Here is a 230,686-nt window from a genome sequence, read left to right as displayed (position 1 = left end):
CATCTCCTTATTACTTATCCTATACGAATCAAATCTTTGAACTCGTTCGTAGCTTGCTGATGCTCAGTCCGTAACAGCGCAAACTCAATCTGTTGTTCATTTCGTGCTATTTTCAAATGATAGACACCAGGTTCAAGCGTTATATACTGTCCACTGTCTCCATCTTCAGGTTCTAGATCGCCACCTGTTACATTTTCTGCTGCTCCTGCATACAATTGACCCGAAGAAACATTGATCCACAATTGTACGGCTGGTTGTTGTATATCTTCTACCTGTTGCATCGTGTATAAGCCATCTGCGCCTACATTGAGAAAAGCAACATTTCCTAAATTCACTTCTAGTAATTCATCTTCAGGAATAGACCACCAATCGGATGTATCTTCTAACCGATGTTTAAGGGCTTGAAGATCGTAAATACACAATGTAGCTGTGTCTGTAATGACTTGAATTTGGTTAGACATTGGATTGCTCCTCTCTTGGTTATACTCATTTCATAATGTGCACATCTGATCCTGATTACAATCTCATCTCTTCCAGTACTCTTATGATCATTTACAATTCAATCCACTTATCTTCGGTAGAAATAATTGTTTGGATGGTATCAATCATTCGCCGTACAGGTGCGTCATGTCGATGAAACAAACAATAAATATACACTTCGCCTTCGGCTATAGATTCAATGGCTAGCTCAGCCTGCTCCACTTGAATCTGTGCCACATGCGGCCACTCTGTATGAGAAGGATCTGTGATAACCAACCCATCGTCTACCTGCTCTATCACCATATCACCCAGATCTAACGTAACCAAATCCTGTCTTAACTGCTCCATTAACTGCTTGGCTTGCTGTTCTTTACTTATGCTATCATGTTCTATACATTGAATACCGTATTCCCAACCCACGATGACTCACCTCATAAATTTCCGAAAATAATAATCTCATCTGCCCATTCCAACTGTATCTCTAACCATGTAACCAGTGAGCGAATAAAAGCTTTGAGCTCACGATCTTTGGTCTGATAAGCTTTCATTTCGGCTAATATATTGGTCCAGAGCGCTTTGGCGATCGGATTAAATCCTGTTGTATCAAAGTATCCATATCGATCTTTGGTCACCGGATCAACAATCGGATAATGCTTTTTCAGATAAGGCATCAAATAATCAAAATCACCCGCATAAATAAAAACAGAATCGGCTTCGATCTGATTCCACTTTTCACCATAACGTGCAGGCAATAATTCATATCCTAGTAGTCCATCAGCTTTACTATGCTTATAGGTAATAGCTTTCATTGGTACATCCTCATTTCTTATGAAATGACATCTGTTTGCAATTTACTTTTCACCAGAATATGGGAACGGATACATGTACGACTTCATCCATTGTTGAGTCTGCTCGTGAGTGGACGACTTCACATAGGGTTGCTCTTGCTCTAGACGCTTCAACTTTTCCTCAACAAATGTTTCATTCATCAGAGACGATTGATTATAAAATGAAACCGAACTTTCAGCCATATCACTTGCTTTCATGATTTTATAAAGTAGACTATTCAGCGAATCACTACCTGCATACAATAGTGAATCTGTTTCTTCACAAGCAAATTTCAGATACAACATTGCTTTTTGAAAAGCAACAATCTCCGCTTGATTAACCTCTATCGTTCGCAACGGTCCATCCCGCTCATCGTCTTGCTCTATAAATGGATTCAATTTCAAACCCCTCCTACCTGCTTGGATTCAATAACGATTGATCTAACCAGAGTTCATACCAGTCCAAAAAATGTAAGCGATTGGGATTATCAAAATAATGATCTGGATATATTCCTCCATCATTGAATCGATCATCTACCCATATTTCTCCGTAACTGTTCCCTCGTACAATCAAATTAATCGATACACCGCAACCATAATTGCTAATTCTCAGCATTCCATCTGCCCATTTGGCATCATACATAGCTTCTTCATCAATCTCATCTTCTGTCTCTTCCTCAGCAGACAATAGATTCCACGATTCAGTAAACCGAAAATCAGCCGAAATATTCACCAGTCCGAATGCTTCATTTTTATCATCTAAAGATTCATAGATGCCATCTGCTAGCCGTTCTAATCCGTAATAAGGCCCTGCCCCGCCATTACCGATTTGTAACAAAAATGCTCGATAATCCGCAGGTAATACGATTTGATGTTGTTGTTCAAACGCAATGATTTCAGCTTCAGTTTGGACAGTATTTAGTCGATACTGATGATGAAAAGCACCGAATACTTGAAATGTACTATCCTGTATCCGCAATTGCTCCAACTTATCATAGATTCGTATGAGTTGAGTCTGAATCTGCTCACTCATTATGTATAATCTCCTTTCACCGATATAGACTAGCTGTGGATCGTACATTGATCCAATTGTACCCATAGATTCTGCTCATCATAACCACTAACAATACCGGTTACCGTTAATCCTACTCCGATCGGTTGTCCATTCATCTGTTCAGGCAATGTTGTTGTATCGGCAATTGCATACACATGCTCATTCAATTGAATAAGACAACCTTGCGGATAGAACATACGTAATATGCCAGTTACCGAATCACCGGGCAAGTACTGTTGTTTGTAATAATCCCACTGCTTTCGATAGGATGAGATTGCAGATTCCCATATTATTTCAAATTCAATTAGACCAATCTGTTCATCCGGTTCAAAATCAACTTCTTTCTCAGCGAGCATAAAATCAGGCGCAATCGATACTTTGGATTGACCTTCTGCTATCACAATCTGGCGATAAGCTACCCGTTGATCATCCACTTCAAAATAGTATATTTCATCTTCAAATAACGACTTGATATACTGCACAATCCATCCTCCTTATTCCAAGTACTCCATACAGTCCTGCAACGTATTTTGCATATCTTGATCTGTCGTATGACGTGAGATATTTTCAAATATAGGTAGAGCTTGCTTCAGAAGTAGATAACTGTAAACATAATAATTGAAAAAGATTTCTGAATCATATCCGCGAGGTTCTTCATTTTCCCATTCTAATTCATCATCTTGATCATCGTTATCCCAAAGATACGTTTCTTCTAATAAAAGAGGCATTGCATCCAGTGTTTGCTCTGTATCTTCCAACTGTTCGTGTTCAGAAAGAGCTTCAATTACTCCTGCATACAAATCAATCTCTGCTGCGCTGACTTCATCTGGTGATTGAAGAGATAATTCTTTTAACAAAAAGAATAGTAGCCATGGTGTGACCTGCCATAATGTCGATTGATGTTCTACGATATCGGATAGACCACTGTAATTCCTTTTGGCGATCATTTGAGGAACTTCTGTCGCTCTCCCGTAAGGCGTAGTGATCCGATTCCATGGAATATCTTGAATAGTTAATTGATCTAAAGAAACTGTCATTGGGTCTCCTCCTTTTCCGTTTGTTTTATCTGTGTATAGAATTGCAGATATTTGCGATCGAATCCTTGAAAAGCACGTGTACCACCAAATTGATAGGCTTGTTCAAACCATGTATATGCTTCGGACGTATCCCCTGTCTCATAACAGGTTATACCGACATTTATTCGGGCTGAAGTATGTCTAGGATTATCTTTTACTGCTTCTAGAGCAAGCAGTGCCCATTTATGAGCCTGTTGATAATCCTGACGATCCATATAGATACTTACTTTACATGAAGCAATCCATTCTGTGAGATCCCAGTGCGCTATAGGCTCTGGAAGCAACTCCCAAGCCTCTGTATATTTATCTAACGCTTGATCCCATTTATGATCTTCGTGAGAACGATTTCCTTGTTCTACAATAGCTACAATGTGATCGGATAACGGTTGATTATAATCTTCCAAATTAGGCATATCTATCCCCCTTTATCTCTTTACAGATATATTTCTTCAAAAGTCGTCCTCTTAAGTCTGAGGTAACCTTTCCATAGAGCTTACGATTTCAACTCTGCTTTGATGCCTCCACAGAAGAAACTACCTGACATGCCTCTTGCTGCTTCAATATCAACGACCATCAATGTTTCATCATAACGGAAATCCATCTCAGCGATTTCATTCTTTTCCATATCCGGTGCTGAAAATTCAATCTCAGTCGCTTCCAAAAAAGTAAGCTTGATCGTATGATCTGCAAAAGGTTCTGCCAATTGAACATCTAACTCCACTTTGTCTTTACCAATAGTATGATCAGTTATTACCCCATGTTCGAAGTCAGGAAAATGCCCTAATTTGGCAATAATCTCTTTACTCCCTACAATCGATACTGTCGGTGAAAATGCCAGTTGGATCACAACTTGATCGCCCCACTCTAGCGGTTCGTCTGTTGAAATATATAGCTGAATCGCATCTGCTGTTAATTCATGCACACTTGCGACTACATAATCACCAGCAGATACCATGACCACATCGTGTGGATCAAACGGTAAAGGTTGTTCTGACGTATAATAAAGGGTGAATACCTTGTTATTTTGTTCAACTTTTTGAATATGTAATTGCATGATGTACTGCCTCCTAGTAAACTAAATAAAATCAAAATTATCGTATCCCTTACATAAGTGAGGTGATATAATAATAAATTATACTAAAAAACAATGCTTTATTGACACCCCACTTCACAAATGATTAACGAAACACTAAAAAAAGCTATTCATTTTTTTGCACAAATGAAGGAGGAACTCCCCATTATGTCAAAGTCCATATCGATTTTCGACACTACGCTTCGTGACGGTACTCAAGGTGAAGGTATCAGTTTGTCCGCAGATGACAAGCTCAAAATCGCCAAAAAACTTGATGAGCTTGGTGTTCATTATATTGAAGGCGGTATTCCCGGAAGCAATGGCAAAGACATTGAGTTTTTCAAACGAGTACAGACACTTGGATTACATGCCAAAATCACAGCCTTTGGTAGTACACGTCGTAAGGGGAGTATTGCCCATCAGGATGATAATCTCAAACGCATGATCGAATCCGGTGCACAAGCCGCTACATTAGTGGGTAAGTCTTGGGATTTTCATGTGCATACAGCACTTCAGACTACACTTGAAGAAAATCTAGCGATGATTGCAGATTCAATCTCCTATTTGAAGCAACAAGGAATGGAACTCATTTTTGATGCTGAACACTTTTTCGATGGGTACAAAAACAATCCTGAATATGCAGTAGAAGTATTACGTACAGCACGCCAAGCAGGTGCAGATTGGTTAACCATGTGCGATACCAATGGTGGTACACTTCCACATGAAATTTATGAAATCGTATCCAGATTAAATCTTGAACTTGACGGCGCTCCTCTAGGAATTCATACACATAACGATTGCGAACTAGCTGTAGCTAATACATTAAGCGCTGTTCAAGCCGGAGCAAGACAGATTCAAGGCACAATGAATGGATATGGTGAGCGTTGTGGTAATGCTAACCTTTGTTCTATCCTACCTACACTGCAATTAAAAATGGATTATACCTGTATCAGTAACGAACAGATGGCTCAATTAACGAATACAGCAAGGTATGTTAGCGAAATTGCGAATGTGCATATGCCTATTAATCAGCCTTATGTTGGAAATGCTGCTTTTGCCCATAAAGGAGGTATTCACGTTTCTGCTATTTTGCGTGATTCTAGAACTTATGAGCATATCGAACCTGAGAAAATTGGTAACAAACAGCGTATTCTTGTCTCTGAATTAGCAGGACAAAGCAATATCCTTTCTAAAGCGAAAGAAATGGATCTGATCCTTGACCCTGAAAATGAAAATACCAAACAGATTATTGGTAAAATCAAAGATTTGGAGCATCAAGGATATCAATTCGAAGGTGCAGATGCTTCGCTTGAATTGTTGCTACGTGAAGCCAATGGTGAAATTAAAGAATTATTCGTTTTTGAATCGTTCAAAATGTTGGTAGAAAAAAATGCAGGTTCTGCTGTTGTATCTGAAGCTTTTGTCAAACTCAAAATCGGTGGAGACAGTATCTACACTGCTGCTGAAGGTAATGGTCCGGTGAATGCACTGGATAATGCACTTCGTAAAGCTTTGGTTGAACATTATCCGAATTTACGTGAAATGCATCTATCCGATTATAAAGTTCGTGTATTAGATGAAGCAGACGCAACCGCTTCTAAAGTCCGTGTATTGATCGAATCACAGAATCTAAGTAATACTTGGAGTACGGTCGGCGTATCTGCTAACGTTATTGAAGCCAGTTGGGAAGCATTGGTAGACAGTATCCGTTATGCTCTTATTGGACAAGCTTTGCCTGATCAGAATCTATCTAACGGCCCTTCTATTCATGGGATCGTGAACCATTAATAAGAGATTGTAAGATGTTTACGATAACTTCGCACTGTAATGCTTCATAGCGTTAGAGAGCGTGATCCACTTCTGTATCTATTAGTTATATGATGAATATCAAAAATAAGGTTCTGGATCGTATATCTTTTGGATATAGGTCGCAGAGCCTTATTTTATGAAACGTTCTACAAATACATATCTATTATAATAAAAAAAGTGACTCTCCTGATTGCATGGAGAGTCCAATAAAGAGAGGGGTAAATACAATGGCAGACCTGCTGCGCACAGATAGGGAGACTGACATCTCCATTCGTCCAACAGCCCTACAGCTACTGACCGACCATATGAGCAGTTCCCTATCCTCAGAAGTCTGCGGGGTATTGCTCGGTAGAAAAGCAGCGGGAGGTATGCGCATCGAATCCTATCGGAAGCTACGCAACGTTGCACCTGACCCGCTGCACCACTTCGTGTTTGACCCTATCGAATGGGTTCAATGTTGTTATCAAGAGACTGACTTGATCGGCATTTTTCATTCCCATCCATTGTCTGCTCCTATACCTTCTTCCACAGATCTTATTCAATTACAGCAATTTGGTGCTTTGACCCCTATTTATCTAATTGGATCATCATCTACTGCTTTATCTGATCAGCCACAATGGATAGATCGTTCATGGCTTATGATCTCAGATCAAGATCATGTACACAAAGACCATTTGTATACCTACAATACGCAATCTTTGGCTATAGCAGGTTATCAAGTGATCACGGATAATTTAGCAGATTCAACTGCCTCAGATACACCTTTGTATACATTGCAATCTTGCGCATTGAGACTGGTTTAAATCATATTAATTTCTTTGAAATCAATCTTAGAAATTACTCAAATAAGCATACAAATCTTCGAGTGTATCCACCTGTTTATGACGCATTAGACGAAGGTACTCTCCCCATAACGAAGCTGTCATTTTGGCATCTTCTAGTGCATGATGGCGAAGTGTAATCGGAATACGTGCTTCTTCCAATAATTCATCTAATCCGTAACTACCAAGTGAAGGTTTAAGCCATTTGCCGATCATCATTGTATCCAGTATCCGATGTGTTAATTGGATTTTGGATGTTTTCCATAAAGCGGCATTGAGAAATGCTTTATCATGCCCTGTACCATGAGCAATCAATACCGATCTACCGACAAAAGCCATAAAGTCATGCAACCCGTCTATTAGCGAAGGTGCACCTTCAATCATTTCCTGGGTAATACCTGTCAGCTCTGTAATATTTTCAGGAACATTGGTTTTGGCATTTACTAACGTATAAAATTGTTCATCTGTCACTTCATCGCCAATCATTTTGACCGCTCCGAAAGATAATATCTCATCTCCATGTTGAGCATGAAATCCCGTCGTCTCCAGATCGAAAACGACGGTCTCTAACTTGCTCAGTGGCATATACAATACTTCAGGGCGACGCTGTTCACGAGAAAGAGATCTTATAAAAGCCATTTGCTGTGCAGAAGGAGCACCGAATACGGAAGCAATAGCAGATGGAACACCACCACTACGCAGACTGCGCCAAAAACCATTGTTCGCTGTTTTCACTGGCTCTTTCATAAGCGTCTCCTTTCTAAAAAGCGTAATTGCCGTTGAAGTACACGATGTGCTTTTTTCACTGTTCCCAGACTATCTCGAAGCTCATGGAAAAGAGGTCTTTGTTTCCAATCTTTTTGCGGCATAAATCCAGTACCGATATACAATCCATCCACTTGCTGTACAGGTGTAGAATTACGCATACGCAGTGCTGTTAAAAAAGCTTCTTGCATCATTTCCAGTAGCGATAACGTGGCTGCTTCTAATTGAATAAGCCGTTCTAATCGCTTTAATGTAGAAGATTCATAGATACCATGCTGTAATGCCAGATAACGTGATGCATTAACAAGCGGAATATAAATACCATACTTTACATCGAAATCACCTGCATGCTCGCCAAATCGTTCAGCCACGACCTGACCCAATACATTGAGTGTTGCTTTATGACGAACCGTATTTCGCAAAACTGCCGCTGGTAATTGAGGTGTTTCTTTGATCCCTCCATATAACGTATCTAACCATGCGTTTGAAAGTTCAGTATCCCCTGCCATATGCCTCATATCGGAAGCGATAATCCAATTACGAACAGGCTCCCAACTGAGATCACTACGCCATGTATTCAATTGAGTACGCCAATCGGTTAGCGTTTTACGCCACATCGGCTCAGAGCACATCACTTTTCCCTGACATTTCTCATAACCTATCGCTTCTAATATATCTGCAAGTGTACTGCCAAATTGTTTGAAATAATCTTCTTTGCCCTCATGAGGTTCATCACTTATGATCAATCCATTGTCTTGATCGCTCCAAAGTGTAGATTCCAATCTCCCTGCGCTACCGAAAACAATAAAAGAATATGCAACAGGAGGCGGACCGTAGCCCGCCTCACTTAATTGTTTTTCACAAATGGCTACTGCCTGTTGCATTACATGATCGTGCATTTCATTGACCTTCTTTACCCACTGACGCGTGTCGCTATCCGGCAAAGCTTGATACAATTCGGTCTGCATCGATATGCGTTTTTCTTTCAATAATTGCGGAGTATCAGCATCGGCAAGATCACGCAAGGGAAGATCAAAAGAATATTCATTCATCAGCTTCATCCCCTACTGCTCTTTCTTCATGATGTTGGAGAAAAGAGCGTTATTTGCGCGCATCTTCACCTAATGCTCTCATTTGCTCAGGATAACCATAAGAACCATGTTCACTAATATCTAGACCCATCATTTCTTCTTCTTCAGTAACACGAATACCATTGATCGATTTCATGATCCATAAGATAAGAAGAGAGATCACGAGAACAAAGATAAATGTACCGATCATCCCTAGCAACTGAACACCCAATTGATGGAATCCACCGCCATAGAACAATCCTGGAGAACCAACGCCTGTTTTTTCTACTAATTCCGGTGTAGCGAAGAATCCTGTAGAGACTGCTCCCCACATACCTGCAATACCATGAACAGAGAACGCATAGATTGGATCATCGATTCCTGCTTTTTCAAACCATTGTGATGTAAAGAAGGTTACAATACCTGCTACCAGACCGATTACGATAGCCGCCCATACATCGACAAAAGCACAAGAACCGGTAATCGCTACAAGTGCAGCAAGCACACCATTTAACATACTTGGAATATCTGCTTTACCAAAAACAACCCATGAGATCAATAGAGCGGCTACACCACCTGCTGCGGCTGCAAGGTTAGTTGTCAGCGCCACATAAGTGAAGAATCCATCATTTAATGTAGATAGCGCACTACCCGGGTTAAAGCCCATCCAACCGAACCAGAGAATAAATACACCGACTACAGAATAAATCTGGTTATGACCTGGAATAATATTAGGCTTACCATCTTTATTGTATTTACCAAGACGAGGTTTAAGCATTAATGTAGCGGCTAGACCTGCTGTTGCACCTGTCAAATGGACAACGGTAGAACCTGCATAATCCTGCATCTCCATAGCGCCTAACCACCCGCCACCCCATACCCAGTGAGCAATGATCGGGTAAATAATAACCGTAAACAAAATACCGAAGATAATATACACACTTAACTTCGCACGTTCAGCAAATCCGCCAAAAGCAATAGATAAGGAGACTGCTGCGAAAGCAAGGTGGAAAAGGAACATCATTGAGATTGGAATACCAAGCCCAGATAGTGCATCAAACGACCCCATCATTCCTTCACCACTTAAGAAAAATCCTTCATACCCGAAAAATCCATTACCATTACCAAATCCAAGACCAAAACCAAAAGCCCAGAAAGCAATGAGTGCAATACCCAGTGTAAGAATTGTTTTACCTGCAACGTGACCCGCATTTTTCATACGTACTGAACCCGCTTCTAACAGTGCAAAACCAGCTTGCATGAATAACACCAGTGCGAACGCCAGGAACACGAAGAACGTGTTAAGTCCTGTGGATACCTCAGCTGTTGTAACCTCAGCTGATGCAAAAGCACTTAATGGAAAAGCAAGAAGGGTTGATGCCGCTAACCCCATAACGGCCCATTTTTTTCTCATATAACCCACTCTCCTTATGTAATATTACTTCACATGTCGTGAAATCCTTAATGTCATTATAATCAGAATAATGAAAGAATGACAAGAGTTAATTTTCAATTTTTGAAAATATTTTGTTTCTTACATCTACTCTTACTTTAATTCTTTACCGTTTAACATCGTCAAAGTGCAGTGAATTCAAGCTTTTGAGCGATTTTGATCCTATTTTTTATACGTATTTTTATATTTATGATAATGACTACTTTTTATACTATTTATATAGTATTCAGATCATTTTCATCTAAATTTAAGGGATCGTGATTATACTAGATTTAAGTCTTCCTTCATATAGTGTGACAGAATATGTAAAAGCAAGCATAACGTTACACTGTATGGTTTGACTGCAACGTTTGTATTCCTGTAATATAAACAAACAGGATGCAAACTCAAGGGATCCTGTTTTGATCATGACTATAAATGGGGGTGGATACCTTGGGGATATGAAACTTTATCGGATCGGCGAATTAGCCAAAACAGCCGGCATTAGTGAACGTACAGTTGATTACTACACTAAGCTCGGATTGATACAACCAGAAAGTCGTTCCTTAAAAAACTATAGGCTCTATAGTTTTGAAACCTTAATACGATTGGAACGTATAACAAAGTTAAAGCAGGACAAATACACTCTTGATGAAATTAGAGATAAACTGCACGCCTGGGATCGGGTTTCAGACGAAGAACAGGTTACGCAACGACTCACCGAGTTGGAACAACACATGCTTCAATTGCAACGCGAAGTACGTGAACTCGAACCTTTACTTTCACAAATGAAGCCTAATCAAGCCAAACGTGCATTTGTTAATCTGATTCCTCAAAGTGCCGCCTGTATCGAGGCGTTAAAATTCCTGCTAGGTCAAAGTTCAGGCATGATGTAATTTGTCTATACTATGGAGGAATGAGAAATGAGTATTAATGCTTTCTTTTGGATCTTAGTTATTCTTGCGTTTGGATTAACCATCTGGGCACAATTTAGAGTTAAAGGTACATTTAAGAAATATTCTGAAGTTCCTAATGCACGAGGTCTTACCGGTTATGAAGCAGCACGTCATATGTTAGATAGTAATGGTCTTCAAGATGTTCCTATCGAACCTGTACGTGGAACGCTAAGCGACCATTATGATCCTGTTCATCGGGTAGTACGTCTTTCTGAAGATGTATATTACCAAAACAGTATTTCAGCTGTATCTGTAGCTTGTCACGAAATTGGTCATGCGATTCAACACAAAACGCATTATCCGATGCTTGCACTTCGTCACCGTATCTTCCCGGTTGTTAATTTCACATCCGGTATTGCACCATTTTTAATTATTGCAGGTGCTATTTTCAGTTCATTTAGTCTTTTGGGACTTGGGGTTATTTTCTTCTCGGCTGCTGTTGTATTCCAATTGGTAACTTTACCTGTTGAGTTTAACGCAAGTAACCGTGCAAGAGATATTATGGTTGCTGAAGGTTATGTAACGAATGAAGAAGAACGTAGTGTAGGTAAAGTATTGAATGCTGCTGCTCTTACGTATGTAGCGGCTGCGCTATTGTCTGTACTTGAATTGTTACGCCTTGTCTTTATGTTTGCAGGTAACCGTGACTAAGAACGTTATCATCAGATGACTGTCTAATCATTAAATTCAATAGATTCCAAACAAAAACCACTTTCGATGTATAGAAAGTGGTTTTTGTTGGTTTACACTCTATCTTTATTTTATCTAACCGACTAAAGATTGGTGGTATAGATCGAACAAGATCATTCCATTTTGTTTTGATTTTCTTGTTCAGACAGTGATTTGGCATAAGCTTCTGCCAAACGTCTCCATCGTCCACGTAATCCAGTCAATCGCAACATCAATCCGTAAATAAAGAATCCAGCGATTAGACCGCCTACATGTGCCCAGATGCCAATACCCGGAACAACGAAGGTGAAAATAAGACCCAGACCTAAAATCGTGTACATCGTCTTACGAGAAGCCTCATCCATAATTTGACGCTGGAACAACGCTATATATAAAAATGCTCCATAGATACCATAGATAGCTCCTGATGCGCCAACAGCCACGACACTATTCGCCGATTGTTGGTATAATTCCAAACTGATTACATTTCCGATAATACCACTCGCCATATACAGAACTACATAACGCCAACTTCCAATTAAACGTTCAAGCGGTGGAGCAAATACAATAAGTCCAAAGCTATTCGATAACAAATGACTGAATCCATTATGCAAAAATATAGCTGTAATCACTCTCCACCATTGATCATACATAGGTACATTGGTGACAGCACCATAATCAGCTAGTGTCTGTGGATTAGTTGAACCACCATTAAAGCTTAAAAAGATAAATACTGCAACATTAATCAATAATATCAAAGAAGTGACTGGATAATACCGTAAAAAACTTTTCCAATTCTCATAACGGACAAATAACATAGGATCTTCCTTTACTGAATATAGTAGTGAACTGCATTTTTGATTTATTACCCTCACTCTATTATAATGAATTTTGGTTAAGATTGCGAAATGATAGCAAGATATGAGGAGGCAATATGATATGGTACAAGAACGTACAGGCATAGCTACTTTTAAAGGAAACCCTATTACTCTTATTGGCCCTGAACTTAAAGTAGGCGATCAAGCTCCTGCATTTAATCTGAGTAAAAATCTACTTGAACAAGCAACACTTAGCGATTACACAGGTAAAGTAAAATTAATTAGTGTGGTTCCTTCTCTGGATACAGGTGTATGTGATGCACAGACACGTCGTTTTAATGAAGCCGCTTCTGAACTAGGCGATGACGTAATCGTTCTGACGATCAGTGCAGACCTTCCTTTTGCTCAAGCAAGATGGTGTGGTGCAGCTGGTGTAGATCGTGTCGTTACTCTATCTGATTATCGTGATAACTCGTTTGGCAAAGCTTATGGTGTATTGATTAAAGAATTTGTAATTGATATGCGTTCGATTTTTGTCATTGATCAAAACGATGTTATTCAATATGTTGAATACTTGCCAGAAATGGCTGAACATCCAGACTATGACAAAGCAGTTGCAGCCGTCAAACAATTGCTATAATCTAGCTTCAATAAGTATTGCGCAGTAAGAATCTAATCCTTAGTATTACGGTAGACTATCGTTAACGTTCCAAAAAAAGAAGCTTCCTACTCACGGTATGTGAATAGGAAGCTTCTTTGAAGTCGTATACCAAATACGTATGTATGAAGCATGGGCTTCATTAGGTACTGGTTGTTTTGTATTGTGCTAGCTTTTTATCCAAAGAACCAAAAAGATTCAGGATATTACGATAATTTGCTCCTAGATCACCTAATGATCCACGAGAAGCAGAATAAATATCGATGGCACTACGCACAGGACTTACCGATACAATCGATACGGTAATATCCATTGTCCGTCCAAAACCTGTTTTTTTCTCCAGTATAATTTCGCCTACACTTGGAACTTCATGCAGTACTTTATAACCCGGAATTTTTTTGAGGGTTGAAGAAACTTCTTCCCATGCTCTTTCACGGGACAGATTGTAATATCTTGTTTTCATTTGAGGATCTTTGGCACGATCGCCTGTTCCTTCTTGGCTACGTATAATCCCCACCAATGTTCTCTTTAACGACAAGATTTTTCCTCCTTTACATGTGAAGCCTACCTTATTCTAAGTGTATCATTAGTACCTGAATAATAAAACTAATATTATGTAAGCGCACACGAAAAACGCCCTATTCTATCAATTCTTTTACAGAACTGTAGCTAGAGCGCTCTCGTATTCAATAATTCGGTCATTCACACTACACCAACCTCTTGCTTACTGATGAATCTACTAAAAAGTCCCGCATATGCCGTCTGATTACATTGTCTTCGAACCTGCGTAGCAGGTGGGTGATCGCAAAACTGTTTTTGAAGTCCCCGCATCCAATGGATAGGGCTGGTCAGCTACAGTTCAATTTGAATCTCCCAAGACATTGTTATTGGTTCAAAACAACAGATAATCAAAACGTACATTGCAGGATGTAAATTCATTATAAACCTCGTGTAGCGAATTGTAAACCTTTACACCATTTTTTTCCTAATATCTATTTTTGAACGATAATAAGGAATAAAATATGAGTTTTAACGACTATTTGTTCGGGCTATGTTAACGTTCTTTATTTTTAGTCAAGCTTTTTTTAACATTATCGTTCATTGAAGTCGGTTGCTTTTCAACATTGATTTGTTTGGCTTGCTCAACAGGAGACTGATCCCCAATCACTAATTGTTCATCTGCTTTTAATTCTTTTTCTTCATCTGCTAGTGCTTGTTTCTCAGACTGTTCTTGCATTTTGAGGAACATGCCATAGAAGTTAAAGAATGCAAACCACGCGATACCTGAAGCTAAAAAGAAAACAAATAGCACAGGATATTTGGTACCGATAAACAATAAAGCTACTGTACCGAGCAATGTCGAGAACAGACGAAACGGTCTAACGATTGATAAAAGGATCGCATTTTTAACAATATCTTTTAATTTCATATGATAGTGAGCAATCATAGCGAAGAAATTGAACAAAGATACGAATAATACCAGTAAGAAAATCAACATCACGATTCCAAGTAATTGTAGATTCGGGAATTGAGTCATATAAACGGTATAGTCTACATACATAATAACAAATAATAATGTATAGAAGAATCCACCTAACATACTCTGTTTATAATTTTCTTTGTATCCTCTAAAGTAGGTTTTGAATACCGATACATCGCCTTCGCCCATCACCCATTTACGAACCACTGTAAAAAGAGCAGCTGTCGCCGGAAACAATGTGAACGGTGCCATAATTCCCATTCCCCAATTGGCTTGAAGAATATCATTCGCTGTAAACCCGGATTGACCAAAAATAAATCGCATTACTAGGAAAAATAAAAATGGTGAAGAACAAATAACCCATAATAGGTTACTACCTGCTAAGCGCATAATCCACTCGGATAGCCTGTATATTCCACCCATTACCCCTCTAAATTCCAAATCAACTTCCCCCTCACGTCTGCATCAGCATTTCATCATATCGCTGTTTTCTCTGAAACCTACACATATTAAATATACCTAACTCTTCATTATAATACCAGTGTCGATTGATTATGTATGGTATTTCGCTAATTCGCCTTGGTTAAAAATAAAAAAAGAGAGCCAGGTTTTATACCTGACTCTCCTATTTATACAAAGATGTTATTTACTTATGCGTTGAAAGAATCGTCGCGTTTTGGTGCTGGACGACGGTTTTCGCTGCTAGTTGTACGTGGTTTGTTACGATCACGTCCAGCATCTTTGTTACCTTTATATCCGCCACCGCTAGAGCTTCCGCCGCTGCTGTATCCACCGCGTCCACCACTGCTGCTACTGTTACCTTTGTATCCACCAGTGCTACTTCCACCACGGTTGTAGCTACCACTTGGCTTACGTCCACCTGAACGAACATCTGGTTTACGACGTTTTGCACGAATTGGATCTTCTGGAGTCAAATCAACCTGTGCATCTTTTTTCTCGCCAGTTAACAATTTGATTGCTGCTGAAAGCAAGTTCACAGAATCATATTGTTCTAACAATTGAATAGCAATACCTTTATATTCGTTCAAAGGTGTTGTATCGTCTTGTACTAGCTCAAGCAAGCGCTCAGCTGTAATGCGTTGTTTGCCTTCAATCGCTTCTGCCAAAGATGGAAGAGGTTTACGTGCGATTTTTTGGTTTGTTACACGCTCGATAAAGTGTAAATGATCCATTTCACGTGGCGTTACGAAAGAGTAAGCTGCGCCTTCTTTACCAGCACGTCCTGTACGACCGATACGGTGAACATAACTTTCTGGATCTTGCGGCAAGTCAAAGTTTACAACATGAGTTACGCCAGATACATCAAGTCCACGTGCTGCTACGTCTGTAGCTACTAGAACGTCGATACTACCATCACGGAATTTACGCATTACACTATCACGTTGATTCTGAGACAAGTCACCATGCAAACCGTCAGCTGTATAGCCACGTTTTTGCAAAGCTTCTGCCAATTCGTCAACACGACGTTTAGTACGTCCGAATACGATTGCTAGTTCAGGAGATTCCATATCTAATAGACGAGACAATGCATCAAATTTTTGACGCTCGTTTACTTCGATATAAGATTGGTCAATCAAAGGTGCGCTAACATGTTTTGGAATTACAGAAACATGTTCAGGGTTTTTCAAGAATTGTTGCGCTAACCGTTTGATGTTAGCAGGCATAGTTGCTGAGAACAACATGGTTTGACGCTCTTCTGGAACTTGTTTCAAAATAGATTGGATATCTTCCATGAAACCCATATCAAGCATTTCATCTGCTTCATCCAATACTACAGTTTGTACATCATCAAGTTTGATTGTTTTACGGTTGATATGGTCAAGCAAGCGACCAGGTGTACCGATGATAATTTGAGGTTTCTTTTTCAAAGCGCGAATTTGGCGAACGATATCTTGTCCACCATAGATTGGCAATGAACGGATACCTTTAAAGCGAGCTAGTTTCTCAATTTCTTCTGCTACTTGGATCGCCAACTCACGTGTTGGTGCCATGATCAAAGCTACAATTTTATCTTCCGAACGTTCGATCTTGTTAATAAGGGGTATGCCGAATGCTGCTGTTTTACCTGTACCTGTTTGAGCTTGTCCGATCATGTCACTGCCGCTCATAGCAATTGGAATAGCTTGTGCTTGGATAGGTGTTGATTCTTCAAAACCTAGCTCCATTACCGCTTGTAGTACTTTTTCATCTAATCCGAAATCTGCAAATTTAGTCAAAATATTCGTGCTCCTTCTATATTGTGGACAATCCACCAACTTGTTTGTATTCTTAAGTAGCAAATGAGTAGTATATACCTGCATCGCAGGAGGCCTTGTGGACCGCCACTTATTCTTTTTTTGTTATGAACTATTGAATAATTCAGTAGTTAGTATAAACTATACCTTTGTTCAATAGTTTCTATGATGAAATAAATCAGTCTTGCGTTTATAGAATAGTCAACATAATTCAGCAAAACATCCCTACTCAAGAATATCTAAATCATTATATCACAAAATACACAATGATTACTAGCTGAATCATAATATAATTACTTTTGTGAAAGATACTTCTTATAAATTAACAGGTATACTTTCCATAACTTACTAACTTACAACCCGAGGTGATTTTTGTGTCAAAAAAAATCGGTGCCCTATTTGTTGTTTTTCTGGGCTCCTTATTCACAGCTGCTGCGTTTAACCTGTTCCTGATTCCCCATCAATTATTAAGTGGTGGTGTATCAGGACTTGCTATGTTAACCGGTTATTTTACACCGCTTAATATTAGCCTGCTTTACTTTGTATACAATATACCTCTGTTGATTGCAGGTTGGTTTTTGCTTGGCAAACGATACATTTTGCTCAGTATTGTCTCTGTCGCAGCAACCACATGGATGATGACTATTATTCCCGTTGAAGCAGCAGCACCTGATTTACTCCTTTCTGCTGTATTTGGTGGTGTACTTATAGGAATAGGTGTAGGTATTTCTTTCCGTGTCGGCGGTTCTTCGGGTGGATTCGATATTCTTGGTTCCATTATTACGCGCTATCGTGATTTCCCGGTCGGTAATGTGATTGTTGGATTAAATGGATTGGTTGTACTCGCTATGGGTTACTGGTCGAATAATTGGAATATTGCACTTGCTTCTATGGTCTCTATTTATATTGCAGGTAAGGTACTAGATCTTATTCATGTTAGTCATGTCAAAGTAACTTTGTTTATCGTATCTAATCATACTGATCTATTGTTAGAAAAGTTAATGCCTCTTCAGCGTGGGGTAACGATGATCAAAGCAGAAGGTGCATTCTCGCATACGCCTAAAGATATGTTAATGACAGTAACCACACGTTATGAACTCGCAGAATTACGTAGAATTATTAAAGAAACTGATCCTGCTGCTTTTGTAAATATGGTCGAAACGGTCGGAGTTATGGGTTCTTTCCGTAAAGGTTAATAGACGACAAAAAATATTGTTTTGATGTTTTATTAAAAAAATGTAAACTATTTTTGTTTTGCTATACACTGAAAGTCGCTTTTTGTCGTAATATATAGTAGACTAAAAACACGCCACCTCTACCTTTTTATTAGTTGCAGTTTGTGTTCAGTCCCTAACATTTGATACACAGCCATGCTTTTCCTAAAGTTCTCATTAGAATGATTTCGTTCATTAAGCGTAATGATTCCAGAATAGGAAAGGGTGATTATTGTGGAAATGGAAACGGTCAAATTGTCACAAATCGTCATGAAATGGTTTCCTGATATGATGCCTTCCCTAAAACAGCAAGAATTGAACGCTGTTATTGTTTTACGTGATGGGTTGCGTATCTTGGAGCCAGAGGATGCTATGGAAATTATTCAACACAGTATTTGCGAAAATCAAAGCCAGCAATTCATGCAATAAGATTAACTTATAACGATATTAGAAATGTCGCTTCTACCTTCTTCTATAGAGGGTTGGAGTGGCATTTTTATGTTTTATACTAAAAAAGATTAATACTTGTTTAGCTATGCTTTGACATGGTTAAATATGTAAGATGGATATTTTTAGATACTAACGGTAACAATTATGTTCTTTACAGTTTATTGACATCCGTTATACTTAAAAAGTAAATCCACATGACGTCACGATTATACATACAGAGAAGGAGCTAACACATGGAAATCTTATGGGCAATTATGCTGCTCGCATCTACAACGCTTAGTGGTGGTCAAAGTGATCAAGGTACAACAAAGACAACTACTCTTCAATCCGCTTTGAATCAAGCGGCTATTCACAGTCAAATGAGTCAAACAGAGGTGGATGCTGATAATCCTCCTGCCAAAATTGATCCGCAAGTCGATGCACCTAAAGTAAAAGGCGTATACGTTACAGCTTACAGTGCTGGTGGTTCACGTATGACTACCCTGCTTGATCTTTTAGACAAAACAGCATTAAATGCTATGGTTATTGATCTTAAAGACGATGCTGGATACATAACGTATAAGACGAAAAATGCAAAGTTGAAAGAAATGGGTAGCCCGCAAAAATTTATTGCTGATCCAGAAGCGATGATGAAACGTTTGAAAAAGCATGATGTTTATCCGATTGCACGTATCGTTGTGTTCAAAGACTCTATTCTTGCTAAAAAGCATCCTGAACTTTCTTTTGTAAAAAGCAATGGACAAGTATGGAGCAATGCTAAAGGCGATAACTTTGTAAATCCATATAACAAAGACGTATGGGATTACAATATTGAATTGGCTAAAGAAGCAGCAGCGATGGGATTCAAAGAAATTCAGTTTGATTATGTTCGTTTCCCTGAAGGGTTCGAAAATCATGAAGCTGAATTGAAATTTACCAAAACTAAACAATCTCGTGTTGATGTGATTGCTGAATTTGTACAATATGCTCGTAAAGAGCTTGCTCCACTAGGTGTACGGGTTTCTGTTGATATTTTCGGTTATGCAGCTTCTGTTCCTGCGGCTGAAGGTATCGGACAAGATTTCACTAAAATTTCAGAAAATGTAGATGTTATTAGTCCTATGGTCTATCCAAGTCATTACTCTACAGGTTGGTTCGGTGTTAAAGATCCCGATAAAAATCCGTATGCAACGATTAAAGGTTCGATGGAAGATACATTGAAAAAGTTAAAACCACTTGGTGATCAAACACCGATTATTCGTCCGTGGATTCAAGACTTTACAGCAAGCTGGTTAGGTAGCGGTCACTATACATCGTATGGTGCTAAAGAAGTTAACGACCAGATTCGTGCGATGCATGAAAAAGGTATTGATGAGTACTTGCTATGGAATGCAGGTAACCGTTATACAGCCAATGCTGATTATTAATCATCATTTTATGTTGGGAATGCTATACCATTTAAAGTGCAGAACCCGGATCATTTTCCGGGTTCTTTTTTTGACTATTCAAAATAATCGTTATCCTGTACAATCAACTTTTGATACTTATAATTTTGATGCCTATGATGCCTATATAGTAACTATTTGATTGTATTGATGAATACATATATTACTTTATTCTATTAAATGAGGTTAGACTATGATCCCTACAGTTACACTTTTGCAAAAGTTCAGTCAGTTTCTAAAAATATTGTTTCCAATTCTCGTCACACAGATTGCTTTATCATTGATGACTTTTTTTGATACTAATATGTCGGGACATGCCAGTGCCGAAGATCTAGCTGGTGTAGCTATTGGTTCTAGCTTATGGGTTCCAATTCAAGCAGGTCTTAGTGGTATTCTAGTGGCTGTTACACCTATTGTGTCTCAGCTGATCGGTTCCAATCAACGCAAGCAGATTAGCTTTAATGTCGTTCAAGCCTTGTTATTATCTGTAGTCGTCTCGATCGTGATTCTCATTGTAGGCGGTCTATTATTGAACCCCATTTTGGATCTAATGAGTCTAGAACCTTATGTACGTGAAGTCGCTCATGGATTTATTGTATGTTTATCTACAGGCATCGTGCCGTTGTTCGCTTATACCGTGTTGCGTAGTTATATTGATGCACTAGGTCAGACACGATTTTCGATGATAATTACATTATGTGCGCTACCGATCAATGTAGTGATTAACTATTTACTTATTTTCGGTAAATTCGGATTTCCTAAATTGGGCGGAATTGGTGCGGGTGTAGCCTCTGCGATCACCTACTGGTGTGTGTTTTTAATAGCCGTATTGGTTATTCATCTCGCTGAACCTTTCCGTCAAGATCAGATGTTTAAAAAATGGCACTCCCCTTCTTTGCAAAAATGGGGCGAAATCTTGAAATTAGGTATTCCGATGGGATTTGCTATCTTTTTTGAAGTTGCTATTTTCGCAGGTTTAACACTATTTATGAGCAACTACGATACAATGACGATTGCAGCTCATCAGGCGGCTCAGAACTTTGCAGCAACCCTGTATATGATTCCGTTAAGTATTTGTACAGCTTTGACGATTCTGGTCGGTTATGAAGTCGGTGCAAAGCGCCTCAAGGATGCAAGGCAATATACTAAGCTTGGTCTGGGATTAGCTCTTGCATTATCATTATGTACGGCTGTGATTTTACTTGCTTTTCGCCAATCGGTTTCTGCACTGTACTCGTCTGATCCGGTATTGATCGACCTGATTGCTCACTTTATGATCTATGCTGCTTTTTACCAAATATCAGATGCGATTGCTACTCCTGTACAAGGGGCTTTACGAGGATATAAAGATGTTAACCCGGCTTTCTTTTTAACCTTTATCTCATATTGGATTATTGGATTACCTGTAGGGTATATTGTTGCAAACTATACCGATTTTGGTGCTTTCGGGTATTGGATAGGATTGAGCATCGGGCTTGCAGTAGGAGCAATTACGTTGCTTTCTCGTTTATTGTGGGTACAACGACAAGCGATCCGTGATACGAACTTTGCTTCCAAATAAGATGGTTTATCAACAAAAGCGGCATTCTCCTATCCAAGGAAAATGCCGCTTTTTATTTATTCTTGTCCACTCCAGTCGAAAAGGTCAATCTGTTCCATATCGACTTTCTTTTCTTCTGGAATCGTTGGTACTTCTTGTCCTAACATCGCCATCAATTGCCGAGCATTATCTGCTGCATCTCCGCCTGAATTATTATTGAAAATCACACAGACTTCTTCGGATTGCTGTTCCAATCGCTGTAGACGTTGTGCCCATTCTTGTAATTCTGCTTCATTGTAGCGGTACAGATAACGTACTTCTCGCCAGTTCGGTTGTCCTGATGAATTCCAGCCTGATTCATTACGGCCATGCATACGAACCACTGTTAACTGACGATCGGTCACTTCTTCAACAATTGGGACAGAACCGATTCCAGCCTGCGGTTCATCGCAGATGCTATGAATCCAGTTCTCTTTACGCATAAATTGGATCGTTTTATCTCGCATTTCAGGCGTGTACCAACTTTGATGGCGAAATTCGAGTGCACACGGGTAATCTCCCATAAGTTCACGAATATGCCGAAGAGTCTTTACATTTTCTCGATTACAATCGAACCAGGGTGGAAATTGGAATAGCGCAGCCATCAATTTACCTGCTTGATCCATTGTACTGATCGATAAGCGAAAAGCTTCAAACATCTCTGCTTCACTATCAAAAGGAATTTTACCCCGTGAATGCCCTGTCATACCTTGAAAAGCTTTGACAAGAAAACGAAAAGAACCAGGTGTCTCTTCAGTCCACTTTTCCATATTCCGCCGGGATTGGATCGCATAAAAGGAACTATCTACCTCTACGGTGCGGAATAATGAGCTATAAGTGGGTAATTTGTTCTTATTTGCTTCTTTGGTAAGATAGAGAGAATCATGATCTCCCCAACCCGTCAAACCGACAGTAATCATATGAAAATGAACCTCCTAGCGCTATCATCTACACTTTGCTTTGTTTCATACCAATTCCAGATACATATAAATTTACAATATCAAGCGCTAATTGTTCTGGTGCAACTTTGCCAGGAAGAAGTTGTGTAAATACAATCCGTTCAATTGTACCTACCAAACATTCTGAGACCATATTCATCCGAAATTCAGACTTAAATTGTCCAGAACGTTGTTCACCCGATAACATCTGCTCAACCCATTGAACCAATTCTTGCTTCATATTTTGCGATTGTGGTGCCAAATGAAATCCAATTCGTGTTAAATACGGGTTCGCATAAAAATAGTCAAACATTGAGGTCAACGTATGACATAATTGGTGCAGTACCCCATCAGTTGAATGTATTTCAGGAAGACGACTTTCATTGATGACTGTAGTGAGTCTAGCATGGAAAAGCTTAACTAGCTCTTCAAACACAGCATCTTTACTTTCAAAGTACAAATAAAATGCGGGTTGTGAAAGCTTGGCTTCTGCAACAATAGCACTGACTTTCGTTTCATGAAAACCATGTACAGCAAATTGTTTAGCAGCAGCGTGTAGCAAACGTAAACGGCTCTCCTTTCCTTTTGCTCCTTTTTCTCTCGTCAATGTATGGTAGCCCCCTTCTAGTTGGTCTCTCCAGTTCCTACGGAGTTAAGATATAAATGACTTACTCCCTTATAGTACAATAATTTACACGTTACTTCTAATCTTTAATTCAAAAATTTTACCATTTCTTCTCATATTTTTTACAAAAGTGATATCTAAAAGTAATTTTTGGTAAAATAAAAAGCGTGCAAATATTAGCAATCCGAAGATTACGTAAGATTTAGCCCGCTTTTTAAAGTTGATGATTCAAACATTTATCCGTTTTAGGACTGGCTTAAATTATTGAGATAAGCGAAGTGCTAACTCGTATGTTTCGTGGTCAAACTCTTTTTTGCTATTTACAACTTTATCAATATCCGTCAATACGATTTCGCCTTTGATCACGCCACAAGCTTTGTCGGATTCACCTTCAATTAACTTACGTACTGCAAAATCACCCAAACGACTTGCTAGATTACGGTCACGAGGCGTTGGTGTTCCACCGCGCTGAATATGTCCAAGTACAGTTACACGAGGTTCCAAGTTAGGATAGTGGATATGCAGTTGTTCTGCGATATCTTCGCCACGACCTGCACCTTCAGCTACGATAACAATACTATGACGTTTACCACAAGCAAAGTTGTGATGCATACGATCTGCAACTTCTTTAAGATCATACGATACTTCAGGAACAAGAATAGTCTCTGCACCAGAAGCTAGACCAGAATGAAGAGCAATATCGCCGCAATGACGACCCATAACTTCTACAATAGATACACGTTCATGAGAAGACATGGTATCACGTAATTTGTTAACCGCATCTACAACAATACCTACTGCTGTATCAAAACCAATCGTTGTATCTGTATACGAAATATCGTTATCGATTGTACCTGGCAATGCCATCGTTTTAATACCTAATTTACTTAATTTGTTCGCACCTTGGTAAGATCCATCTCCACCGATAACGACTAATCCATCAATACCGTGTTTGCGAAGAATATCAGCACCTTTTTGTTGACCTTCAAGTGTCATGAATTCTTTACAACGTGCTGATTGAAGAACCGTTCCCCCACGTTGGATAATATCGCCTACACTACGTAGATCCATCGGGAAAATATCTTCGTTTAACAAACCTTGATATCCACGTTGAACTCCACATACTTCAAGACCAAAATAAAGAGCACTACGCACAACGGCACGAACCGCTGCGTTCATTCCTTGGGAGTCTCCTCCACTGGTTAGTACTGCAATTTTTTTTACTGCTGACATTTCAAATTGCCCCCTTGTTCATTATGTTTACAGATACTTGCGAATCACTTGACTATTAATGATAAAAAAGGCTCGCATAGGAGGACCTTTTCGCAATAGCCGTTTAGAGATAGCACGCACTTCTCGTTGTGTCTTGACCTTGGGGTCTGTTAAGTATAGTGCGACTAGACCTTCAACAATCATAAGATGGAATGAAGCACCCGGAAGTTGTTGTACATCTGCGCGCGCCCAATCAACGATCTTCTCAATACGATCAATGACCTTAATAGACGGATCATAATAATCGCAAAAATTAAGATCGCCTGAATGCTGATCTTCTTCCTGATCAATCACATAGTCCAGCATAATATGAAGACAACATACATTTGGAAAATAAGCAGCATGCGCTTGCTTAGCTGCCGCATCATTCATACCCGGTAGACCACTTGCTGCCAAAAACATCATAAATATGCCCAAAGTAGAGCCTGTTGCCGCAGCAAATTCATGCCAGTATAACTGAGGTGTACGATGCTTATGCTCAGACCACCATTCCATCAATGTGGGTTGTCGTAGTTCAGGAGCGATATGTTTGTATGTCTGTAAACCGCAATATAATTCAACCAGATCACGCAAATAAGGATATACAATATCATAATCTGGAAGTTTACTAATATATCCCTGGCAAGCTTTCACCAGCGTAGACATATAACCAACTTCACTTTCACTATTAAATTCATAATAGTTTTTGGGTTCTACGCCTGGAACAATCGCATCAAGCAAAGCCTGATGGAGTAAACGGAAATCTTCAACATTTGTACATTGAGGACGATCAGATAGATTATCTGCATAATCACAAATCGTCTGAAACGCTACAATTAAAGGTAGCAAGTTATGAAATTGAGCCATATTCGCTACGGCATATACTGATCCACCATCACAGTGAAATTGCTTGTTACCTAGACTATCAAGTGCTTGATATCGTAGTTCAGCATCAGGTATCAAATTCGCCTGTTCACGCCAGCGAGCAAACTCTTTACGGACTTCCGGTATTCCGTGTTTGTATACGCGTCTCATCAAAGAAACAGCATTACGCGGAAACGGATAACGGACTTTCATCATATCATTCAATGGGCTTCCTCCACATAGTTGTCTGTTGAACCTATCAGTATTATCATACATTATATTCAGAGTGCTCACAACGTACAATTGAATTTATCACACCGCGCCACATATGGGTTTTCTTTCTTTTTTTCTTCATTTTAAGGGCATATATTTCTTATTTTCTCTGTGGTCTTTGAATAGAATACAAAAAGGATATTCAATGTTGGAAATCGGATTAAAAACACCACTTTTTGTTTTGACTTTCCACACCCTGCTCTATACCTATAATCATCAGTAATAAACTTGCACAAATAGATACAATTTTAAAAAAATGTAACTTTTTGTTGGTTAGATCACGCTCTCTTAGAGATCATTATGATATACTAACGATAATTTTTATAGAACAAAGGGAGACGATTACATATGTCCACACCAGAACCGCTCTCATGGAGGCGGTTGTTTTCATTTTTTATCCCTCTTGGGATTTCAGCCTCATTAGTCACTATTTCACATGTCATTATTAATCGTACGCTGGCATTTGCTGTTGATGCTGAAGTGGTAATTGCTAGCTATGCGTTAGCGATGAGTCTAGTGACGATTACAGAAAGACCGTCTACCTTATTGCGGCAGACCTGTTCTGCGCTTGTGCGAGATCGACTTTCGTTCAAAGCTTTGCTCAAAGTGACATGGATTTTTCTAGCCTTTGTACTAGCCATTGGCATACTGATTGTCTATACGCCTATAGGAAAATGGATATTCAGTACTTTATTCGGAATCAAAGATTCGATGGTTCCATTAGTGATTAATGTGTATGCAATCTTAATGTTTGTGAGTATCTTTTCAGTGATTCGCAATATTTATCAAGGCATTATTATTACCAATAATCGTACCAAATGGTTAACGATTGGCATGGTATTCCGTTTAGCAGGTATGTACTCGTTATCTCTTTACTTTATTTATTATCATCAGATTACAAGTGGTACGATCGGAGCCATCTTATTTCTGACAGGTATGATTATCGAAGCAGCTGTCAGCTATAGCGAAGGACGAAATATCGCTAAAAAGATGCCTGAAAAACTTGCCGATCATCCGGTAGAAACGCGTGCAGATGTATTCAAATTTTACAAACCGCTCCTTTTTTCATCTTTTGTTGCGATGTTGATTGGCCCTGCTATCAATGTTGTTCTTGGTAAAACAGAAGGTATTGCTTTAGCGATTTCTTCCTTTGCAATTGCTAGCAGTCTGTTGCAATTAATGCTTAGCTTTTTTACGTATATTCATCAGATTGTATTGAATTTCTATCATATCGATCCCAAAAAAGTACGCCGCTTTGGATTGTTAACTGGATTTATTCCTGTCACTTTGCTAGCTATTATCGCTTATACGCCTATGAGTTATTGGGTGCTAGGACATATTATGAACGTGAACGGTGAATTATTAACACAAAGTCTGTATACTTTACGAGCTTTTGTGTTGTACGCGTTAGTTATGCCATGGTTAGATTATTCGAATGGACTGATTCTTTTGCGTGGACAAACCAAAGCAATGTTTCGTTCACAGATGGCGAATGCTATATGTACATTTATCGTGCTGATAATCCTACTTTTTATCTTCCCTGCATGGAATGGTGTAATCGGGGCACTTGCTCAGTCGATCGGACTTGCTGCTGAGTTAGCTATCATTACACTGGTTATTCGTCGTACAGGACGACGTTCTGGACTTCAAGTGAATAATTAAGATTGCCAGATATTCGTAAATAATAATCAGATATCCTTATTAACATAATTGATGTGTTGCACAAAACCCTGTACTGCTCTAGGAATGCCTAGAATAGGTACAGGGTTTTTATTTAGAGTATAGATTACATATAGACATATAAAAAAAGCGCAAGTCTCTTGAAATGAATCAAGAGAACTTACGCTTTTACTAACATATGGATGAACATTCAAACGAATATTCAATATATAAGTGATCTGCTAAGCAGATATCGGTCTTATAATTTAATTACGTTAGCTGCTTGAGGACCACGGTTACCTTCAGTAATGTCGAATTCTACCGCTTGACCTTCATCTAACGATTTGAAACCATCACTTTGAATAGCTGAGAAATGTACGAATACGTCTTCTCCACCTTCAACCTCAATAAATCCGAAACCTTTTTCTGCATTAAACCATTTAACTGTACCTTTCATTCAAAAAACCTCCTAGAATATCGCCATATATGACGCATAACCATAGTATAACGCACCTGTTCTTAAATAGCAAATAAAACAAGGGATATGATTTGCAATTAATGAAGGCAAAGGGTATGATTTTAGCAAACGGACAGGGAGTAGAATACTAAAATGATAAAAAAACACACGATTTATAAAAAAGACAATTGGAACATGATGACTATTGAAGTTCAAGGACGCAAAATCGTTTTGAGAGAGATCTCTGACGAATGGGGCGAAGAAACGCATGATTTCTTGAGCCGTCCTGCTTTGATGCAATGGGCAAGCGATCGTTTTCCTAAAGAACGCTTTGAAACAGAAGCGGAATGGGAAGAAATTATGAATGCTTTTCGGGAGGTATAACCCTTTCCAATGAATTATACAGCGATTGTCATATTTATTATTCTTGCTTTTTTGCAAGGGTTTGTACTGATTGCTTATAAGGAAACCATTCCAGCGCCTTTAAAGCGCTGGCTTGCTATTTTTGCTATTGTCATGTTACTGGTTGCGTTCTTCTTAATGATCTACGGATTTTTGGTTGCCGTTAACCCTAACACATAATATAGCTTGATGTAGATCTATTAACTATCTATCATATCATCGCTCAAGAGGAGGATTTATTTATGCAGCAAGTACTTAAACGGTCAGAAGTGTCACAGGAAAATTGCTGGAATTTATCCGATCTGTTCGCAGATCAACAAGCTTGGGATCAAGCCTATGACAAAGTAAAACAAGAATTACCTGAAGCGATTCAATTACAAGGTAAACTCAACACTCCTGAAGCGGTCAAATCGGCTTTTGAGCTCGAAGATCGTATTGGTCTACAAGTCGAACAATTATATGCGTATGCTCATATGCATCAGGATGAAGATACCACCAATCCTACATATCAGGCATTATCGCAAAAAGTTAAAAAATTAGGCGTAGAACTTGGTCAAGCCCTCTCCTTTATCACACCTGAAATCTTGGGTCTGTCTGATGAGAAGTTGGATGAATTGCTTGCTTCTCCGGTTCTTGCTCCTTATCACTTTACATTACAAGAAATGAAGCGTGAGAAAGCACATGTGTTGACACAAGCAGAAGAAGCTTTGCTCGCACAAGTGGGTAATCTTTCTCAAGCACCACAGACTATTTTCGGAATGTTGAATAATGCAGATATGAAATTCCCTAACATTATAGATGAGAATGGTAATGAAGTGGAACTTACACATGGTCGTTATATTCAATTTTTGGAAAATCCGAATCGTGAACTACGTGAGCGTGCATTCAAAGCAATCTATAGCGCATATGCTCGTCAAAAAAATACAATTGCTGCTACATTAACAGCTAATATTAATAAAAATATTTTCTATGCTAATGTACGTAAATATCCATCTGTGTTGGAAAAAGCTCTTTATGGAGATAATATTCCTAAAGAAGTGTATACCAACTTGATCGATACGATTCATGAGGGTCTTCCTCTACTGCATCGTTATATTGCATTACGTAAGAAATTGCTTGGTGTGGATGAATTGCATATGTATGATCTATTTGCGCCACTCGTTGATGAATTCAAAATGGATATCACGTACGAAGAAGCCAAAGCTACTGTGGCAGAAGGTCTCAAACCACTCGGTGAAGATTATCAACAAGCGCTTCAAGCAGGCTATAATGAAGGCTGGATCGATGTGTATGAGAACGAAGGTAAACGTACAGGGGCTTATAGCTGGGGTGCTTATGGTGTCCATCCTTACGTTCTACTGAATCACAAAGACAATCTGAATAGTATGTTTACACTGGCTCATGAAATGGGTCATGCATTGCATAGTTATTATTCAGATAATGCTCTTCCTTATCGTAATGCACAGTATACTATTTTCCTTGCAGAAGTCGCTTCGACGACTAATGAAGCGTTATTGATGGACTACCTTTTGAAAAAATCGACAGATCCTAAAGAAAAAATGTATCTGTTAACGTATTATGCAGATCAATTCCGCACAACTGTTTTCCGTCAGACGATGTTTGCTGAATTTGAAATGATTACCCATGCTCGCGCAGAAGCTGGTGAGTCCTTAACTCCACAAGAACTATCCAAAATCTACTATGACCTCAATGTGAAATATCATGGTGAAGGTATGCATGTCGATCAGGATATTGAAATGGAATGGGCACGTATCCCGCATTTCTACAATAGCTTCTATGTGTACAAATATGCGACAGGCTTCTCTGCGGCCACAAGCTTTTCCAAACAAATTTTGGAAGAAGGTCAATCTGCTGTAGATCGTTATACCGGTTTCTTACAAAGCGGTGGTAGTGATTATTCTATTAACATCCTTGCCAAAGCGGGTGTTGATATGTCTACTCCTGCTCCTATTCGCGAAGCTATGAGCGTATTTGAAGCATTGATTACAGAAATGGAAGAGTTAGCAAAATAAGAATTTGAAGCTGGTGAACTACAACTAGACTTTGCATTCCCTTCAAAATTCACCTAATACTTGTAAAGACATGTTTACAATAGGGTTGATTGCGTTTTATAGATTAGATAAGGATGTATTCGGCCTTATGCTAAATTGAGGGGGTTATTATTTTGAAAATGCAATGGATGCTTATTTTGGGTTTGATCTTTGCGCTAATTACAGCTGTATTTGCGGTAATCAATGTCAATCCTGTGCAGGTAAATCTTTATTTTAATGTAGTACAAGTACCTTTAATTCTTTTAATTATTGGATGCGCTTTGTTAGGTGGTCTAATTGTAGGATTTTATGGTATCTATCGTCAGTACCGCTTACAGCGTGAGATCAAACTACTGAAAGCTGAGTTAGCTCAAGCTCCAGTTGCTGGAACTCCATTAACTACATCATCTGTAGATAATGATCCACTCAAGCCGATGTATACTGATAATGATACGACTGCAACTTCTTTTTCAAACCGTAAGTAATAAGAGCTGAAAAGCTAAACAGATTACTTACTGATCAAGATGAACTCAACCACTTATCGATTGTTGTCTGATTTCAGCCAACAGGTAAGTGGTTTTTTCATGTGAACTATGCTTAAAATATAAATTTACCCATGATTTTTATACCAATTTTTCTCACTAAGGAGACGTTTTATAATGGCAATCACGATCAATCAAGAATATACTATTTCGCTGCTCAAAGAATTATTATCTACGGCAAGCCCGACTGGATTTACACATGATATTATTACACGTATTGCAGAAGAAGCTGGCAAATTCGGCGTTACGACCGAGTATAATCAAAAAGGCGGTCTGATCTTAACATTAGACGGTCAAGATGCTTCCAAAACGATTGCTCTCAGTGCACATGTAGATACACTTGGTGCAATGGTACGTGCAATTAAATCGCAAGGAACAATCCGTTTTACAATTCTAGGTGGATTCAGTATGAATAGTATTGAAAATGAATACTGCACGATTCATACACGCAGTGGCAAAACGTATACAGGTACTATCCTGTCTGTTCAACCTTCTGTGCATGTATATGATGAAGCACGTGGACTTAAGCGTGAAGAAGAAAATATGGAAGTTCGAATTGATGAGTTGGTATCGTCTAAAGAAGATGTACAGCAACTAGGCATACAAGTTGGTGATTATATTTCATTTGATGCTCGTCCTGTCGTTACACCAAGTGGGTATATCAAATCTCGTCATTTGGATGATAAAGCAAGTGTAGCCGCATTGTTTGCATTATTAGAGTCACAACACACTCATCAATGGACACCACAGTATCGCACTCAATTCCTAATTTCCAATTATGAAGAAGTGGGTCATGGTACAGCTTATATTCCTGAAGGTATTCATGAAATGATCGCTGTGGATATGGGTTGTATCGGAGACGATCTTAGCTGTAAAGAAACCGATGTATCAATCTGTGCCAAAGATTCTTCTGGTCCTTATGATTATGCAATGACAGGCAAATTGATTGAATTGGCTCAAGCGGAGCAGATCGCTTATGCTGTAGATGTATATCCTCATTATGGTTCAGATGCTTCTGCTGCTCTTCGTGCAGGCAACAATATTCGTGCAGCTCTCATCGGGCCTGGTGTACATGCTTCGCATTCTATGGAACGTACTCATACAGATGCTGTGATTAATACAGCCAAATTATTAGGCGCTTATATTACGACTAAATAAAATAATACACAAAAAAACCTTCTTTCTCGTCAGAAATGATAAGAAAGAAGGTTTTTGTTTTATAGAATGCTTATTGATACACACTGAGATGCTTATACGCTAACAGTCTTTGGAGATCGAATGGAATTAATTCTGACTTTGCTGTATTTTTTCAGCTAATTCGGTTAGATACGTCCAGCGTTCCATCAGATGTTCTAAATGCTTTTCAGTTGCTGTCTGCTCAGCCATCAATTCTTGTAGTCTTACAGAGTCGCTGAATGCTTTCTCCATATCACTAGCAAGATCGACTAACTTCTGCTCTGTATCTGCAATATTTTTATCAATTTGCTCATATTCTAATTGCTCTTTGTATGAGAATTTGACTTTATTGCGCCAAGCATTTTTGTCTGGAGCAGGTGCTTTTTCTTTTACAGGTGCAGGTTCTACTGCTTTGGGTGCAACAACAGGTGCATTAGCTGCTTTAGCAATTTTGGCAAGATCGGCAATGCGCTCTTCATAATCACTATAATTTCCTGCATGAATACTAACCTGACCTTCACCTTCAAAAGCAAAGATACGATCACACGTACGATCCAAGAAGTAGCGATCATGTGAAACAGCGAATACAACGCCAGGGAATTCATCTAAATACTGTTCCAAAACGGTTAATGTTGTAATATCCAAATCATTGGTAGGCTCATCCAGTAACAATACGTTAGGTGCGCCCATCAGTACACGTAGTAAATACAATCTACGCTTTTCCCCACCGGATAATTTGGAGATCGGTGTCCATTGTGATGCAGGTGTAAATAAGAATCGTTCTAGCATTTGCGAAGCAGAGATTTTACTACCATCTGCTGTTTCTACGACTTCTGCCACATCTTTGATATATTCAATCACACGCATTGATTCATCCATTTCTTGATGCTCCTGCGTGAAATAGCCAAATTTAACGGTCTGTCCTGTAACCACATTACCTTCGCTTGCAACCAGACGACCAGATACCAGATTCAGCAATGTCGATTTACCACGTCCATTAGGACCTACAATTCCGATCCGATCTCCAGGAACAGCATGATACGTCAGATCGTGAATCAGCTCTTTACCACCAAGCGTTAATGACACATGGTCTAACTCTACAATTTGTTTCCCTAGACGAGAAGAAATCGCAGACATGTCCATCGCTTCATCGCGACGACCTGGTCCATCATTTTTCAACTGCTCAAAACGGTTAATACGTGCTTGTTGCTTGGTTGTACGAGCTTTGGCTCCACGTCTGATCCATGCTAATTCACGACGCAATAGATTTTGACGCTTATCTTCAGATGCTGCTTCTCGTTCTTCACGGTCTGCTTTGAGTTCAAGAAAACGTGAATAGTTCGCTTCATAACGATATAGACTACCATGATCCAGTTCGATCATCACATTGGCTACACGATCCAAGAAATAACGATCATGCGTAATCATTAACAATGCGCCACGACGCTTTTGCAAAAATTGTTCTAACCAAGTAATCGAATCATGATCAATATGGTTCGTAGGCTCATCCAAAATTAACAAATCAGACGGTTGAATTAGTGCAGACGCAAGAGCTACCCGTTTACGTTGACCACCTGATAGTGTACCCATCAAAGCATCATAATGATGAATGCCTAATTTGGACAAAATATTTTTGGCTTCGCTTTCGAGTGACCATGCATCTAAGCGTTCCAATTCTTGATTTAAATGAATCAGTTGTTCTAATACAGCTTCATCTTCAGGATGAGTCTCTAATTGTTCCAGTACATTCATATATGCACCAACAATTTGAAGTTCTTCCCCGCCGCCATCAAATACTTGACGCAATACTGTAGCTTCCGGATCATATGGTGGATTCTGTGCCAAATAACGAATACGTAATCCATTATTGATAGTCACACGTCCACTTTCTGTACTTTCCATTCCTGCAATGACTTTAAGAAACGTTGATTTCCCTGTACCATTGACACCAACGATACCGATTTTATCTTGATCTTCCATCCCAAATGAAGCATTTTCAAATAGTACTTTTTCGCCGTAACTTTTGGAGATTGACTCCACTGTCATAATATTCATTGTGACTCACCTTCTTGGGACTGATCCCGGTCTATTTGATCCTGAGTATTCAGCGAATGATGACAACCTTCTAGAAATAGACGTGCAACAAAGTCTGTCCGTTCATGAAGTTGTTCCATCGGAAACTCAGGGTTGAATAAAATATCCATACGTATCCGGTCTAACATACCAATATACGATTCTGCACACCATACGGGTTGAGCGACTCCACCTTCTGTGAGTACTTTCTCTACCGCTTGCATATATCGCAACATAAACTGCTTCATATACGCCATAAGTTCAGGGTCGTTATTGGGTGTCCGGAAAAATAACTTGGTGCGATGCTTACGTTCAAAATAATACATCGAATGATGCTTGGCAATCACAAGCAATCGTTCTGCCATCGTACTACAATTTTGCAAATTAGTATCTAAACCGTCAAGAAAATGTTCACAGTCTCGACGAGTAACAGCCATAAATAGTTCTTCTTTGCTTTTAAAATATAAATAAACCGTTCCTTTGGCTATTCCTGCCTGGTGTGCGATATCTGAAATCTTGGTCTCATAAAATCCATTGGAACCAAAAAGATCGTAAGCAGCATCCAAAATTAATTCTAACTTTTCACCTGTGGTGCTGCTCATTAGCGCACTCTCCTATACCCATAAAAATAACAATGCTACAACTCCACCAATAATAGAGCTAAGCCCATTCACGAGATCATTACTCATCCATGGCCATCCACGCAAATAAGACGTTGGGCGATTACAGTGTACTTTGGTTTCCACAGCTTTACCGCAGACTTCACATTGATACATCACCTGTACCGTTGCTCCTAAAAAAGAATCAGCAAAACAACCAGCTAATCCGCCCACCAATCCAACGAGTGGCAATAGACCAATAGTAAGTATACCATCTTTAACTACATTGTTGCTTGATTCTATAGATACACCTGACCATAATGAAAATGCCCATGCTGCAATACCAATCAATAATGCACCGATCGCCGCAGCTAATGTACCACGAACAGATACTCCTCCAGAAGCACCTGCTTCTAATACACGACCATTCAATACAGAACGCGGAGGCTTGCGACTAAGGCTTCCCCACTCTGTTGCCCATGTATCTGCGGTAACTGTTGCCATCACGCCTACAAAAGCGTATATCCATGCTGTATGAGGTATTAGAGCATGTCCGAGGCACAGAATCATACCCAGCCCACCATTAGCAAATACTTGCCCTGCATCTCGGCGTGATGTTTTGGCATAATCCTGCTCCAATTTGCGCTTGCGTTCGCCTTTCATTTTGGAGAGTAAGCTGCCACTGATAAAAAATAAAATCAATAATCCAAACCAGAGTAGATTGCCTGCTCCATAATAAATGGTACCCATAATAGCCGCTGCATATGCGCCTGAACCGGATAACCACTGCTTTTTATAAGCAAGTCCAGCAATCAATCCAGCACAGACCGCACCTATAATCCAATCTAACATTATTCTGCGATCCGGCACTTACCTACAGAAGCGCCCGCATACATTAATTCGAAAGTATCACCAATCGCTACAGGTCCAACACCTTCAGGTGTACCTGTGAAAATAATATCACCTGCTGCAAGTCCATAATTTTCTCCAATATGAGCAATAATCGTTTCGAGTGAAAATATCATATTACGTGTATAGCCTAGCTGAACTTGCTGATCATTTTTGAGCAAAGCAAAAGGTTGTTCTGCCCATGTTGTAGCATCTGGAAATGGAACAAAAGATGTCAACGGTGCAGAGTTTTTGAACCCTTTAGCTGCTGTCCATGGGTGCCCTTTTTTCTTCAAAACACTTTGTACATCACGTAATGTAAAATCGATCCCAAGTGCTAATCCATCGACCATTTCTTCCACAGAAAGATCAGGTGCATAATCGCGTCCAATTCGAATCACTAACTCTGCTTCATAATGAATCTCACCTTTGTCTGTAGGTAAAACCAATTCTGCATGTTCTAACGGTACAGCCGCATGAGAAGGTTTCATAAAAATCATAGGTTGAGTCGGTACTTCATTTCCTAATTCTTCCGCATGAAGACGATAGTTACGACCTACACAATATACGTTTTGAATAGCAGTCATTATACATTCTCCTCTGTTATAAATAATCTAGGATCTATTAATTGGCTGGATTTGCGATAGCATTTCCTTTGATATCAAATTGAATATGATTAGATAATGTCTGTAATCGTTGGAGTACTGCTTGAGCTTTATCTGATGGCATCGGTACCGGCTGACCTAACTCCGCAGTGTACGGAATAACCTGCATACTGCAATTCCCATCGACTGTACATTTTGCTTCAAACACACCGGTGTCCCATGTTTTTGCAACCAGTGAACGAGTGAAAATAAAATTACCTGTACTATAAGCGATCCATTTACCTTTGTACTGCTCTAATCCTTGCAATACATGAGGATGACCACCAATAACCAGATCGGCACCGGCATCGACAAATGTATGTGCAAGATCACTCTGATGATCAGCTAGTGTATCTGAACGTTCTACACCCCAGTGAGCGACAACGACAACAAGATCGGCTTTACTTTTGGCTTCACGAATTGCCGCCTCAGCAGCGGTTGAATCGTATGTGGTCGCTACTCCTGCCTGATCTTTCCCAGCATTCCAACTTGTTTCTGGAATAACTCGACTGAATCCCAAGAGAGCGATTTTGATTCCTTTACGGTCAAAATACACAGGTTGATAAGCACGAGCACTATTTTTACCAGCCCCTACATAGGCGATTCCGCTTTGATCCAGTTGAGCAATCGTATCGGTAAGCCCTGTGATGCCTTGATCCAAAATATGATTATTCGCTAAATTCACCGCATCGATACCTGCGTCTGCCATATGAGGGAGTGCTTGAGGCGATGATTTAAACGCATACGTTTTATCTGCTGCGGTTGTATTGGAATCTGTTACAGGCGTTTCCAAATTAACAACGGTCAGATCGTCCGAAGTAAATGAATCTTTTACATATTGATAAGGATAATCATATCCTGCTTTGGCTAACTTTTCACCGACTTTTCCCGAAAACATCACATCTCCACCAAAATGAAGCGTTACGGTCTGACCGGATGGTTCTGTACGGGTAGCAGGTTTAAGTTCTTTATTAGATGACTCGGAAGAATCTGAAGAAGACTTGGGAGGTTCTACTTTGTCAGTAGACGACTCTGGTGTTGTCTCTTCTGGTGCTTGATCTGTTGATGTTGAGTCTTTGGATGGTATATCTATTGCTTCTGAATCGGTTGCTGTCTGATCTAGATGTTCTGTATCGGCTTCTGTTGTAGCACGAGACGGATCTGCTTCTTCTTCATCTGGCTGATTAGAATGATCATTGTCATCCACTACAGGGTCATTCCCATACGAATCTGGCGCTGTTGCCTGATCTAATGGATATTCTGTCGGATACGTAGAGGCTTGCTGTACTTCTTGTGGCTTCACATGCAACCAATAATAACCGCCAAGTGCAACAATAGACAGAACCAGCACAGTGTTAAATACGATCCAGTTACGGAGCCGCTTTTGACGCTGCTTTTTTTCTTGCTGACGCTGACGGGATTGTTGAGACCTTGTCGTATACATAAAGAACTCCTTTAATGCTTGCAATATTTTACTATACCTGAAGACGATTGGACGATATCTTATGACATCATTGCTTAATCCTACTTTTACGCTTTGTCTATTATAACAGGTTCTAGTTGTTCGGCAAAAGTGATGCTAGGATGCAAAAAACCTTCTGCGGTGTAAAGTCTCTTTGGACATCTCCATAACATTGCATCATGTATGCGACTTAGGAGTGTAATCAGAGTACTTTACATTACAGAAGGCTATTCTTATTTATATCATTTTAAGATGAATGACTATTAGAGAAAGAAGTAACACGTTCTGCTTCTCTCATCGCCATTTCTCTGGCTGTTCGAATACAGTCAGGTAGTCCGACTCCATCATATCCTGCTCCAAGTGCTAATACTCCTGGATATTGCGCTGCTAATTGAGCACGTAACATAGAAATATTATCCATATGTCCTACAGGATACTGTGGCATCGAATGATGAAGACGTGTAATTTCTGTAAATAAAGGCTCTGCATCGATACCCATTAATTCACGCATATCGTGCAATACTTTAGCTTTGATCTGCTCATCGGATTCATCCACCACTTGTTCATCGCCAGAACGTCCGACATAGAAACGCATTAACACGCGATCATCTGGACTGGTATGAAGCCATTTGGTTGAAGTCCATGTACAAGCTGTAATCGTACGACCTTCTTTACGAGGCACAAGGAATCCAGAACCATCGTACTCCGTCTGAATATCTTTGCGATCAAAAGCCATAACGACATTCGCTACCGATACATAATTGATTAGATCTAATGCTTTTGTATCTACCAAAGGTTTCAATAGTTTTGAAGCGGCAAATGTCTGTACAGTGACAATTACATGATCTGCAACTACCGGCTGTCCATCATTTAACAATACGATATACGTACCATCTGCTTGAGGCTGAATAGACTCTACACCTGTGTTCAAACGCATATCTGCTGTAGACAATGATTCACCCAGACGGTTAATCAGACTTTGCAATCCATTGCGGAACGTTAGAAATGCACTTTTTTTGGTGCCTGTGTGCGTTTCTACAGGTTTGCTTCCTGTATTCATTCCTTTGATCAGACTGCCATATTCACGTTCCACTACACCAAACTGTGGAAATGTCGCTTGCAAGCTCAACTTACGTGTATCGCCTGCATAGATTCCTGCAAGCAATGGCTCGGTTACATTTTCCAATACTTCTTTGCCCAGACGACGTTCGATAAAATCACCTAACGACTCATCTTTGCCGTCCATTTTGGCAGGTAAAAGAAAATCATCCAATGCACGAATTTTGCCATCCATCGATAACAGATCACTTTCCATAAAGGATCTCAGTTCAGTAGGAATCCCAAGCACCAGACCGGAAGGCATCGGATGCAATTGACCATCATGAAGGATATACGTTTTTTTTGCTTCTGGATTGGTAGTGACTAATTCATCTTCCATCCCCAGCTCGGTTGCCAGATCGACCATCGCTGTTTTGCGAGCGAGAAATGAATCCGGGCCACGTTCGATCACAAAGCCATCACGATGTAATGTGTTCACTTTACCACCGATATGATCGTCTTGATCTACAATCGTGATCTGTGCTGTAATCTCTGCTTCTTGTAAAAACTTGCGCATGTAGTAAGCCGCACTGAGTCCAGTCATCCCTGCGCCTATGACAACGACACGGCGAGTAGATTGGCTCATTATGCATGCACCTCTTTATATTTACGAATGACTTCGTCTGCGAGTACTTCCATATACAATGGATCCGTATTTAGTGAATCGATACGCATAAGACGCATATCAATCTCAGTTGCTAATTCTTGTGCTTCAATATCCAGATCATACAATACTTCTAAATGATCGGATACGAATCCTATTGGTGCTACCAGTACATATTTCACTTGCTCTTTCGCTAGTTCTTGCATCGTATCTAACACATCAGGACCCAACCAAGGCTCAGCTGTACGTCCAGCACTTTGCCATGTGAACTGCCATGAAGGAACATTGGCACGTTCTGCAATCGCTTTGGATGTCTCCATCAATTGATCACGATACGGATCTCCCATCGTTAAAATACGTTCAGGTAGACTATGAGCACTAAACAATACACGAACTTGCTCACGTGTAGCACCTGTTTCTTCGAATAGCTCTAATTTAGCATTTACACGATTGGATAACGTTTCGATCAATTTAGGATGCAAATGATAACTTTCGATAAATGAAATCGGTAAGTTGTGCTTTTCTGCTGTTTCTTTCGCACGTTTGATATAACTAGCTACGCTCATTGTAGAATAATGAGGAGCAAGTACGATACCGACAGCTTCTGTAATCCCATCAGCCGCCATTTTTTCCACACCGTCTTCGATAAATGGAAAAGCATGTTTTAGCCCTTGGTAACACACAAATTCCAAATCGCTATCTTTCGTATGCTCATTCAGCATATTTTGCATACCGAGAACTTGATTATCTGTATTTTCACGTAAAGGAAAAACACCGCCAACGATTGCTTCATAACGATCTTTTAATTCTTTTAATTGTTCAGCTCCAGGTGGATTTCCGCGGCGAATATGGGTGTAATACGCTTCTACATCGTCCAAGCTTGCTGGCGTACCATAAGACATAACCAAAACACCAATTTTTTTACTCATTATTTATTCGCTCCTTCAATTCATATCGTTATTCTAAATTACTACTATATCTATTACTTTGAAGTGATGCGTTGACGAAGCACTTCTGCTGAATACTCATGAACATAATCTGTCAATTCTTTGAGCTTATCAATCGAAGCTTCCGGGAATAGACCATGACCCAAGTTAAAAATGTATCCTGGATCTTGTAACCCTTCATCTATAATCAATTTGGCTTGTTGATGAATTAATGTAGACGGTCCGGTTAGCAAATAAGGATCAAGATTACCTTGTACTGCATACTTATGATCTAATCGTCTGCGTGCTTCAGCAAGCGATACACGCCAATCGACACCAATCACATCAACAGGTAATTGACGAAGTTCTGGTAGTAATTCACCTGAACTCACTCCCGGGAAATAAATCTTCGGTACATCCAAATCTTTCAGTTGATCGAAAATATACTGAATCGTTGGCAATACATAGGTTCTAAAATCAAGCGGTGATAATGCACCTACCCAACTATCAAACAATTGGAATGCTTTACCGCCGTATTGAACATGAGCACGCAAATAGGTAGCTACCATATCGCCAAGCTTGCGCATCAAAGCATGCCATAATTGAGGTTCGTTATACATCATGGTTTTGGTACGAATATAATTTTTGGAAGGTCTACCTTCGATTAAATAACTAGCAATCGTAAATGGCGCACCTGCAAATGTAATCAAAGGTACTTCTAATTCGTTATCTAAGATCTGAATTGTTTTTAAAATATGAGACAAATCTTGCTCCACCTGAATCGGACGCAAGCGCTCAATATCAGCCGCATTACGAATCGGATTCGCAATAACAGGTCCAATATCTTTGACAATATCAAAATCTATTCCGATCGATGCCACCGGGTTCATAATATCTGAATACAAAATAGCTGCATCCACACCTAACTTGTGCACAGGCATCATGGTCACTTCTGCTGCAAGCTCAGGCTGTAAACAAATTTCGAGCAAACTATAGTTTTCTTTAATTTTGCGATAATCGGGATCATAACGCCCTGCTTGCCTCATATACCAGACAGGCAAACGATCGACGTCTTGTTTTCGACATGCGCGTATAAAGGAATCATTATATGTCATCTTTTTGCCTCCGCTGTTCAATAAAAATCAGTCATTTTTGTATAATAAACAATATTCCTGTCAATAATCTCACTTCCTAATTATGCCCTTTTTCAAGTACAGGAACAACTCCCCAACCATGAACATCCCATGACAATCCGATGAATAAAGCGCTTGGCCCCATAAGCGCTTTATCTTCTACTCCCATAAAAAGTGATTTTTGCACAGCAAAATATCTTACATTCAGCGCTTGGCACCATAAGCGCTCTATCTCCCACTCCCATAAAAAGTGATTTTTGCACAGCAAAATATCTTACATAAAGCGCTTGGCACTATAAACACTCTATCTCCCACTCCAATAAAAAGTGATTTTTACTCAATCAAATCACCTTATCCCCTCAAAAAGTGTGTTCAATTATGGTATACTATATGAATGGACTTTTTTAAGGAAGTGAAACATGATGCAAGCATGGAAAGTAAATTTGATCGTATTATGGTTTGGTCAATTTCTGGTTAATGCAGGAACCACAATGATCATTCCTTTTATAGCGTTGTACTTATCGCAAGATATTGGTGTGCAAGGTGAACACCGGATAGCGATCTGGTCCGGGGTTATTTTTGCTGCCAACTTTGTGACTTCATTTTTGTTTCAACCGCTATGGGGCAAATTGTCTGACCAATACGGACGCAAAGTCATGTTACTTCGCTCTGGATTCGGGATGGCGATTGTATTTACAGCCATGGGATTCGCAACTCAACCGTGGCATTTATTAGTCCTTCGTTTATTAAACGGAACCATATCTGGATTCAATCCGGCTTCGATATCATTGATCTCTAGCAGTACTCCCAAAGAAAAAATGGGATTTGCGATGGGAATCAGTCAGTCGGGAACGGTAGCCGGTAGTATACTTGGTCCGTTAATAGGTGGAATTATGGCAGATACTGTTGGATTCCGATCGATTTTCTATATTACAGGGGCATGTATTTTTATGGCGACATTGTTAGCGCTTTTCCTTGTACGTGAGAAATTCGACCGTTTAGCTGCGTCTAAAATGCCTAAAGTATCCGTATTATCTGGATTCCGCGAACTCAGCTTAACCCCACAATTACCTGCATTATTTACAGTTACACTACTTCTGCAATTTGCAATGATTAGTCCGATGACGCTAATGCCTCTATATGTACAGAAATTACATGGTACAGCTGAAAATGTCGCCTTCTGGGCAGGGCTTGTCAGTGCAGTCACCGGATTATCTAATATGCTCATGGCTCCCATTTTGGGAAAAGTCAGTGATAAATATGGGGCACATCGGGTACTCACATTCTCGTTAATTGGAGCAGGGCTGATGCTAATTCCGCAAGCTTTTGTGCAGAATGTAGAGCAGTTAATCATCGTTCGATTTATGATGGGGATCTGTATGGGTGGATTATTGCCAAGTGTGAACTCATTAATTCGGTATTACACGCCAGATGGTATGGAAAGTCGAGCCTTTGGATTTAACAGCAGTACAACCGCTCTTGGAAATATGACAGGTGCAGTGATGGGTGGTGTGTTAGCTGGATTTATCGGGATTGAAGGGCTATTTATTATGGCAGGGGTCTTATTGTTACTCAATATGGTATGGGTACGCACCAAGTTATATGTGAAGCCAGGTGCACTGAAACACAATGCGTCTACCGCTTCCCAGTCTAACCCTAACGATTATCATAAAAAGTGATTAGAATTCCGCAATACATCTCGCTATATGATGCACCAAGAACCCTCTGAATCTCTTCTATAGAATGTCTTGAAGAAATCAGAGGGTTCTTTTCTTATGAACTATAACGTTATACTAATCTATTTCACCATCGCTAATGCTAAACCATCATAAGCAGGCAATAAAGTACCTGTTAATCTAGGATCAGTCACCATACGACGGTTAAATTCACGCACGGCTTGAACAGCAGGCCCATTTTTATCAGGATTCAATGTACGACCACGTAGTAAAAGATTATCACCTGCAATAATAGCTCCCGGGCGAGCCAGCGTAATTGCATATTCTAAATAATTCAAATAATTTCCTTTATCTGCGTCGATAAAAAAGAAATCAAACTGTCTTCCTTCTTGCTTCAATTGTTCCAGACTATGAATTGCTTCACCAATCCGATATTCAACCTGCTCTCCCAAACCAGCAAGTGTCATATGTTGCTGAGCCAGAGCTGCGTAATCAGCTTGTAATTCTAATGAAGTAATTGTACCTGTAGACATTAAGCCTCTACCCAGACAGACACCGCTGTATCCACCAAGCGCACCGATCTCAAGTACTTGTTCTGCACGAGATAGTTGTACTAACATCGTCAACAATCGTCCATACCCTGGAGCTACAGATACTTCTGGCATTCCTTTTTCACGAATCGTTTGTTTAATTTGAATTAACAATGGATCTTCTTGAAGCAATTCATCCATATATTGTTCAGCATTGTAAGGCGAGTGTTCTGTCATTATGTTTACTTCTCCTTTGGATATCATGATCAAGATTTAGCATTTTATAGTATGTTGATCATTTTTGTTTGGTTTTACATGGCGTTAACCTGTTACAATAGAAATTAAAATCAATATGTGCGGAGTACCTTATCCTATACAATCACGTATATAAGCGCAATATCGTTTTAAAAATAGCGATATACCTTACAATTATGCTTATTTATTTTATTTATATTGGCATAGAAACGTTTGTAAGTATAGCCTCATTCACCTATACTAGATTGTATGGTTTTCGGAACTATCCTACAAGTTTAAATGGAGTTGACATTGTAAAATGAAAGATTTGAAATTAATAGCGACTTGTCCGATGGGACTTGAAGCTGTAGTCGCAAGAGAATTGAAATTACTCGGTTATGATGATACGCAAACTGAAAATGGACGTGTAACATTCAGCGGTGATTTTGCTGATATTTGCCGTTGCAATTACTGGTTGCGTACAGCTGATCGTGTATTGATCAAAATGGGTGAGTTCAAAGCCACTACTTTTGATGAATTATTTGAAGGAACCAAAGCATTACCATGGGATCAATTTATCCCTGCTGACGGTGAATTTCCTGTATCCGGTCGTTCACAGAAATCTCAGTTAAGCAGTGTTCCTGCCAGTCAAGGTATCGTTAAAAAAGCGGTTGTTGAAAAGCTTAAATTAACGTATAACACCGAATGGTTCCCTGAAGATGGGGCATTGTACAAGCTAGATGTGTCTTTATACGATGATATCGCTTTGTTGACGTTGGATACAACAGGTCCTTCTCTTCACAAACGTGGTTATCGTAAACATGCAACTGAAGCTCCACTTAAAGAAACATTAGCAGCTGCACTGGTGTTACTTAGTCGCTGGGGACCTCATCGTCCGCTCTATGATCCGTTCTGTGGTTCAGGTACATTGCTGATCGAAGCGGCAATGATTGGCTGGAATATCGCTCCTGGTCTACGTCGTTCATTCCCTTCTGAAGGTTGGTCTATTATTCCGGATGAGTTGTGGGAACAAGCTCGTGATGAAGCCTATGATGCTGTCAAAGATGATGTTCCTTTGCAATTAGTAGGTAGTGATATAGACCCTGAAGCAATCGAAATCGCTCAAGCTTGTGCAAAAAGTGCAGGGCTTGGTGACGAGATCGAATTTAAAGTTATGCCTGTAGCTCGTGTACAACCTCAAGGAAAATTCGGTTGTATTATCACGAATCCTCCTTATGGTGAGCGTCTAAGTGAAGTCAAAGAAGTCGAAAAAATGATTCGTGATCTAGGACGTGCAACCATCTATTTACCAGATTGGTCTGTATTCGTAATCAGTCCGACTCGTCAATTCGAACAATATTTCGGTCGTAAAGCAGACAAACGTCGTAAGTTATACAATGGACGGATTGAATGTCAATTCCTTCAATATCTTGGACCTTTGCCTCCACGTCAACCTAAAGCTGAAGCTTCAACAACGTAAATAACAATTTGTATAGATTGGATTTATTTTTTCAAACGTAAGGGGGTCTGGCTTTGCCATACTTAACTTCTCGTTCAGAGCGTGGCAGTTGGCTTGATCGCCTGAAGTGGCTTGTTTCGTTTACTCGAATAGATTATATAATTTTTCTAATCTTAATGCTGGTTAAATTAATGATTTTGCATAGTCATTTACATTTGCAAAATATTGATATGAATCCACTTGATGTGGTGACAGCGATTGGTTCTATTATGCTTGCCTCTTTTTGGACGATCTTTTTGCCATATCGTGGACGACTGATTGCTTTGATTGTGTTAGATGTATTATTAACTTTTTTGATTTTTTCAGATTTGGTCTACTTCCGTTATTTTCAAGATTTCATAACGATTCCTGTATTACTTCAAGCGGGTCAAGTGGATTCGCTAGGTGATAGCATCTGGGAATTGATTTATATGGAAGATATATGGATGTTTGCAGATTGGATCGTTTTGCTTCTGGTTGGAGCATTTCTAATAGGACGTCGTATCCGTAGACGCTCCAATCGATCTTATTCATCAAGTGGTCGATATTCATCAGTGTATACTCCATCTTTGTCTACACGTTTTTCCAAACGATTGGTACAAGGAATGATTGTTTTTGTACTTGGTCTGGTCTTAACGATAGGTCCGATTAAGTTCGCTACATCTACATGGGCAACTGGATTATTTGTAGGGAACTGGTGGAACATGTCTCTTTACAATGTAACAGGTCTACTGGCTTTTCATGGATATGATGCTTATCGGTATGCAGACGATCATTTTGGTCCTCAAGATCAATTGTCGACAGACAAAACAGATGAAGTTAAACAATGGTTCGATGCCAAACAAGCAACAAGATCCAAAACAGGCGATGATGACCTATTTGGCGCTTACAAAGGGAAAAATGTGATCGTTGTTCAAGGTGAAGCTTTTATGAACTTTGTGATTGGTCAAAGTTATAACGGACAAGAGATCACACCTAATATTAATCGCTTGATGAAAAAGAGTATGTATTTCAGCCAGTATTATCATCAGACCGGTCAAGGTCGTACATCAGATGCAGATATGGCTTCTAATGCTTCTCTTCATCCGCTACCTACAGGTTCTGTATTTATCCGTTACCCTGATCATGAATTTGATACGTTGCCCAAAATACTTAAAAGCAAAGATTACAGTACCAATGTATTCCATGCTTATGAAAGTAGCTTCTGGAATCGATCGATCATGTATCAAAATATGGGATACGATACCTTTTACAGTAAACCAGACTTTACGATTGATGAACCTCTAGGATGGTCACTTGGTGACAAATCATTTTTCCGACAATCTCTTGATAAAATGGTCGAACTCAAACAACCGTTTTACTCTTTTTTGATTACATTATCCAGTCATCATCCGTATAGCTTACCTGCTTCTGTACAAGAATTGGATATGGGCGATCTGACAGGAACGACATTTGGCGATTATATCCAGTCTCTCCACTATGTCGATGCTGCTCTCGGTGAAATGGAACAAGAAATGAAAGATAACGGCTTATGGGATGATACTATTCTTATGTTCTATGGAGATCATGATAATTCGTTAAAAGAAAAAGAACCGATGGAGGAATTCTTAGGTCGCTCCTTAACCGATCTGGATATGGAACAACTAATGAACCAAGTCCCTATGCTTGTTCATTTACCTGATGATAGTCACGCAGGAACGTATAATGAACCTACCGGGCAATTGGATATGACACCTTCGATTCTACATTTACTAGGTATTAACGCTAGCCCTTATTATCTGATGGGTAACGATATGTTCAATCAGAAAGAAGATAAGCTTGTGGTACTACGTACAGGTGCATTTACCGATGGCAACGTATTCTATATTCCGTCAGCAGATGGTATATTTGAACATGGTACTGCCTACGATATGAAAACACGTAAAGTGACTGACATTGAGCAAGCACGTTCTAGCTATGATGAAGCGCAGAAGCGTCTGAATGTCTCGGACGAACTGATTACGTACGATCTGATTCGTCAATTTCATGAAGACAGTACTACTGCCAAATAATTCATTTGAAATGGATCGATTGACATCGTTCTTCTAAGATCATATTTATAAATATCAAAAAAGCCTTTGCGGATCATCACGTTAATGTGAGATCTACAAAGGCTTTTTGGTTATGATATACAGCTATGCAATAGAAAGCACGTATCGCTCAATAATTTCATACCGATCGGTGCAATCTGTTGTTCCCCGTTGATTGCTGGTTATACCTGTTCTTGCGCTTGTACAGATGGTTTTTTAATAAACTTAGATGCTTTCTCTAGCACTTCATCTTCTGTAGGTGCACTCACATAACGGCCATTAATATATACAAAAGCACGTTTGCCACAAGGACCACAGTATGATTTACAGCCTATTTTAATTTCAGCATCAGGAGCCATTTTTTCCAACTTTGGAATCATTGTTTTGAGGCGAACATGATTGCACTTATCACATACGCGAATATCGTTAGCCATTATACTTTCCCTTCTCAAACGATCTTAGTGATCGCCATGATTGCCTTTGGAAGGGTTAGTGATGACGAAACCTTCTTCTGGCAAATATAAATAATCAATTTTAATACCATCTAACCAAGATTCATTAGGATCAACCGCTACATCGATTTCTTTATCTGTGCTTACTAATTCTTCTGCACCTTCAGGTTGTCCCAAGTCCATACCATAATGAACATGATCACCGTGAGAATTGGTAATAAATACGCGCAATTTTAGACCTTCATTTTCGGGTTTATCCAATTCAGCTTGAATCACTTTCGCTGCATTACGGGTAATTTTGACTTTCATAAGATCAGCTCCTCTTCATCGACTAGCCTGCTTATATGCAGGAACTATACTTGGAATATTCGACCATTATATTCTTTTTTGAAAAAGAAATGAACCCAACAATACTTTTTGGGTTTCATTTGTTATGAAATGTATGATCGGTTCAGATACTTATTCTGTAAACTCAACCTATACTATTGTATAGCTCCACTGCATAATACGCAAGACTAAGAGCGCTTAGAACCTCAAGCGCTCTTCATTTGATCCTACCATAAAAGTGTACTTTGCAAAGTGAGCTATGTTGCTATTGGCAACGGAATCACTTCATTTAGCGTACTTTCTTTTGCTCGTAAACAAAAGCTGTTTTGCGTTCCGCTCGACTTACAAACCAATTCATCATCAACAAAGTGACTCCAATATCATCTATAGGCATAAATGGCATCACATCAGGCAATACCCAATACGTTAACACTGGTATAAGAAATAATAATTTTTCTCCTAGAGGTAATTCCCGGGAGGTTAATAAGCTTGGCAATCTTTTAAAAACATGTGCCCATTGTTGTAGCGAAAAAAATCGATTCCATTTCACAATCCATCTCTCCCTTTTCTGTAGAAAACGATAATCACAGACACTTTTGATGTCTTGCTCTAGTATTACGGTAAACTCATCTAAAAGTTTCAAAGAGATACAACACCCGATATTATTTATAGATTATAAAATAAAAAAGCTTTCTTCGCTAAATGACACGAAGAAAGCTTAATCCTATGAAGTCGGATGATAAGTGATTAGCTTATATATTCTATTTATACGTTAAACTGGCTGTTGTATAAGCTTACCTTTGACAATAAGGCGATATTGACTGGAGTGATCAGGGTAGCACGTAATCAGCGTTACAATCGATTGTCCTCGTTCAGGTTGAAGAGCTTGTACTTGATCCGGTTCTACAATCTGAATATCGTATACCTGATAAGCATATTTACCTGTAGAAGTCTGCAATTGAAAAGAATCTTGCTTGTTCAATTCATGCAGACGGTTAAAAAACTGACCATATCGACTTGAACGATGACCTGCAATCGAATAATTGCTGTTAAGCTTACCCACTTCTCCACCGCCACTAATATGACCCAAAGCAGATTGTAACTGCTCTGGGTCAGCACCTTCGACAACTGCTGTTTGTAGATCAAGCTTGGGGATACTTAGAATACCCTGTACCTTTAACCCATCTACCGTTGTGGTTATTGATGCTTTTTGTTTCTTTGCACCCGTTTCATTTGAAACCGATTGAATGTTAGATTCTACTTCTGTACTTTGATCCAACCCGGTAGCAAATGTTTGTTTTAAAGATGCTTGTACTTGATTCGTATGCCAGTTGGAATACAAGGTATAGCCAATAGTCACTATACCTAACACTAACAATAACGTTCCACATCGAGCTACAAATTTGGACATTTCTATTCACCGTCCTTGACGATTAGAACGTAAAGAACGACGACGAACGATCCATCCGAAGATCATCATCAAAGCACCAAGCGTGTAAAGCATTGTCGAATCTAACCATTCTCCTGTTTTTGGCAACACAGATAATGAAGATGTGGTCATATCTGCTGTAACATCTGTGCTGTTAGCCGCTATACTCGCCGCAGTCACTATTCCTTTGGCTGGCTGAACAGAAGATTCTGTAGTCCATGCTACAGATTGTGGTATATCCGCAGATGCTGTAATTACACGATTCGGTTGATGATTGTTAATACTATCAGATGGGAATGCAGTTCCTTGCGTATCTTCTATCGTTACAGGTATAGGATTAGTAATAGAAGCTGTGGTCACTGTAGATAATCCAGTATTGTTAGGAAAAGGATTAGAGGTTGTATTATCACTAGATGATCCGACAGTTGGGCTACCACTATTACCTACCGATGAATTTCCATTATTTGTGCCTGAGGTGTCATTATTAGAACCTGCATTTCCAGTAGCATTATCATTGGTATTACCTGTATCGCCAGTAGTATTAGATCCGTTACCGCTCGTTCCACCGGGAGTACCATTGTCGTTATTATTGCCATTGCTTCCATTATTCCCGTTATTTCCTGTGTTCCCTTCTGTTCCACTACCATTATCTGGTTGTTGAGGAATAGTAGGTGTATTGTTATCTGGATTGGTGTCATCTGGATCTTCTGTACTTGGTGTTGGAGTAAATGTTTCATTTTCCAGTACAGCCACATTGATACCAGGCAACACATTATCCAAAAGCCCTACTGAAATAAGGGAAGAATGATCTGTCTGACCTGCTGCATTTTGCTGACTGCTATTTTCCAAAATAGAAAGATCAATAGCATCTACAATCAGATCAGTTGTCGCTACTTGCACAACCGCTTGTTGGTTAGTATTTGTAGTGTCGGTAGAAGAATTACTGTTATCCAATACGCCTACATGTAAATCGTCTCCTACAACAGTATCGGTTCCACTCACTTCCACTACAGCTTCATGATTACTATCTGTAGTGTCGGTAGAAGAATCATTGTTGTCCAATACGCCTACATGCAAGTCATCTCCTACAACAGTATCGGTTGCACTCACTTCCACTACAGCCTCGTGGTTGCTATCTGTAGTGTCGGTAGAAGAATCACTATTGTCCAATACGCCTACATGCAAGTCGTCTCCAATAATAGTATCCGTTCCACTCACTTCTATTACAGCTTCATGGTTACTATCTGTAGTGTCGGTAGAAGAATCATTGTTATCCAATACGCCTACATGTAAGTCGTCTCCAATAATAGTATCGGTTCCACTTACTTCTACTACAGCTTCATGATTACTGTCTGTAGTGTCGGTAGAAGAATTACTGTTATCCAATACACCTACATGCAAGTCGTCTCCGATAATAGTGTCGGTTCCGCTTACTTCCACTACAGCTTCGTGGTTGCTATCTGTAGTGTCGGTAGAAGAATCATTGTTGTCCAATACGCCTACATGCAAATCTTCTCCTACAACAGTATCCGTTCCGCTTATTTCCACTACAGCTTCATGATTACTATCTGTAGTGTCTGTAGAAGAATCACTATTGTCCAATACACCTACATGTAAATCGTCTCCTACAACAGTATCCGTTCCACTCACTTCCACTACAGCTTCATGATTACTATCTGTAGTGTCGGTAGAAGAATCACTGTTATCCAATACACCTACATGCAAGTCGTCTCCTACAATAGTGTCAGTTCCACTTACTTCTACTACAGCTTCATGGTCGTTGGTATTGCTATCAGTGGATTGATTTTGTTGATCCAATACACCAATATGCAAGTCGTCCGTTACGATTGTATCGGTTCCTGTCACCTCTACAGCAGCTTGGTGATCTTGTTGATCTGTTGTCGTATTGTTGTGCTCTGGTAACACATCAACATTGAATTCATCACCGAGTATTGTATCTTCTGTCTCAATACTGATTACTGCATTCGATCCAGAAGAGTCTGTTGATGTTGTATCTTTATTTTCCAAAATACCTACATGAACAGCACTCGATGAAGAATCTTCATGGTGAAGATCAATTTTCAGCAATGCATCATTTGTTGAATCTGCTGATACTGTTCCTTGTGACCATCCCAATACCGCCGCTAGACAACCTGTCGCTACCATTGTTTTCATTGACCATCTCATTGTTAATCGCTCCCTTTAATTTTTATTTTTTCAAATAAAATAGGGAGCTTCTTGCGGTGGTTGTCCTGGTGGTGCATGTGTCCATTGATTACTGCCATGCTCGGATTGAGCACGGTACGTTAAAAGATGAATACGATAATGCTTCCAATTTGCCAAACGATTATTAACAAATACATTTTGCGAATTGGAAGGATTACTGTTACTAGACCATTCTGCTGAACTTGAAGAATGTGCAACGACTAATCCTTGCACGCCTTGAATATCAAGCCAAATCGCTGCGCTTGGAGAAACAGGTTCTGTTCCTTTCACATCTGAAATGAATGGCTTACTGGATGGTTCTGGTTCAACAGATGTCTGAATTGCCAACGTATCTGGATTTGATCCCTTAGATACAAATTCATCTACTGGCAATGCTGTTGCATCTGATGATGTCTGAACAGATTGAACTTTTTCTTGAACTGGACTTGGAATCGTAGAAATATTTTTGGAAATAGATTTGGGTATTGATGGAATTGAAGCTGGTATATCTTTATCGTTAGACTCATTGATCGGTGAAGATTGAACTGCCTCTGTCGATGGGGACTGGGTTGCAATATGAACCGATGGGACAGCAGGTTGAACCGGTGGCATAGCTGGTGTATGACTATCCGGATCACCTTGAGTACTATTTTTCTGAGAATGGTGAGTTGCAGTTGTATCTTTCGATGGATTCGGTGCTACGGAATCATCCGGTACCGGAGTAGGTCGAACGTCTACTGGAAGCTGCGGTACAATCGGCGGAAGATTGATCACCGGCACATCAGGAACAACAGGTACGACTTCGGGTATAACCGTTGTGGTTGTATCTACAACAGAAGTGACCGTATCCTCTACTGTTTTAACGGTAGAATCTAAGACACCTGTAACGGTATTAGTTGTGTTGTCTACAGTATGTTGCACAGTGTCTGTAACATTGTTCACCGTCTGATCTACTGTAGAAGTTACACTACCTAATACATCAGAAGATTGTCCATTAGCTGCTTTATCTACTTCTTGAATGACATTAGCAGGTAAATCTGCAACGTCTTTGACAATCGTAGTGGCATCTGTAGTGGCTTGGTCTACTGTAGTAGATACTTGACTGGTTGTGTCTTTTACAGTGTTGGATACATTGTCTACTGTTTTGTCGACAGTATCTGTTGTACCTTTGACGGTATCTTTGACTACATTACTGATCGAACTGGTTGTGCTACTTAATACATTACCGACTAAGCTTGTTGTGGACTTCGCCGATTCATTTGTCGTCGATGAAGTCTGAGCAGTGGATGAATCAGGATTCGATACTTCTCCATCGGCATGAGCAATATCATGATGTGTAAAATAATATAAAAACAAAGCAATCAACAAAGCTAACACTCGATACTTCATAGGAGCTTTCACCTCCTTTCTATCGAAAGAATGTTGAGACAACGATGTTTAGACAACCAATCAAGCATTTAAAAGTTTAGTTACTTATATATTACCCTTTAGGTTACTGATTGATATCTAATTTTATACTTTTTTTATAGTAAATGTTTATTCTTATCGCGTACTTTTCGACAAAAATCATCAAATTACATAAAACCCATTGACATACTTGGTTTTAGCTTCTATATTAAATTTTAATATAATTAATTACTTGAAAGCTTTAAAGCGATTATGTACAGGGGGAAAAGAAAATGAAAAAGAGTTCAAAGTTAGCTAGCTTGCTTACATTAATGGTAGTTTTGGTACTGGCTTTAAGTGCTTGCGGTAATGGAGCGGCTAGTAATGATGGCGCGGCTACAGGTTCTTCTGATCAACCACTTAAAGGTAAAAATATCGCTCTCATTATGCGTTTAAACAACGGAACTTTTTCAGCTCAATATGTAGATGGTGTAAAAAATCAAGTAGCGAAATATGGTGGAACCGTTACGGTCATTACAGCAGATAACGATCTGAGCAAAATGGCTTCTGCTCTCGATGCAGCTGTAAATCAGGGTGAGTTCGATGGAATCTTACTTGATCATGGAGACGCAGGTGCGCTTACAATGGGCGTACAAAAAGCAGTGCAAGCCAATATCCCTATCGTTGCTTTTGACTCTGCATTAGATGGCGTACAAGGCGTAACTAATCTGGCACAAAATGACCAGAAAATGGCGGAATTAACGTTAGACCAACTGGCGAAAGATGCAAATGGTAAAGGCAATATCGTTAAAATCTGGGTTGCTGGCTTCCCTCCTATGGAATCTCGTCAAATTTCGTATAAAGCATTCCAAGCCAAATATCCAGATATCAAAGAAATTGCCGCTTTCGGTACAGCAGACAATGCTCAATTGGATGCACAGACACAAATGGAAGCTATTTTAAAACAATATCCAAATAAAGGGGATATTACAGCTGTCTGGGCAGCTTGGGATGAATTCGCTAAAGGCGCAACAAATGCAATCAAGCAAGCGGGACGTGATGAGATCAAAGTCTATGGTATTGATCTGAGTGATGAAGATTTGAATTTGATTCAGGATAAAAATAGTCCGTGGATCGCTTCAGCAGCTGTTGACCCGACAACAATCGGACGTGTACAAGTTCGTTATTTGTACCAAAAATTCGCTGGCAACACCAAAGATGAAAAAGTAGAATTGGAACCTGTCTATGTACAGCGTGATGATCTACCCAAAGACAAAAAAGTAACGACAGCAGATCTCAATGAATATGTAAAAGGCTGGGGCGAAAGTGATCAAGGGAATACTGATCAATTAAAAGCACTAGAAAAATCGGTGGCTGGACAATAATCCAAAAACATACATTCCTACTTTAATGTAGACCCACATTCCGGCGGTTTCTTAGGAGACCGATCCGGATTTTGTCTATACAGATATGGATGCGAAAGGAACAATCCCATGAATACTCCTCTACATGTCTCAACAGGTAGTCTAGTGATGAACGGCATCTATAAGTCATTTGCCAATGTACCTGCACTAACCGATGTGGAATTTACAGTAAATAGTGGTGAGATTCATGCACTACTCGGAGCAAATGGTGCAGGTAAAAGTACATTGATGAAAATTTTATCAGGTGCTTATACTTCTGACCAAGGTCATATTGTGATCAACGGTGAGCAAGTCAAGATCGATTCGCCAGCCGCCGCCAAGCAAGCCGGGATTCAGTGTGTCTATCAAGAAGTAGACACTTCGCTTATTCCCCAGTTGTCAGTCGCCGAAAATATTTTACTCAGTCATCTGACTTCTTCTCAAGGCAGTCCAATTCTGCATTGGAAATCTATTTATCAGCAAGCTGAAGCGATTTTGCAAAAGTTAGGATTTGCGATCTCTGCTCGTCAACAGGTGAGTGAATTGTCTTTAGCGGAAAAGCAGTTGGTATTAATCGCACGCATTATGGCAGAACAAGCTAAATTCGTTATTTTCGATGAACCTACAGCTCCGCTGAGTACGGAAGAAGCCGAACGATTATTTACCATCATGGAAGGCTTGAAAGCACAAGGAATCGGGGTTATTTTTATTTCCCATCGACTGCCTGAAATTTTTAGAGTCTGCGATAAGATTACAGTTATGCGTGATGGCAAAAAGGTAAGTACTGTGGCTACAGCTGAGACCAATGCTAATGAAGTGGTACACTCGATGCTCGGTCGAGCTTTTGCAGAAGAATATCCCAAAACATTTGTAACGATTGGTGACACTTTATTAACCGTATCTGATCTAGCAGCAGGTCGATATGTACAAGGGGTTGATCTGGAAGTTCGACGTGGTGAAGTCGTTGCTGTTGTGGGATTGGTTGGAGCCGGCAAAACGGAATTGTCTAAATTGTTATTCGGCGCGGATCAACCCGAACGAGGAACAATTCAATTAAGCGGTCGTAACCTGCATTCCAAAACGCCTTATCATGCGCTCACTTCCGGGATTGTGCTTGTTCCTGAAGAACGCCGTAAAGAAGGTATTCTGGTCAAAGAATCGGTGTTGCATAATTTAAGCTTACCTATTTTGAAAAAAATCACCCATATGGGTATCGTCTCGAAAACTGCTGAAAAACAGCATGGTGATCAACTGATTCAATCGCTAGGCATCAAAACGTCATCGGATCAGCAGTTAACGGGCTATCTTAGTGGAGGAAATCAACAGAAAGTAGCGATTGGGAAATGGATGCAGACAGATGCAGAACTTTTTATACTCGATGAACCGACTAAAGGTGTTGATATTGGAGCCAAACGGGATATTTTCAAAGTGATCGGAGAACTAGCTGGTCAAGGTAAAGGCATTCTATACCTTACGTGTGAATTTGAAGAAGCGATCGGGCTGGCTGATCGTATCCTCGTCATGTGTGATGGTAAAATCATGAAATCTTTTAACTATGGAGAAGCTTCACAAGAAGATTTGTTATATTATGCCAGCGCTGGCCGGGAGGAACTTGTATGAATCACAAAATCGCTCAATTCTCGTATCGTTATGGAGCTTTGATCTTTATCGGGCTTGTGCTACTCTTTTTCTCTATTTATAATCAACACTTTTTTACCTACAACAATATCAGCGATATTTTACGTTCCATCTCAATTGTCACATTTGTTGCGATTGGTATTACGATTTCACTGACTGTAGATGGATTCGATCTCTCTGCGGGCTCGACCGTATCGCTCACGACTGTTGTAGTGGCAGCGATGATGGTCTGGCATCAGATGCCTTTGATTCTGGTATTGATTGTTCCTTTGATTATTGGCGCACTGGTCGGATTATTAAATTCTTTTTTGATTGTCAAAATTCGTATTCCTGATCTACTGGCTACACTAGCTGTGATGTATATAGTTAGCGGCATTCATAGAACGTATACAAAAGGGTATTCGATCTACAATAATATGCAATTTCAAGATGGAACCAAAGCACCCGGTGTGATGTTGGATTCATTTCTATGGATTGGTCAGGGTAAATTATTAGGTGTTCCTTTCCCTGTTATTCTAATGCTTGTCGCTGTGATTGGGATGCACTTATTCTTCAAATATACACGTGGCGGACGACAAATGATTATGACAGGTAGTAATGAAGAAGCGGCTCGCCTATCCGGTCTACGTGTGAATCGTGTGCGTACCCTTGCTTATGTAGCTTCCGGTGTATTTGCAGCAGTTGGCGGGATTTTATTTGCAGCTCGTGTCGGTTCCGGTCAGATTGATGCAGGATCGTCGATGCAAATGGATGCACTTGCAGCCGTGTTTGTAGGCTACTCGGTATTTGGTGCAGGTCGTCCGAATGTTATCGGTACTTTTTTCGGTGCTGTGTTGATGGGAGTACTTGTCAATGGAATGACTATGCTTCATGTCCAGTATTACACTACAGATATTATCAAAGGAGCAGTACTTGTTCTCGCTTTGGCAGTAACTTTTGTGCATCGTAAACGTCAAAAAGTATAACTTAAGACGTTGGATCGGCTATAGGACATACTAAATACTTGATTTTTAAAGGAGGATATTCGATATGACCCTTTCTCAACCATCGTATGAAGCTCTTACAGAACATACAGCAATCACCCTTGCCAAAAAATTAGAGTTATTCGATAGCAATGCCGATCTGGTCTGTCATGAAATTGGTGATGGGAATCTTAATATGGTATTTCGGATCACAGAACCTGCTGCTCAGCGTGGCATTATTATCAAGCAAGCTCTTCCTTATGTACGTGTGATTGGAGAAGGTTGGCCTTTGACTTTGAACCGTGCAGTGATCGAAAGTGAAGCATTGCGACATTTCGCCAAACATGTACCTCAGTTTGTACCGGAAATTTATTATACCGATGCAGCTTATGCCATTACCGTTATGGAAGATCTGTCTCATCTCACTATTGTACGTACAGGCTTAGCCAGTGGTTCTACCTATCCGTTACTCTCCACCCATATTGGTGAATTTCTAGCAAAGACTCTTTTTGCAACGTCAGACTTTGCGATGGGCCCGCAGGAGAAGCGTGAACTGGCACTACAATTTCATAATCCTGAATTGTGTAAAATTACAGAAAATTTCGTATTCACGTATCCACTATTTAACCATGAGACTAACGATGTAGAAGATATTTTGCGTCCTACAGCAGAAGCATTATGGAACGATCAAGTTCTTTTATTAGAAGCGGCAAAGTTGAAGCAGACATTTATGACCCATGCCGAAGCTTTGCTACATGGTGATCTGCATACCGGTAGTATTTTTGCCAGTGACGAAGAAACCAAAGTTATTGATCCTGAGTTTGCTTTTTACGGACCGATCGGGTTTGATGTAGGTCTATTTATAGCTAATACGTTATTGTCTGCACTGGCTCGTGAAGAAAGTGACCGAGCTGCACTGTTATTTCATATCACTCAAGTATGGGACGTATTTACAATAACGTTCTCCAATCTATGGCGACAGAACAACGTAGACGATTTTGCACAGGTTGAAGGTTATCTGGAATATCAGTTACAACATATTTGGGAAGATGCTGTTGGCTTCGCAGGAAGTGAGATCATTCGTCGTATTTTCGGTTTGGCTCATGCTCGGGATATTGAAGCGATCACAGAAGATACTCACAGACTGGCTGTCAAACGCAATGCAGCTGCGCTAGGACGTGATTTTATAGTAAACCGTTCGTTATACCAAAGTCCTTCGCAAATCGTACAGGCGCTACAACAGGTCGTTACAGGAGCATCTATCGTGCATATCTAACTTTTCAGATCACCATATCGTTTGAATGTAGAACAGATGAATAGTAGCATCAAAAAAGCTACCTCCAACTCTTCAAGAGTAAAGGTAGCTTTTTTATGTACTTTTGAATAGATGCAGAGATCCAAATGCTCTATACTACACCATTCGTGAGACTTGCCACAATACAGGAGTAAGCTTAATCTGCTCTCCTAGCCATTGACGGGCAATGTGTTGAAATATCTCTGCGGTGCCACTACAGAAAAATTCATGGACAGGCAACTCTTCAGTAAGCGCTAGCTTGCCTTTATTGTACAAAATAGTACTGATCTCACGTGCTGTTTCTTCGGCTGAATTGATCAACTTAACATCAGGGCCGACAGCAGCTTGAATCGCTTCATGTAGAAATGGATAATGCGTACAACCTAGAATCAGACAATCAATCGGATAACTACGTACAGGCGCTAACACTTGCTGTGCTACCTCATAAGCTTCATCGTCTAGAAATACACCACGTTCGACTAAAGGAACAAATTCAGGGCAGGCCTGACTGTATACCTGTATAAACGGTGATAATTGCTTCAACGCTGCTGAATATGCACCACTATTAATCGTTCCGACCGTACCAATAACGCCGACAAAGCCTGTTTTAGTTGCACTAATCGCTGCTCTTGAACCTGGATGAATCACACCGATTACCGGTATAGACACTTTTGAACTGATATGTTCTAAGGCTGCTGCCGTTGCGGTGTTACAAGCAATCACTATCATTTTAGGTTGAAAGGTCATTAAATAATTCACAATTTGCTCTGTAAATTCTCTAACTTCTTCGAGGGAACGAGGTCCATAAGGAGCACGCTCAGTATCTCCAAAATAAATGATTTTTTCGCGTGGTAGTTGTCGCATAACTTCTTTTGCAACAGTTAATCCTCCCACACCGGAGTCAAATATAGCTATCGGTTGTTGCACGTACATATCGCTTCCTTTTCGTAAACTGTACCTATTATACCGTATACACACATAGTCGCAAGTGAAAGATGTAACGTTGATTTAGACGCTATAATTTCCTTTTGTTTCTGGGCCTTGTGTGTCTGCTTGTTCTGCTTTGAGAGCAGCCAATTCTACTTTTACTTCTGCTGTTGCAATATTGATCTGTTCTTTCCAATCTTTGACCACACCGACAACTTCTCTACTCAACTCGGCGAGTTCACGACCTTTAGCTCCTGCAATACGAGCATTTGTAGAAATATCGGAACGCAGTTCACGACCTTGCTTAGGTGCAAGTAAAAGTGCTGTAGATCCTCCTACCAATAGTCCTGTCAAAATACCACATGTTAAACTTTTCGATTTGTTATGATTTGGCATTGTTATCTCTCCTTCGTTTCACTTATGTTTTCTATATGTGTATTACCCATACACCGCTTAAATATCCCACTTGTCTGCTGAGCATTATGCTACAACCCAAAAAGCAGACCTATAAGCTGTCTGCTTTTACTCAGAACTTGTCGATGATTGGGGTTGAAATTGAATCTGATAGACACAACAACGTCCACCTTTAGCAATACATTCTGTACGCTCTATATCAGCTTGCAACAATTGTTCAAATAACTGCTGTTCACACTGACAAGCAATATCATAACGATTAGCAATCTGGTTAATCGGACAGTTGTATTCGTAAATCGTATAATGATTCTCACTTTGTTGTTCATAACGAGCCATATAACCACCGTTATGCTGAATATCTGTTAACGCCGCTACTCGTTCTTGATGATCTTCAGTGTCGGCAATACTTTGATAACGAGATAATAACTTCTGCTTACGTCCTTCAAACAATCGAGATACATCTTCTTCATCCAATTCACTCAACAAATCTAGTGCTAACTGATGATAATTATGTGGAAAATGTTCTTCTGCCCGTTCACTTAACCGAAAACGCAAAAATGGTCTACCTGTCGGGATACGTACGGTTTCGGTGATCAGTAACCCTTCTTGATCTAACGTATGAATATGACGTCTTACCGCCATCTCTGTAATATTTAATTCCCGTGCTAGCTCAGATACACTGAAAGGTCCTTGTGTTTTGAGCATAATCATAATACTGCGCCGGGTCGATGGTTCCTGATGGGACTTCATCGTATGACCCCCTTGCTCTAAATTGAAATAAAAATGACCCCATCCGCTTTGTCAGCGAAAAGGGTCACATCATCCCTTTGTGTATTAACGCTATTGTAGCGTATCAACAGGGGGATGTAAATTCCAAAGCTATCTTTTCAAACAAGATATTTACAATCTTATTCCATATTATGTAGACGTAGAATTACCTGATGCTCTGTCTACATTTACTACAGTCAACGAATCTAATTCCTGATCCAGATACGTATACACACGTTGACCAAATTCTTTCAACACATGCACTAAAGGAGTCGTTAATGGGTGCAGTTCTGTACGATTCCAATCATAATACTCCTGTACCAATGGGCGACGAAGGCGTACTAATGCAGTCAATGTCTCACCCATCGGTTGATCAATCACTTTCTCATCACGCATAATGTCTACGATATCGTCATAACTACTAGCATCCCGCATAATAAAGCCATCAATCAAATAACTGCCGATATCTGTGACACATTCAATCGCTAAATGAAGGGCTCGCTCTTGAACAAAACCAGAAATAAGACTGCTGTCCCAATGCGTAGACACTTGTTGTAATGCTTCACATACATCTTCTAGGGCTACAATTCTTCGTTCAATCTGTTCACGGTTTATATAGTACAAAAGAGTCACACCGCCTTAGTATTCGTAGTCTGCTGCTATTGAACTTTCTCTAACAATATTCATGTATTCAATGATTTTCACATGTTCTGGATGCACTTGATACGCTTGTAGACCTTCTAATGTCTCAAATGTAGCGGTCAAAGCTACATCATAAGAACGTTCTGTACGTAAAATATCTGCGCCAATCTCCAAAGCAATCAGTGATTCCACTTTGCCTTCCAAACTTCTCAATTTGGCTACGGTTTCATTTACGACTTCAGTTGTTGGATTTTTCAACTTAAATAAAACAATGTGTTTGATCATGACAGAATAGCTCCTTTGTATAGACAATAAGTTTCTTTCTTATCGTATCATAAATGAATTACAGATGCGCTGATAAAAAAAGCTGATACTCATAAAGAGTACCAGCTTTTTGGTCATGCTATATTACAGATTCATACCGGGTATGAATACTATTATTCTTTGCCCACTTCTGGAACTTCTTCGCCTGCATCATTTGTAGCAGCATCAGTTGTTTCTGCTTCATCAGCAGTAGTAGGTTCAAGATCTTCTTCAGCTACACGAGGTACGATTACAGAAGCGATAATCTCTTCTTCGTTCGATACCAATGTAACGCCAGATGGTAATTTAACATCGCTTGCGATGACTCTGTCGCCGATTTCCAATCCGGAAATATCAACTTCAAGGCTACTTGGCAAGTTTTTAGCCAAACCGCTCACTTCTAGTTCTGTTGCTTGGTGTTGCAATACACCACCAGATTTAGTACCGATTGCTTCGCCGTGGAAGTCAATTGGCATTGTTACCTGAATTGGTTTAGTATCAGAAACCTGCATAAAGTCAGCATGCAAGATGCGACCATCTACACGTTGTACATCTTTAATCAATACTTGTACTTCTTTTCCACCTTCAACAGCAAGTGAGAACATTTCTGCTCCACCGCGTTTAACGTGAGCTAGCAATTGTTTGGAATCTACATGTACAGGTACGCTGCCCAAATCTGGACCATATACTACACCTGGAACGCGTCCATTTAGACGAAGTTCACGCATTTCAGAACGTTTTGAACTTTCTCTTTTTGTTGCTGTAAGTTTTTCGTGATTTGTACTCATAAGTATTGGCCTCCTAATAATATAAAACGATTATGTGGTAGTTTTAGATGTTGCAACCGATTTGGTCAAGCAATCGGCTATCGTCTTATTTAATACCCCATTAAACAACAAATGTATCAGAAATGAATTTATTTTTTTGTAAAAGAACCAAAATACTTGCACACAATTGATTAGAAACCCAGACGTACCAAGTCATACGCTCTATTTTTATTTTTTTATAAAATTGATCATTTAGCTCATGAATAATATGGATACACACAACTATAAAAGGATAAATATAGATATAATTGTATTTTATGGTTCTATTTTAAAATCTCTCTGCGGATAACAACGCATACTAATTTGGTAAAATATTCGATAGCTTTATCCTGTTTATTTTTCTATTCATTTGTTGATGTAAAGAGAGTATGTTTTATTGATTTTGAGGTGAGAACGTTTGAAGTATATAAAGAAGGATTAAAGAACATATAGATCAACTTTTAGATACTGCTATGATCTATATTACTGATTTGCATATGTTATTATGCTTATAATCATTCTTATTTGATAAATATTCTTAATTGGTTAAAAATAGTGTCCATGTCAGCTTGAAACGAGCGTCTGTGTGTTGTAGGATGTTGAAAGGACACTAAACCTAATATCACGAAAAAATAGATCAATCGGAGGAAATATGCCTAATCAACCAGAACGACACTTTATAGAGGCGTGGTCTCTGATCAACCGTAAGTATCTCGGCAAAGGAGTTCGAGTAAAGCGATTCCGCAGACCGACACGTTGTCAAATTCGCAATCGTGTATTGCTTGCTGTACTCATGGTCAACGATATCAAACTATCTGAACTTGCAGAACGGTTATCGGTTTCATCACGAAGCGTTAGTGCTTGGGTCTATGAAGGCCGCCTCCCTGGCAAAGCTAATCTTGAAAAAGTATGCCGGGAATTAGGATATCCGCATCACATTTTGTTTAACCAGCAGGTAATTAATAATAGTCCTGTGATTTGCCAGCAAGAACCTTCTCGCTTTATGAAAAGAACGATTACTCGTTCACCGGTACGCAATCACATTTTGACAGGTTTATGTATGGTTCATGATTTATCTGTAACCGATGTCAGTCATTGGATTGGTGTTCATCCAGGTACATTCCGCAAGTGGTTACATCAAGCAACTTTGCCTTCTCCTGCATTTCAAGAAAAAACAGAGCAATTTTTCCGTATTCCCAAATCTGTCTTATTCGCTGACTGTGTATTGGGCGAAGACGAAAAATCTCAAGCATGATCTAGCATCCTCACATTGAATGTATAGGTACAACCAAATAAGCAGTACAAAAACTCCGCTTTCCCACTGAATCTAGTGAGAAGCGGAGTTTTTTTATATACATATCATCCATAAAAGTAATCATAGAAATGCGCGAATAACTCCGCTCCCAAAATAGGCTCAATCGCAGCCTTTAACTGAGCATCAAATTCAGGTAGAACCACACTGTCATCATCGGTAATTTCAAAAACATCAAATGATCCATAGACCACTTCAATCCATGCCGTCATAGCGGTAAAAAAATCGGCTAGATTTGATGCTATTAAAAAAGGGTTCCCTGCGTCATAGCCTGCATATACAGGTGTGCCTTCTTGATGAGTGTCTACCAGAATAGGCTTACCTTTACCCAGATCATCTGCAATAATTACCCAATGAGATGGCCATGTATCGCTTGCTTCAAATGGCTCAGACATGCCTACCCAACGATAACCGATCAATGCTTGTTGCAATTGATCAATCGACCAAAAAATGATCGGAGCAAAACCTGTTTCAATCAGGATATCATTCGGTTCATAATGACTCAGATAATAATCCAATTCAGCAGAACTTGGAATGTTGTCTGGCCACTGTTGCTGTAATGTGTCCGGTTGTATCGGAGTAAAGTGACCCTGAAGCTCAAAGGTACGATGAGTTTCTACAAATGTAGATAATGCTTGTTCTAATGTCTTCATAAGTACACTCCTTATTACAAAATAGCTTAAAGAGATAACCGTTCTTCCTTGTTGATCTCTATATAAATGATTATGCTGGAGATGATGTCGATTCTCGAATAATCAGTTCAGGGGTATGTATCTTTTCACCCAGACCACGTTGTTCTCCATCTAACATCTGCAAAATCATTTCTGCTGCTGCTGTGCCTAATGCATGCTTAGGATGACTAAGTGTAGTTAACTTCACTTCTGTTGCAGTCGCTAAAAAAGAATCGTCAAATCCCACTAGCGAAAGGTCATTCGGTACAGACAATCCTGCTTCACGTACTACTTGAAGCAAATTCACAGCTAACTCATCATTATATAGAACCCAGCCTGTTGCACGTTCTTGAGCAGATTGTTCAATCAACTGCTTCGCTTGTGCAATCGGTGCAGTGCTTTTATCATCTGTATTATACGTGAAGATCAGTGATGGCTGTAGCGGAATACTGTACTTGCGATGAGCAGCTACGAACCCTTTCATTCTGCGCACACCTTGCATATCATCTGTTTTGAAAAAACCGGCTATGCGCCGATGCCCTAACTCAATTAAATGTTGAGCTGCCAAAAAACCTCCACGCTCATCATCCATTCGTAGACAAGCCGAATCCATTTCTTCGTAACTCGCATTGATCATCAGATAAGGAATAGACCGATTTTCAATCGTCAGAAAATAATTCAGATTCGCACTGCGTTCTCCACTACGAGTAGGCTCTACAATCAAAGCCGCTGGAGACTGATTGAGCATCATTTCCAGACACTCCCGCTCTTTGGTGGGATCGTTCTCTGTACTTGCTAGTAACAGCCGGTAGCCCTCGCTACGCAGTCTTGTTTCGATACCTTGCACAATTTGTGGGAAAATATAATCAGAGATATAGGTTGTGATGACACCGACAGTTTTGTTATCATCGACCGATTTAACAGCAGGATCAGCAACAAATGTTCCTTTACCTTGCATCCGGTTTAACCAACCTTCTCGCACCAACTCTCCTAATGCTTGACGAACGGTCTGTCGGCTTACACTGAATTGATCAGCGATCTCATGTTCTGAAGGCAGTCGGCTACCTGGTAATAATTTGGATGAATGTATCCATGATAATATTTCATCTCGAACTTGTCTGTATTTTGCGGCCATAATTCCTCCGAACGATTGATAAAGATATATGATATGTTATTTTACCATAAACATAGACTATTAGATCAATTGATGTTCATTCATATATTTCAGTCCTGTATAACGGTTACGTAGCGTATGTGCCGAATGTAAAGCAAGCTCTAACCATTCAGCTGGCATTTCTAATTGCTCATATTCGCTCGGTCCACCTGCGGCAGATAACCATTGTTTCATTTGTGCACTGGTCGGAATATGTTTGTAAGCGGCAAATGCTTTAACTTCAGGATGATTAACTGCTAATTGACGATAATGATCAGCTAAAAGTGCTGAAGCCACACCTACTTTGGCTCCATGTAAAATTTGTCGGTGTCCACCTTTGATCAGTTCCATTTCCCAGCGATGAGAAATATGATGTTCTCCACCTGAAGCAGAGCGAGAATGATCAGCAATCAACATCGCTATTCCTGAAGCAAGTAACGAATGCATCACGGTATAGATGCCTTCTGCACTACCTGAAGCAATCAAGTCTACTTTTTCAATACATTGATTAAGTGCTTCTTCTGTGATGTCATAGACCAATTGGTTATAAGGTTCATTACCGAGATCACGAGATACTTTCCAATCGGCAAGTGAAGTACATTTGCCTAGCATATCGCCAAATCCTGCGGCAGTTAAAGTCTGTGGCGCATTCATTAAGACATTGATATCAGCAAAAATAGCTTGTGGAGCTTTGGCTTGAAACGTTTCTTTGGTTCCATTAACGATTAACGGTGCTCCCGCAGAAGTGAATCCGTCGACCGACGCAGCGGTAGGTACAGAAAGAAACGGTTTATCCATTTTATAACTAACAATCCGTACTACATCATGAATCGTTCCTGAACCGACTGCAATAATAGCATCTATCTCAGGGGTTACAGCTAGCAACAATTGTACGATCGTCGCTTCATCTGCAATCACATCACCCACTTTATTTTCACGCAGTTCTAATTCTGTAATACCTACCTCTATACTTTGTAGCAAATCTATAATCTGTCGTCCTACTGCTTCATACGTATTCGTATCATAGACAACCATCACTTGTTGATATCTTTCAGTCTGCACATATGCAGGTAGTTTGCGAACCGCACCTGCTTCAAGTTCGATATGAATACCGATTGTTTTGAAATGTTGACCTCCTGCATCCAAAGCAGATTGTTGATTCCAAAGCGTAATTTGTTCATTGATAGAGGTTGTTGGTTGCTTCATGTTGTCATCTCCTTCTTTATAATAAAGATACCGCTTACAATAGTAATGAACTTGTACATATAAATAATTAAATTATGCTCCATAATATCCTACTTGTACATACATTTTAGAAAATTTTTATATTACTGTCTATGTTTGAGTAGCTATTTTCGGTATTTAAACAAAAAAAGACATTGGTTTAGAATGTCTTTTTTTGCGGTTTAACCTTTTCAATGGCTATACGATTATTAGATAATCCATATCCATCGACCGACCAACAATACCAGAATCATCACAGTTCCACATTGAAGCGAAGTTCGTAAAGATAACCATAGTAATTGCTGATGCGTCTGTAAATTACGTTTGTTTTTCATATGCTGGTACATACGGCACAATGGAATAGCTGTCAGTAAAGCAAGAATACCGTAGATCGGCAATCCGCCTACAAGCACACAGATCAAAATGCTGAACAGTGCAAGACATAACAAAACAATCGAAAAACGAAAAGATTTGCGTTCTCCCCATACAACTACCAGTGTACGCTTACCAACTTGTTTATCTGTTTTCCAATGTAAAAAATGGTGATTAAAAAAGGTCAATGTCGTTAGCAATCCCATCGGTAGTGACAAAAAGAATAATCGGATATCAAAATGACCGGTCTGCACATAATAAGCACCCATGACTGGAAAAACGCCAAAACATAATACATGTGCAAGTTCACTACTGCCTTTACCAATATATCCGTATTTGACCGGTGGAACGACATAAAATAAAGCCAATAATCCACCTATGCCACCCAGTAATAAAACGCCCCATCCGCTTAAAAAGTATAATGTTACCGCACAGATAATCGTAATTGCCAGCATACTCCATGTCACCCGGGCAAATGTTTGTTCACTCCATTTCCCAGTAGTCAGATACCCTGAATCGGTTGAAATCGATTCCTCCGATTGATAAGCAGCTACATCGACACCACTACGATAATCCCATAGATCATTAATCATCATCGAAAAAATATGTATGGCACTGGAGCCAATCAACGTTAATAGAAAAATGATCACACTAAACTGGTCATTCCAGATCCATGCTGCCAAAGCTCCTTGTACCACACAAATGATCATCAAAGGCACAAAATGCAATCGCGAAGCTTGAGTAAACTCTATCCATTTGCTCATTATGTTCCACCTTTATTTTATAGTTGGTTCTATACGTATCTATTTTTGTAAGATACTGTTCATTAACCGTCTCCATGACTTTCAAACGCCTAGCTGTGATGTATCCTTATCACTTCATCGATCATGAATCATCAAAAAGGACAACAAAAAAAGCGTATCACCTGATCAAAAGGCAATACGCTTTTATTTACATATAACTATATCTAATTCTGTATTATCCAATCGTACGCGTTAAAATATCAATCACTTCTTGTTTGCTTTGAGCATTGATCAATTCAGCACGAAATTCTTCATGAATTAATTTGCGAGAAAGAGCCACTAAAATCTGCAAATGTTCATTTCCAGCATTCTCTTCAGGTACACCAATCATAAATGCAATCTGAGCAGGTTGATCATCTAAAGATTCCCAATCAATCGGCTCTGCAAATCGTGAAAATGCTAAAGCTGCTTTGGCTACACCTGCTGATTTACCATGAGGAATCGCTACACCAAAACCAATTCCTGTTGAACTTTGTTGTTCACGTGCCATCACAGCATCTACATAAGCTGCTTCGTTGGTCACTGCACCAGAAGCTTTCATACCGGCTGCCATTTGTTGAATCGCTTCTTCACGTGTAGTTGCTGTAGAAGGTAAAAAAATACTTTCTGTGCTTAATAGTTCGCTGATATTCATGGCTAGTGTCACTCCTTCTCATCATCTTCATCTAATTATTATTTGTGAACCCACTAAGCAGAAATATGGACAGCGACCGGAAAGAGGGTCTTTCCGATCGCTTGTAATGAATTATAATTACTTATAATTTAGCAGGTGCTTTGCGTTTAAGCAACAAGACCATCAATGCTGTAACGACTGTACCGATCACAATAGATAATACATATTGTGGTAAATGATCAATTGCATTCGGGATAAAGAGAACGAATACACCACCATGAGGAGCATGTAGTCCGCCACCAAAGTACATGGACAATGCCCCAGCAACTGCTGAACCTACCATAAAGGAAGGAATAACGCGAATCGGATCGGCTGCACCAAACGGAATCGCTCCTTCGGTAATAAACGATAATCCGAGAACCGAAGCAACTTTACCTGCTTCACGTTCTTCTTTCGTAAAGCGATTTTTAGCTATAACGGTTGCTAACCAGATACCTAGTGGTGGAGTCATCCCTGCTGCCATAACAGCAGCCATTGGTGTATACAGTGAAGCACCTAGCAGTCCTACTGCAAACGTATACGCTGTTTTGTTGAAAGGGCCACCCATATCAAGTGCCATCATTGCGCCAAGAATAGCACCTAGCATAATTGCATTTCCTGCACCCATATTCGTTAACCAAGCTGTCAAACCAGTCAACAACCATTCAATCGGCTGACCGATAACGTAGACCATCAATAGACCAATAGCAAGAACAGATAAGACTGGAACGATTAGAATCGGTTTAAGACCTTCAAAGTTTTTAGGCATTTTGATCGTTTTGATCAAGTAATGTGCAATATAACCAGCTACAAAACCTGCGATAATACCGCCGATAAAGCCAGCGCCCATATCTTTAGCAAGTACACCACCAACTAAACCAGGTGCAAGTCCGGGTTTACCTGCGATAGAGAATGAAATGAATCCAGATAAGACGATAACCATAAGTCCCATTGAAGCGCCACCGATCGTGGACAAAGCAGCTCCGAATGAACCTTCGACTTGATCGACTCCACCTTTAGTGAAAGCGAATAAGAATGAGAATGCGATAATTAGACCACCCGCAATAACAAGCGGCAACATATTGGATACACCATTCATCAAGTGTTTGTAGAACATATTAGGCTTGCGACCTTCATTTTCTTCAGGTGTAGATGTTGGTGAAGCTCCAAGACCACTAGAAGCTTCTTTGGCAAGTGCACGGTCAATCAATTCCCCTGGCACTTTAATCCCCTGTGCAACCGCAACACGGATAACTGGCTTGCCTGCAAAACGATCTTCATCTACATCGGTATCAGCAGCGATAATAATAGCATGTGCTTCAGCAATTTCTTGAGCGGTTAGACCATTTTCAACTCCGACTGCACCACGCGTTTCGACTTTAATCGGTACACCTTTTTGATCCGCAGCTTTTTGCAATGACTCAGCAGCCATATACGTGTGAGCAATACCGGTTGGACAAGCGGTAACAGCCAATAATTTTTTCATGGTAATATCCCCTTATAATGAGTAATGGTCTAACCTGAACCAAGCTTAAACTGAAGCGTTCACAATAATTCTTTAGTATATTATTGCTGTTTTGCAATGCTGATGATATCGGAATAAAACGCTTACAAATCTGCTCTATGATAAAGCTTTGAATAGAAGAATATAGTTATGCGATCGTCACTCCTATACCAAGCTTTCTCAACTGATGAATAACATAAGGCGGTACTTCTGAATCCATAATGCAATGATCAATTTCGGATACGTCTGCAAATTTAGCATAAGCGATATTACCGATTTTGCTATGATCTGCGAGTAAAATGACTTGCTTGGCAATTTCAATCATTTTGCGCTTAATAGCAGCTTCTGTGAGATTAGGGGTAGTGACACCTTCTTTGAGATCAAGACCATTCGTTGCAATAAAAGCTTTGTCTACGCGCACCATATCCAGTGAACGCTCTGCAATCGGGCCAACAAAGGCTAAAGTGTCTGGCCTCAGCAATCCGCCAATAATAGATAACTCAATATTCCGACAATCTCGAAGCTCACTGAGAACTATGACAGAGTTCGTAATGACTCGAATCCCCGACATATTCTTAAGCTCTCTAGCTAGTGGAAGAGTGGTTGTTCCTGAATCAAGCAAGATGGTATCTCCTGAATGAATCATCTCTACTGCTCGCTTCGCTATACGCTCTTTCTCTTCTCGAAAAGAATCTTCTTTGTCGACCATGTTTGGTTCAAAATTCACACTTTGAAGTGATACTGCTCCCCCGTGTGTTCTTTTCAAACGCTTTGCATCTTCTAACTCTTTGAGATCCCGACGAACCGTTGAATCGGATACACCAAAAGCTTCCCCTAGTTCTTGAACAGATGCCCTGTGATTCTCTTGTAAATACTGAACCATTTTATGCTTTCGTTCTTCTTCAAAAAGCATGGGACAACCCACCTGTCTACATATGTTAGCTAATATTGTGTTCATCACACTCTCATGATCGAGAATGATCGTTTACTGATTTTTTTCGACAATTTTCGTGATCGTTTGTGATTACTATTGATTGATTTTGATTATAACAGCGTTTTCATAGACTGTAAATAGATTTTTATAATTCTTTTGAACTAATTCATTTTCTAGGAGTTATAGATTATATATCGTCAGTAACTTGCCTAATATTTACATATATTTGCACGATTTCGCTCATTTTTTTTAATTTATAGTGTGAAATGATCACATAATACAAAATACGACATTATACTGCATCATTTTGACAACAAAAAAACCTTTATCAAAAGAACAGAGGCTATATGTAATCAGCTTAATCTTTTGACAAAGGTCTTGAAGGGTTAAACTATTATTTAGCTACAAGTACTTTTTTCCATACACCTAGAATTAATCCTGAAATAACAGCACCAATCGCAACAGCTAACAAGAACAATAAAGCATGATTTGCTAATGCCGCTACGAAAATACCACCATGAGGTGCAGGGATATTAATGCCCCAAAATTGTGTTAATCCGCCTGCAACCGCAGAACCAATAATACAAGATGTTAAAATACGTAATGGATCAGCTGCTGCAAAAGGAATCGCACCTTCGGTTATAAAGGACAATCCAAGCACGTAGTTAGTCAGACCTGACTTACGCTCTTGCTCTGTAAATTTGTTTTTGAAGAATGTAGTCGCCAAAGCGATAGCTAACGGAGGAACCATACCGCCCGCCATAACAGCCGCCATCATTGTACCATTTACATTACCACTCGATGTGAATACACCGATTGCAAACGCATAAGCAGCCTTGTTAAATGGGCCACCCATATCGATCGACATCATTCCACCTAAGATCAGACCCAGAATAACAGCATTTCCTGTTCCTAAATTATTCAATACGTTAACCAACCAAGTGTTAATCCCACCAAAGATTGGATCGAAGATATAATACGAAATGGTACCGGTAATCAGCAAACCAAGTACAGGATATAACAAAATCGGTTTAAGACCATCTAACGTTTTTGGTAATCCAGCCAGTAACTTACGTAGACCGAGAATTACATAACCTGCTAAGAAACCAGCTGCTAGACCGCCAAGGAAACCAGCATTAGAGTTCGCCGCCATCAGACCTCCGACCATACCTGGCATTAATGCCGGACGATCACCGATACTCATTGCGATAAAACCAGCTAGAATTGGAATCAGGAAGAAGAATGCTCCTTCGCCGCCACCTATCGTTTGTAACAGTTTAAAGATTTGGCTATTCTCGCCTGCTGTCTGCTCGATTAAGAACGAGATCGCAAGTAAAATACCACCACCGACAACGAATGGCAACATGTGAGAAATACCATTCATTAAGTCTTTATATATTTTGCTACCAATTTTAGTTTTTTCATTTGAAGAAGAAGTTTCAGAAGACGATTTGCCCCCTGCACTATGATAAATAGGAGCATCTCCATTCATCGCTTTACGAATCAATTCTTCGGATTTACGGATACCATCACTAACCGGTCTTTGCAAAACAGGCTTACCATCAAAACGAGCCATTTCTACATTTTTGTCCGCAGCTACGATAACTCCGCTTGCACGGCGAATCTCATCATCGGTTAGGACGGTTTGGGCACCTTCAGAACCGTTTGTTTCTACTCTGATCTCTACGCCCATTTCTTGCGCTTTTTTGATCAGTGCATCTTCCGCCATAAACGTATGAGCAATTCCTGTAGGACAAGCAGTAACAGCAACTACAAATGGTTTGTTGTCTTTGCCTTCAAGAGTAGCTTCTGCTTGTTGTACTGTTGCATTTTCTTGTTGTTTGGCTTGTTCTCTTGCTGCTTTAGCTTCCGCTTTTGCTTTTTCAGCAGCTTCTTTTTCTGCTTGTTGAGTATCAAATAAAGCCGATACTTCATCAGGATTAGTCGTATTCATCAATTTTTCGATGAAATCGCTATCAATCAGTAGCTTAGAGAGTGCTGCCAGTGTACGCAAATGAGTATTAGCTGCTCCTTCTGGTGCTGCAATCATAAAGAACAAATGAGCAGGTTCTCCATCAAGAGACTCGTAATCTACACCTCTTGTACTTTTTGCAAACACGACAGTAGGCTCGTTCACTGCTGTTGTTTTGGCATGAGGCATTGCAATACCGCCACCAATACCTGTACTCGATTCGCCTTCACGCTTCAAAATCATTTCTTTGAATAGCACTTGGTCATTGATTCTTCCACTGGCTGCAAGGCTAGCGATCAATTCATCAATCGCGCCTTCTTTGGTTGTTGCTCGTAAGTCCATGATCATCGTTTCTTTGATCATTAGATCTGTAATTCTCATTGGGTTACACTCCTTTGTTGGATTCAATCAACAGATTCTATAATTTAACAATAGTAACTTGTGGACGTAACTCTTCAATTTTTTCACGTGTTGCTAGATCATCTGAAAAGGCAGTCGCACTACCTGAAGCGACACCTGTACGGAAGGCTTCTATTGGATCGTGAGTAGATACCAATGTACCGGTAAATCCAGCAATCATTGAATCGCCTGCACCTACAGAATTTTTCACTGTACCTTTAGGCACATTCGCATGATACACTTCCTCCGGTGTGATCAATAAAGCTCCATCACCTGCCATCGAAATCAGTACATGTTGCGCACCAAGTTCAAGCAATTTACGACCATACGTAATAATATCTTCACGACTCGCAATCACAACACTGAACAGTTCTGCTAGTTCATGATGATTAGGCTTCACTAATAGTGGACGATCTGCAAGCGCTTTGAGTAGTGCTGGCCCTGTTGTATCAATCACAAATTCTGCACCTGTCTGCTTACATACTTCAATTAAGCGATCGTAGAAATGAGCTCCTAATGAAGGCGGTACACTTCCGGAAAGAACAACAACATCTTCTTTGCTCAATTGAGACAATTTGGCAACTAGCGCATCTGCTTCTTCTGTACTGATATTCGGCCCTTGCCCATTGATCTCTGTTTCTTCTCCATGCTTCAGCTTTACATTAATTCGTGTATCATCTGCCACATGGACAAAATCAGTCGAAATGTGTTCAGCATGAAGTTTATCTTCTATATATTGACCGGAAAATCCACCGACAAAACCAAGGGCTGTATTCGGCGCATCTAAACGATTCAAAATACGAGATACGTTGATTCCTTTTCCACCGGGAAGTTTCAAATCCCGTGTCATTCGGTTCAAGTCACCTAGCTTCAGTTCGTCCACTTCCACGATATAATCTATGGAAGGATTAAGCGTTATTGTATATATCATGGTTATCCCTCGATTATTTTAGTTTTTTGGGCAATCGAACGTTGCCATTGTTCTGGCATAGCTTCGGTGATTAATACAGCTTCATTTAGATTAAATAATTTGGCAAACGTAATCTCACCGATCTTACTCGAATCTGCTAGTATATACGTCTGACTGGATAATTCATGTGCACGTCTTTTAATTAAAGCTTCTTCAGGATCTGGCGTTGTATATCCCATCTCTGCATCTATGCCGTTTGCTCCGAGAAAACATTTATCAAAGCGGAAGTTGTCCATATTCTGGAGCGCTATACTTCCAATAACGGCTTTGGTATGCATTTTCATCATACCTCCCAACAAATAACTTCGAATCTGTTGCTGAACAAGAGCTTCAACATGAGACAATCCGTTGGTCACCACTGTAATGTCTTTTGCTTCAATATAAGGAATCATGGCAAGCGTCGTTGTTCCTGCATCGAGATAGATACATTCACCATCCAAAAGCTCTTGTGCTGCTAATTTGGCAATAATATCTTTTTGTTGAACGTTTGTGAATGTTTTTTCATCCATACCAGGTTCCTGGCTTTTTTGATGAACTAGGGCTGCTCCCCCATGTATACGCTTTAGCAGTTGGCGACTTTCAAGATCGATCAAATCACGACGAATGGTTGATTCCGAAGCACCTAAAATATCAACTAATTCTTGCAATTTAACAATGCTTCGTTCCTGTAAGCGCTGTAGAATTAAATGGTAGCGTTCTTCTGTCAGCATGATCATTCCTCCAACTCCAACTATCGTATCACAAACCTAACAAAAAACAATCACTTTCATTCAAAATAATCCACAAAAATTCAAATCATGATTGTTTTCGTTCACATTTTGATAAATATTTGGAGGGATTTGGATTCTTTTATAAGATTCACTATTATTTTCATCGGTCAACACATGATTTTTGTAAAGTACTCTATTAGGCAGTTCATTTTATACTCTATCTCTTATCATGAGCGTTTCTATACAAATCAATTTCGGGCTTGTTATGATATTGGCATGCTTGGAGTTGGGATGCTCCTCTGCCGACGATTGCTGAACGGTACAAAGAAACAGGTGATGCCAGTCTGATCTGGGAAGGACATTTTGTAGGCATTGAGAAAGCGAGTGCAGGGTGGATTCGTGCGATAGCGATCGTACTCGATTGAACTGTAGCTCAAAGTAAAACAAGGCTATCTCACAATCTATAATCTGATTGTAAGATAGCCTTGTTTATATATATTCTATATTGATTAGCGAATTATAGTCATTCTACTTCCCACTAATGTTTGGTCAAAATAATCTGCTCATACTCTACAAACGGATCAGGGATATCAATACAATAAGATTCGACATCGCTTGCCCCTACATACAATATGGCACGATCATTCGCTTCACGTGTTAATCCACCACTAAAAATAACATCGACTAAATCTGGACGCTTGGCAGGGCCTTCTGGAAAATCATTTCGAACAGCAATAATTTTCAGTTCAGACTTCTCCCTTGTCCATGGATTGAGTACAAAAGACATCGCATGATAATGTAGTATCTTATGTTCATCTCGATAAGCAATATGACCGAGTATGCCTAATAGTCCATTATTTAGCAAATGAATTTCGTTTGCTCCGCCCCACTCATTTTTATCGAATTGATCTTTAAATACAGGCGCACTAATAATATTAGATTCAGATAGATTTTGAAAAGATTCAAAAATACCAAATCCTATCAAAGCGATTGCCCCTTCTACACCAAATGGTCGAGAAAATACAGCAATATTGCCATCAGCCATTTCGTTTAAGCGAATATCTTTCATATTCCAGGGGCCTGTCACTGCATATTCAAAATCATGGATCGTTTTGCCACGATACAGTAAAGTACGCCAGCCAATAATCTTATGGTCCGGTTCTTGGTTCCGATAAATTTCCACGCCACCAAAGATCAATTCATCGTCTAGCTTCGTAATAAACGGATCTTGTAATTGAAAAGGCGTGAGATCTTCTTTCGGTTCCCATACCTCTCCATTACGTACAAAAAAAATCACTTCAGAGTCTTCGGAATCTCTTGCTTCTACACGTCCCGCAATATACAGTTCTCCATCATTCCAGAAAGGAGCTGTAATATTATAGACATCCAGACCATCTACTCCTGTAAAATGAAGCTTGGTTCCTTTTTGTTCGGCAGGCGTATACTCTGACAGTAATTCCCGGCACGTTTTGATATCCCAATCTAATTTCATCATGAGGTAAGAGTCAACCTTTCTCAGGTATATTCCTGAAGTCCTTTTTCTTTCAACATGATCACCATATCTTTGATATCCTGCGCACGGTCTTTGGCACAGATTAATAAGGCATCTTCTGTGTCTGCAATAATCAAATGATCCAGACCTATCGTAGTAATTAATCGCTTTTCACCATAAATAATAGAGTTACGTGTATCAATGCCTACATAATTGGCTTTCACAATATTGCCTTCTGCATCCGGTGGGAAAATCGCACCTAAAGCATCCCAGCTTCCAATATCATTCCATCCAAAATCACCTTCAAGCACAACCACTTCATCACAACGTTCTAAAATACCATAATCAATCGAGATATTTTGCAATAAGGGATAAATCTGATTGATCATCTCTTCTTCTTGATCGGTACCTAGATAAGCAATCAAAGGTAGCATTGTTTTGTACAATCGAGGTAGGAAACGCTTGAAGTTATCAATGATTGTAGATGTTTTCCAGATAAACATACCACTATTCCATAAATAATGCCCTGTTTCTAGATAAGATTTGGCTTTGACAAAGGTAGGTTTTTCTACAAATTCAGCAACTTCGTATACAGGACAAGGAGTATTCATCAACGGTTCGCTTTTACACGAAATATAACCATAGCCTGTTGCTGCAAATGTAGGCTTGATGCCTATCGTTACAATTTTGTCTGTTTCGATAGCAATTTGACACGCTTCTTCTAACTTGGTGCGGAATTTCTCTTCTTGTGTAATATGATGATCAGAAGGGAACACAATCATTAAAGATTCGCCATGATTTTTTTCGATATATAGAGCAGCTAGCAGAATACTTGCAGCCGTATTTTTGGAAACAGGTTCTACGAGGATATTGGAAGCTTGTACACTGGTATGCATAATACTTTCAAGTAAAGTCGCTTGAGAACGATGGGTCACAATAATGGTATTTTCCATAGGTATGACTCCATCAAAGCGTTGAATCGTATCATTTAGCATAATATCGTTACCGCTAATATTTAATAATTGCTTGGGGAGATCTTGCCGGGAAAGAGGCCAGAACCTCGTTCCTCCTCCACCTGCAAGAATAGTCGCAAATCTATTCATTGCCCATCACCGCATGAGCCATGCAGTAAGAGACGATATTCTCTGACCCTTGATTGAGATTTAAGCCTACTGCATGAATTCCATCATAACAACCGCCTGTTTGACGATCAATCAACGATTCATTACGTGAATTTCTACCGTGGAACCATTGATAGCATAACAAAGCTTGATCATGATACTTTTGTACACCAAGTATTTTGTAAGCTTCATAACAAGCCATTAACATCTCAGAAGCTTCGATCGGTTGCTCATCATAAGGTGCAGCAGGCTTACCACGCTGTAACCAACCATGACTACCTATCGGCTTGAAATAACCTTCAGAAACAAATGTTAACTCCGCTAAGAAATCTAAGCTTTCTTGGGCTGTTTTTTGAAAAGCAGCTGTATTGGAATGTTGAGACGCTTTGAACAAAGCCCACGGTAACATTGCATTACCATAAGTCACTTTGTCTTCAAACCAGTGCCAATCTGCACTAGCATGACCTTGATACAGATTGTGCAGACGAATCCCCATATTCTGAATCAAAGATTCGATTCGTGTGCGTGGTAAGAATGAAGCGCCTGATTTCTCACCTGTAGCAAATGGGAATGTATACGTTAACGCACCTGGAGTATCAAGCATAGTTGTTAATCCGATCAAAGCATACCCAATCGCTCTTGGAGCACGAATCTTCTCCAAAAATGGAAGTGCACGGTTGATCATAAATTTACATGTGTTTTGCAAATTATCTGGAATCGAAGGCTCCGCAATAGTGACACCTAATGCCCACAGACATCTACCCTGACAATCTTCAGAACCTGTTTTTTCTATAAATGTACGGTTGTAATCCATAAAGTTACGGAAGCTACCATTTTCATTTTGAGCATGGTAGATAAAGGCTAGATACGTATGCACAAGATCAAGGGAAGCCTGATCTTGTTTGGTTTTATAAAGTAATACCGCTGCGATGAGTGCTCTTGCATTATCATCAGAAGTGTAGCCTTTCGAACGGTCAGGAATACCAAATTTGGTGTGTTGAAAAATCCCTGTATCATCGGTTAAGCGTCGTAAGTAATCTGCAGATAAGGTAGATGTTGGCGTTGAATCGATGACGTTTTCCATTTTATACTGCACTCCCTTTTAATCCGTAACTGCTAGACATGACTTCACGAAATAGTTTGGCGTAGGACTTCACAACTTCGCTCCACATCATGGTTTGTCCAAGAGCCAAGGTTTTGTTTTCCATTTCTGTCTTCAGCTCTGGGTGATCTAATATATTCAACATATGCGTTTCTAACGATGCTGAATCATTGAACTCTGCTAGCATCCCTCTGCCATCTGCTAACATTTCAATAGCATAACGATAAGGCGTTGAAATAATAACACGTCCGTATCCTATTCCATAAGCGAGTGTTCCACTTACAGCCTGATCTTTTCCCAAATAAGGAGTCAAATAAATATCAGACATGACCAACGACTGAACCACTTCTTCTTGCGTCAACAGTCTATCTACAAAAGCGACATTATTCTCAAGTCCAAGTTCAGTGACCAAATCAGTTAGCTTTTGACGATATACTTCACCGACCTGTTGTTTCACGACTGGATGTGTTTTTCCCCATATAATATAAAGCGCTTCTGGATGTGTTTTGACAACACCGCTCATCGCTTGAATCGCATATTCGATTCCTTTACCCGGGCTCAAAAATCCAAATGTAGATAATACTTGACGATCACTATATCCATAACGTTCTTTCAATTCAGTACGACTACCTGTGTCAACAAACGGAACACCATGATGATACATTTCTATTTTATCAGCAGCAATATCGTATACTTCGATCAAATCTTGTACTTTATTCTGCACCATTGTTACTACTTTATAACTCATATCTGCTAGCTTTTTCATAATCTGACGTTGCTTATCGCTAGGTTCAGATAGAACGGTGTGGAAAATAATAATAAACGGTATGGTTAAATGTTCTGCAAGTTCTACAACATACTCGCCACTTTCGCCGCCGTAAATACCGAATTCATGTTGAATCACCAGTACGTCTGTGTTGGATTGATTCAATTCATTAGCCGCTTTCAAATAATCAGCACGTTCAAACTGATTAATTTGCCCCATGACCTGACTACCGTACTCATATGTTTTGTCATTGTTTACAGCCATAATATGTGGAGGATTAAAATCGCTTATTTTTTGAATTTCATCAAGCATATCTTGCGAAAAGGTAGCCAATCCACATTCTCTTGGTAGACTGGTTCCTAAAAATACAATATTCCGTTTTTTGATCTCTTTGTTCATAGTTATTTTCTCCCTTTTATTATATTATTTTCCAAAATGAGATAACAAAAAAGAAATAAAGATACCTTTATTTCTTAAGATCGAATAAATTTGTATTTGATTCTGTACGTATTGGATAAGCAATTAAAATGAGTCATGATGTATATTCTTAGCTGATATGTGTATCTTTCCGTTCCTATCTGCTTCCCTAACTTTACCACTCTGTGGATAAGTTGTCAAATAATTAACTTAGTATGGCAACATATTTGACAAGCAACAAACTTGTAGTAACATGATACATAACAACAAGAAAATGTGTTCGCATGGCGAGCTGATTAGACATCCATTGCTAATCAGCTTTTTTTGCGTAAAATTTTCTTGTATGTCCAAGGAGGCAATACAAATGAGTAACTCTATTGTATTAAATGAACGTAGTAGCCAACAAAGTGGATCGCAGATTCGTGAATTAAGAACTAGCGGGCGAATTCCTGCTACTGTATATGGTAAAGATATTGGTAGTGTTTCGGTTATGGTTGAAGAAAAATCATTTTTAGCAACAATTAAAGAAAATCCTCGCGCTATTCTTATGGCAGACATTCCTACCAAAGGCAAAAAGCCTGTTACTATTCAACATATTCAAAAAGATCCGATTACAAGAAAGATTTTGCATATTGATTTTCACCAATTGAATATGAATGTAGCAATGGATACTAAAGTAACTATTCATTTCTCTGGCGAACCGATCGGTGTCTATGAAGGCGGCGTTATGCAAGTCGAATTGTATGAAGTTGATGTTCGTTGTATGCCTGATGATTTGCTAAGTGCTTTTGAAGTCGATATTACTAAAATTGGTATTGGTGAGCATTTATTAGTATCTGATCTTGAATTCCATAAAGGCGTTGAAGTGCTTACTGATCCTACAGCTGTTGTAATCAAAGTATCTCCAGCTATTGAAGCCGAACTAGAAGATGAATCAGCTGTAGCTACTCCTGTTGTACCTGAAGTAGACAAACCTACTGCATAATTATATTTAATAAAGGCAATTCCTATAATCCTAATTTGTAATAAATATTTTAATTTAGCTTATTGCGATCTATTATAAAAGTCTGCTAACACTAGATTATTATGTGTATAGCAGACTTTTTCTATATTAAAATTCAAAAGAGTTACTATGAGGAAATAATCCGTATAATCCGCCAGTGTGAATAAACAAGATATTTTGTAGGTCTTGGAATGTGCCTTTACGAATTTCTTCAACTAACCCGTAAAAAGCTTTCCCCGTATACACAGGATCAAGAATTACACCTTCTAGCGAAGCCAGATCTTTAATACACTGTAATTCTTGAGGTTGACTTTGAGCATAACCTTTACCTACATAGCCGTCTATGATTTCTATCGCTTCAGTCGGTATCGTAACCGATTGATCAAGGTAATGAGCACTTTCTTCAATAACTGTAGTAATCGCTTTTATAAAATAATCTTCATCATCACACACATTAATCCCTATAATACGATGTGAAGTAGGAAGTAACTGTTGAGCTAGCAATAATCCACCATGTGTCCCACCTGAGCCTACTGCCACAATAACAGCATCGAAAGAGATACCTAATTCTTGCTCTTGCTGGACGATTTCTTGTAGCGCTGAGAAATATCCAAATGCACCGATTCCGCTTGAAGCTCCTTCTGGAATCACATAAGCTTGTTGTCCTTTAGCTGATACTTCATCAGCAATCGTATGCATAATATCCATCCGATGATCTCGATAATCTTCACTACTGATCCAACGTACTTCTGCACCTAATAAATGATCCAACAATAAATTGCCTTCGTATGTATCAGGATCATGACCACGTAATACAACGATTGCTTTTAGTCCGAGCTTGGCAGCTACGGCGGCTGTTGCACGACAATGATTCGATTGAATCCCTCCACAAGTAATCAACGTATCACAACCCTGGTCGATAGCTTCACGAATACAATATTCCAGTTTGCGAATTTTGTTACCTGATAATTCAGTCCCTGTCTGATCATCCCGCTTGATATAGATGGAAGGTCCTTGTAATTGCGCAGAGATACGCTCTAACTTTTCGATCTTGGTCGGTAGATTAGCCAGTATGATTCGTTCCGGGATAGTGATCATCGGATAATGCCTCCTTTATAGACTCTGTATGATCTATTACTTCTATATACCTTATTTAGGATAAATGAAAACAAAAGACACTACATCAAGTCAGTGTCTAGCTAGTTGAGCTTTTTTTCGTTTACGATATACTTGATAGCCTTTGCGTACACCTTCCAACATGATACCTGGCACTGGAAATAATATACGAGAAGCGACAGGCAAATATAGACGGTAATATGCTTTTTTGAAGTCTGTCCACATTTTACATTCTTCTTGTTTGTAAAAGTCAGAGATATCTACGATCAGCCCTCGTCCATGTTCAACCATCACATTTTTACCATGGATATCATGAGGACGTAGACCTTTGGAAATAGCATAATCGAGCGCCGCATCTATATCTTTGATCGCTTGTTCAGAGACTAGAATTCCACGTTTCATACATTCATAGACGGTTACACCTCGTAGACGCTTTAGAACTAGAAAATTCTCACCTACATAGTAACAAGCGGAATACGCAGGATGTACACCTAACTTTTCATAAACGGCTGCTTCTTCTTTTAAGCCTGTCTTCCCAATTGCATATACTTTCACTGCATAATCTTCATAATCGGGATGATAAAATACAGCTGCATAATTCCCTGCACCGAGTAAAATCCATGGCTGAGGTGCATTTTTTACTCGTACAGGCTCCATAAAATGAAAACTTTCTACAATAACATGAGCGATCAATTCATCCCTTACTTGCTGTAATAACTTTTCCATCTCATACGCTCCCTATAGCTTCATTCATCAACAGGTTATTCTTTTCTAAGTATGTACATACTGTAAGTGATTCACAGTATTATTTTACGTGATAATGTAGCAAAACGCATCTACATTTCATAGATTTATTTCACAAAAGATAAGCAATAGCTGCTGATATGACCCCTAATCTGATGTATGTTATACTTTTGTAGATGACTATATAAAGAAAGGAGCAAGATACCATGAATACATATGAAATTGTAGCGATGATTGCGCTTGTATTATCCGTATTTCTGTTACTGCGTGTCATTAGTCTACAAAGTCAACTCAACGAAATAAAATCAGATCTAGAATGGCTCAAAAATCGGCCGGGTAATGCAGGAGTATCTACCTCTTATCGTGCCAAGTCGGTATCTTCAACAAGTGAAGTTCATCCTCCTCATTCACCACCAATGATTGACCAAGCTACGTTTGAAGAACGTATATTGTTTTTGACTCATGACAATAAAAAGATTCAAGCGATCAAAGAAGTTCGTGAAGCACGTGGATGGGGACTCAAAGAAGCCAAAGATTATGTAGATCACTTGGAAAATGAATACAAACAAAAAAACCTGTAAGCACGATTTCAACGTGTTTGCAGGTTTTTTTTATAGAACGATCATTAAGTTACAGACTTTCAAAGTTTACTTATACATCTACGGTATTGGCTACTTTCGGCCATTGTCCGATAAATTCATCTTCAGCGTAAGCGAAGAAGTTGTGTAAAATATCTGCTCGATCGTCTAAAAACAATTCATCCGCAATCGCTCCGACTAACTTCGGTATCGCAAATCGCATGCCTGAAATCGCAGATGCCGATAATCCACAACTGACCAACGCAGAATAGTTAAAAACATACAATCCATGCAGTCGTTCTTTACCGGCTTCATCTCGACTTTGTAGACCGAACCCTGCATTAAGATACGGATGAGCATCCAATAATGGATTAGCCACGTCTGCCGGTGCTGTATATTTATCACTCCAACGTGCAATATGAGACTCTACTAACTTCAATTCAGGACGTAATGCGGGATCACTTAATAATCCTGTACTGATAATTAAGAAGTCAAACGAAAATCTTCCTTGAGGTGTGGTAACGACAGCTTGCTCACCTACTTGTTCAACCTTTAACCATGGTGATCCCAAATGAAGATGAAATCCATCCCATGCAGATGCACGTTCAAATGTATCATTGGTGGGTGGTTGATTGTATTTGAAAAAGTGCCCGATTGCTGCATATTTATCTTCATCTTGCAAAGCGGCAAACCGTTCAATCATACCCGATATTTCCATTTGTCGAATCGGATTGATTCGTGGTAATTGTTCACGTCTGACAAAAACATGAGCTTCGCCTACACCTTGCGTAAGGGCGAAATGAGTATTATCAAAAGCGGAAGCTCCGCCACCTAATATAGCTACTTTTTTGCCTTTTAACGGTTCAAAATCAATATCTGCTGAAGTATGAGCATACAGATGAGAAGGCAGATGATTACGGATCATTGGTGGAACATGCCACTCTCCTCCTCCTTGTATACCTGTCGCCAACACGACTTTCCGTGCTAAAAGTACGTCATTAACGCTTACTGAATCTGAGTTGGTATTCTCGATATGCAGACGGTGAATTCCTTCTTCGGTCGGTTCGATCAGCTTCAAGCGTACATGATTGCGTACAGGTAAATCAAGAATATGGCGATACCACCGTAGATAATTCATCCAGTCTCCACGTGGAATTTTATCCACAGCTGCCCATCCTTCTGCACCTGTCTGTGCTTCCCACCATGAGCGGAACGTTAATGAAGGAATCCCTAGATCTATTGATGTTAAATGCTTAGGAGTACGCAAAGTGACCATCCGTGCATACGTTTCCCATGGACCCTCGACCCCTTCTTTATTTTCATCTATAACCAAAATATTCGATATCCGTTCACGCAATAATCCAAAAGCCGCGCCCAGACCACTCTGACCACCACCTACAATCACGACATCATAGACATGACCTGCTGGATGTTGCAATGGACGTACCCAATCTGCTCCTCCATAAGCTAGATAAGAAAGGTCTGTTTTCACACGTTGATTCAGTTCTGCCAAACTCATACTCTCTCATCCTTCCTCTGCTCTATATCTATTGCTTATTAGAATGAATTGAAGCCATTTAATATGTGATGTTGATGTGATATATTATTTTATTTTATTTTAAATTTAAATGTAATGAGATGTAACTTGTAAGCTTATTATATATGTAATATTCTTCTTTTTAAAAGTTAATGATAGATTTATTGTCATCATTTCTAAATTAAATGCTTCATATTGTTCTTTATTACTAACTTTCTGATAATTTTTCTTTCTTTCATGGTATATAAGTTATCATATTGAGTTTTTTTATCTATTGGTTCTATTTCTGCACTAACTATTTCGTTCTTCTACCACGTAAATGTATATAACAAAAAGAACCTTTCTCTATAACTAAGAGTAAAGGTTCTTTGTTAATCATCTTTTTACGATTGTGAAGTACGACGTGCTAATGTACTCAAGCTTGCTCCATCTGCAAACAGTCGCTCTATATTTTGCGCCACGTCAGGATCAGGAATCAATGGTGGAGCTTGATGAGGCTTGGTACGTGCATCAATAATGACATTATCACAACCCCAATGCTTATGCTTGGTAAAGCTATTCACTCCATACATATCATGAGAAGGATTGCTTCGTGTAAACGTAACCCACAAGAAATTGTCGATCGTCGCACTTAAAAATGGACTATCATCGCACAGGATAATTAACGGACAGTCAGGCAATTCACCACGTTGTGCAATACTCTCACATAGATCCTGTAATTGTTGCTCGGTATGTTCATAATCGACAAAGCTAGCCCCTTGCAAAGCCACTACGCCTGGCATCACCAGATGAGCCGCTCCACATTGCGGTAGATCATGTAAGATCGCCGGAACCTCTGTACATAATTCACGCTTCGGTTCACCTACAGCTGCAAAGATCACTTTACTACCTGTATTAAGCCCGGTACCTGAATAGTCCAGAGTATCGATTGTCGTATTCGTATAGAAATGAATATCACGGTGCAAATTAATCCGCTTCAATATATACGTTAGAAAATGTTCAACATGATGAGAATCCAATATCTCTTCTTCTTCCGCAGTCATAAATAAATATTTGGCAAGACTTAACTGCCCTGTTCCCAGAATTCGATTCGCTATGGTCAGAATTTCCGCTGGTTGCTTCACTTGCTGATAAGGCGTGTATCGTTCGCTACCAATCGCAAATAACAATGGATGTACCCCTGCGGCATCGACAGCATGTACTTCTTTGACTCCCGGAATCTCTTGCTTGATCGCTCCACCTGTCAATTCATGAATCAGAGCGCCAAAAGCCGTATCTTCTTGCGGTGGTCGACCTACAACGGTAAACGGGAAAATCGCATTTTTGCGTGCATAGACTTTGTGTACACGTAACATCGGGAACTCATGAGTTAGACTATAATAGCCCAGATGATCTCCAAAAGGTCCTTCTGGCTTCGTCTCATCCGGATAAATCTCGCCTGTAATCACAAAATCAGCATCGTTGCTGACACAGAATTCATCCACATAACTATAGCTAAAATGTCGTCCTGCTAATAATCCTGCAAATGTTAACTCACTCATTCCTTCAGGCAAAGGCATAACCGCAGATAAGGTATGTGCTGGAGGGCCACCGATAAAACAGCTTACTTTTAGCGGTTTACCTTGACGATTGGCTTTCTCCTGATGAATACCAATACCACGATGAATCTGATAATGGATACCAATCTCTCGATTCAATTCATATTCATTTCCGTTTAACTGCACACGATACATCCCTAGATTAGAGTTCATAATGCCTGGCTTTTCGGGATCTTCGCTATATACCTGTGGCAATGTTACAAAAGCACCACCATCATCTTGCCAGTTCTGGATCAGTGGTAGATCCTCAATCTGAATTTCTTCAAATTCTGCTGGTAATCCACTCGATTTTTTCAAAGGCAAAGCTTTACGAGCAGATAGACCTGTACCTACATATTGAAAAGGATGCTTGAGTGCTTGCATCGGATTGTTACGCAAAGCGATTACATTTTGTGTGGATTCCCATGTCTCTCTAAAAATAAATTTGCTCCGTTCTACAGTTCCGAACAGATTCGATACTGCACGGAATCGAGAACCTTTTACATTTTCAAAAAGTAATGCAGGGCCGCCTGCTTCAAAAACACGCATATGAATCGCAGCCATTTCAAGATAAGGATCAACTTCTTCATGAATCCGAATCAGATGACCGTTTTTTTCCAGATCATTCACACATTCTTCCATATTACGGTAGTTCATATTCCAGCTCCATTCTACCTTTATTACTTGATCTATAGTGTAGGTTTACTTTGTTTCAAATTTGATTTAAAAATAAGTATATATGTTATATCCCCATTATGGCATGGTGTACGATATAGAGATGGTACTATTATGTGAACATGAGATCACTTCTTTTTAGTGTACGATATAATCCTGCAAAACGCATCTTACCACCTCAACTAAAATGCGCTTAATCATGATTGTTTACAAGTCACATATTATATCTCCCTCTTTATTTTCCGATATTAGTGCTAATGATGCCCCCACTTTCTAACAAAGGATGATCTATGTATGAAATTATTCAAAACGTCTGTGTTTGTCGTTACCGGTCTGGTAACAACTCTAGCGATTGTGCTTATCGCAATGGCTATGTATTCTGATCGCAATCTTTTCTCATCCTTTACTTCTGCCTCGGCAGATCAGTCTAGCTCTTCTTCACAAACCAACCCTACAACAATCAATGAACCATTATCCGCAGACCAGCTTCCACCTGTCGAACAATTTGCTTCGATTGCCAAAAAAGATCGTTATCAAAATAAAGTTGCTGTACTGATGTACCATGATATCGATCCAATCAAGCAAGGAGGCGATATTATCACACCTGCTCTGTTTGCGTCTCAATTGGATTATTTACGTTCTAAAGATATGAATTTTATCTCGCTTGAACAATTCCGATTATTTATGAAAGGTGGCAAAGTGCCAGACAACGCCGTATTAGTAACCTTTGACGATGGGTATGAGAACTTCTATACGACAGCCTATCCAATTATGAAAGAACGTCATATTCCAGGGGTAAGCTTTGTCATTACAGGAGACTTTAGCAAAGGCGCTCTTGTGGCGACTCCACATATGACCAAAGCAGAAATCAAAAATATGACCAGCACAGATCCAACAATGGAAGTGCAAGCTCACACCAACAAATTACATTACAAAACAAGCGATACTACAGACGCATTAACCGCTCCACTGGTAAAAGACGGAGTCACCGAGACCTATGAGCATTATCTAGCACGCATTGAAAATGATATGCGACGCTGTGTTGAAGCGCTTCGTCCACTCACTCCACATGTAATCAATACATTTGCTTATCCTTACGGATTGCATACGCCTGAAGTCGAGAAGATTATCCAAAAAGTAGGCATTCGTTATGCTTTTACAACAGAACTTGGATTAGTCACACGTGATACCGATCTTATGACGATTCCACGGATTAACGGGGGTTCTCCATTAATTGATCCAGAACGGTTATACAATTCAATCATGTGGGAAAATAAACTGCCGGGTCGTAACCTATTTATTCCTGATTCGATTCAACATAGCGGTCGTGAAGCAGGAGAATCCGAGAAATCTATGACTTCGAAATAAACCAACTATATTCTGATCTAAATACTAGCTTGCGATTGTTATGATTCCACAAATAAATAAGCTTTGAGAAACCAACCCGTTATCGCTTCATTACAGATAACGGGATTTTCTTTATAAAAATAATAAGCTGACACTTTTATGTCCATTCTATACAATAGATATGAAAATACGATGGATATACAAGGGGGAAATTTATGTTAGAAAAGAAGGTAACCTGGCTAGAGTTGTTTTATGATCTTCTATTTGTAGCGGCAGTCTCTAAAGCGACCCATGTGTTACTTCATGTCGAACACGGTGGTATGTCTTTGGAACAGTTAGCCAAGTTTTTACTTATTTTTATTCCGATCTGGTGGGCTTGGGTAGGGCAAAGCGTATATAACAATCGATTTGGAAAAGACAGCACCAAAGACCGGATATTTATGATTGTGCAATTATTTTTTGTATTGATCATGACAGCCAGTCTTAATATCGATTTTGATTCAAATTACATACCTTTTCTGATTGGATATATCGGTTTGCGAGCATTAATGGTGATTCAGTATATGATCACGACTACTCAAGAGAAACATCATCGCCAAGAAACGGCTCGATTTTTTGGCAGGTATTTCTGGCTAGGGATTGTTATTTCATGTTGTTCTTTGTTTTTCGATTCATGGATTCGTTATTTTGTTCTGTATGCCGGGATAGCAGTCGATATTATCGTCCCTTTGATCGGTCGTCGAAATCTAGTTAAAACGCCGATTCACACCGCTCACTTGTTAGAACGTTTTGCTTTATTTACGTTGATTTTGCTAGGTGAGTCAGTGATCAGTATGCTATCTGTACTGCAATCTGATCAATTTACACCTTCGTCTATTCTGTTTGCAGCGATGGCATTTGTATTGATTATTGCGATCTGGTGGCAGTATTTTGAAAATGTCGAAAAGCATGTGGATAAAGAAAAACAAACTGCCGGGCAAACGATTATGTATGGGCATCTGTTTATTTACTTTTCACTGAGTATGATTGCGGCTTCGATTCAATTATTATTTTTGGAGCAACTGTCGTATCTATTTATTCTTAGCTTTACATTTATTTCGGTATTGATTTACTTTGTGGCTGTAATGGTCGTATTCCATCGGTATCGCTACCATAACTTCAAGCCACGATTTAAAGTGATGATTGGACTGATTCTTACACTGATTGTCTTATTCGCTTTTGATTGGCTGGTTATGGTTTCTCCACATATCGTGTTGGCTGAATTGATGGTCTTCTTTATTGTATTTGCCAAAGTTACCACATAACCATTTCTACAAAGTAACATAAATAATCCCTGTATGCCATCGCCTGTTGAGGTTTTGGATGCAGGGATTATTATCTTATTTATCTCAAAAGTGTATGCTTGCTTATCTTCCTCTAATGTTCCGATGGATATCTTACGAACTAGCTATAACCTTTTGCTCGATGCCACGTAACAAAATATCTAATCCCGATTCAAACATCTCATCTGTACCAACTTCTCCAAATAAACCATTGGTATACATCCGGTGAATAATACTTACTTTTTCTTGCGGAATCTGGTCAAATGATTTTAGCGCCCAACCGTCTAATAACTTCTCATCTTCAACACCAATACCGATCGCGACTTGTTGACGTTCATACTCATCGAGTTCATGACACAATACATAGTTAATCACACAGACGATATAGTTCAACTTTTCTTTATCTGTCAGCGGAAGAGGTTCGATCGGTTGCAGAAATTGATCTAACAACTGCAAATAATCGCTTTCTAAAGGCAATGTTCTCATTAGCAATTGAGCAGAACATGGATAAATTCGTAACTGTTCTCGCATCGTGACTGCATAATGATGTAATTGTTTTTTCCAATCTCCACGCGGATGAATATTCAGCATAATTTCTCTTGCGACTTGATTTGCCATAGCTTGAAAAAGTAATTGTTTGCTTTTGAAATACCAATAAATCGAAGGCGCTTGAATCCCGATCAAGTCTGCTAATTTACGCATACTGAACTTTTCCAATCCATCTTGAGCTAACAATTCCCAAGATGCTTCTAATACTCTCGCTTCACTCACTGCTATTTTTTTAGCCATTTTACCCCTCTTATCTAACCCTGTAAGATTTTGTTCATTTCTTATTTGGTTCATGATATCATCTAACGATGTTAGATTCAACTTACAGTATTAAATAACAAATTAACAAAGAAGCTACTTATAATAATCAAGTAGCTTCTTTGTTATAGAGAATAGTATTATAGACAATCTCAAACTATTTCAGTTGGTATTTAGATACTTTGTTCTTCGACTCGTCTAATGTATAAACAATATTATTATCATATTGCATAATTTTAGTATCTTCGTTATTCAATTTAAAATTTTGGATAACAGACATATCTTTTGGATCAAGCACATATTGTTCTATCACAAGATCCAACCAAATTTTGTGATCATCTGTCATTCTAGCAGATGGATAAATAGGCACTTCATCATCTATATGATCAAATGCGTGTTTAGCTACAAATCCTTTCGAATCATAAAGAGAAACTGTTTTATCAACATAAACAATATAATAGTTACCTACTTCTCTAATCTCTGCATTACCTGGAACTTCTCTAGTCCATAATACTTTTCCTTGCGGAGAAATAGCAATTAAACGATTACCTGTTTTCGGTAAATCAGCTCTAAATAGTACAGTGCCATCATCCCATACTGTTGTATATCCAATATCTGTAGTGGCACCTTTTGGAAATTCATAGCGATATAAACGTTTCATTGCTGTATTATAAACATCGGATTTAAAATAATTAAAGGATACAGATTGGTTTTGGACAATGACATAGGTATCTGTTACTTTTTCAACATGTCCAGAAATCAATTTTTTAAATATTTGTTTGCCATTTTTATTATATCCATAGACAATCGTTGTCTCATTTCCTGTCTTAGTAGACTTAGGAACTATATAAAGCAATGTTCCATCTTTCATCAGGTGAACTGGATTATTCCATACTGCATCTGGATGTTGTTGTTCAGGAAGCTCAATCATCCAATTTTGTTTCCCTTTAGCATTGATAGAATACAATAAACGATTAGATTCAAAATAAGCATATGTTGTTCCATTTTTACCATACATGAATGGATACTCTGTTGTTAAATAACCTATTCCTTCTTTAAAAAAAGGGAATATCCATTTTGTCTTTCCTGTGTCTGGATCAACCGCATTAAGTGTGTCGTAATTCCATATTTTTGTGTATGTTTTCTCATCTTGCATATGTAAATAAACTAATTTCTGATCAGTTGCAAGATGAATATCATTTTTTACATCTAAAAATTCGTCCTTTGTACTTTGTGTCCATTGTGGATTAGATAACGTACTCCATTCTTTAGCAGATGCTATTGAACTAAACGATGATAATAATACAGATGTAGCCAATACACAGATTATTCTTTTTTTCATAATAAATATCCAACCTCTCCAGTATGTATTACATTTCAAAAAAAAGGGTTATTCCCCAGTATCTATATCGTCTTATGAAACGTTATAATGAAGTTTTTTATTGGATTTGTAAAAGAGCTATGATTATATCAAGCTGGGATAATAAAAAAACCTGTTAAACACTCTATAAAGTGTATAACAGGTCTTTTTATTATCTTTAATATTTATCCCAACACGGCTCCATTACTCTCAATCACTTTCTGATACCAGAAAAAGCTATCTTTCCGTGAGCGATCCAGTGTACCTTTACCGTCATTATCTTTATCGACATAAATAAATCCGTACCTTTTCTTCATCTCGCCTGTACCTGCACTGACAAGGTCGATACAGCCCCATGGCGTGTAGCCGATCAGGTCAACGCCATCCGCTATCGCTTCTTGCATAGCGATCACATGTTGCTTCAAATACTCAATACGATAATCGTCATGAATACTTCCATCGGCTTCCACTTCATCCACAGCACCCAGACCATTTTCCACAAGCATCAAAGGAATCTGGTAACGATTATAAATATTGTTCAGTGACCAGCGCAATCCTTGTGGATCAATCTGCCATCCCCAATCGCTTGCTTTAAGGTACGGATTTTTGAGTCCCATGGATAGATTACCACCTACTTGTTCTTGGTCAGGATCAGCGCTCACACAAGTCGAAGAATAATAGCTGAATGTATAATAATCGACACAGCCTTCTTTCAAAGTCTGCTCATCTTCTGGCTCCATCACAAGTTCAATTCCTTGATCTGCAAAATAACGCTTAGCAAAGCCCGGATAAGCTCCTCTAACCTGTACATCCGAACATAAGAAGTTCGTTAAATTATCTTTTTGTTGCGCCAAAATTACATCTTCTGGATTCGAAGTTAGCGGATAGGAGCACATATAAGCGATCATACAGCCGATTTTGAAATCGGGATTGATCTGATGCCCTAACTTAACGGCTTTGGCACTAGCTACAAATTGATGATGAAGCGCTTGGTATCGTGCTTGTGGATCATCTTGCGATGTATCGACTAATTCTCCATTGCCTTTGGGAATCATTGCGCCAGCCAGAAACGTTCCAAACGGTAGCGTCAAAATATTAATTTCATTAAAGGTTAACCAGTATTTCACAGTATCTTTGTACCTTGTAAATAGTGTCTCACAATAACGAGTGTAACAATCAATCACCCGACGATCAGACCAACCGTTATATTTCTGCGCTAGAGCAAATGGGGCTTCATAGTGAGATATCGTTACCAAAGGCTGAATATTATTCTTTTTCAACTCAGCAAAGACTTGATCATAGAATTGCAATCCTTCTTCACTCGGTTCAAGATCATCGCCATTCGGGAAAATACGTGACCAGGCGATCGACATTCTAAATACGTTAAAGCCCATTTCACCAAACAGAGCAATATCTTCTTTATACCGATGATAGTAATCAATAGCTTCATGGCTTGGATAGTTGAGTGTCGGGTCTAACGCTGTTGTGATTTTGCGAGACGTAGTATGAGTTCCTGCGGTCAGCATATCAGATGTACTTAACCCTTTGCCCCCTTGATTATAGCCACCTTCTAATTGATTCGCAGCTGTTGCTCCTCCCCATAGAAATCCTTTTGGAAATGTAGGCTGTACTGTGCTCATCATTCATTCCTCCTGTTATATAGTGATCAGTATCGTTCCAAGTGTCTGTTGATCTGTATACTGTCAGACACTTGGAACTTACATATGAGTAGAGATTATTTTGATTCAACAGAAAATGTATACGTATTCAGCAATGACATTCAATCTGTATTAGATCAAGACCGTAATTAGATCTTCTTTGAAATGAATCGCTTGCTTGTCGGTCTGCACAACATCTTGGAAATTAGCTGTATTGGAAATAATCACGGGTGTAGTTACGATATATCCAGCGGCTTTGATCGCTTCGATATCGAATTCCATCAACAACTGTCCTTTGGTGACGATATCGCCTTGTTTCACTTTAGGTGTAAAATGTTTGCCTTTTAACTTCACCGTATCCTGACCCACATGGATCAAAATATCTACGCCATGATCACTGGTAATTCCCAGCGCATGACCGGATGACAGCATCGAAGTCAATACACCATCCACAGGCGAATATACTTTGCCTTCAGACGGTTCAATCGCTATCCCTTTGCCCAGTGCACCTGAGGAGAATGCTTCATCTTCTACAGCACTAAGTGGAAGAATTGTTCCTTGTAATGGACTTGCAATCGTTTCTTGAGCGATTTTGATCGTTGTTTTGGGTGCTTGTGATTCTGTGACTTTAGCTGTTTCTTTGTCGTCTTGGAACATCGCATACATAATAGCAAATCCAAGCACAAAGCTGACTCCAATACCAATCAACATGCCATAGAATCCAGCATCTATACCGCTTGGTCCGATGTAACTTGGAATCCCGAAAATCCCCAATCCACCTACGATATAAGCTTTGGTACCTGCAAAGCCGATAATCCCTCCACCTACCGCAGCCGCTATACAGCTGATAATAAATGGTTTTTTACGAGGAAGTGTGATTCCATAAATCGCTGGCTCGGTTACCCCAAAGATACCTGAGATAAATGCAGGAATCGAAAGCGATTTGAGTTTGACGTTTTTCGTTTTGAGTAAGATTGCTAGCACAACACCTGTCTGTGCAAATGAAGCTCCAAACATCCCTGCTAAAACAGGATCGAATTTCATAACGGTTAAGTTGTTGATCACAATCGGAACCAGACCCCAGTGTAAGCCGAAAATAACAAACACTTGCCAGAACGCACCGATCAACATCCCTTCAATAATCGGGCTTAAGTTATAGACAAATAATGTACCTGCCCCTAACAATTGACCTGCCCATGTAGCGATCGGCCCAATAATAAGTAACGTTAACGGAACAATAACAAGCAATGTACAGAACGGAACCAAGAATGTACGCACAACACTTGGAATAATTTTTTTGAAAAATACTTCTAACTTCGAACCTACATACGTAGCTAAAATAATCGGAATAACACTAGACGAATACGTCATCAGAATCACAGGTATTCCTAAAAATGTAATATGGATCGGTGACTCAAATAATGTACCTGCGAATAAAGTGTACAATGGATCGCCAGCAGTTAATCCACTAAGCGAGGGATAAACCAGTGTTGCTCCAATAGCCATCCCGATAAATATATTGGCATTGAACTTTTTGGCAGCCGTATAACCCAGAAAGATTGGGAAGAAATAAAATAGACAATCGCCTAATGCATTAAGAATTTCGTACGTTCCTGACTCTTTTGTTAACACATGTAATGCAAGCAGTAATGCAGTAAATCCTTTGATCATCCCTGTAGCACACAGCACGCCTAAGATCGGAGTAAATACGCCGGAGATCATATCAATAAAGCGATTAAACAAGCTTACTTTCTCTCCGTTAGATGTATCTTGTACTGTATCTGCTTGAAATCCTCCAATGGTACTCACTTCAGCGTACACATCAGGTACATGATTCCCAATAACCACCTGATACTGTCCACCACTCTGAATAACGGTAACGACGCCATCCATATTTTTAAGTACATCCGTATTGGCTTTGCTTTCGTCTTTTAATTTGAAACGCAAGCGTGTAATACAGTGTGTCAGACTATTCACATTGTCCCGACCACCAATATTGTGGATAATATCTTTGGCTAATTGTTCATATTTCATGGTTATCGCTCCTTTGGCATTGAGGTACGAAAAAAAGACAAAACCCAACTAGATCGCGTAGATGTAGATACGATCTGATTAGGTTTTGCCTGCATGACCAGTAACAATCCTATTTCTATTCTTTTGAGGGTAAGGAGTATCCTGAGCTTGCTGTATCACTTTATAGTAAGCGCTTACTTTAAAGCGATATTGAATGCTCTAGATAGAGATATTATACGCAAAAAGGCAAAACCCAACACATGTCAGACCTAGCTACATGTACTGGGTTTTGCCTTTGCAGTAACAATCCCTAAAGCAAGAATATCATCGTTTGATTCATTTGGCAAGAGAAAAAGTATACGCTTACATTATTTATTTTTTAAGAGTGAATTTTAGTTTTTATTTTTAAAAATGTATAGTGTTTCTTTTCGCTTTCTTTAAAATTCGTTAGTGATATTATGCCAGTTGGTGAGATCGGGTAATTTCTGCTGAGTCCAGTAATGTAAAAGAATTTGAATGATCTCCTGGTGATTGGATGTATGATACGCATAATGTTGAAACGCAGATTTATCTCCTTCAGGCACCAACCGAATCTCAACCACCATCCCTTCCCCTTCATGTTGTTCCGAAGCCGCTTGTATGTAGATACTATGTTCGATAGGCTGACTTGGAGTGAGAATAACATAGTCATAGATACCTGTTTGGAAATCGAGCACGATATCGGAAATGACAGATGCTTCGATCGAGTCATTATCGTAGATCGTGCCGTTGCTGTCGATGGTATAAGTGAGTTGTTGGTAAGACATGGGTTGGAACCTCCTGTAAGTTTTATGTATTGGAATGAGTCTATTATACGCAAAAAATCCGCTAAACACGAAAAGTGTCTAACGGATTTTTATTTTATGGAGCTAGGCGGAATCGAACCGCCGACTGATCGCTGCCAGCGACCTATTTTCCCCCTAAACTATAGCCCCATGTTTAGTTATAACTCAACCTATTTCTCTCATAATCATGTGGAGAGAAAAAATACATAAAGCAACAACTACATTAATTTATCACATCTACCTATACCCCGTCAAGAAAGATCCTTTTACACCTCTTTCTCTCCTTCCTGCAATCTAAATTCACACCTCTACCCCCGCAGTCTGTGACAAGCGGGTGACAGTTGGGCGGAAGCGTTGACTTTGGTTCTGTGTGTATTGGTATAATGAAGTATAGTACTCAGAAAAGAGGCGAAAGCATTGAATTTTAATACCACTTATGCCAAAGCAGGATTGGGATTACTCCTAATGTTGGTTTTTTTGACGGCTTGCGGACAGCCTAAAGAAACGCGTGCCGATATTTTCAATCCCAATGGGATCAAAACGATGCCGATCAATGATTCTTTTGGAACGGTAAGTATTCCGGTTTCTCCGAAGCGTATTGCAGTCACTAGCCAATATGCACTGGATTACCTGAATGCGATTGATGTGAATGTGGCACTGGCTCCTAAGCCGACGGAAAGCAATCCTTTTCCTATCTATATGACAGATGAAGAAAAGAATAATATTTCACTGATCGAAGGCGAAGGTACCGAGATTAATCTATCTGCATTGAAAGGGCAAAAGCCTGATCTAATCTTCACTGATAATAGTGATCGTGCAGTCTATGATGAATTGTCCAAAATCGCACCAACGATCTATATCGCACAAACCAACGACTGGCGCAGTGAACTGTATAACTATGGAACGATTGTAGATAAAGAAACAGCTGTCAAACAATATCTCAATGCTTTCCAACAAGCGACCAATGCAAGTAAATCGAAGCTAACGCCTATTATTGGAACATCTACAGTAGCAGCGGCTTCAATCACCAAAGACGGCATGATGTTATACAACAATGCCAAAAATGGTGTAGGCGAAGTCATGTATCAGGATATGGCGCTTAAAGCTCCACCTATATTGCCAACAGATGCGGTATCGGCTCCGGCAACAGTTGCTCAGTTGCAAAGCACTAATCCAGATTATCTATTTATCTCTACAGGCGTTGCTGGTGATACACCTGACGCTTTGACCAAGCGAATGACAGCCACAGCAGATGGTGCAATATGGAACCAGTTAACAGCAGTACAGAATGGGCATGTTTATATTGTGGATCCTAGCTTTTTCAATAATACTCCTCCTGCTAAGACCTATGTATTAGAAACGATTTTGAAAAAAGTACAGGGTACATCTTAATCTAGTCTTTCTTCTCAATGCTCGATGGATTAAAATCTTTTTGATATAACAAACAACGATGAATCGGTGTCTCCTTTGAACTATCAAGGGAACAGTATATACGATTCATCGTTGTTTATTTTTGTACGAATGGTATGGATCAGACCAGCAAAAAACTTGTATTCACTTTTCAAATCCGATATAATCTTACTTACGGTGATTTGTTCACCACTCCCACATTAACTTCTCAGACAAACATCATGAACATGTGGAAGTTACATATTCGCGGTCATGGCGGAATTGGCAGACGCGCACGGTTCAGGTCCGTGTGGGCTTACCCCCGTGGAGGTTCGAGTCCTCTTGACCGCATACTTATTGTTTACTAAGCTTGTCTCGTCTATTGCGGGATGGGCTTTTTTATATTTCAATCTCTGTGCTATTCAATCTATAGAAGCTATCTGCTCCCATAGGGATACAGGCATAGTTCCTAATGACATCACCTGTTCGATCTCATCGATATGCGCTGTACGACTTGCTCCGATTAACATCGAATCTATTTGTGGATGTTTTATCGTCCACCATAATATTAACTGTACCAGTGTAACCCCTACTTCTTCTGCTATCACACGATATTTATCCACTTTTGTAAAATTCTCTTCTGTAAAATAATGCTTCATTCGTTCTTCGCCTTTGCCCATACGACTTTCAGGAGGAATATCTTGTAGCGATGAATAGCGTCCTGATAATATCCCTCTTGCCAGTGGACTGTAAATAATCTTCCCGATTCCAACTTGATCCGCATAAGGAAACACGTCTTGCTCTATATCTCGAGTCAGCACATTAAGCTCAGATTGAATAGAAGTAAAAGGTGTCCATTGATGCGTATCACTGAACTTGTAAGCAGCACGTAACTGATCTACAGCAAAGTTAGAACACCCGATTGCTCTGACTTTACCTTGCTGTACTAATTCATGCAATACAAGTAACGTTTCTTCAAGTGGTGTATGAGGGTCAAATTCATGAACTTGATACAGATCAATGTAATCGGTTTGCAGACGTTGTAGAGAACGATCGATCTCTTGCATGATATGGTGACGAGACAACCCTTCGTCCATTTTACCCTGACCCATACGCATACCTACTTTGGTTGCAAGGATCACCTGATCTCGTTTTCCTTTCAGCGCTTGACCGATGATCTGCTCTCCTAATCCATCTCCAATATGATCAATATCTTGCCTTTTGCCATAAAAGTTAGCTGTATCTATAAAATGAATACCTAGCGCTAGGCTTTGATCCAGAATACGTTGTGAAGCAGATGCATCGATCCATCTTCCAAATGCCATCGTTCCTAGACCAACTTTGGATACTTGAATATTGGAATGGCCTAATAGGTGCTTATCCATTTACTCATTCTCCTTTACCATTTGTGCCAGACCACTTCCAAATGACCAATCTTCAAATTCAGTCTCGATTAACATGATAAAAACATCTTCAATCCGAACGCCGACTTGCTCTGCTAGTTGCTTCGCTAATTGCATATACAGCTTTTTCTTTTTGACTACCCCTCGACCAGACTTCAACGTAATCTGGATATACAGTAATCCATCTGAACGATCTCCTTGTAAATAGTGTGGATCATATATAAATTGTTCTGACTGATGATGATGAAATACTTGAAAGCAATCTTTTACCGGTACATCACAGCAATCTACCAGTGCTGATAAAATGACCCCACTGATCTGTTGCAACTGCTCTGCATGGTACTGATTCTCCATATAACTGACTCTTGTAAATGGCATAATTCTGATCCTCCATCTGATCAATAAATTTCTTAAATATCTAAGCGGTTGTGTATGCTCTTATTGTACTTAGAATCATTCTATTTATATAATAGATAATAATCATAAAGATCATTCATTTTATCGATGAAGATAGCAAAAGGAGATGGATCATGGATCTGACAGAATTGATTGCTTTTCAGACAGTCATGCGTGAAGGAACGTTCTCCAAGGCTGCGGAAAAGCTAAATTATGCTCAATCGACAATTACCAACCAGATTAAACGATTAGAAAAAGAGTTAGGAATCACTTTGTTTTATCGCAATTGGGAAGCTACACTCACGCCTGCCGGGCAACGATTTGCAGAACAAGTGGATCAGCTCATCCAGCACTGGCGTTATGTAGGCGATATTGCCAAGCAACTAAACGAAGAAGAAATAGGCACATTACGCATTGGAGTCACAGAAACATGGGCAGACTACCATTTACCTCACATTTTAAATGAATTTCGGCAATATAAACCTAAAATTGCTTGCGAGATTACAGTGGGTCATTCTGCTTTTTTGGAAGAATGTTTGCAACAGGAAAAAATCACTATTGCGTTATGTGCTGATTCTGAATATTCTCATCTTTTCTCATTCGAACCTTTAGCGCAAGAATCGATCTCTGTTGTTATACCAGCAGGTCATTCATTAGCTACCGCTCAAACGGTAACGATAGACGAGTTATTATCGCATTTATTGATTATTGGACAATCGTCTTGCAAGTATCGATTACAGGTAGAAAAAGCGTTCCGCACATATGAGAAAGAACCCTTATTTTATACGCTAAATCAACTTTCATTGATCCCTTTATATGCTGAACAGTTAAATGGAATTGGGATCGTTCCTTCTTCCTTGCACATAGACTCTGGATATACTCGCTTGCCTTTTCCAGTGTTAGATAACCCTTTAAATATCGGCATCCTGCAACTTTGTTCTATGAAATACAGTAGTGGAATACAGCAACTGTTTATCGAACAAGTGCGGAATTATTTTCACAATCGTTAGTAGGATGAGAGTTTAATCTGCTATTTAGTAGATAGGAATAATTCATTATTTTATAGAAATGTATACCAAAAAGAGCATCTCTACATGTGACTGTAAAGATGCTCTTTTTTGCCTATCAAGTATCCTCTAACGTTATTACGATCTCTAATCTTATTTAACTCTGATTAGGTATTCGTATTTTCGCTCTCTTCTTTGGATAATAGACCTTTGAGCTCTTTCATAAACATATTAATATCTTTAAATTGACGATAGACTGAAGCAAAACGCACATAGGCTACTTCATCGACAGGGTACAACTGTTCCATCACTAACTCGCCTACAGCACGACTTTCCACTTCTGCCATCGCTGTAGTATGTAGACTTTTTTCCACTTCAGAGACGATCATATCCAATTGATCTACAGATACAGGGCGTTTCTCACAAGCACGAATTAGACCACGAAGAATCTTATCACGGCTAAATTCTTCACGACTACCATCTTTCTTAATCACAATCAGTGGAGTTTCTTCTACCATTTCGAACGTCGTAAAACGGCGATTGCAACTTTCACATTCACGTCGACGACGAATCGACTTATTATCATTGGCTGGACGGGAATCCAGCACCTTGGTTCCATTGTGACTGCAATATGGACATTTCATTGCTCACGTCACTTCCTTTCTCGCCAACCGTTCATTCGGACATCATTTCAGTCAAGTTCACGCATATATAGTTCATCTATTATCAAATATATGTGTTCCAGAATCCAACATAGTGTTTGTTCGATCTAAAAGGCATCGTATAATTCAGTATACTGCTTATAATAATATAATACACGTTGAACATAATGTCTTGTTTCGCCAAAAGGAATATCTTTGGCATCTTCTAGTGTGCCATCCCATTTACCGGAACTGAGCCATGATTTCACATTGCCAGGCCCTGCATTGTACGCCGCAATCACAGCCACCTTATTGCCATCAAACTGACGATTGAGCTGTCTAAGATACCATGTACCAATCTGGATATTAGGATCGATCTCATGCTTCACTGTTTCCAGTGACATATTATCTAAGTGTGCTTGCTCCATGATCCATTGCGCTGTATTAGGCATCAATTGCATCACACCCAAGGCACCCTTTTTGGATTCCATACTTGGTTTAAAATTCGTTTCTACTCGAATAATCGCAGCGACTAAAAAAGGATCGACTTCATACGCAGCAGCATGCGCACGAATCTCTTCTTTGTATTCGATTGGATAAATCCAACCTAACCAGCGACTATTGAAAAAAACAACGATCACAACAAGGATAAACAGTGGTAAAAGTATTCTTTTACGAACCAATTTCTTCATGAAAGACCTTTACTCTGCCAGAACTCTTCCAATTGAGCATACGTATCCTCAAGGGTACCGCTGTTATCAATTACAATGTCAGCTATTTTTTTCTTTTGCTCAATATCCATTTGCGCATTTATTCGTTTCCATGCTTGTTCTTCGGTTAATCCATCGCGCGCTATTAAGCGCTCCAATTGAACTGATTGAGGCACATACACTACCATAATCTGGTCAAACGTATAGACACCTTTGGCTTCTAGCAATAATGGAATATCTGCAACCACTAACGTATCTGGATATTGTTGTTCTAGCTCTAAAGTACGTGTCTGAATCAATTCACGAATCGCAGGATGAGTAATCTCTTCAAGCGATTTGCGTTCTTCAGGATGGGTGAAAATATGTTCACCTAACTTTTTACGATTTAGTGTTCCATCTGCTTGTAACATGTCTGCGCCAAAACGTTGTACCACCTGTGCAAGCACAGGATGGTCAGGCATCATCACTTCACGCGCAATCAGATCAGCATCGATCAACTTGGCTCCTTTAGAGGATAACCACGCAGACACCGAGCTTTTACCTGTTGCGATTCCTCCGGTTAAACCGATATTCATGATGTCACCTCAATGTTTCTGACGAGTAGGTAGCGGCTGACACACAGGGCAAAAATGTGTTCCTCTTCCGCCAACAACCGTCTTCTCGACAAGTGTTCCGCATTCATAACAAGGTTCTGCTTTGCGACCATAAATACGTAGACTGTGCTGGAACATCCCCATTTCGCCCTGTCCATTGACATACGACTTAATCGAAGAACCACCTGCTTCTACAGCATCCGCAAGTGTTGATACAATGGCTTCGTGTAGACGGGTTAATTGTTCTGCTGTTAACGTATTAGCGATCTGCTCTGGATGAATTCCTGAACGAAATAAAGCTTCATCCACATAAATATTTCCGATCCCTACCACATACTTCTGATTGAGCAACACAGGCTTAATCATCGTACGACGCTTGCTCATTAGATTGATAAACTGCTCTGCTGTAAATTCAGGCGCAAGCGGTTCAAGCCCCAAGTGCATCAGTGGCTTAGACTGCAAATCTTCATCTTTTTTAAATAAATGCATGGTACCAAATTGACGTACATCTTTATAACGAAGCTCTGTACCATCGGTAAAATGGAAAATAACATGAGTATGCTTCTCGACAGGTTCATCTTTTGTATAGACTCCATAGCGTCCTTCCATCCGTAGATGAGAAACCAACACCAAATGATCCATCACGATTCGCAAAAATTTGCCACGACGCTCCACTTTCTCAATCGTATGCCCTTGAAGCTCAATCTCAAACTGCTTATGATCATCCGGTAATTGAACAATACGTGGCAAAGACACTGTAACATGATCAATCGTTTTGCCGGCAACCAAGGTGTTTAACGTCCGTCTAACTGTTTCTACTTCCGGCAATTCCGGCATAACCTTTCACCTTACCTTTTACAATAATATTCTTAAATAAGTCATTATAAAAATTTTAATAAGTCAAATGCATATTTTATATAATCAATCTTTAACAGCGATCGTAAGGATCATCTCTTTGGCGGAACGAATCACTATTCCACCTCCAAGCATCCCTACGTTCCCTACCCTCTAATTATAGACTATTTACTTCGCTTCATACCAGTTCGCACCATAGCTCACTTCAGCTTTAAGTGGCACAGATAACGACAATGCTTTTTCCATCACTTCTGGTACTAATTTCTTCATTTGTTCCATTTCATCCGCAGGCACTTCGAATACCAATTCATCATGTACTTGCAGTAACATACGACTGTTCAGCTTATGATCTTTAAGTGCTTGATCCATATGCACCATAGCTAGCTTAATAATATCTGCGGCTGTACCCTGAATAGGTGTATTCATCGCTGTACGGTTCGCAAACGAACGCAGATTGAAGTTAGATGAATTGATATCCGGTAGATAACGGCGACGCTCTAGCATCGTTTTCACAAAGCCATCTTTTTTCGCTTCGATTACGATATCGTCCATATAACGGCTAACGCCTTTGAAGACTTCAAGATATTGGCTGATAAAGTCGCCTGCTTCTTTGCGTGTAATCCCTAGATTCTGAGATAATCCATAATCACTAATACCATAGACAATTCCAAAGTTAACCGCTTTGGCAGAACGACGCATATTACCATCGACTTGCTCTTTGGTCACGCCGAATACGTCCATAGCTGTTTTGGTATGAATATCCATATCATGTAAAAAGGCATCTTTTAGACCTGGATCATCTGCCATATGCGCAAGTACCCGTAATTCGATCTGGGAGTAATCGGATGATAGAATGCTCCAACCACTTTCAGAAGGGACAAATACTTTACGTAATTTACGTCCTTCTTCTAGGCGGATCGGAATATTTTGCAGATTCGGGAACTGACTGGATAAGCGACCTGTCGCTGTAATCGTCTGACGGAAAAAGGTATGCACTTTACCTGACTTCGGATGAACCTCTTTCAACAATCCTTCTACATACGTCGATTGCAATTTAGCAAGTTGGCGATAAACCAGAATTAACTGCACAATATCGTGATAAGGTGCTAGTTTTTCAAGTACATCTGCACTGGTAGAATATCCAGTTTTGGTTTTCTTCTCTACAGGTAATCCTAGACGATCGAATAGAATTTCACCTAATTGCTTCGGTGAATTCAAGTTAAATTCAACACCAGCCATTCCATGAATTTCAGTCACTAAGACATTGATTTTCTGTTCAAATTCTTTGCCTAGTTCACGTAGTTCATCGGTATTGATAGCAACCCCTTGCTTCTCCATATCGGCTAAGATGCGAGATAACGGCATTTCTAGATCATCAAATAAACTGGTCATTTCATTTTGCTCCAACTGTTCACGTTGAAGTGGAACCAGCTCACGAATAGCTGCTGTTTTGCGTGCCAGATGATGACTCAATATTTCTTCTTCAGGCACTTTATATTTAGCCCCTTTACCAAAGACTGTCTCGTCTTCTGGCATATGAGGTAGACCGTATTTTGCTCCAAGCGCATTCAAGCTTTGCCCGGACTCTGTTGGATCAAGTAAGTAGGCTGCAATCTGCACATCAAAAGAAGCTCCTGCAAATGGAATATCGATCCAGTGTAACACCAGGTCTGCACGATGCAAATCATGTCCATGCTTCGGAATCGATCCATCAGCTAACCATGCACGTACACCTGCTGCGCCCTCGCTTAACAATGTCTCAGGCGTCATAAAGTAATACTGATCCGGTGCAGATAATACAATACCCACCAGTTCCGCATGATGTGGATTATCTCCATGACTTTCAATATGCAATACTTCGACTGTATTCAGTACTTTTTCCAGTTCTGGAAGTTGCTCTTCACCTACAATCGTGACTTCAAGTTCAGAAGCTTCTACTTGCGCAGGATCATGCAGATCTTCACCATCAAGCTCTGACAAATTCAAGCGTTGAATAATCGAGTTAAATTCTAATTTGCGCAAAGCAACAATAGAAGTCACCGGATTAAATCCATCATATTTCATACTTTCCCATGTCGCATCAAAAGGAACATTACGGAAAATAGTCGCTAGTTCTTTACTCATACGAGCATCATCAGCATGAGCTTCTACTTTTTCTTTCATTTTACCTTTGAGTTGATCGGTGTTCGCTAATACTTCTTCTACACTGCCAAATTGATGCAATAATTTGAGCGCTGTTTTTTCACCGACACCTGGAATACCCGGAATATTATCTGACGTATCCCCCATTAATCCTTTAAGATCAATAATTTGAGCTGGAGTTAAGCCGTAACGTTCTTCAATCTCTGCGGGTCCGTAAGGTTCAATATCACTTACACCTTTGCGAGTAAGCGCAATTTTGACATGATCTGAAGCCAGTTGCAACATATCTTTGTCACCGCTGACAATCAATACATTGCGTCCTTTTTCCTCAGCTGTCCGTGATAATGTACCGATAATATCATCCGCTTCATACGTATCTAATTCATAATACGTAATTCCCAACCCTGTTAATAACTCTTTCAGTAATGGAAATTGTTCCGATAATTCTGGCGGTGTTTTTTGACGTCCACCTTTGTAATCTCCATATGTGGTATGACGGAAAGTAATTTTACCTGCGTCAAAAGCAACCATCACATGCGTTGGTTTCTCTTCTTCTAGCAATCGAATTAACATATTAGTGAATCCATAGACTGCATTAGTATGCTGTCCGCTTTTGGTTGTCATCGGTTGTTGCATTGCAAAAAAAGCACGATAAATAATACTGTTACCATCTATTAAAAGAAACTTTTCCATAGAACCTCCTGTAGTTAGAACATCTCTATATTGAACCATCTTCTGGTTTACGATTGTGATTAATATTCGCTCTTTCTATGATACCACAAGCCCTTCTAATCAAAAAATAAAAGCACCGGATTTGTGTCCGATGCTTGGGGGTTAGAGCTATGATATGACGTATTGTGTTGATTAACGGTTAAGATCGGGGCGCACACCTGTAACCAGATAGACAACACTTTCACCAATATTGGTCGCATGATCTCCGATACGTTCAATATAACGTCCAGTTAGATTAAGCAACATAACTTGCGGGCCATCAACGGCATGATCGATCATATAGTTATGCAGTTCACGAATCATTCCGCTATACATATGATCTACTTGATCATCATCTACGCCTACTTTATACGCCAAATCAGTATTTTCATCCAAATACGATTGGATTGATTCTTTGGTCATTTGTCCTACGATATCAGCCATACGAGGAATATCGACTAATGGCTGGATTAAAGTAGAATCTTGAAGACGCAATGTTACTTTAGCGATATCAAGCGCTAGATCACCCATACGCTCTAGATCACTAGAGATTTTGAAAGCTACGATAATACGGCGTAAATCTTTGGCTACTGGCTGTTGGGTAACGATCAGACGTGAACCAATTTCCATGACTTTTTCTTCTAATTCATTAAGCGTGTGATCATTACCAATGATTTTTTTAGCTTGTTCGATATTGAGTTGTTGCAATGATAGTACTGCTTCTTCTAAAGCATGAACTACATGATCTCCCATAGCAGTGAGCAAGCGACGTAGCTCTCCTAAACTTTGGTCGAATTCTTTCCGGTTGGGCATGAACAAGTCCTCCTTGGTGTAGGTATTAGCCGAATCTTCCCGAAATATAATCTTCTGTTCGAGAATCTGTGGGGTTGGAGAACATCTCCGGTGTATCTGACGATTCTACAACTTCGCCATTTAAGAAAAAAGCAGTTTGATCTGAAATACGCGCAGCTTGATGCATATTGTGTGTTACCATCACAATCGTATAATCTTTTTTAAGCTCACGCGTTAATTCTTCAATCTTCAAGGTAGAGATTGGATCAAGTGCTGAAGTTGCTTCATCCATTAAAAGGATATCGGGTTGACCTGCTAACGCACGAGCGATGCACAGACGTTGCTGTTGTCCACCGGATAAGCTAAGGGCAGACCGTTTAAGATAATCTTTCACTTCTTCCCATAGAGCCGACTGACGTAGGCTTGTTTCTACAATTTCATCCAATTCTTTTTTGGATTTTACACCATGCAGACGTGGCCCATAAGCTACATTCTCGTAGATGGACTTGGGAAAAGGGTTGGGTTGTTGAAATACCATACCAACCTGCTGACGTAGATTTTCGACTTCTACATTTTCACCATAAATATTAGAACCACTGATCTCTACTACACCTTCAATACGTGTGCCTGGAATCATATCGTTCATACGGTTCAATGTACGAAGCAAAGTGGATTTACCGCAACCCGAAGGGCCAATAAAAGCAGTAATCGCTTTTTCTTTAATGTTTAAATTAATATGTTTAAGAGCCTGATGTTTCTCATAGTACAGGTTCAATTGTTCTACACGTATAATAGCTGACACAAGGTACACTCCCCTGATTTTCAATTCTTTTTTTTGATAACGAATGTTTTTTACATCTATTCATCATAAATCATATTTGTAAATCCCATCAGTTCGAATTGTAAACGGAATGTAAAAAATGTAAAGCTCATGATTTAACGCTGTAAAGCTTGTGCCACGATACTTGTCAGATGATCCGCTTCGTCCGCCGATTGGATCAATTGCTCTGCACTTTTAGAAGCTTCTTCTGCTTCCAACGCCATTTTGCCAAATAATTGATTGGCTTGCTTAATATACACCATACTTTGATCCATAACGGTCTCTGTTGTGTGTGTAGAAGAAGCTGATTGTTGAATCATCTCACTTAATCCGGTCAATAGCCGATTCACATCTGTAGAGAGGGCTGTAATATGAGAAGATAATTTACGCATTTCTTCGGCGACCACAGCGAATCCTTTGCCTGCTGTTGCAGCTCTAGCCGCTTCAATCGAAGCATTAAGTGCCAGCATATTACTTTGACCTGCAAGATCGGTTACAGCATGTACCACTTTACTTGCTTGCCCTGTGTAATGCAGCATATCTTCGGCTAATGTACGTTGACGTACGACCAATTGTTGTACTTCTTCAAATTGCTGATTGGCTTTATTGAGATCTTGTTGACCGGATACTGTCTGTTGCTTCATCAAATGCAGTTCACGATGACTTTCTTGAGCAGCTTGTTGAACTACTTTCACCGCATCACCAATCTGTTCTACAAATTGATGAGTCTCTTGCAAAGAAGAAATTCGTCTTTGTTCTGTCGACAACTGTAAATAGTTAGATAATTCCATAATATCGCGGATCGTGATAATTCCAGCTAGCAGACCTTGATGTGTTAATACGACACATTCATAAAAAGAGTCTCCTTCACGAGCAAGAGCAGCATCCACAACGATAGAAGCTTCTGTATCGATATCCATTGCCAAAATATGAGGCTGACTGAACATGACTGTAGATCGAGTATCATATAGTTCACTTGCAAATCGACTTGCCATATGACGATAAAACTGTTCACGCATAATTAATCCTTCAGGACGCTGTTGTTCATCGCACAAAACAATACATGGCAGATGGGTCTGACGCTTAAAGCGAATATATGTTTCTCGACAGGTTTCTTCCACCGTAATAGCAGGTACAGTGATCAAATAACGTCGTAGACTTAATTCATCTGATAATATAGCTACACTTTCTGGTTGTGTTTCTTGGGTAATTTCAATTTCTACTTGTTCTACTGGTATGGGATGAGTTGCTATATCAATAGGTTGTGTGGTTTGCGATTCACGTATCATTGTCTCTAACATTGATTATCGTCTCTCCTAACGAAGTAAACTAGTCTTTTAGACTCATAACCTAAGACTAAAGGATCAATGTAAACATCAATGTGTTAAAATTCGCTTATTATGTAAAAAACGCTCGACATCCCATTTTAAATGGAATGTTGAGCGCTTGTTCTTTTGCGTACGACTAATTTATAACCAACTCCACGAATTGAATCGATATGTACCGATTCAGGATCGAGTTCTAACTTTTTGCGTAAAGAGCTGACATGTACATCGACGGTACGTTGACCACCGATATAATCAAATCCCCATACGGCATTCATTAGATCATCCCGTGTCATGACTACACCTGGCTTACGTGCCAGATACAGCAAGACTTCAAATTCTTTAGGACGCAGTGTAATATGTTGTGTACCCAATGTAACTTCGTATTTATCCGGGTAAATCGTTAAATCTCCCAGTTCTATGCGACTCTCATGGGATAACTCTTCTTCTGGTTGATCTTCTCTACCGGTTGCACGGCGTAATACCGCAGCGACACGTGCTAATAGTTCAGAAACACCGAATGGCTTCGTAATATAGTCATCGGCTCCAGCTTTGAGTCCTTCCACTACTTCTTCTTCTGCATTTTTGGCTGTCAAAATCACCACAGGTGTACGAATCCCTGAACTGCGTAATTTACGCAAAATGTCTAGTCCCGCCATACCTGGCAACATCAGATCAAGCAAAATCAATTCAAACGGTTCACTCTGCGCACGATCCAATCCTGCACTTCCGTGATCTTCTACAGTGACTTCATATCCTTCTTGTGTCAAATTGTAAGACAACAATCGAGATAACGTTGATTCATCTTCTATGACCAGTAATCGTTTAGCCATGATAACCTCCCACAAGGGTTCGCATTTCATACATCAATGTCAGCATATCACTCTTGTGTTAACCCTGTGTAAAATGATGTAATAAAATATTAAATATCTGGTTCATCCTCTTGTAACAACGGCAAATTGACTGTAAATGTTGTTCCAATATTAACTTCGCTTTCCACAGTTACAGTGCCGTGGTGTAAATCGACAAGATGTTTAACAATCGATAATCCAAGACCTGTACCCCCTGAAATACGTGAACGTGCTTTGTCTACACGATAAAAACGTTCGAAAATACGTGGTAAGTCTTTTTTCGGAATACCCATACCTGTATCTCTAACATGGAAAAGAATACGTTCCTCGCCATTCTCAGATACTTTCTCTTCGACTGTTAATCTTACTTTACCACCGTCTTGTGTATAGTTTACCGCATTTGAGATCAAATTGACAAAAATCTGTCGTAATCGATCTTCATCGGCTTCCATAAACATTTCTTCCGGTACATTCATTTCCATCGTAATATTCTTTTTGGCAGCAGAAGAATTTAACATCTCCCGAATGGTATCAAAGAAAGGTTGTAAATGAATCGGTGAGAAATTGAGTGGCGAACGCTTCGATTCAATTTTGGATAATTCCAGAATATCACCGATCAGACGGTTTAATCGTTCACTTTCATCATAGATAATTTGTAAAAAGGCTCGCGAAGTTTGTTCATCTTGCACGCCACCGCCTAGCAATGTTTCGGCAAATCCTTTGACAGCAGCAATAGGCGTTTTCAATTCATGTGATACATTAGCTACAAATTCGCTTCGCATTCTTTCTAAGCGACGAATATTGGAGATATCTTGAATCAAGAACAACATGCCCCGGTACGTATCATCATCTTCGAACATAGGTACACCATCGATCTGAATCAAGCGCGGTTCTGGATCATACAAGGTCTGTTCATCATGAATACGCTCTTTACGACGCAATCCTTCTCCAAGTAGCTTGGTCAGTTCATAATGACGTTTCAATTCGTGATACGACTTGCCTGTTAGACGCTTAGAAGTGACTCCAAGTACTTCTTCTGCAAATCGATTCACCAGTGCAACATTTCCTAATGAATTGACCATCAACATTCCACCGGTCATATTCGCCAGTACACTTTGTAACAAATCTTCGTTATCCCGAATAATTTTGAGTTGTTTTTCTAGGCTATCTGCCATATTGTCTATCGCTTTACCCAGTTCACCAATCTCATCACGACGTTCCAATTTCACTCGTGCTCCATAGTCTAAGCGAGAGATCCGATTAGCGACCACTGTAATATGTTCAAGTGGCTTGGTTAGACCGGATGCTACTCGATAACTCACAACAGCCGCCACTAGAAATAAGACGAGCAAGCTAATCCCCATCACTGTCCACGCATTGCGTACACCGATCTCTACGGCTTCAAGGCTCATGGATAACCGAATATACCCGTTGAACACATTACCTGCTTGTACAGGCGCTGCAACGTACAGCATATTCTTGTCCAGTGTAGCGCTATAGCGAATCGCACTTCCTACACCTGTCGTTGAAGCAGCACGAATTTCTTCACGATCCATATGATTGTTCATCGCATGTGGATCACTTTCAGAATCCCCGATTACAGTGCCGTCTTTCTCAATAAAAGTCACTCGTGAATCAGTTAAGTTCCCGATCTCATGTGCTTCTTGAGAATAATATTTGAAAATATCTTCAGAAGGCTTACCGCTTGTACCTGTTGATCTAAAATCAAACGTTGTTTCTAACAAACGAATTTCACGAACCATGTTGTCTTCGAGTGTTTGAATATGTGAGCTTTTGAATATTTGACCCATTGTCAGTGCCGCTGCTAGACCAAGTACACCGAGCAGGATCATCAGAATCAATGTCAAACGAATGCGGAAAGGCTTCATGCATCTCTTCCTTTACGATAATTTGAAATACGCATAAAAATAGAATACTGGAGCGTTGCCATCGGCTGTTGAAGCATAATCCCTAGTACTACGGGTACAGCTGTCTGCGGGCTAAAATAAGCCATCGCAATCACCATCCCGACCGAAATATTACGCATCCCTGAAGCATAGGCTAATGTCACAGGTAACGACTGCCCTTCCCCTTTGCGACGAAGAATCGCCGACGCGACATACCCCAGTCCATAACATAAAGCGACCAGTATCATCACAGAAGGCACGACTAATAGTAGATCACGACGCAATGATTGGAGTTGCGGAGCAATCGCCGCTGCATTTAACAATACGACTCCTGCAAAACACAATTTGGCTAACGGTTGCGTAATTGGAGCTGACCAATCACGGAACTTCCCACCTGATAACTCATAGACCATCATACCTGCAAATGTAGGTAATACAATCAGTAATAATAAATCTTTGAACATATGTAAAGTATCGAACTGTATATCTGCACCGAAAAACACTTCGATTAGCACAGGCACGACAAAAGGGCTAAGTGCCGAATCCACGATCACTAACGTTAATGCTAATGCCACATTACCGAAAGACATCCCGACCCATAAGACAGAAGATACGCCTAAAGGGATAGCCGCAAACAATACCAAGCCTACCGTATAAGGAGAAGCACTACCGAATAATAAAAGTCCTAATCCGTAAGCGATTAAAGGTGCGGCAATATGGGCTAACAATAAAGTGACGATAATAGGTGCAGGCTTGGTCAATACGCCTTTTAAATGTTTTCGTCCACAACCAAGTCCCATCACAAAAGTAACATAAGCAAATAACCCTGGAATCCAACCGACAAAAGGTAACAATGGCTTCGATATAAAGAATCCCAAAACCAGTGTACACGGAATAATCAAAAACATATACTTTTCAAAAAAACGAGTAAATGTGGCTGCATGTTCTCTCATGACGTAATCTTCATCTCCAAAAGTTAACATATTTCAATGTATCGATCACTTATAGTGACAAGTATTATCATACCAGAGGTTGCAGAATAAGTCCCTTTCCTACATCCTATGATATTTGTGTTGTATACAAAAAAAGACGATAGCACAGGTCAATAACTCCCTGATCTACCGTCTTTCCATATTTTTGTGATTTTAATATGATGTTATTGTCAAATCTATGCTAGATAACGTCTGTATTATCCGTTAATGATCTCGCCACCGTTAACATGAATAATCTGACCGCTTACGTAAGAAGAATCTGTACTTGCTAGATATACATAAGCTGGAGCAACTTCTTCCGGTTGTCCCGGACGCTTCATCGGTTGGCTTGCTCCGAATTTGCTTACTTTTTCTTCGTCAAATGAAGCAGGAATCAATGGCGTCCAGATCGGACCTGGAGCAACAGCATTGACACGAATTCCTTTTTCTACAATATTCATAGATAGAGCACGTGTAAAGGCTGTGATTGCACCTTTGGTAGAAGAGTAATCCAACAATACAGGCTCACCACGATAAGCGGTAACTGATGTCGTATTGATGATAGCAGAACCTTCTTTAAGATGCGGTACAGCTGCTTTGGTAATAAAGAACATACCGAAAATATTCGTACGGAAAGTACGTTCTAACTGTTCAGCAGTGATATCTACGATACTTTGTTGAACATGTTGTTCTGCTGCATTATTGACAACAATATCTAATTTACCTAATTCAGATACGGTTTTTTCTACAGCTTGCTTCGCAAATGATTCGTCGCCTACATCACCTGGAAGTAGAATACATTTACGTCCTTCTTGCTCGACAAACTTTTTGGTTTCTTCTGCATCACCATGTTCATCTTTGTAGACAATCGCTACATCTGCACCTTCTTTAGCGTACAAAATAGCTACAGCACGGCCGATACCACTATCCCCACCTGTAATGATTGCTACTTTATCTTTCAGCTTACCTGCTGCCTGATACGCAGGCGCTTTAAATTCTGGACGTGGAGTCATTTCCGATTCGATTCCTGGTTGTTTTTCCTGATGTTGTGGAGGTAATGTTTGTTCTTCGCTAGACATAATTAATTCTCCTCTCGAATATAAAAAATGGATGATTCACACATGCATAAGATGATTCCATTTGTTGCTTCCGTCCATTATTTACCACTGTCTATACATGTTTAAACATCTATTTCATTATAAATTAATGTATTGAAATACACATTTTAGGGTAAATATCCTGATTTCAATAACCGAAACATTCAGCAAGCAAATCAACAAAAAACCGCTACTTCAAAAGTAACGGTTGGTCGCCTATATCCAGTTATGTGTACGTTCTTATCCATCTGTTCAGATGGTCTACTATGTGTGGGTAAATGTGTCTACGCTACAATATTAAATAATGTCGCGGAATACCATAAAGAAACTAATAACAACCAGACATACAGCCAGTATCATGCTTAGTGACCGAATTTTGCCGATGTGGGGTGTAATATTTTTGTTCTCATTGATATCGGCGAGTGCTAATCGTAAAGGCTTACCCATAATTCCACCAATCGCAGCGATTGCCAAAAATAATACAAATACAACAACCATCCAAGCGATTGAATACTTGCCTTTGGTCATTAAGTAACCACCTGTTAATAATTGCACAATCAATCCAAATTGGGCGATACGATTCAATGTACGAATCATAGCAATACTGCCTGATTGGGCTTCTGCTGAACTGTTAGCTATTTTACTTGTCACAACAGGTAAAAACAAATAAAAGCCCATCGACAATGCTCCTAAGATGTGTATAAACACTAATACTTCTGCCATCCTTTAACCTCCATTCTTTTTATCTATAGCCACTCTAGCGATCAATCGGCTATACTCTATTATTTTAACGGATAAAGTTATGAAAATACATATTTTCGTCTTGATTTTATAAGGTTGTGTGTCTAATTTTTGTCATATTAGTAAAAATTGTTTGTACTTAAATTTAAATCAAAACATAACAAAAAAGGCTCCCACAGAATGTGGAAACCTTTTTGTTTAGACATTATACGTTAACGATTTTAAGCACGTTACGGACAGAATCAGCAGATTTCTCAAGAGCAGCTTTTTCCTCGGAGGTCAATTCCAATTCAAAGATTTTCTCGATTCCACCGCCCCCTAGAATAGCAGGTACGCCCATAAAGAGATCGTTATAACCATATTCGCCTTCTAAATAAGCAATAATCGGTAAAATACGCTTTTTGTCTTTTAGAACCGCTTCTGTCATTTGTACAAGTGATGCTGCCGGGGCATAGTAAGCACTACCATTACCAAGCAGATTCACAATTTCGCCTCCGCCTACACGGGTGCGTTGTACAATTTCTTGAATACGTTCTTTGGAGATCAATGTATCGATAGGAATACCGCCTACACTAGAATAGCGTACTAACGGCACCATATCGTCACCATGACCACCCAACACAAATCCACGTACATCTTCTACCGATACATTTAGTTCTTCTGCAATAAAGGTACAATAGCGAGCTGTATCCAGTACACCGGATTGTCCGATCACACGATTTTTGGGAAAGCCCAAAGATTGATACGCGACATAAGTCATTGCATCTACAGGATTGCTCAAAATAATCACAATCGCTTCAGGTGAATATTGCTTGACTTGTTCGCATACCGATTTGACGATTCCTGCATTCGTATTCACGAGATCATCGCGGCTCATGCCCGGCTTACGAGCAATACCTGCTGTGATAATCACCACATCCGAAGATGCTGTGTCCTCATAATCAGATGTCCCTTTAATCTGGCTATCAAAGCCCTGTACAGGGCTTGCTTCCATCATATCGAGCGCTTTACCTTTAGTTGGGTTCTCCAACTGTGGAATATCAACCAGTACTACGTCACCAAGTTCCTTTTGAGCAAGCATCAAAGCTGTAGTTGCACCGGTAAAACCGGCACCGACCACTGTGATTTTTTTGCGCTTAATGACGGTCATAGGTTATCCTCCTACATGTTTTCGATGATTTTGTCAGCGAACTCAGAACATTTCACTTCTGTTGCGCCATCCATTAGACGAGCAAAGTCATATGTTACTGTTTTGTTGTTGATTGATTTTTCTAGACCTTTATAGATCAATGCAGAAGCATCATGCCATCCCAAGTGATCCAATAACATAACACCAGACAAGATTACAGAACCTGGGTTTACTAGATCTTTGTCAGCATATTTAGGAGCTGTACCATGAGTCGCTTCGAAAATAGCATGTCCTGTTACATAGTTAATGTTTGCGCCCGGTGCAATACCGATTCCGCCTACTTGTGCAGCAAGAGCATCAGACAAGTAGTCACCGTTCAAGTTCAATGTAGCAATCACATCAAATTCATTTGGACGTGTTAATACTTGTTGCAATGCGATATCAGCAATAGCATCTTTTACGATGATTTTGCCAGCATCTTCAGCTGCTTTTTGAGCTGCATTTGCTTCATCTGCACCTTTTTCTTCTTTGATCTTGTCATATTGTGCCCAAGTGAACACTTTATCACCGAATTCTGCTTCAGCCACTTCATAACCCCAGTTTTTGAAAGCTCCTTCAGTAAATTTCATGATATTTCCTTTGTGTACCAAAGTAACTGTTTTGCGCTCGTGATCAATAGCGTATTGAACAGCAGCACGAACCAGACGTTTGGAACCTTCTTCAGATACAGGCTTGATACCGATACCGGATGTTTCTGGGAAACGGATTTTGTTAACGCCCATTTCGTCTTTCAAGAATGCCAATACTTTTTTCACTTCTTCTGTACCTTCTTGGTACTCGATACCTGCATAGATATCTTCTGTATTCTCACGGAAAATAACCATATCTACCAATTCAGGACGTTTTACAGGAGAAGGTACGCCGTCAAAGTAACGAACAGGACGAAGACATACATACAGATCCAATTCTTGACGAAGAGCTACGTTCAATGAACGAATACCACCACCGATAGGTGTAGTCAAAGGTCCTTTGATCGCTACAATATATTCGCGAATTGCAGTCAGCGTATCAGCTGGCAACCACTCGTCGTATGTATTGAACGCTTTTTCACCGGCAAATACTTCGTACCATGCGATTTTTTTGGAACCACCGTAAGCTTTTTCTACCGCTGCATCCAATACACGTACAGATGCTTTCCAGATATCGCGTCCTGTACCATCACCTTCAATAAAAGGGACGATCGGGTTGTTAGGTACATTAAGAACTCCATCATTGATTGTAATTTTCTCACCAGTAGTAGGTAATTCGTATTTTTCAAACTTCGGCATAATTATGTTCCTCCTTAAGGGATATGGCTGTCGCATCGTAAGAGAAGGCGTTTACACACATCAAAAGGAAACCTTTGAATACCCTATACACTTGGGTATAAATTACTCGCCGGCTCCTCTTCAGGTATATGCATGGTACAAATCATTTGTATATGCTTACCTTCACAGACATGCACAGTTCTGTCTTTATTTTACCAGACGTTGGGTCATATGAGAAATATCTACTTGCATATGAAATGAAATACTGATTTTAGCGCTGTTCGATCGGAATATATTTTTGATCAACAGGTCCTACATATTCTGCACGAGGACGGATAATACGATTGTTTTCGTATTGCTCCAAAATATGTGCAGACCATCCAGATACACGGCTGATTGCAAAAATAGGTGTAAACAAATTGCGCGGAATACCTAGCATGGTATAAACAGAAGCTGAATAGAAATCAACATTCGGTTTGAGTCCTTTGCTACCCGTTACAATTTCTTCGATCCGAATACACATTTCGTATAGACTTAGATCGTTGTTCATTTCACCTAGCTCTTTGGACATTTTTTGTAAATGCTTGGCACGTGGATCACCATTTTTGTATACACGGTGACCGAAGCCCATGATTTTTACTTTGTTGTCTAGTTGTTCTTGGATATAACCTTCTAGACGATCCATCGAACCGATCTCTTCAAGCATTTTCATAACCGCTTCATTTGCTCCACCATGTAGTGGGCCTTTAAGCGCGCCAATTGCTGAAGTAATACCGGAATGAATATCAGACAAAGTCGCTACCGTAACGCGAGCAGCAAATGTAGAAGCATTTAATTCATGATCCGCATGCAGAACAAGTGCTTGATCTAATGCTTTAACTGCTGTATCTTCAGGATCTTCGCCATTTAACATATACAAGAAGTTATGAGCAATCGATACGCCTTTTTTCGGAGCGACCGGCTCTTTACCACTTGCAATACGTCCAAGAGCAGCTACAATCGCTGGCAATTGTGCTTGCAATTTGACTACTTTTTTATGATTAGCTTCTGGACTCATGTCTTCAGCTAGATCATCATATAGAGCAAGAGCAGAGATCGCACTACGAAGAGCTGCCATCTGATTCATATCTTTAGGATAAAGTTTCATTTGCGCAATCAATGGTTCTGGTAAGGTAGCATATTCATCTAGATCTTTTTGCAATTGATCTAGCTCTGCTTGATTTGGAAGTTTGCCAAACCATAACAAATAAGCCACTTCCTCAAAACTTGCGTTAATAGCTAACTCATCAATATCGATTCCACGGTATGTAAGTACGCCGTCAACGATAGAACTAATAGATGAACTTGCTGCAACAACGCCTTCCAATCCTTTAGTAGCTGTCATATTACTCTCTCCTTTGCAGAACGGAATGATTGTGATTTTGCCCATTTACGGGAATGAAAACATTTACATTTTTAAATATGGAAAAATTTAAAAACTGGCTAGTAAGGTCCTTCACAATTGTTGAAAAGAGTTCTAATGATCCAAACACCTACCACTAACCTTCCAAGGACCTTCTCTCATCATACTTTATTTTGACGGAGTTGTGAACAAAAGGAGAAGTGTTTGTGACATCAAATTGTTTTATCAGCTTCATAAGAATTTTTTTGTAACCCTTTACATTATCAATTATAAGCCCTTTCGTTTCAAAAGTCTTGTCTGCCGTTTAACATCATATATGATGCTGATTACATATTTATAACTATATTGAGTAGAAGGAGAGCCATTCATTGAATATTATGATCCGTAATCGGATTTTACGTGGAATATGGGTACTGGTCGCTATTGTGATTACGGCTATTGCTGTACGTTATCTTTTTCCGCTTCTTTATCCATTATTGCTTGCTTGGTTATTTGCTTATGCAATGAATCCGTTAGTGCGGTTATTGCAGAATCGTGCTCGCTTTCCACGTTGGTTAGCCGTTTCGATTTCATTGCTTGTTTATTTTGGTGGATTGTTAGCCCTTCTGTCTTTTCTAGTGACAAGGCTTGTTCAACAAACGATCACACTAATGCAGACGTTCAACGATCATATGGATAGTTGGCGTGATATGTTTGTCGGATGGACCAAAAATGACAGTCTACAAAATATTACGAATCAAATCAATGGATTTTTGAAAGACACCCCTTATGGGGATACGATCAATAACAACCTTGATCAAACTACGCAAAGCCTTTCAAGTACGATAAGCAGTATTGTGACGGGCATTCTTAACTATCTATTAGGTTTTTTAACAGCACTGCCTAACTTTGCATGGATTATTGTGGTTATTGTATTATCTGCCTTTTTTATCAGTAATAGCTGGGAAAAGCATACCCGTATCGTCTCAGGTTGGTTTCCTTCTAATATCCGACTGACGATGGTGACGATTTGGCGTGATTTGCAAAAAGCATTGCTGGGTTATGTACGGGCACAATTTATTTTAATTTCGATCACAGGTATTATTGTTATTATCGGACTGTTTATTTTACGAGTCGAATCGGCTTTGTTGATTGGTCTACTGATCGGTGCTGTCGATCTACTGCCTTATCTTGGCGTAGGGATTGTGATGATACCCTGGGCGATCTACAACTTTATGAGCGGTGATCTCAGTCTGGGGATTGGTCTAAGTGTACTTTATGTCATTGTGTTGGTTGTACGGCAGATTATGGAGCCTAAAGTGCTAGCGAGTAGTGTAGGTCTTGATCCTTTAGCCACCTTAATCAGTATGTTTGTAGGACTCAAGCTATTTGGAGCTCTAGGACTATTGATTGGGCCTGTAACGCTTGTTATTGTTTCTGCTCTCAATCGTGCTAATGTGTTCCGTGATCTGCGCAACTATATTGTGAATGGCAAAGCAAGATAAGTCATTGCATAAGGATGTAGAATCCATTTCTCAATCCTATATTTTCATACTCTTCTATCAGAAATAATCATTACCATCTTATAAAAACAGACTAAAACAGGCAGTCCTTTTAGAAGTAATGATCTAAAGGACTGCCTGTTTGTTATGATCGATTGTGATCCTTTGATAGAGCGCCTATTCATCTAAAAGATGACTAAAGTAGGTAAGCTTATTGACCACCACGGTGAATTGTAATACTGCCTTTTTTCATCCGCTTCTCTATCCAGCGTAATAACAGATTACGATAAATTGGACGTGTTAATGGGAATACAAGCGTAAATCCGATAATATCCAAAATAAAGCCCGGTAATACTAACATCACTCCGCCTACAAACACACATAGACCGTCTAGCATTCTTCGTCCTGGTGGTTCGCCAGCGTCCATCTGTTGCTTGGTATCTTCAATCACTTTACGTCCTTCAAATCTCATCATCAATATACCAACCAGCGATGTGGTGAGTAAAAGAATAAGGGTGTTCCAGCCACCGATCCATTCAATCATCTGTAAAAAAACATACCATTCTAGGAGTGGCACTATAATAATCAATGCAATAATCCATTTGCCGATGCCCTTACCCAAAAGTACCTCTCCTTTCTCTATCCAACCAGACTACATCTGTAAAGATTCTACAAGTGCATAATACAACGCAGGCACTTGTTTATCAAGTCGTACAGGCTTGAAGTCTTTATTAACCCACACATGTCTGGTAGAACCGCTTGTCAAAGGCGTTCCCGGTAACTCTGCATCCCTTTTAAAAATAGGACGTTCTCCAGCAGATGAAGAATCCCCTACGGCTGTATCATGTTCATCTAATAAGTGGATTTTGTACTCATAATCTATACGAAGCTTGGAAAACTCTATTATACGGGTATAGATTGCTACACGATCATCATATCTTGCTGGATGTCCATATGACAATGACGCATCGATTAATGGTAATAATAATCCTGCGGCTTCCATATCCCTATAACGGAATCCTAGATCCCGAATCATTTCGGTACGTCCTAATTCAAACCAGTTCAAATAATTCGTATGATACACTACGCCCATTGGATCATTTTCTTGATAACGTACACGAAAAGCTATTCCGTGCCAATCGCTAGGTAAGTTTAATCGTTCTTTTGCCATCATGTGGTACCTCTGCTCTCATTTCAAAATTTAAATAGGTCTATAAAAATCATCAAAAAAAGCAATGGAATGATCCACTGCTTTCTCTGATATGATGCTATCTTGCACTATTGATTGATATTCTATTACGATTTAGCAGGCATTTGAGCCACTTTGATCAAGTTCGTAGAACCGGATTGACCCAAAGGAATACCCGCAGTAATCACAACCAAATCGCCTTCTTTAAGTAGACCTGAATCATGTCCACCTTGCAAAGCAATTTCAAACAACTCATCTGTAGAATGAGCTTGTGTACCTTTAACAGGCAACACACCCCATGCTAGAGAAAGACGACGCATTGTTTGCTCCAATGTGGTTACAGCAATAATTGGAGATTGCGGACGGTATTTAGAAACAGTACGTGCTGTATGACCAGACTCTGTAGAAGAAATGATCGCTGCTGCGTTCAAGTCCATTGCAGAGTTTGTTACAGATTGACTGATCGCTTCTGTTACTGTTGTTTGTTGTGCATGTGTTTGTTTAAGGAACAACTCGTGATAGTTCAAAGCAGATTCTGCTTTTTCAGCAATACGAGACATTGTCAATACAGATTCAACTGGGTATTTACCAGCAGCTGTTTCACCAGAAAGCATGATTGCATCTGTACCGTCGAAAATAGCGTTCGCTACGTCACTTGCTTCAGCGCGAGTAGGACGCGGGTTACGTTGCATTGAATCCAGCATTTGTGTAGCTGTAATAACTGGTTTACCTACACGATTACATTTTTCGATCATGCGTTTTTGTACCAATGGTACTTCTTCCGCAGGGATTTCTACGCCCAAGTCACCACGAGCAACCATCAAACCGTCAGATACAGCAAGGATTTCATCCAAGTTATCTACACCTTGTTGGTTTTCAATTTTAGAGATGATGTGGATATGGCTACCACCTTTGCTCTCTAACAATTGACGGATTTCAAGAACATCGCTTGCTTTACGTACAAAAGAAGCCGCGATAAAGTCTACACCCTGCTCGATACCGAAGATAATATCGTTAGCATCTTTTTCTGTAATACCTGGAAGTGAAATATTTACTCCTGGTACGTTAACGCCTCTACGACTTTTGATTTGTCCACCATTAACGATACGGCATTTAATTTCAGTACCTTGAACTTCAACAACAGTCAAACCGATCAAACCGTCATCGATCAAAATTGTTGAACCGACTTCAACGTCACTTGGAAGATCTTTGTAAGTCACGTGCATACGATGTTGGTCACCCAAAATGTCTTCTGTAGTCAAAGTTACATATTCATCTTGAACTAATTCTACTGGTTCTTCTTTAAATTTACCGGTACGGATTTCAGGACCTTTGGTATCCAGCAGGATGGCTACTGTTTTACCTAATTCTTTGCTTGCTTGTTTAATGTTTTTAACACGGTTACCATGCTCTTCAAAATCACCATGAGAAAAGTTCAGGCGAGCGACGTTCATACCTGCCATAATTAATTTCTTCGTGTTTTCTAAAGACTCACTTGCCGGTCCGATCGTACATACAATTTTAGTTTTACGCATAATTGATTTTCCTCCGTTTTTAAAGGTCTCTCTTTATTTTGTTTTCCCAACATGACTTGCCGAAGCCATTCAACAAGTCCCAACAATTAAATTTACTACAGTTTGTCTACTTTGTATAGAAGATTGTCAAAATTCCTCAGAAATTGTGGAAAGGCTCAATTAGGAATGACGCTTGGAACGTGAAGATTTAGCTTTCATTTCTTCTTCATTCCCAAGAATAGGTTCCACATCGGATTGCAATTCTTCTTGAGGTTGATCTTCTATATTCACTTCGGATCTACTCGCTGGCAATGTGCTCATCGCTTGCTCTGTAAATTCACCAATTTTACGGAATTTCTGATAACGATCTTCAATCAATTCAGCTGCATTCATTCGAGATAATTCTCGTAAATGAACAAGCAGATGCTTTTTGATCGCTTCACCTGTTGCTTCGTAATCTTTGTGTGCGCCACCTTTAGGTTCAGGCACGATGTCTTCTACAACTTCCATACGAAGCAAATCTTCCGCTGTAATCTTCATCGCTTCTGCGGCTTGATCGGCTTTGGACGCATCTTTCCAGAGGATGGATGCTGCACCATTTGGAGAAATCGCTGAATAGATCGCATTTTCTAACATAAGTACACGGTTACCTACACCAAGTGCCAGCGCACCGCCACTACCGCCTTCTCCGATCACGACACAGACGACAGGAACACGTAGCTTCGCCATTTCCCATAGGTTACGAGCGATCGCTTCAGACTGTCCGCGCTCCTCTGCTGTATTACCCGGATAAGCACCCTTGGTATCAATAAATGTAATAATCGGACGTCCAAATTTCTCAGCTTGCTTCATCAGACGCATCGATTTACGGAATCCTTCAGGATGCGGACTGCCAAAAAAGCGAGCAATATTATCTTTGGTATCTTTACCACGTTGATGACCAATAATCGTTACGGGATGTCCATCCAATTTGGCGATACCGCCCACAATCGCTAGATCATCACCATACATACGATCACCATGTAACTCCATAAAATCACTAAATACGATCGAAATCAGATCCAGCGAAGTAGGACGTTGTTGATGTCTTGCCAGATGCATTTTCTGCGCAGGTGAAATCTGACTATATATTTCACTTTCCATCTGACGATATCGTTCTTCCAAACGTGTAATCTCATCGTTGAAATCTATTCCTTTTTCCTGTCCGAATTGCTTCAGCTCGTCAATCTTTTTACGCATTTCAACGAGAGGCATTTCAAAAGGCATCTCTCCTGCCACTTAAAATCCCCCTTTTCCACTGTGAAAATCCAACAATTGCGATAATGTAGACTTCATCTCTTTACGATGAATCACCATATCGAGTTGACCATGTTCCATATTAAATTCTGCGGTCTGAAAATTCTCTGGCAATTTCTGACGAATCGTCTGTTCAATAACAATACGTCCAGCAAACCCGAATAATGCTCCCGGTTCAGCGATATTCACATCTCCAAGCATGGCAAAACTTGCAGATACTCCGCCCATCGTAGGATCGGTAATTACAGAGACATACAGTCCTCCATTTTCTTGAAAACGAGCCAAAGCTGCGCTTGTTTTAGCCATTTGCATCAGACTCAAAATACTTTCTTGCATCCGTGCTCCGCCTGAAGTGGAGAAAATAATCATCGGGATCTGACGAGCATCTGCATGCTCAATCGCACGAGTAATTTTTTCACCTACAACCGAACCCATACTTCCGCTAAAGAAGTCAAAGCTCATTACCGCAAGTACTGCCGGCTGACCATCAATCAGACCTTCACCTGTAATAACGGCATCACGTAGTCCAGAGTTCATTTTCTGTTGCTCAAGCTTGCTTGCATACCCGGGGAATTTCAAAGGATCTTTGGATTCCATACGAGCATCCATTTCGGTAAATTGTCCATCATCTACTGTCATCATAATGCGGTCAATCGCATTCAGACGCATATGGTAACCACAGTTAGGACATACTTTCAGGTTTTTCTCCAGTTCTTTGCTGTAATGAATCGTGCCACATTTGCTACACTTGTTCATTAAGCCTTCTGGAATCTCACGTTTGGGACGCTCTTGTGGTTCTTCACCAGACTCTGTTTCATTCCCCCAACGTTGGGATGGAATGGTCGCATATTTCTTTTTCTTTTGAAATAAATCTCTAAACACAACTACACCTCTCCAGCCATGTACGTATTCCTCAGCGATGGAATTCATATCATATATTGTTCATTTATACCGAGCCTAATTGGACTTAAAAGAATAACGAAGCGGTTACAGCACTTTAAGCCCACATAATGGGATAATGATAACATACCACACTTTTTTATCGCAACAAAGATAAGTGAAGATAAATTGGCACATTGACGGGTTGACAATCAATGTGCTCTAGCATAATAGACTTATTTTACTTTAACTGTGCCTTCGCCTAACATCTGCTCCATTTCCTGAAATAGCTCAGGTGAAGGTTTGATGCTATACGTTTCACTAAGATCAAATAATTTTTGCGTTTCTTCATAAAATAACAACGTACCTACAGGCCCCGGATGACTCGCTAATAGCTTTTTGAGTACTGCTAATTTATCTGCTTGTTGAGCTTCTTTGGTAATTTTGATAAATACACGTTGCTTCAATACCGGTTCAGGATGACTGTCGGTATGAGGTGCATCATTTACTACACTGGCTACACCTGAAGCAGATGAAGAAGGAACTGTCTCTTGCTCAGTCGGCGCTACACTTTTCGCAGACGTTGTACTTTTGGTATAAGGCTTAGCGGTTGAAGTGGATGACGATTTGTTGGTCTGTTTGGTCTGTGCAGTAGCTTTATTTTTGGCGATATGCATCCGTTGACGAGCTCTGGTCGCTAATTCGCGTGCAGACTCTTCACTCAAGGTCACTACTTCTTCAGCTAACAATTTGAATCCTTCATCTTCTTTTTGCAATTTACCACGTACACTGAGCAGTAATCCTTTATCTACTAACGCACTACTTTTACGCCACACTTCAGGGAAAAGAACAACTTCGCACCGTTCAATCTGATCTTCAAGCTCCATAAAAGCCATCGATTTTCCTTGCTTGGTTGTGATCAGTTTAAGCGATACGACCATACCTGCTACAGCGACAATACTTTCATCTTCGCCTTCATGTAGATTCATCAGACGGGACAATCCACTATCTTCGATCACTTGCTCATAATCATCTAACGGATGTCCTGATAAATACAACCCTAACAATTCACGTTCAAATTCAAGTTGTTCTCCGGTTGTATAAGGCGCAACATCTGGATAAGACACTTCCCAATTATGGGTCTCTACAAATCCCAGATCGGCAAACATTTCTATCTGTAATTCTTCCCGTTCTTTGCGCCATTTGGCAGCTTCTTTGATCGTATCATCAAGCATCGTTAATAATTGTGCACGGTGTCCGGGTAGACTATCAAATGCACCTGCTTGGATCAAAGATTCAATTACACGCTTATTACACGCTTTGGGATCGACACGACGGCAAAAGTCGATCAGGCTATCATACGGACGATCTTGACGTTCTTTAATAATGCTATTAATCGCTTGTGTACCGACATTTTTGACTGCGCCTAGACCGAAGCGAATATTACCTGTAGATGAAGAAGTTTGTGATGAATTCGGTGATTCTGACGATGAAGCTGTATCTTGAGCCTCCGCATTCTCATCATCAGTTGCCGATTCTTTAGATAATAATTGTTGCTCTAACTCTTGTTGCATCGCTGCTGTTACCGGAGTAAATGTCACTCCACTGGTATTCACATCAGGTGGTAATACTTCTATACCGATACGACGACATTCCAATACATATTCAGCTACTTTACGATGTGTTCCCATTACAGCAGTTAACATCGAAGCGATAAATTGTACCGGATAATGCGCTTTGAGATACGCCGTCTGAAAAGCAAGTACACCATAAGCCGCTGCATGAGCTCTCGGGAATCCGTAATCTGCAAATCGTACAATCATATCGTAGACCACATTAGCTTCTTGTTCAGTGTAAGACTGTTCTATACTTCCTTTAACAAAATGCACCCGTTCCTCATCCAAAATTTCGCGCTTTTTCTTCGAAACTGCTCGGCGTAGCAAATCGGCTTCTGCCAGTGTAAATCCAGCCATCTGTGAAGCAATCTGCATAATCTGCTCTTGATACACGATAATGCCATACGTATCGCTCAGGATCGGTTCCAAATCGGGATGTGGATATTCTGGAACGGTACGACCATGCTTGGATTCAATATATTTGGGAATAAAGTCCATTGGACCCGGACGATACAAAGCCACCACCGATACAATATCTTCAAAGGCTGTAGGCTTAAGATCACGCAGCACACGCCGTACACCGGGAGATTCCATCTGGAACACGCCCATTGCATCGCCTTGGCTTAGCATTTCGTAGGTCTGTGGATCATGGTCTGAAATCTTAGAGAAATCAACAGGATGTCCTTCTTGTTCTGCTATCCATGTCATACAGCGTTCCATAATAGATAATGTACGTAGACCCAGAAAGTCCATTTTGAGCATACCAATCGATTCTAGACTTTCCATCGGATATTGAGTCAATACGGCAATCTCACTACCTTCTTGGATTGGCACAATATCAGTTAATACTCCACTTGAAATCACTACCCCTGCGGCATGCGTAGAAGCGTGACGTGGCATACCTTCAACCTTAAGCGCTGTATCGATCATTTCACGAACAGGTGCAGACTTTTCATAACGATCACGTAATTCGGGAACTTGATCTAACGCTTTGCTAATTGTCATGCCAACCTGTGCAGGAATTAACTTGGCGGCTTTGTCTGTATCTGCGTAAGGAACATTGAGTGCTCGTCCTACATCACGTACGGCTGCACGCGCAGCTAATGTACCAAATGTAATAATCTGTGCCACATGGTCTCTTCCATATTTGGAAACAACATATTCGATCACTTCATCACGGCGTAGATCACTAAAATCGATATCAATATCAGGCATAGTGATCCGCTCAGGATTAAGAAAACGCTCAAATAACAATTTGTATTTGATCGGATCGACATTGGTAATTTCCAGTACATAAGCAACCAGACTTCCTGCTGAGGAACCCCGCCCGGGGCCTGTTACAATGCCTTGAGCATGTGCATATTTCATAAAGTCCCATACAATCAGGAAATAATCGGCAAATCCCATACTACCAATTACTTTTAATTCATAATTTAAGCGTTCTTCGATGTGTTGACGTTCTTGAGGATCTGTCCAGTACATCGTATCTTGATAACGTTGCTCTAATCCTGTACGACACAATTGTTCCAAATAACGTTCAGGTGATAATTCATCTGGAATCGGATAATACGACGGTAACAGTGATTCGCCAAAAGTCAGTTCCAAGTCACAACGATCTGCAATAACGTTTGTATTCGTAATCGCTTCAGGCACATGACGGAACAAAGATTCCATTTGCTCACTGTCTTTTAGATACAATTGATTCGTTGGAATCCGAAAACGACCTTCATCATCCATCGTTTTACCGGTACCAATACAGATGAGAACATCTTGCGTTTTGGCATCTTCTTCCGTTAAATAATGAACGTCATTGGTAGCGACTAATGGAATATTAAGCTCTTTAGCTAGATTGATTAATAACGGCATTACTTTTTTCTGTTCAGGAATATGATGATCTTGCAATTCTATATAGAAATCTTCACCAAAAATCGCTTGATAACGAAGAGCGGCTTTTTTGGCTTCTTCCGGTTGTTCATGTAATAAATGTTGGGGAATCTCTCCTCCAAGACAAGCACTCAGGCAAATAATACCTTCATGATACTGTTGCAATACTTCAGCATCCACACGAGGTTTGTAATGGAATCCTTCTAAATGTCCAATCGAACTTAATTTCATTAGATTACGATAACCGATCTCATTTTTGGCTAGTAACAATAAATGATGAATCGGTTGATCTTTACGTGCTGCTTTTTCTTTACGTGATCCAGCAGTGTAATACACTTCACAACCAATAATGGGCTTAATACCATGTTGCTTACAGGCTTTATAAAATGGAATCGCTCCATACATTACTCCATGATCGGTAAGAGCCATTGCTGTCATGCCTGATTCTGCGGCTTGGCTCACAAGATCCCTTATGCGCGCAGCCCCGTCCAGTAGACTGTATTCGCTATGCACATGCAGGTGAACAAATGGGGTCATACGCTTCCCTACTTTCGCTAAAATCATTGATTTTCAGATCGGTTTTGAATCACAATCCATTACTTCTTATTTTATCATATCCGTCAATAAATGATGCATCTGTTGTTAGATAGGATGGGTTATTACGCTTATTTCGACATATGCTGACAAAAATTCTAAACTTATTGAAATATTTACCGATAAAATCATCAATATCAAATTTGATTGATTTTATCTATCGGGGGAAATAACAATGAAAAAGCAATTGATTATGATTATGTCGTTAATCGCACTTATTCCATTACTGGTGTACGGAACGTTCAGTATGATTAGTACAAGCAACAAGATTGAAAAAGATGCGTACAGCATGAATGAACAGAATGTGAATTTGGTTCTTCAAAAAACAACAGCTTTAATTAATTCGGAAATTGAGATGTTGCAACAATTATCTGAGAATCCAGAGATCAAAGAATATATACCCCAACAATTACCACAAGTTAAAAATTTATTATCATCTGTCGGCAAATTACATCCTGAAATTCAAGCGATTATCTTTACCGCTACCGACGGACAACAAATTGCTAAAAGTTCAGATGGCGATTTGAGCAATACAAGTGATCGTGATTATTTCAAACAATTGATGGCGACTCAAAAACAAGTGATTTCGGATATTTTGGTCAGCAAAACGACTGGTAAAAAGATCGTTACTGTTGCTTACCCTGTATTCGATACGACTAACACACTAAGTGGTATGCTTCAAGTGACTTTACCTTTAGATAATATGAGTGCATATGCCAAAGAATTTTCTACAAACGGTCAGACAGCTTATATTGCAGACCGTACAGGAACAATTCTTGCTCATCCTGATACGAATTCACTGGATAAAGATATCAAGGATACTCCTTCTTTCCAAAGTGCTTCGCAAGGGATTGCAGGGACACTATCGTATGGTGAAAAATCAGATCGAGTATTGGTTTCTTATGCCAAAGATCCGTTAACCGGATGGAGTATATTTAGTGAAAAACCGTATAACTTAATTATGGCGGATTCTACTATTCTATTACGGAACAGTATCATTATATTAGTGATCTCTCTGATTCTTGCTATTATAGCGGGTTACATTTTCTCTACTCGTCTAACCAAACCGATTATGCAATTGGTTAAAGTTACAGAAGCTGTCGCAAATGGCGATCTTACGTCCACATGGGATATCAAATCCAAGAATGAGATCGGTGCATTATCTAATGCTCTAGCGACGATGACGAACAGTCTACGAGAAATGGTGTCTCATTTAAAAGATACATCCCTTCATCTTGCTTCTTCATCCGAACAATTAACAGCAAGCGCTGGTGAAACGTCTAACGCTTCTCAACATATCGCTTTATCGATTCAAGAAATGGCTGAAGGTTCAGATCGTCAAATGGAATATGTAGGGCATACGTCAACCACCGTGAATCAAATGGCAGATGGTATTCAAGGAATCGCAAGTAGTGCTCAAGAAGTGGCTTCCAAAGCAGTTATGGCTTCAGACAAAGTTAATGAAGGCGATACCGCTCTCAAAGCGGCTGATACGGAAATCAATAAATTGAAATTTATTTTCGGAGAGCTTTCCGGTTCGGTTCATAGTCTTAACAATCATTCAGAAACGATAGGACAGATTGTCAATGTGATTGCGCAGATCGCTAAGCAAACGAATCTATTATCACTGAATGCCGGAATCGAAGCTGCTCGTGCAGGAGAACATGGTAAAGGATTTAGTGTAGTGGCTAAAGAAATTCGTAACTTAGCTGATGAAGCTTCTTCTTCTGCCAGTCAGATTAGTGCTCTAATCGATAGTATTCAGTCTGAGATTCACACAGTTGTTGATCGTACAGAAGCAGGCTCTCAAGAAGTACTTCAAAGTATTTCGGCTGTGCACACGGCAGAACAATCATTTGGCCTGATTCGTCAATATGTACAAGAAGTGACTTTCAATATCCAAAGTGTATCAGATGCTTCTTCTACACTTTCAAAAGGAACAGAGCAAGTGATCCGTTCGGTTCATCAAATGTCAGACATTACGAATACCTCGGTAGGTGAGATTGAATCGGTATCTGCTGCAACTGAACAACAATTAGCTACGATGGAAGAAATTGCTGCTTCTTCTGAAGTATTATCTGATGTCGCTCAAGAATTAAAAAGAATGGTCGAGAAATTCCAGGTCTGATGATGGGTTGCTGTAGTGGGATTAGGATGGATATATGAAATAGGAATTTTGTAAAAAAAGAAGCGCTACAGGTGATTTGATCCTGTAGTGCTTCTTTTTATTGGACTAGGCGCACTTATGGTGCCAAGTGCTGATCGTAAGATATTTTGCTTTGCAAAAATCACTTTTTACTGAAATGGGTCGCACTTATACTGCCAAGTGCTGATCGTAAGATATTTTGCTTTGCAAAAATCACTTTTTACTGAAATGGGTCGCACTTATACTGCCAAGTGCTAGTGGTCAATGGATTGTAAGGTTAGGATACATTTGGCTACGGGTAGTTCATCGTAGGACATTTGGATTTCTAACTTACATGTGCGGCGGCTGGATTCGAGTACAATTGGACGAATGACTACGGCATCTTCAATCTGTATCGGACGTAGAAAATACGTACTCATATTGTCTAACACGTAATCGAATCCGCTTAGTAATTTGGCGGTACGTGTTGCTGCTTGGATCATGACTGTTGTTAAGATCCCTTCGGAAATAGTTCCCAAATCGGTAGCCATCTGCGGGGTAATAAAGCCATGAAATACGATACCACCATCTTCATCTTTTTCTTCTGCAAATCCATTCCAGATCAAATGATCGAATGTTTCACCTGTACCTGTATTCGGTTGTTGCTGAGCATCTCTCATCGCTTGCAGTACTTCATGACGGGTCACGGTGCTGATCAATTTGCGATTACGATCGACGATTGGTAAAAAGTCGACACCTTCCCACATCATCGTCTGTGCGGCTGAAGCAAGCGAAGTCTGTAACGTCGCTGTAATCGGGCGACGAATTAATACTTTTTCGATTGGCTGTTCTGCGGGTAGTTCTTCGATTTCTTTTCGTCCTACAATCCCGATCACTCGATTCCATTCATCTACGACCGCTAAGCGTGCATAGCCTGTTTTCTCAGTCATTTCACGAAAATCTTGAGCTGTACTTGAAGCTTTAAGCACTTCTGGCTTCGGCTTACCTGCAATAATATCTTCAACCAGCATAATTTTCTTTTTGATCATTCGGTCAAAAATAGCACGGTTGATCATTGAAGCCACTGTAAACGTATCATGACGGGATAAAATAATAGGCAAATCACATTGATCTGCTAAAGCTTTCACTTCTGTACTCGTGCCGAATCCTCCGGTAATCAAAACAGCTGCTCCATGTTCCAGTGCAAGCGAATGAGCATCCTCACGGTTACCGACAATCAATAAGCTTCCTGCTTCAACATAACGCATCATCGCTTCGACTTTCATCGCACCAATCGCATATTTCACAAGCGTTTTATTCAGTCCACCGCTTCCACCAAATACTTGACCGCCGACAATCTCAGCGACATCAGCAAATGTAAGTTGCTCTGAGATTCCGCGTGGTTTCTTTTCTACACGTATCGTACCTATACGTTCACGGGTCACTACGATTCCCATATTTTCGGCTTCTTTCACAGCACGATAAGCAGTTCCTTCGCTCACTCCCATATGTTTGGCTAGTTTGCGAACAGAAATTTTACTGCCTACTTGTAGCTTTTCAATATGTTGCAATAACTGCTCATGCTTTGTAATCGTCTCATCCTGTTCTTCCAACTGTAACACCACCGTTCTTGATCTGTATCACTCTGAATTGATTATAGCACAAAAACAAGCACCTCCAACCATAGATATCTGGCTAGAGGCGCTTGTGATGGCACTATTTTGATATATCTTTTTAAAAATACATATGTATTCAAAAAAATATATACTTTAAATTTAGGATAGTTATTCACCTGTTATAATTTCATTATAGCTATTTACTGAAACAGATGGTTAAGAATTATACGTTGTCGCCGCCGTATAGATCGCTCAAGCTTTCAGTAATAATTTTGTTGATATCTTCAATAATTACACTTAGACGTTGCTCTGCATCGAACAAACGACGAATATTCAAGTTCAAGTTCAACACTTCAAATACTTTTTCCATTTGTTCCATTTCTTCCGGGTTCGGCATATCCCCAGACATCATACGTTGTTGAACTTCCATTTGACGCGTACGGAAATCATCTAACATACGTTTGCTTTCTGGGTCACTTTCGATCAGTTTCATAGCAGCTGTAATATCTTCTACTTCTTTACTTTCACGGATCGATTTCGATAGTTCATTAGCTTTGTCATAAATATTCATTATTGTATCCCTGCTTTCTTTAATATCATTTTTATATTGTACCCAATCATTTGCGATTTGAACTTTTACAGATTAACTGATTTGGTTACAGAAGTAAAATAACGGACACTCCTATAGAGGTAAACCCCTTATTTTACAGGTTATTCTGCTTGATCATAAAGCGTAATTAATTGGTCAAATGAAGTAATAATCACGTCCGAACCTTCCAGTTCAGAAGTATCTCCAAAGTCTGCATAATTACAGCCAATCACAACCTGTCCATTTTTTTTGCCTGCTTCAACATCGGAAGAACGATCTCCGACCATCCACGCTTCGGTCACATGATGGGTAGTCATTAATAATTTCACCAGATCGACTTTGGAAGCCGTATTGTACTCTCCAGCACTGTATACTCCTTCAAATAAAGGCGTTAATTGATGAACATCGGCTGCGCCTTTAACATAGCCTTCTAGACCATTACTCGCTACAAACAAACGTACACCTTGATCATGCAAATACTGTAGTGTTTCAGTCACTTGTGGATAAATTGCAGAGATGCCAGCTTCCATTTCGTCTAATTGCAATTGTAACAATAATTCATTCGCTCGTGCCACTGTAGGCGCTCCAGCACCTGGAATAACACGTTCCCAGATATGTTCTAACAACATGCCCAGACAGCTCAAAATAATTTCTTCCGGTGGCGTTTCTCCGTAATATAGACCTTCTTGTTTTAATATTTCAAATGTTTTGTGATAGGCAGGTAAAAGAACCGTTTCCGTCTGAAAAAGAGTACCGTCCATATCAAACATCATCGCTTGAGGCTTGTGTAACTTCGGCTGTTCATTCATCAGTGTAGCTCCTATCTCTATGTATGATGGGCAGCATAACACTGCCCTCAAATCAGATCTAACTTATGGTATAGCACAACTATTATTTAATCGGAATCATTGTCATGATCGTTATCATCGTCTTCAATCTCAGGAACAGGATAAATACGTACACGCATGATGCGCAGACGTTCTGCTTCAGCCACTTCAAATGTGACACCATCCAGTTCTACTTTACCGCCTGTTTCCGGTACACCTTCAAGCTCTTTAAACATCCAACCACCGATTGAATCGACTTCATCATCATCGATCTCAACACCACTTAACTCATTGACATCTTCGATCAACATCCGTCCATCGACTGAAATGGTATCCCCATCTCGTTCCAAATCAGGTCGTTCATCTTCAAATTCATCATACAATTCGCCTACGATTTCTTCCAAAATCTCTTCTGCGGTTAAAATCCCTGCGGTTCCACCATATTCATCGACAACCAATGTCAATTGAGAATGATTTTTCTGCATCATCTGTAAAACATGACTAATTTCCATTGACTCAGGCACATTCAAAATAGGTCGTGCCAACGCCACTAAATCATACGGTTGGTTCACAGGAGATAATAATACATCTGTAATATGCACAAAACCGATAATACGGTCTTTATCTTCTACGGCTACAGGGTAACGTGAATGTTTGGTTTCATTGATAATCGCCAAATTTTCTTCTTTGGACAAATTCGTATACAAACAAGTCATATCGGTACGTGGCAACATGACTTCACGAGCAAGTAAATCAGAGAACTCAAAAATATTGTTCATCAGTTCCATTTCGCCTTCATCAATCACACCGCTTTTGGCACTTTGATTCATCAAAATCCGGATTTCTTCTTCCGAATGAGCGGCTTCAGCTTCATTAGCAGGTTCAATACCTACTGTACGCAATACAGCGTTAGCAGCTGCATTTAATACCCAGATAAAAGGGAAAAATACACGGTAAAAGAATAATAATGGTGCTGAAAGCAATAACGATACGCCTTCTGTACGCTGAATCGCTAATGATTTTGGAGCCAATTCCCCTATAACGATATGTAGAAATGTAATTACAGCAAAACCAATAATAACGGAAATCGTCGTAACTAATGGAGATTCACCGAATCCTAACTTATACATAATTGGTTCGACAAGTAATTCCGAGATCGCAGGCTCACCAATCCAACCGAGTCCAAGAGATGCCAGCGTAATCCCAAATTGGGTAGCTGATAAGTAAGCATCCAGCTTCTTGTTGACCTTAAGCGCGTATCCTGCAAGCTTGTTGCCTTCACTCTCTAATTGAGTCAAGCGAGAATGGCGTACTTTCACAAGTGAAAATTCAGCAGCTACAAAAAAGCCATTTAAAAATACGAGCAGTAAAACCAAAGCCAAATTCAATACTAAAGTTCCTATCTCAAACTCCGAATGGCCCAACCAGAACGCCCCATTTCTTCCATAGTTAATCAGCATTCTGCGTTATTCTGTTGTTGTCTCTATTTTACTTCAGTGGATAACGCAAAATGCTTATTGAATTACAAAATAGCTTGTCTTGATTTAAAATCTGTATCTTTGTAATACATATCTGCAACTAATAGATTCGGTCCACAGCAAGATGCAATATCACAATGGCAATTGACAGTCTGATTTAACGGATGATTGTTACTCCATTCGCTAAATACATCGTCAAGCTGACTATGAGACACATTCCCAAACGCTGGAATCGCTGCAAAATCGGTTACAAATACATCACCTGTAAACATATTCACATTGACCCGATTACGTCCATCTGGATCATTACGGACGGTAACATTAGGTTCACGACGCAGACGCTGAATCAATTGACGATCTTCCACTTCTGAATTACAAGCAAAAAACGGCAATGTTCCAAATAACATCCACATGTCTTGATCCCGATGATCCAACAGATCATGAATCGCTGTGCGGAATTCAGCCAGTGAAACTACAGGTAGATTAGCTGCAAAGTCAGCCGCATACATTGGGTGAACTTCATGACGACGACAACCCATTTCTTTGATCAATCGATGAATCTCAGGCAACTTGTGATGAGTACGATAATTGATCATCGTCTCTGCCGAAATAAACATACCGGCTTTGCTTAATATTTGAGAATTTTCAATCATTTTATCATACATTTTGACAGCGACTTCACGAGGAACAGGATGTCCGCTATTCGCAAAACCCACCTCATGAAAATCATCTACCGATGTATAGTTAAATGAAATATGCATCACATCTAAGTACGGCAATAATTTCTCATACCGACCAATATCCAATGTTAAATTAGAATTGATCTGCGAACGAATACCACGCTCACGCGCATATTTAAGCAAAGGCACGATGACTTCATCCACCGTTTTTTTGCGGAAAGTCGGTTCACCACCTGTAATACTGATCGTCTGAAGATGTTCTACTTCATCTAATCGTTTGAGCATTAAAGGTAAAGGAATCATATCAGGTTCACGCATGACCAGTGAATCTCCAACCGCACAATGTTCACAACGCATATTGCACAGATTCGTCACCGTCATCTCGACACTGGTTAACGTATTACGTCCAAACTTGCGAAGTGATAGCAATGGGTCCCACGGATCATAACTTGGGGATAACTCTTTAAGTGGCCATTCACTTCTTTGTATTACTGTCATTTGCTTTCACCTTATTTCATGTATTAACCTTAAATCATGTATTGCATAACGTTCTTTGACTCATTAAATATGCAAAATATGACGCAAGATCTCATTTATCATACCATAAACCATCGTTTTTCGGCAGACGCTAACGCTGCTCCTGGTGTCTGTAACTGCATCCGTAATAGATCGCGGATAAATTCAGGCAATATATATTTGACCTCGTTACTTTCACTAAGCGACATATATCCAATCCCAAATGTAAACATATCCAGACAACCTACACTGTATTCTTTCTCAACTTCGAGCGGTTGATCCCCTAACTGAATATGAGTAATACGATCATAAGCAGGTCGTGATAGATCATACGAGATATCAATGCCATCTACACAGAGACAACCTAATACTTTACCTCGAAAACCAAATCCCATAATCGTTTTGTGTGTAAATTCAGGCAACAATGATTGCTCTAACGCTAACTTGATATTTTTTCCTTGAAGCAAGGTTACACACGGATTAACAGGCGATGGACACAGACGATGTAGCAGACCTTCTGTCACTTCTCCTGCGGGCAGATCAGCCAGTAGTTGACCTGCATTCACGATCGACAACTCTGCCCCTGTAAATTGACGTACAGCCTGTGCAAGCAAATTACCAAAGGGAGACTCTGTTTCGTAATTAATTTCAATAGGTGCTTCTAACATGGCGACTGTACGATTCATACGTTCTTCTGCACGTTGTCGATGAAGAACAATCGCATTTTCGATAGAGACATCTCGTTCCATATTTTCAGTGATTGGAATCAATCCACCATCCAGTAGATGAGCACGAGCGCCTTGTGTATCTTTTTTCCAGACCATTTCTCCGATATACTGACCGAATTTGCCTGCGGCTCCAAGTACCGTTGTCCCGATCCACAGCGGACGATCTAGCACATGGTGACTATGCCCTCCCAAAATCACATCGATCTCAGGTAACTGCTCCGCAAGCTTCTGATCGGTCGGTAATCCCAAATGAGACAATACAACCAATAAATCTACCTCGCCCCGTAGCTTGGCTACCCATGGCGCTAGACTGGATATAGGATCACTAACATTCCAACCTAAGAGTTCATAATAATCGCTATATTGCGCTGTTGCTCCGATAAGACCTATTTTCCATGTTCCTTTGTGAATAATCCGATGTGTCTCCATCCATACAGGCGGAACACCACTCTCTATCTCTTCTACATTACTACAAATAATCGGGCAGCTAATACCCGCATACGCTTGATTCAATAATTCTGGTGTATACGTCAGACCTTCGTTATTACCGATCGTTATCGCATCATAACCGGTCATATTGATAATATCGATATTGGCTCCACCTGACGATCCTTCTGTCTCGATAGACATCCGATCCATATGATCTCCAATATCCAGTACCAATAGTTGATCTTCACCACATTGTTGCTTACGATCAGCTACTATCGCTGCAATCGCACCCATATTTTCAAAATGACTATGGATATCATTCGTGTGTAATAGTGTTAATGTATCTTCAACTTCATTCATGTCTATCATTTGTATATCCTCCTGCATCCGATCCCTTGAATTAGGGTTATAATAGCTATATGAACTTATGATATATTAAAGAGATCCAAAAAGCACATGGAGGCGTTTAATACTATGCAACAATATACTATCCGATTATTTGCAGGTCTTGCTGAACGTGTTGGCAAATCGCAAGTTATTATAGAAGTTCCGCAATCTCAGGACATATCAGTCGCCCAAATGAAAGAACTTTTGTCTGAGCAATATCCTGATGCAAAAATAATGATTCAAGGAGCCTTCGCAGCTGTTAATCAAGAGTATGCTTTAGCCGATAATATCATTAAGCCTGTGGATGAAATTGCTTTGATTCCTCCTGTATCCGGTGGCTCAGGAATAGAACCTAGCACTTCACAGACAGCGGACGGTTTATACCTCATTACCAGTGAGCCCTTACAAGCTGAAGAAGTGATCGCTAAAGTGATTGATCCCAATCACGGGGCAACACTCACGTTTATCGGAACCACTCGTGAAATGACAGGTGCTATGCAAACTGTTCATTTAGAATATGAAGCTTATATACCTATGGCACTTCATCAGTTACAGAAGATTGGAGATCATATTGCATCCACATGGACAGGAACACGTTGTGCGATCAGTCATCGTATAGGAACTGTTGGCATAGCGGAGACCAGCGTGATTATTGCTGTCTCTTCTGCTCACCGCAATGATGCGTATGAAGCCAGTCGATTTGCTATAGAACGTCTCAAAGAAACCGTACCAATTTGGAAAAAAGAGATCTGGGCAGATGGTTCAGAGTGGAAAGGGGTTCAGACAGGTCCTTGGAACCCTACTCAGCCAAAATCTTGAGCTATAGGAACTGATTTTAACCATTGATCCTGCTTTTTTTTCCTGATATGATACATTTACAATTTGTTTAATAAACGGGGTGCCCACTATTGAGAGTGCATGTTACCGATTTGAAGCCGGGAGATACGCTTCTTAGAGATACATTCAATACATTCGGCATTCATATTATGCAAAAGGGCCATACTCTTCAGCGGGAAGATATTGCCAAGCTGCTACAGCATGGTGTGGATGATGTCGACATTGAAGAAGTTTTCTCAGAACCTGCCGATATTAGCCAATCTTTATCTAGCCATCCCCTTCAAGATGCTAAAGTTCAATTTAATAGCGCTTTAGAAGGATTTGAAGATTTATTTTTGAATGCTGCGGCGCGCGGAGAATTCGATGGCAGTCAGGTAGATGCCAAGCTAGAACCTTTACTTACAGAATTACAAGAACAAAAAGATGTCGTATCTGTTTTACTTTTTCTCAACGATGATAATAATTATACCTATACTCATTCTCTTCAAGTAGGGATGTTATCTTATTATTTAGCGACATGGATGGGATATACAGAACAAGAAGCTTATCAAGCAGGCAAAGCCGGTTATCTACACGATGTAGGTAAATCCAAAATACCGAGTCATATTTTAAATAAACCCGGTCGGCTAACTACAGAAGAATTCGAAGAAATGAAGCGTCATACGATTTATGGTCATGATATCATTATGCAATCTACAGGAGATAAGATCAGTGCAATGGTTGCTTTGCAACATCATGAACGTATGGATGGCAAAGGATACCCTCATGGACTTAGCCTTGATGAAATACACCCTTTATCACGTATTACAGCTGTAGCGGATGTATACAGCGCTATGACTACAGCACGAGTGTATCAGACCAAACAAGAATTGCTACGTGTATTGAAAGAACTACACAAAATGAGCTTTGGTCAATTGCACGCCGAAACCGCGCAAACGTTTATCCGAAATATGTTGCCTAATTTTATAGGCAAACAAGTATTGCTCAGTTCTGGAGAAGTTGGTCAGATTATTATGACTAACCCATCTGACTTCTTCCGTCCATTGATCAAAACGGACAAAGGATTCACAGACTTGGCGATGCAATCGAATTTGGATATTGAAGAAATTTTTATGTAAGTTATTCATGTCATTGTTCAGACTTAGCTGAGAGTGAGTTTATATTCTCAGCTATTTTTGTGTTTTTATATCTTAGAAGTGTGGCTATGTTAATTGTTTATAATCAATTTACACCTATTCATTGTTCTAAAAAGTTCGTAATTTGAAGATAAACATGAAATAATTAAAAGATGTACTAATTGATCATGAATCAACAAAGAATATATAGCATCACTTTAGATAGGAGTGTAGATCATTATGGATTTTGTTACTGTTGACTTCGAGACTGCGAATTCCAGCCGATCTAGCGCCTGTTCCATCGGTATTGTGGAAGTCTCTCAAGGACAAATCGTTTTTGAACAAGAATGGCTTATTAACCCTAATCAACATTTTGATCCAATGAATATCAGTATTCACAAGATTACGCCTGCGATGGTCAAAGGACAACCGACTTTTCAAGAGTTATGGCCAACCCTATTGCCTTTTTTTGAAAATAAATCGATTGTGGCGCACAATGCTTCATTTGATATGAGTGTGTTACGTTATTGTCTGGATCATGCGCTACTGGATTATCCTACATTTGAATATCATTGTACGTACCTGTTCAGCAAAAAAATACTGGCACATATGCCTTCTCATAAATTAAATATCATTTCTAATCATTACGGGATTACGTTTAATCATCATGATGCATTAGAAGATGCACGAGCCACCGCTAACGTGTTATTGAAATTGTTAGAACAAGAACAACATAACAGTCCCGCAGAACTCGCCAAAGCACACGGGTATCAGATTGGACAGATGTATGTAGGTGGATATACTTCTTTTTCTGCTTCTGCTGGGAAGAGCAAAAAGAAATTCGCATTCCGTCCTAACACAAGAAAATAAAGATAGTTTATTTCCCAGATGCGAACCATTTACTTCGCCTTTATAGATAAGGACTGCATAACAGAATATTACTTGGTCATTTCATAACTGGTACTGATTAAGTACTTCATATCTTTTGCCGAAATAGAACCGTCCAATATTAACGAATTCCAATGGTCTTTGTTAAGATGATATGCAGGTATGATAGACTCATATTCTTCGCGCCACTGCTCGATCATACCCGGTTCACATTTCACATTGATCCAGATATGATCTTCTCTTTCAAAAATCCATGCGAACGTTTTTTTGTTGTGCTGGTGTCTAATTAAAGTCCAGTTGTCATCTTTAAACGGATGATCTGCATATACATTATCGTATGCCATACAGTAATCTATCGCTTCTTGCCTGGTTTTCATGTTGGTTCATTCCTTTTTTTATTTAGATAGAATTAGTAATACATTTATTCTATTTCCTATGTAATATTCCATACGATAAAAAATATATTATACAGGTTTTATATATTTAAATTAATAAAAACGGGGCAGAATTGGGGCAAAGCCCCTTTTCTGTCCCGTTCTTTATTTAAGATTCCTTGCTATAAAAGGAATTAACCGATAGAACCTTCCATCTCAAACTTGATAAGACGGTTCATTTCTACTGCATATTCCATAGGCAATTCTCTTGTAAATGGCTCGATAAAGCCCATAACGATCATTTGTGTTGCTTCATCTTCACTTAGACCACGACTCATCAAGTAGAAGAGTTGATCTTCAGATACTTTAGATACCGTCGCTTCATGCTCAAGAGTGATGTTATCGTTCTTGATCTCATTGTACGGAATTGTATCTGAAGTGGATTGGTTATCCAGAATCAGCGTATCACATTTGATATTTGATTTAGAACCTTCGGAATTACGTCCGAATGATGCTAGACCACGATAGGTTACTTTACCACCATGTTTACTGATCGATTTAGACACAATCGTAGATGTTGTATCTGGTGCAAGGTGAATCATTTTTGCGCCAGCATCTTGATGTTGTGCTTTACCTGCAACAGCGATAGACAATACCATACCTTTAGCGCCGCGTCCTTTAAGGATAACCGCAGGGTATTTCATTGTTAATTTAGAACCGATGTTACCATCTACCCATTCCATGGTTGCATTTTCTTCAGCAACAGCACGTTTGGTTACCAAGTTGTAGATGTTTGGAGCCCAGTTCTGAATCGTTGTATAACGTACACGAGCATCTTTTTTACAGATGATCTCAACAACAGCACTATGCAATGAGTTCGTGCTGTAGATCGGCGCTGTACAACCTTCTACATAGTGAACCATACTGCCTTCGTCTGCGATGATTAACGTACGCTCAAATTGACCCATGTTCTCGGAGTTAATACGGAAGTAAGCCTGCAAAGGCACTTCACATTGTACGCCCTTCGGTACATAGATAAAGCTTCCGCCTGACCATACTGCACTGTTCAATGCTGCAAATTTGTTATCGGTTGTAGGGATAACTGTAGCAAAGTATTCGCGCAAAATTTCTGGATGTTCTTTCAAAGCTGTATCGGTATCCATAAAGATAACGCCTTGATCTTCCAATTCTTTTTGCATGCTGTGGTAAACCACTTCAGATTCATACTGAGCGGATACACCAGCCAAGAATTTTTGCTCTGCTTCAGGAATACCTAATTTGTCAAAAGTTTCTTTGATTTCAGTTGGTACTTCTTCCCAAGTCTTACCTTGTCCTTCAGATGCTTTAACATAGTACTGGATATCGTTGAAATCCAAGTCACTAATGTCGCCGCCCCAGTCTGGCATAGGCATTTTTTCAAATTGTTCCAAAGCTTTCAAACGGAATTCTAACATCCATTCAGGCTCATCTTTCATGCGAGAAATTTCCATTACGATCTCTTTATTCAGTCCTTTACCGGATTGAAAAATCGACTTATGCTCATCACGGAAACCATATTTATATTCTTCCATTTCTGGTGCTGTTTTAGCCATTTGTGTAGCCTCCCCATCTAATTTGTGAAGCATTTAGTTGTCTTCTGTAACAATTCCCTTGCGTAGGGCATTCCAGGCCAACGTAGCACACTTGATGCGAGCAGGGAATTTATTTACTCCAGATAGGGCTTCGATCTCTTCGTATTCTTCAAATTCCACATCTTCGCCCTTCATGAGAGCAGAGAAGCGGTCTGCAAGTTCAAGTGCTTCTTCATAAGTTCTGCCTTTTACAGCTTCTGTCATCATTGAAGCGGAAGCCATACTGATTGAACAACCGTCTCCTGAAAATTTGGCATCTTTCACTTTATTATCTTCCACCAAAAGTTGTAGAGATATTCGGTCACCACAGGTTGGGTTGTTCAGTTCAACCGTCATCGCTCCGTCTTCAAATGAACCGCGGTTACGTTGATTTTTGTAGTGATCCATAATCACACGGCGGTAGAGATCATCAAGTTTCATCGCCAAAATACTCCTTCGTCTGAACCAACGCATCGATCAAGCGATCTACGTCTTGTTCATTATTATACAGGTAAAAGCTTGCGCGTGCCGTCGAACTTGCTTCAAGCCATCTCATTAATGGCTGACAGCAATGATGTCCTGCACGAATCGCTACCCCGAACGTATCCAGTACAGTTGCTAGATCATGAGGATGAACACCATCCAGATTGAACGTCACAATACCGACTTTACGCTTAGCAGGTCCATAAATTTTTAAGCCTTCGATCTGAGACATACGTTCCATCGCATAATTCGCAAGATGCGCTTCATGCTTTTCGATTTCATCCATTCCAATTTCAGTTAGGAAATCAATCGCTGCTCCCAGTCCAACAGCCCCTGAGATAATCGGCGTACCGCCTTCAAATCTCCACGGAGCGTCTTTCCAGTCGGATTCGTATAATCCCACATCGTTAATCATCTCGCCACCGAACTCGATCGGTTCCATTTGAGCAAGCAATTGACGCTTACCGTATAGAGCTCCAAATCCAGTAGGTCCACACATTTTGTGACTGGAAAGTGCATAGAAATCACAATCCAGATCTTGTACGTCCACTTTCATATGCGGTGTACTTTGTGCGCCGTCTACCACCATAATCGCTCCATGACGGTGTGCGATCTCAGCAATTTGTTTCACTGGATTCACAACGCCAAGCACATTAGATACATAGACAACTGAGACAATTTTGGTATTGCTGTTAATTACTTTTTCCACATCTGCCAGATCAATATTGCCATCCGGTTGTAATGGAATATATTTAAGTGTTGCTCCTGTCGCCTTGGCTAATTGCTGCCATGGAATCAGATTACTGTGATGTTCCATCGGTGTAACCACGATTTCGTCACCCGGTTGTAACCGAGGACGACCGTAGGACGAAGCCACTAGATTCAGTGCTGTTGTTGTACCGCGCGTGAAAACAATTTCTTCACTACGTCCGGCATTGATAAAGCGAGCAATCTTTTCACGAGCACCTTCGTAAGCGTCAGTCGCCCGTGTTCCCAGTGTATGGACGCCGCGGTGTACATTGGAGTTATCATACTCATAATAATGATTGAGCGCATCCAGGACAACCTGTGGCTTCTGAGAGGTTGCTGCATTGTCTAGATAAACAAGCGGATGTCCGTTTACTTCCTGATGTAAAATCGGAAACTGCTCGCGGATAGCTTGGTTCACTGACCTAGCTTCCTTTCAACCAGTTCCTGCAAACGAGTCTGCAAACGTTCCAAAGGAATATCCGATACGACTGGAGCCAGGAAACCGTAGATAATCAGTCGCTCTGCTTCTGGACGAGTAATACCACGCGACATCAAGTAATGAACTTGCTCAGGGTTAACCTGACCTACAGATGCTGCGTGTCCTGCCATAACATCATCTTCATCAATCAATAAGATTGGATTCGCGTCGCCACGAGCTTTCGGACTTAACATCAATACTTTCTCTGTTTGCTCACCATTCGAACGAGTTGCACCATGTTCGATTTTGGTAATACCGTTAATAATCGCATTCGCAGATTCGCGCATCACTGCACGAGTGATCATTTGGCTTGTTGTATCTTTACCAAAATGAACCGCTTTGGTTGTATAGTTCAAGCGCTGAGAACCTGAACCTACAGCGATGATTTTCGCATCGGAAGTTGATCCATTTCCTTTAAGCACTGTTGCTGTATCTGTAACGGTATTGCCATCGTTCATTTCACCGATGATCCATTCAATCGAAGCATCATTTTCAGTGATTGCACGACGGTAACTCATATCTGTAGTGCTACCACCGAATTGGTGAACTGTTGCATAACGAACTTTAGCGCCCGCTTTTGCTACAATTTCAACCACTCCGTTATGCACACGAACATCGTCGCCTGATGAAATGTAGTTATCTACATAAGTTACAGAACTGTTCGTATCTGCTACTACTAGAATACGAGGTGCAAATGTAGCACCTGCATTTTCAGTCAAAAAGATCGCTTGAACAGGAATATTTACTTCTACGTTTTTAGGAACGTATAAGAATGCTCCACCATTCCACATCGCTGCATTTAGAGCTGTTAATTGATGCTCATCAGGTGCAACGACTGTTGTTAGATAGGGCTTCACCAACTCTTCGTGTTCACGAGCAGCTGTTTCCAAATCTGTAAAAATCACACCTTGAGCTTTCAATTCATCAGATAAACTGGAGAAAATAGCACCTGAATCTTTTTGCACAATCAGGTTATCGGATTCGTTACCTTCCACCAATGCACTGATCAATGGAGGTAATTCGTCTAATGTTGCTACTTTTACAGGTGTCTGATAAGTTCCGTAATCCGAAAGATCCCATTTGTCGATCTTGGTTTTTTCCGGTTTAGGAAGTTCCAATTTGGAAGCAAGTTCAAGTGCTTTCAAACGGTTCTCAGTCAACCATGCAGGTTCATTCTTTTGTTGAGATAATGATTTAAGAGCTTCCAGATTTAATGGAAGTATCGTTTGCAATGTCATGTTATTAGCTCCTCCTTCCGTGCAGTGTTTTACGCTTCTTGACCTACAGTTTCGTCTGTAATACCAAGTTCTTCTTTAACCCAATCGTAACCTTCTGCTTCAAGACGAGCAGCCAATTCAGGTCCACCGGATTTCACGATACGACCTTGCATCATTACGTGTACATAGTCAGGAGTAATATAATCAAGTAGACGTTGGTAGTGAGTAATGATTAAGAATCCACGATCTTCATTACGCATTTTGTTTACGCCGTTTGCTACGATTTTAAGAGCATCAATATCAAGACCAGAGTCAATTTCATCTAGAATAACTAATTTTGGCTCAAGCAATAACATTTGCAAGATTTCGTTACGTTTTTTCTCACCACCGGAGAAACCTTCGTTCAAGTAACGATGTGCGAATTCAGCATTCATGTCTAGCTCTTTCATGCTTCCTTCCATTTGACGGATAAATTTGATCAATGAAATTTCTTTACCTTCTTCACGACGTGCATTGATTGCACTACGCAAGAAGTCAGAGTTTGTTACCCCTGTAATTTCACTTGGATACTGCATAGCCAAGAATAGACCTGCACGAGCGCGCTCATCCACTTCCATTTCCAAAACGTCTTCGCCGTCTAAAGTTACAGTTCCTTCAGTTACTTCATATTTAGGATGTCCCATCAAAGCAGATGCTAGTGTACTTTTACCAGTACCGTTAGGTCCCATGATTGCGTGGATTTCTCCACCTTTCATTGAAAGGTTAATCCCTTTAAGGATTTCCTTATTGTCAATTGTTGCTTTCAAACCTTCAATGACGAAATTCGTTGCCATAATAGTTTTGACCTCCAGTGAAATAAGTAGTTTGGTTGTAGCTTATATATCTGTCAACAGAGAGTATAGTACACAAATCCCTGATGTACGAAAAACGAAAATACATTTAGATAAAGTCTAAGAATAAATCTCTCTTAGAACCATTCTAAACTGATTCTCAACGATTCTCAAGTTATTTTATAATAAATTTGAAGTAGTCGCAATGAAACCGATAATCTTATGCCATGCAAAAAAGACCTGACCGATCACTCAGTCAAGCCTTGTAGAATGTCCCGTCTTGTTGCAAAGCTTGCAAAATGACAGTTCTCATTCGCTCAAACTCCGCAGCGTCCAGCACCGGCGTCAATTCGCTCGTCACCAGACCACTTGGTATAGAAATCCATGATTTGCAGCCCAGGTACTGGTCCTGCACAGGGATCTCTATCGGTCGTTCAAGTATATATACCCGCACAATCAGTAAATGAAGCGGACTTTTTCTTTTCCAATGCAAACGTTCTTCGGCAAACGTATCTGTCCAGATATGCTGGTCCAGTAAAGCATCTAGCTGGTCTTGCTCGAATATCTCTAAATCATCTGTTACTTCCGCATACAGACGAATATCAGCTGATCTCGTATCAGGAGACCAGCCGTTAAGTGATTCGTCTACCAAATGATTGTATTCGGATTTGAGCAATTCGCGACGTTGGTGCTCGTAAGTTGGATACAAGTAAAAGGCATGATCTTTCAGCTCAAAGTGACGTGTCTCTTCGACAATGCCGCCTTTGCGCATCAATAAGATCTGGTGACCTTTTTCCAACGCCTCAATAACCGAAGCCCATTCTTTCAAAGCCAATACTGATTCCGCCATCAATCGTCGCCCTCACTTTCTGTAACGGTTTGTTATCACCTATTATATCGCAGATGTGAAGGACTTCAATGTAGCAGGGTAAAGCTTATGCAGTACATCTGAGATGGGGATTAGTTACCCAAGAATGAACGAAGCATCCACATGTGTTTTTCAAGATCTGCTTTGAACGCAATCAACATATCTGCTGTTGGTTGGTCATCCGCTTCATCAGCCAATTCGATTGTTTCTTGGAATTGCTCATTAACTGTAGCGAAGTCTTCGATCAATGTTTGTACCATTGTACGCGCATCTTCTGTTCCGTTCGCTTCTTGAATCGTTGCTAGTTCCAAATATTCTTTCAACGTTGCAGCAGGTGAACCTTTAAGAGTCAATAGACGCTCAGCGATTTCATCCATTTTCAATGTTACTTCGTTGTACAATTCTTCGAATTTGATATGCAATGTATAGAAGTTTTCACCTTTTACATACCAGTGGAAATTATGAATTTTTACATATAATACATTCAGGTTAGCAACCTGTAGATTTAGAAGTTCTTCAACTTTTTTAGTTTGACCTTTATTAGTTGTATTCGTCATGATTAGATCTCCCTCTTTCTTCTTTTCAAATTGGATGTTGGAGACTTTCAATCCTCAGCCTCGTCTGTTTACAAATTACCCTTGTATTTCATTTACGAAACAAATAGATATTGAAAAAAGACTGTGCAAATTCCTTCTTTTCCGATATCCTATATTTTAACGTTTACTATTTAAGTGTTGGTTATGAACAAGCGTAAGCTATTCAAATCATAGTAGAGATTACGATTATAAAATCTTCTATTATATGATTTTGGTTTGACGATATATAGGACAGGGAGTGTTTCTTTAGATGAATCCATCATTTTCAACATCGGATGAGAATCCAGTTAAAGCGCCATTTGAACCTTTGTTATCATTGCGTTGGGACGACGATAAATTGTTGATGCTTGATCAACGTTTATTACCAGATGAAATTGTAATGCTTGAATTATTTACGTCAGAGCAAGTATTTGAATCGATTCGTTCGATGAAAGTACGTGGAGCACCTGCTATTGGTATCTCTGCTGCCTACGGCGTTGTTCTAGGCTCCTGGGAATATGAAGGCGAAGATGCAGACCACTGGCTCAAACATGTGCTTAAAACAGCTGCTTATCTAGCTGAATCTCGTCCAACCGCTGTGAATTTGTTCTGGGCATTGGATCGTATGAATAAGAAAGCTCATCAATTGGCAGAACAAGCAGGTACAACTGCTGATCGTAATGCGGGTCTGTTGGCTGAAGCGATTGCAATTCATGTCGAAGATGAAGAAGTATGTCGTATGATCGGTGAACATGCACTGCCTTTATTTACAGATGGTATGGGTGTATTGACTCACTGTAATGCAGGCGGACTCGCAACAGCTAAGTATGGTACAGCACTGGCTCCTATGTACCTTGCTCATGAAAAAGGTATTCATCTTAAAGTCTATGCTGATGAGACACGTCCTGTGCTTCAAGGTGCTCGCTTAACAGCATTTGAATTGCAACAAGCCGGTATTGATGTTACGCTTCTCTGTGACAATATGGCTGGTATGGTAATGTCCAAAGGGTGGATTCAAGCTGTTATCGTAGGTGCAGACCGCGTAGCTGCTAATGGTGATGTAGCAAACAAGATTGGAACGTATAGTGTAGCGGTACTTGCCAAAGCACATAATATTCCTTTCTATGTGGCATGCCCGTTATCGACCATTGATCTATCCACTGCTAATGGAACTGAAATTCCGATTGAAGAACGTTCTGCGGAAGAAGTAACAGAAGGCTTTGGCAAACGTACCGCACCACAAAATATTAAAGTGTTTAACCCGGCATTTGATGTAACACCTAACGAATACGTAACTGCAATTATCACTGAAAAAGGTATTGTTTATCCTTCGTATGAAGAAGGTCTAAGAAATATATTTGAAGTGTAATCTATACTCATATTATGTTCGTATAATATGATATCTGCTTTGCATCACGTATGAATTTGTTGAGCTGACCGGGTCCGATAGGATACCGGTCTTTTTGCCCCTAAATGCAATATATTTTTGTAACATATTTCGACAGCCCATCCGATAAAAGTATATAGATAAGGCTTACATTTCGTGTTTATCTAATTTTGCTTATTGAGGCAATTGTAAACGATTTAAAAGCATATGTACTTGAAATGATTTATTTTAAAAACGGTAGGTTATAATGAATTGTGAAAATTTTTAACATTCTGATAGGATAAGTGAGATGGGAGAATCATGGATAAAAAGCCAACTAACGACGAAGCCGAATTTTTATTTAATGTTGACCTGATGATCTCTGGTCGAAACAACGCTGTTGCTCTTCAAAAACTGCTTGAAATTCTAAATAATCATGAAGAATTAGCAGATTTTAGAGTCGTTTCTGGCATCAAACTTGGACAAAAGATAGAGAAATCTTTGAAAGATACAAGTAAACAGCAAGTGCCTATAGATATATCAAGTATATCTGAAAGTAAAAAATCAATTACTGCACAAACTGCGTCACTGGTCAAAAAATTAGAAAAGCACAAACAAGAAGCTAAATCAGCAGCGATCTTACATGAAAAGATCGAAAATGATATGAACAGCTGGTTAGCCCTTTACATCAAAGATAATACATTGGTACGTCTAACGATCAACAATCGAGGGGATCGCTTTTCTATTCCGTGTCGTATCTTAAATTTTGATAATGAAAATCAAACGATTAGTGTATATCATGTAGATGAAAAACAAGTGTATACGTTCAAACTCAATGAGATTGATGATTTTCAACATACTTAAATCGTTATCTTATTGACGATCCGCTTCTTCTGACAATGAATATCAAAATAGCGTCTATCCCGGTCAATGAGATAGACGCTATTATTATGTTATATATGATAATGAGATTGGTTTAATTCCGTTTACCGTATTTGGCTCCAACAAGTGCTAACATGATCCAACCTGCTATAAAGCATACGCCACCAATAGGAGTAATTGCACCTAACACTTTGATTCCAGTTATACTTAATACATAGAGACTACCTGAGAAAATGATAACTCCAATAGTAAATAATCGACCTGCCCAACGCAACAGACTGGATTCACCAATCACTCCTGCGAGCACAGCGACAATCAAAATAGCCAGTGTATGTACAAAGTGATATTCCACACCTGTTTTGAACGTTTGTAACAGTTGAGGCCCGATAATAGGTTCTAATAGATGAGCACCGAAAGCGCCAATGCCGACTCCAATCATACCTAGAATAGAACCGATAATTAAATATGTGCGTTGCATGAATATGCCTCCTGCTAATTGTTTTATTTTTAATTATACCTTACTCCGATGCTTGCATTTGTGAGGAAATTATGAAAAAGTAACGGTACATACATATATTGTAAAGGAGATTAGATTCATGGACCCTTATGATCCCAAACGAAATTCATCTTTCCCTAATTTAAAAAAAGATACGGATGCACCTCAAGACAATGATTTTAGAGATCCTTTAGCAACATCAGAGCCTTATGATTATCGCTCTTCTACCTTTGTACCACCATCTAATGATAACTATTACAATCCTAATGATCCATACGCTCCTCTACCCGGGCAACGCTGGCCTCATTCTAAGTTAGGTGTCGCTTCTTTTATTATTGGAATATCTACGCTTATTGTTAATATTATTGTAGGTGTAATTGCTGTTATTATGATGGTAGCCGCTGTTGAAAATTCAGATATTTCTTTTAATCTGTTAGATGAACAGAGTATCGAAGCAGGGCTGGCTGCAATATTAGGTGGATTACTTGTCCTTGTGTTGATATGGGGATTATTAATCCTTGCTAATTGTACTGGTCTGGTCTTAGGGATTGTTGGTTGTTGTGTCAAGCAACGTCGTAAAGTGTTTGCAATTATCGGTATTGTTTTAAATGCTTTTCCAGCCGCTTTTATTTTATTCTTTTTTATTATCGGTATTTTCTCAGACAGCAGTTATTAATTACTCTCAATCGCTTATTTCTATTTTGTCATATGAATCTTATTTGTTGCAGGTTGCCTTTTCTATTCTTTCTTAGAGAAGAGGCAATCTGCTTTTTTGTGTACTGTAAATCGTGATATACTAATACAATCTATTCTTATCAGCATTTAGATATAGATAATTGGACTCGATGGAAAGACAGGAGATTATTATGACATCTATTCGTATTTTTGTAGATAGTACTTGCGATTTACCAAAGGCATGGTTAGAAGAAAATCAAATCGGTGTTGTGCCTTTATATGTGAATTTTAATCATGAAGTATACCGGGATGGTGTGGATATGACACCTGCCGAATTGTATGAAAAAGTAAAACAAACCGGACAAACACCCAAAACGTCTGCACCTTCACCTGCTGATTTTATTCATGCTTTTCAGCCTGTGATTGACAATGGGCATACGATTATTTATATCAGTCTTTCTTCCGCTCTTTCTTCCACGTATGCTAATGCACATCTAGCAGCCAATACATTTCCTGAAGGCGCAGTAACGATCGTAGATTCATTGAATTTATCCAGTTCGATTGGCTTGTTAGTGATGAAAGCGGTACAAGCGATCGATCAGCAACAATCGGTTGCAGAGATTGTGTTATTGCTTGAATCGATGCGCTCAAAGATCGAGACCGAGTTCGCTATTGATTCGTTAGAATTTTTATACAAAGGTGGACGCTGTTCAGGTATGCAGAATCTGATCGGTAGCCTGCTCAAAATTCGTCCAGTCATTCAGGTCACTACACACGGAACACTGGTTCCTGCTTACAAAATACGAGGTAAACGTGAAAAAGCTGTCGAACAACTGCTTAGAAATACACTTGCTCATCGACATGCGATTGATCAAGATATTATTTTTGTAGTTCATTCTTTTGCTGAAGCAGAAGCTCGTCACATGCAAGCTGTACTTCGAGAGCAGACTGATGCGCGTCAGGTAATGATTACAGAAGCAGGATGCGTTATATCCAGTCATTGTGGTCCACAGACAATTGCCATTATGTATGCCAAAAATAACCATTAATTTCTTCATACAACTACCTCATTTAAATACAAAAAACCTGTTAAGAGACATCTTTGATAACATGTCTCTTAACAGGTTTTTTTATTAAGCTAACTGTAATGGAATACTGAAATAAAACGTAGAACCTTGATGTTCCTGACTATTTACACCAATCGTTCCATTCATTAATTCAATAAGATTTTTGCAAATAAACAATCCTAGCCCTGTACCACCATAGCGACGATTCATCACCGGATGTACTTGGGAGAATGAATGAAATAGCTCACTTAGCTTATCTGCGGGTATGCCAATCCCTGTATCTGTAATCTGGAAATTCAGCATCATGCCTTGATCTTGAGACAAATACGAGACGCCTGCGCTAAGATGAATATTTCCTTTTTCCGTAAACTTAATCGCATTGCCTATAATATTGACCAGTACTTGCTTGATTCGAGGCATATCCCCTCTGGCTAACTTCGGAACTTCTTGTTCAATATGCTTATCAAATACCAAATACTTACTTTGCGCTGTCGGCAAGAACCATTGATAGACATCATCTATTAATTCACGAAGATCGAATAACTCTTCTTCCAGTTCGACATTTCCATTTTCCAAGCGATGCACATCCATAATATCATTAATAATCTGCATCAATTCATTGCCGCTTTGACGAATAATATGAATATAACTGGCTTGTTCTTCATTCAGATCAAGATCAAGCATCAATTCCGCCATACCAACAATTCCATTCATCGGTGTACGAATCTCATGACTCATCATCGAGATAAATTGAGACTTCGCGTAAGCAGCCCGCTCTGCGGATTCTTTGGCTTCTATAATCGCTTTCTCATTGGTTCGATCACTGAATACAACCACAACACCGACAATCTTTTCCCGATCTCGTAATGCATTGGTCTGATAAGAAGCGAAAAAGCTAGATCCATCACGGCGAAAGAATACATCTTCGGTTACACGTCTTGAAATGCTATCTTGCATCGTTAGCTCTACTGGATGATGGGTAGCCGCATAAGGCTCTCCATCTGATCGTGTATGCATTAACAAGTCACGCACAGGTGATCCTATAAATTCTTCTTTGGTCACGCCTAGCATCGAAGAAGCTGCCGCATTTAAAAAGATACCATTGCCGTCTGCATCTACTCCATAAATGCCTTCAGATACCGAACTCAATATCAAATTGTATTCATCACTGATTTTTTTAATCTGCTCTACATATTTTTTGCTTTCTGTAATATCTGTCGCAATTCCGAATACACCGGTGATTTCTCCGCTGACGATAATCGGCACATTGGTAATATTCACTTCAATTTGATGACCGGTATGATGCACCAGCACCGTTTCGTAGTTTTGTGGCATGCCCATTTTGGCTCTATTAAAACGATTCAAAGCTTCTTCACGCAGATCAGGATGGATCAGCTCAGCAAAGTATGTGTTTTTCAATCGTGTTCGATCATAACCACTTTGAATTTCAGCAACAGGATTGAGATTAAATAATCGACCTTGTAGATCAAATGAATATACACCTGATGGATTATACTCCACAAGTGACTTGTAACGCTGTTCGCTCTCGTGTAATCGCTGTTCTGCTAATTTACGATCTGTGACATCTCTGGAGACTGCAATCACTGTACCGGCAATTCCTTCGATCTGACTAGGTGTATACGTCGCTGTACTTTCTAACCAGACATAATGACCTGCTTTATGTTGAAAACGATAATGTACTGTCTTTGACTTACTATGCTCAGGCATCTCAGTAATCCATGTAATATAATCTCGGACAGCTTGATAATCTTCAGGGTGATAAAAAGAGAATGCACTTTTACCGATCAATTCTTCTCCTTCATACCCAATAAGCTTTTTCACAGAAGCTGACGTATATATAAAACTAAGTTCTTCATCTGCGGTATGAGAAGAAATCAGATCTAATGTATTGTTAGAAAGCATCCGGTATTGACGTTCACTTTCACGAATTAAGTCTTCCATCAGACGACTTTCTGTTATATCTTGAATCGTACCTACAATCTGGCGCGTACCGTCATTGTCATCTGCCACCAGTGTGCCTTGAATATGCACAGTTTTGATCTGATGATGTTGATCAACTAGACGACATTCAATATTCACATGTTCCTGAGCAACCGATTGCCGAAAAGCATACCGTACTTTATCCCGATCTTCATGATGAACCATCGTCAAAAAATGACGATACAATAACTTAGCTGAAGGTGATTCTATGCCAAGAATTTCGAGAAACTTATCCGAGCACACTAATTCTTGCGTATCTAAATTCCAATCCCAACATCCAAATCCAGCAATACTTTGTGCCAGAGCTAGACGTTCTTCACTTTTGCGAAGTTGCTCTTCTGATTCTTTCCGAGCAGTAATATCTCGCCCTATTCCCATATATTGAACCGTTACTCCATTCTCATCTTTGATCGCTTTAACCGTTAATTCAATCCACTTGTACGTTTTGTTTTTGCATACACAGCGAATTTGAACCGCTTTGCGTGATTGAAATGGAGGTTCTAATTGCAAAATATCTTCGGCATAAATCAAATCAGTAGACAACGTCTGCATTAATTCAGAAGGCAGAAATCCTAGAATTTTTTCAACAGAAGGTGAAATATAGGTAATCATTCCGTCTGCATCGGAACAAGTGATCAGATCATCGGCATTTTCAGAAATCAGTCTATACATACGTTCAGCTTCTACAAGTTTTTGTTCAACATCATTGCGTGCTGTAATATCTTTGGCGATACCATAAATGCCTACAATTTCTTCGTCAATAACGATGGGTGTATATGTAACATCTAGGTCAATCAAATGTCCTTGTCGATGATAAATGTGAGTCTGAAATTGTACAGATTTACCTTGTAACACCTCTGCCAGATAAGGAGAACGCATTTCTATGCGCTCTGCTCCAAAAATTTTACTTCTATCGACATGTTCTAATGTATCTATAGTATAACCAGAAATCTTTTCGACACCTGGATTGGTATAAATGTAATTCCCCTTTTTGTCCATAACATATATCGCATCAGGGTGATATTCAAAAAGAGATCGGTACGACCCACTTTCAGATATCAGGTTTTGAAGAATTTCATGTTCATGATTGTCCAATGGTCTATCCCTCTCAATCTTTCGTATGCCCTTAATGTAAAAGCACATTATGAACTGTTTAGACTCTTGATAAGCAGCCTACTCTACTATTAACCTATATTGGTCATGATCCTTTCAAATGTCGCGCAAAAAATTCACTAACAATTTCTAAAACATCATTTCGGGTCATAAATGTGGTCGACGAATGACCTACACCTTCTAAAATATACAATGTAACTTCCGCCGATATTTCTGCTAAAGCATCATACAAAAACTGGCTCTGACGCGCAGGTACCACCTGATCTTGATCGCCATGCATAATTAAAAAAGGTGGCACATGAGCAGGAATATGAGAAGCAAGATGATGAATAGGATTCGATTGATCGGCTGTGTCTATTTTATGTCGTAACGGCCCGCCCATCAGTAAAGAAATCACCGGTAATTCATATTCACTTTGAAAATCAGCCTGAATATCAATCGGTCCTGCAAAATCAACTACCGCTTTGACACTACTAGAATGTCCTTGCCATTGTCCTTGTTGATCCCATTCTGCTTGCTCTCCAGTCACACCAACTAATGCAGATAAATGTGCACCTGCGGAGTGTCCCCAGATTCCGATATGTTCAGGATCAATATGATAATCCAGTGCATGAGCACGTAAAAAGCGAATCGCTGTTTTGATATCTTCTAACTGTGCAGGAAAAGGTGCTTTGTTCACAGTGCGGTATTCCACACAAGCAATCACATACCCTTGACGAGCTAATTTGGACAGTGCCGGGATATGTTTGTAAGGATCAATATCGACCCATGCTCCGCCGACGACCCAGACTATTAACGGTAATGGCAAATCAGAAACAGGACGCAAAATATTCATTTTTAACGATTGACCATTGGCAAAGCGAGCAAATTGAACATCTGGAATTAATTGCACAAAGTACCCATCCTCGGTTTGATGCGCTAAATGTTTGATTTCTGACATTATATTTCCTCCTCGAAAATGGTATTGTATAATTTAGACAATAAAGTCATTTCTTTTATAACTATAAATCGATATAGGAAAGTGGGGAGACTAGAGATTGATTACAGTAACAGCAATACATTTGCCGGATTTATTATCGTTAGAAGATATGGAGGTGTTACGTCGTAACGTATCACCTGCACGAAAAGAAGCTTCTTTGAAATTTGTTCGACAGCAAGATGCTCAACGTGGCTTAATAGGAGAACTGCTTGTTTTGCATCGATTACGTACTCACTATCAGTTGCAAGATCACCAGATTCAATTTGAGCAAAATAAATACGGGAAACCGTACCTACACAATCAACCTGATATTCATTTTAATGTATCCCATGCAGGTGAATGGATCGTATGTGCTGATGGGAATGTTCCAGTCGGTATTGATATCGAACAAATACGTCCTATCGACTTTGGGATCGCTCAACGCTTTTATACAGAACCAGAATATCAATTATTAATGAATGCACCGGAAAGTGAACAGCTAACCACCTTTTATGCATTATGGACGTTAAAAGAAAGTTATATCAAATTTGTAGGCAAAGGGCTTTCTTTGCCCTTAGACTCATTCTCTGTTCTACAAAATGATAACCACGAATATCAAGTAATTTCAGCCAAACCTATCGATATGGCAAGCTTTTTCCGTCATCTGCCGATCGATTCAAAGTATCAATTAGCAGTCTGTGCAGGAGAACCGTTGAGTCTTCTTCCACTTATTATGCTGGATTGGACCGAACTGATTCCGTGATTTTATACATATGGAAACATTTAGTTAAAATTTAAAGTTATTTTTATGCAATTTGTATAACTATGTATTATACACTCTATAATCATAACATCTAACTCCTACGATTTAAAAGAATCTCTGTGATAGTCGCTTCTATATATAGTTAAAACGTTCATTAATAATCCAACAATACTTTGACATCATCACATTCATTTAGAGTGGCTTTCACAAAATAAGCCTTTCGATTCTCTGATCTGCTAGAGAACCAAAAGGCTTATTTGTTATGCATTCAAATCATAATCATTAGATATCATTCATTACTTATTGAGAACGAATTGCAGTCATCGTTGTATACCAGTAATCTAACTGTGCTCTCACTTGTTGATCTTGAACTACCGTCTGCATCCGCTCAATCACATTACGCAATGTATCATATTGACTGGCTACCCATGGCTTACGTGCAAGCAATTCGCACCAGAATGCAATCAAGCGATCTGTACGTAGAGGGTCTGTCTGAGATAATAACTCCCATATCTGCTGATCCATAATCATAACAATTTCGATCCACTCATTAGGATGATCTAATTGTTCCAATTGATCTAATATTATTAATCGATCTGCTGATGTTTGGCGCAATTGACGATCCATCACACGGCGCTTGAGCTCACGGGATTGCTCTAATACCGATACTGCTGGAATATGTTGTCGAAGTGCAGTCAGTACCGTCTGCAATACCTGTTCTTCTTGCCCGCGCATCGTATACAGCAATTGCGAAGCACGCTCAAGACTTGCGGTATTGTGACTTCGATTGTATTTGAGCAATAGATTACGAATAATCGTCGACTGCCTTGTAAGTTCTTGAAGCTCTGGCATCATCGTCGGATACTGATCGAAGATCGCTTGTAATCCTTCTACTGTCTGTGCCAGATACATTAATCGTTGTTCCATCGCTGCTTTGTGCTCATAAAAGATGTGAAAAGCTCGAATATCTGCTTTGCTGTTATTTTCGATAAATGTCTGAATACTATTTTGCAAAATATCATAGATTTCCATCCCATAAAAATGAGCATTGGCTTGCTGAATATCATTCCGTCTCCATGATGAAGGACGCGAATCCACATAATCTTGTAACTGCTCGATCAGACCTTCTAACGAGACCACCACTGCGATAACTTTGGGAGAATGTACAGGTGCTTGTTGATACCGAATCGTAATCAAGCGTTTATTTGCTTCTTGAAATGAAAAATGAGCAGCCAACACTTCTTCGATCGGGATACTGTACTCTCCATACTGAAAATCACGATTGTACCCGCTTGCCCAAAAAACCTGCTGTTCGAGATCATAACCGTGCAACATAATATCATGAGAATAATGTTCTTCTTGGTAAAATGCTGTATGAGACAAATAGTATTCATCAATAAACATGACTAGATATTTGTCTTGATTAATCATATCCACCCATGTCGCAATTAACTGCTCGGCATTGAGATCGGCACAATCAGTCTCATTCGTTTCTAGCCAGGGGTAATCACTAAATTCATGGGGATGATAAAAGTCGACCCACTGGTAATTAGGCGAACTTAACTGGATAAATTGATGATATACCCATGGTAAACATTCCTCGTGTGTCATCACCACAGAAAGAGCATACCCTAGATACTGATATCCTTTAACAAGTGGCTTGGCTAAAGGAAGTATTTTTTGCGAAGACGATTGCACAGGGTAACGAGTTAATGACTGTGTAAGGTGAGTTGTGGTATTCATCTCTGACTTCATCATAGAACCGCCGTCCATTCTGTGGTAGGTACTATATGTTGTTGCCGTAATAATAAATCTTCAGGATCACCTTGTTCTCGAATCAAATACGATTTGCCTTTATAAGAAAGAACTTCAGCAGGTGTAGCATGACCCAAAAACTGAGTAGGACTATACGTTAATCCATACGCACCTGATTGTAGAATACATATGTAATCGCCAGCATGAATCACAGGCAATTCTACATTTTTGAATAAACAATCATCCGGTGTACATAACGGCCCTACAATACTGGTGATCTGCGTCTGTTCTCCATCGGTTATATGATGCCTTGGAATAATTTCCAGTGGATAATTGTTACGTGGTCTTCTACCTCTAAAGGTAGCGCCTGCATGATGGTGCATACCTCCATCTACAATAACAAAATGCTCGCCTTTGGATACTTTGGTATATAGTGCCTGACAGACATAGATCCCTGCTGCTGCGAGTAAATAGCGACCACTTTCTACAATAAATGTACTGTGTGGCAGATGAACAACATATTCATCAATTAATTCGGTGAGTTGTTGCATAATCGATTCGATGTCCAGTGGATGTTCATGGGAAAAGTAAGGTACTCCAAATCCACCACCCAGATTGACTATTTCCAGTTGAACTGGATATCTGGCTTGAATTTGCGCGGCTAAAGACAATGTATATCTAAAATTACTGAGTAGCACTTTTTCATCCATAATCTGTGTACCTGCATAGACTTGAATACCGATCACTTGAATATAAGGCATCTCCGCTACACGCTCGAATACACCTGCTAATTGAGACTCATCGATCCCGAATGGACGAGCCACTCCTGCCATCTGAATAGAAGCTCCACTGATCCCTTCTCCATCCGGATTCACCCGAATACCGACACGCACTTTACACTCATATTCAGTCGCAATCTGATGGATCATTTCTAATTCAGCGAGCGATTCGACATTAATACAATGAATCTGATGAGCCATCGCTGTCCGCAATTCTTTTTCACTTTTACCAGGCCCTGTATAGATGATCTCTTCCGGCAAATACCCTGCTGCTTCAGCCAGACGCAACTCCCCTAATGAAGCAATCTCTATATGACAACCCCATTCACGCAGTAGGTTAGCAATGGTAATATTATTGTTTGCTTTTAAGGCGTAATGTAATTGAACTTTGGGGTGTAGTAATTGTTGAAACGATTGAATATGTTCCGCTAATTGATCTCCATTGTAATAATAAAAAGGAGTCGGATACTGTTCTAAAGCTTCATATAAAGGATTGTTTTCTGATAAATGGCTCATCCATGTTCATCTCCTAAGCATTTGGCATTATACATGCGACAACATTCCATGAGAAAAAGATTTTTGCAACGCAAAATATCTGTACTTATGACTCAAGATATAACACTTTTGGCTTTGGCTGTAGCATGAATATGAGATAACAATTGAATACGCTCTACCGATTCAGCAAACAAATGATGGTGCTGATGATGATGGATAACATCCCGGAAAAAACGTAATTGATTGACATAATAATTCATCGGTTCAAACGTATGATATCGAACTTCTCCTGTTTCTTGTCCATTTTCTATCAGCGCTATTTTGAGCTTCAGCTTATAAAACCCTAGATTACAGCGAAAAAAATCGTTGATCGTAATCTTCGCTTTTTCCAGATAGATCACATGTCTGCTACTATACGGCTTTTCAAAAGAAAAAAGAGCTTCTGCTGTCACGCCATCGGCTAACTGAGCTTGCGCTTCAAATGTCCAATCACAACCGTTAGGCCCATCAAAAGAAGAACGTCCTTCAAATTCACTATGTTGTATTCCGATCACCTGTTGTAAAAATTGAAGCCAATAACAACCCAGATCCCAAAAACAGCCGCCACCTTGTTCTGGATGACTACGATAATTATCATGATGATCTTCTTTGGCTGGAATGGTCAGTTGAGTGACTGTACGGACTAAGGCTCCATATTCACCGGATGCAATGCATTCACGTAACGTATGTTGCCACGGATGATGAGCTACCATTACCCCTTCGATCACCTGTAATCCATGATGCTGTGCCGCCGCTCCAATCATGGGCAGTTCTTGCGGATGCAGACAAAGCGGTTTTTCAACCAGTACATGCTTGCCCGCAGACAATGCTTTGCGAATCCATGTGGCATGCAGTTCGTTACTTAGCCCGATATACACTGCATCTAACTGAGGATCTGCTAACAATTCTTCCAAATCCCCGTAGATTGTAGCGATGCCATAATGTTCTGCTAACGATTCTGCTTTGGACAACGTACGATTAGCAACACCTACAATGTCCAGTCCATCGACATAGGGTGCAGGATCAAGAACAGCACGTGGCACAATACCCGAACACCCGAGAATCCCTAATTTGACAGTAGCTTCTGAATTATGCCCTACTTGGGCTGAAAGAATATGTTCGTCCGTCTGTGTAGAAGATTGGCGTACACTCATTTCGGAAGATTTCATCATGGTGTACCTTTAGCCATCGTCGGGTGAAGCAGTTGCATATGACGTTGAATGTACTCATCGGCATACGCTGGAAATTGCTGACGAGCTTGTACCAATTGCTGATGCATCTGTTCCAAAATATCTGTGCCTCCACCATACTCACTCATCCAGCGTTCATATGATAATCCAAATCCATATTTTTCCCACTGACTGGCATTGCGAGCTTCATGTTCTCCAAAAGGTTCTAGAAAAATAATCGGCGTACTTAGTGCAAATGAATCGGCTAATGTTCCTCCGCCCGGCTTACTGACAATCGCTTGTACATTGCGTTCAATCTCACATAATATGTGATATTCTGCTCGTGATTCATACTGTACGGCTTGATCAACTTGCACTTCTCCAAGTGGTGGAAAAGTATGCTTACCCTCTTCATTTTGTTGCCATGTGCGCCACTCTGGATTCATCCGATAATACCGTTGTCCTTGATCCGAACTTCCCCGTTCATCTTGATCGTACAAAATAATATCCAATCCATAACCCACTTGTTCTAACTCGGCGATCCGTTCACGATAGGTGCCCATTCCCCAACCACCCCCATGCACCAACAGTCGATGTTGTCGCTGACTATACGGAATCACTGGATCAGATAAAGGAATATCAATATACGTATACATTTCTTGTTGGTCATGACCAAATAGCCAGACTTCATGATAACTCTCATGTAGCTGACCTAAGCGCTTACGTACACTTTTCCAAGAAGGAGAATCGATCACATCCAGATACAATAAGTCTACATGGAGATTGGCTTCACCGATCTGCTCCCGATAGCGATCTAAAATGTATATCCAATGACCAGATAAGCAAATAAAATGTTTTCTTCCTTCAGCTTCCCACTGTTGTAACAACGTTACAATCTGCTCATCATCCATACTTTTGCGAATATCTTGTGGAATCCGTTGTGACATCAATGCTACCGAAAAGTCAGCATGATACGCTTGACGACTTTTATCTACTTTTTGCAATTGATCTGATTGCATCACATTTTCAAACACAAGCACTTCGGTTGGAATACCCATACGATTCAAGCTTGCTTCTACAAGTAAACCCGGCGTATAAAATCCAAGTCCAAACCCAGAGCATAATATCGTTACGGTCATGATGATCCAATCCTTTCATTTGAGGGTGGTGAAGAAAAGAATAATACTTTTAGAGTGGGGTATATTGTTCTTGAGTTGTATATCGCTACGGGCATCTATTATTCTTGGCGTCGCTGGTAAGACTTGGATATCTTGAATGGACCGCTGGGCGGTCGATATCCTAGTCTTAAAGGCGACTTTCAGAATAATAGATTTCCTTCGCTGGTGGTGGGAGAACAATATGTTATTTAAGAGATTAAGAGCATATGATTCTTGCTTCCCCAGAGTGGGGGTAGCAGCGAAATCAGTAAAATAAATATTATAATTAGATGTTATGGCATTGATTCGAATATGTGATGGTGAAGATTCTTTATTTATAGATGAAATAGATCAATGATTATATGGTTGATTAGTTTAATATGCTGAATTGGTTGGTTTCTAGAAGTTGTTCGAATTGGGTTAGTAATTGTTGTTTGATATGGTCATGGCTGGCTACGACTGAGAGATAGATTCTGCCTTTGTGTTTTTTGTTATCATTACGGAAACGGTGGTTGATGTGTAGGGCTGATGATGTTAATGGGATAATGCCTTGTTGACGATTCGGTAAATAGAGCAAGTTGGCTTGATCTAACAAATGAAGTAGTTGTTCGTGCGAGACTTCGCCTGTGTGTGAGACGTTATAGTTGGTCATATTGCCGACCTGTCCGTAGGTACGCAGGTATTGATCCATTTGGTGCTTGATCAGGCTCATCGATTTGCGAGCGTTGATCTCGACCATCGGTTCAAGGCTTCCATCTTGTAATACCATGGAGTCAATACAGACATGTCCAAAGTATCCATCCTGATATAATTGCTTACCGATCTGTTCCATTAATGCAAAATAACCTTCTTGTTCGAGTCGCATCATAAAGGCTGGATCAGGAGATAATGACTCACGATACGCAAATTGAGAGTTTGCCAACCACTGAACAGACAGCATTTCAATCTGACCTTGTGGATCAATATGAAATTGGCAAGAAAAATCCCGTTCTTTTTGCAAATACTTTTCGATCAGAAATTGGACTTTCTTCCCTTTTTCTTCTTGTTTGTGTAGACCGTGACCGATACGAACAAGCAGTTCAGGAGAATCGATCAACATATTCCCTTTACCGGACACACCATAATTATCTTTAATCAGAAAAGAACCTTCTTTTAGCCACTCGCTTCCTTTTTCAACCAATTCCTCACTGCTCTCTACTAATACACCGACACCACTCAAGTTCAATGTCTGCTTCATCTGTGCAGAGTAATGTTTGGTATTGACCCTTTTGACGACTTCAAGTTCAGGAGCATGATAGCCAATACCGAAGCGTTGATTCAACTCTTCAATATGAGGAATCCATGCAAAAGGAGACAAACTCATCGTGGATAATGGAAATTGCTCGGCTAATTGTTCATCTTGTTGTTCCATCCATTGGAAAACAGATACAGGGCGTGCAGACATTCCTGCTTGCTTGCCTGTACTCAACCGATTGATCGCCGCCATCGTCTGATCTTGTCCCGCAAGAATCTGATCTTTGATTTTCGAAGCATCCATTTCCAGATCTTGCGTATTGCCATATACGCTAAATCCCAATTGATGAACATATTGACGTTGCGCAGGTTCCATCGCATAACGAGTAAATAAGAGGTCACCCGGCTGACAAAAAGTAAACAATAATTCATCCATAGCTGTGACAATCTTTTCAGCTTCTTTATCAGGTAGTGCAGGCAGTGTGGCAAGATCATCTTCACGCCAGTATAATTCAGCTTCAAAAGCACCCATGTGTAGCAATGGCTGACTGCTGATCCGTTCATTCATATGTATATTCCTCCTTTTTAAAATGGATGTTTATTGACTAGCACTGGAATAATGACGTAATGCATAACGCCAGATCACACGAATAATGATCAGCAACCAGATCGGTGCAAGTACTGCCCACCAGACCATGCCTGCACTGAGTCCACCCATAACAAACATTGGTGGAAAGTTACAAATAACGAACACCGGTAATAAAAATGTACCTAAGCGCTGAATAATCCGATCATAGACTGCCATAGGAACATAATTCGTTTCAAACACACTATTTGACATATCGGTTACCCCTGTAGTCTGTACCGTCCAAAACGCCAGCAATTGTGGTAACAAAAAGACAGAATAAGCAACCAAGACACCAATCGCAATAAAAAAGATAAATCCGCCAATATGATAAAAGTCTACAGGCAATCCCATTCGACTCCAGCCAATCGCTACCATCACACTGCCACCGAGTACATTGGGGATCGTATAACCCAATTCAAATTGACGTAAAGTGACAGCGAATTGCAAAGAAATGGGCTTCGTAATCAGTACATCCAGCGAACCAGTACGTACTTTATCTGGTAACTGAGTAAAATTGGTAAAAAACAATCCACTATATAATCCGCTCATAATGGTAAATACGCCTACATATAACAAAATCGCATCCGGCGACCAGCCATTAATATCGGTTCCTACCTGATACGGCAGAATCGCATATAACAGTTTGATCAGTAGATACGCTGTTTCAATCAGAAAAGCTGTAATAAAATTGGTACGATACTCCATTTGCGACATCACAGAGAATTTCATAAATCGTCCATAAATACGAGAATAGCGCTTTGCTTCTTTCCAGATCATCTGCATATTATTATCCTCCCACCGCTACATAACGGCGTACCCCTGAACTCCATACCCATCTAGCGACCACTAAAATAACAGCGATCCATAACCACTGCATGCCTATACCGGTAATTGCTTCTGTTGTGGTTAATTTACCAGTAATCATATTGACTGGAAAAAAGACAATATACGAAAAAGGTAACATCCCTAATATCTTGGCAATCGTCGCTCCAAAAATGGTTAACGGAAAAACACTACCACTCGCGATATAAATAATGAGCGATAAGGTATAAAATAATCCGGTCGATTCGGTTAACCAGAACGCTATTCCGCTTAATGCATAATAGATCACAAAGTTGAGTAACAATGCACCTGGTAAAGCAATCAGATAACGTAATGCACTATCCCAACCTACAGGAACGTGTAGACCGATCCGCAACCAGATCAAGACTACAGCGGCAAAAATAATGACCAGTACCGATTGGACTGCTTTGGCACCTAGAAATTTTAAGATACGATAAGCAAAATAGTTCAGCGGTTGGACTAGAAATTTACCCAGTCCGCCTTCTTTGATATCGCCTGCAATTTCATATTCAAATCCCGCAGCAACGAGCTTACCAGTGACCGCTGCCATAATAATGTAGATCAACATTTCTTGAAACGTATAACCTACAATCGTTCCCTGACCAGATGAACGAAAAATCGCTAACCAGAGAAAAAATTGTGTCATCATCGGTACAAAAAAGCTAACTAGCTGTATCCAATAGTTGGTTCGATATTCCATTTCATTTTGAATCCCCATATGTAAAATTTTGCGATAGACTTTATTGGGCATGGGGCAACCCACCTTTTTCGTACAGGATCGCAATCCCTTCTTCCAAAGGAATATCTTCAATTGTAAAATCAATAACAGGTAAATGATCCAGTATTTCTTTGGATTTACGTAGTACATCTTGCTTGCTAAGTTCGAACACCACTTCCAATTCAGAACGAGAACGAATTTTACCATATCCATTCAAAGACAATTCCGATACCGGTGCTGACAATTGGATTTTGAGTAATTTCCAAGAACCAATCACATCGTTTACACTTTTGAGATCACCATCATAGACCAGTTGCCCATGATTAATAATCATCGTTCGAGAACATAAGTCTTCAATATCACGCATATAGTGACTGGTCAGCAAAATCGTTGTATTGTACGTTTTGTTGTATGTTTTAAAAAATTGTCTGATTTTACTTTGTGAAATAATATCCAAACCAATCGTCGGCTCATCGAGCAATATGACTTTCGGACGATGAAGAAGTGAAGCAATCAATTCCATTTTCATGCGTTCCCCTAAAGACAATCGGCGTACTTGCACATGTAACTGCTCACTGACACCCAGCAGTTCAACCAATTCGTCCAATGTACGCTTATATTCAGTATCGTCCAGATCATAGATTAATTTGTTGAGTTCAAATGAATCACTAGCAGGCAAGTCCCACCATAGTTGATTTTTTTGACCCATCACAATCGAGAACTGACGTTTAAATTCTTTTTTACGTTCCCATGGCGTATACCCGAGTACAGAAGCTTGACCATCACTAGGATGCAAAATACCGGATAACATTTTGAGTGTGGTCGTTTTACCTGCTCCATTAGGTCCTAGAAAACCAACAATTTCACCTTCTTCAATATCAAAGCTAAGATCAATTACAGCTTCTTTCTGCAATTTTTCCCGTTTGAATAAATTCGAAAATGATTTGCGTAGTCCAGGTTCTTTTTTGTAATATTCAAATGTTTTGGATAGTTGAGTTAACGTTATCGCTGACAGATGACACGACCTCCTTCATGTTGCACACTGCTATAGACGGATCTGATATACCGTCATTCTCATCCGCTCTAACAATGTTTTTAATTCGGCTAATAAACGCAAACTATGCTGAATATAATCAGTTACTTTCTCTCGGTTAACCCGCAATCCTATTTTATACAGTTGAAGCAGATGCCTTTTCCATGTCTGGCGGAGTTCATGAATATCTTCTCGCAATTGATAAGCACCATGCTCACTCCCCATTAATCCTTCATAACGACTCATAAATTGCTCGGTATACTGTAGTAGATGCATCAGACTTTCGATCCGTAGCTGGTAATAAAGAGTATCGCAACTCTGACGGAATGATTCATCTTCCATCTCTAACAGACGATCCAGATCACAGAATAAGACGGCATATGCTGACCAGCTTTCTTGCAAAAACTGTTCTAAATGACGATCACACGCCTGAATCACTTGTTGGACACTAAGCTCTTCCGCAGGATCACTATTGAGATACGCATATTCAGTAATACCTTCTAGCAACAAAGTAAGATTCGTCTTGCCATTGTAACTAAGCACATGACCGGATTCTTCTAATAAAAAGTGATCGGATACATAGGCCTCATCCTGCTTCATATCCAACCCGTATAGCTGGATCACATGTCCTTTGCTCGGGTTATTCTGATATACCGGATGGAAATTCAGGCAATGACTTTGTAAATGAAGAAGTATACTTTTTCCATTTTCCAATGCGTTAGACCAATCTTGTAAGATCAAAAAATCATTTCGCTTGGATAATGCTGGATCGATCGTCACATGTTTGACTTCAACCTGTGTATTCGCTGACCACTGGGATAACAAATCCGCCATCGGACGCAGACCAAATGATTCAAAATTTCCTTTATACGAGATCGACAACCCGTTACATAGAAAATATAGATCGGCTTCATCGGTATAGACACCCTGACGTAGTAGTAAAGCGTGCAGGCTAGCATAAAAGCAATGCTGTCCTGGCGCTCCTACTGTTTCCGGTAACACTTGTTTGGATAATGATCGCTTAAACATAATGAGCTAACATATTTTCGATACGGCGTAATGTCGATAATTCTTCCAGTAATAAATTATCATCGTCGATCATGATATTCAGATGATTTTCAAGTTCTACGATCAATTCAACCGCAGATAGTGAATTGAGACCATACTCTCGTAGATCATCATCTGGTTGTAGATTTTCCAGATCGGCTGGAGCCATTTTTAACACTTGAGCAAGTAAAGGTACGACTTGTTGTTCACTAACTTCCATCGTTTGACCTCCTTTGACATCTAACTAACTCTAAGCTATTTACAGTTCAGCAATCACTCGCTCCAACTGTTCTTCAAGTCGCTGTGCTTCTTCTGTGCTATCGGCAATAACAATAGCAAAAATACGGTTATTGTATCCGTTCGTTGTTTTGCTTGCAGACAATGTACCTGCTGTATACACCCACACCCCAAAAGGATGTGCAGAAGTATACAAAAGATTATGTTGCTCTAACGTTTGACAAAGGGTCTGATACGTTAAACGTTCTTTGGTAATATGCCGGAAATAACGAGAACGGAATATGCGCAGCCCGAACATTTGCGGTAATAATGAGATATAGGTCGATAACGTGAATCGCCCATTAATCTCAATCACCGGAATCAATTCTCCGCTTTCATCAATAAATGCATCAATTGAAGCAATACCACGATACTGCTTTTCGTACAAATAATGTCCCAATTCCATCGCATACTGACGAGATTGTTGGCGAATCTCTTCGGTTACCCCTGAAGGCATATAGGAACCAATATAGACGGTTCCATCCACCACCTGACGTTTCAAAGAAAAGACTTCAACATCACCATCAGGATGAATATAAATTTGGTAATTTAGATCCATTTGCTTTTTGTGCCAGCGTTCGACTAACCATGCTTGGTCTGGATTGTTTTGCTTACGTGCAAAACGACTCATCACACTCAGCGTAGCATCGAGCTTTTGCGTTCCTTGTAATAAATACAGCCCTTTGCCAGAAGCTCCATAAGGTTCTTTGATAATAATTTGAGCTTCGGCATCGGCTGTACCTATAGCTAGACATTCACGCCGAATCTCTTCGACGGTTGAGCATACGGTTCCGCTACTGACTGGAAAACCCAACTCGATCGCTGCTTGGCGACTAAAGATTTTGTCATTCACCATTTTACAAATCTCCGAAGGGGCCCCAATATAAGGAACTTCACACGTATGAGCAATTTCTTCTTCCCATTGCGTGACTGCATAAGGAACAAGATAGGTTGCTCCATACAGGGCACGACCTTGCACCCCATACATCTGCAACCGTTCTAACAAGGCTTCATCTTGCAAAATCAGTTGTGAAATCGATACAAACGGATCATCACTTTCCCCTTGTGGAATCTCAATTCGTGGTAACTCAAAACCCAGATTTTCCAACATATCTAGATAATCCGGGTCAGGTTGTTTACGCAAAATCATAATATCCTGCTTACGACAGAGTAAAAGATTCATCTCTTCGATTCGATTCACAACTTCTTGTTCCTGAGGATCGCTCACTCCTTTGCTGATATTGTGCCAGACCGATTCAGCGCCGATATTAAAAATCCATATAAAGCGACCTTGATCACGATGATCGGTCAATGCATCCATTAGCGATAACTGCTGTCTCATGAACTCCCTCCGCTCTTAAATATAGTCGAGCGAATTGACTGTACCTGCACCATGTAGATACAATACACTGCACTTCGAGCACGCAGGCGTTAGCCCTTCTTTATTGATAATATGTCTTACATTTTCATATTCTTCAGAATCCCAGATTTCTTTCAGGCTCTTCTCTTTCAGATTACCAACCGTAAACTCGGAAAAGAATTTGCAAGGCATAACGCTACCATCTGGCACAATATCGGTACGAGAAGTTAATGCTAGACAGTGATTAGAACAACGGCTTGTCATTTCATCACCATGAATAAATTTGTCGATCTCATCATAATCCAGACCCGGTTGGTAACGAACACGGATTTTCCATACACGATCATTGATCTTGTGTAGATCTTCCATCAACGCATCCATACGATCAGGATTGATTTTGTATTTAAATGCATGCCAGCTGCTGATATGACGCTCATCTAACTGACGCAACCATTGGAATTTTTCAGAGAAATACGTATCCATTTTGAGCGATGTTTCGCGGGAAATGTACCACGGGAAGCACAACATCACCAAGTCCAATTTTTTCGATTCAAAAAACTCTAGCAATTCAGTCATACGACCGATCATATTATCGTTGATAACGGCATGAACGGAAATTCTACCTTTGTACAATCCTTGATCACGCAATTCCACTAAGCGATCAATTTGTGCCATCGTTTTTTGAAATGTACCTTTACCACGGATTAAATTATGCTCGTATTCAAATCCTTCTACAGCAATTAGCAGTTCCAGATTTTCAGATAAATCTAGAATAGGATCAATAAATTTATCTATTAATAGTCCATTCGTACAGATCGTCATCTCACGGCGATCATTCTGAATGTATTCCAGAATTTCTCCAAATTGACGGTGAAACATCGGTTCTCCGCCCCATAGATATAGACGAGACTTCGCTTCTTTGGTATCGTCCAATAATTGTTTGAAAATCAATGGATCAAGATCCATATTTTGCTCTGCTTTGTCCATTTGATGATGATAGCCATCTTCATTCCACTGAAAACAGTGTGTACAGCGCAGATTACAACGGTTCGTTAATTTAATCCCTAATGATTGCGGGATTGGCGTTTTGTACGTCGGATCTTTGATCTGGTTACGGTAAGAGACAGTAGCGTTGCGAATGGTTCGTTTAATCAGCTGAAATTCTTTGCGGTCAATGGTTACTTCGCTTCTTGGTTGCAAAAAAAACACCTCTTCCTTTGAATTCAATGTTCAAAGCAGACTGTCCTTTAACGACACATCGCATCATAAGCCCAATAAGTGACAAGCAAAATTTCTGATATACAAAACGTATTTATTGCAAATAATGTTCATGATACTGTTGTATATACACAACAAGTGTTAGCGCTTTAATTTTTATGTAAGCGCTTATACCGTTTTCACCTGTTCTTCTACAGCCTGACCTTGATTGGCTTCAAGACTAACAAAGTTACAGAACGCTTGAATAGAACCTAAATGTTCCATATCAAATTCTTCAAAATCAATTTCAACATTAAAATCATCTTCTACTCGTAAAATAAAATGAATCAATTGGATAGAATCAAGCCCGGCATCATGAATAATATCAGAATCGCGGTCCAGACGTGTCAAACAGGAAGGGTCTTGTTTTACCTCACTAATCATGGTAATAATTTGCTCTACAGTGACTGGGGATTGCTGCATTCTAATTCCTCCTTCTAGATATAGATCAGGTAGTGAGAATCAGGTCAAGCACGCATACATACGAAGAAAATACCGACTAAAAATAGCGACATCTAGCGGATAATTCCGTCCACCAATTAATGGAATTATATGCATATATATTCATCTATATTCCAGAAATAGTCAATCCTTATAATAAGAAACTGGTCAAAAGACCCAACCTGCATAATTACAACCAAAAAAAACACTACCCTATGTAAAAACCACATGAGTAGTGTTTGTTCAATCGTTTTACAAGACTTTTTGGTCTTTGTTTTACAGAAAGCAAGTACACCGTATTGGAAATATTTTGTCGAATAAGTGTATGAATCTGACTACATTTTGTCTTTTTATTGACAAATTAAGATGCTTTTTCAGTCACAATTTCGTCACTTTTTACTAGAGCATTATTTTGATCCAATGAATGATTTAAGATATCAATCAATTGTTTCAATTCATCAATACTATTTGCAATACGACTCACGCGTGTAGATTGCTCTTGTAAGCTTGACGTCATTTGTTCTATAGACGCACTAGATTGTTCTGTTACTGCCGAGATCGTTCCTGTTTCGAGTACTGAATGACGAATACCTTCAATTAATTCTTTAAGCATACTGCCAATTTCTACCGAACGATCTGATACTGTATTCGCTTCTGTCATGATATCTCCAAACGAAGATTCGGTCTGCTCCGCAGAAAGTTGAATTACATCAATCGCTTCTTTACCTTGTTGAATACGACCGGATACGACTTCTGTCTGATCATGAATACGATGCAAGATATCTGTAATCAAGACTGTAGACTGTTGCGCTTCACTGGCTAGATCACGAATCTCGGTAGCAATAACTGCAAATCCACGTCCATGTTCTCCTGCACGAGATGCTTCAATACCTGCATTAAAAGAAAGCATATTGGTCTGACGAGCGATATTTTCAATCGCTTGAGATACAGAAGAGATTTCTTGTGCATAGTTGCGTAATGTATTCATCGCTGCATGGGTATTATCTATCGTTTGCCCCACTTCAAGCACACCTTCGCGCAAACGAATAACTTGTTCATTTCCTGAGCGAGTTAATGATGCTGTTCGTTCAGCTAGCTCTGTCATATCATTTGCGGTATTGCCAATATTGCGGATAAACGTTTCTGAATTTTGCATAGATGTATTAATTTCACCGATACTACCTGCTTGTGAATCAATACCTTTTGCAATTTCATTAAATCCTGTCGTTAACTCTTTACCGATACGATCTGTATCTTCTGCATTACGTTGCAATTGTCCACCGAATTGTGTCAACTCTTGTGCAGAACGCTCAACTTCTTGTAGTAAATTATCAATTTGTTCTTTTTGTTGATGCAAATTGCTCATCATCTTCTGACCCAAAATACAGATCGCTACCCCAGCAGAACCAACCATCGTCGTAACAGCAAATAATACGATCATATCCAATACAGGAAGCGCTGTTACCAATGGATCAAATACAAGTAGAATTACTTCTAACACGACTGCATATATGGTAGCTACAATACTGACACGCATATTCAAGTACACTACAGAAAGAGTGATATAGATCAAAAATGCTGACCATGAAGCTTGTGAAGGCAATACCCAGATAACACAAGTACATGCGATAAAAGATAACGGTGTTAATAAGTATTTACCTATGGATAAATGATTTGTTTTTTTAAATATAAAGAAAGCCGCTGGAACTAAAATACATACACAAACGATTAGATATAACCATGTATACAAATCGACCAGATGAAAAAAGTACATTGCTCCATAAATAGGAATACAACTGATCAAAATAATAGCTAACGTGTATAGCAAAAGTTTGGATGCTAATCTTTCATAAGCAGTTGCTTGTTTCTCTTCGTTGTTTGCTAATACGCTTTTCATAAGCGCCTCCTTAGTTGTCTGAGATCATAAAGTAACAAATAGTTCTATTTTACTATTTCGTCAAAATTCAGCAAAAAGTTTACAGCTAGTTCACTAAATTTTTTAGTTATTTTTCTGCATAAATAACCACGTAAAAAAGCAGTAACTCTGAAGTCAGAATTACTGCTTTTATTTATAGAATAAACGACTTATAACATAGGTCTTCTGCGTGCAGGTACCGTATGTTCAAAAGCATACGCGATTCGAATCAATTCGGGCTCTTTGTACGCTGTACTCATAAAGCTGATACCGAAAGGCATACCGTCTCGGCGATAACCTGCCGGTACAATAATTGCCGGATAACCCCCTACTGCGGGTGCATCAGTATGATTCGGGGAAAAGATCGCATCTAATTGATGCTCTCGAAGCAGACGATCTATACCTTCTTCTCGTGCTTGATTCCAATCGCTTAGACGAGCCTGAATATATTTAGCTTCAGTTAATTTACCTGACGTTTCATATTGCGCTTTGATCAAGATTTCTTGACCGTATTTGAGTGCATCTTGATGATGAAGATGATTATAATCAATCATATCTTTAAGTGTTCGAATCGATGATTGTGGACCTAGTGTCGATAAATAATGATTAAGCGCCGACTTGAACTCATACAATAAAACAGTCATGTCTTCTGAAGCAATATGATCCAGATCGGTATGGTCTACAATAACGGCTCCTGCATGATACATCGCTTCGATAGAAGCTTCCATAATCGACTTTTCTTCGTCGCTTAACTCATGCACATAAGCTCGATTAATACCGATTCGTGCTCCACGTAAGCCTTCTGCATCTAAATAAGACGTATAATCGGGTATCGGAACAGGTGAAGTCTGGGTTGGCGCATCTTGTTCATCTTTTCCAGCTAATACCTGTAATAGAATAGCAGCATCCTCTACATTTCTAGCCATTGGACCTGCTGTATCTTGTGTATAGGCTATCGGAATCACGCCTGTCCGACTAATCAAACCCAGTGTAGGCTTGATACCTACCAGACTGTTTTTAGCTGCCGGATTCAAAATCGAACCTGATGTCTCTGTTCCTACTGCTACAGCACATAGATTGGCAGCTACCGCAGCTCCTGAACCTGCGCTTGAACCGCCTACATCCAATCGTCCGGGGCCATACGGATTAAGCGTCTGTCCTCCGCGGGCACTGTACCCATTTTGCATATTGAAAGACATAAAGTTCGCCATCTCGGTCAGATTGGTTTTGCCTAAAATAACAGCTCCAGCTTTCCGTAATTGTCGTACTAAAAAAGCGTCTTCTGGAGCAAAAGAGTCTGATAACGCTAATGATCCAGCACTGGTATGCATATGGTCACCTGTATTAATATTGTCTTTAATCAAGATGGGTATACCATGCAGTTCACTACGAACTTGTCCTTGTGCTCGTTCTTGATCCATTTGAGCAGCAATATAGATCGCATCTGGATTCAATTCAATCACAGATCGTAATAAAGGGCCATCTTGATCTATTTCAGCTATACGCTGCATATACAAAGACGTTAACGATACAGAAGTCTGCTCTCCTTCTTCCATCCATTGTTGTAACTCTCGAATACGTACCTCTTGTAAAGGAAAATCGATCATTTGGACACTCCTTCCACTTCACTTACAAACCTTGTATCGATTCTATAATTGATTGATGTGTTGTGCAAATGTTAATTATTAATAAATACAGACTATAATCAATAAAAAAGAATCTGAATTATACTGACTGCAATTAAATAGCGCGGTTTACATTTACATTCATTTCGTTAAAATAGAAAGACGGTCTATTCCTTCTTCAAAGAATATCTATTTCTATAGAAGGTATTAAATGTAACTCATATAGAAAATCATAAACTAAAGGATGGAGCATACACATGGAACTATTGATAAAGCAAGTTGAGAATGAATATGAATTGGATCATTGTCTGTTTATCCGCAAAGCAGTTTTTGTGAATGAACAAGGTGTACCTTTGGACGAAGAATACGATGAGTGGGATAATGCCAATACTATCATCCCACATATTATTGTGTACGATGGTGAGACTCCTGTTGCCACTTCGCGCCTGCGTGTGGTTGAAGGTGTTGCCAAATTAGAACGTATTTGCGTAATGAAAGACTATCGTAAATACGGTGTTGGCAAAATGCTGGTTGAACATATGGAGCAATTGGCGCGAGAACAAGGTCTGACTCAAGCCAAATTAAATGGACAGACACAAGCCGCTTCTTTCTATGAGCGCTTAGGATATGTACAATCTTCTGAGATATTTTTAGAATCCAATATTCCTCATGTCTTGTTTACCAAATCATTATAATCTTTAGCAAAGTATCGATCTCTCTAGCACACTATCTAGAACAATAAGGAGTTGTTATTATGTCTAAGCTGTGTTTATCTTCCCATCAACAACTTCTTATTGTTCAGGAGTTGTGTAGTCTTGTTCAAGCACATACGATTATTATTTTTGGCTCTGTTGCCAAAGGCACTACAAGAGCTGAAAGCGATATTGATATTGCTTATTTGTCTCAAGTGCGCAGATCGACTTATCAACGATTTCGAATCGGACAGCAATTAGCCGATCAGCTAGATCGTGATGTTGATTTGATCGATTTTGAAGAAGCAAGTACAGTATTCCAAGTGCAGATTGCCAGTACAGGGATCGTATTATATGAAAAAAAGCCATTGATCAGACAACTGTCGTATATTCAAGCTTTCCGTGAGTATGTACAACTGAATGACAAGCGCCAACCGATATTAGATCACTTTATGAAGAAAAGAGGCACGCTATGAATCAAGATATTTTACTCAACAAAACGGCTACGATTCGTCGCTGTGTTGCACGTATTCATGAAGAGTATGCTGGAGATGAAGACAACTTATTTAACTATACCAAGCAAGATTCGATTATTTTGAATCTTCAACGGGCTTGTGAGGCTTGTCTTGATCTAGCAATACATATCATTTCTGAGCGCAATCTAGGCGTTCCACAGAGCAGTCGAGATGCTTTTGATCTTCTATTCCGCAATGGATTATTGTCTAAAGAATTGAATCAAAGTATCAAAGCAATGGTCGGCTTCCGGAATATCGCTATTCATGATTACCAAGGGGTACAAGTTGAAATTATTCAAGGCATTATCGAAGAACAATTGGATGATTTTGAACAATTTATTGTAGCGATCAGCGCTTGAAAATAGGAAATTGATGCTACACTCTCCTTTCTACTATACTAACTTAGAAAAAAAGCCGAACTCTTCTGATCTCATAACAATCAATAAGGTTCGGCTTTTATTATTCTTTATTGTTTATTTAAACTGTTTAACGACTATATTTTCAAAAACAGCTTTGCCACCGTCAGCAAATAAAGTAATCCCTTGATCTTCTTTATTCGGGAAAATCAAGCTAGAGTAAGCTACTGTACCATCATCTACAAAGACTTCGATACTGTTCTTATCGACTAATATTTTCAGATGGACTTTTTTCTTATCGGTATTGAAGGTTGTCTGACTTTCTAGACTTTTGCTTTGAGTATCAGGGTGACCGGTGTACGCTCTATTCACATACGTATATTTTCCTTCTACAAAGACACCTACATCGACATGACGACTTTGATCTTTAGACTCTCGAAGTCGCAATCCTACATTTTTAAGTTGTGACCACGAAATGTCTGTATCCAGCTGGAAAGAAGATCCACGGATATTAAGCGGCTCAGAACCTTCTACTTCCATTCGTTGTATTTTTTGGGTAGATGCAGGTAGTAAGCTAATCGCTCCAATCGGTTGAGAAGATAGATCATAAGATTGACCATTGAATTGAAGTCTTATTTTACGAACGATCGAATCCATACCGTTGAATCCCTCTTGTAATGTCGGTGTGTTGTTGACATAATCCCAGTTGTTCATCCATCCAAAAGCATAACGTTGCGCATAAGGATTAGAAGCTCCTGCGATATCAAAAGTAACAGCAGCATACCAATCAAATCCATGATCCAACCATTTCGGTTCTTGACGGTCAGCTATAAATTTCTTGCCATTAAAGCTTCCTGTCCAATATGCATACGTATTTGGATTGCCTGCTCCACGTCCGTTTGCGCTAGCACCGAGTACCCATTTGTAAGCTCCATTTGCCGCTTGCATCAAGTACAGATCAGGGCATTCCAGTATGCCTACATTTTCAGTAAGGAATCCACTGGTGTACGTCCACTTTTTCAAGTTAGTGGATGTGTAAAATCCAATCTTATTGCCTTCTGCCATCAACATAATCCAGTGTTTGGAATTGGCATCCCATATTATTTTGGGATCACGAAAATCGGCGTTACCGGGATTCGACAGAATCGGTTTTTTTCCATAGGCAGTGAAGGTATTCCCTCCATTTTTGCTATACCACAAATACTGTTCTTGCGCTCCACCGTTAGCAGAAGGTTGAGTCACAATTGCGATAAACGCATTTTTACCAAATCCGGCTGTGTTGTTGGTATCGACGACAACCGAACCTGACCATGGATCACCGTTTTTATTTGTATATTTAGGAATAGCTACTCCGTGATCTGTCCAATGGATCAGATCGGTAGAAGTAGCATGGCGCCATTCGGTACCATTGCCATCCGGATAATCTTTGTTATAGAGATAATAGTAATGATATTTCCCTTTGAAATAGATAGGACGTTGTGGATCATTTTTCCACTTGTCCGGCACTGTAAAATGATAATCAGGACGTTCGCTACTGACGGATGTTCCATGAGAAGCACTATTATGAGGAAGACTGTTTTGAGTACTTCCTTTTGCGCTAGTCTGTGTGAAAAAGTAGAGTAAGGCACCTAATATAATACATCCGAACACACTGAGAACAACGAGTGTCCGCCGATATTTAGATACGTGGTTGCTGTTGTTCAAGTGAGCACCTCCATATATTAGTGTTTCCTTTTTGGCGTCTACATTTCGTTCTACGGATAAAAGCAATAAAGGAAAAGAAAATGCCGCTGTGTGGCAGACATTTTCTTTCCCTGTGAATCTATTGAATCCTCAGAAATGATAGATTAAGAACTTATTCATTAAACTTATTGATTAGAAGTAATCTGACCTTGTTCCAAAATGCTATTAGGAACAACTTTGGTTTCACTACCATCGATTTCTACTTCAAAGCTTGGTGCAAATGTAGAATGATGATCAGTATAGAATCCTCTGTTGGTCATATAGCTTGTGATTACAACTTTATTACCTTTTACTTGTGGAATCGCAAAGTGAGCGTAGTTCCATGTAATATCGCGTTTGTTCAGATCTTGATGCAATACAAGTCCACTACCGTTAAGTGGTTTGTAAGGTCCATCAATTGAATCTGCTACATATCCAAGCATGTAGATATCTTCGGAGTCTACACCATCGACAAACATTTTAGCACCGCGTGTATCTGTAAATAGGTACCATTTTCCATTCATTTCAAAAATATTGGCACGTTCAATCTCATCGGTAACTGTGTTGGACGCAATAAGTGGCTTCATCACTTTTTTCAATGAATAGTCGTTGTTCAATTCAATAATACCCAATGCCCCATTCGCAATCGTCATATAATTACGGCTCGGGTTGTTCATTACTTTCTGGTATTCAGATTTGAAGAAATCGTCATCTCCACCATAATACGCTTTGTTGGAGAACATGGATTGACCTTGATAACCAGTCTCAGAACCTGTATTGGCTTCAAATACTAGATATTTGCGTCCATGATCTTCTACATAATGCGGATCTCTTAATGTATGGTTATCGGAGTAATCACCTGCACGGAATGCTTGATCCACCGTTTGATACATTTTACCATCACCATCAAAAATAGATTTGAGGTCTTCGACACCGTTGACTTGAAGTGTTCCATTAGAAGGTTCAGACACATTAATTTGAGCTGTTGTTAGTGTTTGTTTACCGAAAAATCCTTTATCGACATCCCACGGCTGACGGTTCGTATAGAATAAGCGAACTTTACCGTCTTTAGTCATTGTTGCTGAACCTGACCATTCTTCGGATTGATTATTTAAAATTGTATCGTTAGGTACCATTTTGTCGCTATCTTTAAATACACGACCTGCATTTTTCCAAGCATCTAATGATTGATCGCCTACTTTTTTATAGAACAGATAGATAAAAGTATCTGAGGATACTTTAGGATCACCTGCAAGTCCAAAAACAACTTCATATCCATTATAGTTGGCTACTGTACCGTCTGCATTTTGTAGTGGCCAAGTATCCCATACATCGAGATCAATCGTATTGCCATTTGCATCTTTTCCTACAGCAGAAGGAATATTGCGAATTTTGGATACATCAAATTGTGGAACTTTATAGCGAGACTCTGTTTGCTGATTAGCTATTTTCAATGCATCAAAACGTGTAAGATGTGTAAATCCGTAAGTATCGTTAAAAACAGATGCAGGTGTTTCTACAACAGGTGTTGGTGGAGTTGGCTGTGTCCCATTACCGTAATCGGATTCTGATCCACTTGCAAAAACAGAAGTTCCTCCTGTTAACATCGTTGCTGCCATCATCATAACAGCTGTTTTTCTTGAGAAATTCTTGATTTTCATTGTGTTCTTCCTCTCTAATTTCAAATTGTGGCTGTTTTGGCGCACAAAAAAGACCTAAAAATTCCTCTGAAGAACGAACGACACCTGTCGCCCGGATTCCTCACGGAGTTTTTAGGTCTTGCCTGCTTTACCAGTAACACACCCGAATATGCTGTTGCTGACATTTATTCTATAGGGCAAATCGTAAAGACACTATAGACTGAACGAATCAATTTGGAAAAGCGACACAAAAGGATAATTCTGTAATTTTTCATTCATTTTCATAAATTTTAGTCTTATTTTCACTGTTTCAAATTTTACATTTTTGTAATATGTCATTCGATATACATACTTTATACCTAGATCTAATTTGATTTTGAATAAATATCATAACCTATCGAATCAGGTATATAGACTTGATACAACTTTATTTTTCTTGTTATTCTCTATTAAAATCGCATGATTGATCTACTTTATCATTATATTCGATACGGATTAAGCTGGATTAACGGGAATGATGACCCAGTCTTTCGAGCAAGCGATTCACTTCGATAGTAATTAACACGCATTGACTCTCTGTAAATAGATAACCATATTCATCTTCCATATTCGCTGCCATCTCTTCTACCTGTTCATATACTGTTTTATATTTCTCTACAGCAATCTGAATAAGCTCTTGATTCAGTTCGCTTCCGGGCTGATCTTTTTGATATTCTTGAAGAATACTTTTGAGTTGGCTCATTAATCGTTCATAGTCTGCTGACTTGCGATCTAAAGATTGATTTAACATATATTCAATATCTTTGACCATGTCTTTCATAATTGCCGCCATACCTGCTGCTGTGTCTTGAGCTCCTACGTTCATCCGTGCAGTATGAATATGCATCGCAATATATCCTACTTCATCTTCAGGAATGTCAATCTGCAAGCGCTCGGTAATCAATTGCTTGGCATGAAGACCGATCTGGAACTCGGCAGGATACAATAAGCGAATCTCTTCCAAAAGCGTATTGTGGATAATCAGTCCACTCCGTAGACGCTCAAGAGCAAATGACAAATGATCGGTTAGTGCAATATGAATATGTTCATTAAAAGAAATCTGTAACTCTTGTTCAGCATAAGAAATAATACTTTCAGATACAGCGATCTCTTCTTCCGGTAACGTCTGAAGCATCTCTTGTAGATAACCGTACCGTTCCTGATCTTCTAGAATAAATAACTTCTCAATACGCTGTTTATCTACAATATCATTTTTGCCTTTTTCAAAAGAAATCCCACCGCCCATAGCGATCTTTTCCTGCCCGTGATCATCCACGACCACCGCATTATTATTGAGAATCTTTTTAATTTTCATAACGTCCTCCTGTGAATTTACGAACAATGTTTGAAATATGATATCGAAAAGCTGGCTTTTCTGCACCGAGCAATAGAGTCGTCATAAAAGCTATACCAGCTGAGAGTAGAAATCCAATCATATAATGGATAAAGTTCATTTCGCCAAACGGAATAATATAGACAAGCATCGGTATTCCTGTTAAGCCAAATGAGCTAGCGATCACATGATGAAAGCCGACATAAGCTCCGCCTACTGCCCCACCAATGGCTGCACTCAAAAAAGGACGACCTAACTTGAGGTTAACCCCGAGAGCAATCGGTTCTGTTATTCCTAAAAAAGCAGTAATCGATCCTGAAAGAGCTACTTTTCGTAGTTCGTTATTGCGAGTGGTTAAATAGACGGCTAGACCTGCCCCACCCTGCGCCATATTTGCCATCGACCAGATCGGTAGTAAGAAATTAACGCCTACACGAGGGTCAGCGATCAAAGCAACCTCAAGCGCTTGTATCCCTTGATGCAGTCCTGTTAATACAATCGTGCTATAGATACCGCCCAGAATAAATCCAAAAAATGTACCTCCATAGATAAAGAGATATTCTAACTCTTGACCTATCCATTCTCCCAGCCATATGGCGACCGGACTAATCAAAAGAATAGCCAGCGTCCCACCGATAATCAGACTGATGGCTGGAGCAAGAAGTGTAGATGCTGATGCCGGTAGTATACGGCGTATTCCTTTTTCTATCCAAGCCATAATCAGTGCTGCCAGAATAATCGGCATCATTGCACCTTGATAGCTAAATTGAGGGGTAACCATTGTATCTATATTTTGTACCGTCGTATCATAAGAACCTATTAGTATCGCTAGATCAGGTTGAGACATTGCAATCCCAAGTACAGCCCCGATCGCAGGTGTACCTCCAAATCGTCTTACTGCATGATAACCGAACAGTACGCTAATAATTTGAAAAGCAGAACTTGTTAATAACTGAAGCAATCGGAACCAGACTGCACCCTCTGTCACCCAGTCAGAAGATTGCAGAATCGTGACCAGACCTAATAAGATACCCGCTGCAATAAAGAGCGGTAAGATCGGGATTAGAATATCTGAAAAGATAGTCGCTACCTGTATAATACGCTGCATAATGCCTGACCTTTGATCCTGATCTGGTGATGGCATTGATGGTTCAGCTTGCAGTTCAGATTCTTTAGACTCTAAAATAGAAGGTTTTAATGCTGTTTGTTCATGCTGTTGAAGCCATAGATTGATTTTGCGATGTAACTTATAGACCAGCTCAGGACCTACAATAATCTGTAGTTGTCCGGGCAGTTTGTTTATATTTTGTACTTCTTTGATCTGGCGAAGTCCTGCTTCATCGATTTGATCGTAATTTTTTAATTTGAGCCGAATACGAGTCGTACAGTGAATGACTTCTACCATATTATCAGGACCACCGGATAGATCGATAAGACGGCGGGCAAGCTCTTCTATCGAATGATCTTTTGCACGTCTATGACGAGAAGAAGGTAGGTCTATTTTATCCGACAACACTATTCCTCCTTTATCGGGTTGAATCCAGTATGATTTGACTGTGTACACTTATTATAAAGTAACAACTTTGTAGTATAGGATAGTTTAGGGGTTATGACAATCTTTAGATGAACAGAATATGTTTTTAACTATGTACAAAAAGTGCTGTTCACTATCTGACTTGAGCAGTCAAAAGATAGCAAACAGCACTTGGTATAGGTAGATCTTAAGATTGATTCATAACGATACGTCGAATATCTTCTAGTGGCACTTTGGGCTTACGATCATACGTAACCAGACCGTTAATCTCCTGTTCGACATCGGTCAACTGGGTATAACAGAAGCCTTGAACAATCGGAGAACGATGTAGCGGACGAATTACTGCGGCTAAGCGCTGTAGATAATCTTCATCATTGTCTGCCCCCGAGTATCCCCAGCCTTCCCACTCACTTTTTTTATACGCGATTCCGCCGAACTCTGTAATCAGAATCGGTTGCCCTTGATAAGTCGCTCCCCCTACAAAAATCTCTCGATTCCCTGGCAGACTATGTACAGCCTTTTCAATCGAAGCATAACGTTCATTCAACACTTCTTCTTGCCATGCATAATCATGAATCGCTACCAGATCGGTATCCATCATTTCCCAGCCATCATTATAAATAACAGGACGTGTATCATCCAGTGACTTGGTGAGATGATAGAGAGCCAGTCCATGCTGTTGTTGACGCTGATCATTTTTGACATTAGGAATGCCCCAACTTTCATTCATAGGAACCCAGACGACAATGGATGGATGATTGTAATCCCGTTCAATCACTTCTTGCCATTCTTGCGTGAATCGGCGTACATATTCTTCCGAATAATTGTAAGCATTTGCTGCTTCTCCCCATACCAGTAACCCTTTGCGATCACACCAGTATAAGAATCGTGGATCTTCCATTTTCTGATGCTTACGTACACCATTGAAGCCCATCGCTTGCGTCAACTCAATATCTTGAATAAAAGCTTCATCCGACGGTGCGGTTAAAATGCCATCCGGGAAATATCCTTGATCCAGTACCAGACGTAGAAAATAAGGTCGATTATTCAGATGTAACTTTCCATTTTCAATCGAAATCTTACGCATCCCAAAGTATGATTCTACCGCATCTACTACGTTATCCTGCTCAATCAATTCTAATCGAATATCGTATAAATGTGGCTTTTCTGGTGACCACCAACGTCCTAATTCATGATCGTTAAAATCATGCAGACCGATCGAGCGGGTATGTTCATGATGAGTCACTACAAATTCATCCTGTGCTACCAATTCGCCTTCAAAAGAAATGGTTAATCGTGTACGCATTCCTTTTTGACGTGTAGATGGAGAATAAAATAAGCGTACTCTAACTTCATTTCGATCAATATCGGCTGTAAATTTAGCTTTGCTTATATGAGCAGGGTCTACTGCTTCTAACCATACCGTCTGCCAGATGCCTGTCGTACGGGTATAGAAAATACTTGCTGAATCTTCTTTCCAGTATTGCTTCCCCCGTGGCAATGTTACATCTTGACTAAAATCTTCTACCCGCAAAATAATCTGATTGTGCTCTTCTTCCAGTAACTCTGTAATATCTGCTTGAAAAGGAGTATGTCCACCTTCATGAAAGGCTGCCCATTTGCCATTTACCCAGACTGTAGCTGTATAATCGACGGCTCCAAAATGTAAAATCGTACGTTTATTTTGCCAATCGGACGGGATCTGAATCGATTTACGATACCAGACCAGATCATGAAATCCAGTATCTCCTATTCCACTCAACTCACTTTGAAAAGTAAACGGAACTTGAATCTTCTGATCGAATGCCGCTTGCTGATCAAGATGCCATTTCTCCTGATCGCCTACACGTTTATCGTCAAAAGCAAATTCCCATGTTCCATTGAGATTGATCCAGTCTGCTCGCTGGAATTGAGGTCTAGGATATTCAGAACGAGTTGTTGTTATATTCACCATCATAATTCCTCCTTTAAAAGTATACCTGTCTGTATGATTGATCCGGCTATTGATATTCAGCTTAGTGGTTATAATTCTTTCCCGCCTGTAAATGCAATCCCTTTAATAATCTGTTTCTGGAAAATAAGAAATACGATTAAGACTGGAACAGCGGCTAACGCATTAGCTGTCATCGGAAGCGCATATTGCTGGACATACGAACTCTGAAACATCGGTAATCCTAATGTAATCGTCATATAGGCTTTGTCCGAGATCGAGATCAGTGGCCATACATAATCGTTCCATGCTCCAATAAAGCTAAAAATACCTAATGCAGCTAACGCAGGACGAGACAAAGGTAAAAAGATGCTATACCAGACTTTGAAAAAACCTGCTCCATCAATTCGTGCGGCTTCTTCAAGGTCTTTCGGTAATCCATCAAAAAACTGCTTCAGAATAAAAATCCCCATCGGCCCTGCCACTGCTGGCAAAATCAGCGAAGTTCGTGTCCCCAGTAGACCCCAATCACGCATAAACAGATACAATGGAATCAATGTCGCTTCTGCTGGAATCATGAGTCCAGATAAGAACAATAGAAACATAAATTTGCTACCTGGAAATTGAATACGAGAAAATGCGTATGCCGCCATTGACGATAAGATCAGTACCAGTACTGTAGTAATCACAGACACCATCAGACTGTTACCCATCCACCCGAAGATCGGAGCCTGACTCAGTACTTTCTGATAATTGACAAATGAAAGCTGAAAACCATTAGCAAATACACTTTGCCCTTCTGGCGTAAACGATAAAGCCAACATCCAGATCACAGGAATAAGAAAAAAGATCGCTAACGCTACAGCTACAATGCGAATAAAATAATAATAGATTCGATCCATCATCCTACATTCGCTCCTTTCTAAGATTCCAATCTACGTAAAACAAAGGTCTGTATTAAAGAGATCACTAGAATCACCAGCATAAGTACAAATGCTATCGCAGACGCATATCCCATCTGGAACGTCTGAAATCCATTTTCATAAATCGAAAATACGACAGTTTTGGTGGCTCCTGCGGGTCCTCCGCCTGTGATCAATTTGGATTGACCGAATATTTTGAACGAAGCAATCGTCTGAAGCACAATCACAAGTATCGTAATCCGTGATAATGATGGTAATGTGATATACCAGAATGTCTGCCAGCGATTCGCTCCTTCGATCTGCCCTGCTTCATAAAAAGATGCTGGAATATCTTGAAGCCCTGCTAGAAATAAAATAAAAACAAATCCTACTGTCCACCATACGGTAGACATAATAATAGCCGCCCATGCTAAAGTCGGTTCCGATAACCAGAAAATCTCTTCATGGATTAAACCTAATCCACGTAAAATCTGATTAAATAAGCCGGTGTACGGCTGTAAAAAAATCACCCAAATGCTAGAAATAACAGAAACAGATAACACATACGGCATAAAAACAGAGATCCGAAAAAAAGACTGCCCCCGACGTATACTGTGAACAAGAATCGCTAATAATAAGCCAATTCCACTAACCAACGGCACACTAATCAATGTAAATACGATCGTATGCAATAGGTTGCTACGAAATTCTTCGTCTTGGATAAGATTCGTATAATTTTCAAAGCCTACAAAAACTTTATCTCCTAGCAAAGACCAGTCATAAAAACTGATGCGCAGACCGTACAAAATCGGAAATAAAGAAAAAAGAGCAAAGAAAATCGTATATGGCAAAATCATCAATATGCCTGTGATCCACCCTTGATGTGATAAGGATTTGGTGCCCATAGATGAGACTCCTTTCTTCAGCTAGATCAGACAAAAGAAGCGGTTTGATGTCTATGTCGCTCCGCTTCTTTTGTGATGATCCTATCTTTATTTTCCAGTAATCTTGTTGGTAGAAGCATCTGCTTTTTCTAAAGTGGTCGCTGGATCTTGTTGACCTGCTAACATTTTTTCGAACTCTTTGACAATATTGTCGTTAACCTGTCCTTGTTTTTCATTACGAGGCCAGTATTTCACAAAGTCAGCCGATTGCGCATAATCACTACGATATGGCATGTCTTTGAACTCTTGAGAATCCAATACTTTGGTTACACTTGGAATATGCCCTGCTTTTGCCCACATGTCCCCATGTTCTGCAAGCCAATTGGCAAACGTCAATGCAGCTTGCTGTTTCGCTGGATCTTCTTGACTGTGCTTCGGCAAAGCTAACGTATGCGAATCGCCCCATGTTGCCGGCTGATCGTAGATTTGTGGCATCGGTACTACCGCAAAGTCCAAATCTTTAATATTTTCAAATGATCCGGTACTCCATACCCCTGTGATGAGTACGGCTGCTCGCTGATCTTGAAATAATTTAACCGCATCATTTACATTCGGTGGAATTAATTTGGATGTATACAAGCTATTCACGTATTCTAATGCTTGTTTGGCTTGTGGATTGTTAAGTTCTGCTTTGCCATTTGCATCATAGAACTTCCCTCCACCAGTTAACTGATTATAGAAGCCCCAGAACATCCAGTACGCATCTATACGCACGCTTGGTTGTGCAAGTGGAGCGACATCTGCTGGAACTGCATCTTTAATTTTAGTTAAAAATGCGGTAAAGCCTTCTGGTGATGGATCGAATACAGGTTTGCCGTCTTTGAGTACGCCTGCTTTTTCCAGATACGTCTTGTTGTAATACATGACGATCGCATGAGTATCCAGTGGAATCGAATAATGTTTACCATCGTAAATCGTCGATTCTAAAATCGTAGGATTGAATGCATCCCAGTCCACTTTGGAACCTGCTGCTAGATCATCTAGTGGGGTCACATAACCCGCTGGTACAAATTGTGGCATCCGTGAGGAGTGCAATACTGCTAGATCAGGCGCTTGATCCGAAGCTAACGATGTCTGTAGCTTGGTATAGTAATCTTCCGAGCGATTACTTAGCTGTTCCACTTGAATATCTGGATTCTCCTCATTAAACTTGGCTACCATTGCCGCCATAAATTCTCCATCTCCACCACTAAATGGTGTCCAGAATGAGATTTGTGTTTTACCACCTGTTTTGCCACTTTCGGTACTACTAGCAGGTGCACTACCTCCAGCACAAGCCGACAGAATAAACATAGCAACCAGTAGTATAGAACCAGCTTGCAACCATTTTGTTTTTCTCATCAATAGAACCCCCTTGTCGAATAATGAAGAATGTGCGTTTTTAGATAACGCTTACATTTCAAATCTTAATGTATTCTTCAAGAAGGAACCATGACGCTTTTTTCGATGGTATAGACATATATTTAGGTCTGTTGCCTATATGTGCATATTGCGTTCAAGCGATGATGAGATAGTGGCTACTTCATTACACCGGATGTTGATAATGACGACGACTATCCCGATACTGTTTGGGTGTGGTACCTGTTTCTGTTTTGAATACTCTATTGAAATGCCGAATATTTACAAACCCTGTATCATAAGCAATGGTCGCAATCTTCTCATCACTATGGATTAATCGCTTGATCGCTTCTCGAATTCGAATATCAGTCAATACTTCGACAAATGAATGCCCTAATCTATTTTTGAACAGACTGCTGAGATAAGAAGCATTTAAATAGACTTTTTCTGCCATTAGACTGAGAGTAATCGGTTCAGCATAATGTTCTTCCAGATAACGTACTACCTGATCTACAGCGTGGATCACATGTCCTTCTTTACGCTGAATCAGCTCATACAGCGAATACAATAAATCTCCACAGTAACGGGCAAGTTGCTGGCGTTCATTAATCAGTAGTACATTTTGTAATATCCCACCCATATCCTGCTTATTCAGCCATTCACTGAGTACGTTATAATCAAGGGCAATCTCATAACACTCTAATAATATTTTGCAGATCTGTTGTTGGATCACTTCAGGATTACTGATCTGACGACATAATCGTTCGATAAAAGCTTGGACTTGCTTTGTTAATTCTTGTCCATTTTCTTCTGCTAATAATTGTTCCAAAAAATGTCGGTCTGCTGCTTCTAATCTGGATAATGGCATTGTATTTGTTGTGGAAGATTCATAGACAAGTACTTGATCTCCACCCGAAATCAAACGATAGAGCAGAGCTGTCTCTGCTTCACGATAGGATTGGGGTACCGATTCGAGATCAGCCACACCACCACCGATACCTATCGTCACGGTCATCTGGGATATACGTTTAATGCTACGAATTAATTGTCCTGACAATGATCTAATCTGCCGGGCTGTCTGTTCACTGTGATCACTATTAATGAGTGCAACCACTTGATGATGATCGATAAATGTGTAACCTTGTAAAGGCTCCAATATGATCTCACGGACAAATTGTTGAATATACAAAAAGAACAGTTCAGGATCATTCTGTTGATACCGTTGTTCTGTGACAGAATCTCGATCCAATTGAACAATCAGACAATATATACCGGTATGGGGAAAAGAAATATTCGCTTGATCCAATAATTCACCTTCATCATAAGCACTATTGCCATGAATCAGACTGCTTAATATTTGTTGTCGGATCACTTGCTGACTAGGAATATGCTCTGCTAACGATTGCGATTCATTTTCTTTGGTTAACTCTGCTTCTACTTTGCCCAAAGCGGTGTACAGTTCTTCTTTATTAACAGGCTTAAGTAAATAATCTCTGGCTCCACTGCGAATCGAATGACGTGCATATTCAAAATCATTATGTCCACTGAGCACAATACAGCGAATAGATGGATACTGTTCTGCTACCGTGGCTTGAAGCTGGATACCATCCATACGAGGCATCCGTATATCGGTGATTACTAAATGAGGGCGTTGATCCTGAATCATTTCCAGTGCTTCCAGTCCGTCACGCGCTTCACCGATCACTGTCCATTCCAGATTAGATTCATGAATCAAATGGGTGATTCCTTTACGAAAAATCATTTCATCATCAACAACTAATACGTTATACATGATCAGTATCTCCTTTCTTCAACTCCTCTATATGATCAACCTCAACGATAGGCATAGTCACGATCACCTGTAACCCTCCTTCATCCCGATTATGCAACGTAATGCCATACTCATTACCATATTTGAGTGCAATTCTGCGATGAACATTAACCAATCCATGACCTCCCGGCCCTTCTGGCAATATCCCTGCTTCCATATGGTGATGTTGTTCTTCAATCCATTCGTTTTCCATACCTGGTCCATTGTCGATCACATCAATCTGAATCTGTTTATTCTGTCTATGCACTTCTATCTGAATATAAATATCTCCACGACCTCGTTCTAAGCCGTGAATAATTGCATTTTCTACAAGCGGTTGTAACGTTAAACGAATTATCGGATGTTGTAGCAATAATGGATCTGCATGAATCGTATACGACAATCGCTCATCATATCGGATACGCTGAATCGACAGATATCCTCGTACATGCTCTAGCTCCTGTTCAATCGTAACTTCACTATGATCGCTTCCGATACTATACCGTAGCAGAGCACTCAGATGATTGGTCATCTGCACCACTTCACGATTGCCTTCGAGTTCAGCGTACATACTGATAGAACCCAGTGTATTGTAGAGAAAATGAGGATTGATCTGACTTTGTAGTGAAGCAATCTGTGCATTTTTTTCTCGAATCTCTGTTTCGTATAACCGATAGGTTAATGACCCTAGACGAGACACCATAATATTAAACGTTCGACTTAAATGTCCGATCTCATCGGTCTGATGTACTGGCAAAGCAATATCGAATTCTCCCCGTTCTACAAGTTTCATCGAATCCCGTAATACACTAAGCGGTCTTGTGATTCGCATCGCATGAAAAATCGACACAATTACCGATATAATGAGACAGATACCACCTAACCAGATCATTTGCCGATTCACCTGCCGGGCATCCTGTACCAAGACAGCGACAGGCACTGCTTGAAGAACCGTCCAATGCGTGACAGGCGATGTCTGATATGTAAGCAACACGGATTGTCGCCCACTATCTATCGTTAATGTTCCTTCTCCTCCATACTGTTGCAAAGTAGCATCTTCTACAGGAAAAGACGGGCTTTTATAAATCAATTGCTTATGCTGATCCATCATGGCAAATAATGAGGTCGGAAAACCGGCAAGATGAGTAATTCGATCTGTGAGCGCTTCAGCAGGAACATCGATCACCAGTGTACCTAATTCTTGACCATCATCCAGACTACGAATCTTACGCGCAATTGAGAACACTTGATATATAGTTCCATTATCAGACAATACCGCATGAGGAGCGACAAAATATCCTTTACCGGATAATGCTGTATTTACAGGTAATAATCGTTCTCGATCTCCTGACTCTGCAAATCGACCGGGACTATCAGGCAATTCTACATAAGACGAATGCGTATGATTGGTAAACAAAGCCACCCCTGCAATATCTACACGTCCATTGACCCGAATCCGTCGTACAAAACTTTCTAATAGTAGACGATCTTCATATCGATCGATCACTTGATCTTGCTTGTCATGCTCAAGATACTCCATCATTTCTGGAGATTGATACGGCAAAATAGACAATAAAACCAACTCATTCATATAAGCATCTAGATTCGATGTAAATTCACGCACTACATCCGCTTGATATTGCCCGGCATTGTTTTGAATAGAATCAGAATAGCCAATACTCGATATCCATGAAGAGATGACTAACGGAATCGAAATCAGTGTGATATTCATAATAATCAGCCTTGTGACTAACCGCATATTTTTCCAGCGACGAATCCAATGTTTTATAGGTATCTGCATCCCTTACTCCTTCAAAATCTGGTTAATTAACGGCTCTAAATGATTTAACATTTGATCAACACTTTGCTTGCCGTACCAGATTTTCTCCAATTCATTAATCAGCGCATCACTCATCATAATTTGCTTCGGATGACTGGGGAAATATTCGACATGATTGGCTTCTGCAACATACTCTTTACGAAATGGAAGCGACAAATATGCAGGTGATAAAGCTTCGGCTTGAACAGCAGGTACATGCCCTGCTTCTCCCCATATGGCTCCATGCCGGGCTAACCAGTTGGCAAATTTAATCGCCGCAAGTACTTTTTGAGGATCTTGTTCATGATGGGTTGGAAAAGCAAGTGTATGCGCATCACCCCATGATCCAGCATGATCATAGATTTGTGGAAAAGGCATGACCCCAAAATCCAAATCAGGTACTTTTTCAAATGAACCAATAGACCATACGCCTAGAAAAAGTAAAGCTGCTTTCCCCTGTGCAAATTCATTAGAAGCATCATTGATATTCGGCGGAATCAATTGTTGATCATACAGTGAAGTGACTAATTCTAGCGATTTCTTAGCGGCAGGCATATTTACAGAAGCACGTGTGCCATCCGAAGTATATAATTGTCCTCCTCCATTGATCTGAGCGTACAATGACCACCATAACCACAACGAATCAATACGTACATTGGGTACAGCTAGAGGAGCAACATCTTGTGGGATATGCTGTTGTAATTTCTGCAAAAAGTCTACAAATCCTTGTTCTCCGGGTTGCATCTGTACTTTACCATCTTGATATAAGCCTGCTTTGGCTAACCACTTTTTGTTGTAATACAATATGCTAAAATGAGTATCCAGTGGAATTGCATAATGTTGTTCATTGACCATCGTTCTTGCAAGAATTGATGGATTAAAGTCTGTAAAATGTACTTGCGCTTTTGCAGCGAATTTATCTATATTTTGTATAAATCCTGCGGGGATATACTGAGCGAACATAGATGCATGTACAATCGCTACATCTGGTGCTTCTTCGGTCACGATCGCCGTCGATAATTTGGTATAGTAATCATCTGATTTATTATTTTTCATCGTGACTACAATATGATCAGTATTTTCTCGATTGTACCGTTGTACCAATTCATTCATAAATGAAATATCGCCCCCACTAAAAGGAGTCCAAAATGATATTGAAATAGACTCGGGAGCAGATGAATCCGTAGAGGATATTGTGCTCTGTCCATCACCCCATAACGATGATAATCCTCCACGATAAACTCCATAACTTATCAGTCCAATCATCAATATCATAAGGCTTAGCAACACACTATATAATCTAAGCTTTGTCATCGAAAATAAAGATTGTTTGATCCATTTCATCATCTAATTCAACCTCGCTTTGTAGATGTGCTTCATCCTTAAGTAAAACCAAGCGTACGAATTATGCCTAATGTACCTGTTTGATCTCAAAGTGTAAACGGTTAAACTCTTCATTCAGACCCTCTCTTGAATATCTCCAATAGAATGTCTATCCATCCAAAATATCGTCCTGTTCCACAACTCTATTCTGCGTTACAGTTCCTATTGTAAGCGTTCTCTATTTTAAGAATATGCAAAGGGGTTGAATCAATGAACAGTCGTCGATTGATGATCAAAGGAGGATTTTTATTTTTGCTATTCACTTTGCTTATGAGTACCAGTATCAGTATGGCTTCAGCAGCATCTGTACAAAAACAGTTTTATAATGTCATTATGCAAGATGGTGCAGATCCGTGGATGTATAAGCATACCGATGGATTCTATTATTTCACAAAAACGACAGGGAACAATGTCACGATCTGGAAATCTTCAACATTAACCGGGATTGATGCTGCTGAAAAACGTGAAATTATCACAGGTGGACAAAATGTCTGGGCGCCTGAAATTCATTTTCTTAATGGAGCTTGGTATATTTACTATGCCAAAGACGATGGAGATAATGCTAATCATCGTATGTATGTCATGCAGAATACGAGCAGTAATCCCATGCAAGGCACTTGGGTAGATAAAGGTCAAATTACCGATACAACGAACCGCTGGGCGATCGATGGCACTCCACTATCAGTTAACGGACAATTGTACTTTATCTGGTCAGGTTGGGAAGGAACCGATAATGTTAGACAAAATCTTTATATTGCCCATATGAGTAATCCGTGGACGATTGATTCTGCACGTGTTGAAATTGCTCGTCCTACGTATGCATGGGAAACGAATCATCAACCTAACGTCAATGAAGGCCCTCAAGTGGTGATCAAAAACAACAACATTAATCTAATCTATTCTGCCAGTGGAAGTTGGACGAATGATTATGCGTTAGGCTTAATTACAGCACAGACGAACAGCAATTTATTAAGCCCTTCGGCTTGGAGCAAACGTGCTCAACCTGTATTCTCTTCTGCTAATGGAGTCTATGGCCCGGGTCATGCTTCATTTACCACTTCTCCTGATGGCAAAGAAGATTGGATTGTATATCATGCTGCCAAATTCAACAATTCAGGCTGGAACCGAGAAATTCGCACTCAGAAATTCAGCTGGAATACAGATAATACACCTCAATTTGGTCAACCACTGAATCCGAATGTACAGATAGCTATTCCATCAGGTGAACCAGATCGCAACCGTTATGAAGGCGAGCAAGGAACTTTTGGCGGAGCAGCTTATGCTTCTTCAAGCCCGAATGGTTCAGGATCGTCCAAAGCAGGTCATATTGATACAACAGGCAGTTATGTACAATATTCTGTGAATGTTCCTACAACAGGAACCTATATGCTAGCTGCACGTACAGGCAATGGCACCGATGGACTGGATTGGTCTACTCTGCGCCTTTCTGTCGATAGCAATAATGCAACAGACTTTTTTATTACGAATAAAGGTTGGGAAAATTGGGGATTATCAACGCAACGTCTATCGTTGACAGCAGGTAATCATACAATTCGTTTTAGTAAAGGAAATGGTTATGGAGAGTTAGACTTCTTCGATCTAGTACGTATTCAATAAATATAGAATACTTTCAGGCTTGAGATGACAAGCTACTGAATATTCGATATCTTATGACATCTCTGTCTTATACAAACTAAAAAAATCCTGTCTACTATAGCAGAATTTCGCTAGGTAGACAGGATTTTTGATATTAAAGTTACTATTTATAGATAGATGAACATATTCTTTTTGATACAACAGAGCTTATGATGCAGAAGGTACTGCTGTTTTGGCATCAGATGGTTGTTGACGTCTGGAAATAAAGAATAATGCTACCCAGATTAACAAGAATCCGACCAATTGAGCCCATGTTAATAATTGTCCAAATACGATCCAGTTAATAATGACACCGACTAATGGAAAGCTCAATTCTGCCAATGTTGCTACCGAAGCTTTGGTAGTCGACAATCCTTTATAATACATCAATAGACTGAGCAAGCCCGGCAATAAGGCTTGACCTAGCAAATTTAATGATACCGCTGCGATACCACCAGAATCAGCAGATAGGCTCCAAGCTGCACCTTCATGCCACGTTAATACAAGCAATAATGGTAGTGCCATAATAAAGCGCAATGATGTGACGGTCTCATATTTCATCTGTCCCACCATTAAGCGTCCCATAACTGTAGATCCACCCCATAATGCAGCTGCACCTAGAGCAAATAAACTACCGACCTGTACAAATTCACTCATATGACCAATCGGAATCGCGAATCCGAAAGTTAAAATATACGTACCGACTAATGCTAAAGCAAATAACCAGCCAAATCCACGCGGTAATACTTCTTTCAAAATAATACGGGCTAATACGATCGCAAAGATTGGTTGTAATTTCTGTAATAATAAGACGGCATTGAGGTTACCATGAGCCAATCCCATCGTAAATAGAATCGTAGCAATTGCTGATCCACCCCATGATAAGAACAATAACGCTCCAATATGGCGCATTTTTAATCCTTTTAATTCAGCACGGTTCACCCATAATACCGGAGCCGCCGCTAGAAAAACAATCAAATGCTCCAACAATACCAACTGAGTTGAAGTCATTGTTTTCAGCAAAATAATTCGGAACAGTGGATCTACGCCCCATAAAGCGGCGCCTACAAAAACAAGCCAAAATCCACTTTTAATATGACGCTGTCTAGCTGATGATGCTGTTTTGATGTTATAACTTGCATTTTCCATGATTCAAACTCCCTACGTGATTAGAATTTGAATATGAGATCTCATACGGAAAGCCCCCGTTATCAACGTACAATAAACGGGGGCTTGATCAAATAAACCTGCAACTGTATTTTACAATACACTGGCATGCTTATCGGTTGATCTTCTCCCATCCGGACTTTACCGTCGGCTCTGGATTCTCACCAGATCAGTCATTCCTCTATAAAACGAAAAATGAGTCGCGGGCTACCATTTTTTCACTTGTAAAAAATGTTCACCGCCGGTCGGGAATTGCACCCTACCCCGAAGATCTCTATTCGATTTTGGTTTGTTAGTATAATTTAGCTACTCTCATGTTTAACCATGAAAACAAGATTTGAAAACTTTCTTGTATCAAACATTCAATATATCTCATTATAAAGATACTTTTAGTAACTTGCAATAGTTTTGTACAAATAAATAGCTAACAATAGATTAAAACATTTAATTCCGATCAATTAACTATACTATACAACAAATATAATTTCTGTCTAGTCATGATCGAATGTTTCTATACATTTATAGATTTGTCGATAAAAATGGAAAATATAACTATTTTCTTTTGCATTACTCTATTGTCACATATCTGTAACAGTTGTATAATCATAGATGCTTTACATGTTTCCACAATATTCAGTACATAATTGAGAGGGGTAGAAAAATTTGGATTATAATTCGCAAAACAATGGTTACCCGCCTGCACAACCGGATGCACCTGCTTCTATTATCAGTGTGAAAGAATGGATGCTTACACTTTTATTGTTAGCTATTCCAATTGTCAATCTAGTGATGTTATTTGTATGGGCTTTTGGTGGCGGTACTCATCCTACCAAAGCTAACTATGCCAAAGCAGGACTGTTATGGGCAGCAATCGTTATTGTTATTTACATTGTTATCTTTCTTGTTTTCGGTGCAGCATTCTTTGCAGGTATGGGCAATATGGAACGCAGCGGATACTAATAGAACAACCAAAAGAAGCACCTCGCAGGGTGCTTCTTTTTTTGTCTATTTTTAAATAGATGTTCTTAGTAACGATCTAATACCAATTGTGTTTTGAGTGAATCTTGTGGTACTAACCAACCTTCTTGATTCAAATAGTTCATCAATTGTTGACGATCTGCTGCTGCTGTATTGTAATCATCAGTTTTGAACGAAATCTCTATCACTGGCTCTGTACCTGTTCCTGAAGCATTGCGAATTGGCCAAATTTCAACATCCACATCGATTCCGTTCCATGTTCCTTCATATTTACTAGCTACTACAGGTCCATAAGCACGAGACACTTTTAACTGCTTTTCACCCCAGCTTGATCCATCTTTCCACTTTTTCAATTTACCTGGAAGATTATCTACAAGTAGAGACAATGCTTTGCTATCTGCTGGCAATGTGGCTCCTGATGTGGTTGCTTTAGACTTTTTATCATTAGAAAGACTTAACGTCTGCTTACCATAACCCCAATCGACTTCAGCTTCATAATTCGTATCTGATGCATCGAATCCTTGTTGATTCGCTAGAGTTAACGCCGCATCAATATTTCCATTAGCAATGTTGTAACGCTTTTTATACGTCATTTCAAAATTATCTTTATCTGCTTTTTTGCGAAAACGTACATTCCAACCTTCACTATCTAACTGCTTATCACTAGTATCAAAATACTCTACCGCAATTTTCTGCGCTGTTGCAGGTAGATCAAAAGCATCTTTCACTTCAGACTGAATCGTTAGGTCGCTGTTCAGAATATCATCATCCAGCATAAATTTAACCTCATACGTTGGTATGAGATTGGCGGCTTTGGCATCGACAACAGATGTAGATTGTGGAATATACAATCCTGCGAACAACACACTGCTTAGCAATACCAATGGAGCTTTTTTACTGAGCTTCAATCCTAAATTCATTTGCAAATTCTCCCCTGTCTGTGGAATATCATTTGACTACTACTCCAATGTAACAGTGAAGAATGATAGCGGAATCAACAGATATAGATCATTTCGTAAAAGATATCTATAGTTTCTATATGCTATTCATCACTTTTTCGATACTACTGATATCTGCACTTAACTAAAATATTTCACAAACTGATGAATAAGCCCTGAATAATGACGTTGACTGTTATAGACATAATAAATATAACGATGAAAAGGCGTATTCGGTAATGGTCGCATATGGAGTAATCCTTGATGTACCTCTTCTTCGACAGCCATTTTGGATAAAAAAGAAACATACTCTCCTAGCATGACCGACTTCTTAATCGCTTCCGGTGAATCGAGTTCCATATATTGCTCGGATACCACACCTACACTACTCATCCAGCGATTGCTCAATTGGCGTGTACTTGATTCGCTACCATGAAGAACAAATCGGCTTTGACGTAGCGTGTCCATATGCAACTCTTCATAGTCTGCCAGCTTGTGATCCGGCGCGAAAATAGCCACCATTTCATCTTCATCGACTAATCCTTTGACTAATGAAGGATGTTCGAATGGTTCAGTCAGCATAATACCTAGATCAATCTCATGATTAATCAACATTTCTCTAATCACAGGCGAAGGCTTTACAGCAATCGAAATACTCACTCCCGGATAAGCACGACTGAACGTATCTATAATAGAAGGTAATAAATAGGTCGCTGGTACATAACTTGCTCCTATTCGTAAATTTCCTCGTTCCAATGCTCCAAATTCTTGTACCACTCTTCTCGATTCTGCGGCTAATGCGTTAATCTTAACTGCATAATGAAGTAGCGCTTTACCCGGTTCTTTGAGCATTACTTTGCCACCCCTGGATTCGAACAACGCAACACCCATTTCTTTTTCCAAGCTTTTCATATGAAAAGTAACTGTCGGTTGCTTGAGCCCTAACTCATCTGCGACAGCGGTGATTTTGTGATGTCGGTCTAATAATTCTACTATTTGAAATTTGATCAAATTCATCGTATAACCCCCATCATTGCTTTTCTTCCACCGTACCATAGAAACATTCGATGATTGTCAAAAGGAACACACTATAAACTTAATGTTGCGTTTACATTCCCCACATACCCCGTGCAAATTGAGCAGATATACTACATATAGAAAGTAGTTCAGGGCAGTATTCGCACACAGTAATCATGCCGATGAACAAGCGTCAAAGATAGGTGGAATACAAAATGACAGCATTAACGATTCAAGGGATCAGCAAGTCTTTTGATGGTGTACAAGCATTACAAGCGACTGATCTAGTGATCGCTTCTGGCAAATTCACAACATTACTCGGACCTTCTGGTTGTGGCAAAACCACATTATTACGTATGATCGCTGGACTTGAAACGCCCGATCAAGGAGAGCTACGAATCGAGAATGATATTCTGTACTCTTCCAAGCAACGTAAAAATGTCCCTCCACACCGCCGTGGATTCGGCATGGTATTCCAAGAATTTGCCTTATGGCCGCATCTCACTGTTTTTGAAAATGTCGCTTTCAGTCTACGTGCTTCCGGTCAGAAAAAAGATATTCAAGCACGCGTCACGACTGCACTGGAACAAGTACGTCTGCAAGGAATGGAACAACGTTATCCACATCAACTATCAGGTGGACAACAACAACGGGTCGCTTTTGCAAGAGCGATTGTAATGCAGCCACGTCTAATTCTATTTGATGAACCACTAAGTGCATTAGATGCCATTTTACGTGATGAAATGCGAACAGAGTTAATGAATTTGGTACAACAGTTAGGTGTAACAGCCCTCTATGTTACCCATGATCAGACTGAAGCTATGGCGATGTCTGATGAGATTATTGTGATGCAGTCTGGATCGATTTTACAACGTGGAACACCTGAACAAATTTATCGACAACCGACTCATCTATTTGTAGCTCGCTTTATTGGACATTCCAATTGGATTGATAATGGACATCAGATGGTTCGTCCCGAGCATATCCGCTGGCAGAGCAATCATTCGCCTGATGAACATATACATAATGGAATGATACGACAGGTCAGCTATATGGGTGATCGCTATGAAATTCTATTGGATATGGGTGAAGAACGACTCTGGACGGCTTATCAAGATGAACGAATGACTGTCGGTGAACAGGTCCATATTTATATTTCCGCACAACATGTTCATACGATCAATGCTGTCTCTGTGTAATCAGCTATTTAAATATGGATTTAACCACTCTAGGAGGAATAAATAATGAAATGGAATCAATTGTGGCAAAAAGGAAGTCTGCTTGCTTTAACAGCGATCTTGGGAACAACACTTGCAGGTTGTAGCACTTCGACAGGCGCATCAACTGCGGGTTCATCTACAGCAAAAGATGCAGGTACACTGGTTGTCTATAGTGCAGGACCTGAAGGATTAGCCAAAAAAATTCAAGCAGGTTTTGAAGCCAAAACAGGAATTAAAGTTGAAATGTTCCAGGGAACAACAGGTAAAATCCTTTCTCGTATGGAAGCTGAAAAAGCCAACCCTGTAGTCGATGTGGTTGTTCTCGCTTCTCTTCCATCTATGCAAGCATTAGCAAAAGAAGATATGACACTCGCTTATCCAGAAGCAGCTAATCACGATAAATTAGTCAAAGAATGGTCAGATACAGAAGGTAAATATGTGAGCTATAGCGCTTCTGCTCTCGGCATTGTCTACAATACCAAAGAAGTCACGACTCCACCTACATCATGGGCAGATCTTGCGAAGCCTGAATGGAAAGACAAAGTGAATATTCCTGATCCTTCGTTGTCTGGATCTGCGCTTGATTTTATTACAGGTTATTTAAGTGCTGAAGGTGATAAAGGTTGGTCATTATTTGAACAATACCAACAAAATGGAGTTGCTATTGCAGGTGCGAATCAAGAAGCACTTGATCCTGTCATTACTGGAGCCAAATCAGCTGTAGCTGCTGGTGTCGATTACATGGCATACAAAGCCAAAGCTGATGGTGAACCTGTCGATATCGTATATCCAAAAGAAGGTACAGTCATTAGTCCACGTCCTGCGGCGATTATCAAAACAAGTCAACATGCTGATCAAGCCAAGCAATTTATCGACTACCTATTGTCAGATGAAGCACAACAAATGGTAACCAGTGCTTATCTATTACCAGGAAGAACCGATATCACTGCTGACAATCGTGCCAACTTAAGTGAAATTCCAACATATCCTGTGAAATGGGATTGGATGGGCGAACACAGCGAAGAAACAACAACCAAATTTACGAACCTATATAAATAAGTGGTGATCCTATGATGAAAACAAATACTAATCGAACTCTATTCACTTATCAAAAAATCAGTACGGCTGCGGCATTTTTGCTGCTCGCCGTACTAATTGTATTTCCGCTCCTCATGATTTTCCGAACAGCTATTGACCAAAATGGTGTGATAGATCTAATGGCTCCTTTGCGTCTGCTCGGTCAAAGTGATCTTACTTCGGTGATGTTCAGTACATTATGGCTGGGATGTTGTGTGATTGTCACGACGACAGTGCTGGCGCTACCTTTAGCGTGGATGATGGCGAAAACAGCGATTGGTAGACAACGTTGGTTAGATGTTGTTTTTCTGATCCCTTTTATGACACCCCCTTATATTGGTTCTATGGGTTGGATGTTATTTATGCAAAAGAACGGCTATATGGAGCAGATTCTTCCCGCTTCAGCCAAAATCACACCTGCTTTTTTCAGCTTTGGTGGCATGGTCATGATTATGAGCCTACATCTATTTCCTTTTCTTTATCTAATTCTGCGCAATACGTTAGAACAGATCGGTGGAAGTACAGAAGAAGCCGCTTCTGTTCACGGTGCTTCCTTTGGCTATCGTTTCCGTCGCATTATTTTACCGTTATTATTGTCTAGCTATGCGATGGGTGCTCTATTAATCTTTGTCAAAACGATTGCTGAATTTGGTACGCCGGCTACCTTTGGTCGCAAAATCGGATTTTATGTTATGACGTCTGAGATTCATAAATATATTTCCAGTTGGCCGATTGATTTTGGCAAAGCGACTTCACTTGCTTCTTTACTTTTAACAGCATGTCTATTGATGTGGTATATCCAAAGTATATTAAGTAGTCGTTACTCTTACCGCTTAACAGGAGGTAAAGGATCACGTAGTAAAAAGTATTCTCTGCGTGGTTGGAGTGGAATTGTCTGCTGGTTGTATATCAGTATATTACTGATTACCTCTATTGGTATTCCTTACTTTTCTGTGATTACGGCTTCATTATTGCGCTTGCGCGGAACAGGGCTAGCTGTCGGTAACTTTACGTTAGAGCATTATAAAGACTTATTAAGCTTTGGTTCTGAGAGTATGGAAGCACTCATCAATAGCTTTACCCTTTCCCTTGTAGCTGCAACGATTGCTGTATTAATCGGTACATTTCTAGCGCTCAAAGTTGGACAGGGCAAACGATGGTCACAAAAAGGAATCGACCTATTCAGTCTAATGCCGAATACTGTTCCTGGAATCGTGATTGTTGTAGGATTGATCTTATTCTGGAATTCACCGTGGATGCCTATTCCTCTTTATAATTCATATGGCATGGTGGTCTTAACGTATATTATTTTGTTCTTGCCGTATACGTTACAGTATGTCAAAGCGAACAATGGACAGATTGATCCTATTTTATTACAAGCCGGTGCAATCTCTGGCGGGCACCCTTTATATGTATTCCGTCGTATTTTACTGCCTCTACTGCTTCCCGGTATGATCGCAGGTTGGACAATGACGTTTACGATTGCTAATCGTGAATTGGTGGCTTCCCTGTTAATTTTGCCACCATCCATGCAGACTTCTGCAACGTATATTTTTGCTCAATTTGAACAAGGAGCTGTATCGATGGGAATGGCGATGGCTGTCGTTTCAGTAGGGATTACTACAATCTTACTGCTGATTTTACAAACGTTACCTGCTTATCGGAAGCAGCAAGTATCATGATGGAACTCACTATACTTGGCGGTGCAGGTGAACATGGTCGATCCAGTTATCTACTCCAACAGGGGGAGCAGAGTCTGTTACTTGATTATGGGGTCAAAAAAGAAGGCGATGGACAATATCCGATCACACCTGATATGGATGAAATGGTCGCTAGTCTACAGACTGTCTTTTTATCGCATGCTCATGAGGATCATTGTATTGCATTACCTTTGTTATATAAACATGGTTACACAGGCGATGTCTGGACAACTAGAGCTACGGTAGGGCAATTACCTGCTTATTTTGAAGCTTGGAAAAAGTATACCGATCATCGCTCAGCAACACGCCCTTACGATGATGAAGATCAACAGCGTATCCAATTTCGTTATTTGGAAGATATCGCCCCACCGGGGAGCTGGAGCCCTTTGTTGCCTCATCTGAGTGTGTGCTGGGGTCGAGCAGGACATTTACCCGGTTCGATCTGGTTAGCGTTATGCTGGCATGATAAATATATTTTCTTTTCTGGAGATTATACATCAGAATCCCAGTTGTTAGCCGCCGATCGTCCACTGCACCAGACACGATTAATCTCAAAAACGCAAACGATTCCGGGTATTCTCCCTGATCTGGATATGGCAATTATTGATGCTGCGTATGGTGTTGACCCTGATCATCAAGATAATAAGTTAACCCAGTTGAAGCGACATATCGATGAGACTCTTCGGCAGCAGGGATCGGTGATGCTTCCTGTACCGGTCTATGGTCGGGGACAAGAACTCATGTTATGGGCAAGTGAAGAATATCCGAACACGCCCCTGCTTGTCGAAGCAGGGCTACTTAATAACTTGCGTTCATTTACAGCCGATACGTACTGGCTTCATTCACAAGCATGTGCACGGATTGAACGTTTGCTTCAGCACCCATTGCTGTATGTCATGGATGATGAACTATCTCGCACCACTTTGCCTGCACAATATCAGCAATTTATTTTATTTACCGATGATGGTATGATGCAATCGGTCAAAGCACAACAACATTATGAACGTATAGCAAACAATGAACATAATGCCGTGATTTTTACAGGGCATCTGGCGCATGGTTGCTTCGGACGTAGACTGTTGCTCGATACAGAACGTGAAGGTTGTAAAGTCTATTATGTCCGTTACAAAGTCCATCAAGGGCTTCCTGATGTACGGCGAATGTTACTGGATCTCAAAAGTCCACCTGCACTACTTGTTCATGCGACCAAATCACGTACCGATGGACTGGCGCTACGATTAGAACAAGAAGGGTTCCATCGTATTCATTCATTGCTTCCAGAAGACAAAATACAATTTTGAGTCCCTATAATTTTGAGTCACAACGATGATCATGGGAATGACAATACATGAACATGATCATCCCATATCATTCTTTACCTTTTGTATAAAAAGGCAACAAAAAAAGCGTACCATATTCATATCCTAGGATACGAACAGGTACGCTTTTTATGACGGTTCAAAACAGTTCGAAAACGTTTTGAAATGGTGTTCAACGTACGTCTTAGTTTTTCAAGCCGTATTTTTTGTTGAACTTGTCTACGCGGCCACCGATGTCTGCGTTTCTTTGTTTACCAGTGTAAAACGGGTGAGAAGCAGAACTAGTATCAACGCGAATCACTTGATAAGTGTTGCCATCTTCCCATTCCATAGTTTCGCCGGAAGTTTTAGTTGTTCCACTCAGGAACTTATATCCGCAACTTGGATCAAGAAAAATAGCTTGTTGGAATTTAGGATGTCCTTCTTTTTTCATGAGTATCACCTTCGTTCATAAAATTAATCGCACTTTTCTTATTATACACCGTTATATCCAAATGTCAAAGAACTTATGTTTTTAATTGCAATTAATTTTGAAATTTTTTAGGAAAGCTTGGGATTCATCTCTGTTCCTACAGTAACTGCCGAATCTTCTGACTCTGTATGTTGCAATTGTTCTAATTCAGAAGCTACTTGTTGAATCATATCTGCAAAAGCCGCTAGTTCTTGTGAGCGCCCTGCTTGATGACGTGACCACTCTACATTTTTGCCAAATTCAGATTGTACTTGATCCAGCTTACTCATAATCACTTTTAGCGTCAGACTGATATCTTGTAACGCATTCTGTGATGATCCGGCTAGCTTGCGTACTTCTTGCGCTACAATACTGAATCCTCTACCATATTCACCAGCATGAGCCGCTTCTATTGAAGCATTCAGACCTAACAGATGTGTCTGCTCCGATATTTCACGCATCACTGTTCCTACTTTACTAATCTCTTTGACTTCATACCCTAGCTCGTCCATCTGTTGCAATGAACTTTCTTGTGAATGTGCCATTTGATCTGCTGATTCTGAGATCACACGTGCATTATCATTTAATTTGACAATCATCTCACTGATCCGATTAACGGCTTCTGTGACAGCCGTCAGCATATGTTCTTTTTGATTGACCATATTTTGAATACGGTGTTGCTCTCGTTCACCATATGCTTCTAGCACCAATTGGGAATCCAGATTAAACATCTTAGTCAACGCATGTAGTACTTTGATCCATTGATCAGGAATTTCACGTTCTAATACAACCGTTGCAATATCGGTATACGTCATATACGTACCTAGATAATAATCCGAATTTAGTCCGATTCGTGAGTGAATACGACCAATCTTAAGTCTTTGCTCGATAAATTCTTCATCTACCGTGCCTGCCGCTAGTGAAATCCAGTAATCTCGTTGTGTCTGCTTCAGTCGATCAATCGTAGAACCTGCTTGCTTAATAATCTCATGCAAGGCTGGATATTGCTCAATATGATTATAAAAGTGATCAACAACCTCATCAACGACTTTGACAAATAAATCATAATGATGATGCAGTAATTGCAAATCAGCTTCTGTTAAGCCAATATATTGAAGTTGTTGTTGACGCTGCTTGGATACTTGGATCATGTGTAATACCTCCTTTTTGATTGATTATCAATCTCTATGATTTTATTCGTATCTTACCTTTTATTGTAAAAGATAGCTAATACCTAACATAAAATTTCATTCAAAATAGAGTACGCAATCACTAACTATTTTTATAACCTATTTCATCTTTTGTATTGTTTTTGTAGCGCTTCTATCTTGTGATCATCCTATGCTATACTGTCGAACATAAGACTCAACATCGTGCTATTTTATGGATAAAAGATGTACGTATTTAAAAGGAGAGAACATCGTGGCTGTACAACGAGAAACCGAACTTTATCTTCCAATCAAACAGTTCTTTACAGCTCAAGGATATGATATCAAAAGCGAAGTAAGGCATTGCGATCTGGTAGGTATACGAGAACAAGATCAAGAACCCCTGATTATTGAGATCAAAAAAACATTCAATATCGCTTTACTTCTACAAGGGATCGAACGACTGAAGCTTAGCTCCAATGTCTATCTGGCTGTTGAAAAAAATCGTGCCAAAAAAGGAGCGCACAATCAGCGTTGGAGTGAAATCACTGAATTGTGCCACCGATTGGGCTTAGGGTTAATTGTCGTGACTTTGTACAAAACAAAAGCTCCCTTTGTCGAGATATTATGTAGTCCAGCGATATCTTCTAAGCCTGTTCGTCCTGCTCGCCGTGGAAGTCGCAAACAAAGGTTGTTACAAGAAATTGCTGAACGAAGCGGAGATTACAATCTAGGTGGAAGTACAGGCACACCTCTGATAACCGCTTATCGTGAAAAAGCGCTGCGAATCGCTTCTGCTTTTGGTACCGACCTTTATCTATCACCACGGATATTGCGTGAGCGAAGCGGTGTCGGTATTACAGCAACGATAATGCAGCGCAATCATTATGGATGGTTTGAGCGGGTTGCTCGTGGTAGTTATCAATTAACTCCAGCCGGTAAGCTTGCTTTGGAACAATATGCGCATGTTGTCGAGAATCAGAAGTGACTTTGAGTTCTCATTTCAGCAATGCATTCAGAGATCAGATTCATGCCAAGTAATAACTCATCTCGTCCGGGATGGGTAAAATTAAGACGAATCGCACTTTTACCTTCATCACTAGCATAACAACGGGCACCTGGTAAAAATGAAACGCCTTTGGTCATCGCTCTTGTTAACAGTTCTTCGCCATCTAACTGATCTGGCAATGCTGCCCACAAAAACATTCCGCCTGAAGGCACATCTACTTGGGTTCCATGCCAGTTAGGACGTTTGAGCAATTCAAGCATTAATTTGAGTCGAATCTCATACTCACGATTCAACATCGTAATATGATTATCCCAATTGAAACGTGGCGATTGTAACAGACGTAACAAAATCGCCTGATTCATTGAGCTGGATTGCCAATCGGCGGTTTGCTTGGCAGCTGACATCACTTCGATCAATCGTGGATCTCCTGCTGCCCAACCTACCCGTAAAGCAGGTGCGATCGTTTTACTAAATGATCCGATATAAAGAACATGATTGCCTCCTTGCTCCCGATCCAATTGAAACAAGCTTGGATAACGACGGCGGAAAGAACGAACCGATTCCAATCCATAACGTAAGTCTCCGTATGAATCGTCTTCTGCGATCAACAATGTATATCGCTTACAAAGCTCTAGGATGGCTCGTCTACGCTCTAAGCTCCATACTCTTCCCGTAGGATTAGCGAAGCTTGGCGAAGCGCACAATAGCTTAGGACCATGTTCTACAATCAATCGTTCTAGATCTTCTGGAATCATACCTTCTTCATCACAATCCACATGAATCACATTTGCCCCTTGTAGACGAAGCACTTGCAGACAACCTGGTGAAGCCGGAGATTCAACCAATACTGTATCTTCCCGATCCACATAAATACGCACTAACAAATCTATCGTCTGCTGACTACCTGATGTTAACAAAATATCTTCAGGATCTACATTTAATTTCTGATCGATTTGCCAGCGGGTATTGAGCCAATTACGCAAAGCTAATGAACCAGCTGCTTCTCCATACTGAAGAACAAGCGGACCTGCTGAAAAAACAGCCCCTGCCGCCTCTCCTAATTGTGCCAATGGAAAAAGTTCTTCTGCTGGTAATTCTTCAGCGAGCGAAATCCATGATTCTCGGCGCTGTCTATTATCAATCGACCTGACTGAAAATGAAGGCATATTACTCACACTTGCTGCAAAAGAAAATTCCACCGCTCCAGCCTCCTGTACGATGCTTTTTCAAGATCATACACCTGAACTTTAATCGAGAGCAACCTCTTTTACTGGAACAATACTTTCAGGCGGTGTGATCATGTTGTTCATCGTTGCTATATTGAACGAAGCAGTATGCGAATATAACGTGTATTTTTCAATCGCTTGAGCGCGGCTGTTCACACCAAGTTTGTTATATATTTTGCGTAAATAGTTATCAACAGAACGTCGGCTCACACGGATCATATAAGCGATCTTATCGTATGTAAACCCTTGTGTAATTTGGATCATAATCGTGTGTTCGATTTTGGAAAGATCAAAATAACCATCGGTAGGAATTTCAGCAGGAATAGGAACTACTCCTTGATGAAGCCATGACAGAGGAATAACGGTTGATCCTTGACGTAGACTACTGATTAAATGCAACAATTGTGCAGGCGAAGATTCTTTAGATAACATGCCACTAGCACCCATACTCATTAATCCTGCAAATAAGGATAAATTATTATCGCTGGTCAACACGATCACATGGCTATCTCGACTCGCTTGTTTTACTTGGCGCAAATATAATTGAACCGATCCTTCAGGTAATGCATCATCTAGTAAAACAAGGTTAGGTTGAACACTAGCTACCAAATCGACGCCATCTTTTACAGAACTTGCAGTTCCGATAACACTCAAATGGGCTGTCTCTTCTAGTATCATTTTTGTTCCAAGCATCAGCGCCGGATGATTATCAATGATGATAACCTTCCAAATGTCCTCCATTTTGATACTTCCCCCTTTATAAAACATTATTAGTTACTGATTATTAACTTATATCTTGATATCGGCATCTTTCGTTAGATTTTTAACGTTTTTTGGATATTTGTGGATGTTGTCTCATGCGAGAATTGGATAATAGAAGAATTAGATACGTAAAATTTAAAATTAGTTTTAGGAAGATAGACTAGCTATATTGGACATGTTAAAATGGATTTTGGTCAAAAATAAAAAGCTTTATAGAGGTGAATAAATATGCATTCTAAAGCAGAGTCTTCTTCCCGTACAACGATGCGACATCAGAACAACAAAGGGTCCTCTGCCAAATGGTTTCTGGTATTTTGGATATTGATTATAGCGCTGGGTGCAACGATCGCCTACTTATATAGCAATCATATGAAGCAACAGATGATCACATCGATCAAAGCTGATACAGAGCGACAGATTTCATTATTGCAAAGTGACTATGAAAGTCGATTGAATGAAATGTCTAAAGAAATGACCGCTTTGCAAAGTAAAGTGGATTCGTTTAACGAACTGCTTACTTTTACAAAAGATAATGCGAGCAGCAAAACCGATAACAGCAACAAATTGTACACTCAATTGAATGAAGTACAGAAGCAACTCAATACTTTACAAAAGAAAATGGATTTATTGAAATGAGTATACGTGCCAAAAAAATCAATCGGTTATTGATGTTAGCGACAGCGCCTTTTGCCGGGTTATTAGTCATTATGTTGCTTCAATCCAATCAGGTAGCTGTTCCTTTGGATATCGAAAAGTATGCGCCAATCAATCATCTTAGCGATCAATCTCAACAAATTCTAACTCACCTGAAACAAGCTGAAAAAGTAGCTGTCCAGACTTCATCGTCTATTGAACGCACGACCAAGCTATACAATCAGACCACATCAACGATGTCTCATATTGTGCAGACTGCTTCTTCACAAGCCAGTAAGCCTGAACAAATTTACAATAAGCGAATCACTTCCAAATTAGGTGCAGCTTCTGAGAAAGTGAACAGTCAGCGCATCAATATTGAGCTGTATCGTCTAAATCCGGGCACATACAAAGCCTATGCTATGAAAATTAAGCTGAAAGAGCCTTCTGCGATGAATATGACCCTCGGTAAAGATTCATGGGGTGGCGCAGAAACGACCTTAACAGCAGTTCAGCGTTCAGGAGCTATTGCCGGGATCAATGCTGGCGGTTTTGCAGACGGTGGTGGCAAACGTTATCCTTTAAGTACAACGGTACTGAATGGCAAATATATCAATGGCTTTCAATCGACATTCAAAGACTTATTTTTTGTCGGTATGAATAAGACAGGGCAACTGATTGGCGGTAAATTTACAAGCAAAGCGAATCTGGATGCTTTAGATCCTTCGTTTGGTGCTTCTTTTGTTCCGGTATTGATTCAAAATGGCAAAAAGGTACCGATTCCTGCCAAATGGAAAGCTTCGCCTTTACGTGCACCCCGCACAGTTATTGGTAAATATAAAGACGATCAGATCATTGTAATCGTTGCAGATGGTTATAATGAAAATGGAAGTTCAGGCGCTACACTGGTTGAACTGCAAAATAAATTATACAAAATGGGTGTTGTCGATGCGTATAATCTGGATGGTGGCGGATCGACTTCACTGATTTTGAATGGTCGGGTGATCAATCATCCTTCAGATGGGAATCTGCGTCCTGTACCTACACACTTTTTATTCTTCAAATAATGTGCTAACAAGTTAATTTATCCACAGATACTATAAAGAACGACAAAAAAGAACCTTCCATTATGCACTATACAGTGCTGGAAGGTTCTTTCTGATTGCCCATTTTATAAAGAGACTACAAACGAGTTTCTTTTATCTAAAATGTCTTTTATTAATTAAATTAAGCATTTTTAGGAATTAAATTCATTTCTTCCATACATTGAGCACATACATAACGTTCTTTGAATTCGCCTACTTCTTCCATAGATCCACAGAAAACACATTTCGGGCGATATCTTTCCAAAATAATATGGTCGCCCTGTACCAAAATCTCTACAGGATCTCCTTCGTTCATTTGGTATCTTTTACGCAACGACTTCGGTAATACGATTCTTCCAAGTTGATCGACTTTACGTACAACGCCTGCTGGTTTCATACTAATATACACCTCGCTAATATTTATACTTTGTGGATTAAAGTAGTGAAGACAATAAGTGATTATAAAATTTGGAATATCAGCTATATATTCACTATACTTTATTACTTTCATTTATTTCTCCACTTACTTCTTTAATCCTGCTAACTTTTATTAATTCTTACCAAAATTTTGATACAGAGTTATGAAATGCTATTAATCCAAATGCAAAAAGTTAAGCTGACGTAGTGCTTCATATACAACGATGGCTGCTGAATTCGAAAGATTCAACGAACGTACATCGTCTGACATCGGCAGACGCATAGCTGTATCTGCATTAGCTGCAATTAATTCAGGTGGTAATCCCTTTGTTTCTTTACCAAATACAAAAAAGTCACCGTCTTGAAATTGAAAATCAGTGTATCTATTTTTCACTTTAGTTGTTGCATAGAAGAAACGGTGATCCGAGTAGGTCTTTTGAACCTCTTCGAAAGAATCATGATATTCAACATTGACTGCATGCCAGTAATCGAGACCTGCTCTTTTCAGTGTAGAATCGTCCGTTTTGAAGCCTAAAGGACGTACAAGATGCAGATGCGTTCCTGTAGCTGCGCATGTTCTAGCAATATTGCCGGTGTTTGCCGGGATTTCAGGTTCAACGAGTACAATGTGTAGTGCCATAGGTTTATTTCCACCTTTTATATAGTTCTTTTTGATTATAACCGATTTCGGTAAAATGCGACAGCTTTTGACAAAAATAATTGGAAATTTTTTTTAAAAAAGCCTTCCCAGAGGGGAAGGCTGTCATTCCTTAGTACATTCAGCCATTTTTACTCTGAAATTCCTTCATAAATTCGACCAGAGCATTACAGCTTTCATAAGGAACAGCATTATAGATCGAAGCACGTAGACCACCTACGCTACGGTGACCTTTCAAACCAATAAATCCTGCTTCTTCCGAAGCTTTAACAAATGCTTTTTCCAATTCTTCTGATGCTAGACGGAATGTAACGTTCATGATCGAACGACTTTCAAGTTCAGCCGCCCCTTTGTAAAAACCATTACTGTTATCAATCGCATCATAGATTAGTGTTGCTTTTGCTTCATTTTCGCGCTGAATACCTTCAAGTCCGCCTTTTTCTTCAATCCATTTTAAGACTTCATTTACCATATATATCGAAAAAGCAGGCGGTGTATTGTATAGTGAATTATTTTTGGTATGCGTGCTGTAACGGAATATCGATGGAATATGCTTAGGAGATTCTGTAATTAATTCTTCTTTCGCAATAATTACGGTTACTCCTGATGGCCCTAGATTCTTCTGTGCGCCTGCATAGATCATATCGAATTTGCTCATATCCAATGGACGACTTAGAATATCACTCGACATATCTACTACTAAAGGAATATCTCCTGTATCCGGGAACTCTGTAAATTGTACGCCTTCAATCGTCTCATTCGAAGTCACATGCACATAAGCGGTATTTGCTGGCAGATCCAATTGAGATAGATCAGGAAGCTTCATATACTTATCTGCTTCTGAAGAAGCCACAACGGTTGTATCACCGACCAACTTCGCTTCGCTTAATGCTTTGCTTGCCCAACTGCCTGTAGCTACAAAACTTGCTGTTTGGCCTTCAGCTAATAGATTCATCGGAATCATAGCAAATTGAGTGCTAGCGCCTCCTTGTAAAAATAATACCTTATAACCTTCCGGGTTGCCTAGTAAGGACAACAGACGATCCTGAGCTTCGCTATGTACCTTTTCATATACTGCGCCACGATGTGACATCTCCATAATAGACATTCCTGTATTTTGATAATCCACAAATTCTTTTTGTGCACGCTCTAATACTTCTAAAGGCAATGCAGCCGGTCCAGCATTAAAATTGTACGCTCTTTTTGTCATGTTGTTCTCCACCCTTTCAATTTCAACATTCCACTTTCATTTTGCGCTTATGGTGCCAAGCGCTGATGGTAAGATATTTTGCTTTGCAAAAATCACTTTTCCATTTTACGGGTCGCGCTTATGGTGCCAAGCGCTGGTTGTCAGATATTTTGCTTTGCAAAAATCATTTTCTCATTTTACGGGTCGCGCTTATGGTGCCAAGCGCTGGTATGTTAGGTTTGTGCTAAATGATTATCGCTATGATATCAGCTATTCTAGGGGTGATCAAGTGTCTTTTGTCACTTGAAATTGTGAGTTGAACCCAATTCTGTGAACAAACAGGAATGTAATCGTTTTATTTTTGAACTCATATAAAAATCCTCCGGAAAAGATGTTCCGGAGGATTTTGATTACATTATCTCTACGATCTACCTTTAGAAATAAGTAACAATTAGCAATCGTAGTACAAGCTGAACTCGTGTGGATGTACACGAATTGCAACGTCTTTCGCTTCTGCACGTTTGAATGAAATATAGTTTTGGATAAAGTCTTTTGTAAATACATCGCCTTCAAGCAAGAAGTCAAAGTCTTTTTCCAACTCATCCAAAGCCTCTTCCAATGATGCTGGAACACTACGGATACCTTCTTTTTCTTCTTCTGGCAATTCATAAATATTTTTGTCAAAAGGACCATATCCTAATTCACGAGGATCCATTTTTTTCTTGATACCATCAAGACCAGCCATTAACATTGCAGAGAACGCAAGGTAAGGGTTAGCTGTAGAATCTGGTGTACGGAATTCGATACGACAACCTTTAGGTGTTACAGATGCAATAGGAATACGAACTGCTGCCGAACGGTTACCTTTCGAGAATACCAAGTTAACCGGTGCTTCATAACCAGGTACAAGACGTTTGAAAGAGTTAGTACTTGGGTTAGTCAATGCGATCAATGCTGGAGCATGGTACAAGATACCGCCCAAATAATGCAATGCCATTTCACTCAAGTTTGCGTAAGCACCTTTTTCGTAGAACAAAGGAGTATCACCATTGAAAATAGATTGGTGAACGTGCATACCGCTACCGTTATCACCGAACAAAGGTTTAGGCATAAACGTTGCTGTTTTGCCATATTGTTGTGCTGTGTTATGCACGATATATTTGTATTTCATTAAGTTATCAGCTGTTAATTTCAATGTGTCAAAACGGAAGTTAATCTCTGCTTGTCCAGCCGTAGCTACTTCATGGTGATGACGTTCAATGCGAAGTCCTGCTTCTTCAAGCAAACGACACATTTCGCTACGAATATCTTGTTGAGAATCGACAGGAGCTACTGGAACATATCCGCCTTTTTTACGGATTTTGAAACCAAGGTTACCGCCATCTTCTTTGCGGTTCGTGTTCCAGAATGCTTCGTTAGAATCAACGGAGTAAGAGGATACATTCACATCGCTTTGGTAGCGTACATCGTCAAAGATAAAGAACTCGGATTCAGGAGCAAAAAATGCTGCTGTTCCTACACCGCTTGTTTGCAGATATTCTTCAGCTTTCTCTGCAATACCACGCGGATCGCGTTCATAACGCTCGCCGTCCGGGGTGAAGATATTGCACATAATGTTCAACGTTGGATGAGCAGTAAAAGCGTCGATAAATACGGACTCCGGATCTGGCATCATAACCATATCAGACTCCTCAATACCGCGGAACCCAGGAATTGAAGAACCATCAAACGCAACACCATTTACAAAAGTATCCTCATCCACTTCACTAGCTGGCAATGAGATATGGTGAGCACGACCAGACAAATCCACGAAACGAAAATCAAACCACTCAATGTTGTTTTCTTGTGCAAGCTTCAATACGTTTTCTACCGCCATTTGTACTTTCCTCCCCAAATTTCCGAACATTACACTCTTTTTCGATGTCGAATGTTCATTCTCTCGATTTTTTTTCTGTCGTCATTATAAATCGTAAAACCTTACATCGTCAATAGCCTTTTTACATATCTCTAAAATTTATGTAAGATATGCTTACACTCATAGCTTACCAAAAAAGAAAACAGCTCGTCAATCCGTCAATTAAAAATCGGAATGAGTGAGCTGTTTTTTAAACCTTACATCATTTTCTGAATTAGCAGTATATTCCAGCCATACCTAACATGAAAATCAGGTATTTTATTTAAAATCCATTTTTACTTTTATGCAGACGTATCCTTATTCAAATCAACTCATTTTTAAATAATATTCGGTTAATTTAAATATACTATACTTGCACAGAGGATTCAAAAAACGCCGCTGGTGCTTTAGCTGTAGCAAATGTTTTGCCCAAAAGCGGAGATAACTGTTCTAGCTCTCGCAATAATTTGGCAAATTGATTCGGAAATAAAGATTGAACACCATCACCAGTCATCGAGTTATCTGGATCGGTATGCATTTCGATAATCAGACCATCTGCACCTGCTGCTACTGAAGCTTTGGTCATAGGCTCTACCAGTTCACGACGTCCTGTACCATGACTTGGATCTGAAATCACAGGTAAGTGGCTCAATTGTTGTAAAACAGGAATAGCCGACAGATCAAGCGTGTTACGAGTGTACGTCTCAAACGTACGAATACCACGTTCACAGAGCATTACATTAGGATTACCACCTGCTAGAATGTATTCAGCCGCATTCAAAAATTCATCGTACGTCGAACTGAATCCACGTTTGAGCAATACAGGCTTCCGGCTTTCTCCTAATTTGCGTAACAAATCAAAGTTCTGCATATTACGAGTACCTACTTGCAAAATATCAGCGTATTGTCCGCAGATATCAACATACTCTGGCGTCATGACTTCTGTAATCGTCAGCAGTCCATGTTTCTTCCCTGCTTCTGCCATCATAATCAATCCTTCAACACCTACACCTTGGAAGCTATATGGTCCTGTACGAGGCTTAAATGCTCCCCCGCGTAATATCTGTCCACCTGCCGCTTTGACTAGACGAGCAATCTCATCAATCTGTTCTGCGGATTCCACTGCACAAGGACCACCCATAACGACGAGTTCTCCGCCACCAATCGATACATCTCCAATTTGGATAACTGTATTTTCAGGATGGAAGTCACGACTGGCTAATTTGTAGGATTTGGAAATTTTCATTACTTTGTCTACACCTTTCATCTGCTCTAAATGTTCCATTAATCGAGGCTCAGCTGTTCCAATAAGTCCGATTACAGTATGATCTGCTCCACGAGAAATGTGTGCTTGTAATCCTGCTTGTTCAATCACGTTGGTAATCTCTTTTACTTGCTCCTGCGGTGTTTGGTTCGATACGATAACGATCATATTTGATCTTCCTCTCATTGTGGGGTTGGTGATGATATACACCTAAATAGACAACTATATAAAATGACTGAAATATGAGATATTTATTTGTATTTTGCATCATCACTTAGACGCTTGTTCGCTTTCAAGCTTTTAATCACTAAAGTAAATATACAGCACTCTATAAGACATGTCAAGCAGTGTCATAGTACAAAATCTTGTACGCATAGTATAAAGAATAAAAAAATAAAAAGTGCCTTTCCCATCAAGGGTTAGGCACTTTTTGTATATCTATTCGTGGACAGTGTCCATCAGTGGCGGACAGGTTGATTGGTTGTTCTGCCTTTTTTCTCACGCACAGGTGGTAACAAACGTTTAGGATCTACGGTTCTTACCATTTCCCATGTGGATTCGTCATCGTTATCATACTTCTCTAAATAGTTAATCACTTCTTTGGTGATCGGAGTTGGCGTCGATGCACCTGCTGTAACAGCCACTCTACTTTTACCAATTAACCATTCACGTTTGAGCTCTGTGATATCAGAGATACGATAAGCAGTAACGCCTGCGATTTCTTCAGATACCTGTGCTAGACGGTTAGAGTTATTACTACGTGGGTCACCTACAACGATTACAAGCTCTGCTTGGCCGGCTTGTTCAGCTACCGCTTCTTGGCGAACCTGAGTCGCTAAGCAAATCTCATTGTGCACTTCTGCTCCCGGGAATTTCTCCAGAAGATTTTTCATAATCAAACGAATATCCCATTGGCTCATTGTGGTCTGATTGGTAATCACAATTTTGCCTGCTGGAATCTCTAAATGATCAATCTCTTCTTCTTTTTCAATCAAATGAACTTGATCCGGTGCAACACCAATCGCACCTTCAGGTTCAGGATGACCTTTTTTACCGATATAGATAATCTGATAACCTTCGCTTGCTTTATCACGGATCAGATCATGCGTACGTGTAACATCAGGGCATGTCGCATCTACAGTAGTTAATCCTTTTTCACGAGCCAGACGGCGAACTTCAGGAGAAACGCCATGAGCGGTGAAAATTACTGTTCCACTTTCAACTTGCTCTAGAATTTCTACACGATTCGGTCCATCTAAAGTAATAATACCTTGATCTTCAAACGATTGAGTGACATGACTGTTATGCACAATCATACCGAGTATATAAATAGGCCGTGGTAAGTCAAGGTTCTTGGCAGCTTGCTGAGCAAGTACCATAGCATCTACTACACCATAACAATACCCACGCGGCGCAATCTTTACAATTTCCATGAAGGGGTACACCTGCTTTCTAGGGTTGGCTTAACTTGCAAAAGAAGCAATAGCAACTTCATTATAACCCATTTGATAGGGCACGGGAAAGGAAAGTAGCAAACACAGTCACAAAAAGCTACTATTGTTTGCTACCTGTTGTCTATTCTGGTTTTGGGGGATCAGGAATCTCGGTCTCAGGCTCTGCATCAAATACAGGTTCAGCTTTATTTTGGGCTGGTACAGCTGCCAGTGGAAGCCAGATCACAAAGGTTGTTCCTTTGCCTTTGGCGGTGACCACTTCTACAGAACCCGCATGCTCATCAATAATCCATTTGGCTATAGATAAGCCCAAGCCTGTTCCCGGCGTTACTCCACGCGATTCATCTGCTCGATAGAATCGTTCAAAAATATGAGGCACTTCTTCTTGATCCATACCGATTCCGGTATCGCTGATTCGAATCCCGATCTGATTCTGATACAACACGGTATCTAGAGATACTGTACCCTCTTTGGTATATTTAAAAGCATTTTCAATAAAAATAAACAACATTTGTTGCAAATAATCTTTGTTACCATAAATATGATAGTCGTCTAAAGCCACAGTGTTCGCTGGTTGCCATGTTGCTTTGTGAGGAATAAACTGTGCACGTCTCATCACATCATCCAAAAGAGCGCCAGCAGGCAAGCTCTCCATCACGATTGTCTGCCCGGCATCAGCCCGAGCTAACGAAAGCATATCATTTACAAGGCGACTCATCCGTTTGGATTCATCTGCAATATCGTTAATCGACTCCATCGACAATTGCTTTAGACTTTCTTCATCTAAATGAGGAGCTTCATGAGGCTTTTTATTCCATGCTTTTTGCAACAAATCAACATTACCACGAATCGTAGTTAATGGAGTACGTAGCTCATGGGACGCATCAGATACAAACCGGCGCTGAGCAGCATAAGCTTCTGCCAAGTCTTTATAAAATACTTCGGTTCTGCCTAACATTCCATTTACTGTACTAATCAATTGACCAATCTCATCATGAGGTCCATCATAATCGATCCGTACACTTAAATCTTTTCCTTTTTGAATCTGACTCGCCGCATCAATAACCTTTTCAATCGGAGCCATGGACTTGCGCGCTAGAAATAGACCTAACGTAAACGCAATAAACAATGTCGCTAATGATCCTACAATCAACGTCACCCGCAGATCATCAAATAACTGACGAGCATCGGTCATATCTGCTGCGACCATTAAAACGCCCACCATTTTTGTTTGATTATCGATTTCATACGGTATACCACCATAAGCGACTAAGTAGGTACGATCATTATATTGAATTTGCTTTAATTCGTTAGGTATTTTGTTAGAAGCAGGAGCTTGCAAAAAAGTACCGTTGATATTGTTGTTAATTCCATTGGTGTAATTTTTGAGCTTTACCCGAAAGCCAGCGTCTGCCAAACGGTCATGATCTTTCGGTGATAAAAACACATCAATCTGCTCATTATTTACTTCGCTCACTATAATCTGTGTTTTGCTAATTTGATCCACCAGACGATTCTGTAAATCTTGATACGTATTGAAATACACAAATCCATAAATCGCTATACTAAAAAGCATTAAAGTCACTGCCAGTATCCCCGAGTACCATACCGTCAGCCTTAAGCGTATTGACATACTGTCAGCTCCCTCATTCTCTAGCTGTTATTTCGTAAAATATAGCCGGCACCACGAATCGTCTGAATCAGACGTATGCCACCATGCTCTTCTGTTTTCTGACGAAGCATAGCAATATAAACTTCAAGCACGTTTGATTCTCCGCTATAGTCATAACCCCAAATTTTATCCATAATCAAATCTCTGGACAGCACACGTTTTGGATTTTGCATAAATAAATGAAGTAATTCAAATTCTTTAGCCGTTAATTCTAGACGTTTTCCATCTCGAGTCACTTCACGAGCATCTGGATCAATCGTTAAATCTTCAAAAGCAAGGCGTGTGCTCGTAGAAGCTTCTGATTCAGGTTTGCGTCGTAACAATGCTCTTACCCGTGCTAACATTTCTTCTAATGCAAATGGTTTAACCAAATAATCGTCTGCGCCAGCATCTAGCCCTTTGACACGATTTTCTACTTCGTCTTTCGCTGTCAACATCAAAATAGGCACAGAACTGCCTGCTTCTCGTACACGACGACATACTTCGAATCCATCGACTTGTGGCATCATGACATCCAATACCATCAAAGCCGGATCATTTTCTAACATTTGTTTTAAACCTTCTGCTCCATTAGAAGCGGTCAACACTTCATATCCTTCAAAAGCTAATCCGCGACGTAACATAGAAATAATTTTTTCATCGTCATCAATAATTAAAATAGTTGCTCTCATCGGTCTTACCCCTTTACTATGTCTTTTTGATCTAACATGATTATCGTTATTTCTTCTATTGTAACAATGAATACTTATTTGTCGATACAGTCATAAGAAAGGCGGAAAGGTATGCCCTTTCCGCCTTTCTGTATAACATATGATCTTTTGGAATCCATCATAGTTTAAGATGAAGTTAATACCTATTTACAAAGTCATACCTGATTATTGACCTGTACCGCCGCCACCTGCACCAGGAGAAGTCGTATCAAAGTCATTACGATTACCGATCGTTACTTTAAGATCCATCGTTTTACCATTACGAATAACGTTTAGGGTTGCAGAATCGCCCACTTTTAGTTTTTGGATAGCTGCTACTAAGTCCTGACTATTCGTATATTTAGTTCCATTGATTCCTGTAATTACATCATATGAACGAAGATCCGCTTGATAAGCAGGAGATCTGTACAATACTTCAGTTACTACAGAACCTTCAGTCGTATCAATACCCAACTGTTTGGATACTTCAGATGTTAATGACATCAGAGAAGCACCGATAAATGGAACTGGAGTGGTAGGGATTTTTTCACCTTTTTTCAATTGATCCACTACATTTAAGATCACATTAGAAGGGATAGCAAATCCAATACCTTGAGCATCTTCACTTACTGCTGTATTCATACCAATTACTTGTCCATTCATATTCAGAAGCGGACCACCCGAGTTACCAGGGTTAATCGAAGCATCGGTTTGTAACAAATGAGTATAATCTGTAGATTGTCCATTCGAAGCATCAGATGCTGTAATTGTACGTTCTTTCGCACTAAGTACACCTGCTGTTACAGTATGGTCAAATCCTTGAGGGTTACCAATCGCAACTAACCAGCTTCCGACAGATACGTTGTCAGAGTTACCTAGCGTTACAGAAGGGAATGTTTCTCCAGATTTTGGTTCGATTTTGAGTACAGCAAGGTCAAGATCTGTACTTTTACCCATCAATTTAGCTTCATATGGTGTTTTGTTGTTTTCAAGCGTAACTTGAATCACGTCAGCTTCTCCAACCACATGAGCATTAGTTAGGATATATCCAGATTTATCGAAAATAAAGCCAGATCCAATACCTAGCGGAGTTAGAGAACCTGATGAACCGCCAGATCCACCACTACCTTCTCCACCGTTGCTACCGCCTTCACTTCCTCCTCCGCCTTGATCACCGAAGAAGAAACGATAGGCTGGATCATTATAAGGATTGGTTCCGCCGCTATTGGAGCCTGCTTTGGATAAAGTCTCGATTTTGACAACAGCTGGACTTGCGCTTTTCGCTACTTCAGCTACATCTGCTGATCCCGCAGGCAATGCTGCTTGAGTCACCGAATTATCGGTTGTCACTGCTGAAACAGGAGCAACATTAGTTGTCGTTGTTGATTCCGATTCTGGAGTGAACAAATTAGCACGATCTGCTCCAAACATACCTGCTGTCATAATCAACATACCTGCTAATATAGAAGCAACTACTGTTTTGGCAGAAGTCTTAGGTTTGTTATATTGAAATTGATTAGGCTTGCGATTGCCATTATTATCATCTGAATGATTGCCATTCAAATAATCAATATGGTCTGTACGTGGTGGTTGAGCCGAGTTCGGTGGATAAACTGGACGAACAGGTTGCGGTGGAGTCATTTCCACTTTGCGTGCTTCCTGTACAGGTTCTTGACGAACATCTTCAGCGTCCTTATCTTTATTCAACGATTGAAAAGGACCATACGAATAATAATGTGATGATTGTTCAGATGAAGCATTATTTGTTTCATTTGAGTCATTGGTATTGCCGTTTGCTGTATCATTGTTTTGGCCATCAGGATTGAAGCCATTATTCAAATCATTTTTGTTCTTTTCGTCCATTGAAGTCAACCTCCCAAGGTTCCCATGATATTAAAATAACCGGATGTGTTATTTGCTACATCCTTATATTCGCTTATTAACCTTAATCTCACCTTAAAAACAATTAAAAAGAAAATAAATCCTAGATGAGTAAGTTAATATATCATGATCACAGGGAATTGGCTTCATATTGTATGTGTGTGAACTTAATGCTGACTAACCCAACCTTTACGATGAGCATAGATAGCCAGTTGTGTACGATCGTCTAATTCGCATTTCATCAATAGATTACTGACATGCGTTTTGACGGTTTTGATACTTATATGTAATTCTTCAGCGATTTCTTTATTACTCATTCCTTCAGCAATCAACATTAACACTTCACGTTCACGAACAGTCAATTGAGAAGCTTCATTTTGTACAGTGCTGCGTTGACGGATTCCTCTAGTGAGGGCTTGAGAAATATCACCGGTCATCACAGGCATACCACGGCTTGCTCCTTGTAGCGCATAGATCAACTCTTCTGCCGATACAGTTTTCAAAATATAACTAACTGCACCTGCTTCAATCGCTTCTACAACTAACTCATCTTCTAAAAAGCTAGTTAAGATCACAATCTTCATCTGTGGATAATTCTGCAATACCAATCTGGTGGCTTCTACTCCATTCATAACAGGCATCATCATATCCATCAAAATCAGATCAGGCATCTCGCTAACTGTACTTTTTTCCAGCAGATCAAGTACCTCTCTACCATTAGCCGCCTCTGCAATAATATGAAATTGATCTTCTAACATCAGATATGTTTTGAGACCCATCCGTACCATATCATGATCATCCGCTAATAGAATTTTTATTTTCTCCATTATGATTCTCCTCTTCTTCATGGATATCAAATTTGGGAATATGGATACGTATTGTCGTACCTGCCCCTGGTCGACTGATCACTTCAGCTTGCCCGCCTAATTTCTCAGCCCGTTCTGACATAATCGTTAATCCATAAGAACCTTGCTTATGCATAGAACTGTTGAACCCTTTGCCATCATCACTAATATGTAGAGCAACATGATGACGATCTTCTTGTAACGATAGACTAACAATCGTAGCATCTGCATGTTTGATAATATTAGCAAGCGCTTCCTGTACAATAAGAAAAAGCTGACGTTCTTTTGCTTCCGTCAGTTGCCCTGTTAATTCAATATCTTGTATTCCTTTAAGCCCATTATGGCGACAATAATCGGGAAACCAGAATTCTAAGGCTTCTGCTAATGAGCGCCCTTCAAGTTCTAGCGGTCGAAGCTGTGTAATCAGTGCTCTCATCTGCTTCTGAGCAAGCTGTGACATTTGAATAACCTGATCCATTACAAGCTTGGCTTGTTGTTCGTTCTTTTCTAACATTTTTGGTAAAGATGAAGCTGACATATGAATCGCAAATAATTGCTGACTCACCGAATCATGTAGATCACGAGCCATGCGTCGTCTTTCTTCCAATACGGCTCGCTCGGTTTCGATCGCCCGTTCCATCACTTCTTTTTCACCTAGTTGTTGCAAAATACGCATTTTCCGTTCTACCGTACTCATCATTGTATTGAATTGTTCATGCACTCGATTAAAGGATTCATCTTCTGTAGGGTCCATCCGTACACTGAAATTTCCTTTGCCGACTTGAGCCATTTTCAAATGTACATAATCAATTCGACGCTGAACGCGTTGCCCGGCTACATAACCTGCTGCCATACAAATCAAAATAATCCCTGCAATATAATAATACCAGACGTAGGGCACACTAAGTACAATGTACCCTTGTCTGATGGCTAGAAAAATAATAATAACGGTCAGCAATCCACCTGTTGTAAAAAAGCCGATTAATTCCCATTTGATATTTTTAAACCACTTTGTCCTCATCCATTAACCCACCCGACTAATCTGAATATCACCGATAAAAGCATTAACGACAAGTTCTATTTGTTTGCCTGCTTCTTCATATTCTATCGTTGCACCATCCATATGACTCATCATACCTTCACGCTCACGTCCAAGAATATTCATATCGCCAATAAACGAATTGCCTTGTGCTTTGATGCCTACTTCGATTCCACTTGGAATGTAGACTTTAACATCACCAATAAAAGCAGAAATTTCGATACGAGTCACGCCATAAGCTATTTGTGCTTTGGTTAAGTCTAACATGGTATCGCCAATAAAATGAGAAATATTCATCGGTTTAAGTTCAAAATAATCTTTACCAATATGCACATCACCGATAAATCCTGACTTGTTCTCTACCGAAGGATCAGAGCCATGATCGTAATCATAACCGCATTTTCTACGATGATGTTTTTTCCATTCATGACGATGCTGTTTCCATTGTTCACGGTGTGCATCTTTATTTTTTCGACAAGAACGCATATCTTCTTTATTTAAATTTACTTTTGTCTGAAAAGGTTGTTGTGGCATCTCATAAGAAGAACGCTGTGATGGAGATTGAAAAGGGACATGTTCTACAAATTCTTTATGATCTGTTGTAGGAACTTTTTTGCCTTTACGTTCCATTTCTTGTTCAAACCAGTCATCTAAAGGAGACGCAGGCGGTGGTGGCGGTGGCACATCATATAGCTCATCAGGTGACGGCTGTTTAGACGATTTCTTCTTCGGTTGATGTCGATTAAAGATCAAATACAATCCGCCTAATACCAGAATCATAGGCATCATCATTTTGACCGCATCTATTAACGAGTAATCAATCCAACCGATATTTCTGCTTAAAAAGTAAATGCCTAAGACGGTCATAATCCAGCCGCCGATATCACGTTTACATTTGAATAATAATTCATTTAATCCTATTTCTAATAAGATCAACGGCCATAGTAATGAAATCACATCGCCGATGCCCCAATCGATAAAATTCATTCGATTTAACATAAATACGACGCCAATTCCGATTAAGCCTATACCCCAGAATGTTTTGCGGAATAAATGTCTATTCATTATCATTCCTCGCTTTCTCTACTTCTATATATGTAGTGTACTCATAATTGGAATAGAACAATAGTGGCATCAGAATGAACTTCATCTCCGTCTATAGGCGGAGAAAAACCCTAACTAGTGAATAATCACTGAATTAGGGCTAGTGTAACAGGTTATGAATGATAACAGAATAGCAATTGATAATTTATTTAAAAAATAGTACGATCTGCGATTTGATCACGTAACATCTTGATTGTTTCTTCTACGGACATCATACCGATATCGCCTTCGCCACGTTTACGAACAGAGACGGAATCAGCATTCATTTCGTTCTCGCCGACAACGAACATGTACGGTATTTTTTCAAGTTGTGCTTCACGAATCTTGTAACCTAATTTCTCGTTACGTAGATCGGATTCTACAGTTACGCCACTACGACGAAGATTCTCTTCCACTTTGCGTGCATATTCTTCAAATGCACCGGATACTGGAATCACTTTAGCTTGTACAGGAGCCAACCATAATGGCAATGCACCGACAAAGTTTTCTAACAAGAAGGCTGTGAAACGCTCCATTGTACCCAAAATACCACGGTGAATAACAACTGGACGATGTTTTAATCCATCTTCTCCGATATATTCAAGTTCAAAACGCTCTGGCAACAAGAAGTCTAATTGTACAGTCGACAATGTTTCTTCTTTACCCAATGCTGTACGAATCTGTACATCTAATTTGGGACCATAAAATGCAGCTTCGCCTTCTGCTTCATAGAAAGGCATATCTAGACCTTCTACAACTTCACGTAACATACGTTGCGAATTTTCCCACATTTCATCGTTAGGGAAATATTTCTCTGTATCCGCAGGATCACGATAAGATAGACGGAAACGGTAATCAGTAATACCAAAGTCTTTGTATACTTCCATAATCAATTCAATCACACGTGCAAATTCTTGCTTGATCTGATCAGGACGAACAAATAAGTGAGCATCATTTAGTGTCATCGCACGTACACGATGTAGACCTGTTAATGCGCCTGACATTTCATAACGATGTTGCATACCCAATTCAGCAATACGAATCGGTAGATCACGGTAACTACGCAGATCACTCTTATACACCATCATATGATGCGGACAGTTCATCGGACGAAGAACCAATTCTTCATTATCCAATACCATTTTCGGGAACATATCTTCTTGATAATGCTCCCAGTGACCGGAAGTTTTGTACAATTCTACGTTACCCAGTACTGGTGTGTACACATGGCTGTAACCCAATTTTTCTTCCAAATCAACGATATAACGCTCTAGTGTACGACGCAATTTCGCTCCATTAGGCAACCAGATCGGTAGACCTTGACCTACAAGCGGAGAAAATGTAAATACTTGCAGTTCTTTACCCAATTTGCGGTGATCCCGTTTTTTGGCTTCTTCTAAGAAATGAAGATGTTGTTCTAGTTCTGGCTTTTTGTTAAATGCTGTTCCGTAGATCCGTTGTAACATTTTGTTTTTGCTATCTCCACGCCAGTAAGCACCTGCTACACTTAGCAATTTAAATACTTTTAATTTAGAAGTCGATGGTACGTGTGGTCCACGACATAGATCGAAGAATTCACCTTGATCATAAATCGTAATTACACTGTCTTCTGGCAATGCTTCGATCAATTCAATTTTGTACGGATCTTCAAGCTCACGGAAAATGTTAAGTGCTTCTTCACGACTGACTTCACGACGTGTAATCGGAAGATTTTCAGAAACGATACGTTCCATTTCTTTTTCGATTTTTTGTAGATCTTCTGGATTCAAAGGATGTTCCAAGTCCATATCATAATAGAACCCATCTTCAATCACAGGACCAATGCCTAATTTCACTTCATTTTGCCCAAATAAACGCTTCACCGCTTGTGCCAATAAATGCGCTGTACTGTGACGAATCACTTCTACGCCTTCTGCGCTATCTGGAGTCACGATCTCTACTAATGCTTTGTCATGTAACGGTGTATTTAAGTCAACAACGATACCGTCCAATTTACCTGCCACTGCACTTTTGAATAAACTTTTACTGATGGAATTGGCTACATCGCCAATAGTACTACCTGCCTCATACTCACGAACAGAACCGTCCGGTAAGCTAATTTGAATCGCCATGTTATTTCCTCCTTGAAAGTATAGATCTATTGATCAATCTGCATGCACATGTATTAACTGTCTTTATTCGTAATATTTACAATTAAAAACAGCAAAAAGCACCCATCCCGCAAGGGACGAGTGCTGTGTATATGTACCCGTGGTTCCACCCTGATTCGATCTGCTATCAGAATAATTTTCTTGATACAGACCCTTCATTCGACATCTGATAACGGAGATGATCCGATAAAATATAATACCGAACTGAATCATAGATTCGGATTCAACTTTATAGCTCTAAAGGGGTAAGATTATAGCTGTCACAGGAAGGAATTACAGCATACTACTTTCCTTCTCTCTGTACAGGACGATCACTATAACTCATATCTTTATCGATGCTTTTTGAATTTAGATCATACATTGCTTCATCATTATAAAAGTGTATCGGTCAAGCGTCAAGAGAATGAGATTGATTTGATCATATTGTCCTCAAAGTCTTTGACTGTAAATGTACCATGCTCAAGAATAGCATATGAATTAGGGTAGTCTTCTTTGGGCAAAGCAACCGAACCTGGATTGAGCACATAAATATGATTTTGCAGATCTGCTACAGGCACATGAGTATGCCCTTGAATAAATACATCCCCTGGTTGTAACAAAGGTAGATTATCAATACTATATCCATGACCATGGGTCACATAGATCCGCATTCCTTCATGATACAACATGATATAGTCTGCCATCATCGGAAATTCAAGCAATATCTGATCCACTTCAGAATCACAATTCCCTCTGACACCGATAATTTTATTTTTATATAAATTCAATGTATTGGCAACTTCAGATGGATTATACTCTTCTGGCAATGGATTACGAGGGCCGTGATACATATAATCACCTAAAAAAATCAATTGATCTGGTTGTTCAACCTCAGCTTTTTCGAGTACGCGTCTTAACCAGTGTAACGATCCATGTATATCAGAAATAAACATTAATTTCATAACTTTAAGAGCTCCTTCACTGATGTTCTATTATATAGCTACTTCAAAACGTGCTTATATATTATAACACTAATTGCATGCCAACCCTATTATCTACCTAATAGCTTTGATCTGGAGCGCTGATTGAATACATTCGCTAAACTTCTGAGCCGCCGGAGACAAATTGCTAAAAGAAGTTGCCGCTATACCGATTATTCGATAATGCTCTCCTGCTAGTGGTCTTAGACATAAGTCATGCGTATACATCGAATCCAACATCATTTTCGGTAAAATGCTAACACCCAGACCATGCTTGACCATCGCCGTAATGGCATGATCATCTTCTAGACGGTATTTGATAGAAGGTTGTAAATGAGCTTGTTTCCAAATCGTCTGCACATCTGTATCGCATCCTGCAATCGGCATAATAAAAGGCTCTTGTACAAGTTGCTCAAGTTCAATATGATCATACGCTTCTAAAGGATGATAAGCAGATAACACGCATAACATCTGATCTTGATACAACGTTATCGATTGAAGCGTTGAAGCAACAGGCAAATGGACAAATCCCAAATCAGCCTGTCCATCTATAATCCAATTCTCGATCTCATCATAGTTACCATCCAATAATTGAATATCAATAGCAGGATATTGTTCTTGAAACTGTTGCATGATCTGAGGCAACCATTGGATAGATACACTTGAAAAGGTACCAAGAGTCACTGTGCCTGTCTCTAATCCTTTGATCGCATCGACTTCTACTAATAACTGATCATTAACTTGCAAAAGTTCTTTGATCTTTTTTAATATTCGTTCTCCACTATCCGTCAAACGAATTCCTGACCGATTACGGATCAACAACGTTAATCCCAGTTCAATTTCTAAGCTTGAGATGGCATGACTTACCGCAGACTGAGTAAGATTAAGCGTCTGCGCTGTTTTCGTTAAACTACCCAATGCTACAACAGTATTAAAAATCTGATATTTATGAAGATTCATGATTTGATCACCTTATACTTGAATTTTTTTCATACTTATTATTATAAACATTCATTATATTTATGTTAATACGCTATGTATAATCAATACAAGATCATGAGCGAAGGAGATTTGGATATGAGTGCATTATTAAGCAATGTGGAGTTACCTTATTATGCTGTGATTTTTACCAGTCAACGTACTATAGGAGATCAAGGATATGGACAAATGGCTGATCAAATGGAGTTGTTAGGTCAAGATCAAGCTGGATTCTTAGGAATTGAAAGCTATCGTGAATCTTCAGGTGCAGGTGTGACTATTTCTTATTGGAAAACGCTAGAAGATATTCGTCAGTGGAAAAGTAACCCTGTTCATCAAATCGCTCAAGATCGAGGAAAAGCAAAATGGTATCAATCGTACTCGGTCAAAGTATGTAAAGTAGAACGTGCATATGATTTTGAACATGAAGATATAGAGTAGATTTTAAAGTCTATCTACCATACATCGTTGTTTCTTTTTAATATATGAAAGTTCTCTAAACATCCTGTATTTCTATTTTTCTCAAAACATCTCGCTAACAATCTAAAAGTACAAAAATATGTACTATGTTCATTAAAATTGCCTTCTTCTCAAACAAAACATTCAAATATATGATGATTTTACAGCTTCTTATTAGTCTACATACGACTAAATCATTAATAGGCTAACTATTATAGTGAATCACTTGAGTGGAAGGATGAATAAAATGAGCAATCGTGTAGCCCATATTCTTGGAATTGAGAAACCTATTATACAAGGACCGATGAGCTGGATTACAAATGCTGAATTTGTAGCTGCTGTAAGTAATGCAGGCGGGTTGGGGATTCTTGGTCCTAATGCAGGTCAGACAACGATAACCACTTCTCCAAAAGAAACGGCAGAACGGATGCGCCGTGAGATTCGTAAAACCAAAGAACTAACCGATAAGCCATTTGGTTCCACAATTATTGTAGATGGAGATTTGAAGTACACCTGGCCTATTTTGGAAATTATTATTGAAGAAGATGTAAAAGTCGTTCTTCTCAATGGTGTTGAAGGAACATTATCTGAAAAGATTCTAAATCCATTAAAAGAAGCCAACATTAAAATTGTTTACCGCCCTTTAACCCCAACTTTTGAAGATGCCAAATCTGCTCAAGCTATGGGTGTAGATGTCTATGTAGTGACAGGATTTGATGAAGGTGGTACTTTACCAACCAGTGTTATTGGTACATTTGCTATGACTCCTATGATTGTCGATGTGCTGGATATTCCGGTGGTATCTGCGGGTGGAATTGGTGATGCTCGTGGCGTAGCCAGTGCTTTTGCTTTAGGTGCGGAAGGTGTCTTTTTGGGAAGTCGCTTTATTCCTACGATTGAAAATCCGGCAGCACAATCTGTAAAGCAA

208 protein-coding genes, 2 tRNA genes, 1 other RNA gene and 1 riboswitch (1 of these 212 cut by a window edge) are annotated in these 230,686 nt (G+C 39.7%); of the genes, 54 read left to right on the top strand and 157 right to left on the bottom strand.

From position 1 onward, the window contains the following. Positions 1-14 precede the first annotated feature (14 nt). The 9 genes from PO903_RS13235 to PO903_RS13195 form a co-directional block, all read right to left on the bottom strand. Positions 15-461, bottom strand: coding sequence for a DUF6386 family protein (locus tag PO903_RS13235; RefSeq protein WP_273593640.1), 447 nt, complete (start codon positions 459-461; stop codon positions 15-17). Between the two features lie 91 nt (positions 462-552). Beyond that, complete coding sequence (locus PO903_RS13230) at positions 553-900, bottom strand: hypothetical protein (protein ID WP_273593639.1); 348 nt, start codon at positions 898-900, stop codon at positions 553-555. 11 nt (positions 901-911) lie between these two features. Next, positions 912-1,289 (bottom strand): hypothetical protein, encoded by a 378-nt coding sequence (locus PO903_RS13225; protein WP_137222454.1) that lies wholly within the window; start codon positions 1,287-1,289, stop codon positions 912-914. A 42-nt stretch (positions 1,290-1,331) separates the two neighbouring features. Then, positions 1,332-1,706 (bottom strand): hypothetical protein, encoded by a 375-nt coding sequence (locus tag PO903_RS13220; RefSeq protein WP_273593638.1) that lies wholly within the window; start codon positions 1,704-1,706, stop codon positions 1,332-1,334. A 13-nt stretch (positions 1,707-1,719) separates the two neighbouring features. After that, positions 1,720-2,340 carry an SMI1/KNR4 family protein gene (locus PO903_RS13215; RefSeq protein WP_273593637.1) on the bottom strand — a complete coding sequence of 207 codons (621 nt, stop codon included), beginning with the start codon at positions 2,338-2,340 and terminating at the stop codon, positions 1,720-1,722. A 29-nt stretch (positions 2,341-2,369) separates the two neighbouring features. Then, positions 2,370-2,843 carry a hypothetical protein gene (locus PO903_RS13210; RefSeq protein ID WP_273593636.1) on the bottom strand — a complete coding sequence of 158 codons (474 nt, stop codon included), beginning with the start codon at positions 2,841-2,843 and terminating at the stop codon, positions 2,370-2,372. A gap of 12 nt (positions 2,844-2,855) precedes the next feature. Next, a complete protein-coding gene (locus PO903_RS13205; protein ID WP_273593635.1) occupies positions 2,856-3,398 on the bottom strand; it encodes a hypothetical protein in 543 nt (180 codons plus the stop codon). Further along, positions 3,395-3,850 (bottom strand): tetratricopeptide repeat protein, encoded by a 456-nt coding sequence (locus PO903_RS13200; protein ID WP_273593634.1) that lies wholly within the window; start codon positions 3,848-3,850, stop codon positions 3,395-3,397. The genes PO903_RS13205 and PO903_RS13200 overlap by 4 nt, the downstream gene beginning before the upstream one ends. Positions 3,851-3,930: 80 nt before the next feature. Next, positions 3,931-4,491: an Imm50 family immunity protein gene (locus tag PO903_RS13195; protein ID WP_273593633.1), complete on the bottom strand. Its 561-nt coding sequence runs from the start codon at positions 4,489-4,491 to the stop codon at positions 3,931-3,933. A gap of 186 nt (positions 4,492-4,677) precedes the next feature. On the opposite strand from PO903_RS13195, the gene cimA reads away from it, so the two are divergent. Both cimA and PO903_RS13185 read left to right on the top strand, forming a co-directional pair. Beyond that, positions 4,678-6,297 (top strand): citramalate synthase, encoded by a 1,620-nt coding sequence (gene cimA, locus PO903_RS13190; protein ID WP_069327083.1) that lies wholly within the window; start codon positions 4,678-4,680, stop codon positions 6,295-6,297. 248 nt (positions 6,298-6,545) lie between these two features. Next, a complete protein-coding gene (locus PO903_RS13185; protein ID WP_273593632.1) occupies positions 6,546-7,121 on the top strand; it encodes a M67 family metallopeptidase in 576 nt (191 codons plus the stop codon). A gap of 27 nt (positions 7,122-7,148) precedes the next feature. On the opposite strand, the gene PO903_RS13180 is transcribed toward PO903_RS13185, so the two are convergent. From PO903_RS13180 to PO903_RS13170, 3 genes are read right to left on the bottom strand one after another with little or no spacing between them, the layout of a single operon-like run. Next, positions 7,149-7,886: an exonuclease domain-containing protein gene (locus PO903_RS13180; protein ID WP_137222438.1), complete on the bottom strand. Its 738-nt coding sequence runs from the start codon at positions 7,884-7,886 to the stop codon at positions 7,149-7,151. Next, complete coding sequence (locus PO903_RS13175) at positions 7,883-8,965, bottom strand: DUF294 nucleotidyltransferase-like domain-containing protein (RefSeq protein ID WP_502921645.1); 1,083 nt, start codon at positions 8,963-8,965, stop codon at positions 7,883-7,885. The genes PO903_RS13180 and PO903_RS13175 overlap by 4 nt, the downstream gene beginning before the upstream one ends. Before the next feature lie 40 nt (positions 8,966-9,005). Continuing rightward, positions 9,006-10,388 (bottom strand): ammonium transporter, encoded by a 1,383-nt coding sequence (locus PO903_RS13170; RefSeq protein WP_273593630.1) that lies wholly within the window; start codon positions 10,386-10,388, stop codon positions 9,006-9,008. 479 nt (positions 10,389-10,867) lie between these two features. Between PO903_RS13170 and PO903_RS13165 the strand changes: the two genes are divergently transcribed. Both PO903_RS13165 and PO903_RS13160 read left to right on the top strand, forming a co-directional pair. After that, a complete protein-coding gene (locus PO903_RS13165; protein WP_069327107.1) occupies positions 10,868-11,302 on the top strand; it encodes a MerR family transcriptional regulator in 435 nt (144 codons plus the stop codon). Between the two features lie 27 nt (positions 11,303-11,329). After that, a complete protein-coding gene (locus PO903_RS13160; RefSeq protein ID WP_273593629.1) occupies positions 11,330-12,013 on the top strand; it encodes a zinc metallopeptidase in 684 nt (227 codons plus the stop codon). 152 nt (positions 12,014-12,165) lie between these two features. On the opposite strand, the gene PO903_RS13155 is transcribed toward PO903_RS13160, so the two are convergent. Next, complete coding sequence (locus tag PO903_RS13155; protein WP_273593628.1) at positions 12,166-12,849, bottom strand: rhomboid family intramembrane serine protease; 684 nt, start codon at positions 12,847-12,849, stop codon at positions 12,166-12,168. A 121-nt stretch (positions 12,850-12,970) separates the two neighbouring features. Here PO903_RS13155 and tpx point away from each other — a divergent pair, with 121 nt between their 5' ends. Beyond that, positions 12,971-13,489 carry a thiol peroxidase gene (tpx, locus tag PO903_RS13150; RefSeq protein WP_273593627.1) on the top strand — a complete coding sequence of 173 codons (519 nt, stop codon included), beginning with the start codon at positions 12,971-12,973 and terminating at the stop codon, positions 13,487-13,489. Positions 13,490-13,649: 160 nt separating this feature from the next. Here the strand turns inward: tpx and PO903_RS13145 are convergent, their stop codons facing one another. The 4 genes from PO903_RS13145 to cshA form a co-directional block, all read right to left on the bottom strand. Then, entirely contained in the window at positions 13,650-14,045 is a 396-nt protein-coding gene (locus PO903_RS13145) for a DUF1499 domain-containing protein (RefSeq protein ID WP_069327075.1), read from the bottom strand. Positions 14,046-14,249: 204 nt separating this feature from the next. Continuing rightward, positions 14,250-14,439, bottom strand: a non-coding RNA gene (gene ssrS, locus PO903_RS13140) — 6S RNA. A 122-nt stretch (positions 14,440-14,561) separates the two neighbouring features. Beyond that, positions 14,562-15,428, bottom strand: a complete 867-nt coding sequence (locus PO903_RS13135; RefSeq protein WP_083243412.1) for a YesL family protein — start codon at positions 15,426-15,428, stop codon at positions 14,562-14,564. A 209-nt stretch (positions 15,429-15,637) separates the two neighbouring features. Beyond that, complete coding sequence (gene cshA / locus PO903_RS13130) at positions 15,638-17,224, bottom strand: degradosome RNA helicase CshA (protein WP_069327074.1); 1,587 nt, start codon at positions 17,222-17,224, stop codon at positions 15,638-15,640. 392 nt (positions 17,225-17,616) lie between these two features. On the opposite strand from cshA, the gene PO903_RS13125 reads away from it, so the two are divergent. The 4 genes from PO903_RS13125 to PO903_RS13110 all read left to right on the top strand — a co-directional run bounded on the left by PO903_RS13125 (position 17,617) and on the right by PO903_RS13110 (position 21,891). Then, entirely contained in the window at positions 17,617-18,438 is an 822-nt protein-coding gene (locus PO903_RS13125) for a YitT family protein (protein WP_069327073.1), read from the top strand. Between the two features lie 258 nt (positions 18,439-18,696). Next, the gene (locus PO903_RS13120) at positions 18,697-18,885 is read left to right on the top strand and encodes a hypothetical protein (RefSeq protein WP_175425148.1); all 189 of its coding nucleotides are present in this window, start codon (positions 18,697-18,699) and stop codon (positions 18,883-18,885) included. 254 nt (positions 18,886-19,139) lie between these two features. Further along, a complete protein-coding gene (locus tag PO903_RS13115; protein ID WP_137222428.1) occupies positions 19,140-20,312 on the top strand; it encodes a putative glycoside hydrolase in 1,173 nt (390 codons plus the stop codon). Between the two features lie 211 nt (positions 20,313-20,523). Then, on the top strand, positions 20,524-21,891 hold the full coding sequence (locus tag PO903_RS13110) for an MATE family efflux transporter (protein ID WP_273593626.1): 1,368 nt from the start codon (positions 20,524-20,526) through the stop codon (positions 21,889-21,891). Between the two features lie 56 nt (positions 21,892-21,947). Here PO903_RS13110 and PO903_RS13105 read toward each other — a convergent pair whose 3' ends face one another. The 4 genes from PO903_RS13105 to PO903_RS13090 all read right to left on the bottom strand — a co-directional run bounded on the left by PO903_RS13105 (position 21,948) and on the right by PO903_RS13090 (position 25,803). Further along, positions 21,948-22,829, bottom strand: coding sequence for a DUF72 domain-containing protein (locus PO903_RS13105; protein WP_069327069.1), 882 nt, complete (start codon positions 22,827-22,829; stop codon positions 21,948-21,950). Positions 22,830-22,857: 28 nt separating this feature from the next. Continuing rightward, a complete protein-coding gene (locus PO903_RS13100; RefSeq protein ID WP_069327068.1) occupies positions 22,858-23,454 on the bottom strand; it encodes a TetR/AcrR family transcriptional regulator in 597 nt (198 codons plus the stop codon). Positions 23,455-23,733: 279 nt separating this feature from the next. Continuing rightward, positions 23,734-24,705: a 6-phosphofructokinase gene (gene pfkA / locus PO903_RS13095; protein WP_069327067.1), complete on the bottom strand. Its 972-nt coding sequence runs from the start codon at positions 24,703-24,705 to the stop codon at positions 23,734-23,736. Positions 24,706-24,732: 27 nt separating this feature from the next. Then, positions 24,733-25,803, bottom strand: coding sequence for a tetraprenyl-beta-curcumene synthase family protein (locus PO903_RS13090; protein WP_502921691.1), 1,071 nt, complete (start codon positions 25,801-25,803; stop codon positions 24,733-24,735). A 405-nt stretch (positions 25,804-26,208) separates the two neighbouring features. On the opposite strand from PO903_RS13090, the gene PO903_RS13085 reads away from it, so the two are divergent. Beyond that, the gene (locus tag PO903_RS13085; protein WP_273593624.1) at positions 26,209-27,522 is read left to right on the top strand and encodes a multi antimicrobial extrusion protein MatE; all 1,314 of its coding nucleotides are present in this window, start codon (positions 26,209-26,211) and stop codon (positions 27,520-27,522) included. 256 nt (positions 27,523-27,778) lie between these two features. On the opposite strand, the gene PO903_RS13080 is transcribed toward PO903_RS13085, so the two are convergent. Then, positions 27,779-27,976 (bottom strand): cold shock domain-containing protein, encoded by a 198-nt coding sequence (locus tag PO903_RS13080; RefSeq protein WP_069327064.1) that lies wholly within the window; start codon positions 27,974-27,976, stop codon positions 27,779-27,781. A 153-nt stretch (positions 27,977-28,129) separates the two neighbouring features. Between PO903_RS13080 and PO903_RS13075 the strand changes: the two genes are divergently transcribed. From PO903_RS13075 to PO903_RS13055, 5 genes are all read left to right on the top strand, one after another. Continuing rightward, complete coding sequence (locus PO903_RS13075; RefSeq protein ID WP_069327063.1) at positions 28,130-28,360, top strand: hypothetical protein; 231 nt, start codon at positions 28,130-28,132, stop codon at positions 28,358-28,360. A gap of 9 nt (positions 28,361-28,369) precedes the next feature. Then, positions 28,370-28,558, top strand: a complete 189-nt coding sequence (locus PO903_RS13070; RefSeq protein ID WP_069327062.1) for a hypothetical protein — start codon at positions 28,370-28,372, stop codon at positions 28,556-28,558. Between the two features lie 62 nt (positions 28,559-28,620). Further along, on the top strand, positions 28,621-30,411 hold the full coding sequence (pepF, locus tag PO903_RS13065) for an oligoendopeptidase F (RefSeq protein ID WP_273593623.1): 1,791 nt from the start codon (positions 28,621-28,623) through the stop codon (positions 30,409-30,411). Between the two features lie 152 nt (positions 30,412-30,563). Then, positions 30,564-30,914, top strand: a complete 351-nt coding sequence (locus tag PO903_RS13060; protein ID WP_175425146.1) for a LapA family protein — start codon at positions 30,564-30,566, stop codon at positions 30,912-30,914. A 174-nt stretch (positions 30,915-31,088) separates the two neighbouring features. Then, entirely contained in the window at positions 31,089-32,129 is a 1,041-nt protein-coding gene (locus PO903_RS13055; protein WP_069327060.1) for a M42 family metallopeptidase, read from the top strand. Between the two features lie 126 nt (positions 32,130-32,255). Here the strand turns inward: PO903_RS13055 and PO903_RS13050 are convergent, their stop codons facing one another. The 9 genes from PO903_RS13050 to PO903_RS13010 form a co-directional block, all read right to left on the bottom strand. After that, positions 32,256-34,202, bottom strand: a complete 1,947-nt coding sequence (locus PO903_RS13050) for an ABC-F family ATP-binding cassette domain-containing protein (protein ID WP_069327059.1) — start codon at positions 34,200-34,202, stop codon at positions 32,256-32,258. Continuing rightward, the gene (locus PO903_RS13045) at positions 34,199-34,822 is read right to left on the bottom strand and encodes a TetR/AcrR family transcriptional regulator (RefSeq protein ID WP_069327058.1); all 624 of its coding nucleotides are present in this window, start codon (positions 34,820-34,822) and stop codon (positions 34,199-34,201) included. Before PO903_RS13045 ends, PO903_RS13050 begins: the two co-directional genes overlap by 4 nt. Positions 34,823-34,834: 12 nt before the next feature. Then, a complete protein-coding gene (locus tag PO903_RS13040) occupies positions 34,835-35,671 on the bottom strand; it encodes a DUF92 domain-containing protein (RefSeq protein ID WP_273593622.1) in 837 nt (278 codons plus the stop codon). Next, positions 35,671-36,297: a fumarylacetoacetate hydrolase family protein gene (locus PO903_RS13035; RefSeq protein ID WP_139129229.1), complete on the bottom strand. Its 627-nt coding sequence runs from the start codon at positions 36,295-36,297 to the stop codon at positions 35,671-35,673. Before PO903_RS13035 ends, PO903_RS13040 begins: the two co-directional genes overlap by 1 nt. A gap of 34 nt (positions 36,298-36,331) precedes the next feature. Continuing rightward, the gene (locus tag PO903_RS13030) at positions 36,332-37,795 is read right to left on the bottom strand and encodes a CapA family protein (protein ID WP_273593621.1); all 1,464 of its coding nucleotides are present in this window, start codon (positions 37,793-37,795) and stop codon (positions 36,332-36,334) included. 265 nt (positions 37,796-38,060) lie between these two features. Continuing rightward, positions 38,061-39,497 (bottom strand): protoporphyrinogen oxidase, encoded by a 1,437-nt coding sequence (gene hemG, locus PO903_RS13025; protein WP_273593620.1) that lies wholly within the window; start codon positions 39,495-39,497, stop codon positions 38,061-38,063. Continuing rightward, positions 39,497-40,444 carry a ferrochelatase gene (gene hemH, locus PO903_RS13020; RefSeq protein WP_069327053.1) on the bottom strand — a complete coding sequence of 316 codons (948 nt, stop codon included), beginning with the start codon at positions 40,442-40,444 and terminating at the stop codon, positions 39,497-39,499. Before hemH ends, hemG begins: the two co-directional genes overlap by 1 nt. Before the next feature lie 53 nt (positions 40,445-40,497). Then, a complete protein-coding gene (hemE, locus tag PO903_RS13015; RefSeq protein ID WP_069327052.1) occupies positions 40,498-41,556 on the bottom strand; it encodes a uroporphyrinogen decarboxylase in 1,059 nt (352 codons plus the stop codon). Positions 41,557-41,632: 76 nt separating this feature from the next. Further along, positions 41,633-41,761, bottom strand: coding sequence for a hypothetical protein (locus PO903_RS13010; RefSeq protein ID WP_273593619.1), 129 nt, complete (start codon positions 41,759-41,761; stop codon positions 41,633-41,635). 235 nt (positions 41,762-41,996) lie between these two features. On the opposite strand from PO903_RS13010, the gene PO903_RS13005 reads away from it, so the two are divergent. Then, positions 41,997-43,253, top strand: a complete 1,257-nt coding sequence (locus PO903_RS13005; protein ID WP_273594655.1) for an MFS transporter — start codon at positions 41,997-41,999, stop codon at positions 43,251-43,253. 119 nt (positions 43,254-43,372) lie between these two features. Here the strand turns inward: PO903_RS13005 and PO903_RS13000 are convergent, their stop codons facing one another. Next, entirely contained in the window at positions 43,373-44,017 is a 645-nt protein-coding gene (locus tag PO903_RS13000) for an O-methyltransferase (protein WP_273593618.1), read from the bottom strand. Between the two features lie 316 nt (positions 44,018-44,333). Here PO903_RS13000 and PO903_RS12995 point away from each other — a divergent pair, with 316 nt between their 5' ends. After that, a complete protein-coding gene (locus PO903_RS12995) occupies positions 44,334-45,494 on the top strand; it encodes a THUMP domain-containing class I SAM-dependent RNA methyltransferase (protein WP_273593617.1) in 1,161 nt (386 codons plus the stop codon). A gap of 53 nt (positions 45,495-45,547) precedes the next feature. Continuing rightward, entirely contained in the window at positions 45,548-47,563 is a 2,016-nt protein-coding gene (locus PO903_RS12990; RefSeq protein WP_502921644.1) for an LTA synthase family protein, read from the top strand. A gap of 200 nt (positions 47,564-47,763) precedes the next feature. On the opposite strand, the gene PO903_RS12985 is transcribed toward PO903_RS12990, so the two are convergent. The 6 genes from PO903_RS12985 to PO903_RS12960 all read right to left on the bottom strand — a co-directional run bounded on the left by PO903_RS12985 (position 47,764) and on the right by PO903_RS12960 (position 53,383). Beyond that, positions 47,764-48,015: a YuzB family protein gene (locus PO903_RS12985; protein WP_069327048.1), complete on the bottom strand. Its 252-nt coding sequence runs from the start codon at positions 48,013-48,015 to the stop codon at positions 47,764-47,766. A 24-nt stretch (positions 48,016-48,039) separates the two neighbouring features. Further along, complete coding sequence (locus tag PO903_RS12980; protein ID WP_069327047.1) at positions 48,040-48,342, bottom strand: heme biosynthesis protein HemY; 303 nt, start codon at positions 48,340-48,342, stop codon at positions 48,040-48,042. A gap of 307 nt (positions 48,343-48,649) precedes the next feature. Then, entirely contained in the window at positions 48,650-48,910 is a 261-nt protein-coding gene (locus PO903_RS12975; RefSeq protein ID WP_069327046.1) for a hypothetical protein, read from the bottom strand. A gap of 222 nt (positions 48,911-49,132) precedes the next feature. Beyond that, positions 49,133-49,771, bottom strand: coding sequence for a class D sortase (locus PO903_RS12970; RefSeq protein ID WP_273593616.1), 639 nt, complete (start codon positions 49,769-49,771; stop codon positions 49,133-49,135). Positions 49,772-49,777: 6 nt separating this feature from the next. Beyond that, positions 49,778-51,976, bottom strand: coding sequence for a hypothetical protein (locus PO903_RS12965; RefSeq protein ID WP_273593615.1), 2,199 nt, complete (start codon positions 51,974-51,976; stop codon positions 49,778-49,780). Positions 51,977-52,006: 30 nt separating this feature from the next. Next, positions 52,007-53,383 (bottom strand): hypothetical protein, encoded by a 1,377-nt coding sequence (locus tag PO903_RS12960; RefSeq protein WP_273593614.1) that lies wholly within the window; start codon positions 53,381-53,383, stop codon positions 52,007-52,009. Between the two features lie 290 nt (positions 53,384-53,673). On the opposite strand from PO903_RS12960, the gene PO903_RS12955 reads away from it, so the two are divergent. The 4 genes from PO903_RS12955 (at position 53,674) to mtnK (ending at position 58,659) form a co-directional block, all read left to right on the top strand. After that, positions 53,674-54,765: a sugar ABC transporter substrate-binding protein gene (locus PO903_RS12955; RefSeq protein ID WP_273593613.1), complete on the top strand. Its 1,092-nt coding sequence runs from the start codon at positions 53,674-53,676 to the stop codon at positions 54,763-54,765. A gap of 108 nt (positions 54,766-54,873) precedes the next feature. After that, positions 54,874-56,403: a sugar ABC transporter ATP-binding protein gene (locus tag PO903_RS12950; RefSeq protein WP_273593612.1), complete on the top strand. Its 1,530-nt coding sequence runs from the start codon at positions 54,874-54,876 to the stop codon at positions 56,401-56,403. After that, entirely contained in the window at positions 56,400-57,386 is a 987-nt protein-coding gene (locus PO903_RS12945; RefSeq protein ID WP_069327040.1) for an ABC transporter permease, read from the top strand. The genes PO903_RS12950 and PO903_RS12945 overlap by 4 nt, the downstream gene beginning before the upstream one ends. A gap of 64 nt (positions 57,387-57,450) precedes the next feature. Beyond that, a complete protein-coding gene (gene mtnK, locus PO903_RS12940; RefSeq protein ID WP_273593611.1) occupies positions 57,451-58,659 on the top strand; it encodes an S-methyl-5-thioribose kinase in 1,209 nt (402 codons plus the stop codon). A gap of 135 nt (positions 58,660-58,794) precedes the next feature. Here mtnK and racE read toward each other — a convergent pair whose 3' ends face one another. The 6 genes from racE to PO903_RS12910 form a co-directional block, all read right to left on the bottom strand. After that, the gene (racE, locus tag PO903_RS12935) at positions 58,795-59,604 is read right to left on the bottom strand and encodes a glutamate racemase (protein WP_069327039.1); all 810 of its coding nucleotides are present in this window, start codon (positions 59,602-59,604) and stop codon (positions 58,795-58,797) included. 81 nt (positions 59,605-59,685) lie between these two features. Further along, on the bottom strand, positions 59,686-60,000 hold the full coding sequence (locus tag PO903_RS12930) for a YtxH domain-containing protein (RefSeq protein ID WP_069327038.1): 315 nt from the start codon (positions 59,998-60,000) through the stop codon (positions 59,686-59,688). A gap of 126 nt (positions 60,001-60,126) precedes the next feature. Further along, positions 60,127-60,768, bottom strand: coding sequence for a helix-turn-helix transcriptional regulator (locus tag PO903_RS12925; RefSeq protein WP_273593610.1), 642 nt, complete (start codon positions 60,766-60,768; stop codon positions 60,127-60,129). 168 nt (positions 60,769-60,936) lie between these two features. Beyond that, positions 60,937-61,410, bottom strand: a complete 474-nt coding sequence (locus PO903_RS12920) for a DUF86 domain-containing protein (protein ID WP_069327036.1) — start codon at positions 61,408-61,410, stop codon at positions 60,937-60,939. 15 nt (positions 61,411-61,425) lie between these two features. Further along, a complete protein-coding gene (locus PO903_RS12915; RefSeq protein WP_273593609.1) occupies positions 61,426-61,713 on the bottom strand; it encodes a Dabb family protein in 288 nt (95 codons plus the stop codon). A gap of 152 nt (positions 61,714-61,865) precedes the next feature. Next, positions 61,866-62,519 carry a 50S ribosomal protein L25 gene (locus PO903_RS12910; protein ID WP_069327034.1) on the bottom strand — a complete coding sequence of 218 codons (654 nt, stop codon included), beginning with the start codon at positions 62,517-62,519 and terminating at the stop codon, positions 61,866-61,868. A gap of 670 nt (positions 62,520-63,189) precedes the next feature. Here PO903_RS12910 and PO903_RS12905 point away from each other — a divergent pair. Further along, positions 63,190-63,792 (top strand): transcriptional regulator, encoded by a 603-nt coding sequence (locus PO903_RS12905; protein WP_069327033.1) that lies wholly within the window; start codon positions 63,190-63,192, stop codon positions 63,790-63,792. A gap of 104 nt (positions 63,793-63,896) precedes the next feature. Here PO903_RS12905 and PO903_RS12900 read toward each other — a convergent pair whose 3' ends face one another. The 14 genes from PO903_RS12900 to PO903_RS12835 form a co-directional block, all read right to left on the bottom strand. Next, positions 63,897-64,502, bottom strand: coding sequence for an SMI1/KNR4 family protein (locus PO903_RS12900; protein ID WP_273593608.1), 606 nt, complete (start codon positions 64,500-64,502; stop codon positions 63,897-63,899). Positions 64,503-64,572: 70 nt separating this feature from the next. Further along, positions 64,573-65,655, bottom strand: a complete 1,083-nt coding sequence (locus tag PO903_RS12895) for a GntR family transcriptional regulator (RefSeq protein WP_069327031.1) — start codon at positions 65,653-65,655, stop codon at positions 64,573-64,575. A 60-nt stretch (positions 65,656-65,715) separates the two neighbouring features. Continuing rightward, a complete protein-coding gene (locus PO903_RS12890) occupies positions 65,716-66,879 on the bottom strand; it encodes a sn-glycerol-1-phosphate dehydrogenase (RefSeq protein ID WP_137222392.1) in 1,164 nt (387 codons plus the stop codon). 227 nt (positions 66,880-67,106) lie between these two features. Then, a complete protein-coding gene (locus tag PO903_RS12885; protein ID WP_273593607.1) occupies positions 67,107-68,033 on the bottom strand; it encodes a prenyltransferase in 927 nt (308 codons plus the stop codon). A 214-nt stretch (positions 68,034-68,247) separates the two neighbouring features. Continuing rightward, the gene (locus tag PO903_RS12880) at positions 68,248-68,706 is read right to left on the bottom strand and encodes a PTS sugar transporter subunit IIA (RefSeq protein ID WP_069327028.1); all 459 of its coding nucleotides are present in this window, start codon (positions 68,704-68,706) and stop codon (positions 68,248-68,250) included. Between the two features lie 121 nt (positions 68,707-68,827). Then, positions 68,828-70,210, bottom strand: a complete 1,383-nt coding sequence (locus tag PO903_RS12875) for a PTS fructose transporter subunit IIC (protein ID WP_137222388.1) — start codon at positions 70,208-70,210, stop codon at positions 68,828-68,830. Positions 70,211-70,376: 166 nt separating this feature from the next. Beyond that, positions 70,377-71,141, bottom strand: a complete 765-nt coding sequence (locus PO903_RS12870) for a DeoR/GlpR family DNA-binding transcription regulator (RefSeq protein ID WP_137222386.1) — start codon at positions 71,139-71,141, stop codon at positions 70,377-70,379. A 415-nt stretch (positions 71,142-71,556) separates the two neighbouring features. After that, positions 71,557-73,515: a PTS fructose transporter subunit IIABC gene (locus PO903_RS12865; protein ID WP_273593606.1), complete on the bottom strand. Its 1,959-nt coding sequence runs from the start codon at positions 73,513-73,515 to the stop codon at positions 71,557-71,559. Between the two features lie 37 nt (positions 73,516-73,552). Further along, positions 73,553-74,464, bottom strand: coding sequence for a 1-phosphofructokinase (gene pfkB, locus PO903_RS12860; RefSeq protein ID WP_069327024.1), 912 nt, complete (start codon positions 74,462-74,464; stop codon positions 73,553-73,555). A gap of 2 nt (positions 74,465-74,466) precedes the next feature. Continuing rightward, complete coding sequence (locus tag PO903_RS12855) at positions 74,467-75,213, bottom strand: DeoR/GlpR family DNA-binding transcription regulator (protein WP_137222380.1); 747 nt, start codon at positions 75,211-75,213, stop codon at positions 74,467-74,469. Between the two features lie 538 nt (positions 75,214-75,751). After that, entirely contained in the window at positions 75,752-76,708 is a 957-nt protein-coding gene (locus PO903_RS12850) for a DUF1861 family protein (RefSeq protein ID WP_193555942.1), read from the bottom strand. Between the two features lie 20 nt (positions 76,709-76,728). Then, a complete protein-coding gene (locus tag PO903_RS12845; protein ID WP_273593605.1) occupies positions 76,729-77,808 on the bottom strand; it encodes a mannose-1-phosphate guanylyltransferase in 1,080 nt (359 codons plus the stop codon). After that, positions 77,801-78,910: a prenyltransferase/squalene oxidase repeat-containing protein gene (locus tag PO903_RS12840; RefSeq protein ID WP_069327020.1), complete on the bottom strand. Its 1,110-nt coding sequence runs from the start codon at positions 78,908-78,910 to the stop codon at positions 77,801-77,803. The genes PO903_RS12845 and PO903_RS12840 overlap by 8 nt, the downstream gene beginning before the upstream one ends. 1 nt (position 78,911) lies before the next feature. Next, positions 78,912-80,093 (bottom strand): glycosyltransferase family 4 protein, encoded by a 1,182-nt coding sequence (locus PO903_RS12835; RefSeq protein WP_083243410.1) that lies wholly within the window; start codon positions 80,091-80,093, stop codon positions 78,912-78,914. Positions 80,094-80,475: 382 nt separating this feature from the next. On the opposite strand from PO903_RS12835, the gene PO903_RS12830 reads away from it, so the two are divergent. Then, positions 80,476-81,096: a 50S ribosomal protein L25 gene (locus PO903_RS12830; protein ID WP_069327018.1), complete on the top strand. Its 621-nt coding sequence runs from the start codon at positions 80,476-80,478 to the stop codon at positions 81,094-81,096. Between the two features lie 126 nt (positions 81,097-81,222). On the opposite strand, the gene PO903_RS12825 is transcribed toward PO903_RS12830, so the two are convergent. Then, positions 81,223-82,212, bottom strand: coding sequence for a D-cysteine desulfhydrase family protein (locus PO903_RS12825; RefSeq protein ID WP_273593604.1), 990 nt, complete (start codon positions 82,210-82,212; stop codon positions 81,223-81,225). Between the two features lie 90 nt (positions 82,213-82,302). After that, positions 82,303-82,956 (bottom strand): serine/threonine-protein kinase, encoded by a 654-nt coding sequence (locus PO903_RS12820; RefSeq protein WP_273593603.1) that lies wholly within the window; start codon positions 82,954-82,956, stop codon positions 82,303-82,305. Positions 82,957-83,180: 224 nt separating this feature from the next. On the opposite strand from PO903_RS12820, the gene PO903_RS12815 reads away from it, so the two are divergent. After that, positions 83,181-83,555 (top strand): ribosomal protein L7/L12, encoded by a 375-nt coding sequence (locus PO903_RS12815; protein ID WP_069327015.1) that lies wholly within the window; start codon positions 83,181-83,183, stop codon positions 83,553-83,555. A gap of 70 nt (positions 83,556-83,625) precedes the next feature. Here PO903_RS12815 and PO903_RS12810 read toward each other — a convergent pair whose 3' ends face one another. After that, positions 83,626-85,071 (bottom strand): FAD/NAD(P)-binding protein, encoded by a 1,446-nt coding sequence (locus PO903_RS12810; protein ID WP_273593602.1) that lies wholly within the window; start codon positions 85,069-85,071, stop codon positions 83,626-83,628. A gap of 401 nt (positions 85,072-85,472) precedes the next feature. Then, the gene (locus PO903_RS12805) at positions 85,473-87,323 is read right to left on the bottom strand and encodes a UbiD family decarboxylase (protein ID WP_069327013.1); all 1,851 of its coding nucleotides are present in this window, start codon (positions 87,321-87,323) and stop codon (positions 85,473-85,475) included. 312 nt (positions 87,324-87,635) lie between these two features. Between PO903_RS12805 and PO903_RS12800 the strand changes: the two genes are divergently transcribed. Both PO903_RS12800 and PO903_RS12795 read left to right on the top strand, forming a co-directional pair. Then, positions 87,636-88,709, top strand: a complete 1,074-nt coding sequence (locus tag PO903_RS12800; protein WP_273593601.1) for a polysaccharide deacetylase family protein — start codon at positions 87,636-87,638, stop codon at positions 88,707-88,709. A 194-nt stretch (positions 88,710-88,903) separates the two neighbouring features. Next, the gene (locus tag PO903_RS12795) at positions 88,904-89,992 is read left to right on the top strand and encodes a low temperature requirement protein A (RefSeq protein ID WP_273593600.1); all 1,089 of its coding nucleotides are present in this window, start codon (positions 88,904-88,906) and stop codon (positions 89,990-89,992) included. 132 nt (positions 89,993-90,124) lie between these two features. On the opposite strand, the gene PO903_RS12790 is transcribed toward PO903_RS12795, so the two are convergent. The 6 genes from PO903_RS12790 to PO903_RS12765 all read right to left on the bottom strand — a co-directional run bounded on the left by PO903_RS12790 (position 90,125) and on the right by PO903_RS12765 (position 96,822). Continuing rightward, positions 90,125-90,799: a TetR/AcrR family transcriptional regulator gene (locus PO903_RS12790; protein ID WP_273593599.1), complete on the bottom strand. Its 675-nt coding sequence runs from the start codon at positions 90,797-90,799 to the stop codon at positions 90,125-90,127. 175 nt (positions 90,800-90,974) lie between these two features. After that, the gene (locus PO903_RS12785) at positions 90,975-92,159 is read right to left on the bottom strand and encodes an outer membrane protein assembly factor BamB family protein (RefSeq protein ID WP_273593598.1); all 1,185 of its coding nucleotides are present in this window, start codon (positions 92,157-92,159) and stop codon (positions 90,975-90,977) included. Between the two features lie 203 nt (positions 92,160-92,362). Then, positions 92,363-93,817 carry a glycoside hydrolase family 1 protein gene (locus tag PO903_RS12780; RefSeq protein ID WP_502921643.1) on the bottom strand — a complete coding sequence of 485 codons (1,455 nt, stop codon included), beginning with the start codon at positions 93,815-93,817 and terminating at the stop codon, positions 92,363-92,365. A 150-nt stretch (positions 93,818-93,967) separates the two neighbouring features. Next, positions 93,968-95,869, bottom strand: coding sequence for a beta-glucoside-specific PTS transporter subunit IIABC (locus tag PO903_RS12775; protein WP_273593596.1), 1,902 nt, complete (start codon positions 95,867-95,869; stop codon positions 93,968-93,970). Positions 95,870-96,285: 416 nt separating this feature from the next. Next, positions 96,286-96,654, bottom strand: coding sequence for a hypothetical protein (locus PO903_RS12770; RefSeq protein ID WP_273593595.1), 369 nt, complete (start codon positions 96,652-96,654; stop codon positions 96,286-96,288). Positions 96,655-96,751: 97 nt separating this feature from the next. Continuing rightward, positions 96,752-96,822: transfer RNA gene (locus PO903_RS12765), tRNA-Ala, on the bottom strand. A gap of 267 nt (positions 96,823-97,089) precedes the next feature. On the opposite strand from PO903_RS12765, the gene PO903_RS12760 reads away from it, so the two are divergent. Both PO903_RS12760 and PO903_RS12755 read left to right on the top strand, forming a co-directional pair. Further along, positions 97,090-98,064, top strand: coding sequence for an ABC transporter substrate-binding protein (locus PO903_RS12760; RefSeq protein ID WP_273593594.1), 975 nt, complete (start codon positions 97,090-97,092; stop codon positions 98,062-98,064). 264 nt (positions 98,065-98,328) lie between these two features. After that, positions 98,329-98,412, top strand: a tRNA-Leu gene (locus PO903_RS12755). Between the two features lie 71 nt (positions 98,413-98,483). Here the strand turns inward: PO903_RS12755 and PO903_RS12750 are convergent. Further along, a complete protein-coding gene (locus tag PO903_RS12750; RefSeq protein WP_273593593.1) occupies positions 98,484-99,446 on the bottom strand; it encodes an aldo/keto reductase in 963 nt (320 codons plus the stop codon). After that, a complete protein-coding gene (locus PO903_RS12745) occupies positions 99,447-99,842 on the bottom strand; it encodes a tautomerase family protein (protein ID WP_273593592.1) in 396 nt (131 codons plus the stop codon). Positions 99,843-99,994: 152 nt separating this feature from the next. On the opposite strand from PO903_RS12745, the gene PO903_RS12740 reads away from it, so the two are divergent. After that, positions 99,995-100,870, top strand: a complete 876-nt coding sequence (locus PO903_RS12740) for a LysR family transcriptional regulator (protein ID WP_273593591.1) — start codon at positions 99,995-99,997, stop codon at positions 100,868-100,870. 164 nt (positions 100,871-101,034) lie between these two features. Here PO903_RS12740 and nrdR read toward each other — a convergent pair whose 3' ends face one another. The 16 genes from nrdR to PO903_RS12660 all read right to left on the bottom strand — a co-directional run bounded on the left by nrdR (position 101,035) and on the right by PO903_RS12660 (position 118,843). Further along, positions 101,035-101,511, bottom strand: a complete 477-nt coding sequence (nrdR, locus tag PO903_RS12735; RefSeq protein WP_069327000.1) for a transcriptional regulator NrdR — start codon at positions 101,509-101,511, stop codon at positions 101,035-101,037. 125 nt (positions 101,512-101,636) lie between these two features. Continuing rightward, entirely contained in the window at positions 101,637-102,200 is a 564-nt protein-coding gene (locus PO903_RS12730; protein ID WP_069326999.1) for a lytic transglycosylase domain-containing protein, read from the bottom strand. Further along, on the bottom strand, positions 102,197-102,793 hold the full coding sequence (gene coaE / locus PO903_RS12725; RefSeq protein ID WP_273593590.1) for a dephospho-CoA kinase: 597 nt from the start codon (positions 102,791-102,793) through the stop codon (positions 102,197-102,199). Before coaE ends, PO903_RS12730 begins: the two co-directional genes overlap by 4 nt. Positions 102,794-102,802: 9 nt before the next feature. Continuing rightward, the gene (gene mutM, locus PO903_RS12720) at positions 102,803-103,648 is read right to left on the bottom strand and encodes a DNA-formamidopyrimidine glycosylase (protein WP_137222346.1); all 846 of its coding nucleotides are present in this window, start codon (positions 103,646-103,648) and stop codon (positions 102,803-102,805) included. Positions 103,649-103,834: 186 nt separating this feature from the next. Next, positions 103,835-106,501, bottom strand: coding sequence for a DNA polymerase I (gene polA, locus PO903_RS12715; protein WP_273593589.1), 2,667 nt, complete (start codon positions 106,499-106,501; stop codon positions 103,835-103,837). A 171-nt stretch (positions 106,502-106,672) separates the two neighbouring features. Then, a complete protein-coding gene (gene phoU / locus PO903_RS12710) occupies positions 106,673-107,332 on the bottom strand; it encodes a phosphate signaling complex protein PhoU (RefSeq protein WP_069326995.1) in 660 nt (219 codons plus the stop codon). Between the two features lie 25 nt (positions 107,333-107,357). Next, positions 107,358-108,113, bottom strand: coding sequence for a phosphate ABC transporter ATP-binding protein PstB (gene pstB / locus PO903_RS12705; protein ID WP_069326994.1), 756 nt, complete (start codon positions 108,111-108,113; stop codon positions 107,358-107,360). 134 nt (positions 108,114-108,247) lie between these two features. Then, positions 108,248-109,432 carry a methyl-accepting chemotaxis protein gene (locus PO903_RS12700; protein WP_069326993.1) on the bottom strand — a complete coding sequence of 395 codons (1,185 nt, stop codon included), beginning with the start codon at positions 109,430-109,432 and terminating at the stop codon, positions 108,248-108,250. 125 nt (positions 109,433-109,557) lie between these two features. Next, a complete protein-coding gene (locus tag PO903_RS12695; protein WP_069326992.1) occupies positions 109,558-110,289 on the bottom strand; it encodes a response regulator transcription factor in 732 nt (243 codons plus the stop codon). Positions 110,290-110,378: 89 nt separating this feature from the next. Beyond that, complete coding sequence (gene pnpS, locus PO903_RS12690) at positions 110,379-112,196, bottom strand: two-component system histidine kinase PnpS (RefSeq protein ID WP_069326991.1); 1,818 nt, start codon at positions 112,194-112,196, stop codon at positions 110,379-110,381. Next, complete coding sequence (locus PO903_RS12685) at positions 112,193-113,167, bottom strand: bile acid:sodium symporter family protein (protein ID WP_273593588.1); 975 nt, start codon at positions 113,165-113,167, stop codon at positions 112,193-112,195. The genes pnpS and PO903_RS12685 overlap by 4 nt, the downstream gene beginning before the upstream one ends. Before the next feature lie 236 nt (positions 113,168-113,403). Next, positions 113,404-114,264, bottom strand: coding sequence for an SDR family oxidoreductase (locus PO903_RS12680; RefSeq protein ID WP_069326989.1), 861 nt, complete (start codon positions 114,262-114,264; stop codon positions 113,404-113,406). Positions 114,265-114,579: 315 nt separating this feature from the next. Continuing rightward, entirely contained in the window at positions 114,580-115,005 is a 426-nt protein-coding gene (locus PO903_RS12675) for a hypothetical protein (protein ID WP_273593587.1), read from the bottom strand. Between the two features lie 223 nt (positions 115,006-115,228). Next, positions 115,229-116,173, bottom strand: coding sequence for a malate dehydrogenase (gene mdh / locus PO903_RS12670; RefSeq protein ID WP_069326987.1), 945 nt, complete (start codon positions 116,171-116,173; stop codon positions 115,229-115,231). A gap of 11 nt (positions 116,174-116,184) precedes the next feature. Then, complete coding sequence (icd, locus tag PO903_RS12665) at positions 116,185-117,480, bottom strand: NADP-dependent isocitrate dehydrogenase (RefSeq protein ID WP_069326986.1); 1,296 nt, start codon at positions 117,478-117,480, stop codon at positions 116,185-116,187. 250 nt (positions 117,481-117,730) lie between these two features. Continuing rightward, positions 117,731-118,843, bottom strand: coding sequence for a citrate/2-methylcitrate synthase (locus tag PO903_RS12660; RefSeq protein WP_273593586.1), 1,113 nt, complete (start codon positions 118,841-118,843; stop codon positions 117,731-117,733). Between the two features lie 386 nt (positions 118,844-119,229). On the opposite strand from PO903_RS12660, the gene ytvI reads away from it, so the two are divergent. Continuing rightward, positions 119,230-120,345, top strand: a complete 1,116-nt coding sequence (gene ytvI, locus PO903_RS12655; protein WP_069326984.1) for a sporulation integral membrane protein YtvI — start codon at positions 119,230-119,232, stop codon at positions 120,343-120,345. 208 nt (positions 120,346-120,553) lie between these two features. Here the strand turns inward: ytvI and PO903_RS12650 are convergent, their stop codons facing one another. The 6 genes from PO903_RS12650 to PO903_RS12625 form a co-directional block, all read right to left on the bottom strand. Then, positions 120,554-120,964 carry an FxsA family protein gene (locus tag PO903_RS12650; protein WP_371748083.1) on the bottom strand — a complete coding sequence of 137 codons (411 nt, stop codon included), beginning with the start codon at positions 120,962-120,964 and terminating at the stop codon, positions 120,554-120,556. 30 nt (positions 120,965-120,994) lie between these two features. Continuing rightward, positions 120,995-121,513, bottom strand: a complete 519-nt coding sequence (locus PO903_RS12645; RefSeq protein ID WP_273594653.1) for an acyl-CoA thioesterase — start codon at positions 121,511-121,513, stop codon at positions 120,995-120,997. A 125-nt stretch (positions 121,514-121,638) separates the two neighbouring features. Further along, positions 121,639-123,066: a pyruvate kinase gene (gene pyk, locus PO903_RS12640; RefSeq protein WP_069326982.1), complete on the bottom strand. Its 1,428-nt coding sequence runs from the start codon at positions 123,064-123,066 to the stop codon at positions 121,639-121,641. A 159-nt stretch (positions 123,067-123,225) separates the two neighbouring features. Further along, on the bottom strand, positions 123,226-124,323 hold the full coding sequence (locus PO903_RS12635) for an acetyl-CoA carboxylase carboxyltransferase subunit alpha (protein ID WP_069326981.1): 1,098 nt from the start codon (positions 124,321-124,323) through the stop codon (positions 123,226-123,228). Continuing rightward, on the bottom strand, positions 124,324-125,223 hold the full coding sequence (accD, locus tag PO903_RS12630; protein ID WP_069326980.1) for an acetyl-CoA carboxylase, carboxyltransferase subunit beta: 900 nt from the start codon (positions 125,221-125,223) through the stop codon (positions 124,324-124,326). A gap of 233 nt (positions 125,224-125,456) precedes the next feature. After that, positions 125,457-129,257 carry a DNA polymerase III subunit alpha gene (locus PO903_RS12625; RefSeq protein WP_273593585.1) on the bottom strand — a complete coding sequence of 1,267 codons (3,801 nt, stop codon included), beginning with the start codon at positions 129,255-129,257 and terminating at the stop codon, positions 125,457-125,459. Between the two features lie 232 nt (positions 129,258-129,489). Here PO903_RS12625 and PO903_RS12620 point away from each other — a divergent pair, with 232 nt between their 5' ends. Beyond that, positions 129,490-131,442 carry a methyl-accepting chemotaxis protein gene (locus PO903_RS12620; RefSeq protein WP_273593584.1) on the top strand — a complete coding sequence of 651 codons (1,953 nt, stop codon included), beginning with the start codon at positions 129,490-129,492 and terminating at the stop codon, positions 131,440-131,442. 272 nt (positions 131,443-131,714) lie between these two features. Here PO903_RS12620 and PO903_RS12615 read toward each other — a convergent pair whose 3' ends face one another. From PO903_RS12615 to PO903_RS12590, 6 genes are all read right to left on the bottom strand, one after another. After that, positions 131,715-133,052 (bottom strand): DRTGG domain-containing protein, encoded by a 1,338-nt coding sequence (locus PO903_RS12615; RefSeq protein WP_069326977.1) that lies wholly within the window; start codon positions 133,050-133,052, stop codon positions 131,715-131,717. A gap of 226 nt (positions 133,053-133,278) precedes the next feature. Beyond that, a complete protein-coding gene (locus PO903_RS12610; protein WP_069326976.1) occupies positions 133,279-133,626 on the bottom strand; it encodes a YlbF/YmcA family competence regulator in 348 nt (115 codons plus the stop codon). A gap of 140 nt (positions 133,627-133,766) precedes the next feature. Next, positions 133,767-134,453, bottom strand: a complete 687-nt coding sequence (locus PO903_RS12605; protein WP_273593583.1) for an HAD family hydrolase — start codon at positions 134,451-134,453, stop codon at positions 133,767-133,769. An 86-nt stretch (positions 134,454-134,539) separates the two neighbouring features. Beyond that, a complete protein-coding gene (locus tag PO903_RS12600; protein WP_069326974.1) occupies positions 134,540-135,931 on the bottom strand; it encodes a hemolysin family protein in 1,392 nt (463 codons plus the stop codon). 62 nt (positions 135,932-135,993) lie between these two features. Beyond that, the gene (gene yfkAB / locus PO903_RS12595) at positions 135,994-137,127 is read right to left on the bottom strand and encodes a radical SAM/CxCxxxxC motif protein YfkAB (RefSeq protein WP_069326973.1); all 1,134 of its coding nucleotides are present in this window, start codon (positions 137,125-137,127) and stop codon (positions 135,994-135,996) included. Between the two features lie 98 nt (positions 137,128-137,225). Continuing rightward, positions 137,226-138,671: a bifunctional metallophosphatase/5'-nucleotidase gene (locus PO903_RS12590; RefSeq protein WP_502921642.1), complete on the bottom strand. Its 1,446-nt coding sequence runs from the start codon at positions 138,669-138,671 to the stop codon at positions 137,226-137,228. Between the two features lie 105 nt (positions 138,672-138,776). Here PO903_RS12590 and PO903_RS12585 point away from each other — a divergent pair, with 105 nt between their 5' ends. From PO903_RS12585 to PO903_RS12575, 3 genes are all read left to right on the top strand, one after another. Then, positions 138,777-139,508 (top strand): molybdenum cofactor biosynthesis protein, encoded by a 732-nt coding sequence (locus PO903_RS12585; RefSeq protein WP_137222328.1) that lies wholly within the window; start codon positions 138,777-138,779, stop codon positions 139,506-139,508. Positions 139,509-139,597: 89 nt separating this feature from the next. Next, a complete protein-coding gene (locus tag PO903_RS12580; protein WP_137222326.1) occupies positions 139,598-140,644 on the top strand; it encodes an HD-GYP domain-containing protein in 1,047 nt (348 codons plus the stop codon). A 237-nt stretch (positions 140,645-140,881) separates the two neighbouring features. Continuing rightward, positions 140,882-141,511 (top strand): 3'-5' exonuclease, encoded by a 630-nt coding sequence (locus PO903_RS12575; RefSeq protein WP_273593582.1) that lies wholly within the window; start codon positions 140,882-140,884, stop codon positions 141,509-141,511. A gap of 68 nt (positions 141,512-141,579) precedes the next feature. On the opposite strand, the gene PO903_RS12570 is transcribed toward PO903_RS12575, so the two are convergent. The 8 genes from PO903_RS12570 to PO903_RS12535 form a co-directional block, all read right to left on the bottom strand. After that, positions 141,580-141,906, bottom strand: a complete 327-nt coding sequence (locus tag PO903_RS12570; RefSeq protein WP_273593581.1) for an MmcQ/YjbR family DNA-binding protein — start codon at positions 141,904-141,906, stop codon at positions 141,580-141,582. A gap of 191 nt (positions 141,907-142,097) precedes the next feature. Then, positions 142,098-143,495, bottom strand: coding sequence for a Fe-S cluster assembly protein SufB (gene sufB, locus PO903_RS12565; RefSeq protein ID WP_069327101.1), 1,398 nt, complete (start codon positions 143,493-143,495; stop codon positions 142,098-142,100). A 33-nt stretch (positions 143,496-143,528) separates the two neighbouring features. Beyond that, positions 143,529-143,954, bottom strand: coding sequence for a Fe-S cluster assembly sulfur transfer protein SufU (gene sufU, locus PO903_RS12560; protein WP_069326965.1), 426 nt, complete (start codon positions 143,952-143,954; stop codon positions 143,529-143,531). After that, on the bottom strand, positions 143,944-145,164 hold the full coding sequence (locus tag PO903_RS12555) for a cysteine desulfurase (protein WP_069326964.1): 1,221 nt from the start codon (positions 145,162-145,164) through the stop codon (positions 143,944-143,946). Before PO903_RS12555 ends, sufU begins: the two co-directional genes overlap by 11 nt. After that, the gene (gene sufD / locus PO903_RS12550; protein ID WP_273593580.1) at positions 145,161-146,462 is read right to left on the bottom strand and encodes a Fe-S cluster assembly protein SufD; all 1,302 of its coding nucleotides are present in this window, start codon (positions 146,460-146,462) and stop codon (positions 145,161-145,163) included. The genes PO903_RS12555 and sufD overlap by 4 nt, the downstream gene beginning before the upstream one ends. A gap of 29 nt (positions 146,463-146,491) precedes the next feature. Further along, a complete protein-coding gene (gene sufC / locus PO903_RS12545; protein ID WP_069326962.1) occupies positions 146,492-147,274 on the bottom strand; it encodes a Fe-S cluster assembly ATPase SufC in 783 nt (260 codons plus the stop codon). A 253-nt stretch (positions 147,275-147,527) separates the two neighbouring features. Continuing rightward, entirely contained in the window at positions 147,528-148,121 is a 594-nt protein-coding gene (locus tag PO903_RS12540; RefSeq protein ID WP_273593579.1) for a DUF1802 family protein, read from the bottom strand. Between the two features lie 110 nt (positions 148,122-148,231). Then, positions 148,232-148,696: a Dps family protein gene (locus tag PO903_RS12535; protein ID WP_069326960.1), complete on the bottom strand. Its 465-nt coding sequence runs from the start codon at positions 148,694-148,696 to the stop codon at positions 148,232-148,234. A 289-nt stretch (positions 148,697-148,985) separates the two neighbouring features. Between PO903_RS12535 and mtnA the strand changes: the two genes are divergently transcribed. Together mtnA and PO903_RS12525 are read left to right on the top strand one after the other, a co-directional pair. Continuing rightward, on the top strand, positions 148,986-150,083 hold the full coding sequence (gene mtnA / locus PO903_RS12530) for an S-methyl-5-thioribose-1-phosphate isomerase (protein ID WP_273593578.1): 1,098 nt from the start codon (positions 148,986-148,988) through the stop codon (positions 150,081-150,083). Positions 150,084-150,401: 318 nt separating this feature from the next. Continuing rightward, positions 150,402-150,944 carry a hypothetical protein gene (locus PO903_RS12525; RefSeq protein WP_069326958.1) on the top strand — a complete coding sequence of 181 codons (543 nt, stop codon included), beginning with the start codon at positions 150,402-150,404 and terminating at the stop codon, positions 150,942-150,944. Positions 150,945-151,056: 112 nt separating this feature from the next. Here the strand turns inward: PO903_RS12525 and PO903_RS12520 are convergent, their stop codons facing one another. Then, complete coding sequence (locus PO903_RS12520) at positions 151,057-151,440, bottom strand: DUF423 domain-containing protein (protein WP_069326957.1); 384 nt, start codon at positions 151,438-151,440, stop codon at positions 151,057-151,059. A 118-nt stretch (positions 151,441-151,558) separates the two neighbouring features. Between PO903_RS12520 and PO903_RS12515 the strand changes: the two genes are divergently transcribed. Next, positions 151,559-152,134 (top strand): hypothetical protein, encoded by a 576-nt coding sequence (locus PO903_RS12515; protein WP_069326956.1) that lies wholly within the window; start codon positions 151,559-151,561, stop codon positions 152,132-152,134. 190 nt (positions 152,135-152,324) lie between these two features. Continuing rightward, entirely contained in the window at positions 152,325-153,182 is an 858-nt protein-coding gene (locus PO903_RS12510; RefSeq protein WP_273593577.1) for a DegV family protein, read from the top strand. Between the two features lie 84 nt (positions 153,183-153,266). Here PO903_RS12510 and PO903_RS12505 read toward each other — a convergent pair whose 3' ends face one another. Both PO903_RS12505 and PO903_RS12500 read right to left on the bottom strand, forming a co-directional pair. Continuing rightward, positions 153,267-156,344 (bottom strand): PAS domain S-box protein, encoded by a 3,078-nt coding sequence (locus PO903_RS12505; protein ID WP_285097145.1) that lies wholly within the window; start codon positions 156,342-156,344, stop codon positions 153,267-153,269. Between the two features lie 55 nt (positions 156,345-156,399). Then, entirely contained in the window at positions 156,400-157,254 is an 855-nt protein-coding gene (locus PO903_RS12500; protein ID WP_273593575.1) for an alpha/beta hydrolase, read from the bottom strand. 97 nt (positions 157,255-157,351) lie between these two features. On the opposite strand from PO903_RS12500, the gene PO903_RS12495 reads away from it, so the two are divergent. Next, positions 157,352-158,035 carry a 4'-phosphopantetheinyl transferase family protein gene (locus tag PO903_RS12495; protein ID WP_273593574.1) on the top strand — a complete coding sequence of 228 codons (684 nt, stop codon included), beginning with the start codon at positions 157,352-157,354 and terminating at the stop codon, positions 158,033-158,035. A 300-nt stretch (positions 158,036-158,335) separates the two neighbouring features. On the opposite strand, the gene PO903_RS12490 is transcribed toward PO903_RS12495, so the two are convergent. From PO903_RS12490 to PO903_RS12420, 15 genes are all read right to left on the bottom strand, one after another. Further along, entirely contained in the window at positions 158,336-159,793 is a 1,458-nt protein-coding gene (locus PO903_RS12490; RefSeq protein ID WP_273593573.1) for a hypothetical protein, read from the bottom strand. Then, on the bottom strand, positions 159,790-161,085 hold the full coding sequence (locus PO903_RS12485; protein ID WP_273593572.1) for a type III PLP-dependent enzyme: 1,296 nt from the start codon (positions 161,083-161,085) through the stop codon (positions 159,790-159,792). Before PO903_RS12485 ends, PO903_RS12490 begins: the two co-directional genes overlap by 4 nt. A gap of 92 nt (positions 161,086-161,177) precedes the next feature. Further along, positions 161,178-162,272 (bottom strand): Gfo/Idh/MocA family protein, encoded by a 1,095-nt coding sequence (locus tag PO903_RS12480; protein WP_273593571.1) that lies wholly within the window; start codon positions 162,270-162,272, stop codon positions 161,178-161,180. Continuing rightward, a complete protein-coding gene (locus PO903_RS12475; RefSeq protein WP_273593570.1) occupies positions 162,272-163,411 on the bottom strand; it encodes a UDP-glucuronosyltransferase in 1,140 nt (379 codons plus the stop codon). The genes PO903_RS12480 and PO903_RS12475 overlap by 1 nt, the downstream gene beginning before the upstream one ends. A 388-nt stretch (positions 163,412-163,799) precedes the next feature. Then, the gene (locus PO903_RS12470; RefSeq protein WP_069326948.1) at positions 163,800-165,230 is read right to left on the bottom strand and encodes an ATP-grasp domain-containing protein; all 1,431 of its coding nucleotides are present in this window, start codon (positions 165,228-165,230) and stop codon (positions 163,800-163,802) included. 30 nt (positions 165,231-165,260) lie between these two features. Beyond that, positions 165,261-166,073: an ABC transporter permease gene (locus tag PO903_RS12465; protein ID WP_069326947.1), complete on the bottom strand. Its 813-nt coding sequence runs from the start codon at positions 166,071-166,073 to the stop codon at positions 165,261-165,263. A 4-nt stretch (positions 166,074-166,077) separates the two neighbouring features. Beyond that, positions 166,078-166,884 carry an ABC transporter permease gene (locus PO903_RS12460; protein WP_137222301.1) on the bottom strand — a complete coding sequence of 269 codons (807 nt, stop codon included), beginning with the start codon at positions 166,882-166,884 and terminating at the stop codon, positions 166,078-166,080. Continuing rightward, the gene (locus PO903_RS12455; RefSeq protein ID WP_069326945.1) at positions 166,874-167,866 is read right to left on the bottom strand and encodes an ABC transporter ATP-binding protein; all 993 of its coding nucleotides are present in this window, start codon (positions 167,864-167,866) and stop codon (positions 166,874-166,876) included. The genes PO903_RS12460 and PO903_RS12455 overlap by 11 nt, the downstream gene beginning before the upstream one ends. Positions 167,867-167,896: 30 nt before the next feature. After that, the gene (locus tag PO903_RS12450) at positions 167,897-168,913 is read right to left on the bottom strand and encodes a BtrH N-terminal domain-containing protein (protein WP_273593569.1); all 1,017 of its coding nucleotides are present in this window, start codon (positions 168,911-168,913) and stop codon (positions 167,897-167,899) included. Further along, positions 168,906-169,151, bottom strand: a complete 246-nt coding sequence (locus tag PO903_RS12445) for an acyl carrier protein (RefSeq protein WP_069326943.1) — start codon at positions 169,149-169,151, stop codon at positions 168,906-168,908. Before PO903_RS12445 ends, PO903_RS12450 begins: the two co-directional genes overlap by 8 nt. 39 nt (positions 169,152-169,190) lie before the next feature. After that, positions 169,191-170,549 (bottom strand): preATP grasp domain-containing protein, encoded by a 1,359-nt coding sequence (locus PO903_RS12440; RefSeq protein WP_273593568.1) that lies wholly within the window; start codon positions 170,547-170,549, stop codon positions 169,191-169,193. A 15-nt stretch (positions 170,550-170,564) separates the two neighbouring features. Further along, positions 170,565-171,767 carry a radical SAM/SPASM domain-containing protein gene (locus PO903_RS12435; protein ID WP_069326941.1) on the bottom strand — a complete coding sequence of 401 codons (1,203 nt, stop codon included), beginning with the start codon at positions 171,765-171,767 and terminating at the stop codon, positions 170,565-170,567. 186 nt (positions 171,768-171,953) lie between these two features. Next, a complete protein-coding gene (locus tag PO903_RS12430) occupies positions 171,954-172,247 on the bottom strand; it encodes an acyl carrier protein (RefSeq protein WP_069326940.1) in 294 nt (97 codons plus the stop codon). Between the two features lie 379 nt (positions 172,248-172,626). Beyond that, on the bottom strand, positions 172,627-174,162 hold the full coding sequence (locus tag PO903_RS12425) for a methyl-accepting chemotaxis protein (protein ID WP_273593567.1): 1,536 nt from the start codon (positions 174,160-174,162) through the stop codon (positions 172,627-172,629). Positions 174,163-174,350: 188 nt separating this feature from the next. After that, positions 174,351-175,787, bottom strand: a complete 1,437-nt coding sequence (locus PO903_RS12420) for an amidase family protein (RefSeq protein ID WP_273593566.1) — start codon at positions 175,785-175,787, stop codon at positions 174,351-174,353. A gap of 275 nt (positions 175,788-176,062) precedes the next feature. Here PO903_RS12420 and PO903_RS12415 point away from each other — a divergent pair, with 275 nt between their 5' ends. From PO903_RS12415 to hepT, 3 genes are read left to right on the top strand one after another with little or no spacing between them, the layout of a single operon-like run. Next, positions 176,063-176,500 (top strand): GNAT family N-acetyltransferase, encoded by a 438-nt coding sequence (locus PO903_RS12415; RefSeq protein ID WP_273593565.1) that lies wholly within the window; start codon positions 176,063-176,065, stop codon positions 176,498-176,500. A 59-nt stretch (positions 176,501-176,559) separates the two neighbouring features. Beyond that, the gene (gene mntA, locus PO903_RS12410; protein WP_273593564.1) at positions 176,560-176,973 is read left to right on the top strand and encodes a type VII toxin-antitoxin system MntA family adenylyltransferase antitoxin; all 414 of its coding nucleotides are present in this window, start codon (positions 176,560-176,562) and stop codon (positions 176,971-176,973) included. Beyond that, positions 176,970-177,371 (top strand): type VII toxin-antitoxin system HepT family RNase toxin, encoded by a 402-nt coding sequence (gene hepT / locus PO903_RS12405; protein ID WP_273593563.1) that lies wholly within the window; start codon positions 176,970-176,972, stop codon positions 177,369-177,371. The genes mntA and hepT overlap by 4 nt, the downstream gene beginning before the upstream one ends. A 114-nt stretch (positions 177,372-177,485) precedes the next feature. Here the strand turns inward: hepT and levB are convergent, their stop codons facing one another. From levB to PO903_RS12350, 11 genes are all read right to left on the bottom strand, one after another. Then, positions 177,486-179,018 (bottom strand): 2,6-beta-fructan 6-levanbiohydrolase, encoded by a 1,533-nt coding sequence (gene levB / locus PO903_RS12400; RefSeq protein ID WP_502921690.1) that lies wholly within the window; start codon positions 179,016-179,018, stop codon positions 177,486-177,488. Between the two features lie 218 nt (positions 179,019-179,236). Further along, positions 179,237-180,751, bottom strand: coding sequence for a levansucrase (gene sacB / locus PO903_RS12395; protein ID WP_273593561.1), 1,515 nt, complete (start codon positions 180,749-180,751; stop codon positions 179,237-179,239). A gap of 484 nt (positions 180,752-181,235) precedes the next feature. Then, positions 181,236-182,084, bottom strand: coding sequence for a PRD domain-containing protein (locus PO903_RS12390; RefSeq protein WP_069326932.1), 849 nt, complete (start codon positions 182,082-182,084; stop codon positions 181,236-181,238). Continuing rightward, a complete protein-coding gene (locus tag PO903_RS12385) occupies positions 182,074-183,615 on the bottom strand; it encodes a PTS transporter subunit EIIC (protein WP_273593560.1) in 1,542 nt (513 codons plus the stop codon). Before PO903_RS12385 ends, PO903_RS12390 begins: the two co-directional genes overlap by 11 nt. Positions 183,616-183,823: 208 nt before the next feature. Beyond that, positions 183,824-185,590 (bottom strand): glycoside hydrolase family 2 protein, encoded by a 1,767-nt coding sequence (locus tag PO903_RS12380; RefSeq protein WP_273593559.1) that lies wholly within the window; start codon positions 185,588-185,590, stop codon positions 183,824-183,826. 68 nt (positions 185,591-185,658) lie between these two features. Beyond that, positions 185,659-186,471, bottom strand: coding sequence for a carbohydrate ABC transporter permease (locus PO903_RS12375; protein WP_069326930.1), 813 nt, complete (start codon positions 186,469-186,471; stop codon positions 185,659-185,661). A gap of 17 nt (positions 186,472-186,488) precedes the next feature. After that, on the bottom strand, positions 186,489-187,373 hold the full coding sequence (locus PO903_RS12370; protein ID WP_069326929.1) for a carbohydrate ABC transporter permease: 885 nt from the start codon (positions 187,371-187,373) through the stop codon (positions 186,489-186,491). Positions 187,374-187,460: 87 nt separating this feature from the next. Beyond that, on the bottom strand, positions 187,461-188,753 hold the full coding sequence (locus tag PO903_RS12365) for an ABC transporter substrate-binding protein (RefSeq protein WP_069326928.1): 1,293 nt from the start codon (positions 188,751-188,753) through the stop codon (positions 187,461-187,463). Positions 188,754-188,937: 184 nt separating this feature from the next. Beyond that, a complete protein-coding gene (locus tag PO903_RS12360) occupies positions 188,938-190,542 on the bottom strand; it encodes a response regulator (RefSeq protein WP_137222280.1) in 1,605 nt (534 codons plus the stop codon). Beyond that, positions 190,535-192,361: a cache domain-containing sensor histidine kinase gene (locus PO903_RS12355; RefSeq protein WP_273593558.1), complete on the bottom strand. Its 1,827-nt coding sequence runs from the start codon at positions 192,359-192,361 to the stop codon at positions 190,535-190,537. The genes PO903_RS12360 and PO903_RS12355 overlap by 8 nt, the downstream gene beginning before the upstream one ends. 3 nt (positions 192,362-192,364) lie before the next feature. Then, complete coding sequence (locus PO903_RS12350; RefSeq protein WP_273593557.1) at positions 192,365-193,723, bottom strand: extracellular solute-binding protein; 1,359 nt, start codon at positions 193,721-193,723, stop codon at positions 192,365-192,367. A gap of 249 nt (positions 193,724-193,972) precedes the next feature. Here PO903_RS12350 and PO903_RS12345 point away from each other — a divergent pair, with 249 nt between their 5' ends. Continuing rightward, complete coding sequence (locus PO903_RS12345; protein WP_502921641.1) at positions 193,973-195,379, top strand: family 43 glycosylhydrolase; 1,407 nt, start codon at positions 193,973-193,975, stop codon at positions 195,377-195,379. 186 nt (positions 195,380-195,565) lie between these two features. Here the strand turns inward: PO903_RS12345 and PO903_RS12340 are convergent, their stop codons facing one another. After that, entirely contained in the window at positions 195,566-196,546 is a 981-nt protein-coding gene (locus PO903_RS12340) for a DMT family transporter (RefSeq protein ID WP_069326924.1), read from the bottom strand. Between the two features lie 136 nt (positions 196,547-196,682). Next, a riboswitch (FMN riboswitch) is annotated at positions 196,683-196,840 on the bottom strand. A gap of 387 nt (positions 196,841-197,227) precedes the next feature. On the opposite strand from PO903_RS12340, the gene PO903_RS12335 reads away from it, so the two are divergent. Next, on the top strand, positions 197,228-197,524 hold the full coding sequence (locus PO903_RS12335) for a hypothetical protein (protein ID WP_206665604.1): 297 nt from the start codon (positions 197,228-197,230) through the stop codon (positions 197,522-197,524). A gap of 65 nt (positions 197,525-197,589) precedes the next feature. Here the strand turns inward: PO903_RS12335 and PO903_RS12330 are convergent, their stop codons facing one another. Together PO903_RS12330 and PO903_RS12325 are read right to left on the bottom strand one after the other, a co-directional pair. Next, a complete protein-coding gene (locus tag PO903_RS12330) occupies positions 197,590-198,462 on the bottom strand; it encodes a hypothetical protein (RefSeq protein WP_273593556.1) in 873 nt (290 codons plus the stop codon). A gap of 159 nt (positions 198,463-198,621) precedes the next feature. Beyond that, on the bottom strand, positions 198,622-199,497 hold the full coding sequence (locus tag PO903_RS12325) for a LysR substrate-binding domain-containing protein (RefSeq protein ID WP_069326922.1): 876 nt from the start codon (positions 199,495-199,497) through the stop codon (positions 198,622-198,624). Between the two features lie 215 nt (positions 199,498-199,712). Between PO903_RS12325 and PO903_RS12320 the strand changes: the two genes are divergently transcribed. The 4 genes from PO903_RS12320 to PO903_RS12305 are packed head-to-tail and all read left to right on the top strand — an operon-like array spanning position 199,713 to position 204,795. Next, the gene (locus tag PO903_RS12320; protein ID WP_273593555.1) at positions 199,713-200,696 is read left to right on the top strand and encodes an ABC transporter ATP-binding protein; all 984 of its coding nucleotides are present in this window, start codon (positions 199,713-199,715) and stop codon (positions 200,694-200,696) included. Positions 200,697-200,741: 45 nt separating this feature from the next. Then, a complete protein-coding gene (locus tag PO903_RS12315; RefSeq protein WP_273593554.1) occupies positions 200,742-201,776 on the top strand; it encodes an ABC transporter substrate-binding protein in 1,035 nt (344 codons plus the stop codon). Between the two features lie 14 nt (positions 201,777-201,790). Then, positions 201,791-203,476 carry an ABC transporter permease gene (locus tag PO903_RS12310; RefSeq protein ID WP_502921689.1) on the top strand — a complete coding sequence of 562 codons (1,686 nt, stop codon included), beginning with the start codon at positions 201,791-201,793 and terminating at the stop codon, positions 203,474-203,476. Beyond that, a complete protein-coding gene (locus PO903_RS12305) occupies positions 203,473-204,795 on the top strand; it encodes an MBL fold metallo-hydrolase (RefSeq protein ID WP_069326919.1) in 1,323 nt (440 codons plus the stop codon). The genes PO903_RS12310 and PO903_RS12305 overlap by 4 nt, the downstream gene beginning before the upstream one ends. A gap of 202 nt (positions 204,796-204,997) precedes the next feature. Here the strand turns inward: PO903_RS12305 and PO903_RS12300 are convergent, their stop codons facing one another. Both PO903_RS12300 and PO903_RS12295 read right to left on the bottom strand, forming a co-directional pair. Beyond that, positions 204,998-205,246, bottom strand: coding sequence for a type B 50S ribosomal protein L31 (locus tag PO903_RS12300; RefSeq protein ID WP_069326918.1), 249 nt, complete (start codon positions 205,244-205,246; stop codon positions 204,998-205,000). Between the two features lie 107 nt (positions 205,247-205,353). Next, positions 205,354-206,415: a globin-coupled sensor protein gene (locus tag PO903_RS12295; protein ID WP_273593552.1), complete on the bottom strand. Its 1,062-nt coding sequence runs from the start codon at positions 206,413-206,415 to the stop codon at positions 205,354-205,356. Positions 206,416-206,686: 271 nt separating this feature from the next. Between PO903_RS12295 and PO903_RS12290 the strand changes: the two genes are divergently transcribed. Next, positions 206,687-207,400, top strand: coding sequence for a DUF2161 domain-containing phosphodiesterase (locus PO903_RS12290; protein WP_273593551.1), 714 nt, complete (start codon positions 206,687-206,689; stop codon positions 207,398-207,400). On the opposite strand, the gene PO903_RS12285 is transcribed toward PO903_RS12290, so the two are convergent. Continuing rightward, a complete protein-coding gene (locus PO903_RS12285; RefSeq protein ID WP_069326915.1) occupies positions 207,391-208,620 on the bottom strand; it encodes an aminotransferase-like domain-containing protein in 1,230 nt (409 codons plus the stop codon). The genes PO903_RS12290 and PO903_RS12285 overlap by 10 nt on opposite strands. A gap of 48 nt (positions 208,621-208,668) precedes the next feature. Beyond that, a complete protein-coding gene (locus PO903_RS12280; protein ID WP_137222269.1) occupies positions 208,669-209,388 on the bottom strand; it encodes a response regulator transcription factor in 720 nt (239 codons plus the stop codon). 249 nt (positions 209,389-209,637) lie between these two features. Between PO903_RS12280 and PO903_RS12275 the strand changes: the two genes are divergently transcribed. After that, positions 209,638-210,045, top strand: a complete 408-nt coding sequence (locus tag PO903_RS12275) for a hypothetical protein (RefSeq protein WP_069326913.1) — start codon at positions 209,638-209,640, stop codon at positions 210,043-210,045. Beyond that, positions 210,042-211,109, top strand: coding sequence for a phosphodiester glycosidase family protein (locus tag PO903_RS12270; RefSeq protein ID WP_137222267.1), 1,068 nt, complete (start codon positions 210,042-210,044; stop codon positions 211,107-211,109). The genes PO903_RS12275 and PO903_RS12270 overlap by 4 nt, the downstream gene beginning before the upstream one ends. Positions 211,110-211,269: 160 nt before the next feature. On the opposite strand, the gene PO903_RS12265 is transcribed toward PO903_RS12270, so the two are convergent. From PO903_RS12265 to PO903_RS12195, 15 genes are all read right to left on the bottom strand, one after another. Then, positions 211,270-211,524 (bottom strand): AbrB/MazE/SpoVT family DNA-binding domain-containing protein, encoded by a 255-nt coding sequence (locus tag PO903_RS12265; protein ID WP_069326911.1) that lies wholly within the window; start codon positions 211,522-211,524, stop codon positions 211,270-211,272. A gap of 195 nt (positions 211,525-211,719) precedes the next feature. Next, the gene (gene trmL / locus PO903_RS12260; RefSeq protein WP_069326910.1) at positions 211,720-212,184 is read right to left on the bottom strand and encodes a tRNA (uridine(34)/cytosine(34)/5-carboxymethylaminomethyluridine(34)-2'-O)-methyltransferase TrmL; all 465 of its coding nucleotides are present in this window, start codon (positions 212,182-212,184) and stop codon (positions 211,720-211,722) included. Between the two features lie 139 nt (positions 212,185-212,323). Continuing rightward, a complete protein-coding gene (serC, locus tag PO903_RS12255) occupies positions 212,324-213,412 on the bottom strand; it encodes a 3-phosphoserine/phosphohydroxythreonine transaminase (protein ID WP_137222265.1) in 1,089 nt (362 codons plus the stop codon). Between the two features lie 430 nt (positions 213,413-213,842). Beyond that, a complete protein-coding gene (gene glnA / locus PO903_RS12250; RefSeq protein ID WP_273593550.1) occupies positions 213,843-215,267 on the bottom strand; it encodes a type I glutamate--ammonia ligase in 1,425 nt (474 codons plus the stop codon). Between the two features lie 385 nt (positions 215,268-215,652). Next, complete coding sequence (gene aroF, locus PO903_RS12245; protein ID WP_273593549.1) at positions 215,653-216,717, bottom strand: 3-deoxy-7-phosphoheptulonate synthase; 1,065 nt, start codon at positions 216,715-216,717, stop codon at positions 215,653-215,655. A 290-nt stretch (positions 216,718-217,007) separates the two neighbouring features. Continuing rightward, positions 217,008-217,982, bottom strand: a complete 975-nt coding sequence (locus PO903_RS12240; RefSeq protein ID WP_069326906.1) for a 4-hydroxy-3-methylbut-2-enyl diphosphate reductase — start codon at positions 217,980-217,982, stop codon at positions 217,008-217,010. Between the two features lie 142 nt (positions 217,983-218,124). Continuing rightward, on the bottom strand, positions 218,125-219,636 hold the full coding sequence (locus PO903_RS12235) for a sensor histidine kinase (RefSeq protein WP_175425143.1): 1,512 nt from the start codon (positions 219,634-219,636) through the stop codon (positions 218,125-218,127). Positions 219,637-219,656: 20 nt separating this feature from the next. After that, on the bottom strand, positions 219,657-220,346 hold the full coding sequence (locus PO903_RS12230) for a response regulator transcription factor (protein WP_069326905.1): 690 nt from the start codon (positions 220,344-220,346) through the stop codon (positions 219,657-219,659). A 204-nt stretch (positions 220,347-220,550) separates the two neighbouring features. Further along, the gene (locus tag PO903_RS12225) at positions 220,551-222,227 is read right to left on the bottom strand and encodes a S1C family serine protease (protein ID WP_273593548.1); all 1,677 of its coding nucleotides are present in this window, start codon (positions 222,225-222,227) and stop codon (positions 220,551-220,553) included. A gap of 185 nt (positions 222,228-222,412) precedes the next feature. Further along, the gene (locus PO903_RS12220; protein ID WP_069326903.1) at positions 222,413-223,072 is read right to left on the bottom strand and encodes a response regulator; all 660 of its coding nucleotides are present in this window, start codon (positions 223,070-223,072) and stop codon (positions 222,413-222,415) included. After that, entirely contained in the window at positions 223,041-224,111 is a 1,071-nt protein-coding gene (locus PO903_RS12215; RefSeq protein ID WP_069326902.1) for a sensor histidine kinase, read from the bottom strand. Before PO903_RS12215 ends, PO903_RS12220 begins: the two co-directional genes overlap by 32 nt. Positions 224,112-224,114: 3 nt before the next feature. Further along, positions 224,115-225,194 (bottom strand): cell wall-active antibiotics response protein LiaF, encoded by a 1,080-nt coding sequence (liaF, locus tag PO903_RS12210; protein ID WP_273593547.1) that lies wholly within the window; start codon positions 225,192-225,194, stop codon positions 224,115-224,117. A 188-nt stretch (positions 225,195-225,382) separates the two neighbouring features. Then, the gene (gene thrS / locus PO903_RS12205; RefSeq protein WP_273593546.1) at positions 225,383-227,323 is read right to left on the bottom strand and encodes a threonine--tRNA ligase; all 1,941 of its coding nucleotides are present in this window, start codon (positions 227,321-227,323) and stop codon (positions 225,383-225,385) included. Between the two features lie 434 nt (positions 227,324-227,757). Beyond that, positions 227,758-228,303: a phosphodiesterase gene (gene yfcE, locus PO903_RS12200; RefSeq protein WP_273593545.1), complete on the bottom strand. Its 546-nt coding sequence runs from the start codon at positions 228,301-228,303 to the stop codon at positions 227,758-227,760. Positions 228,304-228,396: 93 nt separating this feature from the next. After that, on the bottom strand, positions 228,397-229,281 hold the full coding sequence (locus PO903_RS12195) for a LysR family transcriptional regulator (RefSeq protein WP_273593544.1): 885 nt from the start codon (positions 229,279-229,281) through the stop codon (positions 228,397-228,399). Between the two features lie 117 nt (positions 229,282-229,398). Here PO903_RS12195 and PO903_RS12190 point away from each other — a divergent pair, with 117 nt between their 5' ends. Both PO903_RS12190 and PO903_RS12185 read left to right on the top strand, forming a co-directional pair. Next, the gene (locus PO903_RS12190; RefSeq protein WP_273593543.1) at positions 229,399-229,740 is read left to right on the top strand and encodes an antibiotic biosynthesis monooxygenase family protein; all 342 of its coding nucleotides are present in this window, start codon (positions 229,399-229,401) and stop codon (positions 229,738-229,740) included. Positions 229,741-230,005: 265 nt separating this feature from the next. Continuing rightward, positions 230,006-230,686 carry the 5' portion of an NAD(P)H-dependent flavin oxidoreductase gene (locus PO903_RS12185; protein ID WP_273593542.1) on the top strand. The gene runs 291 nt beyond the window's last position, so the window shows 681 of its 972 coding nt (coding positions 1-681); its start codon is at positions 230,006-230,008; the stop codon falls past the right edge of the window.

It is taken from the genome of Paenibacillus sp. PK4536, from assembly GCF_028594455.2.
Classification (GTDB): domain Bacteria; phylum Bacillota; class Bacilli; order Paenibacillales; family Paenibacillaceae; genus Saccharibacillus; species Saccharibacillus nuruki.
The sequence above is the reverse complement of the archived record's forward strand: the minus strand, read 5'-3'. Positions and strand labels throughout refer to the sequence as shown.

Coding starts and splice junctions, on each gene's coding strand:
- pyk (WP_069326982.1), bottom strand. CDS start 123,066: ATGCGTAAAACTAAAATTGTATGTACGATCGGACCGGCAAGTGAGTCT.
- PO903_RS12325 (WP_069326922.1), bottom strand. CDS start 199,497: ATGAATTTGATCAAATTTCAAATAGTAGAATTATTAGACCGACATCAC.
- PO903_RS12375 (WP_069326930.1), bottom strand. CDS start 186,471: ATGATGGATCGAATCTATTATTATTTTATTCGCATTGTAGCTGTAGCG.
- PO903_RS12275 (WP_069326913.1), top strand. CDS start 209,638: ATGCATTCTAAAGCAGAGTCTTCTTCCCGTACAACGATGCGACATCAG.
- PO903_RS12490 (WP_273593573.1), bottom strand. CDS start 159,793: ATGATGAAGTCAGAGATGAATACCACAACTCACCTTACACAGTCATTA.
- PO903_RS12475 (WP_273593570.1), bottom strand. CDS start 163,411: ATGACCGTAACGATATTATGCTCTGGGTTTGGACTTGGATTTTATACG.
- PO903_RS12695 (WP_069326992.1), bottom strand. CDS start 110,289: ATGGCTAAACGATTACTGGTCATAGAAGATGAATCAACGTTATCTCGA.
- mutM (WP_137222346.1), bottom strand. CDS start 103,648: ATGCCGGAATTGCCGGAAGTAGAAACAGTTAGACGGACGTTAAACACC.
- aroF (WP_273593549.1), bottom strand. CDS start 216,717: ATGATCGTTATCGTATCGAACCAAACACCGCAGGAGCAAGTAAAAGAG.
- PO903_RS13045 (WP_069327058.1), bottom strand. CDS start 34,822: ATGAGCAGCACCACAGGTGAAAAGTTAGAATTAATTTTGGATGCTGCT.
- PO903_RS12215 (WP_069326902.1), bottom strand. CDS start 224,111: ATGAGGACAAAGTGGTTTAAAAATATCAAATGGGAATTAATCGGCTTT.
- PO903_RS13235 (WP_273593640.1), bottom strand. CDS start 461: ATGTCTAACCAAATTCAAGTCATTACAGACACAGCTACATTGTGTATT.
- PO903_RS12795 (WP_273593600.1), top strand. CDS start 88,904: ATGTTAGAAAAGAAGGTAACCTGGCTAGAGTTGTTTTATGATCTTCTA.
- PO903_RS12730 (WP_069326999.1), bottom strand. CDS start 102,200: ATGAAGAAATTGGTTCGTAAAAGAATACTTTTACCACTGTTTATCCTT.
- sufU (WP_069326965.1), bottom strand. CDS start 143,954: ATGAAACTTGATGATCTCTACCGCCGTGTGATTATGGATCACTACAAA.
- PO903_RS12485 (WP_273593572.1), bottom strand. CDS start 161,085: ATGAGCCATTTATCAGAAAACAATCCTTTATATGAAGCTTTAGAACAG.
- PO903_RS12220 (WP_069326903.1), bottom strand. CDS start 223,072: ATGGAGAAAATAAAAATTCTATTAGCGGATGATCATGATATGGTACGG.
- mtnA (WP_273593578.1), top strand. CDS start 148,986: ATGAATCCATCATTTTCAACATCGGATGAGAATCCAGTTAAAGCGCCA.
- PO903_RS12265 (WP_069326911.1), bottom strand. CDS start 211,524: ATGAAACCAGCAGGCGTTGTACGTAAAGTCGATCAACTTGGAAGAATC.
- sufD (WP_273593580.1), bottom strand. CDS start 146,462: ATGACATTGCAAACGATACTTCCATTAAATCTGGAAGCTCTTAAATCA.
- PO903_RS12365 (WP_069326928.1), bottom strand. CDS start 188,753: ATGAGAAAAACAAAATGGTTGCAAGCTGGTTCTATACTACTGGTTGCT.
- polA (WP_273593589.1), bottom strand. CDS start 106,501: ATGGAAAAGTTTCTTTTAATAGATGGTAACAGTATTATTTATCGTGCT.
- PO903_RS12925 (WP_273593610.1), bottom strand. CDS start 60,768: ATGAAGTCCCATCAGGAACCATCGACCCGGCGCAGTATTATGATTATG.
- PO903_RS12430 (WP_069326940.1), bottom strand. CDS start 172,247: ATGCAGCAATCCCCAGTCACTGTAGAGCAAATTATTACCATGATTAGT.
- PO903_RS12420 (WP_273593566.1), bottom strand. CDS start 175,787: ATGATCGATTTTCCTTTACAAGAGGTACGTATTCGAGAGTTACAACAA.
- PO903_RS12330 (WP_273593556.1), bottom strand. CDS start 198,462: ATGAATTTAGGATTGAAGCTCAGTAAAAAAGCTCCATTGGTATTGCTA.
- PO903_RS12910 (WP_069327034.1), bottom strand. CDS start 62,519: ATGAGTACAAATCACGAAAAACTTACAGCAACAAAAAGAGAAAGTTCA.
- PO903_RS12660 (WP_273593586.1), bottom strand. CDS start 118,843: ATGACAGCTACTAAAGGATTGGAAGGCGTTGTTGCAGCAAGTTCATCT.
- PO903_RS12870 (WP_137222386.1), bottom strand. CDS start 71,141: ATGCTTTTTGAAGAAGAACGAAAGCATAAAATGGTTCAGTATTTACAA.
- PO903_RS12965 (WP_273593615.1), bottom strand. CDS start 51,976: ATGAGATGGTCAATGAAAACAATGGTAGCGACAGGTTGTCTAGCGGCG.
- PO903_RS12575 (WP_273593582.1), top strand. CDS start 140,882: ATGGATTTTGTTACTGTTGACTTCGAGACTGCGAATTCCAGCCGATCT.
- PO903_RS12465 (WP_069326947.1), bottom strand. CDS start 166,073: ATGCAGATGATCTGGAAAGAAGCAAAGCGCTATTCTCGTATTTATGGA.
- PO903_RS12865 (WP_273593606.1), bottom strand. CDS start 73,515: ATGAGAATTACAGATCTAATGATCAAAGAAACGATGATCATGGACTTA.
- PO903_RS12740 (WP_273593591.1), top strand. CDS start 99,995: ATGGATCTGACAGAATTGATTGCTTTTCAGACAGTCATGCGTGAAGGA.
- PO903_RS13075 (WP_069327063.1), top strand. CDS start 28,130: ATGATAAAAAAACACACGATTTATAAAAAAGACAATTGGAACATGATG.
- PO903_RS12295 (WP_273593552.1), bottom strand. CDS start 206,415: ATGATCCAAGTATCCAAGCAGCGTCAACAACAACTTCAATATATTGGC.
- PO903_RS12625 (WP_273593585.1), bottom strand. CDS start 129,257: ATGACCCCATTTGTTCACCTGCATGTGCATAGCGAATACAGTCTACTG.
- PO903_RS13050 (WP_069327059.1), bottom strand. CDS start 34,202: ATGAATATTATGACAGTGGAGTCAATCTCCAAAAGTTACGGCGAAAAA.
- PO903_RS13120 (WP_175425148.1), top strand. CDS start 18,697: ATGGAAACGGTCAAATTGTCACAAATCGTCATGAAATGGTTTCCTGAT.
- PO903_RS12980 (WP_069327047.1), bottom strand. CDS start 48,342: ATGAAAGTCAAAATTACCCGTAATGCAGCGAAAGTGATTCAAGCTGAA.
- PO903_RS12995 (WP_273593617.1), top strand. CDS start 44,334: ATGAAAGATTTGAAATTAATAGCGACTTGTCCGATGGGACTTGAAGCT.
- cimA (WP_069327083.1), top strand. CDS start 4,678: ATGTCAAAGTCCATATCGATTTTCGACACTACGCTTCGTGACGGTACT.
- PO903_RS12600 (WP_069326974.1), bottom strand. CDS start 135,931: ATGCTGATTAACTATGGAAGAAATGGGGCGTTCTGGTTGGGCCATTCG.
- sufB (WP_069327101.1), bottom strand. CDS start 143,495: ATGGCTAAAACAGCACCAGAAATGGAAGAATATAAATATGGTTTCCGT.
- PO903_RS12985 (WP_069327048.1), bottom strand. CDS start 48,015: ATGGCTAACGATATTCGCGTATGTGATAAGTGCAATCATGTTCGCCTC.
- PO903_RS12675 (WP_273593587.1), bottom strand. CDS start 115,005: ATGGCAGAAGTATTAGTGTTTATACACATCTTAGGAGCATTGTCGATG.
- PO903_RS12685 (WP_273593588.1), bottom strand. CDS start 113,167: ATGAGAGAACATGCAGCCACATTTACTCGTTTTTTTGAAAAGTATATG.
- PO903_RS13175 (WP_502921645.1), bottom strand. CDS start 8,965: ATGAAGCTGATGAATGAATATTCTTTTGATCTTCCCTTGCGTGATCTT.
- PO903_RS13090 (WP_502921691.1), bottom strand. CDS start 25,803: ATGATGAAAGTCCGTTATCCGTTTCCGCGTAATGCTGTTTCTTTGATG.
- PO903_RS13180 (WP_137222438.1), bottom strand. CDS start 7,886: ATGAAAGAGCCAGTGAAAACAGCGAACAATGGTTTTTGGCGCAGTCTG.
- PO903_RS12230 (WP_069326905.1), bottom strand. CDS start 220,346: ATGAGAGCAACTATTTTAATTATTGATGACGATGAAAAAATTATTTCT.
- PO903_RS12590 (WP_502921642.1), bottom strand. CDS start 138,671: ATGATAGACATGAATGAAGTTGAAGATACATTAACACTATTACACACG.
- PO903_RS13080 (WP_069327064.1), bottom strand. CDS start 27,976: ATGAAAGGTACAGTTAAATGGTTTAATGCAGAAAAAGGTTTCGGATTT.
- PO903_RS12195 (WP_273593544.1), bottom strand. CDS start 229,281: ATGAATCTTCATAAATATCAGATTTTTAATACTGTTGTAGCATTGGGT.
- PO903_RS13170 (WP_273593630.1), bottom strand. CDS start 10,388: ATGAGAAAAAAATGGGCCGTTATGGGGTTAGCGGCATCAACCCTTCTT.
- PO903_RS13115 (WP_137222428.1), top strand. CDS start 19,140: ATGGAAATCTTATGGGCAATTATGCTGCTCGCATCTACAACGCTTAGT.
- PO903_RS12855 (WP_137222380.1), bottom strand. CDS start 75,213: ATGCTGACAGAAGAACGCTACCATTTAATTCTACAGCGCTTACAGGAA.
- PO903_RS12945 (WP_069327040.1), top strand. CDS start 56,400: ATGAATCACAAAATCGCTCAATTCTCGTATCGTTATGGAGCTTTGATC.
- PO903_RS13225 (WP_137222454.1), bottom strand. CDS start 1,289: ATGAAAGCTATTACCTATAAGCATAGTAAAGCTGATGGACTACTAGGA.
- PO903_RS12830 (WP_069327018.1), top strand. CDS start 80,476: ATGAGTAACTCTATTGTATTAAATGAACGTAGTAGCCAACAAAGTGGA.
- PO903_RS13155 (WP_273593628.1), bottom strand. CDS start 12,849: ATGTTATTTGTCCGTTATGAGAATTGGAAAAGTTTTTTACGGTATTAT.
- PO903_RS12280 (WP_137222269.1), bottom strand. CDS start 209,388: ATGGAGGACATTTGGAAGGTTATCATCATTGATAATCATCCGGCGCTG.
- serC (WP_137222265.1), bottom strand. CDS start 213,412: ATGACAAAAAGAGCGTACAATTTTAATGCTGGACCGGCTGCATTGCCT.
- PO903_RS12930 (WP_069327038.1), bottom strand. CDS start 60,000: ATGCCAAATCATAACAAATCGAAAAGTTTAACATGTGGTATTTTGACA.
- PO903_RS12835 (WP_083243410.1), bottom strand. CDS start 80,093: ATGAACAAAGAGATCAAAAAACGGAATATTGTATTTTTAGGAACCAGT.
- mdh (WP_069326987.1), bottom strand. CDS start 116,173: ATGACCGTCATTAAGCGCAAAAAAATCACAGTGGTCGGTGCCGGTTTT.
- PO903_RS12415 (WP_273593565.1), top strand. CDS start 176,063: ATGGAACTATTGATAAAGCAAGTTGAGAATGAATATGAATTGGATCAT.
- PO903_RS12355 (WP_273593558.1), bottom strand. CDS start 192,361: ATGCAGATACCTATAAAACATTGGATTCGTCGCTGGAAAAATATGCGG.
- PO903_RS12570 (WP_273593581.1), bottom strand. CDS start 141,906: ATGAAAACCAGGCAAGAAGCGATAGATTACTGTATGGCATACGATAAT.
- pepF (WP_273593623.1), top strand. CDS start 28,621: ATGCAGCAAGTACTTAAACGGTCAGAAGTGTCACAGGAAAATTGCTGG.
- PO903_RS13200 (WP_273593634.1), bottom strand. CDS start 3,850: ATGCCTAATTTGGAAGATTATAATCAACCGTTATCCGATCACATTGTA.
- PO903_RS13105 (WP_069327069.1), bottom strand. CDS start 22,829: ATGATTACTGTCGGTTTGACGGGTTGGGGAGATCATGATTCTCTCTAT.
- PO903_RS13005 (WP_273594655.1), top strand. CDS start 41,997: ATGCAAGCATGGAAAGTAAATTTGATCGTATTATGGTTTGGTCAATTT.
- PO903_RS12775 (WP_273593596.1), bottom strand. CDS start 95,869: ATGAAATATGAACAATTAGCCAAAGATATTATCCACAATATTGGTGGT.
- PO903_RS12300 (WP_069326918.1), bottom strand. CDS start 205,246: ATGAAAAAAGAAGGACATCCTAAATTCCAACAAGCTATTTTTCTTGAT.
- sufC (WP_069326962.1), bottom strand. CDS start 147,274: ATGGCAACGAATTTCGTCATTGAAGGTTTGAAAGCAACAATTGACAAT.
- PO903_RS12745 (WP_273593592.1), bottom strand. CDS start 99,842: ATGCCATTTACAAGAGTCAGTTATATGGAGAATCAGTACCATGCAGAG.
- yfkAB (WP_069326973.1), bottom strand. CDS start 137,127: ATGACAGTAATACAAAGAAGTGAATGGCCACTTAAAGAGTTATCCCCA.
- PO903_RS12875 (WP_137222388.1), bottom strand. CDS start 70,210: ATGAAAAAATTATTGGCTGTTACCGCTTGTCCAACCGGTATTGCTCAC.
- PO903_RS12810 (WP_273593602.1), bottom strand. CDS start 85,071: ATGAGTTTGGCAGAACTGAATCAACGTGTGAAAACAGACCTTTCTTAT.
- PO903_RS12645 (WP_273594653.1), bottom strand. CDS start 121,513: ATGGCAAAAGAACGATTAAACTTACCTAGCGATTGGCACGGAATAGCT.
- PO903_RS12880 (WP_069327028.1), bottom strand. CDS start 68,706: ATGAATATCAGCGAACTATTAAGCACAGAAAGTATTTTTTTACCTTCT.
- PO903_RS13085 (WP_273593624.1), top strand. CDS start 26,209: ATGTCCACACCAGAACCGCTCTCATGGAGGCGGTTGTTTTCATTTTTT.
- glnA (WP_273593550.1), bottom strand. CDS start 215,267: ATGGCGGTAGAAAACGTATTGAAGCTTGCACAAGAAAACAACATTGAG.
- thrS (WP_273593546.1), bottom strand. CDS start 227,323: ATGGCGATTCAAATTAGCTTACCGGACGGTTCTGTTCGTGAGTATGAG.
- PO903_RS12885 (WP_273593607.1), bottom strand. CDS start 68,033: ATGAGCAAATGGATAGAGTTTACTCAAGCTTCGCGATTGCATTTTGTG.
- PO903_RS12780 (WP_502921643.1), bottom strand. CDS start 93,817: ATGAGCACAGTACAGCCTACATTTCCAAAAGGATTTCTATGGGGAGGA.
- PO903_RS12340 (WP_069326924.1), bottom strand. CDS start 196,546: ATGGAAAATGCAAGTTATAACATCAAAACAGCATCATCAGCTAGACAG.
- PO903_RS12470 (WP_069326948.1), bottom strand. CDS start 165,230: ATGAATGAACGGATCAGCAGTCAGCCATTGCTACACATGGGTGCTTTT.
- liaF (WP_273593547.1), bottom strand. CDS start 225,194: ATGAATAGACATTTATTCCGCAAAACATTCTGGGGTATAGGCTTAATC.
- PO903_RS12750 (WP_273593593.1), bottom strand. CDS start 99,446: ATGGATAAGCACCTATTAGGCCATTCCAATATTCAAGTATCCAAAGTT.
- PO903_RS12305 (WP_069326919.1), top strand. CDS start 203,473: ATGATGGAACTCACTATACTTGGCGGTGCAGGTGAACATGGTCGATCC.
- PO903_RS12850 (WP_193555942.1), bottom strand. CDS start 76,708: ATGATGAAATTAGATTGGGATATCAAAACGTGCCGGGAATTACTGTCA.
- PO903_RS12390 (WP_069326932.1), bottom strand. CDS start 182,084: ATGAAAATTAAAAAGATTCTCAATAATAATGCGGTGGTCGTGGATGAT.
- PO903_RS12535 (WP_069326960.1), bottom strand. CDS start 148,696: ATGACGAATACAACTAATAAAGGTCAAACTAAAAAAGTTGAAGAACTT.
- PO903_RS12890 (WP_137222392.1), bottom strand. CDS start 66,879: ATGAAGCAACCAACAACCTCTATCAATGAACAAATTACGCTTTGGAAT.
- PO903_RS13110 (WP_273593626.1), top strand. CDS start 20,524: ATGATCCCTACAGTTACACTTTTGCAAAAGTTCAGTCAGTTTCTAAAA.
- PO903_RS12480 (WP_273593571.1), bottom strand. CDS start 162,272: ATGAAATCTTCCGAAATGAGTGTACGCCAATCTTCTACACAGACGGAC.
- phoU (WP_069326995.1), bottom strand. CDS start 107,332: ATGCCCAACCGGAAAGAATTCGACCAAAGTTTAGGAGAGCTACGTCGC.
- PO903_RS12680 (WP_069326989.1), bottom strand. CDS start 114,264: ATGTCTAGCGAAGAACAAACATTACCTCCACAACATCAGGAAAAACAA.
- PO903_RS13205 (WP_273593635.1), bottom strand. CDS start 3,398: ATGACAGTTTCTTTAGATCAATTAACTATTCAAGATATTCCATGGAAT.
- PO903_RS12770 (WP_273593595.1), bottom strand. CDS start 96,654: ATGTCTTACCAACAACTCACTTATACCATCGACAGCAACGGCACGATC.
- PO903_RS12460 (WP_137222301.1), bottom strand. CDS start 166,884: ATGCCCAATAAAGTCTATCGCAAAATTTTACATATGGGGATTCAAAAT.
- hemG (WP_273593620.1), bottom strand. CDS start 39,497: ATGAGCCAATCTACTCGCCGTGTCGTTGTCATAGGCGCAGGGATGACT.
- PO903_RS12815 (WP_069327015.1), top strand. CDS start 83,181: ATGAATACATATGAAATTGTAGCGATGATTGCGCTTGTATTATCCGTA.
- PO903_RS12320 (WP_273593555.1), top strand. CDS start 199,713: ATGACAGCATTAACGATTCAAGGGATCAGCAAGTCTTTTGATGGTGTA.
- mtnK (WP_273593611.1), top strand. CDS start 57,451: ATGACCCTTTCTCAACCATCGTATGAAGCTCTTACAGAACATACAGCA.
- PO903_RS12540 (WP_273593579.1), bottom strand. CDS start 148,121: ATGGCGGAATCAGTATTGGCTTTGAAAGAATGGGCTTCGGTTATTGAG.
- PO903_RS12345 (WP_502921641.1), top strand. CDS start 193,973: ATGAACAGTCGTCGATTGATGATCAAAGGAGGATTTTTATTTTTGCTA.
- PO903_RS13185 (WP_273593632.1), top strand. CDS start 6,546: ATGGCAGACCTGCTGCGCACAGATAGGGAGACTGACATCTCCATTCGT.
- PO903_RS12895 (WP_069327031.1), bottom strand. CDS start 65,655: ATGGCCGCAAAATACAGACAAGTTCGAGATGAAATATTATCATGGATA.
- PO903_RS13165 (WP_069327107.1), top strand. CDS start 10,868: ATGAAACTTTATCGGATCGGCGAATTAGCCAAAACAGCCGGCATTAGT.
- PO903_RS12515 (WP_069326956.1), top strand. CDS start 151,559: ATGGACCCTTATGATCCCAAACGAAATTCATCTTTCCCTAATTTAAAA.
- tpx (WP_273593627.1), top strand. CDS start 12,971: ATGGTACAAGAACGTACAGGCATAGCTACTTTTAAAGGAAACCCTATT.
- PO903_RS12450 (WP_273593569.1), bottom strand. CDS start 168,913: ATGTTTAAGCGATCATTATCCAAACAAGTGTTACCGGAAACAGTAGGA.
- PO903_RS13215 (WP_273593637.1), bottom strand. CDS start 2,340: ATGAGTGAGCAGATTCAGACTCAACTCATACGAATCTATGATAAGTTG.
- PO903_RS12805 (WP_069327013.1), bottom strand. CDS start 87,323: ATGAACTACCGTAATATGGAAGAATGTGTGAATGATCTGGAAAAAAAC.
- PO903_RS13030 (WP_273593621.1), bottom strand. CDS start 37,795: ATGTATACGACAAGGTCTCAACAATCCCGTCAGCGTCAGCAAGAAAAA.
- PO903_RS12360 (WP_137222280.1), bottom strand. CDS start 190,542: ATGTATAACGTATTAGTTGTTGATGATGAAATGATTTTTCGTAAAGGA.
- PO903_RS12190 (WP_273593543.1), top strand. CDS start 229,399: ATGAGTGCATTATTAAGCAATGTGGAGTTACCTTATTATGCTGTGATT.
- PO903_RS12845 (WP_273593605.1), bottom strand. CDS start 77,808: ATGAATAGATTTGCGACTATTCTTGCAGGTGGAGGAGGAACGAGGTTC.
- PO903_RS13000 (WP_273593618.1), bottom strand. CDS start 44,017: ATGACAGAACACTCGCCTTACAATGCTGAACAATATATGGATGAATTG.
- PO903_RS12950 (WP_273593612.1), top strand. CDS start 54,874: ATGAATACTCCTCTACATGTCTCAACAGGTAGTCTAGTGATGAACGGC.
- PO903_RS12315 (WP_273593554.1), top strand. CDS start 200,742: ATGAAATGGAATCAATTGTGGCAAAAAGGAAGTCTGCTTGCTTTAACA.
- yfcE (WP_273593545.1), bottom strand. CDS start 228,303: ATGAAATTAATGTTTATTTCTGATATACATGGATCGTTACACTGGTTA.
- PO903_RS12605 (WP_273593583.1), bottom strand. CDS start 134,453: ATGAATGAACAGCCGAAGTTACACAAGCCTCAAGCGATGATGTTTGAT.
- PO903_RS12525 (WP_069326958.1), top strand. CDS start 150,402: ATGGATAAAAAGCCAACTAACGACGAAGCCGAATTTTTATTTAATGTT.
- nrdR (WP_069327000.1), bottom strand. CDS start 101,511: ATGAAATGTCCATATTGCAGTCACAATGGAACCAAGGTGCTGGATTCC.
- PO903_RS12225 (WP_273593548.1), bottom strand. CDS start 222,227: ATGGACGAAAAGAACAAAAATGATTTGAATAATGGCTTCAATCCTGAT.
- PO903_RS12790 (WP_273593599.1), bottom strand. CDS start 90,799: ATGGCTAAAAAAATAGCAGTGAGTGAAGCGAGAGTATTAGAAGCATCT.
- PO903_RS12900 (WP_273593608.1), bottom strand. CDS start 64,502: ATGAAGACATTAGAACAAGCATTATCTACATTTGTAGAAACTCATCGT.
- PO903_RS12370 (WP_069326929.1), bottom strand. CDS start 187,373: ATGGGCACCAAATCCTTATCACATCAAGGGTGGATCACAGGCATATTG.
- PO903_RS12820 (WP_273593603.1), bottom strand. CDS start 82,956: ATGGAAAAGTTATTACAGCAAGTAAGGGATGAATTGATCGCTCATGTT.
- PO903_RS12500 (WP_273593575.1), bottom strand. CDS start 157,254: ATGTCAGAAATCAAACATTTAGCGCATCAAACCGAGGATGGGTACTTT.
- PO903_RS12270 (WP_137222267.1), top strand. CDS start 210,042: ATGAGTATACGTGCCAAAAAAATCAATCGGTTATTGATGTTAGCGACA.
- PO903_RS12520 (WP_069326957.1), bottom strand. CDS start 151,440: ATGCAACGCACATATTTAATTATCGGTTCTATTCTAGGTATGATTGGA.
- PO903_RS12425 (WP_273593567.1), bottom strand. CDS start 174,162: ATGAAAAGCGTATTAGCAAACAACGAAGAGAAACAAGCAACTGCTTAT.
- PO903_RS12620 (WP_273593584.1), top strand. CDS start 129,490: ATGAAAAAGCAATTGATTATGATTATGTCGTTAATCGCACTTATTCCA.
- PO903_RS12970 (WP_273593616.1), bottom strand. CDS start 49,771: ATGTCCAAATTTGTAGCTCGATGTGGAACGTTATTGTTAGTGTTAGGT.
- pfkA (WP_069327067.1), bottom strand. CDS start 24,705: ATGTCAGCAGTAAAAAAAATTGCAGTACTAACCAGTGGAGGAGACTCC.
- PO903_RS12380 (WP_273593559.1), bottom strand. CDS start 185,590: ATGGTGAATATAACAACAACTCGTTCTGAATATCCTAGACCTCAATTC.
- PO903_RS12840 (WP_069327020.1), bottom strand. CDS start 78,910: ATGGAAAACGTCATCGATTCAACGCCAACATCTACCTTATCTGCAGAT.
- PO903_RS12800 (WP_273593601.1), top strand. CDS start 87,636: ATGAAATTATTCAAAACGTCTGTGTTTGTCGTTACCGGTCTGGTAACA.
- PO903_RS12505 (WP_285097145.1), bottom strand. CDS start 156,344: ATGTGCTTTTACATTAAGGGCATACGAAAGATTGAGAGGGATAGACCA.
- mntA (WP_273593564.1), top strand. CDS start 176,560: ATGTCTAAGCTGTGTTTATCTTCCCATCAACAACTTCTTATTGTTCAG.
- PO903_RS12610 (WP_069326976.1), bottom strand. CDS start 133,626: ATGAATATTTATGACAAAGCTAATGAACTATCGAAATCGATCCGTGAA.
- PO903_RS12440 (WP_273593568.1), bottom strand. CDS start 170,549: ATGAGACAGCAGTTATCGCTAATGGATGCATTGACCGATCATCGTGAT.
- PO903_RS13040 (WP_273593622.1), bottom strand. CDS start 35,671: ATGTTAGATTGGATTATAGGTGCGGTCTGTGCTGGATTGATTGCTGGA.
- hemH (WP_069327053.1), bottom strand. CDS start 40,444: ATGAGTAAAAAAATTGGTGTTTTGGTTATGTCTTATGGTACGCCAGCA.
- PO903_RS12445 (WP_069326943.1), bottom strand. CDS start 169,151: ATGGAAGTTAGTGAACAACAAGTCGTACCTTTACTTGCTCAAGTGTTA.
- PO903_RS12955 (WP_273593613.1), top strand. CDS start 53,674: ATGAAAAAGAGTTCAAAGTTAGCTAGCTTGCTTACATTAATGGTAGTT.
- PO903_RS12350 (WP_273593557.1), bottom strand. CDS start 193,723: ATGAAATGGATCAAACAATCTTTATTTTCGATGACAAAGCTTAGATTA.
- PO903_RS12310 (WP_502921689.1), top strand. CDS start 201,791: ATGAAAACAAATACTAATCGAACTCTATTCACTTATCAAAAAATCAGT.
- PO903_RS12825 (WP_273593604.1), bottom strand. CDS start 82,212: ATGATCACTATCCCGGAACGAATCATACTGGCTAATCTACCGACCAAG.
- PO903_RS12915 (WP_273593609.1), bottom strand. CDS start 61,713: ATGATCAAACACATTGTTTTATTTAAGTTGAAAAATCCAACAACTGAA.
- PO903_RS12700 (WP_069326993.1), bottom strand. CDS start 109,432: ATGTTAGAGACAATGATACGTGAATCGCAAACCACACAACCTATTGAT.
- PO903_RS12905 (WP_069327033.1), top strand. CDS start 63,190: ATGCCTAATCAACCAGAACGACACTTTATAGAGGCGTGGTCTCTGATC.
- hemE (WP_069327052.1), bottom strand. CDS start 41,556: ATGACATATAATGATTCCTTTATACGCGCATGTCGAAAACAAGACGTC.
- PO903_RS13160 (WP_273593629.1), top strand. CDS start 11,330: ATGAGTATTAATGCTTTCTTTTGGATCTTAGTTATTCTTGCGTTTGGA.
- pfkB (WP_069327024.1), bottom strand. CDS start 74,464: ATGATATATACAATAACGCTTAATCCTTCCATAGATTATATCGTGGAA.
- PO903_RS12960 (WP_273593614.1), bottom strand. CDS start 53,383: ATGAAGTATCGAGTGTTAGCTTTGTTGATTGCTTTGTTTTTATATTAT.
- hepT (WP_273593563.1), top strand. CDS start 176,970: ATGAATCAAGATATTTTACTCAACAAAACGGCTACGATTCGTCGCTGT.
- PO903_RS13070 (WP_069327062.1), top strand. CDS start 28,370: ATGAATTATACAGCGATTGTCATATTTATTATTCTTGCTTTTTTGCAA.
- icd (WP_069326986.1), bottom strand. CDS start 117,480: ATGCCGAAGTTTGAAAAATACGAATTACCTACTACTGGTGAGAAAATT.
- coaE (WP_273593590.1), bottom strand. CDS start 102,793: ATGAATATCGGTTTAACCGGAGGAATCGCAACAGGTAAAAGCTCGGTG.
- sacB (WP_273593561.1), bottom strand. CDS start 180,751: ATGAAAATCAAGAATTTCTCAAGAAAAACAGCTGTTATGATGATGGCA.
- PO903_RS12585 (WP_137222328.1), top strand. CDS start 138,777: ATGCAACAATATACTATCCGATTATTTGCAGGTCTTGCTGAACGTGTT.
- PO903_RS12785 (WP_273593598.1), bottom strand. CDS start 92,159: ATGAAAAAAAGAATAATCTGTGTATTGGCTACATCTGTATTATTATCA.
- PO903_RS12240 (WP_069326906.1), bottom strand. CDS start 217,982: ATGGAAATTGTAAAGATTGCGCCGCGTGGGTATTGTTATGGTGTAGTA.
- PO903_RS13195 (WP_273593633.1), bottom strand. CDS start 4,491: ATGCAATTACATATTCAAAAAGTTGAACAAAATAACAAGGTATTCACC.
- trmL (WP_069326910.1), bottom strand. CDS start 212,184: ATGGCACTACACATTGTACTCGTTGAACCTGAAATCCCGGCAAACACC.
- PO903_RS12510 (WP_273593577.1), top strand. CDS start 152,325: ATGACATCTATTCGTATTTTTGTAGATAGTACTTGCGATTTACCAAAG.
- pnpS (WP_069326991.1), bottom strand. CDS start 112,196: ATGAAGCCTTTCCGCATTCGTTTGACATTGATTCTGATGATCCTGCTC.
- PO903_RS12235 (WP_175425143.1), bottom strand. CDS start 219,636: ATGTCAATACGCTTAAGGCTGACGGTATGGTACTCGGGGATACTGGCA.
- PO903_RS13055 (WP_069327060.1), top strand. CDS start 31,089: ATGGCAATCACGATCAATCAAGAATATACTATTTCGCTGCTCAAAGAA.